The organism is Halioglobus japonicus, from assembly GCF_001983995.1.
Taxonomy (GTDB): Bacteria; Pseudomonadota; Gammaproteobacteria; order Pseudomonadales; family Halieaceae; genus Halioglobus; species Halioglobus japonicus.
Genome location: NZ_CP019450.1, coordinates 2,188,634 through 2,419,319, shown reverse-complemented (window position 1 = coordinate 2,419,319; position 230,686 = coordinate 2,188,634). Strand labels below are relative to the sequence as shown.

The 230,686-nt window shown below is 58.1% G+C and carries 216 protein-coding genes, 3 tRNA genes, 1 other RNA gene and 7 pseudogenes (2 of these 227 cut by a window edge); 94 read left to right on the top strand and 133 right to left on the bottom strand.

The window, feature by feature from the left end:
- The 12 genes from BST95_RS11425 to BST95_RS11380 form a co-directional block, all read right to left on the bottom strand.
- Window positions 1-254 carry the 5' end (the start) of an FtsX-like permease family protein gene (locus BST95_RS11425; protein WP_240500182.1) on the bottom strand. It extends 688 nt beyond the left edge of the window, so 254 of the gene's 942 nt are visible here — the first part of the coding sequence; it begins with the start codon at window positions 252-254; the stop codon falls past the left edge of the window.
- A complete protein-coding gene (locus tag BST95_RS20555) occupies window positions 251-571 on the bottom strand; it encodes a hypothetical protein (RefSeq protein WP_240500181.1) in 321 nt (106 codons plus the stop codon). Before BST95_RS20555 ends, BST95_RS11425 begins: the two co-directional genes overlap by 4 nt.
- Window positions 572-585: 14 nt before the next feature.
- The gene (nqrM, locus tag BST95_RS11420) at window positions 586-822 is read right to left on the bottom strand and encodes a (Na+)-NQR maturation NqrM (protein ID WP_066049696.1); all 237 of its coding nucleotides are present in this window, start codon (window positions 820-822) and stop codon (window positions 586-588) included.
- 19 nt (window positions 823-841) lie between these two features.
- The gene (locus BST95_RS19725; protein WP_157114482.1) at window positions 842-1,501 is read right to left on the bottom strand and encodes an FAD:protein FMN transferase; all 660 of its coding nucleotides are present in this window, start codon (window positions 1,499-1,501) and stop codon (window positions 842-844) included.
- Complete coding sequence (locus BST95_RS19720; RefSeq protein WP_169843923.1) at window positions 1,438-1,857, bottom strand: FAD:protein FMN transferase; 420 nt, start codon at window positions 1,855-1,857, stop codon at window positions 1,438-1,440. The genes BST95_RS19725 and BST95_RS19720 overlap by 64 nt, the downstream gene beginning before the upstream one ends.
- 34 nt (window positions 1,858-1,891) lie before the next feature.
- The gene (nqrF, locus tag BST95_RS11410) at window positions 1,892-3,112 is read right to left on the bottom strand and encodes an NADH:ubiquinone reductase (Na(+)-transporting) subunit F (protein WP_066049691.1); all 1,221 of its coding nucleotides are present in this window, start codon (window positions 3,110-3,112) and stop codon (window positions 1,892-1,894) included.
- A gap of 15 nt (window positions 3,113-3,127) precedes the next feature.
- Entirely contained in the window at window positions 3,128-3,736 is a 609-nt protein-coding gene (gene nqrE / locus BST95_RS11405) for an NADH:ubiquinone reductase (Na(+)-transporting) subunit E (protein WP_066049686.1), read from the bottom strand.
- Window positions 3,737-4,399 (bottom strand): NADH:ubiquinone reductase (Na(+)-transporting) subunit D, encoded by a 663-nt coding sequence (locus BST95_RS11400; RefSeq protein WP_066049682.1) that lies wholly within the window; start codon window positions 4,397-4,399, stop codon window positions 3,737-3,739.
- 2 nt (window positions 4,400-4,401) lie between these two features.
- Entirely contained in the window at window positions 4,402-5,172 is a 771-nt protein-coding gene (locus BST95_RS11395) for a Na(+)-translocating NADH-quinone reductase subunit C (RefSeq protein WP_066049679.1), read from the bottom strand.
- The gene (locus BST95_RS11390; protein WP_066049676.1) at window positions 5,165-6,358 is read right to left on the bottom strand and encodes an NADH:ubiquinone reductase (Na(+)-transporting) subunit B; all 1,194 of its coding nucleotides are present in this window, start codon (window positions 6,356-6,358) and stop codon (window positions 5,165-5,167) included. The genes BST95_RS11395 and BST95_RS11390 overlap by 8 nt, the downstream gene beginning before the upstream one ends.
- 3 nt (window positions 6,359-6,361) lie before the next feature.
- Window positions 6,362-7,705 carry a Na(+)-translocating NADH-quinone reductase subunit A gene (locus BST95_RS11385; RefSeq protein ID WP_066049674.1) on the bottom strand — a complete coding sequence of 448 codons (1,344 nt, stop codon included), beginning with the start codon at window positions 7,703-7,705 and terminating at the stop codon, window positions 6,362-6,364.
- A 962-nt stretch (window positions 7,706-8,667) separates the two neighbouring features.
- Window positions 8,668-10,137: a glyceraldehyde-3-phosphate dehydrogenase gene (locus BST95_RS11380; protein WP_084199562.1), complete on the bottom strand. Its 1,470-nt coding sequence runs from the start codon at window positions 10,135-10,137 to the stop codon at window positions 8,668-8,670.
- A 151-nt stretch (window positions 10,138-10,288) separates the two neighbouring features.
- Here BST95_RS11380 and mfd point away from each other — a divergent pair, with 151 nt between their 5' ends.
- Together mfd and BST95_RS11370 are read left to right on the top strand one after the other, a co-directional pair.
- Window positions 10,289-13,753 carry a transcription-repair coupling factor gene (gene mfd / locus BST95_RS11375; RefSeq protein ID WP_084199561.1) on the top strand — a complete coding sequence of 1,155 codons (3,465 nt, stop codon included), beginning with the start codon at window positions 10,289-10,291 and terminating at the stop codon, window positions 13,751-13,753.
- Window positions 13,753-14,787 (top strand): CsiV family protein, encoded by a 1,035-nt coding sequence (locus tag BST95_RS11370; RefSeq protein ID WP_084199560.1) that lies wholly within the window; start codon window positions 13,753-13,755, stop codon window positions 14,785-14,787. The genes mfd and BST95_RS11370 overlap by 1 nt, the downstream gene beginning before the upstream one ends.
- Before the next feature lie 25 nt (window positions 14,788-14,812).
- Here the strand turns inward: BST95_RS11370 and BST95_RS11365 are convergent, their stop codons facing one another.
- Both BST95_RS11365 and BST95_RS11360 read right to left on the bottom strand, forming a co-directional pair.
- Entirely contained in the window at window positions 14,813-15,565 is a 753-nt protein-coding gene (locus BST95_RS11365) for an S-methyl-5'-thioinosine phosphorylase (protein ID WP_084199559.1), read from the bottom strand.
- Complete coding sequence (locus BST95_RS11360; protein WP_084199558.1) at window positions 15,562-16,656, bottom strand: mechanosensitive ion channel family protein; 1,095 nt, start codon at window positions 16,654-16,656, stop codon at window positions 15,562-15,564. Before BST95_RS11360 ends, BST95_RS11365 begins: the two co-directional genes overlap by 4 nt.
- A gap of 273 nt (window positions 16,657-16,929) precedes the next feature.
- Between BST95_RS11360 and BST95_RS11355 the strand changes: the two genes are divergently transcribed.
- Window positions 16,930-17,247, top strand: coding sequence for a DUF6763 family protein (locus BST95_RS11355; protein WP_066049653.1), 318 nt, complete (start codon window positions 16,930-16,932; stop codon window positions 17,245-17,247).
- Between the two features lie 68 nt (window positions 17,248-17,315).
- On the top strand, window positions 17,316-17,918 hold the full coding sequence (gene lexA, locus BST95_RS11350; RefSeq protein WP_066049650.1) for a transcriptional repressor LexA: 603 nt from the start codon (window positions 17,316-17,318) through the stop codon (window positions 17,916-17,918).
- Window positions 17,919-18,020: 102 nt separating this feature from the next.
- On the opposite strand, the gene BST95_RS11345 is transcribed toward lexA, so the two are convergent.
- From BST95_RS11345 to BST95_RS11330, 4 genes are all read right to left on the bottom strand, one after another.
- The gene (locus BST95_RS11345) at window positions 18,021-18,281 is read right to left on the bottom strand and encodes a hypothetical protein (protein ID WP_066049648.1); all 261 of its coding nucleotides are present in this window, start codon (window positions 18,279-18,281) and stop codon (window positions 18,021-18,023) included.
- A 172-nt stretch (window positions 18,282-18,453) separates the two neighbouring features.
- A complete protein-coding gene (locus BST95_RS11340; RefSeq protein ID WP_084199557.1) occupies window positions 18,454-18,915 on the bottom strand; it encodes a DUF6586 family protein in 462 nt (153 codons plus the stop codon).
- Window positions 18,912-21,563 (bottom strand): type I DNA topoisomerase, encoded by a 2,652-nt coding sequence (topA, locus tag BST95_RS11335; protein WP_084201151.1) that lies wholly within the window; start codon window positions 21,561-21,563, stop codon window positions 18,912-18,914. Before topA ends, BST95_RS11340 begins: the two co-directional genes overlap by 4 nt.
- 105 nt (window positions 21,564-21,668) lie before the next feature.
- Window positions 21,669-22,124, bottom strand: a complete 456-nt coding sequence (locus tag BST95_RS11330) for a hypothetical protein (protein WP_084199556.1) — start codon at window positions 22,122-22,124, stop codon at window positions 21,669-21,671.
- Between the two features lie 116 nt (window positions 22,125-22,240).
- Here BST95_RS11330 and BST95_RS11325 point away from each other — a divergent pair, with 116 nt between their 5' ends.
- Entirely contained in the window at window positions 22,241-22,675 is a 435-nt protein-coding gene (locus BST95_RS11325) for a universal stress protein (RefSeq protein WP_066049642.1), read from the top strand.
- Between the two features lie 12 nt (window positions 22,676-22,687).
- Here BST95_RS11325 and BST95_RS11320 read toward each other — a convergent pair whose 3' ends face one another.
- The gene (locus BST95_RS11320; RefSeq protein ID WP_066049639.1) at window positions 22,688-22,906 is read right to left on the bottom strand and encodes a glutaredoxin family protein; all 219 of its coding nucleotides are present in this window, start codon (window positions 22,904-22,906) and stop codon (window positions 22,688-22,690) included.
- Between the two features lie 158 nt (window positions 22,907-23,064).
- Here BST95_RS11320 and BST95_RS11315 point away from each other — a divergent pair, with 158 nt between their 5' ends.
- From BST95_RS11315 to BST95_RS11305, 3 genes are read left to right on the top strand one after another with little or no spacing between them, the layout of a single operon-like run.
- A complete protein-coding gene (locus BST95_RS11315) occupies window positions 23,065-23,961 on the top strand; it encodes an IclR family transcriptional regulator (RefSeq protein ID WP_084199555.1) in 897 nt (298 codons plus the stop codon).
- Window positions 23,962-23,981: 20 nt separating this feature from the next.
- Window positions 23,982-25,034 (top strand): AraC family transcriptional regulator, encoded by a 1,053-nt coding sequence (locus BST95_RS11310; protein ID WP_084199554.1) that lies wholly within the window; start codon window positions 23,982-23,984, stop codon window positions 25,032-25,034.
- Window positions 25,031-25,801, top strand: coding sequence for a TrmH family RNA methyltransferase (locus BST95_RS11305; RefSeq protein WP_084199553.1), 771 nt, complete (start codon window positions 25,031-25,033; stop codon window positions 25,799-25,801). Before BST95_RS11310 ends, BST95_RS11305 begins: the two co-directional genes overlap by 4 nt.
- 7 nt (window positions 25,802-25,808) lie before the next feature.
- Here the strand turns inward: BST95_RS11305 and BST95_RS11300 are convergent, their stop codons facing one another.
- From BST95_RS11300 to ffs, 11 genes and pseudogenes are all read right to left on the bottom strand, one after another.
- Window positions 25,809-26,984 carry a vWA domain-containing protein gene (locus BST95_RS11300; protein ID WP_084199552.1) on the bottom strand — a complete coding sequence of 392 codons (1,176 nt, stop codon included), beginning with the start codon at window positions 26,982-26,984 and terminating at the stop codon, window positions 25,809-25,811.
- Between the two features lie 6 nt (window positions 26,985-26,990).
- Complete coding sequence (locus tag BST95_RS11295; protein ID WP_084201150.1) at window positions 26,991-27,836, bottom strand: AAA family ATPase; 846 nt, start codon at window positions 27,834-27,836, stop codon at window positions 26,991-26,993.
- A gap of 55 nt (window positions 27,837-27,891) precedes the next feature.
- Window positions 27,892-29,385 (bottom strand): vWA domain-containing protein, encoded by a 1,494-nt coding sequence (locus BST95_RS11290; RefSeq protein WP_169843921.1) that lies wholly within the window; start codon window positions 29,383-29,385, stop codon window positions 27,892-27,894.
- The gene (locus BST95_RS19945) at window positions 29,378-29,767 is read right to left on the bottom strand and encodes a hypothetical protein (protein ID WP_169843920.1); all 390 of its coding nucleotides are present in this window, start codon (window positions 29,765-29,767) and stop codon (window positions 29,378-29,380) included. Before BST95_RS19945 ends, BST95_RS11290 begins: the two co-directional genes overlap by 8 nt.
- An 8-nt stretch (window positions 29,768-29,775) precedes the next feature.
- Window positions 29,776-30,210, bottom strand: coding sequence for a YcgN family cysteine cluster protein (locus BST95_RS11285; protein WP_084199549.1), 435 nt, complete (start codon window positions 30,208-30,210; stop codon window positions 29,776-29,778).
- A complete protein-coding gene (locus BST95_RS11280) occupies window positions 30,203-30,475 on the bottom strand; it encodes a YcgL domain-containing protein (RefSeq protein WP_084199547.1) in 273 nt (90 codons plus the stop codon). The genes BST95_RS11285 and BST95_RS11280 overlap by 8 nt, the downstream gene beginning before the upstream one ends.
- A complete protein-coding gene (gene rnd, locus BST95_RS11275; RefSeq protein ID WP_084199545.1) occupies window positions 30,472-31,590 on the bottom strand; it encodes a ribonuclease D in 1,119 nt (372 codons plus the stop codon). The genes BST95_RS11280 and rnd overlap by 4 nt, the downstream gene beginning before the upstream one ends.
- Window positions 31,591-31,603: 13 nt before the next feature.
- Window positions 31,604-32,202 (bottom strand): annotated as a pseudogene (gene recR, locus BST95_RS11270) (recombination mediator RecR).
- Between the two features lie 14 nt (window positions 32,203-32,216).
- A complete protein-coding gene (locus tag BST95_RS11265) occupies window positions 32,217-32,540 on the bottom strand; it encodes a YbaB/EbfC family nucleoid-associated protein (RefSeq protein ID WP_066049608.1) in 324 nt (107 codons plus the stop codon).
- A 9-nt stretch (window positions 32,541-32,549) separates the two neighbouring features.
- A pseudogene (dnaX, locus tag BST95_RS11260) lies at window positions 32,550-34,330 on the bottom strand (DNA polymerase III subunit gamma/tau).
- A gap of 95 nt (window positions 34,331-34,425) precedes the next feature.
- Window positions 34,426-34,522: signal recognition particle sRNA small type (ffs, locus tag BST95_RS11255), an RNA gene on the bottom strand.
- Between the two features lie 153 nt (window positions 34,523-34,675).
- On the opposite strand from ffs, the gene BST95_RS11250 reads away from it, so the two are divergent.
- From BST95_RS11250 to BST95_RS11235, 5 genes are read left to right on the top strand one after another with little or no spacing between them, the layout of a single operon-like run.
- The gene (locus BST95_RS11250) at window positions 34,676-35,791 is read left to right on the top strand and encodes an efflux RND transporter periplasmic adaptor subunit (RefSeq protein WP_169843919.1); all 1,116 of its coding nucleotides are present in this window, start codon (window positions 34,676-34,678) and stop codon (window positions 35,789-35,791) included.
- A 1-nt stretch (window position 35,792) separates the two neighbouring features.
- Window positions 35,793-36,359, top strand: coding sequence for an efflux RND transporter permease subunit (locus BST95_RS20970; RefSeq protein ID WP_276205888.1), 567 nt, complete (start codon window positions 35,793-35,795; stop codon window positions 36,357-36,359).
- The gene (locus BST95_RS11245) at window positions 36,269-38,917 is read left to right on the top strand and encodes an efflux RND transporter permease subunit (RefSeq protein ID WP_338073422.1); all 2,649 of its coding nucleotides are present in this window, start codon (window positions 36,269-36,271) and stop codon (window positions 38,915-38,917) included. Before BST95_RS20970 ends, BST95_RS11245 begins: the two co-directional genes overlap by 91 nt.
- The gene (locus tag BST95_RS11240; RefSeq protein WP_084199543.1) at window positions 38,914-39,519 is read left to right on the top strand and encodes a TetR/AcrR family transcriptional regulator; all 606 of its coding nucleotides are present in this window, start codon (window positions 38,914-38,916) and stop codon (window positions 39,517-39,519) included. Before BST95_RS11245 ends, BST95_RS11240 begins: the two co-directional genes overlap by 4 nt.
- Window positions 39,520-39,565: 46 nt before the next feature.
- On the top strand, window positions 39,566-41,218 hold the full coding sequence (locus BST95_RS11235) for an amidohydrolase (RefSeq protein WP_084199541.1): 1,653 nt from the start codon (window positions 39,566-39,568) through the stop codon (window positions 41,216-41,218).
- A 471-nt stretch (window positions 41,219-41,689) separates the two neighbouring features.
- Here BST95_RS11235 and BST95_RS11230 read toward each other — a convergent pair whose 3' ends face one another.
- On the bottom strand, window positions 41,690-42,145 hold the full coding sequence (locus BST95_RS11230) for a cystatin domain-containing protein (protein ID WP_205737265.1): 456 nt from the start codon (window positions 42,143-42,145) through the stop codon (window positions 41,690-41,692).
- Window positions 42,146-42,167: 22 nt separating this feature from the next.
- Window positions 42,168-43,679: pseudogene (locus BST95_RS11225) on the bottom strand (amidohydrolase).
- Window positions 43,680-43,846: 167 nt separating this feature from the next.
- On the opposite strand from BST95_RS11225, the gene BST95_RS11215 reads away from it, so the two are divergent.
- The 3 genes from BST95_RS11215 to BST95_RS11205 are packed head-to-tail and all read left to right on the top strand — an operon-like array spanning window position 43,847 to window position 45,149.
- A complete protein-coding gene (locus BST95_RS11215) occupies window positions 43,847-44,476 on the top strand; it encodes a TetR/AcrR family transcriptional regulator (protein ID WP_084199535.1) in 630 nt (209 codons plus the stop codon).
- Window positions 44,477-44,535: 59 nt separating this feature from the next.
- Window positions 44,536-44,916, top strand: a complete 381-nt coding sequence (locus BST95_RS11210) for an MFS transporter (protein WP_084199533.1) — start codon at window positions 44,536-44,538, stop codon at window positions 44,914-44,916.
- Window positions 44,901-45,149, top strand: a complete 249-nt coding sequence (locus tag BST95_RS11205) for a hypothetical protein (protein WP_084199531.1) — start codon at window positions 44,901-44,903, stop codon at window positions 45,147-45,149. Before BST95_RS11210 ends, BST95_RS11205 begins: the two co-directional genes overlap by 16 nt.
- 59 nt (window positions 45,150-45,208) lie before the next feature.
- Here the strand turns inward: BST95_RS11205 and BST95_RS11200 are convergent, their stop codons facing one another.
- From BST95_RS11200 to BST95_RS11190, 3 genes are all read right to left on the bottom strand, one after another.
- Complete coding sequence (locus tag BST95_RS11200) at window positions 45,209-45,523, bottom strand: DUF1838 family protein (protein WP_084199529.1); 315 nt, start codon at window positions 45,521-45,523, stop codon at window positions 45,209-45,211.
- A 258-nt stretch (window positions 45,524-45,781) separates the two neighbouring features.
- Window positions 45,782-45,857 (bottom strand) — tRNA-His (locus tag BST95_RS11195).
- 54 nt (window positions 45,858-45,911) lie between these two features.
- Window positions 45,912-45,988: transfer RNA gene (locus tag BST95_RS11190), tRNA-Pro, on the bottom strand.
- A gap of 154 nt (window positions 45,989-46,142) precedes the next feature.
- On the opposite strand from BST95_RS11190, the gene folD reads away from it, so the two are divergent.
- Window positions 46,143-46,988 (top strand): bifunctional methylenetetrahydrofolate dehydrogenase/methenyltetrahydrofolate cyclohydrolase FolD, encoded by an 846-nt coding sequence (gene folD / locus BST95_RS11185; protein ID WP_066049573.1) that lies wholly within the window; start codon window positions 46,143-46,145, stop codon window positions 46,986-46,988.
- 61 nt (window positions 46,989-47,049) lie between these two features.
- Here folD and cysS read toward each other — a convergent pair whose 3' ends face one another.
- Together cysS and BST95_RS11175 are read right to left on the bottom strand one after the other, a co-directional pair.
- A complete protein-coding gene (gene cysS / locus BST95_RS11180) occupies window positions 47,050-48,426 on the bottom strand; it encodes a cysteine--tRNA ligase (protein WP_084199527.1) in 1,377 nt (458 codons plus the stop codon).
- A 5-nt stretch (window positions 48,427-48,431) separates the two neighbouring features.
- Window positions 48,432-50,090, bottom strand: a complete 1,659-nt coding sequence (locus BST95_RS11175) for a glutamine--tRNA ligase/YqeY domain fusion protein (protein WP_084199525.1) — start codon at window positions 50,088-50,090, stop codon at window positions 48,432-48,434.
- A 192-nt stretch (window positions 50,091-50,282) separates the two neighbouring features.
- Between BST95_RS11175 and BST95_RS11170 the strand changes: the two genes are divergently transcribed.
- Both BST95_RS11170 and BST95_RS11165 read left to right on the top strand, forming a co-directional pair.
- Window positions 50,283-50,780, top strand: a complete 498-nt coding sequence (locus BST95_RS11170; RefSeq protein WP_084199523.1) for a peptidylprolyl isomerase — start codon at window positions 50,283-50,285, stop codon at window positions 50,778-50,780.
- A complete protein-coding gene (locus tag BST95_RS11165; RefSeq protein WP_084199521.1) occupies window positions 50,781-51,497 on the top strand; it encodes a UDP-2,3-diacylglucosamine diphosphatase in 717 nt (238 codons plus the stop codon).
- Between the two features lie 30 nt (window positions 51,498-51,527).
- Here BST95_RS11165 and BST95_RS11160 read toward each other — a convergent pair whose 3' ends face one another.
- The gene (locus BST95_RS11160; protein ID WP_084199519.1) at window positions 51,528-52,142 is read right to left on the bottom strand and encodes a MiaE family protein; all 615 of its coding nucleotides are present in this window, start codon (window positions 52,140-52,142) and stop codon (window positions 51,528-51,530) included.
- A gap of 111 nt (window positions 52,143-52,253) precedes the next feature.
- On the bottom strand, window positions 52,254-52,724 hold the full coding sequence (locus BST95_RS11155; RefSeq protein WP_084199517.1) for a DUF1289 domain-containing protein: 471 nt from the start codon (window positions 52,722-52,724) through the stop codon (window positions 52,254-52,256).
- A 191-nt stretch (window positions 52,725-52,915) separates the two neighbouring features.
- Here BST95_RS11155 and BST95_RS11150 point away from each other — a divergent pair, with 191 nt between their 5' ends.
- A complete protein-coding gene (locus BST95_RS11150; RefSeq protein ID WP_084201148.1) occupies window positions 52,916-55,717 on the top strand; it encodes a bifunctional aconitate hydratase 2/2-methylisocitrate dehydratase in 2,802 nt (933 codons plus the stop codon).
- A 93-nt stretch (window positions 55,718-55,810) separates the two neighbouring features.
- Here BST95_RS11150 and BST95_RS11145 read toward each other — a convergent pair whose 3' ends face one another.
- The 4 genes from BST95_RS11145 to BST95_RS11130 form a co-directional block, all read right to left on the bottom strand.
- A complete protein-coding gene (locus tag BST95_RS11145) occupies window positions 55,811-56,890 on the bottom strand; it encodes a right-handed parallel beta-helix repeat-containing protein (RefSeq protein WP_084199515.1) in 1,080 nt (359 codons plus the stop codon).
- Complete coding sequence (locus tag BST95_RS11140; protein ID WP_146004207.1) at window positions 56,874-57,281, bottom strand: hypothetical protein; 408 nt, start codon at window positions 57,279-57,281, stop codon at window positions 56,874-56,876. The genes BST95_RS11145 and BST95_RS11140 overlap by 17 nt, the downstream gene beginning before the upstream one ends.
- An 86-nt stretch (window positions 57,282-57,367) precedes the next feature.
- The gene (locus tag BST95_RS11135) at window positions 57,368-58,309 is read right to left on the bottom strand and encodes a DUF1295 domain-containing protein (protein ID WP_084199511.1); all 942 of its coding nucleotides are present in this window, start codon (window positions 58,307-58,309) and stop codon (window positions 57,368-57,370) included.
- A 51-nt stretch (window positions 58,310-58,360) separates the two neighbouring features.
- On the bottom strand, window positions 58,361-59,089 hold the full coding sequence (locus BST95_RS11130) for a TetR/AcrR family transcriptional regulator (RefSeq protein ID WP_084199509.1): 729 nt from the start codon (window positions 59,087-59,089) through the stop codon (window positions 58,361-58,363).
- Between the two features lie 114 nt (window positions 59,090-59,203).
- Here BST95_RS11130 and BST95_RS11125 point away from each other — a divergent pair, with 114 nt between their 5' ends.
- The 3 genes from BST95_RS11125 to BST95_RS11115 are packed head-to-tail and all read left to right on the top strand — an operon-like array spanning window position 59,204 to window position 61,934.
- Window positions 59,204-59,638: an MAPEG family protein gene (locus tag BST95_RS11125; RefSeq protein ID WP_084199507.1), complete on the top strand. Its 435-nt coding sequence runs from the start codon at window positions 59,204-59,206 to the stop codon at window positions 59,636-59,638.
- Between the two features lie 5 nt (window positions 59,639-59,643).
- Window positions 59,644-60,822, top strand: a complete 1,179-nt coding sequence (locus BST95_RS11120) for a saccharopine dehydrogenase family protein (RefSeq protein WP_084199505.1) — start codon at window positions 59,644-59,646, stop codon at window positions 60,820-60,822.
- Between the two features lie 5 nt (window positions 60,823-60,827).
- Window positions 60,828-61,934, top strand: a complete 1,107-nt coding sequence (locus tag BST95_RS11115; protein ID WP_084199503.1) for a DUF2855 family protein — start codon at window positions 60,828-60,830, stop codon at window positions 61,932-61,934.
- Here BST95_RS11115 and BST95_RS11110 read toward each other — a convergent pair.
- The 19 genes from BST95_RS11110 to leuC form a co-directional block, all read right to left on the bottom strand.
- Complete coding sequence (locus BST95_RS11110; RefSeq protein WP_066049533.1) at window positions 61,904-62,398, bottom strand: GNAT family N-acetyltransferase; 495 nt, start codon at window positions 62,396-62,398, stop codon at window positions 61,904-61,906. The genes BST95_RS11115 and BST95_RS11110 overlap by 31 nt on opposite strands.
- Window positions 62,398-64,383 (bottom strand): transglutaminase TgpA family protein, encoded by a 1,986-nt coding sequence (locus BST95_RS11105; RefSeq protein ID WP_084199501.1) that lies wholly within the window; start codon window positions 64,381-64,383, stop codon window positions 62,398-62,400. The genes BST95_RS11110 and BST95_RS11105 overlap by 1 nt, the downstream gene beginning before the upstream one ends.
- A complete protein-coding gene (locus BST95_RS11100) occupies window positions 64,380-65,378 on the bottom strand; it encodes a DUF58 domain-containing protein (RefSeq protein ID WP_084199499.1) in 999 nt (332 codons plus the stop codon). Before BST95_RS11100 ends, BST95_RS11105 begins: the two co-directional genes overlap by 4 nt.
- A gap of 8 nt (window positions 65,379-65,386) precedes the next feature.
- On the bottom strand, window positions 65,387-66,307 hold the full coding sequence (locus BST95_RS11095; protein ID WP_084199497.1) for an AAA family ATPase: 921 nt from the start codon (window positions 66,305-66,307) through the stop codon (window positions 65,387-65,389).
- A gap of 21 nt (window positions 66,308-66,328) precedes the next feature.
- Window positions 66,329-67,531, bottom strand: a complete 1,203-nt coding sequence (locus BST95_RS11090; RefSeq protein ID WP_084199495.1) for an O-succinylhomoserine sulfhydrylase — start codon at window positions 67,529-67,531, stop codon at window positions 66,329-66,331.
- Window positions 67,532-67,541: 10 nt separating this feature from the next.
- A complete protein-coding gene (purF, locus tag BST95_RS11085) occupies window positions 67,542-69,065 on the bottom strand; it encodes an amidophosphoribosyltransferase (protein WP_066049519.1) in 1,524 nt (507 codons plus the stop codon).
- Between the two features lie 19 nt (window positions 69,066-69,084).
- Window positions 69,085-69,597 carry a CvpA family protein gene (locus BST95_RS11080; protein ID WP_066049516.1) on the bottom strand — a complete coding sequence of 171 codons (513 nt, stop codon included), beginning with the start codon at window positions 69,595-69,597 and terminating at the stop codon, window positions 69,085-69,087.
- A 64-nt stretch (window positions 69,598-69,661) separates the two neighbouring features.
- A complete protein-coding gene (locus tag BST95_RS11075; RefSeq protein ID WP_084199493.1) occupies window positions 69,662-70,342 on the bottom strand; it encodes an SPOR domain-containing protein in 681 nt (226 codons plus the stop codon).
- Window positions 70,343-70,344: 2 nt separating this feature from the next.
- Window positions 70,345-71,634: a bifunctional tetrahydrofolate synthase/dihydrofolate synthase gene (gene folC, locus BST95_RS11070; RefSeq protein WP_169843916.1), complete on the bottom strand. Its 1,290-nt coding sequence runs from the start codon at window positions 71,632-71,634 to the stop codon at window positions 70,345-70,347.
- Window positions 71,627-72,568: an acetyl-CoA carboxylase, carboxyltransferase subunit beta gene (gene accD, locus BST95_RS11065; protein WP_084199489.1), complete on the bottom strand. Its 942-nt coding sequence runs from the start codon at window positions 72,566-72,568 to the stop codon at window positions 71,627-71,629. Before accD ends, folC begins: the two co-directional genes overlap by 8 nt.
- A gap of 50 nt (window positions 72,569-72,618) precedes the next feature.
- A complete protein-coding gene (gene trpA, locus BST95_RS11060; protein WP_084199487.1) occupies window positions 72,619-73,440 on the bottom strand; it encodes a tryptophan synthase subunit alpha in 822 nt (273 codons plus the stop codon).
- A gap of 12 nt (window positions 73,441-73,452) precedes the next feature.
- Window positions 73,453-74,673, bottom strand: coding sequence for a tryptophan synthase subunit beta (trpB, locus tag BST95_RS11055; RefSeq protein ID WP_084199485.1), 1,221 nt, complete (start codon window positions 74,671-74,673; stop codon window positions 73,453-73,455).
- Window positions 74,674-75,312: a phosphoribosylanthranilate isomerase gene (locus tag BST95_RS11050; protein WP_084199483.1), complete on the bottom strand. Its 639-nt coding sequence runs from the start codon at window positions 75,310-75,312 to the stop codon at window positions 74,674-74,676.
- A gap of 79 nt (window positions 75,313-75,391) precedes the next feature.
- Window positions 75,392-76,231 carry a tRNA pseudouridine(38-40) synthase TruA gene (truA, locus tag BST95_RS11045; RefSeq protein ID WP_229801634.1) on the bottom strand — a complete coding sequence of 280 codons (840 nt, stop codon included), beginning with the start codon at window positions 76,229-76,231 and terminating at the stop codon, window positions 75,392-75,394.
- Window positions 76,224-78,503: a type IV pilus assembly protein FimV gene (locus tag BST95_RS11040; protein ID WP_169843915.1), complete on the bottom strand. Its 2,280-nt coding sequence runs from the start codon at window positions 78,501-78,503 to the stop codon at window positions 76,224-76,226. Before BST95_RS11040 ends, truA begins: the two co-directional genes overlap by 8 nt.
- Window positions 78,504-78,713: 210 nt before the next feature.
- Complete coding sequence (locus BST95_RS11035) at window positions 78,714-79,739, bottom strand: aspartate-semialdehyde dehydrogenase (protein ID WP_066049491.1); 1,026 nt, start codon at window positions 79,737-79,739, stop codon at window positions 78,714-78,716.
- Between the two features lie 15 nt (window positions 79,740-79,754).
- Window positions 79,755-80,837, bottom strand: a complete 1,083-nt coding sequence (gene leuB, locus BST95_RS11030) for a 3-isopropylmalate dehydrogenase (protein ID WP_084199479.1) — start codon at window positions 80,835-80,837, stop codon at window positions 79,755-79,757.
- 84 nt (window positions 80,838-80,921) lie between these two features.
- Window positions 80,922-81,569, bottom strand: a complete 648-nt coding sequence (gene leuD, locus BST95_RS11025) for a 3-isopropylmalate dehydratase small subunit (RefSeq protein WP_084199477.1) — start codon at window positions 81,567-81,569, stop codon at window positions 80,922-80,924.
- A 12-nt stretch (window positions 81,570-81,581) separates the two neighbouring features.
- The gene (gene leuC / locus BST95_RS11020; protein WP_084199475.1) at window positions 81,582-83,000 is read right to left on the bottom strand and encodes a 3-isopropylmalate dehydratase large subunit; all 1,419 of its coding nucleotides are present in this window, start codon (window positions 82,998-83,000) and stop codon (window positions 81,582-81,584) included.
- A 108-nt stretch (window positions 83,001-83,108) separates the two neighbouring features.
- On the opposite strand from leuC, the gene BST95_RS11015 reads away from it, so the two are divergent.
- Window positions 83,109-84,017, top strand: a complete 909-nt coding sequence (locus tag BST95_RS11015; protein WP_084199473.1) for a LysR family transcriptional regulator — start codon at window positions 83,109-83,111, stop codon at window positions 84,015-84,017.
- On the opposite strand, the gene BST95_RS11010 is transcribed toward BST95_RS11015, so the two are convergent.
- Together BST95_RS11010 and BST95_RS11005 are read right to left on the bottom strand one after the other, a co-directional pair.
- Window positions 83,992-84,474, bottom strand: a complete 483-nt coding sequence (locus tag BST95_RS11010; protein ID WP_084199471.1) for a PaaI family thioesterase — start codon at window positions 84,472-84,474, stop codon at window positions 83,992-83,994. The two genes, BST95_RS11015 and BST95_RS11010, sit on opposite strands and share 26 nt — an antisense overlap.
- A complete protein-coding gene (locus BST95_RS11005; protein ID WP_205737264.1) occupies window positions 84,475-84,930 on the bottom strand; it encodes a flavodoxin domain-containing protein in 456 nt (151 codons plus the stop codon).
- A 111-nt stretch (window positions 84,931-85,041) separates the two neighbouring features.
- On the opposite strand from BST95_RS11005, the gene BST95_RS11000 reads away from it, so the two are divergent.
- On the top strand, window positions 85,042-86,067 hold the full coding sequence (locus tag BST95_RS11000; RefSeq protein ID WP_084199469.1) for an NADP-dependent oxidoreductase: 1,026 nt from the start codon (window positions 85,042-85,044) through the stop codon (window positions 86,065-86,067).
- A 336-nt stretch (window positions 86,068-86,403) separates the two neighbouring features.
- Here BST95_RS11000 and rlmKL read toward each other — a convergent pair whose 3' ends face one another.
- From rlmKL to BST95_RS10980, 4 genes are read right to left on the bottom strand one after another with little or no spacing between them, the layout of a single operon-like run.
- Window positions 86,404-88,578 carry a bifunctional 23S rRNA (guanine(2069)-N(7))-methyltransferase RlmK/23S rRNA (guanine(2445)-N(2))-methyltransferase RlmL gene (gene rlmKL / locus BST95_RS10995; RefSeq protein WP_084199467.1) on the bottom strand — a complete coding sequence of 725 codons (2,175 nt, stop codon included), beginning with the start codon at window positions 88,576-88,578 and terminating at the stop codon, window positions 86,404-86,406.
- A gap of 2 nt (window positions 88,579-88,580) precedes the next feature.
- The gene (locus BST95_RS10990; protein WP_066049465.1) at window positions 88,581-89,324 is read right to left on the bottom strand and encodes a helix-turn-helix domain-containing protein; all 744 of its coding nucleotides are present in this window, start codon (window positions 89,322-89,324) and stop codon (window positions 88,581-88,583) included.
- Window positions 89,325-89,338: 14 nt separating this feature from the next.
- Window positions 89,339-90,472, bottom strand: a complete 1,134-nt coding sequence (locus BST95_RS10985; protein ID WP_084199465.1) for a hypothetical protein — start codon at window positions 90,470-90,472, stop codon at window positions 89,339-89,341.
- Window positions 90,469-91,176 carry a hypothetical protein gene (locus tag BST95_RS10980; RefSeq protein ID WP_084199463.1) on the bottom strand — a complete coding sequence of 236 codons (708 nt, stop codon included), beginning with the start codon at window positions 91,174-91,176 and terminating at the stop codon, window positions 90,469-90,471. Before BST95_RS10980 ends, BST95_RS10985 begins: the two co-directional genes overlap by 4 nt.
- 257 nt (window positions 91,177-91,433) lie before the next feature.
- Here BST95_RS10980 and BST95_RS10975 point away from each other — a divergent pair, with 257 nt between their 5' ends.
- Complete coding sequence (locus BST95_RS10975; RefSeq protein ID WP_229801635.1) at window positions 91,434-92,321, top strand: LLM class flavin-dependent oxidoreductase; 888 nt, start codon at window positions 91,434-91,436, stop codon at window positions 92,319-92,321.
- A gap of 93 nt (window positions 92,322-92,414) precedes the next feature.
- Window positions 92,415-95,018: a pyruvate, phosphate dikinase gene (ppdK, locus tag BST95_RS10970; RefSeq protein ID WP_084199461.1), complete on the top strand. Its 2,604-nt coding sequence runs from the start codon at window positions 92,415-92,417 to the stop codon at window positions 95,016-95,018.
- Window positions 95,019-95,031: 13 nt separating this feature from the next.
- Here the strand turns inward: ppdK and BST95_RS10965 are convergent, their stop codons facing one another.
- Complete coding sequence (locus BST95_RS10965; RefSeq protein WP_084199459.1) at window positions 95,032-96,567, bottom strand: acyl-CoA synthetase; 1,536 nt, start codon at window positions 96,565-96,567, stop codon at window positions 95,032-95,034.
- Between the two features lie 179 nt (window positions 96,568-96,746).
- Between BST95_RS10965 and BST95_RS10960 the strand changes: the two genes are divergently transcribed.
- Window positions 96,747-97,925 (top strand): pyridoxal-phosphate-dependent aminotransferase family protein, encoded by a 1,179-nt coding sequence (locus BST95_RS10960; RefSeq protein WP_084199457.1) that lies wholly within the window; start codon window positions 96,747-96,749, stop codon window positions 97,923-97,925.
- Here the strand turns inward: BST95_RS10960 and BST95_RS10955 are convergent.
- Window positions 97,915-98,916, bottom strand: a complete 1,002-nt coding sequence (locus tag BST95_RS10955; protein ID WP_084199455.1) for a metal-dependent hydrolase — start codon at window positions 98,914-98,916, stop codon at window positions 97,915-97,917. The two genes, BST95_RS10960 and BST95_RS10955, sit on opposite strands and share 11 nt — an antisense overlap.
- A 147-nt stretch (window positions 98,917-99,063) precedes the next feature.
- Here BST95_RS10955 and BST95_RS21145 point away from each other — a divergent pair, with 147 nt between their 5' ends.
- Window positions 99,064-99,708 (top strand): YiaD family glycine zipper/OmpA-like lipoprotein, encoded by a 645-nt coding sequence (locus BST95_RS21145; RefSeq protein WP_084199453.1) that lies wholly within the window; start codon window positions 99,064-99,066, stop codon window positions 99,706-99,708.
- Here BST95_RS21145 and BST95_RS10945 read toward each other — a convergent pair.
- The 5 genes from BST95_RS10945 to BST95_RS10925 are packed head-to-tail and all read right to left on the bottom strand — an operon-like array spanning window position 99,705 to window position 106,377.
- The gene (locus tag BST95_RS10945; RefSeq protein WP_157114479.1) at window positions 99,705-101,168 is read right to left on the bottom strand and encodes a translocation/assembly module TamB domain-containing protein; all 1,464 of its coding nucleotides are present in this window, start codon (window positions 101,166-101,168) and stop codon (window positions 99,705-99,707) included. The two genes, BST95_RS21145 and BST95_RS10945, sit on opposite strands and share 4 nt — an antisense overlap.
- On the bottom strand, window positions 101,153-103,246 hold the full coding sequence (locus tag BST95_RS10940; protein WP_084199449.1) for a translocation/assembly module TamB domain-containing protein: 2,094 nt from the start codon (window positions 103,244-103,246) through the stop codon (window positions 101,153-101,155). Before BST95_RS10940 ends, BST95_RS10945 begins: the two co-directional genes overlap by 16 nt.
- Entirely contained in the window at window positions 103,243-104,997 is a 1,755-nt protein-coding gene (locus tag BST95_RS10935; protein ID WP_084199447.1) for an autotransporter assembly complex protein TamA, read from the bottom strand. The genes BST95_RS10940 and BST95_RS10935 overlap by 4 nt, the downstream gene beginning before the upstream one ends.
- A complete protein-coding gene (locus BST95_RS10930) occupies window positions 104,909-105,613 on the bottom strand; it encodes a class I SAM-dependent methyltransferase (RefSeq protein WP_338073384.1) in 705 nt (234 codons plus the stop codon). The genes BST95_RS10935 and BST95_RS10930 overlap by 89 nt, the downstream gene beginning before the upstream one ends.
- 23 nt (window positions 105,614-105,636) lie before the next feature.
- Window positions 105,637-106,377, bottom strand: a complete 741-nt coding sequence (locus BST95_RS10925) for a lysophospholipid acyltransferase family protein (protein WP_084199445.1) — start codon at window positions 106,375-106,377, stop codon at window positions 105,637-105,639.
- A gap of 142 nt (window positions 106,378-106,519) precedes the next feature.
- Here BST95_RS10925 and BST95_RS10920 point away from each other — a divergent pair, with 142 nt between their 5' ends.
- Both BST95_RS10920 and BST95_RS10915 read left to right on the top strand, forming a co-directional pair.
- Window positions 106,520-107,479: an MBL fold metallo-hydrolase gene (locus BST95_RS10920; RefSeq protein ID WP_229801636.1), complete on the top strand. Its 960-nt coding sequence runs from the start codon at window positions 106,520-106,522 to the stop codon at window positions 107,477-107,479.
- Complete coding sequence (locus BST95_RS10915) at window positions 107,476-107,811, top strand: hypothetical protein (protein ID WP_084199441.1); 336 nt, start codon at window positions 107,476-107,478, stop codon at window positions 107,809-107,811. Before BST95_RS10920 ends, BST95_RS10915 begins: the two co-directional genes overlap by 4 nt.
- Before the next feature lie 82 nt (window positions 107,812-107,893).
- On the opposite strand, the gene BST95_RS10910 is transcribed toward BST95_RS10915, so the two are convergent.
- Together BST95_RS10910 and BST95_RS10905 are read right to left on the bottom strand one after the other, a co-directional pair.
- Window positions 107,894-108,454 carry a hypothetical protein gene (locus BST95_RS10910; protein WP_066049427.1) on the bottom strand — a complete coding sequence of 187 codons (561 nt, stop codon included), beginning with the start codon at window positions 108,452-108,454 and terminating at the stop codon, window positions 107,894-107,896.
- A 12-nt stretch (window positions 108,455-108,466) separates the two neighbouring features.
- Entirely contained in the window at window positions 108,467-109,168 is a 702-nt protein-coding gene (locus tag BST95_RS10905; RefSeq protein WP_066049424.1) for a class D sortase, read from the bottom strand.
- 237 nt (window positions 109,169-109,405) lie between these two features.
- On the opposite strand from BST95_RS10905, the gene BST95_RS10900 reads away from it, so the two are divergent.
- Window positions 109,406-110,551, top strand: a complete 1,146-nt coding sequence (locus tag BST95_RS10900) for an epoxide hydrolase family protein (RefSeq protein WP_229801637.1) — start codon at window positions 109,406-109,408, stop codon at window positions 110,549-110,551.
- Here the strand turns inward: BST95_RS10900 and BST95_RS10895 are convergent.
- The 4 genes from BST95_RS10895 to BST95_RS10880 form a co-directional block, all read right to left on the bottom strand.
- Entirely contained in the window at window positions 110,548-111,717 is a 1,170-nt protein-coding gene (locus BST95_RS10895) for a hypothetical protein (protein ID WP_146004206.1), read from the bottom strand. The two genes, BST95_RS10900 and BST95_RS10895, sit on opposite strands and share 4 nt — an antisense overlap.
- 77 nt (window positions 111,718-111,794) lie before the next feature.
- Window positions 111,795-112,913: an acyl-CoA dehydrogenase family protein gene (locus BST95_RS10890; protein ID WP_084199437.1), complete on the bottom strand. Its 1,119-nt coding sequence runs from the start codon at window positions 112,911-112,913 to the stop codon at window positions 111,795-111,797.
- A gap of 11 nt (window positions 112,914-112,924) precedes the next feature.
- Window positions 112,925-114,160, bottom strand: a complete 1,236-nt coding sequence (locus tag BST95_RS10885) for an acyl-CoA dehydrogenase family protein (protein WP_084199435.1) — start codon at window positions 114,158-114,160, stop codon at window positions 112,925-112,927.
- Between the two features lie 65 nt (window positions 114,161-114,225).
- Window positions 114,226-114,453: a SlyX family protein gene (locus BST95_RS10880; RefSeq protein WP_084199433.1), complete on the bottom strand. Its 228-nt coding sequence runs from the start codon at window positions 114,451-114,453 to the stop codon at window positions 114,226-114,228.
- A gap of 97 nt (window positions 114,454-114,550) precedes the next feature.
- Here BST95_RS10880 and BST95_RS10875 point away from each other — a divergent pair, with 97 nt between their 5' ends.
- Together BST95_RS10875 and BST95_RS10870 are read left to right on the top strand one after the other, a co-directional pair.
- Entirely contained in the window at window positions 114,551-114,910 is a 360-nt protein-coding gene (locus BST95_RS10875; RefSeq protein WP_084199431.1) for a translation initiation factor Sui1, read from the top strand.
- A 320-nt stretch (window positions 114,911-115,230) separates the two neighbouring features.
- Complete coding sequence (locus BST95_RS10870) at window positions 115,231-115,620, top strand: hypothetical protein (RefSeq protein WP_084199429.1); 390 nt, start codon at window positions 115,231-115,233, stop codon at window positions 115,618-115,620.
- 44 nt (window positions 115,621-115,664) lie between these two features.
- Here BST95_RS10870 and BST95_RS10865 read toward each other — a convergent pair whose 3' ends face one another.
- The 7 genes from BST95_RS10865 to BST95_RS10835 all read right to left on the bottom strand — a co-directional run bounded on the left by BST95_RS10865 (window position 115,665) and on the right by BST95_RS10835 (window position 121,887).
- Entirely contained in the window at window positions 115,665-116,279 is a 615-nt protein-coding gene (locus BST95_RS10865; protein ID WP_084199427.1) for a TIGR04282 family arsenosugar biosynthesis glycosyltransferase, read from the bottom strand.
- A 3-nt stretch (window positions 116,280-116,282) separates the two neighbouring features.
- Window positions 116,283-116,960 carry a TIGR04283 family arsenosugar biosynthesis glycosyltransferase gene (locus BST95_RS10860; protein WP_066049399.1) on the bottom strand — a complete coding sequence of 226 codons (678 nt, stop codon included), beginning with the start codon at window positions 116,958-116,960 and terminating at the stop codon, window positions 116,283-116,285.
- Entirely contained in the window at window positions 116,960-117,862 is a 903-nt protein-coding gene (gene arsS, locus BST95_RS10855) for an arsenosugar biosynthesis radical SAM (seleno)protein ArsS (protein ID WP_240500180.1), read from the bottom strand. Before arsS ends, BST95_RS10860 begins: the two co-directional genes overlap by 1 nt.
- An 85-nt stretch (window positions 117,863-117,947) precedes the next feature.
- Window positions 117,948-118,316: a lytic transglycosylase domain-containing protein gene (locus BST95_RS10850; protein WP_084199423.1), complete on the bottom strand. Its 369-nt coding sequence runs from the start codon at window positions 118,314-118,316 to the stop codon at window positions 117,948-117,950.
- On the bottom strand, window positions 118,316-119,878 hold the full coding sequence (locus BST95_RS10845) for a hypothetical protein (RefSeq protein ID WP_084199421.1): 1,563 nt from the start codon (window positions 119,876-119,878) through the stop codon (window positions 118,316-118,318). The genes BST95_RS10850 and BST95_RS10845 overlap by 1 nt, the downstream gene beginning before the upstream one ends.
- Window positions 119,879-120,041: 163 nt before the next feature.
- Window positions 120,042-120,602, bottom strand: coding sequence for an aromatic-ring-hydroxylating dioxygenase subunit beta (locus BST95_RS10840; RefSeq protein ID WP_066049388.1), 561 nt, complete (start codon window positions 120,600-120,602; stop codon window positions 120,042-120,044).
- A 79-nt stretch (window positions 120,603-120,681) separates the two neighbouring features.
- On the bottom strand, window positions 120,682-121,887 hold the full coding sequence (locus tag BST95_RS10835) for an aromatic ring-hydroxylating oxygenase subunit alpha (protein ID WP_205737263.1): 1,206 nt from the start codon (window positions 121,885-121,887) through the stop codon (window positions 120,682-120,684).
- 123 nt (window positions 121,888-122,010) lie between these two features.
- Between BST95_RS10835 and BST95_RS10830 the strand changes: the two genes are divergently transcribed.
- The 6 genes and pseudogenes from BST95_RS10830 to speB all read left to right on the top strand — a co-directional run bounded on the left by BST95_RS10830 (window position 122,011) and on the right by speB (window position 126,965).
- Window positions 122,011-122,634, top strand: a complete 624-nt coding sequence (locus BST95_RS10830) for a TetR/AcrR family transcriptional regulator (RefSeq protein WP_084199420.1) — start codon at window positions 122,011-122,013, stop codon at window positions 122,632-122,634.
- A gap of 54 nt (window positions 122,635-122,688) precedes the next feature.
- Window positions 122,689-122,765, top strand: a tRNA-Arg gene (locus BST95_RS10825).
- A gap of 399 nt (window positions 122,766-123,164) precedes the next feature.
- On the top strand, window positions 123,165-123,377 hold the full coding sequence (locus tag BST95_RS10820; protein ID WP_146004205.1) for a hypothetical protein: 213 nt from the start codon (window positions 123,165-123,167) through the stop codon (window positions 123,375-123,377).
- 111 nt (window positions 123,378-123,488) lie between these two features.
- Window positions 123,489-125,006: an alpha/beta hydrolase domain-containing protein gene (locus BST95_RS10815; RefSeq protein WP_084199416.1), complete on the top strand. Its 1,518-nt coding sequence runs from the start codon at window positions 123,489-123,491 to the stop codon at window positions 125,004-125,006.
- Window positions 125,007-125,117: 111 nt separating this feature from the next.
- Window positions 125,118-125,912, top strand: coding sequence for an SDR family oxidoreductase (locus tag BST95_RS10810; RefSeq protein WP_084199414.1), 795 nt, complete (start codon window positions 125,118-125,120; stop codon window positions 125,910-125,912).
- Between the two features lie 115 nt (window positions 125,913-126,027).
- Window positions 126,028-126,965 (top strand): annotated as a pseudogene (speB, locus tag BST95_RS21365) (agmatinase).
- Between the two features lie 7 nt (window positions 126,966-126,972).
- Here the strand turns inward: speB and BST95_RS10800 are convergent.
- On the bottom strand, window positions 126,973-128,148 hold the full coding sequence (locus tag BST95_RS10800; RefSeq protein WP_084199412.1) for an aromatic ring-hydroxylating oxygenase subunit alpha: 1,176 nt from the start codon (window positions 128,146-128,148) through the stop codon (window positions 126,973-126,975).
- Between the two features lie 200 nt (window positions 128,149-128,348).
- Here BST95_RS10800 and BST95_RS10795 point away from each other — a divergent pair, with 200 nt between their 5' ends.
- Window positions 128,349-128,936, top strand: coding sequence for an aspartyl/asparaginyl beta-hydroxylase domain-containing protein (locus BST95_RS10795; RefSeq protein WP_084199410.1), 588 nt, complete (start codon window positions 128,349-128,351; stop codon window positions 128,934-128,936).
- A 106-nt stretch (window positions 128,937-129,042) separates the two neighbouring features.
- Entirely contained in the window at window positions 129,043-129,846 is an 804-nt protein-coding gene (locus BST95_RS10790; RefSeq protein WP_240500177.1) for a hypothetical protein, read from the top strand.
- Between the two features lie 12 nt (window positions 129,847-129,858).
- Here BST95_RS10790 and BST95_RS10785 read toward each other — a convergent pair whose 3' ends face one another.
- From BST95_RS10785 to BST95_RS10770, 4 genes are all read right to left on the bottom strand, one after another.
- Window positions 129,859-131,853 (bottom strand): tetratricopeptide repeat-containing sulfotransferase family protein, encoded by a 1,995-nt coding sequence (locus tag BST95_RS10785; RefSeq protein ID WP_084199408.1) that lies wholly within the window; start codon window positions 131,851-131,853, stop codon window positions 129,859-129,861.
- An 18-nt stretch (window positions 131,854-131,871) separates the two neighbouring features.
- Window positions 131,872-134,343: a TonB-dependent receptor gene (locus BST95_RS10780; protein ID WP_084199406.1), complete on the bottom strand. Its 2,472-nt coding sequence runs from the start codon at window positions 134,341-134,343 to the stop codon at window positions 131,872-131,874.
- Window positions 134,344-134,407: 64 nt separating this feature from the next.
- Window positions 134,408-135,871, bottom strand: coding sequence for a sulfotransferase family protein (locus BST95_RS10775; protein ID WP_084199404.1), 1,464 nt, complete (start codon window positions 135,869-135,871; stop codon window positions 134,408-134,410).
- On the bottom strand, window positions 135,868-136,521 hold the full coding sequence (locus BST95_RS10770) for a TetR family transcriptional regulator C-terminal domain-containing protein (RefSeq protein ID WP_229801638.1): 654 nt from the start codon (window positions 136,519-136,521) through the stop codon (window positions 135,868-135,870). The genes BST95_RS10775 and BST95_RS10770 overlap by 4 nt, the downstream gene beginning before the upstream one ends.
- Window positions 136,522-136,708: 187 nt before the next feature.
- Here BST95_RS10770 and BST95_RS10765 point away from each other — a divergent pair, with 187 nt between their 5' ends.
- The 7 genes from BST95_RS10765 to BST95_RS10740 all read left to right on the top strand — a co-directional run bounded on the left by BST95_RS10765 (window position 136,709) and on the right by BST95_RS10740 (window position 145,131).
- On the top strand, window positions 136,709-138,325 hold the full coding sequence (locus BST95_RS10765; RefSeq protein WP_084199401.1) for a phytoene desaturase family protein: 1,617 nt from the start codon (window positions 136,709-136,711) through the stop codon (window positions 138,323-138,325).
- Complete coding sequence (locus BST95_RS10760; RefSeq protein ID WP_084199399.1) at window positions 138,318-139,874, top strand: phytoene desaturase family protein; 1,557 nt, start codon at window positions 138,318-138,320, stop codon at window positions 139,872-139,874. The genes BST95_RS10765 and BST95_RS10760 overlap by 8 nt, the downstream gene beginning before the upstream one ends.
- Complete coding sequence (locus BST95_RS10755) at window positions 139,874-141,052, top strand: aminomethyl transferase family protein (protein WP_229801639.1); 1,179 nt, start codon at window positions 139,874-139,876, stop codon at window positions 141,050-141,052. The genes BST95_RS10760 and BST95_RS10755 overlap by 1 nt, the downstream gene beginning before the upstream one ends.
- An 8-nt stretch (window positions 141,053-141,060) precedes the next feature.
- On the top strand, window positions 141,061-142,440 hold the full coding sequence (locus BST95_RS10750) for a glutamine synthetase family protein (protein ID WP_084199395.1): 1,380 nt from the start codon (window positions 141,061-141,063) through the stop codon (window positions 142,438-142,440).
- Between the two features lie 65 nt (window positions 142,441-142,505).
- On the top strand, window positions 142,506-142,778 hold the full coding sequence (locus tag BST95_RS20535) for a hypothetical protein (RefSeq protein WP_240500176.1): 273 nt from the start codon (window positions 142,506-142,508) through the stop codon (window positions 142,776-142,778).
- On the top strand, window positions 142,661-143,761 hold the full coding sequence (locus tag BST95_RS10745; protein WP_338073421.1) for an aromatic ring-hydroxylating oxygenase subunit alpha: 1,101 nt from the start codon (window positions 142,661-142,663) through the stop codon (window positions 143,759-143,761). Before BST95_RS20535 ends, BST95_RS10745 begins: the two co-directional genes overlap by 118 nt.
- Window positions 143,762-143,766: 5 nt before the next feature.
- Window positions 143,767-145,131: an aminotransferase gene (locus tag BST95_RS10740; protein ID WP_084199393.1), complete on the top strand. Its 1,365-nt coding sequence runs from the start codon at window positions 143,767-143,769 to the stop codon at window positions 145,129-145,131.
- A gap of 2 nt (window positions 145,132-145,133) precedes the next feature.
- Here BST95_RS10740 and BST95_RS10735 read toward each other — a convergent pair whose 3' ends face one another.
- Window positions 145,134-146,240, bottom strand: a complete 1,107-nt coding sequence (locus tag BST95_RS10735) for a GNAT family N-acetyltransferase (protein ID WP_084199391.1) — start codon at window positions 146,238-146,240, stop codon at window positions 145,134-145,136.
- 89 nt (window positions 146,241-146,329) lie between these two features.
- Between BST95_RS10735 and BST95_RS10730 the strand changes: the two genes are divergently transcribed.
- The 3 genes from BST95_RS10730 to BST95_RS10720 are packed head-to-tail and all read left to right on the top strand — an operon-like array spanning window position 146,330 to window position 149,905.
- Entirely contained in the window at window positions 146,330-147,610 is a 1,281-nt protein-coding gene (locus tag BST95_RS10730) for an NAD(P)/FAD-dependent oxidoreductase (RefSeq protein ID WP_084199389.1), read from the top strand.
- Window positions 147,611-147,635: 25 nt separating this feature from the next.
- Complete coding sequence (purU, locus tag BST95_RS10725; protein WP_066051980.1) at window positions 147,636-148,505, top strand: formyltetrahydrofolate deformylase; 870 nt, start codon at window positions 147,636-147,638, stop codon at window positions 148,503-148,505.
- A complete protein-coding gene (locus BST95_RS10720) occupies window positions 148,502-149,905 on the top strand; it encodes an aspartate aminotransferase family protein (protein ID WP_084199387.1) in 1,404 nt (467 codons plus the stop codon). The genes purU and BST95_RS10720 overlap by 4 nt, the downstream gene beginning before the upstream one ends.
- On the opposite strand, the gene BST95_RS10715 is transcribed toward BST95_RS10720, so the two are convergent.
- The 5 genes from BST95_RS10715 to BST95_RS10700 are packed head-to-tail and all read right to left on the bottom strand — an operon-like array spanning window position 149,902 to window position 155,187.
- On the bottom strand, window positions 149,902-150,777 hold the full coding sequence (locus tag BST95_RS10715) for a hypothetical protein (RefSeq protein WP_146004204.1): 876 nt from the start codon (window positions 150,775-150,777) through the stop codon (window positions 149,902-149,904). The genes BST95_RS10720 and BST95_RS10715 overlap by 4 nt on opposite strands.
- A gap of 44 nt (window positions 150,778-150,821) precedes the next feature.
- Window positions 150,822-152,042, bottom strand: coding sequence for an aminomethyl transferase family protein (locus tag BST95_RS10710; RefSeq protein WP_084199383.1), 1,221 nt, complete (start codon window positions 152,040-152,042; stop codon window positions 150,822-150,824).
- A 1-nt stretch (window position 152,043) separates the two neighbouring features.
- A complete protein-coding gene (locus BST95_RS20530) occupies window positions 152,044-152,625 on the bottom strand; it encodes a phytoene desaturase family protein (protein ID WP_240500175.1) in 582 nt (193 codons plus the stop codon).
- Window positions 152,559-153,575, bottom strand: coding sequence for a phytoene desaturase family protein (locus BST95_RS10705; RefSeq protein ID WP_240500174.1), 1,017 nt, complete (start codon window positions 153,573-153,575; stop codon window positions 152,559-152,561). The genes BST95_RS20530 and BST95_RS10705 overlap by 67 nt, the downstream gene beginning before the upstream one ends.
- Entirely contained in the window at window positions 153,568-155,187 is a 1,620-nt protein-coding gene (locus BST95_RS10700) for a phytoene desaturase family protein (RefSeq protein ID WP_084199381.1), read from the bottom strand. The genes BST95_RS10705 and BST95_RS10700 overlap by 8 nt, the downstream gene beginning before the upstream one ends.
- Before the next feature lie 119 nt (window positions 155,188-155,306).
- Between BST95_RS10700 and BST95_RS10695 the strand changes: the two genes are divergently transcribed.
- A complete protein-coding gene (locus BST95_RS10695; RefSeq protein WP_084199379.1) occupies window positions 155,307-156,353 on the top strand; it encodes an AraC family transcriptional regulator in 1,047 nt (348 codons plus the stop codon).
- Window positions 156,354-156,381: 28 nt separating this feature from the next.
- Here the strand turns inward: BST95_RS10695 and BST95_RS10690 are convergent, their stop codons facing one another.
- On the bottom strand, window positions 156,382-158,211 hold the full coding sequence (locus BST95_RS10690; protein ID WP_084201143.1) for an ABC transporter ATP-binding protein: 1,830 nt from the start codon (window positions 158,209-158,211) through the stop codon (window positions 156,382-156,384).
- Window positions 158,212-158,334: 123 nt separating this feature from the next.
- Between BST95_RS10690 and BST95_RS10685 the strand changes: the two genes are divergently transcribed.
- Entirely contained in the window at window positions 158,335-159,153 is an 819-nt protein-coding gene (locus tag BST95_RS10685) for a CmcJ/NvfI family oxidoreductase (protein WP_205737262.1), read from the top strand.
- Window positions 159,154-159,234: 81 nt separating this feature from the next.
- On the opposite strand, the gene BST95_RS10680 is transcribed toward BST95_RS10685, so the two are convergent.
- The 4 genes and pseudogenes from BST95_RS10680 to BST95_RS20965 form a co-directional block, all read right to left on the bottom strand.
- A complete protein-coding gene (locus tag BST95_RS10680) occupies window positions 159,235-160,287 on the bottom strand; it encodes a DUF481 domain-containing protein (protein WP_084199375.1) in 1,053 nt (350 codons plus the stop codon).
- Window positions 160,288-160,899: 612 nt separating this feature from the next.
- Window positions 160,900-161,745, bottom strand: coding sequence for a SphA family protein (locus BST95_RS10675; RefSeq protein ID WP_169843914.1), 846 nt, complete (start codon window positions 161,743-161,745; stop codon window positions 160,900-160,902).
- Window positions 161,746-161,860: 115 nt separating this feature from the next.
- Window positions 161,861-162,319, bottom strand: coding sequence for a sulfatase/phosphatase domain-containing protein (locus tag BST95_RS20140; protein WP_205737261.1), 459 nt, complete (start codon window positions 162,317-162,319; stop codon window positions 161,861-161,863).
- Window positions 162,202-163,295: pseudogene (locus tag BST95_RS20965) on the bottom strand (sulfatase-like hydrolase/transferase). Before BST95_RS20965 ends, BST95_RS20140 begins: the two are co-directional and overlap by 118 nt.
- A 752-nt stretch (window positions 163,296-164,047) precedes the next feature.
- On the opposite strand from BST95_RS20965, the pseudogene BST95_RS10665 reads away from it, so the two are divergent.
- The 4 genes and pseudogenes from BST95_RS10665 to BST95_RS20125 all read left to right on the top strand — a co-directional run bounded on the left by BST95_RS10665 (window position 164,048) and on the right by BST95_RS20125 (window position 168,104).
- Window positions 164,048-164,710: pseudogene (locus tag BST95_RS10665) on the top strand (DEAD/DEAH box helicase).
- 49 nt (window positions 164,711-164,759) lie between these two features.
- Window positions 164,760-165,590, top strand: coding sequence for an SDR family NAD(P)-dependent oxidoreductase (locus tag BST95_RS10660; protein WP_084199371.1), 831 nt, complete (start codon window positions 164,760-164,762; stop codon window positions 165,588-165,590).
- Window positions 165,591-166,301: 711 nt separating this feature from the next.
- Window positions 166,302-167,060 carry a TonB-dependent receptor gene (locus BST95_RS10655; protein ID WP_084199369.1) on the top strand — a complete coding sequence of 253 codons (759 nt, stop codon included), beginning with the start codon at window positions 166,302-166,304 and terminating at the stop codon, window positions 167,058-167,060.
- A 39-nt stretch (window positions 167,061-167,099) separates the two neighbouring features.
- On the top strand, window positions 167,100-168,104 hold the full coding sequence (locus tag BST95_RS20125) for an NAD-dependent epimerase/dehydratase family protein (protein ID WP_084199367.1): 1,005 nt from the start codon (window positions 167,100-167,102) through the stop codon (window positions 168,102-168,104).
- Window positions 168,105-168,223: 119 nt separating this feature from the next.
- Here the strand turns inward: BST95_RS20125 and BST95_RS20525 are convergent.
- The 4 genes and pseudogenes from BST95_RS20525 to BST95_RS10630 all read right to left on the bottom strand — a co-directional run.
- Window positions 168,224-168,514 (bottom strand): annotated as a pseudogene (locus BST95_RS20525) (thiamine pyrophosphate-dependent enzyme); the annotation flags it as partial.
- A 306-nt stretch (window positions 168,515-168,820) separates the two neighbouring features.
- On the bottom strand, window positions 168,821-169,363 hold the full coding sequence (locus BST95_RS10640; protein WP_084199365.1) for a glycine zipper 2TM domain-containing protein: 543 nt from the start codon (window positions 169,361-169,363) through the stop codon (window positions 168,821-168,823).
- A gap of 32 nt (window positions 169,364-169,395) precedes the next feature.
- On the bottom strand, window positions 169,396-170,604 hold the full coding sequence (locus BST95_RS10635) for an OmpP1/FadL family transporter (RefSeq protein WP_084199363.1): 1,209 nt from the start codon (window positions 170,602-170,604) through the stop codon (window positions 169,396-169,398).
- 83 nt (window positions 170,605-170,687) lie between these two features.
- On the bottom strand, window positions 170,688-171,290 hold the full coding sequence (locus BST95_RS10630) for a hypothetical protein (protein ID WP_146004202.1): 603 nt from the start codon (window positions 171,288-171,290) through the stop codon (window positions 170,688-170,690).
- Between the two features lie 398 nt (window positions 171,291-171,688).
- Between BST95_RS10630 and BST95_RS10625 the strand changes: the two genes are divergently transcribed.
- Complete coding sequence (locus tag BST95_RS10625; protein WP_084199359.1) at window positions 171,689-172,147, top strand: sulfatase-like hydrolase/transferase; 459 nt, start codon at window positions 171,689-171,691, stop codon at window positions 172,145-172,147.
- A 53-nt stretch (window positions 172,148-172,200) separates the two neighbouring features.
- Entirely contained in the window at window positions 172,201-172,395 is a 195-nt protein-coding gene (locus BST95_RS10620; protein WP_084199357.1) for a hypothetical protein, read from the top strand.
- Between the two features lie 49 nt (window positions 172,396-172,444).
- Here the strand turns inward: BST95_RS10620 and BST95_RS10615 are convergent, their stop codons facing one another.
- Together BST95_RS10615 and BST95_RS10610 are read right to left on the bottom strand one after the other, a co-directional pair.
- Window positions 172,445-173,071, bottom strand: a complete 627-nt coding sequence (locus BST95_RS10615; RefSeq protein ID WP_084199355.1) for a response regulator — start codon at window positions 173,069-173,071, stop codon at window positions 172,445-172,447.
- The gene (locus BST95_RS10610; protein WP_169843913.1) at window positions 173,068-174,159 is read right to left on the bottom strand and encodes a sensor histidine kinase; all 1,092 of its coding nucleotides are present in this window, start codon (window positions 174,157-174,159) and stop codon (window positions 173,068-173,070) included. Before BST95_RS10610 ends, BST95_RS10615 begins: the two co-directional genes overlap by 4 nt.
- A 163-nt stretch (window positions 174,160-174,322) precedes the next feature.
- Between BST95_RS10610 and BST95_RS10605 the strand changes: the two genes are divergently transcribed.
- Together BST95_RS10605 and BST95_RS10600 are read left to right on the top strand one after the other, a co-directional pair.
- A complete protein-coding gene (locus tag BST95_RS10605; RefSeq protein WP_066052047.1) occupies window positions 174,323-174,736 on the top strand; it encodes a DUF2141 domain-containing protein in 414 nt (137 codons plus the stop codon).
- 3 nt (window positions 174,737-174,739) lie between these two features.
- Complete coding sequence (locus BST95_RS10600) at window positions 174,740-176,179, top strand: carotenoid oxygenase family protein (protein WP_084199351.1); 1,440 nt, start codon at window positions 174,740-174,742, stop codon at window positions 176,177-176,179.
- Between the two features lie 38 nt (window positions 176,180-176,217).
- On the opposite strand, the gene BST95_RS10595 is transcribed toward BST95_RS10600, so the two are convergent.
- The gene (locus BST95_RS10595) at window positions 176,218-176,706 is read right to left on the bottom strand and encodes an Lrp/AsnC family transcriptional regulator (protein WP_066052053.1); all 489 of its coding nucleotides are present in this window, start codon (window positions 176,704-176,706) and stop codon (window positions 176,218-176,220) included.
- Between the two features lie 96 nt (window positions 176,707-176,802).
- On the opposite strand from BST95_RS10595, the gene BST95_RS10590 reads away from it, so the two are divergent.
- The 8 genes from BST95_RS10590 (at window position 176,803) to BST95_RS10555 (ending at window position 188,584) form a co-directional block, all read left to right on the top strand.
- Window positions 176,803-178,023: an aminotransferase class I/II-fold pyridoxal phosphate-dependent enzyme gene (locus tag BST95_RS10590; RefSeq protein WP_084199349.1), complete on the top strand. Its 1,221-nt coding sequence runs from the start codon at window positions 176,803-176,805 to the stop codon at window positions 178,021-178,023.
- Between the two features lie 83 nt (window positions 178,024-178,106).
- Window positions 178,107-179,117: an AraC family transcriptional regulator gene (locus tag BST95_RS10585; RefSeq protein WP_084199347.1), complete on the top strand. Its 1,011-nt coding sequence runs from the start codon at window positions 178,107-178,109 to the stop codon at window positions 179,115-179,117.
- A 102-nt stretch (window positions 179,118-179,219) separates the two neighbouring features.
- A complete protein-coding gene (locus BST95_RS10580) occupies window positions 179,220-180,719 on the top strand; it encodes an amidohydrolase (RefSeq protein ID WP_157114478.1) in 1,500 nt (499 codons plus the stop codon).
- Entirely contained in the window at window positions 180,653-180,979 is a 327-nt protein-coding gene (locus BST95_RS20960) for an amidohydrolase family protein (protein WP_169843912.1), read from the top strand. Before BST95_RS10580 ends, BST95_RS20960 begins: the two co-directional genes overlap by 67 nt.
- A gap of 220 nt (window positions 180,980-181,199) precedes the next feature.
- Window positions 181,200-181,355, top strand: coding sequence for a hypothetical protein (locus BST95_RS19710; RefSeq protein ID WP_157114477.1), 156 nt, complete (start codon window positions 181,200-181,202; stop codon window positions 181,353-181,355).
- Window positions 181,356-181,492: 137 nt separating this feature from the next.
- Window positions 181,493-182,704 carry an iron-containing alcohol dehydrogenase gene (locus tag BST95_RS10565; protein ID WP_084199339.1) on the top strand — a complete coding sequence of 404 codons (1,212 nt, stop codon included), beginning with the start codon at window positions 181,493-181,495 and terminating at the stop codon, window positions 182,702-182,704.
- Between the two features lie 12 nt (window positions 182,705-182,716).
- Window positions 182,717-188,128: an AMP-binding protein gene (locus BST95_RS10560; protein ID WP_084199337.1), complete on the top strand. Its 5,412-nt coding sequence runs from the start codon at window positions 182,717-182,719 to the stop codon at window positions 188,126-188,128.
- 87 nt (window positions 188,129-188,215) lie between these two features.
- A complete protein-coding gene (locus BST95_RS10555; RefSeq protein WP_084199335.1) occupies window positions 188,216-188,584 on the top strand; it encodes a cupin domain-containing protein in 369 nt (122 codons plus the stop codon).
- 36 nt (window positions 188,585-188,620) lie between these two features.
- Here BST95_RS10555 and BST95_RS10550 read toward each other — a convergent pair whose 3' ends face one another.
- Genes BST95_RS10550 through BST95_RS10540 form a run of 3 tightly spaced genes read right to left on the bottom strand, consistent with a single transcriptional unit; the run spans window position 188,621 to window position 192,140 of the window.
- Window positions 188,621-189,358, bottom strand: a complete 738-nt coding sequence (locus BST95_RS10550; RefSeq protein ID WP_084199333.1) for a 2-keto-4-pentenoate hydratase — start codon at window positions 189,356-189,358, stop codon at window positions 188,621-188,623.
- A gap of 14 nt (window positions 189,359-189,372) precedes the next feature.
- Window positions 189,373-190,938: an acetolactate synthase large subunit gene (locus BST95_RS10545; protein WP_084199331.1), complete on the bottom strand. Its 1,566-nt coding sequence runs from the start codon at window positions 190,936-190,938 to the stop codon at window positions 189,373-189,375.
- Window positions 190,939-190,967: 29 nt separating this feature from the next.
- Window positions 190,968-192,140: a phytanoyl-CoA dioxygenase family protein gene (locus tag BST95_RS10540; RefSeq protein WP_084199329.1), complete on the bottom strand. Its 1,173-nt coding sequence runs from the start codon at window positions 192,138-192,140 to the stop codon at window positions 190,968-190,970.
- Window positions 192,141-192,305: 165 nt separating this feature from the next.
- On the opposite strand from BST95_RS10540, the gene BST95_RS10535 reads away from it, so the two are divergent.
- Genes BST95_RS10535 through BST95_RS21360 form a run of 3 tightly spaced genes read left to right on the top strand, consistent with a single transcriptional unit; the run spans window position 192,306 to window position 193,800 of the window.
- Window positions 192,306-192,959, top strand: a complete 654-nt coding sequence (locus BST95_RS10535) for a DUF1826 domain-containing protein (RefSeq protein WP_084199327.1) — start codon at window positions 192,306-192,308, stop codon at window positions 192,957-192,959.
- Between the two features lie 2 nt (window positions 192,960-192,961).
- On the top strand, window positions 192,962-193,618 hold the full coding sequence (locus tag BST95_RS10530; protein ID WP_084199326.1) for a DUF1826 domain-containing protein: 657 nt from the start codon (window positions 192,962-192,964) through the stop codon (window positions 193,616-193,618).
- Window positions 193,615-193,800 carry an SEC-C metal-binding domain-containing protein gene (locus BST95_RS21360; RefSeq protein WP_084199325.1) on the top strand — a complete coding sequence of 62 codons (186 nt, stop codon included), beginning with the start codon at window positions 193,615-193,617 and terminating at the stop codon, window positions 193,798-193,800. Before BST95_RS10530 ends, BST95_RS21360 begins: the two co-directional genes overlap by 4 nt.
- A 29-nt stretch (window positions 193,801-193,829) precedes the next feature.
- Here BST95_RS21360 and BST95_RS10520 read toward each other — a convergent pair whose 3' ends face one another.
- Window positions 193,830-194,645, bottom strand: coding sequence for a hypothetical protein (locus BST95_RS10520; protein ID WP_084199324.1), 816 nt, complete (start codon window positions 194,643-194,645; stop codon window positions 193,830-193,832).
- 118 nt (window positions 194,646-194,763) lie between these two features.
- Between BST95_RS10520 and BST95_RS10515 the strand changes: the two genes are divergently transcribed.
- Complete coding sequence (locus BST95_RS10515; RefSeq protein ID WP_084199323.1) at window positions 194,764-195,465, top strand: TetR/AcrR family transcriptional regulator; 702 nt, start codon at window positions 194,764-194,766, stop codon at window positions 195,463-195,465.
- Between the two features lie 22 nt (window positions 195,466-195,487).
- Here the strand turns inward: BST95_RS10515 and BST95_RS10510 are convergent, their stop codons facing one another.
- Window positions 195,488-196,858 (bottom strand): DUF1254 domain-containing protein, encoded by a 1,371-nt coding sequence (locus tag BST95_RS10510; protein WP_084199322.1) that lies wholly within the window; start codon window positions 196,856-196,858, stop codon window positions 195,488-195,490.
- A gap of 267 nt (window positions 196,859-197,125) precedes the next feature.
- Here BST95_RS10510 and BST95_RS10505 point away from each other — a divergent pair, with 267 nt between their 5' ends.
- Window positions 197,126-197,491, top strand: a complete 366-nt coding sequence (locus BST95_RS10505; RefSeq protein ID WP_084199321.1) for an SgcJ/EcaC family oxidoreductase — start codon at window positions 197,126-197,128, stop codon at window positions 197,489-197,491.
- A gap of 273 nt (window positions 197,492-197,764) precedes the next feature.
- On the opposite strand, the gene BST95_RS20120 is transcribed toward BST95_RS10505, so the two are convergent.
- Entirely contained in the window at window positions 197,765-198,457 is a 693-nt protein-coding gene (locus BST95_RS20120; protein ID WP_180962022.1) for a hypothetical protein, read from the bottom strand.
- A 149-nt stretch (window positions 198,458-198,606) separates the two neighbouring features.
- Window positions 198,607-198,927 carry a hypothetical protein gene (locus BST95_RS10495; RefSeq protein WP_084199319.1) on the bottom strand — a complete coding sequence of 107 codons (321 nt, stop codon included), beginning with the start codon at window positions 198,925-198,927 and terminating at the stop codon, window positions 198,607-198,609.
- A gap of 235 nt (window positions 198,928-199,162) precedes the next feature.
- On the opposite strand from BST95_RS10495, the gene BST95_RS10490 reads away from it, so the two are divergent.
- The 5 genes from BST95_RS10490 to BST95_RS10470 all read left to right on the top strand — a co-directional run bounded on the left by BST95_RS10490 (window position 199,163) and on the right by BST95_RS10470 (window position 202,372).
- The gene (locus BST95_RS10490) at window positions 199,163-199,747 is read left to right on the top strand and encodes a hypothetical protein (protein WP_084199318.1); all 585 of its coding nucleotides are present in this window, start codon (window positions 199,163-199,165) and stop codon (window positions 199,745-199,747) included.
- 127 nt (window positions 199,748-199,874) lie between these two features.
- Window positions 199,875-200,501: a ZrgA family zinc uptake protein gene (locus BST95_RS10485; RefSeq protein WP_084199317.1), complete on the top strand. Its 627-nt coding sequence runs from the start codon at window positions 199,875-199,877 to the stop codon at window positions 200,499-200,501.
- Window positions 200,501-200,914 (top strand): MerC domain-containing protein, encoded by a 414-nt coding sequence (locus BST95_RS10480; protein WP_084199316.1) that lies wholly within the window; start codon window positions 200,501-200,503, stop codon window positions 200,912-200,914. The genes BST95_RS10485 and BST95_RS10480 overlap by 1 nt, the downstream gene beginning before the upstream one ends.
- Window positions 200,898-201,365, top strand: a complete 468-nt coding sequence (hisI, locus tag BST95_RS10475; RefSeq protein ID WP_084199315.1) for a phosphoribosyl-AMP cyclohydrolase — start codon at window positions 200,898-200,900, stop codon at window positions 201,363-201,365. The genes BST95_RS10480 and hisI overlap by 17 nt, the downstream gene beginning before the upstream one ends.
- Window positions 201,362-202,372 (top strand): CobW family GTP-binding protein, encoded by a 1,011-nt coding sequence (locus tag BST95_RS10470; protein WP_084199313.1) that lies wholly within the window; start codon window positions 201,362-201,364, stop codon window positions 202,370-202,372. Before hisI ends, BST95_RS10470 begins: the two co-directional genes overlap by 4 nt.
- Window positions 202,373-202,375: 3 nt before the next feature.
- Here BST95_RS10470 and BST95_RS10465 read toward each other — a convergent pair whose 3' ends face one another.
- On the bottom strand, window positions 202,376-202,948 hold the full coding sequence (locus tag BST95_RS10465; protein ID WP_084199311.1) for a DUF3299 domain-containing protein: 573 nt from the start codon (window positions 202,946-202,948) through the stop codon (window positions 202,376-202,378).
- Window positions 202,949-203,052: 104 nt separating this feature from the next.
- Between BST95_RS10465 and BST95_RS10460 the strand changes: the two genes are divergently transcribed.
- The 4 genes from BST95_RS10460 to BST95_RS10445 all read left to right on the top strand — a co-directional run bounded on the left by BST95_RS10460 (window position 203,053) and on the right by BST95_RS10445 (window position 206,010).
- Entirely contained in the window at window positions 203,053-203,718 is a 666-nt protein-coding gene (locus BST95_RS10460; protein WP_084199309.1) for an ATP-binding cassette domain-containing protein, read from the top strand.
- A 61-nt stretch (window positions 203,719-203,779) separates the two neighbouring features.
- Window positions 203,780-204,967 (top strand): ABC transporter permease, encoded by a 1,188-nt coding sequence (locus BST95_RS10455; protein ID WP_084201141.1) that lies wholly within the window; start codon window positions 203,780-203,782, stop codon window positions 204,965-204,967.
- A 48-nt stretch (window positions 204,968-205,015) separates the two neighbouring features.
- Window positions 205,016-205,510, top strand: a complete 495-nt coding sequence (locus BST95_RS10450) for a hypothetical protein (RefSeq protein ID WP_084199307.1) — start codon at window positions 205,016-205,018, stop codon at window positions 205,508-205,510.
- A complete protein-coding gene (locus tag BST95_RS10445) occupies window positions 205,510-206,010 on the top strand; it encodes a Fur family transcriptional regulator (protein ID WP_084199305.1) in 501 nt (166 codons plus the stop codon). Before BST95_RS10450 ends, BST95_RS10445 begins: the two co-directional genes overlap by 1 nt.
- Before the next feature lie 44 nt (window positions 206,011-206,054).
- Here BST95_RS10445 and BST95_RS10440 read toward each other — a convergent pair whose 3' ends face one another.
- The 4 genes from BST95_RS10440 to BST95_RS10425 form a co-directional block, all read right to left on the bottom strand.
- Entirely contained in the window at window positions 206,055-207,995 is a 1,941-nt protein-coding gene (locus BST95_RS10440; RefSeq protein WP_084199303.1) for a DUF3604 domain-containing protein, read from the bottom strand.
- A 138-nt stretch (window positions 207,996-208,133) separates the two neighbouring features.
- On the bottom strand, window positions 208,134-209,216 hold the full coding sequence (gene purK, locus BST95_RS10435) for a 5-(carboxyamino)imidazole ribonucleotide synthase (protein ID WP_084199301.1): 1,083 nt from the start codon (window positions 209,214-209,216) through the stop codon (window positions 208,134-208,136).
- A 15-nt stretch (window positions 209,217-209,231) separates the two neighbouring features.
- Window positions 209,232-209,735, bottom strand: coding sequence for a 5-(carboxyamino)imidazole ribonucleotide mutase (purE, locus tag BST95_RS10430; RefSeq protein WP_084199299.1), 504 nt, complete (start codon window positions 209,733-209,735; stop codon window positions 209,232-209,234).
- Window positions 209,736-209,822: 87 nt separating this feature from the next.
- Window positions 209,823-210,926, bottom strand: a complete 1,104-nt coding sequence (locus tag BST95_RS10425; protein WP_084199297.1) for a zinc-binding dehydrogenase — start codon at window positions 210,924-210,926, stop codon at window positions 209,823-209,825.
- Between the two features lie 82 nt (window positions 210,927-211,008).
- Between BST95_RS10425 and BST95_RS21510 the strand changes: the two genes are divergently transcribed.
- The 3 genes from BST95_RS21510 to BST95_RS10410 all read left to right on the top strand — a co-directional run bounded on the left by BST95_RS21510 (window position 211,009) and on the right by BST95_RS10410 (window position 213,719).
- The gene (locus tag BST95_RS21510) at window positions 211,009-212,238 is read left to right on the top strand and encodes a peptidylprolyl isomerase (protein WP_229801642.1); all 1,230 of its coding nucleotides are present in this window, start codon (window positions 211,009-211,011) and stop codon (window positions 212,236-212,238) included.
- A gap of 7 nt (window positions 212,239-212,245) precedes the next feature.
- Entirely contained in the window at window positions 212,246-213,094 is an 849-nt protein-coding gene (locus BST95_RS10415; protein ID WP_229801643.1) for a CvfB family protein, read from the top strand.
- Window positions 213,095-213,218: 124 nt separating this feature from the next.
- Complete coding sequence (locus tag BST95_RS10410) at window positions 213,219-213,719, top strand: GGDEF domain-containing protein (protein ID WP_084199293.1); 501 nt, start codon at window positions 213,219-213,221, stop codon at window positions 213,717-213,719.
- Window positions 213,720-213,735: 16 nt separating this feature from the next.
- On the opposite strand, the gene BST95_RS10405 is transcribed toward BST95_RS10410, so the two are convergent.
- Window positions 213,736-214,893, bottom strand: a complete 1,158-nt coding sequence (locus tag BST95_RS10405; protein WP_169843911.1) for a serine hydrolase domain-containing protein — start codon at window positions 214,891-214,893, stop codon at window positions 213,736-213,738.
- Between the two features lie 173 nt (window positions 214,894-215,066).
- Here BST95_RS10405 and BST95_RS10400 point away from each other — a divergent pair, with 173 nt between their 5' ends.
- Entirely contained in the window at window positions 215,067-215,948 is an 882-nt protein-coding gene (locus tag BST95_RS10400; protein ID WP_084199289.1) for an alpha/beta hydrolase, read from the top strand.
- Between the two features lie 16 nt (window positions 215,949-215,964).
- Here the strand turns inward: BST95_RS10400 and BST95_RS10395 are convergent, their stop codons facing one another.
- Window positions 215,965-217,821: a propionyl-CoA synthetase gene (locus BST95_RS10395; RefSeq protein ID WP_084199287.1), complete on the bottom strand. Its 1,857-nt coding sequence runs from the start codon at window positions 217,819-217,821 to the stop codon at window positions 215,965-215,967.
- 151 nt (window positions 217,822-217,972) lie between these two features.
- Here BST95_RS10395 and BST95_RS10390 point away from each other — a divergent pair, with 151 nt between their 5' ends.
- Window positions 217,973-218,737: a DUF2189 domain-containing protein gene (locus BST95_RS10390; RefSeq protein ID WP_084199285.1), complete on the top strand. Its 765-nt coding sequence runs from the start codon at window positions 217,973-217,975 to the stop codon at window positions 218,735-218,737.
- Between the two features lie 54 nt (window positions 218,738-218,791).
- Here the strand turns inward: BST95_RS10390 and BST95_RS10385 are convergent, their stop codons facing one another.
- Window positions 218,792-220,234, bottom strand: a complete 1,443-nt coding sequence (locus BST95_RS10385; RefSeq protein ID WP_084199283.1) for a coniferyl aldehyde dehydrogenase — start codon at window positions 220,232-220,234, stop codon at window positions 218,792-218,794.
- A 144-nt stretch (window positions 220,235-220,378) separates the two neighbouring features.
- On the opposite strand from BST95_RS10385, the gene BST95_RS10380 reads away from it, so the two are divergent.
- Both BST95_RS10380 and BST95_RS10375 read left to right on the top strand, forming a co-directional pair.
- Window positions 220,379-221,806, top strand: a complete 1,428-nt coding sequence (locus BST95_RS10380; RefSeq protein ID WP_084199281.1) for an SDR family NAD(P)-dependent oxidoreductase — start codon at window positions 220,379-220,381, stop codon at window positions 221,804-221,806.
- The gene (locus tag BST95_RS10375) at window positions 221,803-223,194 is read left to right on the top strand and encodes a cryptochrome/photolyase family protein (RefSeq protein WP_084199279.1); all 1,392 of its coding nucleotides are present in this window, start codon (window positions 221,803-221,805) and stop codon (window positions 223,192-223,194) included. Before BST95_RS10380 ends, BST95_RS10375 begins: the two co-directional genes overlap by 4 nt.
- Here BST95_RS10375 and BST95_RS10370 read toward each other — a convergent pair.
- From BST95_RS10370 to BST95_RS10350, 5 genes are read right to left on the bottom strand one after another with little or no spacing between them, the layout of a single operon-like run.
- Window positions 223,182-223,811, bottom strand: coding sequence for a hypothetical protein (locus BST95_RS10370; RefSeq protein WP_084199277.1), 630 nt, complete (start codon window positions 223,809-223,811; stop codon window positions 223,182-223,184). The genes BST95_RS10375 and BST95_RS10370 overlap by 13 nt on opposite strands.
- Window positions 223,792-224,316, bottom strand: coding sequence for a DUF2878 domain-containing protein (locus BST95_RS10365; RefSeq protein ID WP_180962021.1), 525 nt, complete (start codon window positions 224,314-224,316; stop codon window positions 223,792-223,794). Before BST95_RS10365 ends, BST95_RS10370 begins: the two co-directional genes overlap by 20 nt.
- Window positions 224,317-224,321: 5 nt before the next feature.
- Window positions 224,322-225,572 (bottom strand): SAM-dependent methyltransferase, encoded by a 1,251-nt coding sequence (locus tag BST95_RS10360; RefSeq protein WP_084199273.1) that lies wholly within the window; start codon window positions 225,570-225,572, stop codon window positions 224,322-224,324.
- Window positions 225,565-226,326 (bottom strand): DUF1365 domain-containing protein, encoded by a 762-nt coding sequence (locus tag BST95_RS10355; RefSeq protein ID WP_084199271.1) that lies wholly within the window; start codon window positions 226,324-226,326, stop codon window positions 225,565-225,567. The genes BST95_RS10360 and BST95_RS10355 overlap by 8 nt, the downstream gene beginning before the upstream one ends.
- Complete coding sequence (locus tag BST95_RS10350; RefSeq protein ID WP_084199269.1) at window positions 226,323-227,597, bottom strand: NAD(P)/FAD-dependent oxidoreductase; 1,275 nt, start codon at window positions 227,595-227,597, stop codon at window positions 226,323-226,325. Before BST95_RS10350 ends, BST95_RS10355 begins: the two co-directional genes overlap by 4 nt.
- Window positions 227,598-227,776: 179 nt before the next feature.
- Here BST95_RS10350 and BST95_RS10345 point away from each other — a divergent pair, with 179 nt between their 5' ends.
- From BST95_RS10345 to folE, 3 genes are all read left to right on the top strand, one after another.
- On the top strand, window positions 227,777-228,367 hold the full coding sequence (locus BST95_RS10345; RefSeq protein WP_084199267.1) for a sigma-70 family RNA polymerase sigma factor: 591 nt from the start codon (window positions 227,777-227,779) through the stop codon (window positions 228,365-228,367).
- A gap of 2 nt (window positions 228,368-228,369) precedes the next feature.
- Window positions 228,370-229,026, top strand: a complete 657-nt coding sequence (locus tag BST95_RS10340) for a ChrR family anti-sigma-E factor (protein WP_084199265.1) — start codon at window positions 228,370-228,372, stop codon at window positions 229,024-229,026.
- Between the two features lie 180 nt (window positions 229,027-229,206).
- The gene (gene folE / locus BST95_RS10335; protein WP_084199263.1) at window positions 229,207-229,884 is read left to right on the top strand and encodes a GTP cyclohydrolase I FolE; all 678 of its coding nucleotides are present in this window, start codon (window positions 229,207-229,209) and stop codon (window positions 229,882-229,884) included.
- Here folE and BST95_RS10330 read toward each other — a convergent pair.
- Together BST95_RS10330 and BST95_RS10325 are read right to left on the bottom strand one after the other, a co-directional pair.
- Complete coding sequence (locus BST95_RS10330) at window positions 229,876-230,304, bottom strand: nuclear transport factor 2 family protein (protein WP_084199261.1); 429 nt, start codon at window positions 230,302-230,304, stop codon at window positions 229,876-229,878. The two genes, folE and BST95_RS10330, sit on opposite strands and share 9 nt — an antisense overlap.
- A gap of 142 nt (window positions 230,305-230,446) precedes the next feature.
- Window positions 230,447-230,686, bottom strand: partial view of a PepSY domain-containing protein gene (locus BST95_RS10325; protein WP_084199259.1) — the 3' end only. The gene runs 363 nt beyond the window's last position; the window shows 240 of its 603 coding nt (coding positions 364-603); its start codon lies off the right edge, out of view; the stop codon is at window positions 230,447-230,449.

The window sequence follows — 230,686 nt, the reverse complement described above, 5'->3', positions numbered from 1 at the left end:
CGCTTGCTGCGGGGAAATACACCCAGGGGCGTCATGGTTAAGCGCGGCACGGTGACTTCCACACTGTCCCCAACTCTGACGCCGAGCATACGCGCCAGCGATCCGCCCAACACCACGCTGAAACTATCGTCTGCCAGCGCCGCAAGCTCGCCCTGCACCATCGCCTGTGAAGCCCGTGACACGCGCTGTTCATACGCGGGATCAATGGCGGTGAGCACAGCGCCACGCAGCGAGCGGCCGCTGGCGAGGATCACCTTTTCGGAAATATAGGGGGAATAGGCATCAATGCCCGGGCCTGCAGCAGTTGATCACCCAGGGCCTGCCAGTCGGAAACACCGTCCGGCGCAGACACATAACCGTGAGGCACCAGCGACAAGATACGCCCGCGCAGTTCGCCGGCAAACCCATTCATCACCGACAATACGGTGATCAGGCTGGCGACACCGAGCACCATACCGAGCATGGACACCAGAGAAATGACGGCTGTGAAACGGCTGCGTTTGCGGCTAAAGCTGTAGCGCAGGCCGATAAATGGGGCGTAGTTAGCGATCGAGCCGCCAGGCTTAGTCAAAGCGGCTTATTCCGTTACTCGCGGTCGGCAGGATAGTACAGGCCCGGGTTGGCCTTGCCGACTTCACCCTCACGGGTCTCTTCATCGCAGCGCCGTGGGTCGCCGCCACAAATATCACAGGAGGTATCGATACCCAGCGCACCCATGCCACCGCAGGAGCCTTTAATCGGCCCACGTCCAGCGATCACACCTACCGCCATCGCAGCAATCACGATACCTATAAACAGGGTTGTAATGATAAAAATTGCCATCTGTCTCTCCCGGCGCCAACTACTCGGTTGCGCCTATTGAGCCGAGGTAGGGAGCAAATGCCTCTGTATGGCTGTCTGCAAAACCCTCGCCCTCGCGCTGAATAAAATATACCGCCAAACCGGCCGCCTCCGCCACTGCCATCGCTTCTTCGGCACCCAGCACGGTGAGCGCGGTGGCCCAGGCATCCGCCATCATGCAACTGGGGTGAATCACAGTGACTGAGACCAGTTCATGGGCAACCGGCTGACCGGTGCGCGGATCAATGCTGTGCGAGTAACGCACGCCATCCGCCTCAAAGTAATTCCGGTAATCTCCGGACGTGGCAATCGCCACATCGCGCAATGCAATCGCCTGGGCAATCGACCTGGCGCCCACCTCCGGCTGCTCGATCGCAATGCGCCAGGCGTCTCCGCGAGGCGACAGACCGCCGACCCGCATCTCACCGCCAATTTCCACCAGATAGTCTTCGATGCCGGTCGCCTGCAGCAAGCGCGCGACCTCATCCACGGCAAATCCCTTGGCGATGGAGGAGAAATCCAGATAGACATCGGCCTGCTTGCGCACACTGCGCAGCTCACCATCGACGCGCAGTTTGTCCTGCCCTACCCGCGTCATCACCAAGTCGATGGCGGCAGCATCAGGCGCAGCATCGATACGTTCACCGGGCCAAACCCCCACAGGTTAACCAGCGGGCCGACGGTAACATCGTAAGCGCCATTACTCTGCCAGTGAATCGCCATAGCGGCCGACAGCACCAGGTAGAAATCTTCAGACACATCGAACCAGGCATCCACGGGCGCCTGATTGAAACGGCTGATTTCCGACTCTGCCCGATAGGTAGACATGCTGTCGTTAACCGACTCAAGCACCACTTCGATATCGCGCTGCAGTTGCGCCGTGTCGACGTTGGCGTCGTCGCCGGGGGTCGCTGTCACGTGCCAGGTAGTGCCCATCGTTGCGCCGGTCAGCTTAAACGACTGCGCCTGATCGGCGCAGCCCACCAGCAGCAGTGCGGCGAAAGCCGCACCCAACACAGCAAAAAGCCACTCCTTGGAGTGGCTTTTAGGATTATCCGCCGAAGTCATCAAGCAGGATATTCTCGGGCTCGACACCCAGATCCGTCAGCATCTGGATGACCGCCGCATTCATCATCGGCGGCCCGCACATATAGTACTCACAGTCTTCAGGTGCGGGGTGGTCCTTCAGGTATTCTTCATACAATACGTTGTGAATGAAGCCTGTCAGGCCGTCCCAGTTGTCCTCGGGCTGCGGATCAGAAAGCGCCACGTGCCAGTCGAAGTTCTCGTTCTCGGCAGCGAGGGTGTCGTAATCTTCCACGTAGAACATTTCACGCAGGGAGCGCGCACCGTACCAGAAGGAGATCTTACGCTTGCTGTTCAAACGCTTGAGTTGGTCGAAGATATGGGAGCGCATTGGCGCCATACCCGCTCCGCCACCAATGAAGACCATCTCGGCATCGGTATCCTTGGCGAAGAATTCACCGAAGGGACCGTATACGTTCACCTTGTCACCCGGCTTCAGGTTAAATACCCAGGATGACATCTGGCCGGGAGGAATGCCTTCGCTGCCGGGAGGCGGCGTGGCGATACGGATGTTGAATTTAACAACGCCCTTCTCTTCCGGATAGTTGGCCATGGAGTAGGCGCGGATCACGTCTTCCTTCACGATGGATTCGTGCTTGAAGAAGTTGAAGTGCTCCCAGTCACCACGGTATTCCTCTTCGATATCGAAATCGGAGTACTTCACGTGGTGCGCGGGACATTCCAGCTGCACGTAACCGCCGGCGCGGAAGTCCACGTTCTCGCCCTCGGGGAGCTTCAGGGTAAGCTCTTTAATGAAGGTCGCCACATTGGGGTTGGACTCAACGGTACATTCCCACTGCTTCACGCCGAAGACTTCTTCTTCGACTTCGATCTTCATGTCCTGCTTCACGGCCACCTGACAGCTCAGACGCCAGCCTTCCGCTTCATCGCGCTTGGTGAAGTGCGATTCTTCGGTGGGCAGCATAGAGCCGCCACCGTCGTTGATAATGCACTTACACTGGGCACAGGTACCGCCGCCGCCACAGGCAGAGGGCAGGAACAGGCCAGATTCAGACAAGGTCTGCAGCAGCTTGCCGCCGGCGGGAACCGTAATGGTCTTCTCGCCGTTAATCTCGATATTGACGTCGCCGGTGCTCACCAGCGAATTGCGCGCCACAAGAATGACGGCCACCAGGGCCAGCACGATGGCGGTGAACATAACTACGCCGAAAATAATTGTATCCATTGTCGCCGCTACTCCTTACAGATCGATGCCGCCGAAGGACATGAAGCCCAGGGACATCAGACCAACGATAATGAAAGTAATACCCAGGCCCTGCAGACCGTCGGGCACATCGGAGTACTTCAGTTTCTCGCGGATACCGGCCAGGGCAACAATGGCCAGGGCCCAGCCCACGCCGGCGCCTGCGCCGAATACCAGCGATTCGCTGAAGTTGTAGTCCCGCTCAACCATGAAGAGCGATGCACCGAGGATGGCACAGTTCACGGTAATCAGCGGCAGGAATACACCGAGCGCGTTGTACAGCGCAGGTACATACTTATCCAGGAACATCTCCAGGATCTGTACCATCGCCGCGATTACGCCAATGTAGCTGAGCAGGCCCAGGAAGCTCAGGTCGAGCTCGGGGTAACCGGCCCATGCCAGAGCGCCTTCCGCCAGCAGGGAGTTATAGATCAGGTTGTTCACCGGCACGGTAATGGTCAGTACAACCACCACCGCTACGCCCAGGCCAAAGGCCGCCTGGATCTTTTTGGATACCGCCAGGAAGGTACACATGCCCAGGAAGGATGCCAGGGCCATGTTCTCGATAAAGATCGAGCGGATAAACAGGCTCAGGTAATGTTCCATTTACACGCCCTCCCGCGCAACAGTGTGTTTCGCCATCTTGAAGTCGGGCTCCTCAACCTGGTCCTTCTGTGCAGAGCGCAGAATCCAGATGAACATGCCGATCAGGAAGAAGGCACTTGGAGGCAACAGCAGCAGGCCGTTGGGGTTGTACCAGCCACCCTCGGTGACCAGCGGCAGAATCTCGATGCCGAACAGTTTACCCGCACCGAACAGCTCACGTACCACCGCGACTGCGATCAGCACCACGGAGTAACCCAGACCATTGCCGATGCCGTCGATAAAGCTAGGCAGCGGCGGGTTCTTCATGGCGAAGGCCTCGGCGCGACCCATGACGATACAGTTGGTAATGATCAGGCCGACAAACACCGACAACTGCTTGCTGATGTCATAGGCGACGGCTTTCAGTGTCAGGTCTACCGAAATTACCAGCGAGGCAATAATGATCATCTGCACGATGATACGAATGCTGCCGGGAATGTGGTTGCGGATGAGAGAAACACCCAGGTTCGAGAACGCACACACCGAAGTCAGTGCGATACACATGACCAGGGTTACCTGCAGCGACGACGTTACCGCCAGGGCGCTACAAACACCCAGCACCTGCAGCGCGATGGGGTTGTTCTTGAAAATTGGGGTTGAGAGTGTGTCTTTAACAGAATCCACGATCAGGCCTCCCCGGATTTCAGGTTACTAAGAAAGGGCATAAAGCCTTCGGGGCCCAGCCAGTACTTGACCAGGTTGTCCAGGCCGCGGGTTGTCAGGGTGGCACCGGCCAGGCCGTCCACCATGAAATCGGCACCTTCCGCGCCGGGATCAACTGCGCCTTTGACGATCGTCAGGGCGACTTCGCCATCGGCAAACATCTGCTTGCCCGGCCACAGGCCTTTCCAGCGGGGATTGTCGACTTCACCGCCGAGTCCGGGTGTTTCCTTGTGCTCGTAAAAGCCAAGGCCTGCAACCGTATTCATGTCGCCCTCGAGCGCCACAAAACCGTACAGAGTGCCCCACAGGCCGTAACCGCGGATGGGCAGGATGATTTTGTCCAGACCGTTCTCGTCCTCGACCATGTAGACCAGCGCAAAGTGCTCACGGCGCAGGATCTTGGCGGGGTCGTCACTGCTGCTCAACTTGTCGGACAGCGCCGGGTCTTTAATCGACTTGCGCTGGTTGAAGCTGGCCGCATCCACCTCATCGGTGAACTGGCCGGTGCGCAGATCGACCGCACGAGTAGTGATGGATTCGAACTGCTCGTCAATGCTGCGACCCTCTTCGAGGATGCCCGCAGCGGCGAGAATATTCTTCTTCCTGTCGAGCTCGGCGTTTGCCACCTGCGCGGGCTTGAGCATTACCGCAGCTGTGGACACAACAACCGAACAGACGATACAGAGGGAGAACGCGACAATCAGCGTTTTCTTGATGCTGTCGTTACTAGACACGAGCAAGTCTCCTCTTGATATTGGCCTGGACCACGAAGTGATCCATCAGGGGCGCAAACAGGTTGGCGAACAGAATCGCCAGCATGATGCCCTCGGGGAAGGCCGGGTTTACAACGCGGATCAGTACGGTCATCGCACCGATCAGAATGCCGAAGGCCCACTTGCCAGTGTTGGTCATGGCCCCTGACACAGGGTCAGTGGCCATAAAAAACATACCGAAAGCAAAGCCACCAGTCACAAGGTGCCAGTACCAGGGCATGGCGAATGCGGGGTTGGAATCGGAACCGACAATGTTGAACAGGGTCGACAGTGCGACCATACCCACCATGACGCCAGCCACAATACGCCAGGAAGCGATGCGAGCAATCAGCAACGCGGCACCGCCAATCGCAATGGCCAGCGTTGATACTTCACCAATCGAGCCGGGAATGCGGCCGATAAAGGCATCCATCCAGGTGAACTGTGACTGCAGTACGGACATGCCGTCAGCAGCGACGATCGACAGCGGCGTCGCCGCAGTGTAACCATCCACAGCTACCCAGACCGCGTCGCCTGACATCTGAGCGGGGTACGCAAAATACAGGAACGCACGGCCGGTCAAAGCGGGGTTGAGGAAGTTCTTACCCGTACCGCCGAACACTTCCTTGCCGATAACGACACCGAAGCTAATGCCCAGGGCCACCTGCCACAGGGGCACATCGGGGGGACAGATCAAGGCGAACAGAACCGAGGTCACGAAGAAGCCTTCATTAACCTCATGGCCGCGCTTCATGGCAAACAGTACTTCCCAGAAGCCACCGACCACAAATGTGACGGCATATATTGGCAGGAAGAACACGGCGCCATACCAGAAGCAGTGCCACAGGCTGGTCGCGTCATAACCACCGAGCAGTTCGATGAGCCAGCCGCGCCAACCTTCTACTGCCATGCCGGCTTCCATAACACCCGTCGCCTGGAAACCCAGGTTGTACATGCCGTAGAACATGGCCGGGAATGTGGCGAACCAAACGGTAATCATTATGCGCTTGAGGTCAATGCCGTCGCGCACGTGGGCGGTGGACTTGGTCACACTGCCCGGGGAATAGAAAATAGTATCTACCGCTTCGTAGAGAGCATACCAGTTTTGGTACTTACCGCCCTCGGTGAAGTGATGTTCCATGTCGTCAAGAGTCTTGCGCAATCCCACGACTTAGCCCTCCTTCTCAATGCGGGTCAGGTTATCCCGCAGGATAGGACCGTACTCGTACTTGCCTGCGCAGACATAGGTGCACAGGGCCAGATCTTCCTCTTCCAGTTCCAGGCAACCGAGGGCCTGGGCTGTTTCGGTGTCGCCGACAATCAGCGAGCGCAGCAGCTGGGTGGGAAGAATATCCAGCGGCATGATGTTTTCGTACTGCCCCACCGGCACCATGGCACGCTCGGAGCCGTTGGTGTTAGTAGTCATGGGCAGTGGCTTCACACCAAAGAAGCTGGACAGGTAAATGCCCAGACTGGAGTGGCGGCTGGCACCGGGGCTCAGCCAACCCATGAAGTCGCGCTGGCGACCTTCGAGCAGCACGCTGACCTGGTTGTGGTAACGACCAAGGTAAGAAGTGCCGGTAGCAACACCGCGACCGCCGAGTACGGAGCCGGAGATGATGCGGTTCTCGCCCTCTTTCACTTCACCGGCACACAGCGCCTGCAGGTCTACACCCAGACGCGTCTTCACCAGACGGGGGTTCTCTACCTGGGGGCCGGCCAACGAAATCACGCGGTCGGTGTATAGCTTTCCGTCGAGGAACAGGCGGCCAATGGCGATCACGTCCTGGTAGCCAACCTGCCACACGGTTTTGCCGTTGCTGGCGCCTTCCAGGAAATGGATGTGGGTGCCTGCCAGGCCAGCCGGGTGCGGGCCGTCGAACTGGGCATACTGAACCTTGCCAGACTTGCCCAGCGGAATGGACACGTCAGCGGCAGCGCAGACGTATACCTTGCCGTTGGTCAGCTTGGCCAACAGATCCTGACCGAGCGTAAATGCTTCGACCTGGGTATCAATGATCACCGCGGGATCAGCAGCGAGTGGCTGGGTATCCATGGCTGTGACAAAAATGGCAGCGGCTTCGCTGTCTACTTCGGGAACCTTGCTGAACGGGCGAGTGCGCAGTGCTGTCCACTGGCCGCTCTCAATCAGCTTGGCGCGCACGGCGGCGGCGTCAAGGTTGGCGGCATCAGCCGCGCTGGAAGCACCGAAATCTTCTGCATCGTCACCGTCAACGTCAATCACTACCGACTGCAGTACGCGCTTGGCGCCGCGGTTGACAGCTGAGACGACACCGGAAGCCGGTGCGGTGTAGCGCACGCCTTCGGTCTTTTTGTCAGTGAACAGAACCTGGCCGAGTTTCACCCGGTCACCCTCTTTCACCTCCATGGTGGGCTTCATACCGACGTAGTCGAAGCCTACCAGCGCGACGGCGCGGGCTGCAGGTGCATCTTCAATAACTTGCTGGGGAGCTCCCTGGATAGGGATATCCATGCCCCGCTTGATCTTGATCATACGATCTGCCTACGAATCTAGTGTGTGGATAGGCTGAGACAGCATTTGAAAAACCTAGTAATAACAAGGGTTTGCAGCATCGCGATACTGCCAGAAAGCGCCATCTTGCATGAACGTTTTCCGCCACCTGTCTCTGAGCCGCGCGCATTATAGGGGAAGAGCCCTGAAAAGGCCACTCACTCTGAGCCAGTTCTTTGATTCTGCTGCGTTTTTTCTCTTGGTGTTCGACCAATGTCTAGTACGACTTTTGGGCGGTCATAAGTCGCCTTGTATCGGCTTGAGGCCCCCATACCAACCTTGGCATTTCTGGCTAGCCGCCGCCATGCTGGCCTATGCCCTTCTCGTCCCGGCGCATGGTTTGCTCCAGAGACTGCGGCCGTGGCGCAACTCGGGGTGGGATTGCTGCGCAATCCTCAAGCACCCCTCAAACACTCACCGCGGAAAGCCCTTCGCCTCTTCCGCAAACCATGAACGCGCCGGAATATGACGAGAAGGACATAGGCCTGCATGGCGGCTTGGAGTGGTTCTATGGATTTAAACGGCTATAGGGCTATGGCTTGCGGGCTGCGGGGCTGCGGGGCTGCGGGGCTGCAGGGCTGCAGGGCTGCAGGGCTGCAGGGCTGCGGGACGAAAGATAGCAAACGGGAATAGAACTCTAGGAGGTCTGAAAAGGCTGCATGCCCTTCTGAAATCGTCGGTAGGCATGTATGCCGGACGCCGAAGCGCGCCATGGATGGCCCTGAAGCGGTTTCAGAAGGGCATGCAGCCTTTTCAGGCCGGTTTCGCTATGACCCATCCAAACAAATGCCTGACCAGTAAACCAATAGGACGAAGAAAGCTTTCCTGGAGGTAATTGGAGTAACTTGCAAGAGTCTTCGGGCTCTCACAAACCGAACAGTCCGCCCAAAACCAAAAACGCCCGAGTGGAAAACCACCCGGGCGCTCGTTACGCGGCGAAGGAATCAGCCTTCTTTCGGATAAACCGCGTAGTCGATACCAGCCATCTGCTCGAGGATGCGGTGCACCTGGCAGGAATAGCCGAACTCGTTGTCGTACCAGAGGTACAGAACCGCCTGGTTGCCGTTCACGATGGTGGCCTTGGCATCGAAGATACAGGCATGACGTGAGCCGACAAAGTCGGTGGATACCACTTCCGGCGAGCTGGAGTAGTCGATCTGCTTGCGCAGCGGTGAGTGCAGGGCCATGTGGCGCATGTACTCGTTGACTTCCTCGGCGGTAGTTTCCGTGTTCAGGGTCAGATTGAGGATCGCCATGGATACGTTCGGGGTTGGAACGCGGATCGCGTTACCGGTGAGCATGCCGTTCAGCTTGGGCAGTACCTTGCCAACGGCTTTGGCAGCACCGGTCTCGGTCAGAACCATGTTCAGCGGGGCCGCGCGGCCGCGACGATCACCCTTGTGGTAGTTGTCGATCAGGTTCTGGTCGTTGGTAAACGCGTGTACGGTCTCGACGTGGCCGGCTTTGATGCCGTACTTGTCGTCCATGGCCTTCAGCGGGGGCGCAATGGCGTTAGTGGTACAGGAAGCAGCAGAGATGATCTGGTCGCTGTCGTCGATAATGTCGTGGTTAATGCCGTGCACGATGTTCTTCAGGTCGCCCTTACCGGGGGCCGTCAGAATCACCTTGCTCACCCCGTTGCTCTTAAGGTGCTGGCCCAGGCCGTCTTCGTCGCGCCATACACCGGTGTTGTCGACAACAATCGCATTGTTGATGCCATAGCCGGTGTAGTCGATCTCAGCGGGGTCATTGGCGTAAATCACCTTGACCTCGTTGCCATTGGCAACAAAGGACTGACGCTCCTCGTCCACGCGAATAGTGCCATTAAAGGCACCGTGGATGGAGTCGCGGCGCAGCAGGCTGGCGCGCTTGACCAGATCGTTGGGGGCTTTGCCCTTGCGCACGACGATGGCACGCAGGCGCAGGCCGGCGCCGCCGTCAGTTTTGTCGATAAGAATGCGGGCCATCAGACGACCGATGCGGCCAAAACCGTACAGGACAACGTCCTGGGGACCTTCGAGGGGCTTGTCATCGGAATCGATATCGTCGGCCACTTCCTGGCGTACGTACTCTTCAATGGACAGGCCTTCGCCCATACCCTTGTCGTAGTAGTTGACGGCGATACGGCCAACGTCAATGTGGGCCGGGCCCAGGTTGAGTTTGGACAACTCAGTGATCACAGGGAAAGTTTCGAACTCTGACAGTTCGTTCTCTTCCACCTGGCGCACATAGCGGTGGTCTTTCATCAACTGCAGCACGGAAGCGTTGACCATGGATTTACCATAGATGTAACACTTCACGTTCTTTTCACGGGAAAGGGTCCCCACCAGGGGGATCATGCCCTCGGCCAGGGCCTCGCGCTCCTTCCAATCAGAGAAGTAATCGTCCGGGCGCTCTCGTTTGCGGTCTGTCACGGTGTGTTGTCCTGCGGTGTTGTGTGTGTCGGGGGCGCGTATTATCCAGCCTAGCACGCCCTGATTCAACCGACCCGTCACGGACATATTCACGGACCGGGGTCTGGCACGATACAATGCGCGCCCGCAAGCACGAGCCAAGTCTGCACACATGTTTACATCCCTGGTCGCCAACACGCCCTGGCCAGAAAAGCCGGGCTCCCGCACCGCAATGGGCCCCTTCTACGGCGGCGCCGACGCCCGCTGTATTGCCGAACTCGCCAGCCCCGAGCGCCTGACTGTGGTGATCACGGCCGATACCAGCTCGGCCATCGCCCTGGAGCGGGAACTGCCCTTCTATCTGGATCGCGAGCTCGACATTCTGGCCTTCCCCGACTGGGAAACCCTGCCCTACGACAACTTCTCGCCCCACCAGGACATTATTTCCGAGCGTCTGCACACCCTGCATACCCTGCCACGCACCCGGTGCGGCATTCTGATTGTGCCAGTGCCAACCCTCATGCACCGACTGCCGCCGACTCACTATGTGGCGGGCTCAAGCCTGGTGCTGGAAGCCAATCAGCAGATCGATATCGATAGTTTCCGGCGCGATCTCGAGCGCAACGGTTATCGCAACGTCGACACCGTGTTCGAGCACGGTGAATTTGCCCTGCGCGGCTCGTTGTTCGACATATATCCGATGGGCAGCCCCCTGCCCTATCGCATCGATCTGCTTGATGACGAGGTCGATACGCTGCGCACCTTTGATCCTGAGACCCAGCGCACGGTGGAAAAGGTTGAGGCCATTAACCTGCTGCCGGCCCGGGAGTACCCGCTGGATACCCGCGGTATCGGCCGCTTCCAGATGAACTGGTATGACGCTTTCGATGTCGACCACGACGCCTGTCCAACCTATGTAGAGGTCAGCGCGGGTCGCAGCCCCGGCGGCTGTGAATACTATCTGCCGCTGTTCTTTGACGAGTGCGCCACCCTGTTCGACTACCTTCCGGAAGATGCCGCGCTGGTAACCATCGGCGACCACAATGGCGCCGCCAACCACTTCTGGCAGGAAGTGGGCACCCGATTTGAAGAGTACGGCATCGATCCACGGCGGCCACTGCTGCCGCCGGACCGGGGCTTTGTGCCAGTGGATGAATTCTACGGAGGCCTGAAGGGATTCCCTGTTCTCGAGCTGCGGCACAACCCTGACGCGCCGGTCCATGCTGACAGCGGCGTGCTCCCCCCGCCAGACCTATCCACCGATCAGACCGTTGTATCCGCGGCCCAGAACCTGGCCAAGTTCGTGGAGACCCACGCCGGGCCGGTGTTGCTCTGTGCAGAATCCGCCGGGCGCAGGGAGATCCTGCTGCAATCACTGAAGGAACTCGGTCTGAAGCCGCCGGAAGTGCTTAACTGGCATGACTTTGTCACTTCCGGCCATGCATTTGCGATTGCGACCGCGCCGCTGGATCGCGGCCTGTACCAGGGGCCGGACGAACCCACCCTGGTCAGCGAATCCCAGCTGTTTGGCAACCGGGTGGCCCAGCGCCGGCGTCGCAAGGCAACCTCAGACGCTGCAGCCGCCAATGCTTTCCGCGACATTAACGAGCTGCGCGAAGGCGTGCCGGTGGTGCACCTGGAGCACGGTGTGGGCCGCTATGTGGGCCTGCAAACCCTGGACGTGGATGGGCAACAGGCAGAATTCCTTACCCTGGAGTACAACAAGGGTTCCAAGCTCTATGTGCCCGTGGCATCGCTGCACCTGATAAGTCGCTATTCCGGGGCCGACCCGGATGCCGCGCCGCTGCACACCCTCGGCTCCGAGCAGTGGGACAAGGCCCGCCGCAAGGCCAGTGAAAAGGCCAACGACATCGCCGCGCAGCTGCTCGAGGTGTACGCCCGCCGCGAAGCGCGTAAGGGCTACGAGTTTGAATGCGATCCTATCGCCTACGATAAATTCGCCGCGGCGTTCCCCTTCGAGGAAACCCCCGACCAGGAACAGGCTATCAAGGCCGTGGTGGAAGACATGTGCAGTCCGCGGGTCATGGACCGGCTGGTGTGTGGCGACGTGGGCTTTGGCAAGACCGAAGTGGCCATGCGCGCTGCCTTTATCGCCACCCAGAGCAAAAAGCAGGTGGCCGTGCTGGTGCCGACCACTCTGCTCGCGCAACAGCACTACCAGTCATTCTGCGATCGTTTCGCCGACTGGCCGGTTAATATCGAGGTGGTTTCGCGCTTCAAGACGGCGGCGGATATCAAGGCCGTCAGCGAACGTATTGCCGCAGGCAACACGGATATTCTGGTGGGCACCCATAAGTTGCTTCAGTCAGATTTCAAATTCTCCGACCTGGGCCTGCTCATCATCGATGAAGAACATCGTTTCGGCGTGAAGCAAAAGGAAACGATCAAAGCGCTGCGCTCGGAAGTCGACATTCTCACGCTGACAGCGACCCCGATTCCGCGCACGCTGAATATGGCCCTGGGCGGCATGCGCGACCTGTCGATTATCGCCACCCCGCCCGCGCGGCGCCTGTCGATCAAAACCTTTATTCGCGAGCACAACATCGCCCTGATCAAAGAGGCCGTGTTGCGTGAAACCCTGCGCGGCGGGCAGGTGTACTACCTGCACAACGAGGTCAAATCGATCGAGGAAAGTGCCCGCAAACTGCGCGAGTTGCTGCCGGAGCTGAACATCGGTGTGGCCCACGGGCAAATGCGCGAGACTGAACTGGAACAAGTGATGTCCGCGTTCTACCACCAGCGCCACCACATTCTGCTGTGCACCACGATTATCGAAACCGGCATCGATATTCCCAACGCCAACACAATTATTATCGAGCGGGCGGACAAATTCGGGCTGGCGCAGTTACATCAGCTGCGCGGCCGCGTCGGCCGCTCCCACCACCAGGCGTACGCCTACCTGCTCACCCCGCCGCGCTCGGCGATTACCTCCGATGCCGGCAAGCGCCTGGAGGCGATTGAGGCTGCCGGCGATCTCGGCGCAGGCTACCTGCTGGCGACGCACGACCTGGAAATTCGCGGCGCCGGCGAACTGCTCGGCGATGAGCAAAGTGGCCAGATCCACAGCGTTGGCTTCGCCTTGTACATGGACATGTTGGAAAGGGCTGTGGCCGCACTTAAGCGGGGTGACATTCCCGATGTGGACGCGCCCCTCGACGCCGGCACCGAGGTCAATCTGCATATGCCGGCCCTGATTCCCGAGGACTACCTACCGGACATCAATACGCGTCTGGTACTGTACAAGCGCATTGCCGCCGCCGCAGACGAAGACCAGCTGCGCGAGCTGCAGGTAGAGATGATCGATCGCTTCGGTCTGTTGCCCGAGCAGGTCGGCAACCTTTTCCAGACCTCGCGACTGCGGCTCAAGGCACAGAAACTCGGCATTCGCGCCATTGAAGCGGGCCCCGGTGGTGGTAGTATCGACTTCAAGGAAAGCACCCGGGTTGATCCGCTGGCACTGGTTAAGCTAGTACAGTCGGACCCACGGGCTTACAAACTGGCCGGAGCCACACGATTGCGGTTTGATCGCGAGCTACCGGATAACCTGCAGCGCCAGGAGTTTATCGAGGGGCTGCTGCAGACATTTACCACCGACGCCAAGGACACTGCCGCTTGATGCCGCTTGCTCGCCACCTGCTCTACCCTACAGCCCTCTCCCTCTGCCTGCTCAGCGCTGCAGCGCAGGCTAACGAACGCTGGTATCAGGTAGAGCTCATGGTGTTTGCCAATGAGACGGGCAGCGCCAGCGAACAGTGGGAACCACTGCCCCAGTTGAACTACCCGAGCAGCAGTCGTTTCCTCGTTTATCCCGCCCAGGTCGAAGCGCGCCTTGCCGAGCACCCCGGCGCGAGCAACATCGACGCCTACGGCCGCCAGTTAATCGTCATGTCAGCCCTCGAAGAGAGCACCAACATCCCGCCACTGCCCGCTCCTGATACTGCGGCGCCGGAAACAGCGCTGGAACCTGCGGTAACTGAGCCTGACCAAGACCCGCTGGAACCGCAGCAACTGTACCCGACGCCGTTTATCGCCCTGCCCCACGCGCAGCGCGAGTTTCACGGCAAGTCGGCGTATATGCAGCGCACCGGCAAATATCGCACACTGTTTCACGAAACCTGGGTACAACCGGTACAGCCAGAGGCCACGGCTATTCCCCTGGTACTGGATAGTTCCGGTGACATCCAGGACTGGCCGCGCCTGCAGGGTACGGTCACGCTGCACATTGCGCGTTACCTGCACGTTGAAACCAACCTCTGGCTGAATACGCGCGGCGACTACCTGCCCGGGGAATGGCGCATGCCGGCGCCGCCGCTGGGGCCGCCCTCGCTTGTGGTGGAGCAACCAGAACCGAACATGGTCGAAGCACCTGAGCCCTACTACGTGAACCAGGTGCCGGCCGACCATAGCGTGTGGCCTGGAGACCCGAATGCCATACCGGACCTGGAGCAGGATATGGGCCCGGTATACCCATGGCGCCACGCGGTGGCCTTCAAACAAAAGCGCCGCATGCGCAGCAATGAAGTGCACTACCTCGATCATCCTCTGGTGGGGCTGGTGGTGAAGTTCACCCCACTGGATGAAGAGCAGTTACACGAGATGGGGCTGGCCGAGCAGCGCTCAGACGCCGATACGATAGCGGGATTGGACTAGGCGGTTAAGCCGCCCGACGATTCCTTCAGTCCGCCCAGCGAGAGCTGCGGCACAGACCTTCAACCAACGACGCAACTACGTCTGCTTCGCGCTCCAGCGTTGCTCGCATCATGTCCAGGGTGAGGGGTTTGTCATCGAGCCCGGCTGCGGCATTCACCACCATACAAATGCTCGCATAGGCCACACCCAGCTCCCGCGCCAGCGACGCCTCCGGCATACCCGTCATACCCACGACATCACAGCCGTCGCTGGCCATGCGCCGAATCTCCGCGGCGGTCTCCAGGCGCGGGCCCTGCGTTACGCCATGCACGCCTGCGCGGGCACAGGCAATGTCGCCACGGTCCGCTGCCTCGAGCACCGCATTGCGCAGCGCCGCATCATAGGGCTCGGTAAAGTCGATATGCATGAGCTCACCGCTCTCACCGGTGTCATAGGTGTGCTCACGCCCCCAGGTGTAATCGATAACCTGATCGGGAATAACCAGCCTGCCTGGCGGCATACTCGGGGCAATGCCACCGACGGCGTTAATGCCGATGATATGGGTGGCGCCCAACTGTTGCAGCGCCCAGAGATTGGCCCGATAGTTCACCCGGTGCGGGGGAATGGCCCGGGGGCTACCGTGCCGGTGTAGAAAGAATATCGTCGTGTCGCCAAGGCGCCCTTCCTGCACCACCTGTGACGGCTCGCCAAAGGGTGTGTCGACCGCGTGACGAGTGACAATGTCCAGCCCGCCGAGACGATCCACCCCGGTACCGCCGATCACCGCCAGTGCGCTCACGCTTCGCCCTCGGGGGCAATGTGCTCCAACTGCAATGTCTGGGTGGGAAACGCCACATCGCCGCCGTTGGCGTGGATAATGTCGAGAATCTTCAGCATGACGTCCTGTTTGATCTCGTGATACGTCACCCAGTCGGTGGTCTTGGTAAAGGTGTAGACAAAGAAATCCAGCGACGATGGCCCGAAGGACACAAAGTTAACTATCAGGGTGCGCGACTGGTCAATCTCAGGATGGTTGCGCAGCATCTCCTTGACCTGGGTAACCACCGGCGCCATGAGCGCGGCGTCCTGGTAACGCAGGCCGATGGTCTCGTAGATGCGCCGGTTAAGCATGCGCGAGGGGTTTTCCACGGAGATCTGCAAGAACGTCGAGTTGGGCACATACAGCGGCCGCTGATCAAAAGTGCGAATACGGGTCAGGCGCCAGCCTATGTCCTCTACCGTGCCTTCAATACTTTTATCGGGTGAGCGAATCCAATCCCCCGCCGTAAAGGGCCGGTCCAGGTACACACTCAGGCCGCCGAAGAAGTTGGCGAGCAAATCTTTCGCCGCGAAACCCACCGCAATACCACCAATGCCCCCAAAGGCAAGCAGCCCGGAGATCGATACGCCCAGGCTCTGCAGAATCATGAGCCCGGCAGTAATCCAGAGCACAAAGCGCACCAGCTTGGCCGCCGCGCGCACGGTGGCCTTGTCCGCCGACTGGCGGGTGCCGCGGGTCTCACACAGCAGCTCTTCCTCTACCCCGTGAATAAGTCGTTGCAGGAACCAGGCCAGCAATACCACCAGCGCAGTGTCGTAAGCCTGGGCGAGAAAGGCCTGCAGGGTTTCCGCCACCGGGTAAATTTCCAGGGCCAGATACAGCACCAGCACCCACAGCAGCACCCGCACCGGCACCGCCATCGCCGTGACGGCCACATCGTCCCAGTTGTAGTCTGTGGCGCTCGCGGCGCGGTGCAATTGTCGCACCAGCATTCCGAGGGCCAGGTGAGCCACCGCGCCCAGGGTCACCAGTAGGATCAGGGCCAAAAGCTGCCCCTCCAATCCCAGGCTGAGCGCGAGGCTGTCGAAAAGCGATCCAAGGCTCGTCACTGGCCACCTCTTCTAGCGCAAAAAGCACGATTTTTAGACAATTTTTTCATGTGGGAACCGCGTGTTTAGTCTCGAAAGATTATATAAATCAGCGGCACAGATTAAGTCATCTCTTGAAGTCCAGCGCAACTGCTTGATCTCTTTTGAAAAGAATTTCCGTCGCCGTAAAAGCTATTTCCATCCCTGTTTTTATAGCGTTATCACATAATGGACAGCCCACGCCAGCGTGATATGTTGGTCTGCCGCACACGAAAAAAGGGGAGGAAAATCTCCATGAAAATGCTAAGCCCCGTTGTCGGTGGCTGGTACAAGGATCTGCAAACCAATGCCTTATTCGAGGTGGTGGACTGGGATCCCAGTAACCTCACCATCGAAACCCAATACCTGGATGGCGAAGTGTCTGAATACGACCTCGATGCCTGGCGCGAAATGCTGCTGGAACGCGCGGAAGCCCCGGAAGACTGGCGCTCTGCCTTTGAGCTGGATGACGAAGACCTGCTGGACCCCGACCTGCCCATGCAACCGGAAGACTGGAATAGTCCACTGAACTCCATCGAGCCCGAAGCCATGTATGGCGTGGAGGATTTTTAGGCGTTGTTATCCGCTGCCCATGCTGTATATAATCACAGCACCTGTATAAATACACAGATGGGGCACACATGGACAAGCTTACCAAGCGGCAGCAACAGGTGCTGGATATTATCCGTGCACATATCGATGACACGGGCTTCCCGCCCACCCGGGCCGACATAGCCCGCGAACTGGGATTCAAATCAGCCAATGCCGCAGAGGAGCACCTCAAGGCACTGGCCCGCAAAGGCGCGATTGAAATTATCCCCGGCGCCTCACGGGGCATTAAATTGCCCGATACCCAAGGTATTCCCATCGTCGGTCGGGTGGCCGCCGGTAACCCGGTGCTCGCCGAGGAGAATATCGAGGAATACTGCGACCTCCCGCCCCAATTTTTCAAACCCGCAGCTGACTATTTCCTGCGCGTCACTGGCGACTCGATGATCGATATCGGTATCTTCGACGGCGACCTGCTGGCCGTTCACAGCACGCCCGTGGCCAATAATGGCGACATTATTGTGGCCCGCATCGAAGACGAGGTCACCGTTAAGCGACTGCAACAGGGGCGCGATAAGAACCTGCTGGAACTCCTGCCGGAGAACCCTGATTTCGAGCCCATCAAGGTCGATTTGCGCGAGCAATCGTTTGCGATTGAAGGCCTGAGTGTAGGTGTGCTGCGCCGCGGCAATTAGGCAGCGGACGTTTTTAAAAGCGGTAGGGGCTTTGACAGGCCCCTCAGGGGGCTGCAGATAGCCGGTGGCGCAACGCCCCGGCGGGATGTCGAATAACGCCTGTCAGTGCAGGACGCGCGGTGCCTCTGGCTCAGCGTAAGCTTCGGCATCCGCCTCAGCTTCATTCTGTTCCATGATATTGGCCGCGGCCTGAATTCCGGCCTGAATCATGGCCTTGGCCACTTCCAGTCCGTTTTCCATCAGGTACATGCGCGATTCGTCGGAGAACTGTATGGTCACCAGCGGCGCGGAATCATCGTCAGCACGTTGCAGAACGATTTCACCGTCGCCCAGGTCGACAATCTCCAGTAAGGATGCAGACACTCAATAAACCTCTGTTGTTGCGAACACTGCCACTTCATCATAACAGCAGCCATGGGTGCCCGATAGGGCTTATTCGGGAATAGTTGTGAACGGGTGCGCAGTTGCGGGCAGTGTGCGGCGACAGCAGCAAGAGCCGCAATAGACGCCTGAGCGCCCTGCTCCTGCCCCGGAACTAGTACTCGTCGAGGGAGTCGCCCATGCGGTCGAACAGCTGCTGTAGCAGGTTTGCCCAGGTCTCGGCCTGCTCCGGATCGGCACCGGCGGCTGCCACCGCCAGGTTCTGCATCGACGATGACTGCGGTGCATCACTCTCTGCCGATAACATGGCGCCAATCCAGCCCTCCCGCTCCAGGCGCTGGAACTCGCGAATCTCACCGGGCATGGCCTTGCCTGCGACAATCTCCGGTAATTCGGCAAGACATTGTGGCGGCGTCTCCGGCAATCCACCGGGCCGGGTGATTTCCAGAAGAAACCAGCCGTAGGCATTTGTCAGGTGATTGCGCACCCCGGGCCAATAGGCACTGGCCAGGATCTTGGCCGCCACGCTCTGGGTGTCGAGGTCACGGCGCCAGGCGCCAATCAGGATGCGGGCCAGGTACAACGCATGGTTGGCCTGGCCGCGAGCGGAACTCACTTTTTCTTCGCCCGACTCTTGCTCTGCTCAACGTCCCACTTACCGCCGCGGTAGTAGGCCTTCCAGCCGGTAGCCTTGCCGTCCTTCTCGGTCATGACATACTGCTCCTTGGTCTTACGGCTGTAACGCACCTGGGCACGGTTGCCGTCGTCATCCTCAGTCGGCGCAGAGAATATGAACGTGTACTTTGGATCGATGGCTTCCTTGTGCGGCAGCAGCTCATCCACAAACGGCGCACGGGTTTCCCGGTTGCGCGGGAACCCGCTGGCGGCGAGGAACATACCAGCGGCGCCATCGCGCAGCACGTAGTGATCGTCGACCTTCTCGCATGCCAGCTCCGGCATCGGCACCGGATCCATTTTGGGCGGTGCCGGCTCGCCGTTGCGGAGCAGCTTGCGGGTATTCTTGCACTCCTCATTGGTACAGCCGAAGTACTTGCCGAAACGGCCGTTCTTGAGCTGCATTTCACTACCGCACTTATCGCACTCGAGGGTCGGCCCCTCGTACCCCTTGATCTTGAACTTGCCGTGCTCGACCTCGAAGCCGTCGCAATCGGGGTTGTTGCCACAGACATGCAGCTTGCGATCTTCGTCGATCAGGTAGCTGTCCATGGCCGAGTTGCATTTGGTACAGCGATGGCGTTCCAACAGCTGGCGAGATTCGGCCTCGTCATCTGCATCCTCGCGGATGGCCTCATCCCCCGAGGTCAGATTTATGGTGTTCTTGCAGCGCTCTTTCGGCGGCAGCGCGTATCCGGAGCACCCCAGGAACACCCCCGTACTGGCAGTGCGAATTTGCATCGGACGCCCGCATTTATCGCAGGCGATATCGGTCATGGTGGGCTCATTGGGCTGCATGCCCACGGGCTCCGGTTCATTGGCCGTTTCGAGCAGGTCGCTGAACTCGGCATAGAAGGCGTCCAGCAGATCTCGCCAGTCGCGCTTGCCATCAGCCACGTCATCCAACCGCTCTTCCATATTGGCGGTAAAGCCGTAGTCGAGCAGGTCAGTAAAACTGCGCTGTAGTCGCTGGGTGACGATATCGCCCATCTTCTCAGCATAAAAGCGTTTGTTTTCCAGGCGCACATAGCCGCGATCCTGGATGGTGGAGATAATCGACGCGTAGGTTGATGGCCGGCCGATGCCGCGCTTTTCAAGCTCGCGCACCAGGCTGGCCTCACCATAGCGCGGGGTGGGCTTGGTAAAGTGCTGGGCAGGATCGAGTTTCTTGAGTGACAGCGCGTCACCCTCTTTCAGATCGGGCAGTACCGTATCGTCGCCTTTGCGCGCAGCAGGCGCCTGCACTCGGGTGTAGCCATCAAACCGGATTATGCGTCCCTTGGCGGTGAGCTCGTACTCGCCTGCAGCCGCGGTCACGGTGGTTGACGTGTATTCCGCTGCCGGCATCTGACAGGCCACAAACTGACGCCAGATCAGTTCATAGAGGCGCTCTGCGTCGCGCTCCATGCCCTTCAGCGAGGTTTGCGACACATTGACATCTGACGGACGAATGGCCTCGTGCGCTTCCTGTGCACCCTCTTTGGATGAGTACAGATTGGCGCTCTCCGGCAGGTAACGCGGCGGGAAGTTGTTGCCGATGTAATCGCGACAGGCGGCCACCGCCTCGGCACTCAGATTCGTGGAGTCGGTTCGCATATAGGTGATGTAACCGGCCTCGTAGAGGCGCTGAGCCATCATCATGGTCTTCTTCACGCTAAAGCCCAGCCGGGTGGAAGCGGCTTGCTGCAGCGTCGAGGTGATATAGGGCGCAGGCGGTTTGGAGCGCGTGGGTTTGTCCTCGCGCTTACTGACGGCGTAAGGCAGGGTTTCCAGCTCTGCGGTGGCTGTCAGTGTGGTCGCCTCATCGCCAGGGCGGAAATTCTCTCCCTTGTGACGCTTAACCTGAAAACGCACTTCCGAGGCATCCTTGGAGGCCAGGTCGGCGTGCACTTCCCAGTATTCCTCGGGAATAAAGGCGTGGATTTCGCGCTCGCGCTCGACGATCAGACGGACCGCGACCGATTGCACCCGACCGGCAGACAGGCCCCGCGCAACCTTCGCCCACAGCAATGGCGAGACCATGTAGCCCACCACGCGATCAAGGAAACGACGCGCCTGCTGGGCGTTCACCCGGTTCTGGTCGAGTACCGCCGGCTCTTCAAAGGCCTCGGTAATCGCCTTCTTGGTGATTTCGTTAAATACCACGCGCTGGTAGCGACTATCGTCACCGCCTATGGCCTCGCGCAGGTGCCAGGCAATGGCTTCTCCCTCGCGATCAAGGTCGGTCGCGAGATAGATAGCGTCGGAGTCTTCGGCGAGCTTTTTCAGCTCGTTGACCACCTTTTCTTTGCCGGGGAGGACCTGGTAGTTGGCGTCCCAACCATTTTCGGGGTCGATACCCATGCGGCGAATCAATTGCTCGCGCGCTTTCTTCTTCTTGTGGGCGGCCTTCTCTTCCGACCCCATCTTGCGGGTAATCGCCGCCTGGGCAGCCCGCTCCTTGGGATCTACCTTGGCGGTGGCACTGCCGGCGGTGGGCAGATCACGAATATGCCCCACGCTGGATTTAACCACATAGTCCTTGCCCAGGTACTTGTTGATTGTCTTCGCCTTGGCGGGCGACTCGACGATTACGAGTGATTTTCCCATCTCATCCTGCTGACATTGGGTGCCGGGTGCGGCAGCAAAAAGGGGCATATATAAGGCCACCGCCCGGACGGGTCAAGAAAAATCGTGTTTCGCCCCCGAGGCGGGTCACGCCGAGAGTGCCTCTGACCAGGCCTCCAGGGCCGTGACAATTTGCTCAACCTGACCCTGTTCTTCGGGCTCTGACCAGTAGATCCCACAACTGCCCTCTTCCTGGCTGAGGGCCAGTATTTCTGCGGGCAGCAGCGCAGTCTGTTCTGGCGGCGGCTGTCGGTGACCCACGCCCCGCCACTCACCTTCCTCAATTCGCCAGGCCAACCTCGAACGAGGCTCGCCACGCGATGCCGGAAGGCGCCTGCCGTAATAAATGATTTGCTCGGGGCGCCGGGCCTGCCCCGGTAACACGCGATCACTGCCAGGAAGGTCCCGGAACTCGACGAACAGGCCATGGACCGCGGCATACTCTCTCATTCCGGCCACCTGCCGCTGGCGCTTGCTGGGGATGAAATGGGTCAACGGTGCCAGCGCCACCGCGATCACGAAAATGATAAGAAAAATTTCCAAAGGTGGTTTCCTGACCCAGATCAAACTTACGCCGCAGAAGCAGCCGTGTCCCGTTGTTCGGCGACTATTCTATGCTATAAATAGAAGCGTGAAAAAAGCCTGCGGGGAGGCTATATATGTCGCAGTACTCGAAAGTGGTTGTTGCCATCGACCTCAGCGAAGAATCTGACCTGGTTGCGGCGCGAGCGCGCGCTATTGCCACGTCTGCTGGCAGCGAACTCCACCTTGTACATGTCATAGAACCCCTCAGCTTCGCCTATGGCGTCGACATCCCCATGGACTTCTCAGGCCTTCAGGACGAAATCCAGGAACAGGCCACCGGCCAGTTACAGCGTTTCGCTGAGAAAAACGGTATTGCCGCTGATCACCAACACATTCTGCTGGGGCGCCCCGAGGTGGAGATTCACGCCGTGGCGGAAAAGATCAGCGCCGACCTGATCGTGGTCGGCAGCCACGGCCGCTATGGTCTCGCCCTGCTCATGGGGTCTACCGCCAACGGCGTACTCCACGGCGCCAGCTGTGACGTGCTGGCGGTGCGCGTCGGCTCATAGCGAGAACAGCCGCTAGCCGGCAAGAAACTCAGCGAGCATTTGTGCGTCGAAGGGCCAGTTCAGCTCCCGGCCCTCTTCTGTGCGCACAACCGGGATCGTCGTCCCGTAACGCTCGAATAAATCGTCAGATTCACTGATATCTACATGCTCAAAGCCGGCACCCGCCTGCACCAGAAGTGCCTCGGCCAGCTCGCACAGGTGACAGGCTGATGTTCCGAACAGGGTTAACATTCCTTAATTCTCATTGTCTCTGCTGAATTCGGCCACTATTATGTCGCCCCACTCAAGGCTTGAAGTACCTCAAGCTGGAGCGGTACCATAACCGCAAGGTACAAGAATTCATACCATTTATTTTGCTCAGGTACACCAACTAAAAGGGAGCTGACGCTTTGGCCCTATTCTCACAACCTACCGCCCGTGCCCTGGCCATTCTCGATCTGTTAATGGCCAACCCTGATCAGGCGTTCGGCTTGACCGAGATGACCCGCCGCCTCAACCTCAACAAGGCGACCTGCCACGCCATTCTGACCACCATGGCCAACTACGGCTTCCTGGTCCAACATCCGAAAACCAAGGCTTACCGCCTCGGCCCTTCTATTATTGCCGCGGGTAACGCTGCCTTCGCCCAGTTCCCCGTGCTTGAGTACGCTCGCCCGGAGCTGGAAGCGCTGCAGGCGGATCTGGATATTGGTTTTGGTGTGACCGGTCGCTCCAAGCAACACATGGTGTTATTAGCGCTGTATGGCCAGGCATCCGAGCTGATTAATTCGTTCCAGCTGGGCCTGCGCCTGCCCAATGACGCCCCTGTAGCGAGCAGCTTTATCGCGTTCTCGCCGGCCAAGCACCTGGAGGCCTGGCTCACCCGCGCCCACGAATCACGCGGCGGCTACAACGAACGCCTGGACCAGAAACTGCGCGTTTCAGTGATCGGGATTCGCGCCCGCGGTTACGAAGTCACCCTGAAAACCAAGGCTGAGGCCGAACTCACTCGCGAACTGTCGCGCATCCACAATTCCTGGAGCCTGACCGAACTAGAAGATGCCGCGCGCAAATACCAGATCGACCTCTGCGACGAGCAATATCACCTGGACCGCATCGAACCTAAAACCAAGTACGACGTTTCGACCATTTCGGTCCCGGTGTTTGTGGAAAACAAACTGCCCGTGGTGTGCTTTGTTGCCGGATCCTTCAAAGAACCGATGACCGGCGCCAAGATCGAAGAAATCGCCGCTCGCATCAAGGAGTCTGCGGACCGGGTCACAACCCTCGCCGAAAGCTTTAGCTAAGGCAGCGAGCTTTGAACACCATGCCCCTTAAAACACTGACCACACTGCTGCGCGTGGTCAGTGAACAGGGCTATCCCGTGGACCGGGCCCTGACGCAGATCGGCCTGGACTTCAATCCACTGCAAGACGACCCCGCCACGCTCCCCAGCCAGATTCCCACCGACAGCTACAGCAAACTGTACGGGCTGGTGATGGAAATCCTCCAGGACGAGGCCTTTGGCCTGGGCCAGGAAAACCACGCGCCACCAGGCACTTTTCGCATGCTGTGCCTGTTTGTCATCCACTGCCCCAACCTTGGGCAGGCCTTGCGCCGGGCGCGGGAATTCTTCATCTACTGCGACCAGTTCCGCGCGATCCAGGGTGCTGCCAAGCCGCTGTTTATCGATCAGGGCGATGGCAAGATCTTATGTGTCCTGGAGCGCTCCGCGTCCCTGGAGCAGGACCGTATTCATATCGGTCACGCCAACGTGCTGCTAATGATGTACCGTTTCTACAGCTGGCTTATTGGTCGCGAGTTACCCCTGCAGGCGATCCACCTGCGTGCGAGCGAACCGGCAGACCCTCAGCCCTACGAAGCTATCTTTGGCTGTCCAGTGCGCTTCGGTACCGAACACTCCGGACTGGTGCTGCACGAGAATGTGCTGCAACTGCCCATCGTACAAACCGAAGACACGCTGCGCGATTTTCTCCGCCAGGCGCCCTACCAACTCGTTAAACGGGAAACGCCAGGCAACCTCAATCCACTGACGGAGAAAATCAAGCAACGACTGACTGAGCACAACAGCCAGCGACTACCCAATGCCAGTGACATCGCCGCGGAGCTGAATATGTCGCCGCGCACCCTGCACCGCAAACTTACTCAGGAAGGCACCAGCTTCCAGCAGCTCAAGGACGACTTCCGTCGCGAGCTGGCCGTGCACTACATGAACAGACCCGAGCTCTCGCTGGACGCGATTGCTGCGATTATGGGTTTTCCCGACAACTCGGCTTTCTACCGCTCGTTCAAGAAGTGGACCGGCACCTCACCGGGGCGCTACCGCGCACAGCTACAGGCAGGAAACCAGCCCTCATGAGCGACACCAGCTATACCGAGAAGCGCAGCTATTTCGACCGCATGCTGACCTTGTACGGACGTAAACCAGCGCTGGAAGCCCTGCGGGATCGCGACCTGGATTGCCAGACCCTGCATCTGGCTCACAGCAATCGCGAAGGCGGCATCGTCGGTGAGTTACTGGCAGCCGCAGAGCAACGCGGCGTAACGATCAAGCGCCACTCCCGGGAGGAACTGGCGCGTATATCCCGCAATGGCAAACAGGATCAGGGCGTCGCCCTGGATGTCTTGTGCCCGGCGTTTCAGTCTGTGGAGAGTTATCTGAATAACCTGGAGGGCAAACCCCGACAGCGGCTGCTCGCCCTGGACGGTATTACCAATCCGCAAAACATTGGCATGATCGTCCGCTCGGCGGCGGCCGGCAACATCGACGGCCTGCTGTGGTCGCGCAAAGGCAATGCGGCACCGGGGCCACTGGTCGTCAAAGCCAGCGCCGGCACCTTATACCGGGCGCCGGTGCTCACCTGCCAGGCATTGCCCGAAGCCCTGCAGCAGTGCCAGCATAACGGCTTTGAGGTGTGCACCCTGGAGGCGGACGCGCGGATAGATCTGTTTGCCTATCGCCCCGCAGGACACTGCATCTACGTGCTCGGCAATGAGACCGACGGCGTCTCCGTCGCCGTCAGTAAACTCGCCCAGCAAGGCTTGTCGATACCCATGAACAATGGGGTTGAATCACTCAATGTCGCTGTCACCGCAAGCCTGATCGCCTACGCTGACAGGATGTAGGACGGCGCTACTTGGAGAGGAACGACATCCCCTCTTCCAGGCCCTTGAGGGTCAAAGGATACATTTGTCCCTCCAGCAATTTGTGGGTAATGCTAACCGATTGGGTGTATTGCCAGTCTTCCTCGGGAACCGGGTTAATCCAGATCACCTTGTCGTAGACTTCCTGCAGACGCCGGAACCACACCTCGCCAGACTCCTCGTTCCAATGCTCGACACTGCCGCCGGGCTGGAGGATTTCATACGGTGACATGGAGGCGTCGCCGACAAAGATGACCTTATAGTCGTGGCTGTACTTGTGGAGAATATCCAGCAGCGGCGTGCGTTCATTGTGGCGACGGATATTGTTCTTCCACACGCTCTCATAGAGAAAGTTGTGGAAGTAAAAATACTCCATGTGCTTGAACTCGGTACGCGCCGCTGAAAACAGCTCCTCGCACACTTTTACATGAGGATCCATTGACCCACCAACGTCGAAGAACAGCAGCACCTTCACGGCATTGTGACGCTCTGGAACCATTTTAATATCGAGCAGCCCGGCATTGCGCGCAGTCGAGGTAATGGTGTCATCCAGATCGAGCTCATCGGCGGCGCCAGTGCGAGCGAACTTGCGCAGGCGTCGCATGGCGACCTTGATATTACGGGTACCGAGCTCAACGCTGTCGTCGAGGTTCTTGAAATCTCTCTTGTCCCAGACTTTAACGGCCTTTTTATTCTTGCCGTTGGGGCCAACGCGAATACCTTCAGGGTGATAGCCTTCCTGGCCAAAAGGCGAGGTACCACCGGTACCTATCCACTTGTTGCCCCCTTCGTGGCGTTTTTCCTGTTCTTCGAGGCGCTTCTTGAACTCCTCAATCAGTTTCTCGAGACCACCGAGGGATTCGATCTTGGCCTTATCTTCCTCGCTCAGGTTCTTCAGGAACTCCGAGCGCAGCCAGTCATCGGGTATCATTGCCTCGATCACATCGTCGAGTGCTTCCAGGTCCTTGAAATGCAGACCGAAGGCTTTATCAAAGCGATCGAAGTACTTTTCATCCTTCACCATGCAGGTGCGGCTGAAATAGTAAAATTCGTCCATCGAACCGAACACCACACGCTGTTTCATGCCCTCGAGCAAATCGAGGAGTTCGCGTGTGGTCACCGGTACACCTGCGTCGCGCAGGCCGTGGAAGAAGTTGATCAGCATAGGGCTTTACCGTGATTCCCGGCGGTGCATAAAGGCCAGACGTTCGAGCAGGTGCACATCCTGTTCGTTTTTCATCAGCGCGCCATACAGGGGCGGAATGGCCTTGGTAGGATCGCGATCCTTGAGAATCTCGTCGGGAATGTCGTCGGCCATCAGCAGCTTCAGCCAATCGATGAGCTCCGACGTCGAGGGCTTCTTCTTGAGCCCGGGAATCGCACGCAGGTCAAAGAATACTTCCATCGCTTCCTGTACCAGTTCCTTGGAGATCTCCGGGTAGTGAACTGCCACGATCTCACGCATGGTGTCGCGATCGGGGAAGTTGATGAAGTGGAAGAAACAGCGGCGTAGGAATGCGTCCGGCAGTTCCTTCTCGTTGTTACTGGTGATGATAATAATCGGGCGCTGCTTGGCCTTAATGGTCTCGCCAGTCTCGTAGACGAAGAACTCCATACGATCGAGTTCTACCAGCAAGTCATTGGGGAATTCGATATCAGCCTTGTCGATTTCGTCGATGAGAAGCACAACCTGCTCTTCAGACTCAAAGGCCTCCCACAGCTTGCCCTTCTTGATGTAGTTGGCAATATCGTGGACTTTTTCGTCACCCAGCTGGGAATCGCGCAGGCGCGATACAGCGTCGTACTCGTACAGACCCTGCTGGGCCTTGGTGGTGGACTTGATGTGCCATTGGATTAGGCGCATGCCCAGGCCGCCGGCAACTTCTTCGGCGAGCATGGTTTTACCCGTGCCGGGTTCACCTTTAATCAGGAGGGGGCGTTGCAGTGCGACGGCGGCGTTTACCGCCATGCGCAGGTCATCGGTGGCGACGTAACGATCAGTGCCTTCAAATTTCATCTGGGGTAGTACCTGTATACGAGCAAGGCCGAACAGGGTACTCATAGGGAACGCGCTAATCAAGCGGCTCGTCGGGGGACTCCTTGGCCGCGCTCACACCGGACAATGCAAACTGGCCGGTAGCGCCATTTTCCGACTGCATTGCCCTGCGCTGCCAGACTTCAAGCTTGCGTTGTTTACGTCGACGCAGGATCAGCCAGATCAAAAGTGCAATGGTCAGCACCGCCACGCCAACCGCCGCCAGAGACGCAGTGTACTCGTCGTCGGGCAATTCATCGCCGCGGGTCACCAGCGTTGCCTGCTCCGGCAGCGGCATCACCTCGACATGCATGGGCAGCTCACGGCGCAGTGTCTGGGCTTCCAGGCGCACCATAAATTCATAGCGCCCCGCCTGCGCGAATGTAGGTGCCATGACCCGGTATTCGCCGTCGGCGGGCGCAGGATAGCGCTCGCTGACCGCAATCGTCTCGGTACTGCCGTCCGGTGCGCGCACGTCTACCGACAGACGAAAGGCCGCAAGCACGTCAGGATCGGTGATCGCCCTGCCCTGCTCGGTAATACGCAGACCCATCTCGGCCTGGCGACCAGCTTCAATACTGGCCGGCAGCGGGTCGACTTCCAACTGCAGGTCGGCGATGACGGTTACCCGCACCCGTTCGGCCCCAGGCGCTACCAGTTGCCAATCGCCGGGCTCCGGTGCAGAAATCGTCACCAGGGCAAACTGGTCGCTGACAAACCAGTCGGCGTCCTCTCTCTCAGGGGCGAATACCCGCCCGCTCGGGCTGCGCAGGGCTACCGAGTGATTCCCAGCACTGAAGAACACCAGAGCGGTCAGTTCCTCGACAGATGCGTCAATGGTGAATTGCTGCCCCGCCACGGGCACGCGAGCCACCGGTGCCACCAACTCCAGCGATTGCAGGAATATACCGCTAAGTGCATCGGCGGTGACGGCCTGCTCAGCGATACCGCTGGTGGACTGCGCCAGCGAGCGCAGGAACTTCCAATCGGCCTCGTCGGACAGGGCGATAGTGTGCACGGGAATGCCGGTGGCACCGAGCTCCGGGGCGCGCTCATTGAGAATGGCGCGGGCTGCACCGGCGTTGAGCATCGGAGATTCACCCACATCCACCTTGCCGTCGGTAAGCAGCACAATACTGGTGCGGTAACCGGGGTCCAGGCGATCATAGTCATACGTCGCCGCATCCAGCGCGGCGGGAATATTGGTCCGCTGGCCAGAATTATCGATCAGGTCCAATACGCTGTGGGCCGCTGCCCGCCACTGCGCATTCACAGTTCCATGGGGCACCAGCACTTTGACGTCTTCTCCGAACACCCAGACACCAGCGCGTGCCCCATCGGGAAGCAGCCGAATAAGCATCTCCATGGCAGGGCCACGCAGGTTGTCCGGGTCAGATGTCTTCATGCTGCCCGAAATGTCGATCAACAGACGCAGATCAGGCTTGAGGCCCGCGCCGGGGGTATCGGCGTGCGCCGGCGTTAACAGCACACACAGCGCCGCAAACAGTCCGAACAGTAACGACCTAGACAACGGGATCGGGCTCCTGATCTGTTGCGCCCTGCTCATCGGTATGCGCCGATCTACGCGGGCGGACCACCAGCAGGCGCAGCAGCACCGCCGCGCCCAGGGCAACCGCACAGGCAATCGATAAGGGCTTGATGGCATGCTGTGCTGCTTCAGGACCGTTCAGGAGCAACTCGAACCCGGCGACGATAAGCGCCGGCGCCATGGTCTCCACACCGGGCTGCGGGTAGGCAGGCGTTAACAGCAGGGCCGCGCTGAGCATGACGATCAGCAAGGTCCAGAAATTCGGCCAACGACGCAACAGCCACCAGGCAAGGATCAGCGCCACCATGGCCGCGGCACCTGTGTAGGCGTATATCGCCAGCATATAGGATTCTTCAGTCAGCATACTGTCTCCTACTCCACCCAGGTCACAATGTGCTCATCATAACCGTCAGGATGTACATATTCATCGGAAATGGCTCGCCCGCGGATAGACGCACCGGCGCTGTGCACCGTCTCGCGACTGCCGGATACCAGGTAGTGCCACTCCGGCAGCGGCTGATTGGCTGCTCGCAACCGGTAGGCACAGGTAGATGGCAGCCAGTCGAGGTCGCCCACGCTGCCCTGTTCCAGGTGAATACAGTTTGGCACCAGAATCGAACGCCGGCTGTAGTCGCCGCAGCGGCAGGTGGATTCGTCGAGATACTGACAGCGCACCTTGGTATAGAACACCTCACCGGTATCCTCGTCTTCCAGTTTGTGCAGGCAACACTTGGCGCAGCCGTCACAGAGCGCCTCCCACTGGTCGCGATCCAGTGCCTCGATGGGTTGCTCCCACCATTCAGTCACTGGCGCGATCTCGTTGCAGCAGTTGTTCCGGGGTGGGCGGCATTTGCAGGAAAAACCCGTCGCTATCGATCTTCTCCAGCACTTCAGCGACATCGACACGGGCCAGCTTGCGCTCCGGCGTGAGGATAATGGTCATCACGGACTGCGGCTCCCCGAACTGTTTCAGCAGCACCTCTGGCACATCTTCCAGGCCTTTGGCCTTATCGACATACAGATACATCTCTTCCTTGCGTGTACTCTTGAAGATCTCACACAGGCGTTTCACAGCTCACCTCTAAGTATTGCGTCGCGCAGTGGTTCCACCACCACAGACTTGCGCCAGCCCTGCCAGGAGACGGGCTCTGTCTCAGCTGGCCGCAGCAGTTGTTCGTAATCCTTGGCCGCCAGCAAAACCTGCTGAGGCATCTCCAGTTTGTCGGCGATCGCCGCTGCGCGTTTTTTCAGCGCCTTGAGCTGATCGCGCTGCCGCTGTTCCAGGGGCGGCGGCAACCGCTGGGGCAAGTCGCCCTCCTCGATCTCGCTGACACTCGCGACCAGTTCCACCAGCAGCTCACCGCGCTTGCGCATCACCGCCGGCGGCAGATCGACCTTGTTGCGCAGCTCCGAAACGTCCACAGGCATGTGCTGCGCAAGTTGCAGGCAGGCTTGGTCGTCAATAATCCACGACCGTGGTTTGTCCCAGTCTCGCGCAGCCTCCTCACGCCATTGACTCACAGCCACCAACACTGCCAACTGCCGCGGCTGCAGCTTCCAGGCACTCTTGATGCGTTTGTAGTAATTAGGCAAGGCTGTAGCGAGCGACGCGGCGGCATCTTCGCCATCGCTGAGCACCCAGTCGTAGCGACCCAGATTCTGACAGCGCTGGGCCAGCTGCGCATAGGCATCGAGCAAATACGTCACATCCTGCGCGGCGTAGTGGCACTGCGATTCGGTCAGTGGGCGCTTAAGCCAGTCGGAGCGGGTTTCCCCCTTGGGCAAGTCCTCGTCACACAGCTGCAGAATCAGCGCGCGATATCCCATGCCAAAATCCAGCCCGGCCATGGCTGCCGCTTTCTGGGTATCGAACAGCGGCGCAGGCACACAGCCCAGCCAGCGCTGGAACACCTCCAGATCTTCACTGGCGGAGTGCAGCACCTTGACCACGCCAGGGTCCTGCAGCAACTGCGCCAGGGGTGCAGGATCGCTGATCTCCAAAGGGTCGATCAGCCAGGCAGTACCGGCGGCGGCGCTGCCGTCAAAACATAACTGCACCAGCGCCACCTGCGGGTAGAAGGTGTTGCGGCGCATAAACTCGGTATCGACCATAACAGCCTGGCAGCCCTCGCTCGCAGCCATCAACTCCTGTAGCGCCTGGTCAGATTCAATCAGTTTCCATTCCATAGTCACAGTGTAGTTACTCCACTACGCGGCGGCCGGAAAAAGCGTGCGCCAGGGTGCTGCCATCCACATATTCCAACTCGCCTCCCAGAGGCACACCGTGGGCAATCCGGGACACCTTGATGCCGCGGGGTTGTAGCATGTCCGTCAGGTAGTAGGCCGTCGCCTCGCCTTCCACGGTTGGATTCGTGGCCAGGATGACTTCGGCAATCCCCTCCTCCACGACCCGGCGCTGGAACTTGTCGAGGCCTATTTCCTCAGGCCCTATGCCATCTATCGGCGAAAGATGGCCCATCAATACAAAATAAATGCCGCGATAGCTGCCGCTCTGCTCAACGGCAAGCACATCGCCGGGCGTCTCCACTACACAAATGGTCGACGCATCGCGCCGCGGATCTGCGCAGATTTCACACACATCCAGTTCGGTAAAGTTGCGACAGCGACTGCAGTGATCGACGCGATCTACTGCATTGCGCAACGCCTCGGCAAGCGCAGCCGCCCCTCGCGATCACGCTCCAGCAGGTGCAGCGTCATGCGTTGAGCAGATTTGGGGCCGACACCGGGCAGGCAGCGCAAGGCTTCTATCAGGTCCTGCAGAGCGGGGCTGAATTTCATGGGGTAATTGCGCCCTAGAACGGCATCTTGAAGCCGCCCGGGATATTCAATCCCGAGGCAACGCCGGCCATGGCCTGTTGGTTATGTGCCTCGACCTTGCGAACAGCGTCGTTAACGGCCGCTGCCAGCAGGTCTTCCAGCACTTCTTTGTCCTCTGACAACACCGCGGGGTCGATGCTCACGCGTTTAACGTCGTGGCGCCCGGTCATTACCACGCTGACCAGACCGGCACCGGCCTCGCCCAGGATTTCTGCGTTCGCCAGATCGTCCTGGACTTTCTGCATATCGGCCTGCATTTGCTGGGCCTGTTTCATCAGGTCGGAAAGACTGCCTTTCATGTTACTACCTCAAGAATCTGTAGGGGCGATGGACGCGCGGTCCAGTTCACCATCGAATCGTGTGAGCAGCGCCTGCAGACGCTCGTCACTGTCTATCTCTGCCACTGCCAGCGCCTGACGCTCGCGAGCTGCTCGGGCTGCCACCATGGCCGGCGTCTCGCCGGGAGGTTTGCCGATATCTATAGAAACGGACAATTCCCGGCCAAAGTAGTTCTGCAAAGCCAAGGCGATCTTTTTACTGTGGCCATCGTTGAACAGGCTGGCATTGGCCTCGTCCAGCACAAACTTGAGTGCAGGCCCATCAACCGAGATCAGCTCACAGTTACTGGCAATGCTGTACACCATGCCCAGCAGACCGAGCTGCTCCAGCGTTTGCGGCCAGGCCGCCGGCACAAGTTGGCTGAGATCCGCCGGCGCCACGGCTGGGGTTGCCGATTCGGCCGGGCGCGACTCAACGGGCGTTGTTTCGACGACCTCCGGTTGCGACGGTGTGGCAAGCGCTGCCATGAGGCTTGCCGGTGCCGGTTCTGCCGGCACAGGCGGCTCTGGTCGCGCCTCAGGGGTGACCGCTACAGGCGCTGTCTCTACCGCAGGCATCACCGGCGGCGCCACCTGCTCAATCGGCTTTTTTACAGGCTCGCCGCCCTCCACGGCGGCTGCAGGGGCGGCCTGCAATTGCTCCGGTGACAGCGATGTATCAATCACTGCCGCCGGGCGGAAGGCGAGCATCCGCAGTAGCAACATCTCAAAGCCACCGCGCGGATCAGGCGTATACGCCATGTCGCGCTTACCATTGACCGCCATCTGGTAGTAAAGCTGGGCATCCTCGGCCGTCATGGCGGCCGCCAAAGCTGCCACCCGTTCGGCATCGCCCCAGCTGTTATCAATCGCGTCGGGGACAACCTGAGCTACCGCGACGCGGTGCACCAGAGAGATCAGCTCGTCGATACTGCCTTCAAAATCCGGGGCGTGCTCAGACATGCGCTCGACAATGGCCAGCACCTCATTGGCACTTCCCGCCACTACCGCTTCCAGCATTTGGTAGACGAAGGTGAGATCCACCGTACCCAGCATGGCGCGAACATCGCTCTCCACCAGCTTGCCCGAACCAAAAGCGATTGCCTGATCCGTCAAACTCAGGGCATCGCGCATACTGCCCGAGGCCGCGCGACCGAGCAGGTACAGGGCCGGGTCCTCAAAGCTGACCATCTCCTGCTCGAGCACATTGCGCAAGTGGCCGACAATCTGCTCGGGGGCATGTTCTTCAAATTGAACTGCAGGCACCGGGACAACACCGTGGGCAGCAACTTCTGCGGATCGGTGGTAGCGAGCAGGAACTTTACATGGGGCGGTGGCTCTTCCAGCGTTTTCAACAGCGCGTTGAAACTGCTGTTGGAGAGCATGTGCACCTCATCGATGAGATAGATTTTGTAGCGCGAACGCGTGGGGGCATATTGCACGTTCTCGAGCAGCTCGCGCGTATCTTCGACCTTGGTGCGCGAAGCGGCGTCAACCTCTAACAGATCGACACTGCGACCCTCGGCGATTTCCAGGCAGGAGCCGCACTCGCCGCAGGGCTCAGAGCTCACGCCCTGCTCACAGTTGAGGCACTTGGCCAGAATACGGGCGATGGTGGTTTTACCCACACCCCGTGTACCGGTGAAGAGATAGGCGTGATGCAGCCTGTCGTGGTCCAGCGCGTTAATCAGCGCCTGTAGCACGTGCTCCTGGCCAACCATTTCCCTGAAACTTTTTGGCCGCCACTTGCGCGCGAGTACCTGGTAGGACATGCCCCGTTATGCCTTCTATTGTAAAGCGTTATCCGCGAGAGAGAGGAAGGATACACCAGAGGCTTAATCACCGGAACCGGTGAAATTGGAGATGACCCAGACAGCCACACCCCGGCACACGAGTCGACAGCTACGGTTGCTCCCTTCCGGGCCTGGCCGGGTTCACTATCTATCGTTGCGAGGGGACCGCCTGGGCCACCACAGCGTCTGCAAGCAGTTGCAGAGGGCGCGTATTGTGCTGCAAAGCACACCTCGCTGCAAGCGATTCGGCGCAATGAGATTGACTTTGATGTTAAAGCGACTAACATTGATGTTAATTCCATTAACATGTGTGGGTTTGTAGGGATGGATAAGCAAAAATTGGGTAGCCTGGCCGGCGTTGGGGCTGCGATCTTTATTACCGTGGGCCTGACCAGTGCGCTCCACGTACGCTTTGCCCTGGGCGACAAGACCGTGGCGAGGGTCCCGCTGACGGTGGAACCTGTGCAGTACATCGAGCAGGCGTACTACCAGCGCGATGTTTCCTACCTCGGCCTGATTTCGGCCGGCCGCAAGGCCAACCTGGGGTTTGAAGTCGCTGGCACCGTGGCGCAACTGCCGTGGCGTGAAGGCAGCCCGGTGAGCAAGGGCGAGATCATTGCCCAGCTGGACGACTCCGCCCTGCAGACTCACTACCGTGCGACCGAGGCAGACCTGGACGCCGCTCGCGCAGAACTGGAACTGGCGCGACTCAAAGCCAAACGGCAGGAGGAGCTGCGCGCGACCGGCGCGGTTTCCCGTGAGGCTTTTGACGAAACCCGGCTGCGCGCCGAAGCACTGGAATCACGCGTTGCGGCCACGCAGGCGCGCCTGGAAAGCATCCAGATCCAGATCGACAAGGCGAGTCTGCGCGCGCCCTATGACGGTGTGATTGGTGATCGCTTTATTCATGAGGGCGCAGTGGTCAACCCTGGCACGCCAGTGGTTCACTTTATCGAAAATGCAGGACGGGAAGCGAATATTGGCGTCGCCGTCAGCCGCGCTGATGCCCTGCTGCCAGGCAACGAGTACCTGCTGACCCTGCGCGGACAGGAATTCAGCAGCCCGTTACTCACAGTACGTCCCGACGTAGACCCGATCACCCGAGTGACGACGGCCGTCTTCTCCCTGCCAGCAGACATTCCCGCCGTAGACGGAGAACCGGTCACCCTGCGCCTGACCGAAGAGGTGCCCGCCATCGGCGGATGGCTGCCCATCGCTTCGCTGCTGGAAGGTAATCGCGGGCTGTGGACAGTACTGCGCCTGGACCGCGACGGCGATATGGCCATTACCGTCAGGGAGGCGGTTGAGGTGATCGAGATCCGCGGCGACCAGGCCTTCGTGCACGGTACCCTCGCCGACAGAACCGAGGTGGTGGCCAGTGGTGTCCACCGAATCACCCCGGGGACGGTGGTGTCGGTTAGCGACGACGGAGTGGAATAAGGTGTTTGCCCAGTACATTTTCAAACACCCCCGCTATTTTGCGCTGCTCATCATCAGCGTATTTGCGGTGGGCATTAACAGCTTCAGCAATATTCCCCGCCAAGAAGAACCTACCCTGACCAACTTTGGCGGCACGGTACTCACCTTTTATCCGGGCGCCACCCCCGACCGGGTCGAAGCACTCGTTACCAAACCGCTTGAAGATGAGCTGCGCAAAATATCTGAATTAGACAAACTGATGACCACCTCTAGCTCCGGTGTCTCATCCATGCAGGTCAGGCTCGATGACACGCTGCCTGATCACGAGCTAGAGCGAGTCTGGTCGGAAGTCAGGGATGCCTTATCAGACGCGTACGCTTTGTTCCCCCCGGTGTTGGCATCCCATCCCTGGACACGGATCGCTTCCAGTCCTTCAACGCCATTGTGGCTATGTCCGGCCGCGATGATGCAGACATCCCCCTGTCTCTGCTGGGGCGTATGGCACAGGACCTCGCTGATCGCGCCCGCAATATGGACGGCACCAAGCTGGCCGTACTGTTCGGTGAACCCGCTGAAGAAATTCGGGTAGAGATCAACGAGGATGCCCTTGTCGCACGCGGCCTCAGTCTCGCTGAGGTGTCGGCCGCATTACGAGCGGCAGATGCCAAAGTGTCCTCGGGACGCGCCACCGGTGAAGGCACCGACATGCTGATCGAGATCGCCGGCGATTTCGATTCCCTGACCCGGATTCGTGAAGTCATCATCAACACCTCGGCCAATGGCAGCGCGACGCGTATTGCCGATCTGGGCAGAGTCTACAAGGCGGCCATTACCCCACCCTCCTCGCTGGTACTGGTCCAGGGCAAGCCCGGCATCATGGTGGGTGTGGCCATGGAAGACGGCCGGCAGGTGGATCGCTGGGCGCAGGAATTTTCCCTGCTGCTGCGGGATTACATCAACGACGCCCCTGCCAGTGTGCTGGTAGAACAAACCTTCGATCAGAGCACCTATGCCAAGAGTCGTCTTGCCGACGTTACCTCGAACCTCGCCATTGGTATCACTCTGGTGCTACTGGTATTGCTGTTCACCCTTGGCTGGCGCGCCGCTGTGGTGGTTGCCATCATCCTGCCGCTGTGCGGATTGATTTCCATGGTTGTCATGGAACGGACCGGAATGGCCCTGCACCAGATGACCATTTGCGGGCTCATCGTTGCCCTGGGCCTGCTGGTTGACGGCTCCATCGTCATGACCGATGAAATTCGCAAACGACTGCTTCAGGAACACACGCCCTATAACGCTATTGCCGGTGCCGTTGACCGGCTACGTGTCCCGCTGCTGTCTTCGGCATTGACCACTATTCTCGCGTTTATGCCCATGGCGATTATGCCGGGCCCCGGTGGTGATTTTCTGGGAGCCATTGCCCAGGCGGTGATCATCATGCTGGTCACGTCTACCACACTGGCGCTTGTCGTTACGCCCGTGCTGGCCTCCTGGCTGCTACCGCGGACCAAGGAGAGCAGCCGTCACTGGTATAACGGCGGCATGGACGGCGGCAAAATGGGTGAGGCCCTGTCCAACGCCATGGATTGGAGTCTGAAACATCCAGCCGCCGCTATCGCCCTCGCACTGGCACTGCCGCTGAGCGGCTTTCTCAGCTTCCCCACGTTGACCGCGCAGTTTTTTCCGGGCACGGACCGCGACCAGATGTATATTCAGGTCAAGCTCGCCGACGGCCGCTCCATTTACGACACCCTGCAAGTGGTCGAGCGTCTGGATGAGCGCCTCAGGTCCGACCCGATGATTCGACGCGTCGACTGGACACTTGGCGAGAGCACGCCGGCCTTCTACTACAACATGTACCGCAGCCGCGACGGCACACCCTCCTGGGCCGAAGCACTGGTGCTGACCCGGGATGAAAACCAGACAGATGACCTGATTCGCGCGCTGCAACTGGAGCTCGACCGGGATTTCCCGGAAGCCCGGATGATCGTCAATGGCATTTACCAGGGACCGCCGGTTACCGCGCCTATCGAGCTGGAGATTCACGGCCCCAACCTGGCCGTGCTGCAGGAACTGGGCGAAGAATTTCGGCTGCGCATGGATAATCTGCCACATATTATCCACACCGGCACCAATCTGATCGGCGGCGCGCCCAAAGTCGTTTTCCACCTCGACGAGGAGCGCCTGCGCCTGGCCAACCTGCAACTCACGGACGCAGCTACCGCACTCAATGACGCTCTGCTGGGACGGGTTGGTGGCGAAGTTCTCGAGGGCACGGAACGACTTCCGGTACGCGTCCGTCTCAGCGAAGCCGAATGGGGCACACCGGATCGTATCGTCAACATTCGGCTGCCCCGCCGCGGCGGTAGCGACACACTGGCAGGGGTGCCACTGAACGCCATTGGCTCGCCTGCGCTGGAGCCGGCACAAAGCCCCATCGCCAGACAGGACGGGGTTCGCATTAATACGGTGCAGGGTTACATCACCCGCGGAGTTCTCCCGGAAGAGGTGCTGAAGCTTCTGCAGCAGGACCTGATCGACAATCCGATTAATCTCCCGCCGGGCTATTCGATCGTATACGGTGGCGACACTGACGAGCGCGCCCGCGTGGTTGAGAAAATCATGGCCCCCATGGGACTGATTGTCTCGGTGCTGATCGCCACCATCGTCCTGACCTTTAACTCATGGCGCCTGACGGGCATCGCCCTGCTGGTCTGTGTATGTTCAATGGGCTTATCGCTATTGTCACTGGCCTTGTTCCAGTATCCCTTCGGGGTAATGTCACTGGTCGGCGTGATTGGGTCGATCGGCGTTTCAATCAACGCGGCCATTATTATTCTCACCGCGCTACAGGCCAACCCGGCCGCCGTCGCCGGTGGCAGATATGCCATTCGCACGGTCGTCATGGATTCCAGCCGTCATATTACCTCCACGACCGTCACCACCTTTGGCGGCTTTCTGCCGCTGATTCTGGAAGGCAGTGAATTCTGGCCGCCGTTTGCCATGGCCATCGCGGGCGGCGTACTGCTGTCTACAATCATTTCTTTCTTCCTGGTACCGCCGCTGTTCCTGCTGACCGTGCGCAAACAGCGCGGCATGGGTTTCGGCCCCCTGAAGCCTTCCTCTTCTGAGGGCAGTACTGCATGAGCCAGAGCAACTACCATCACGGCGATTTGCGCAACGCCCTTATTGTTGCTGCGGTCGAACTCATCCAGGAAAAAGGCTCGGCTGACGTTGCGATTTCCGAGGCCGCAAAGCGCGCGGGGGTCAGTGCCGCAGCGCCCTATCGACACTTCCGCGATAAAAGCGCGTTGCTCGAAGCCGTCGCAGAGCTCTGCTATTACGGCCTCAGCGTTGAGGCACTGGCTACCCGTGACCAATACGAAATGGGCACCCGCGAATGCGTTGTCGCGCTGGGTAAAACCTATGTCACCTACGTCACCCAGCGCCCCGAGTTCTACAACATGATGTGGGGCGACTTTGCGGCCATGGATCCCACGGTCACAGACCGGGATGGCCGGCGTGGCTTTTTTGTTTTTGTCGAAGCCGTCGACGCCTGGTGCCAGGCCCACAAACTGCGGCACACCGAGCCTCTGGATCTGGCCTTGAAACTGTGGGCCCTTGCTCACGGTCTGGCTGTACTGGAACTCAACGGCCAGTTTGAGTATTTCATGCCGGAAGCTGATCGTATCCAGATGCTGGCCAGCAGCACCAACGCATTTCTGGACGGGGTCGAAAAAGCCGGCTGAGCCGGAACTTGCTAACATGTAGCGTATCCAGAGAAAGGAACGCTATATGCCCCTCATAAAATTGCTCCTCGCCACGCTGCTCGCAGTGACCAGCACTACCGCAGCGGCCACCACCCTGATTCACAACATCGAAGGCTACTCGCTCGAAAACGGTGAGCTGATCAGATTCTCCGCGCTGGAATTTGACGGCAGCAAAATTACCGCGCGCTACCCGACAGATGAAGCAGCAGCACAAAGCAGCGCTACCACAAAATTAGATGGTAACGGGGCAACCATGTTACCGGGCCTTATCGATGCCCACGGGCATATCGCCGGCTACGGCCAGGCGCTGGCCAGTGTGAATTTGTTTGGCACCAGCAGTGAAGCTGAAGCAGCGCAACGTGTTGCCCGGTTTGCGGCACAGAGCAAGGAGCCCTGGATTCAGGGCGGCGGCTGGAACCAGGTGCTGTGGGACGTAAGGGAATTTCCAACCCGCGCCACGCTGGATGCCATTGATACGGATCGCCCCATCGCGCTGCGCCGCATTGACGGCCACGCGCTCTGGGTTAATTCTACGGCACTGGAAATGGCCGGGATTCACGCTGAAACCGTCGACCCGGATGGCGGACAAATCATCCGCGGCCCAGACGGCAAACCCACGGGTGTGCTCATCGATAACGCCATGGATGCCGTATATCGGGCCATACCATCGCAGACGCAAAACGACATCGCAGAGAGTCAACGCCAGGCGCTGCTCAGTGCCGCCAGCTTCGGTCTGACCAGTGTGCACGATGCAGGAGTGTCTGCCGCCGAAGTGAGCGCGCTCCAGCGGCTGCACAGCAACAACACATTACCGTTGCGCGTGTATGCGATGCTCGATGTGCTCGACCCCGGTAACGATGCCACTCTGGCCAGCGGACCGCAGATCGACCCGAACCATCGCCTGGATATTCGCAGTGTCAAAATATCCGCCGACGGTGCCCTGGGTTCGCGGGGCGCAGCGCTCGCCGAAGACTACTCGGACAAGCCCGGCCACAAGGGCCTGCTTCTGCTGTCTGACGAAGATCTGGTGCTACATATGAGCAGGGCAATGGCCGCCGGTTATCAGGTGAACACGCATGCCATCGGCGACCTGGCGAATACGCGCGTCCTGGACCTGTACGAAACCCTCATCGCGAAGGAGGACAGCGCGGGGCTGCGCCATCGCATCGAACACGCCCAGATCCTGCAGGTGGAGGATATCCCCCGCTTCGCCCAACTCGGTGTGATTGCCTCGATCCAGCCAACCCACGCCACCAGCGATATGAATATGGCCGGCGACCGCCTCGGCGAAGACCGCCTGGTGGGTGCCTATGCCTGGAAGAGCCTGCTCGACGACGGTGCACAGGTGGCAGGCGGCTCCGATTTCCCAGTGGAACACCCCAACCCGTTTTACGGGCTGTATTCTGCCATTACACGCCAGGATCAGGCCGGTGGCCCACCCGGGGGCTGGCTACCGGGCCAGAAGATATCCCGGGCAGAAGCCTTGTCACTGTTTACGGAAGGCGCAGCCTTCGCCGCTCACCAGGAGAGCGCGATTGGACGTCTCGCCCCGGGATACTTCGCCGATTTTATTCTGGTGAGGGAAAACTATTTCGAGATGCCGGAATCGGCCATCTGGAACAGCACGGTACTGGAGACCTGGGTGGCCGGAGAGCCCGTCTATGTCAGGCCCGAATAATGACCAATAGCCAGGCATAAAAAAAGGGGCCCAATGGGCCCCTTTTTCAACTCAGGGTCGCGTTTTAACGCTGCTCCTGAACCGCAGGTACGTCAGCGGGAACTTCAGCAGCAACGGCAACTTTGGCGCCGATCAGGCCAGCCATGATTGCGAAGAATACGAAAGGTACGAACTTGTGCATAACTAAACTCCTAAAAATTACCTCAAGGTGGGCAGCGGACTATGGATGCTGCCTATTGTCGGGCGTTTCCACCCTAATCCACATGGCCGTCCGCGACATCAGCATGGCGCGAGGCGACTTCCGTGGGCACATGTGCACGGTGCGGGCGCGATCATACGGAGTGTTACCTTTGGTAGCAATAACACCGGAGTGATAGTGGGTATTTTTGACGCTCTTAGGACTAACAACTTGATATAAAACAAGGACTTGAGGCGGGTTGCGGGCCCTTTGAGGGCCCGCGATGGTCAATATTAGCAATCTTCGGTCATACTTCCCTGCTGCGCGGGCTGGGTCATCTCGAAATTGCCCTGCAAATCGCGGTAGACGCGGGTGTTCCAGATTTCGCCATTATCGAGCTTGAAGTCGATGGCGTAGTTCAAGCCAGCCACGACCTGGGTTTTGACGGAGAGTATTTTCTCAAGCTGGGCAGCGCTATTCATACGCTGCAACACAAAATTCAGGGCCGCCTCGACGTCTTCCGTCACATCGGCATCCTGCCAACCGCCAGGCATACCCTCTTCCGCATGGCACAGTGGGTTCGTCACCCCTGCCTCTTCTTCAGTCTTATCTGCCACTTCAACCACCGCCGGCTGCTGAGCTTGCGCGGCACTGTTATCAGCAACTTCTACCGGGCCATCACTGTCGCTACAGGCGGCCAAAACCAGCGCCAGTGCCAGCGCCACTGGCATACTCGTCAATTTACTCACGTTCACTCCATATTATTATGTATTAGCGGTTCACCGGATGAATCTCTCCGGCAAATACGGTTCCCCGGATAGGAATATCCTTCAGCTTGCGGGGATCAACCCGGTACGGGTCCTGCTCCAGCACAGCGAAGTCTGCGCGTTTTCCGGGGCGAATGGAACCGATCTAGTCTTCCATGCGCATCAGCCAAGCGGCATCGATGGTTATTGCCCGCAATGCGTCATCAACACTCACCTTCTGCGCCTCGGCGTTCTTATTGCCGTTAATGGTGGTGCGGTTAACGGCAGCCCAGGCCAGCGTCAGCGGGATTAGCGGCGCCACCGGGCAGTCGGAATGCAGGCCAAAGCGCATACCTTCACGCTTGAGCGCTCCCAGTGGCACCATGTTGCGCGCTCGGCCTTCGCCGAGCCACTGGTCTGCGTACACATCCGCGAGAATATATTGGTAGTAGGGGTTCGCCGACCCCAGCATACCTAGCGCATGCATCTGATTGACCTGATCTTCTGTAGTGTAGGCAAAATGTTCGAGCGTGAACCGGTGATCTATGCGAGGATTTTGTGCCTGCACACGGCGGACAAAGTCGATCAAAACCTCGGCACTGGCAGCGCCATTGGTATGCGCGTGCAACTGGTAACCCGCATTCCAAAACGTTTCAGCATAGCTGTACGTCACTTCCACAGGCGCCATCCACTGGCCGGCATAGCCATCCTTGTACACGGGAAAACTGTAATGGGAGAGGCCTGAGAAGATCGCTCCATCCATCATTAACTTGAAGTGATTATCGAACATCACCCTGTCAGAGTGACTCGCATTACAGCTTTCAACCTGCTCCCACGCCTGCTCGGGCGACAACCCGCGGGAAAGAAAAACGGTAATAATGGGTGTGAGCATCAGGCGTGCGGGAGCCTCCTGGGTATCCATAATCGCGTGTATTAGTCTGGCTTCGCCAACGGGATCACCGACCCCCCACACACCCATGTCCATGGCGGCCGTGACACCGCCGCGATGGAGCATTTCTACAAAGCTCTGCATTCCCACTTTGTAACGATCTGGCTGCAACAGGAAAGGCATTCGCGGCACCAATGCAGCAAGACCATTTTCCCAGAAGTGACCGTTAGCCCAGTCTGCTTCGTGTGGCGTTTCAACATCTTTCTCGCTGACCCCCAGCAGCTCGAACGACGCGGTATTACCAATCATTTCGTGGAAAGATCGATGCCAGATCATTACCGGCTCATCGCCAAACCACTTGTCCAGTGTGCTGCGGGTGATGTCACCGTGCCACAACTGGTGATAACCCCAACTTATCAAGGGAACGGCCTGGTCTCGATCGGGATTATTAATGTGAGCCGCAACCTGCGCCTTTAGGGCCTTGGCACACCGTCCTGGCGTTTGGGCCCGGAAACTGGTCAGGCAGAGGATGGCCAACGCAGCAGTGGCTTGGCCCAGATCGGTGCTTGGCTTGCGAAGTGCAGTATCAGGGAAAAATGGCGGGGGTAGAAGGATTCGAACCCTCGACCGTGCGCTTAGAAGGCGCATGCTCTATCCAACTGAGCTATACCCCGGAGAGACATTCCCGGGGCGGACCCGAGAGCGGGCGCAATGATAGCCCAGTCGTCTCGTAAACTCCACCGGCGCGCCGTCGGCTTGCGCATGCTCCAAGCCGCGGCCATACTCCGTGGCCCAACAACTTGCCCAAGGACAGCATGAGCCAGGTCACGGAGAAAACCACGAGCCGCAGCCGCAATCGCGAGGCTACCGAGCAAAAACTCATTGATGCCTGTGGTGCCATTCTCCTCAGCAAGGGCCCGGAAGGCATCGGCGTAAACAACGTCGTCGAAGAAGCCGGAGTTGGCAAACAGCTCCTCTACCGTTACTTCGACGGGCTTCCGGGGCTGGTCAGTGCCTGGCTGGAGCAGCGGGCCAACTGGCCTACTGCGGCAGACCTGGTTGGCGACCGCGACAGCTTTGACGCGCTATCACTCAAAGACAAGATCAAGCGCATCCAGCGCAATTACCTGGCCGCCCTGCGCGAGCATCCGGAAATCACCCGACTGATGGCCAGCGAAATTCTCCACCCCACCGCCGTCACCCAGGTACTGGAATCCGCCAGCGACAAGATCGGCCGGGAACTCGCCTCGATTCTGCAGGACCTGGGCGAGGGCGATCAGCAGCGCATGGTTGATCTGAGCATGGTGTTTTACTGCATGTTCAGCTATCTCACCATGCGCGCCCAGACCAGCCCTCTGGTGTTCGGCATGGATCTCAACGACGACAATAGTTGGGCGCGCATCGATCGCCTGATCGATAATCTCGTCGACAGTTATCTGGATTGATCCCGGCGTTACTAAAGCCACATTTGTGACCATATAGTGACAATTGTGAGCAGATAAAAATGTCCAGCAGTAAGCTAGGCCCCTTCTACCTCGCCCCAGGTGTCATGCCCGTCCACGCGCTGACCTTTTTCTACGCCGCTTTTATCGGTATTACGCTCATTGTCTATATCAACTTTATCCAGCCCTATATTCTCACCGAGCACCTGCAAATACCCGAGGACCAACAAGGTGCCATTACCGGCAACCTGGTGTTCCTGAGCGAACTCATGCTGCTGTTTGCCTGCGGTGTTGCCGGGCTGCTGGTGGATACCGTTGGCAGACGAGCCGTGTTTGCGATTGGCTTCCTCATTCTCGGTGCGGGCTTTGCTATCCACGGTCACGTCGAGAGCGAATCACAACTGCTGTTGCTGCGCCCGGGCATGGCATGGCATGGGGCGTAGCCGCCATCAACGTCATGGTCACCACCTTGCAGGCCGATTATCCCGAAGAGAAATCACGGGGTAAGTTTGTCGGGGCGACCGGATTTGCGATCGGCGTGGGCGCCCTGTTCGTGGTGTTTGTGCTGGCGCGCCTGCCGGGGTGGTACTCATCAGGCAACCATGCCATTGCGGCGGGCCAGCAGCCACTGAACACAGTGGTCGCCATTGCCTTCGCCTCGTCCCTGCTCTGCTGATTCGGGCTGAAACGGACGGCGACCGTCACAGCCAGCGCCAGTCCGATGCAACCCTGGCATCAACGGCTGCGCTGCGCCCTGCAACTGGGCTGGCAGCAGCCGCGAATCCGATCGTTATAGAAATTGAACACCTCAACGGTCTCACCGGTGTAGGGGTTGTCCCAGGTCTCGAGGATATCGCCGCTGGCCAGGTCGGTGAAATAACCGATTTTCTTACCGCGCAGGCGCACGTGGCCGTTGTCGAGCAGTCGCGCCTGGAATCCACCGAAACCCGTGTAACCGAACAGCGGCTTGAGACGCTGGCTCCCAATCATGCCGAACATGGTGCCGTGCAATGCAGAGAAAACCGGCGCATCGGCATAGGTCGCCCACAACTTGCCAAGGGCATAGAGATTTTCTTACGAGTTTTCAAAATCGAGCGTGGCAGGCGGTGCGCCCCCCTCTACCTGACCTGCTGGTGCGCTTAGGCAGTTGCGCAGCAAGAGTGGTATGCGACTCATCGGAAATTCCCCTGAATGTTGTTTTCGCCAGCCTACTATTATGTGACCAATTGGTCACATAATGCTTATAAACCACGTCGCAAGCGTTAGATATAAACAAGGATCACAAGGAAAAAGAAGAGCGGGGATAAATGGGGTGGCCGAGGGGTCTCGAACCCCCCACCTCCGGAGCCACAATCCGGTGCTCTACCTGATGAGCTACGGCCACCACAGTGGGCCCTGATTGAATCGACCAACTTGCCCAAATTGCGGCTGGAAAAGTTGGTCGGGGTAGAGAGATTCGAACTCCCGACATCCTGCTCCCAAAGCAGGCGCGCTACCAGACTGCGCTATACCCCGACAATTCCACAGTGCGGATAATCCGCCCTGTTTCAGGAGGGCGCATCATACTCACCCGGTGGGTAAGCGTCAACGCCAACGGCGATGATTTTACTACAGTTTTTACATCGATCGTGGGACAATGCGCCGCTTTACGTTTTGAGGAATCTCACCCATGTCCGCACTTGTACTCGATGGTAAAACCCTGGCTGCCGAAACTGAGGCAGAACTGCTTGCCCGTGTGGAGCAGTTGAAGGAAAAGTCTGGCGGGCAGACACCGATTCTGGCAACTATTCTGGTGGGTGATGACCCCGCTTCGGCCACCTATGTGAAGATGAAAGGCAACGCCTGTCGCCGGGTAGGCATGGACTCCCTCGCGGTGGAAATGCCCTCCTCCACCACCACTGAGGAGCTGCTGGCCAAGATCGACGAGCTCAACAACAACCCGGATGTTCACGGCATTCTGCTGCAGCACCCGGTGCCTGCCCAGATCGACGAACGCGCCTGCTTTGATGCCATTTCCCTGGCCAAAGATGTCGACGGTGTAACATGCCTGGGTTTTGGTCGCATGGCCATGGGTGAAGAGGCCTACGGCTGCGCCACCCCTCAGGGCATTATGCGCATCCTCGAACACTACAACATAGATATTGAAGGCAAGCACGCTGTGGTCGTCGGCCGCTCTCCCATTCTGGGCAAGCCCATGGCCATGATGCTACTGCAGAAGAACGCCACCGTGACCATTTGCCACTCGCGTACCCAGGACCTGCCGTCGCTGGTCGCCCAGGCAGACATCCTTGTGGGCGCTGTGGGCAAGCCCGAGTTCATCAAAGCGGATTGGGTCAAAGAAGGTGCTGTGGTGGTCGACGCCGGCTACCACCCGGGCGGCCTGGGCGATATCGAACTGTCAGCGCTGACCGAGAAGGCCTCTGCCTACACCCCCGTGCCCGGCGGCGTTGGCCCGATGACCATTAATACGCTGATTTACCAGAGCGTGGAGTCTGGCGAGAAAAGCCTGGGCTAACTGATGGCAGGAGCGGTTGCGGCCGCTCCTGTTTTCAACCGGGGCCTAATTTGTCCGGGACTTAACCCCGCTTCCACTTGGTTCCCTCGCGGGAATCTTCCAGTACCACACCCTGCGCCAGCAGGGATTCACGAATCTCATCGGCACGTGCAAAATCGCGGTTCTTTTTCGCGGCAGCGCGCTCATCGATCAACACTTCAATATCTTCCGCTGAAATGTCGCCATCGGCGCCACCGGCCTGCAGCCACTCCTCCGGGTCCTGCCCCAGAATACCCAACAGGTTACCCGCGGCGATGATGCGTGCCTTGAGCGCCGGCTTGTCGGCGTCGGTGGCCTTGTTCAATGCCTTGGCCAGGGCGTGAATTTCGGCGATGGCCACGGGGGTATTCAGGTCGTCGTTGAGCGCAGCGTAGAAGGCTTCATCCGCCAGCGGCACATCCATTTCCAGTTCGATGTCGGCGACTTCACGCAGGGTGCTGTACAAGCTATCGAGTGTGGATTGGGCCTGGTCGAGCAATTCTGCAGAGAAGTTCAGCGGTGAGCGGTAATGCGCAGACAGCAGCGCAAACCGCAGCACCTCACCGCGATAGCTGTCCAGCAGATCGCGCACAGTGCGGAAATTGCCCAGCGACTTGGACATCTTCTCACCGTCGATATCCAGGTAGGCGTTGTGCATCCAGTAATTGACGTAGTCACCGCCATGGGCACAACGGCTCTGGGCGATCTCATTCTCGTGGTGCGGGAAGATCAGGTCGCGACCGCCTCCGTGGATGTCGATGGTTTCGCCCAGGTGCTCGCGAATCATTGCAGAGCACTCCAGGTGCCAGCCGGGTCTTCCTCGGCCCCAGGGGCTGTCCCAGCCCGGGTCGGCGTCATCGGCGGGCTTCCAAAGCACGAAATCGCCGGGATGGCGCTTGTAGTCCGCCACCTCAACCCGGGCACCGGCGAGCATGTCGTCCAGGGAACGGCCGGAGAGTTTGCCGTAATCTTCCATGGATTCCACGGCAAACAATACGTGCCCCTGTGACTCATAGGCATGGCCTTTTTCGATCAGCGTCTGGGTGAGACGGATCATGGGCTCGATATTGTGAGTGGCGTGGGGCTCCAGTGTGGGCGGCAAGGCATTCAGCTGGGCCATGTCTTCACGGTACTTGGCGGTGAACTCGTCGGTGACCTCATCAATACTGCGACTGCCCTCGTGGGCAGCGGTAATAATCTTGTCGTCGACGTCGGTGATATTGCGGGCGTAGGTCACCGTGCCGTAATGGGTTTGCAGCAGGCGGAACAAGGTGTCGAACACCACCACCGGGCGCGCGTTGCCGATATGCGCCAGGTTGTACACCGTGGGGCCACACACGTACATGGTAACCGTGTCAGGTACGAGTGGCTCAAAGACCTGCTTCTCGCCGGCCATGGTGTTGTAAATCTTCAGGCTCATAGGTGTTATCCGTTCCAGGTGTCGCGCAGGCCAATGGTTTTATTGAACACGGGCTTATCACTGCTGTGATCGAAACGATCAGCCACAAAGTATCCCTCGCGCTCAAACTGGAAGCCCTGCTCTGCTTCGGCCTTGGCCAGCGAGGGCTCCAGTACGGCATGGGTAATCACGCTCAGCGACTCCGGGTTGATGTGATCCATGTAGTTGCCGTCACCCTTGTCCGGGGCTTCGTGGTTAAACAGGCGGTCGTAGACGCGAACCTCCGCGGGCACACCGTGGGCGGCAGACACCCACTGGATCACGCCCTTGGGTTTTACGCCGTCTTCGGGGTTTTCACCAATCGTATTGGGAATAGTATGGGCATGCACTTCAACAATGTTGCCCGCATCGTCCTTCACCACCTCATCCGCTTCGATAACATAGGCGTTGCGCAGGCGCACGCGCTTGCCCAGCACCAGGCGCTTGTATTTCTTGTTGGCCTCTTCGCGGAAGTCATCTGCATCAATGTAGACCTCACGGGTAAACGGCACAACTCGCTCGCCCAGATCCTCACGTGACGGGTGATTGGGCGCAGTGAGTTCCTCGACCTTGTCCTCGGGGTAGTCGGTCAGCACCACTTTGAGCGGGTTGAGCACGGCCATAGCACGCGGGGCGTTCTCATTGAGATCTTCGCGCACAGCGAACTCGAGCATGGCGACATCAACAACACCGTCTTTACGGGTCGTGCCAATCATCTCGCAGAACTTGCGCAGGGCCTCAGGGGAATAGCCGCGACGGCGCATACCGGAAATGGTCGGCATCCGCGGATCGTCCCAGCCAGCGACAACGCCTTCGTCCACCAGCTGCTTGAGCTTGCGCTTGCTGGTCACGGTATAGCTGGGGTTGAGACGGCCGAATTCGAACTGGCGCGGGTGGCTTGCAACAGGCAGGTTGTCGATAAACCACTCGTACAGCGGGCGATGATCCTCAAACTCCAGGGTACATACTGAATGGGTAACACCCTCGATCGCGTCTTCCTGGCCATGGGCGAAATCATAGGTAGGGTAAATCACCCAGTCAGTGCCGGTCTGATGATGGGCCACCTTGCGAATGCGGTACATGATCGGGTCGCGCATGTTCATGTTCGGCGAGGCCATATCGATCTTGGCGCGCAGTACTTTAGCGCCTTCATCGAACTCACCCGCCTTCATGCGCGCCAGCAAGTCGAGGTTTTCTTCGACGGTACGATCGCGGTAGGGGCTGTTTTTGCCGGGCTCAGTCAAGGTGCCACGATATTCCCGGGCCTGTTCGGCGTTCAGGTCACACACATAGGCTTTGCCCTGCTCTACCAGATGTACAGCCCAGTCATACAGCTGCTGAAAGTAGGAGGACGCGAAGCGGACGTCGCCGTCCCAGCGATAGCCCAGCCACTCGACATCTGCCTGGATAGACTCGATGAACTCCTGGCTCTCTTTCTCCGGGTTGGTATCGTCAAAGCGCAGGTTGCAGCGGCCGCCATTGGCCTCGGCCAGGCCGAAGTTCACGCTAATCGACTTGGCATGCCCGATATGCAGGTAGCCGTTGGGCTCCGGCGGGAAGCGGGTGACCACCTCGGTCACTCGGCCAGCGTCGAAATCCTCGGCGATTATGTTCTGCAGAAAGTTGCTTGCAGGGGTATTGTCCATAAAGTCAGTCAGGTCTGGAAATTAAAAGGGCGCGTATTATAGCCATGAAAAGGCTGCGCTAATAGGCGCAGGCTGCGGCTTTGGGGTGCGCTTGGCAATTTCACCGAAGTTAGGCTGCGCCGCGGTTTCGCGGGCAACAAAAAGCCCGTATTATTGCCAGCCCGCAAGAACATACACCCACAGGGAAGAACTATGGTCATCATTCGCACCACTTTTGGCGAAATCAAACTCGAACTGGACGCAGAGAAGGCGCCCAAGACCGTCGAGAACTTCATCTCGTACGCCCGTGACGGCTTCTACGACGGCACCATCTTTCACCGTGTCATCGATAACTTCATGATCCAGGGTGGCGGCTTTGATGCCGACATGCAGCAAAAATCCACGGGCGAGCCCATCGAAAACGAAGCCAACAACGGCCTGAAGAACGACTTCGGCACCATTGCCATGGCCCGCACCATGGACCCTCACTCCGCCACAGCGCAGTTTTTCATCAATGTGAAAGACAACGACTTCCTCAACCACTCCGGCAAGAACATGCAGGGCTGGGGCTATGCCGTATTTGGCAAGATCACTGAAGGCTCCGAGGTGCTGGACAAGATCCGCGCCGTACCCACCGGTTCCGCCGGCGGCCACCAGGATGTGCCGGTTGATCCGGTCATCATTGAATCCGTGGAAGTTGTTGAAGGCTAAGTGCAGCGCACGCTCTTCATATCTGACTTACACCTGGACCCTGCCAGGCCCGATGTCATTCGGGCCCTGGCGGCGTTCCTCGACCACAACACCGACTGCGACGCGCTCTATATTCTCGGCGACTTGTTCGAAGTCTGGGTCGGTGACGACGATGACGCCCCCCTGGTCGCCGAGATGCGCGACCGCTTCCAGGCCTTTACCAAGGCCGGGCCCTCACTGTATTTCATACACGGCAATCGCGACTTCCTGCTCGGCGACGACTTCGCCAACGCCTGTGGCGGCCAGTTATTGCCCGACCCCACCCTGATTGAACTTTATGGCACCCCCACCCTGCTCATGCACGGCGACAGCCTGTGCACCCTGGATGAGGAATACATGCAGTTTCGCGCCATGGCACGCAGCCCGGCCTGGCGGGACGAAATCCTGTCCAAGCCCCTGGACGAGCGCCGCGCGATCGCCGCGCATATCCGCGCTGCCAGCAGCGAAGGCAATTCCAACAAGGCCGAGGACATTATGGATGTCACCCCGATCGAGGTGGACAAGATCATGGTTGAGGCCGGCGTCAGCCGACTGATACACGGCCATACACACCGCCCCGCACGCCATCAGGTGGCGAACGGCGAGCGTATTGTACTGGGGGACTGGGAAGCGTCGGGCTGGTACATAGACGCCAGATTAGACTCAATTGAACTTATTGATTTCGATATTAATCAATAATTTATAGCCACATATTAAAGCTATAAGTAGCTAAGCAGGCACCCCGCTGTGAAAGCGAAATTCCTCATCCACTGACTCGACCAACTCTCGCTCAGCAGCCAGCAACACGTCGAGGCGCTCAGCCACCTCTTCCGCAGAAGAGGCCTCCTCGGCCAGCTTTAGGTAGTCGGTAAAGTGGCGCGACTCCGACTTCAGCAGTGAGGTATAAAAACTCCCCAACTCCTCATCGAGCTCGGCCGCAATACAGGCAAAACGCTCGCAGGAGCGCGCCTCAATAATGGCTCCCACCAACAGGGTATCCACCAGCCGCCCTGGTTCATTACCGCGCACGTGCTTGCGCAGTGACCCGGCATAGCGAGCGGCAGATATCTGCGGATAGTCAACGCCCCGCTTCTTCATAATGGCAATCACCTGCTCAAAGTGGCGCAGCTCTTCCCGCGCCAGCCGCGACAGCTTGTTCAGCAACTTATGATTGTCCACATACCGATACATGAGGTTCAGCGCCGTACCCGCCGCCTTCTTCTCACAGTTGGCGTGGTCCACCAACATAATCTCAGGATTCTCCAGCGCCCACTCCACCCACGCCCGGGGCGTAGGACACGCCAGAAACTCGAGAATATGACTGATATCAACCGTTTTGCTCATCCAAACACCTTGGGGTCAGGTCTCATTTTTCTCAGACAACCCTGGGGTCAGGTCTCATTTTTCTAAGTTGTCTGAGAAAAATGAGACCTGACCCCAGGGTTTTCGGAGGCGTTAGCGGCCTGACCCTCCAAATAAGTCGGGGACCGCGATGTAGCGGTCGTAGTGGGCCTGGGAGAGTAGCAGGAATTCGGCGTCGATCTGGTCGCGCAGCACTGGCAGCGGGGTCTCGCGCCAGGGCAGGTTCACCTCGAAGCCGAAATCCTGCGGAGTCTCGATCTGCCCGGCGCCGGCTTTCAGCAGACTGAACAGCCAGCAGTATTCGTCATGGTGCTCAGTGAATCGCACATTCTGCACCTCGAGCTGCCATTTGAGCAGCGCCTTGTCAGTAACCTGTAACTTATTGCTGACACACTGGGACAGAAAGTCAGCAAGGCGCTCATCGACAATACGCTTCTGGTCCTGGGAGTAACTGTTCCAGTGAATCACTTCGTGGCTGAAGCGCTTGCAACCGCGGCACACACTGTCACCAATGCCGGTGGAACAGACTCCAATACAGGGGGTTTTAACGGGGGGCTGCAACATGGACGGAAACGACTACTCTACAGGGCGGCGAGTGTACGGTATCACCTTGGTGAATGCACGATATAGAACCTGATTCATTTAAATTATATGCCCTCTGTTATATACTTCGCGCCGATTTTTACTCCACAGTGGCCGTCTGCCCCTACCCCCAGGCACGCGGCTGTCACCACCCGATAGAGGAGCTCTACACCATGAGTTTGTATTCTGAATATCTGGCAGAAATCGAAACCCGGAAAAACGAACTGGGCCTGCACCCGAAACCGATCGACAGCACTGACCTGCTGTCTGAGATCATCGCCCAGATCAAGGACACTGGCAATGAACATCGCGAAGCGTCCCTGAACTTCTTTATCTACAACACCCTGCCCGGCACCACCAGCGCCGCTGGCGTAAAGGCCAAGTTCCTCAAGGAAATCATCCTGGGCGAAGCAGACGTTGCAGAAATCACTCCCGAGTTCGCCTTCGAACTGCTGTCACACATGAAGGGCGGTCCTTCTGTTGAAGTCCTGCTCGACCTGGCCCTGTCCGGCGACGACACCGTCAACAAGCCAGCAGCTGAAGTCCTGAAGACCCAGGTCTTCCTGTACGAAGCAGACACCGACCGTCTGGAAGCGGCCTACAAAGATGGTAACGCCATCGCCAAAGACATTCTCGAAAGCTACGCCGCGGCGGAGTTCTTCACCAAGCTGCCTGACATCGATGAGAAGATCGATGTGGTTACCTACATCGCTGCCGAAGGTGATATCTCCACCGACCTGCTCTCCCCCGGCAACCAGGCGCACTCGCGCTCTGACCGTGAACTGCACGGCCAGTGCATGATCACCCCCGAAGCGCAGGCAGAGATCAAGGACCTGCAGGCCAAGCACCCCTACGCCAAGGTAATGCTGATCGCCGAGAAAGGCACCATGGGCGTGGGTTCCTCGCGCATGTCCGGCGTGAACAACGTCGCCCTGTGGGCCGGCAAGCAGGCCAGCCCCTACGTACCCTTTGTGAACATTGCTCCAGTGGTTGCCGGTACCAATGGCATTTCACCCATCTTCCTGACGACCGTTGGCGTGACCGGGGGTATCGGTCTGGACCTCAAAAACTGGGTGAAGAAGACCGACGCCGACGGCAACACTGTGACCGACGAGAACGGCGACGCGGTACTCGAGCAGGCCTACTCCGTTGAAACCGGCACGGTGCTGACCATTAACACCAAAGAGAAAAAGCTCTACAACGGCGACCAGGAACTGGTCGACGTATCTGCCGCGTTCACGCCGCAGAAAGTCGAGTTCATGAAAGCCGGCGGTTCCTACGCCGTAGTTTTCGGCAAGAAGCTGCAGAACTTCGCCGCCGAGGCTCTGGGTGTTGAAGCTCCCGCAGTCTTCGCCCCCTCCAAGGAAATCTGCCACGAAGGCCAGGGCCTCACTGCCGTTGAGAAAATCTTCAACCGCAACGCTGTTGGCGTCACCGCTACTGACCCGCTGCACGCCGGCTCTGACGTGCGCGTCAAAGTGAACATCGTCGGTTCCCAGGACACCACCGGCCTGATGACTTCCCAGGAACTGGAAGCGATGGCGGCCACCGTGATCTCACCCAGCGTTGATGGCGCCTACCAGTCCGGCTGTCACACCGCCTCTGTATGGGACAAGAAAGCCCAGGCCAACATCCCCCGCCTGATGGCCTTTATGAACAAGTTCGGCCTGATCACTGCACGCGATCCCAAGGGCGTTTACCACGCCATGACCGACGTGATCCACAAGGTTCTGAACGACCTGACCATTGACGATCGCGCCATCATCATCGGCGGTGACTCGCACACCCGTATGTCCAAAGGCGTTGCCTTCGGCGCCGACTCCGGCACCGTGGCTCTGGCATTGGCGACAGGTGAAGCCACCATGCCGATCCCTGAGTCCGTCAAAGTGACCTTCAAAGGCCACATGAAGGAATACATGGACTTCCGTGACGTGGTACACGCCACCCAGGCGCAGATGCTGAAGCAGTTCGGCGAAAACGTCTTCCAGGGCCGTGTAATCGAAGTTCACATCGGTACCCTGTTGTCCGACCAGGCCTTTACCTTTACCGACTGGACCGCAGAGATGAAGGCCAAGGCCTCTATCTGTATTTCCAACGATGAGACCCTGGTTGAGTCCCTGGAGATCGCCAAGGGCCGTATCCAGATCATGATCGACAAGGGTATGGATAACGCTGCACAGACCCTCGCCGGCCTGGTCAAGCTCGCCGAAAAGCGCATTGCCGAAATCCAGAGTGGCGACGTACCGCCGCTGGCACCTGACAATAGCGCCGAATACTACGCCGAAGTCGTGGTCGACCTGGACGTCATCGACGAGCCCATGATTGCCGACCCGGACGTAAACAACGAAGACGTGTCCAAGCGCTACACGCACGACACCATTCGTCCGATCTCCTATTACGGCGGCAACACCAAGGTAGACCTCGGCTTTGTGGGTTCCTGCATGGTGCACAAAGGCGACATGCAGATCATCGCCCAGATGCTGCGCAACATCGAAGCCGCCAACGGCAGCGTCGAGTTCAAAGCACCGCTGGTAATCGCACCGCCGACCTACAACATTGTTGACGAGCTCAAGGCCGAAGGCGACTGGGACATTCTTTCTAAATACGCTGGCTTCCAGTTCGACGACGACAATCCCAAGCAGGACGCCCGCACCAAGTACGACAACGTCATGTACCTGGAACGCCCGGGATGCAACCTGTGCATGGGTAACCAGGAGAAGGCAGAGAAAGGTGACACCGTGATGGCCACCTCCACTCGCCTGTTCCAGGGTCGTGTGGTAGAAGACAGCGACGAGAAGAAAGGTGAGTCGCTGCTCTCCTCTACCCCGGTCGTCGTGCTCTCCACCGTGCTCGGCCGTACGCCAACCATCGAAGAGTACAAGGCAGCCGTTAATGGCATTAACCTGACCGACTTCGAGCCGCCCAAGGAAGAGCTCACAGTCGAGGCAGCGCCGATCAAGATCGTGAACGGCTAATCGCCCTCACGCTCTGTTGAGCAACAAAAAGGCCCGCTTCTTGCGAAGCGGGCCTTTTTTTGTGCTGTATAAAAGTGAGACGGAAAGCTAACGCTAGCGACGCAATCTCCGCGCGCCCACCCCGGCCAAGGCCAGAACACTCAGCCAAAGCAGACCAAGAGGCAGTGCTGGCACCGGCGTCGGCAAATCAGGTCGTACCGCACCCGCCAGGTTGCGAATCGGCGCACTGAGGGAGCCGGACAACAGAATATCGCCGGAGGAGCTATCGATCACATTGCTCGCATCGGCCGCGGCATCACCCGTACCATCAGGATTTTTGCTCGGGTGCGTCGGGCCGGAAGCATTGCCCCACCAGTTACCCTTGGCGTCGACAACCAGGCCGTCCTGCAGATCTTCGTCAAGCGCGTCTATTTGTATGCCCGCAGTGGTGTTACCGAAAATATTGGATGAGGACACAAACATTTCCGACACGGCATCACCCGAGTCAAAACGCATCCCCACGCCATTGCCACTCACCTCGACACCCCAGATCACCATGCGCGCGGCTTTCTCGGGCAGATCTCCGCCACCCCATCCATCCAGTTCGATACCGGGACCATCCGGATGACCGCTGAAGACCGAGTTATTACTCTCGACAACAAAACGACCATCAATCTCCAGGCCACTGTCATCAGAAGGAGACTGATCATTATCTTGGGCGCGAACACCAGTGACGTATGCCTCATTGGCGTCTTCAATATCAATACCATCACTGCCGTTGTCGGACGCAGTGACGTTAGATACCCGAGCGATGCCATTGGTCGCTCGCATCAGCAAGCCATCCCCCTCACTATTACTGACGGTGACATTATCAATAGTAATGTTGACGGTAACGTTCTCGCTTGTTTCCTGATCAAAGCCAAGGCGAATACCTGCACCGCTGTCGTTACCATCCGCGCTGGAATTTCGCAGGGTGATGTTGTGGGCTCTGCCGCCAACAATCTGCTCGGGGGACGCCTCGATATTGTTTTCACCATTGTTGTTGGCAGTCAGGCGTTCACCCATAAAATCGGAACCGTTGCCCAACAATTCCACCAGGATACCGTGACCATCCGTGTCATTTGCGATGATGTCCGTTAACGTAACATCGCCCTCGATGCTGATATCGATGCCCCCGTCACCCGGCGCCTGCACTATCAGGCCGGCCGCGGAGAAGTCGCCGGTAATAGGACTGCCCGCAATGGCTTGATCGGTCCCACCCTTTCGTCACGGTACCCACAGCAGGATTACCCGCACCGTCCAGCGCCTGGAAGCTAATTGCCCCCGGGGTGCCGCCATTCATTAAATCCAGGTCAATCAACTCATTATAGGTACCTGGATAAATGCGGATATCTGCAGGCAGCGAAACGGCGATCACCGCCGATTGAATGTCCACATGGCAGTTGGCATTGCCACCACAGGTATTTGCGGGGTCGACGAATTGAGTATCGGCCGAAGCCATTCCGGAGGCGGCGGCCAGGCATGGCAGCGAGCCTATGCCCACAAGACGGGAAAAATGACGCTTCAAAATGAACTCCAGTGTCAATCTTTGCCCTCGGAGCACAGTGGGTCACATGTTATTTTGACCCTATTCTAGCGCCATTTAACGAGTGTTGACTGTCCTCTGCGAGATCACGCGGGGCCCGCCTCAACGCCACCGCCGGCGCGACTTGGCCCGGGGAAGAACTGATTGGTCTGCAGCTGATAGGCGGCGTAACCTGGCCGCTTCTGCACCGAGTAATACTCAGCAGGCTTGGCACCGGTATAGTGCACGAGCGTGACGTACATACATCGGGAGGTGAACATCAGCCCCGATCCCAGCAATACCCAGATCACCATATCCAACTCACCATACAGCGCCCACCAGGACGACAGCGCCGCCAGCATCAGAGCATTCCACACCATCCATTCCGCAAAGTAGTTGGGGTGGCGGCTATAGCGCCAGAGGCCCACGTTACAGACAGCGAGGTTGTCCCCTGATGCCTGGGTGCGTTTGATGAAGGCCTTTTTCTGCATATCCGCCACGCTCTCCATGGCAAACGCAGCTATCCACAGCAGCAACGCAACCCACTCAAGTGGATGGATCGCCGGATCGGGATTCAGCCACATGACAAATGCAGGTAATGCCAGGAAGGAGGCATTCGCCAGCGCCTGCACCAGCACTTCCACCTGCCGGTTCAGTGGAATGTTAGTAATGCCAGCCTTCTCCCAGCGGCGTTGCTGGTATTTGTAGCGCGGCAATTCAACATCGATGTGGCCGTCGCGCCACATGCGCAATGCGGTAACACCCATACGCAAACCGATAAACAGATAGATCGCGCTGACAGCCAGAGTACGGATATTCAGGTGCTCACTCATCGCCAGCACGATCACGCCAATAACTACCAGCCCCCAGGGCCAGCCGATATCTACATAAGAGATTCGCCCCGTACGCCAGGCAGGTATGCACACCACGAGAATGAATAGTGCCAGCTGAGCCAATCCACTCACCCAGGCGATGGAAGATAACGGCGGAGTCATGAGGAGCAAAAGCCAGCCCAACAAAAACACCGATAGTGGTTTGATGTAGTTCACTCGTGGACCTCCAGGCCAATACACGGGAGTTGCGAGTTCAGTGGTATGCCTCTATCCCCTGTGTCCTATCAAGCGATTCAACGCATCTATGACATAATCTGCAAAGGCCGTCACATCCGTGCCGGCACTGCGGAAGTACCAGGGCTTCAGGTACCAGTCATCCACCACCGCCAGCACCATGGCCGCCACCAGTCGCGGCGATGCGCAATCGTAATCGCCCGCCTTCACACCCGCTTCAATCATGGAGGCCAGTGATTCCACCAACACCTGCTCTACTTCCTTGACCTGCCCTTTTTGCTCTACCGGCGCGTTCTTGGTCTCCATAAACACGAAGAAGTACCAGGGGCGGAACAATTCGGTCATGAAAATCTGTGCCCGGACATGGGCCTCCAGACGCGCGTGACGCGCCTCCTCTGGCGGCAGCAACGCGCGGTTAACCTCGGTAAAGGTCTGCCCCACAAACTCGATGAGCATGGAAGAGAACTGATCCTTACTGCCGATGTAGTTGTATATGCCGCCCATGCTAATCCCCGTGGCGTCGCACAGGTCGCGGGTGGACATGGCGTGAAAACCGCGGTTGGCCGACATCTCAAAGATCGCCTCCACGATGAGCTTCAGCTTGGGCAGCGCCTGGGTCTCACTGCGCACCTTGATCCGGTCACAATTCGCTTTAAAGAAATACTGGTAAACATTCTCTTCGTTCAGCGGCAGCGTGGCTCTGAACGCCTCGTAGCTTTGATGGTTAGGCCAGTCGCCGGCCTTTGAACGGTCTGCCTGCATCGGCGGATAGCTCCCTTCATCCTTGTAATACCGGGCGACTATACCGGAAAACCTGTTGACGAGCGAGCGCTCGCTCTTTTATTATCGCACCACATTCACCCAGAGTGCGCTCTCATGCCCATTGCCGAGACCTACCACCTGGCCCTGTTGGGCCTGCTTGTTGTCGTTGTCACCCTGGTCATCCAAATGATGGTGGCGGCTATCAGTAAAGCCAAACAATCCGGCGCTGTTCCCGGCAAAATGGATAGCGCCCTGAGCCACGCGTCATTTGTATTTCGCGCCAACCGCACCTTTGCCAACTCCGTCGATAATACGCCCGCCCTGCTCGGCGCTGCCTTACTGGCGATTGTCGCCGGCGCAGGCGCGAACTGGGTCGGCATCTGGGTCTGGGTGTACGCGCTTGCCCGTATCAGCCATATGGCGCTCTACTACGGGATCGCCACGGAGAAGAATCCAAGCCCGCGTACGCACTTCTTTTTTCTGGGGCTGATAGCCACTATCGCCCTGCTCATTCAGGCCGGCCTCGCGCTGGCATCAACAGGATCCTGATCTCCATGAAAGACAATCGAGAATTTGACGTCATCATCTATGGCGCCAGCGGTTTTACCGGCCAACTCATCGCTGAATACATGGCCACACGAGCGGCTGAGGAAACCGGTCTACGCTGGGCTCTAGCAGGACGGAGCGCCGACAAGATTGCCGCAGTCGTCGCTGAGTCTGGCCTGCCCACCGACGTACCCGTCATCGCCGCCGACTCCGCAGACCAGGACGCCATGAATGCCCTGGCGGCGCGCACCAAAGTCATTCTCACTTCCGTGGGCCCCTACCAGATGTACGGCTCACAGTTAGTGCAGGCCTGTGCAAGCAACGGCACAGACTACGTCGATCTCTGCGGCGAACCCAACTGGATGCGTGAGATGATCGATCAACACCAGGCAGCAGCCCAGGCCTCTGGAGCACGCATCGTATTCTCCTGCGGCTTTGACTCTATCCCCTCGGATCTCGGCGTACACTTCCTGCAACAGCAGGCCGCCGCGCAATTGGGCAAGCCCCTGCCCCACGTGCGCGGTCGTGTCCGCGCCATGAACGGCGGCGCTTCGGGCGGCACGGTAGCGAGCATGCAAGCCACCATGGGTGCAGCCATGAAAGATCCCGCCGTGGGTGCGTTGCTCAAAAACCCTTATGGCCTCGCGAATCCCGGATTTGATGGCCCCAAGCAGCCCTCCAGCCACAAGCCCAGCTACGACGAGGGCCTCGGTAGTTGGGCAGCGCCGTTCGTCATGGCGGTGATCAACATTCCCAACGTACACCGGTCGAACTTCGTGCAGGGCTACAGCTACGGCGAGGACTTCACCTATTCAGAAATGCTGTTGACCGGCCCGGGTGAGAAAGGCGAGAAGATCGCCAATGCCATGGCCGTTCCTTCCCTCACTGGCAAGGGAGATACACCCCAGCCCGGCGAGGGCCCCAGCCGCGAAGAACAGGTGGCGGGCAATTTCGATCTGTTGTTCGTCGGTGAAAATGACGCAGGCGACACAGTCAAGGTCTCGGTCACCGGTGATCGCGACCCCGGCTATGGCTCCACCTCGCGAATGATTTCCGAGGCAGCCCTGACCCTGGCGCTCGACAATGTCGAAACCGCTGGTGGCATGTGGACACCAGCCTCCGCCCTCGGTGATAAACTCATCACCCGCCTCGTCGCACACGCCGGCCTGACTTTTAACGTAGAGTAAACACCATGAATGAGCGCCAACGCTTGCTGATTAACCGCGACCAACTGGACGATGTGCAATGGCACAGCGAGGCGCTCCCCAGCCCTGCCGATGGCCAGGTACTGCTCGCCATCGACAACTTCGCCCTCACCGCGAATAACATTACTTATGCGGCGTTCGGCGACGCCCTGCAGTACTGGGAGTTTTTTCCTGCACCAGTCGGCAGCGGCATTGTGCCGGTATGGGGCTTCGCGGACGTGGTCGCCTCCAACTGCGACGGCATAGAGGTTGGGGAACGGTTCTACGGCTTCTACCCGCTGGCCTCGCACCTGCTGGTGGAGCCAGCCCAGGTGTCCGACACCAGTTTCACCGACAACGCAGAACATCGCCGCAGCCTGCCAGTGATTTATAACCAGTACCTGCGTACGTCCAGTGACGCGCTGTACGACGCAGACAGGGAAGCAGTGCAAATGCTCCTGCGCCCGCTGTTTACGACGTCCTTCCTGCTGGATGATTTCTTTGCCGACCAGGCCATGTTTGGCGCCCGCGAACTGCACCTGACCAGCGCGTCGAGCAAAACGGCGATCGGCATGGCCTTCTGTTTACAGCACAACCGCGCGAACCGCGATGCAGACTATGCCATTGTCGGGCTCACCTCAGCGCGTAATAAAGCGTTTGTGGAATCCCTTGACTGTTACGACCGGGTAGTTACCTACGACGAGGCGGCGACACTGGGCAACCAGACCCCCAGCGCCATTGTAGACTTTGCCGGCGACGGCACGCTGTTGCGTACTCTCCATGAACAACTGGGAGATTCGCTGCGCTACTCCTGCCTGGTGGGTGCGTCCCATTGGGACCAACGCGCTGGCGCAGGCCCGGATATGCCGGGCCCGGATCCGGTGATGTTTTTTGCGCCCCACCAGGCTGAGAAACGGATTAGCGAATGGGGTGGCGAGCGCTTTGCGCAACACCTGGCAGACCAATGGCAGGCCTTCTGTGAATTCGCCGGCGGCTGGATGGAGATTGATGCCAGCGAAGGTCGCGAGGCTATCGCCCAGACCTACCAGCAAGTCTTGGCCGGGAATTTTTCGCCCCGCAGCGGTTACGTACTCTCAAAGTTTAGCTGCCAGTAACCGACGTCCAGCCACTTCCCCTGCTTAAAGCCCACTTCCGGAAAGTGGGCTACCTGCTCCATGCCGAGCTTTTCATGCAAGGCCACGCTGGCAGGGTTTGGCAGGGTAATGCCACCGATAACCGCATGGATACCTAACGGCTGCAGGCGCGCAAAGAGCGCCTCATAGAGCGCCGTGCCTCGCCCGCCGCCTGTGACACCGGGTTTGAGATATACCGTGCTCTCCACTGAATACCGATAGGCAACACGCTCCTTGAAACGCGCCGCATAGGCGTAGCCAAGCAGCTCGCCGCCCTCCTCCAGCACCAACCAGGGAAACCCGGCGTCAAGCACAGCGTCAATACGCTGAACGAACGCCGCTTCCGTCAGGGCATCCTCTTCGAACGTCGCTACTGTGTTCTCAATATAGTGGTTGTAGATCGCGGCCAAAGCGGCTGCGTCGGCATGACTGACATCTCTAATCATCAATTCACTCGCTTAATGGCGCTCGCCAGTTGCTGCAGCCCGCGCGCCTCTTGTGCGGCCGGTGCATAGGCCAGCGCCTGATACACTCTGTTCACCTCGCCAATCTGCTCGGCCAACCGCGGCAACTGCGCCGATGCCCGTCGCGCATACTGATCCGGCCCTTCTCCGGCACCGCGCTCCACACCCATTCTGGCCAGGCGCTCACAGAACTTGAGGTATAGCCTGTCCATTTCGCGCTGTTGCACGGTTTTGCGTTGCAACATCAGGGTAATCACCACCGGCGCAAACACCAGCACACCGGCCCCGAGCAGCACCAGCGCGAACTTCTGTGCGCTGAATTCGCCAAACCAGTTGCTCAGTAACTGGTACTGCCGATCACTGTCGAAGCCGGTCACCCAGCTCTGCCAGCGGTAGGTAATCGCGTCGTAGCGCAGGCGCAACTGGTTTACCCAGTTCACCCCGCGAAACCGCAGCGGCGACAGCGGTGAATCAGCAAGAAAAGACCCCTCGCCCGACAGCGCCTCCTCGAGCCCAAGCTCGATACGCTCGGGGGATACAGCAGCTGTCGGATCCACCCGCACCCAGCCCTCGCCCTCATGCCAGACTTCCGCCCAGGCATGGGCGTCAAACTGGTGGACAATAACAGTGCCATTAACCGGATTGATCTCGCCGCCCTGATAGCCGGCCACGACCCGCGCCGGCACACCCGCCGCGCGCATCAGGTGCACAAAGGCAGAGGCATAGTGTTCACAAAAACCCGAGCGGGTACCGAACAAGAACGCGTCGATAGAATCCTGCTCAGGCAACAGCGGCGGGCTTAATGTGTACCCAAAGGGCTCATTGGCAAACAGCGCCAATGCCTGGTCGACAATTTCACGACTACCACCGGAAGCACTGGCCATCTCCCTGGCGAGTGCCCGCATGCGCGGATTGTTGTCGCCGGGCAGACGCAGTTCGACCTCTCTGCGCCACTCGGATAGAGTCGGCTCAAGCTGTGCATCGGGCCAGGTCTGCACTTCGTAGAAGTAGTCGTCCTCGATCTCTGTCATGCGGAACAATCGATAGTCCGCCGCGTTCACAATGCCACTGTCGTTCGAACGACCATAGCGCAGGCTGTACACCCAATGCTGCTGGGTGGGCTCCATGATAATCGAGTAACGCAGTGAGTCACCGACAAGTTCCGGCTCGACCGGTTTGCGCTCATCCGGCGGCGCCGCAAAGTGACTGAGACTGCTCCAGGCACCGCCGCGCAGCCGGCTCATGACAATACCGCGCCAGTACAATTGATCCTGTGCAGGCACGTCGCCCTCAAACTGCACCCGGAATGCCACGTCCCCGGAGCGGCTCAGGCGCGACACATCCCCCGGCTTCATAAAATCCGACATCCCCGTGCGCGCGGCCTGGCTCTTAATGGGTACGGTCCACAGAGGCCCTATGCGGGGAAAAAGGAAAAACAGCACCAGCATCAGCGGAATGGATTGCGCCAGCATCACCGTCGACAGCCGCAGGGGACGGAACGTAAAGCGATCTTCCCCCGGCCTGTGCAGTGCGACCAGCGCGGCGGTCACCACCACGGTGTTAGACAGGCAGAGCAGGACCACCAGGATGTCCTGGCTGAACAGGAACACCGTCAAAATCACAAAGTAGCCCAGGAACAAGAGCACATACGCATCTTTGCGCTCTGACAACTCCAGCAGCTTGAGCGCAAACGCAGTGAGCAACAGCGCCACCGTCGGTTCTAGGCCAACGATGGTGCGGAAACTGAATAAAATGCCCGCAAAAGCAGCCAGAATCAGCCCCAGCTTGACTGGCCAGCGAGGGAACGACCACACACCGCGATACACCATAATGCGCCAGCCGGCTGCCGCCACAAACACCAGCACCACCCAGATGGGAACACGCTGCACGTGGGGCGCTACCAGCAGAAACAGCGCCAGTACAATCCATACCAACGCATTGCGCGGAATCTGTTGCTCGAGCTTCACGAGGGGCCACCCTCGATACCATACAGCGCCAGCGCCTGCAGAATACGTTCGCGGTGACGTTCACCGACGTCCGGCGCAATGTTAAGGTCCGGGAGACGCAGGCCATACTCCTGCCCCTGCCGATCAAATTCCAGCGCCCAGTAGCACAGGTGGGACAAACGCTGCTCTGTGCCGAGGCCGGGGAACATCTCCCAGTCCAACCACACACTGCGATCGGCATAGGCCGTGTATTGCTTGGTCTGCACCTTGCCGCCGCGTGCCAGGCCTTTCCAGTGGATTTGCCGCAATGAATCGCCTTCCCGATAGTCGCGAAAACCGAAGAAGTCATCGGACCCTGCCACCGGCATAGCTGCACCGTCCGGCTGATCTTTGGCCAGGCCAGGCAGTTCGGCACTGGGCAGCGGCCGAGGGTAGACAAGCGCATGTAAATCGAGATCAATCCAGGTCCAACAACGCACCAGGCCTAGTGGATAGGTCGACTCGATACGCAATCTGCCAGGGTGATGCCATCCGCGTTTCTCCACCGGAGCCATCAGGTGGATGCTACCGCTGTCTTCGTCCACCAGATTCAGGCGCGCACTCGACCCCTGTTCAAAGCGGAAAAATACGCCGAAGTATTCGCGTTTCTTGGTGCGCGACACACGTAACTCGAATTCAGTTTGCTGCCCTGGGAAGGCGGGCCTGGCGCGTATTGCCTGTATCTCCAACCCGGACAGATTCGCAAACGTATGCAGGACAGCCAACACAAACAGGGTCGCGAGCAGAAAAGTCAGGCCATAGCTGAGGTTGTTCTGAAAGTTAATCGCCGCCAGCAGCATGACCAACAGGCAAAGACCAAAGAAGAACCCGACTCCGGACGGAAAAATAAACAGGCGCTTCTGGTCCAGGACCACAGATCTTGACGGCGGAATCCGCCGATTAATCCACTCCCGGAAACGCTGCCGCAGGCGGGCGCGAATATCTGGATTAGAGCCTGTTCCCGCTGCGCCGGCCATGGGCGGAATCAGTTGCGGATAACGTCGACGTTGCGCAGCATGAGATCCACCAGCGCCGCGCCGTCACCGGCGTAATCGCCACTGGGCACCAGCCGGTGACCGGCGACTGCGGGCAGCACCATTTGCAGATCTTCCGGCACCACATGGCCTCGATCGTGCATGACCGCCCAGGTGCGCGCACTGTCGAGCAATGCCAGGCCACCGCGAGGCGACAAGCCTACTTCGAACTCAGGGCTCTGACGGGTGTAGGCCAACAGGCGTTGCAGGTAGTCGAGCAGATTATCCGATGCGTGCACATTGGCCACAGCCTCACGAATCGCCGTGAGCTGCTCGGGGCTCACAACCTGGGTCAGCGACTGTACCTCGGCCGCATTGCGCTGAAACATCTCCCGCTCCGCTTGCGGATGGGGATAGCCCAACTCCAGACGCATAAGAAAGCGGTCGAGCTGGGATTCAGGCAGCGGATAGGTACCGGATTGATGAATGGGGTTCTGGGTGGCAATCACGAAAAACGGTTCGGGCAAGGGACGGGTTTCGCCCTCGACAGTCACCTGCCCCTCTGCCATCGCTTCGAGCAGTGCACTCTGGGTGCGCGGCGTGGTGCGGTTGATTTCGTCGGCCAGCAGTAACTGGGTAAAGACCGGCCCAGGATGGAAGCTGAACGACGCATCGTCGCGGTTATAAACCGACACACCGAGGATGTCCGCTGGCAGTAGGTCACTGGTGAACTGTACCCGCTTCCAGGACAGGCCCAACACATCCGCGAGGGCGTGCGACAGTGTGGTTTTACCCATGCCGGGAAGATCTTCGAGGAGCAAATGCCCTCGAGCAAACAGGCAACACAGGGCGAGACGTATCTGTGGTTCCTTACCCAGCAACACCTGCCCTACTTCGGCAACGGCCTTATCGATCACTCCCTGAATATGCATTATTGTTTTCCGCGTTGTGGGTTATGCGAGTATGGCGTCAAAACCCCGCCGCAAATCGGCCTGGATATCTGCCACGTCCTCCAGACCCACCGAGACCCGAATCAGGTTTTGGCCGATACCTGCCAACTCGCGCTGCTCGTCGGTAAGCCGCCCATGGGTAGTCGTTGCCGGATGCACTATGGTGGTTTTGGCGTCACCCAGGTTAGCCGTTAGCGACAGAATGCGGGTACCGTCGATACACTGCCAGGCCTGCTCGCGACCGCCCTTCACCTGGAATGACAGCACACCGCCAAAGGCTCGCTGCTGCTGTCGGGCCAGGGCGTGGCCCGGGTGATCTTCCAGTCCGGCGTAGTAAACGCGTTCCACTTCAGGTTGCTCGCGCAGCCAGCGGGCCAGGGTCAGGGCCGAATCGCAGTGTGCCTGCATACGCAGTCGCAGCGTTTCCAATCCTTTCAGGAATACCCAGGCGTTAAACGCACTCATGGTCGGGCCGCAGGTACGCAGAAATGTCTCTACCTCCGCCATATGCTCACTTCGTCCAACCACTGCGCCGCCAACACAACGCCCCTGGCCATCCAGGTACTTGGTGGCCGAGTGCATGACAATATCGGCACCCAGGGCAATAGGCTGCTGCAGTGCCGGAGTGCAGAAACAGTTATCTACGACCAACAGGCAATTATTCGCTTTCGCCAATTGCGAGAAGTAGTTCAGATCCGCCACTTCACACAGCGGATTGGAAGGCGTTTCCATGAACAGCATCGCAGTGTCGGGGCGGATTGCCGCCTCCCAGGCTGCGGTATCAAGCAAGGGCACGAAGCTGGTCTCAATGCCAAACTTCGCCAGATACTTGCCAAACAGATTGGTCGTGGTGCCGAAAACGTCGCGCGAACACACAACATGATCACCCGCCTTGAGAAGTGCCATCGCTGTCGACAGTATCGCCGCCATTCCCGAGGCGGTGCCTACCGCAGCTTCACCGCCTTCGAGAGCCGCTATGCGCTGTTCAAACGTGCGAACTGTGGGATTAGTATAGCGCGAGTAGACGTTACCCGCTTCCTCACCACCAAAACGAGCTGCGGCCTCGGCGGCGCTGTCGAAAACGTAGCTGGAGGTCAAAAAAATTGGCTCGGAGTGCTCGCCCTCGTGGGTGCGTGCAATACCCGCTCGCACGGCCAGCGTATCCAGCTCGGCGCCCGCCAGGGGGTCGTCAAAATTATCAGTCATTGTGGGTGCCTCACGCGTTGTTGTGGATGCCCACAACGGCACCTTCTTCGGTTGCTGCCGCCCGCTTCATGCTCTGGGCCTCATCGTTGCGCAGCGACTCGATGCGCTCGAGATAACCCTTGTCGACGTCACCGGTAACGTACTCACCGCTGAATACCGAACAATCGAAACCACTGATATCGGGATTGCCGTCGGCCGAACAGCGCACCAGGTCATCGAGATCCTGGTACACCAGCCAGTCAGCGCCGATCAACTCGCAGACCTCATCCACGGTGCGGTCGTGGGCAATCAGCTCGCTGGCGGAGGGCATATCGATGCCGTACACGTTGGGATAACGCACCGGTGGCGCGGCAGAGGCGAAAAACACATTCTTGGCCCCAGCGTCGCGCGCCATTTCAATGATCTGGCGACACGTGGTGCCACGCACAATCGAATCGTCCACCAGCATCACATTCTTTCCCTCAAACTCCAACGGTACCGGGTTGAGTTTCTGGCGCACGGACTTCTTGCGCTGACTCTGGCCGGGCATGATGAATGTGCGGCCGATATAGCGATTCTTCATGAACCCTTCACGGAATTTGATGCCCAGCTCATGGGCCATCGACTGCGCTGCAATTCGACTGGTATCGGGAATCGGGATAATGACATCGATTTCCAGATCGGGGCGTTCGCGTTTAATCTTCTCGGCCAGTGCAGCACCCTGACGCATCCGGGTTTTATACACCGAAATACCATCCATCAGCGAATCGGGGCGGGCGAAATACACATGCTCAAAAATACAGGGCTTGAGTTGCGGCGCTTGCGCGCACTGACGGCGATGCAGCTGACCGTCCATATCGATGAATACCGCTTCGCCGGGGGCAACGTCGCCGAGCAGGTTAAAGCCCAGCACGTCCAGGGCCACGCTCTCCGAGGCAATCATGTGCTCTTTGCGGCCATCGGGGCCCTCGCGCTCCCCCACCACCAGCGGGCGAATTCCCAGCGGGTCACGAAAACCGACGACACCGTAATTCACGATCAGGCTGACGACAGCATAGCCGCCGCGGCAGCGCTTGTGCAGCGACTCAACCGCACTGAAGATATCCGTGGCTTCCGGGCTCAACTTGCCCAGTGTCTGGAGTTCGTGGGCGAATACATTGAGAAGGACCTCGGAGTCCGAGTCGGTGTTCAAATGACGCAGGTCATCCTGAAACAGCTCGCGCGCCAACTGCTCGGTATTGGTCAGGTTACCGTTGTGAGCAAGGGCAATACCGTAAGGTGAATTCACATAGAAAGGCTGAGCCAGGGCCGGGCCGGAGCTGCCAGCGGTGGGATAGCGCACGTGGCCAATCCCGATCTGCCCTTCGAGGCGCTGCATGTGATGCTGGCGAAATACATCGCGCACCAGGCCCTCACTTTTGCGCAGACTGAAACGCCCGCCTTCGCAGGTCATGATACCGGCCGCATCCTGACCGCGGTGCTGTAGCACCGTCAGGGCATCGTAAATATCCGGGGCGACGTTGTGACTCGCTACGAGTCCTACCAGGCCACACATCCTGCGCTTACCTCACTTCTCAGGTTGTCATTTGCGGAACCGGGCCGACGTTAGCGAACACCGCCTGGACCCAATCCGCAAGCATATTCAAATGGGGCATCAGCACTGACTGCTGAACCCACTGCTGGTCCTCGGGCGGCAGCAATTGCTGCACCACATAGGCCAACACAAGGATGATGATCACACCCCGGGCAAATCCGAATACGGTACCCAAAACCCGGTCAAGAACCGACAGTCCCGCCACTGCCACCAGTTTGCTCGCCAGATAAATCACCAGATTGAACAACACCAGTGTAGCGACGAACAGGATGGCGTAGGCGACGATATAGCGCCCGGTATCATGGGCCACCAGGCCACTCATCTGTGCGGCGAGCTGGTCGACAAAACCGTGCGCGATGATAAAGGCGGCAACCCAGGCAAGTAACGACAAAGCCTCGCGCACAAAACCGCGCCACAAGCTCAGCAGCGTCGAAATGGTCAGCACCACGATAATCAGCCAGTCGACCTGATTAAATTGCGCCAGATCTATCATCAGCACCCTCTTACGCGGCGCATTCTAACAAAGCCACGCGGTGCTGAGGAGGCGTAAATTTGTCTCAAGGGTAGTACCGCGTAATCATGGTAGTCACCCCAAAGCGGGCGTTAATCTCGCTCTGGATACGCTCCAGGTTGACCTTTTCCACTTTCGGGCCGATGTAGACACGATAAAAAGTCTTGCCGTTGCTGGGCACTTTCTTCACGTAGGCCTTGTGCCCCATGCTCACCAGCTCTGCGCGCAACTCCTCGGCGCGGGTGGCATTACTCAGGCTGGCAACACGCAAAATCCAGGAAATAGGCAGGCCATCAGCGTCCAGCGCGGGCTTCACCGGGGGCTCAGAGCGCGTTTTCGGGGCTTCAGCGACGGGTTTGGCCACTGGTTCTGGATCGGGCTTCGGCTGAGGTTCGGGCTCAGGTGCAGGCTCAGGCGCCGATGCGGACTGATCGTCGGCGATAGGCTCTCCAGCATTGACACCGGGAGGCACTCCCGAAGGATCCAGCGTCAGCCACTCGGTATCAGGCTCGGGAGCAGCGGCGCGTTCAGTGGCCGGTGATGGGCGCAAGCCGGCCATATCAGGCGGCTCCAGCGGCGTGGTCTGAACCTGCGGGCGCGGTGGAATGCGCACATCCTCAGCGCGCTCGCGCTGTCCGGAATCCACAAAAATAATGGGCCAGAACACAATGCCCAGCGCCACCAGAATCAGGGCGCCGACCAGTCGTTGTTTGAGTACGTCATTCATTGTTATATGGCTTCGCGTTTAGCGCGATCCTTGTCCAGCAGTGGCACCACCGCAGTCACGGTAAAAAATGAGCCGAATACCACCAACAGGTCACCTTCGTCCATCAGCGTCTGCGCCCGGCGAAACGCCTGCCGGAGATTCTTGCTGACACTGATCATGCTCTGCCCCGCTTCGCGCAGAGCCGCGGCGATATCTTCGCCAGCCGCCGCGCGCGGATTATTGGGTTGGTCGGCGACAAACCAGGCGTCAAAGCGTTTGTCACAGAGCGCAACCATGTCCGCTACGGGCTTGTCTTTCATTGCCGAAAATAGAGCAATAACCTTTCCATTACAAGCACTTGCGTCAACTATTTCCAGCATCTTATGAATAGCTGCGGGATTGTGCGCCACATCCAGCAGATAATGACGCCCTGCCATCACAAGCTGCTGTCGCCGCCCGGTGACAACCACGTTCTCAAGAACTGTGGTGAGCTGATCGGGCGCCCAGGCAACCCCCAGGCATGTCGCTGCCTGTAAGGCGCCACAAATATTGGCGGCCAGCAACGGGCCGTCAGCGGCCGCGATGGCAACAGCTTCGCCATCCGCGCCAGTAATCGCCCCCGACCAGCGTCCGTCCTGCCGCTCCCAGCTGAAGTCGCGCCCTGCCTGCAATACGGGACCTGCACCGACCTCGGCTGCGCACTGCCGCAGCGAGCCGGGGGGATCAGGGTCAGCAATAACGACCGGCCTGCCGGCGCGCATGATACCCGCCTTCTCCCGCCCGATGTCTTCGCGGGTGTCCCCCAGCCATTCCTGATGATCCAGATCGATACTGGTAATCACGGCCACTGATGCATCGATGACATTACTGGAATCAAGCCGCCCTCCCAGCCCGACCTCCAGTACCACCACATCCACCTCCCGAGCGCGAAACACCCACAGGGCGGCCAGGGTAGCGAACTCAAAATAGGTCAGGGACGTTTCACCCCGAGCCTGCTCAATGGCTGAAAACGCAGCGACAATGTCAGCGTCGTCCACTTCCTCGCCCGCCACACGAATCCGCTCGTTGAAGCGCAGAAAGTGTGGCGAGGTAAAGCAGCCCGGCCGATGTCCGGTCACTGTGAGCAGCGATTCCAGCACCGCCACGGTAGAGCCCTTGCCATTGGTACCGGCGACCGTAATCACCCGGCAACCGGGCGCCAGCAACTCAAGGGTCTGGGCCACCGAGCGCACACGCTCCAGGCCCAGCTCCATTGCTGTAGGGTGAAGAGATTCCAGGTGCTGGAGCCAGTCCTCCAGCGCGGACTTATTCATCGGCCGGTTCGGCGACCTCTGTGGGGGGTTCCGGGGTTTCTGATTCGACAAACGCTTCAACGGGCTCCGGCTCATCGAGATCGACATTGCCCAGTTTGGCCAACAGCCGCGCCAGGGTGTTGCGCATGTCGGTGCGGTGCACAATCATGTCGATAGCGCCGTGCTCCAGCAGGAACTCGCTGCGCTGAAAACCCTTGGGCAGCTTCTGACGAATTGTCTGTTCGATAATGTTAGGGCCGGCAAAACCTGCACGGGCCTCCGGCTCAGCGACGTTAATGTCACCCAGCAGGGCTAGCGAGGCGGAGACTCCGCCGTAAATCGGGTCTGTCATCACGGAGATGTAGGGCACGCCGGCGAGCTTCATACGCTCGATGACAGCACTGGTTTTAGCCATTTGCATGAGCGAAATCAGCGCTTCCTGCATGCGGGCACCACCGGAGGCGGCGAAGCACACTAGCGGAATACCCTCGTCGAGCGCTACCTGGGCAGCGCGGGTAAATTTCTCACCCACCGCGTATCCCATGGAGCCGCCATGGAAGTTGAATTCAAAGGCAATCGCCACCACCGGCATGCCCCGCAGTGTGCCCTGCATGGCAATCAGGGCGTCCTTTTCACCAGTGCTCTTTTGCGCGGCGGACAGGCGGTCGCGGTAGCGTTTCTTGTCCTTGAATTTGAGGCGGTCAACCGGTTCGATATCGGTCAGAATCTCCTCGCTCCATTCCGGGTCGAGAAAGATATCCAGACGGCGGCGGGCGCCGATACGCATATGGTGGTCGCACTTGGGGCAGACGTCATTGTTGCGCTCAACGTCCGGGCGATACAACACCGCGTCACATTTGACGCATTTTTTCCAGAGGCCCTCGGGCACGCTGGAGCGTTTGCGCCCCTCGCCCTTGCTTACCCCTGAAGGCAGAATTTTGTCAATCCAGCTCATACGCCTCCCCAATACGGTTCAAGCCACATTATAACCGGCCACACAACTCTCTAGGAAGCGACGCTGTCCACTCCACGGCGAATTTCTGCCAGTAGTTCAGCTGCTCGCTTACCAGCTGCCGCATGATCGGCGCCGTCATCGATTGCCTGCGCCATGGCGCGGATCAAGGCACTGCCCACCACCACGCCGTCGGAGACGCTGGCAACGGCCGCTGCACTCTCTGCGTCCTTGATACCAAAGCCCACCGCGACAGGCAGTGAAGTCCGCGCCCGAATACGGCTGACATGATCAGCGACGTTATCGATATCGAGATGGCCGGCGCCAGTGACGCCTTTCAGGGAGACGTAATAAACGAAGCCGCTGGCCTGGTCGACGATACGTTGCAGGCGATCATCCGGGGTCGTCGGGGCAACCAGAAAGATATTGTTCATGCCCACACGCTGTAATTCAGCGTTAACCTGCTCGACCTCCTCCGGCGGGATATCAACCGTGAGCAGTGCATCCAGTCCCGCCGCCTGCGCGGCGTCGGCAAATTTCGCGTAACCCATGTGTTCCACCGGGTTGGCATAGCCCATGAGCAGCACCGGTGTGTGCTGATTGGTCTCGCGAAACGCGCGCACTGTATCCAGTGCATCGCGCAGGTTCGCGCCGTTTGCCAGCGCGCGCTCGTGAGCAAGCTGAATCACCGGGCCTTCAGACATGGGGTCAGAAAACGGCACCCCGAGTTCGATAATGTCTGCGCCGCTGTCAACGAGCTGGTGCATGACATCAACCGTGACCTCGAGACCAGGGTCGCCGACAACAATATAGGGAACAACGGCTTTGCGCCCCTGCTCGGCAAGTTGCGCAAAGCAACCGGCAATACGACTCACTACAACTTCTCCTTAAAATTCAATTCCGTCGATCTGGGCGACGGTATGAATATCCTTGTCACCACGACCGGACAGGTTAACCACAATATGTTTATCCGGCCCCAGCTCGCGAGCCAGCTTGGTGGCATAGGCAATGGCGTGACTGCTTTCCAGTGCCGGCATAATACCTTCCACACGCGTCAGCGCATGGAACGCCTCCAGCGCCTCGTCGTCATCGGCCACCACGTATTCAACCCGACCGACATCCTTTAGCCAGGAGTGCTCCGGGCCCACGCCGGGGTAATCCAGACCCGCTGATACCGAGTGCGTGTGCATGATTTGGCCGTCGGCATCCTGCATCAGGTAAGTGCGGTTGCCGTGCAGCACGCCAGGGGTGCCGGCGGTCAGGGGCGCGGCGTGTTGCTGGCTGGCCACACCGTGGCCACCGGCTTCCACACCGTATATTGCAACGTCTTTATCATCTAGGAACGGATGGAACAGGCCTATTGCATTCGAGCCACCACCCACACAGGCCACCAGCGCATCGGGCAAGCGGCCAATCTGTTCCAGCGACTGGGCGCGCGCCTCGCGGCCGATGACGCACTGGAAGTCACGCACCAGCATGGGATAAGGATGGGGACCGGCCACGGTGCCGATAATATAAAATGTTTCGTCAACATAGGTCACCCAGTCGCGCATGGCTTCGTTCATGGCGTCCTTGAGCGTGCGCGAGCCAGAGGTCACGGGAATCACTTCAGCACCCAATAGCTTCATGCGATAGACATTCAGGGCCTGGCGACGAACATCTTCCTCACCCATAAACACCTGGCATTCCAGCCCGAGGCGCGCTGCAATCGTAGCCGTCGCAACACCGTGCTGACCTGCACCGGTTTCTGCGATAACACGCTTTTTGCCCATGTGTTTGGCCAGCAGTGCCTGACCAACCGTATTGTTCACCTTGTGGGCGCCAGTATGGTTGAGATCTTCTCGCTTCAGCCAGATGCGCGCGCCGCCGACCTTGTCAGACAGCCGGCTGGCTTCGTAAAGCGGTGAGGGACGGCCCACGTAATGGGCGAGGTCCGCATCCAGCTCAGCGATAAACGCATCGTCGTCTTTCAGCTTTTCGTAAAGGGCTTCGAGCTCGTCCAGCGCCGACATCAGGGTTTCGGCAACGAACTTGCCGCCGTACACGCCGAAGCGGCCATCGCCGTCCGGTACTGAGGCAAAGTCATTCATAACAGCATCACTACTCATTCAGGTTTGCTCAATGTGATCGGCAGCCTGGGCCGCCGCAATAAATTCACGAATTTTGACCGGGTCTTTCTCGCCGGGCGCCGCTTCCACGCCACCACTGACATCGACCGCAAAAGGACGTACGGTGGTGATCGCCTGTCCCACATTGGCGGGCTTTAAACCGCCTGCCAATACCACCGGCAACGACAGGCCACTGCCTATCAGATCCCAGTCAAAACTCTCTCCGGTACCACCGGGCACGCCGTCTTTCCACGCGTCGAGTAATATCCCGAGCGCTCCGGCACAGGCATCGCAATAGGCTGCAATATCTGAGTCGGGGCGCACACGCAGAGCTTTTATCCACGGCCGCTCAAACTGGCGACAGAACGCCGGTGACTCGTCACCGTGGAACTGCAGCAAGCCCAGGGGCAACTCGGCAGCGCAGCGAGCGACAAATTCAGCGTCGTGGTTTACAAACAGGCCCACCAGGGTGACGAAAGGCGGAACCTCGCGCGCCACCGCTTGCGCCTGCTCAAGGGACACTCCCCTGGGGCTCTCAGCATAGAAAACCAGACCGAGGGCGTCGGCGCCGCTGGCAACAGCAACACGCGCATCCTCCGGCCGAGTGATACCGCAGATTTTGATACGCGTGCGAGACAAAACAGGACCTGAACACCGGCAAAAAAACAGACGGACATGATAGCAGATGCCCCACCCCCCTGTCTGTACGTGAAACCCGCTACGCGCCTAGGATTAACGGACCATAGGGCGTTTGAGGCAGACCGAAGTGTCCAGGATATGTCACATCTACCAGATACAGACCATCGGGCGGCGCAGTGTCAGCTGCCACGGTGCGATCCCGCCCCTCCATCAGCTCGGCGATCCAACCGGCTGACTGCCTCCCGCTGCCCACGGCCATCAGTGAACCGGCGATATTGCGCACCATGTGGTGGAGAAATGCATTCGCCTGGAGGTCGATGACCACCAGCTGCCCGCGGCGCGACACACTGATGTCCATCATATTCCGCATCGGCGTGGTGGACTGACACGCTGCGGCCCGAAATGTCGAGAAATCACGCTCGCCGAGCAATGCCTGGGCCTCGCTGTGCATAATGGCCTCATCCAACGGCCGACGCTGCCAGGTGACCTGCCCGCCGAGCATGGCGGGCCGGACCAGAGCATTGGCAATCACGTAGCGATAGCGTCGTGCCGTCGCCGAGAAACGCGCGTGAAACTCCTTCTCTACCGGCAACGCCCAGTGCACCCGGACATCCCGCGCCATCGAGGCATTGGCCCCCAACACCCAGGACTTGGGCGGGCGCGGTACAGGAGCATCAAAATGGACGATCTGACAATGCCCGTGCACGCCCGTATCCGTGCGGCCGGCACAGTGCACGCGCACGGGCTCGCCCGCAACACTGGTCAGGCCGCGTTCCAGCTCCTGCTGAACCGTGGTGACATCAAGATGGGGTTGTGTTTGCCAGCCGTTGTAGTTCGCGCCGTTATATTCGACCCGACAGGCTATACGAGTGCCTGCCGGCAGGGTCTCTGCCGACAGGCCGGGGAATGGATCAGCCAAGGCGCTCCAGCAGCCCGCTGGCTTCGGTCTTCTGTTCGTCGCTGCCTTCGGCAACCACCTCTTCGAGAATCTGGCGAGCGCCGTCCTCGTCGCCCATATCCATGTAGGCACGGGCGAGGTCGAGCTTGGTGGACATGGTATTTGCCTCAGCGGCGATTACCAGGTCTTCGTCGTCTTCGTCATCGCCGATCACGTCGTCGTCAAAGTCGGAGGTCAGATCGAGATCGTCGATATCCAGACTGTCTTCGATTTCGAGGCCTGCAAAGTCGTCTTCGCCCGACTCCACTTCTTCGGCGAGGCCAGCAGGCGGCTCAGACATGTCGTCACTGGTACCAGACAGCATGGCGCGCGCCTGCTCTGCACTGCCCGCATCACCCATGCTCTCCAGCTCCGCGATCTGGGCTTCGGCAGCGGGACGATCGCCGGTCTGCAGCAGAAGCTCGACCAGCTTCAGGCGGTAGGCCGCATTGGCAGGCTCACTGGTAATGGCGGTCTTGAGCAGATCAATGGCCTGGGGGTAGCGACCGTAAGCGATATAAATGTCAGCTTCGGCGAGGGCGTCACCTGCATCCACGTCGGAGGCGTAACCGTCGTGTTTACGTTCGCCATAGCCGCGAGTGCCGTCTTCCGCGGCGGCCTCGTCGGCGACCGGCGCCGGCTCAGCGACAGGCTCCTCGACAACGGGGGCTTCGACGGGCTGCTCCTTGAGCTCAACAGCCGCAAAAGCCTTGTCAGACTCTGCAGACACAGTAACCGTGGGCTCTTCATCCGCCTTGCGACGACGCACGAAGAAGAATGCCAGTCCGGCCAGAATCAGCGCGCCCAGACCATACAACAGGTAGCTCAGCAGGCCGCTCTCTTCTTTCTTGGGCTTGGGAGCAGGCTTGGATTTTGGAATAGTTTTTTCGGGCTTGGGTGCTGCAGCCACAGGCTCGGCCGCAACCGCGGGCTCTACCGCATCAGCTGCAGTGTCATCAACTGAAACCGCGTCATCGGCATCAGAGGCAGCATCAACCGCCGTGACATCGTCAGAGCCGGTATCATCAAACCCGGCATCGACAACGCCGCTGTCATCGGCGTCGGCCATGTCCATGCCGTCTTCCATAGCAAGGCCATCGTCTGACGCCAGGGCATCGACGCTATCCTCGGCATCAACGCCGGCCTCGGTCAGTGCCTGTTGCAAGGCAGCGATCTGGTCGTCTTTAAGGCTGACGATACGCTCCAGTGTATCGACCTGCTGTTCGAGGTCTTCAACTTCACCTTCGAGTTCAGCGCGATCCATATCGGCGGCCACTTGCGCATCAGTTGCCGCAGAAGAGGAAGGGGAATAGCTCTGGTCAGCCGTGGCCGACGACTCTTCTACAGGGTCAGCGGATATCCGCAGGCTGGGTCCGGAGCTGATCGGTGCGCTGGCGCGGCCAGCCTCCCAGTCCTCATTCTGCTGCTTGACCTCAGCCAGCGCCGTGGAGAGATCCTGCGAGCTGATATCGTCTTCGGTGGGCAGATAGATAATGTATCCGGCCTTGATGCGGTTGATATTACCGTCGATAAAGGCGTTGGGGTTCAGACGCTGAATGTCCAGCATAGTCTGATGGATGGTCGTACCGCTGGGCTTGGCTGCGGAGGCGATTTCCCAGAGCGTATCGTCCCTGGAAATCATGTAGCGCGAGCCACTCAGCGGCGAACCGGCGGCCTCGGCATTGAAATCGCGCTGGGGCATGTCACCCGGCGCGAGCTGGGACTTTTTCTTTACATCTACCCGGGTTCCGCTAGTGGCGGCCGGGTCTTGTGTTTTTTTTTCGGGCGAATCCGGGGCGGGGATGCCCTCTTCTTCCTCAACACGCGCAGAGGCAGATACCACTTGGCTGGAGGCGTCAAACAAGGGCGGATCAACCAGAACCGTGTATTCACGCAGCAAACGGCCAGTAGGCCAGCGCGCTTCTACAATGAAATCGAGATAGGGTTCGAGCACCGGGTCCTCGGAGCTGAGCAAAATGACAGCCTCGCCGCGCGCATTGAACCGCACGTCGAACTCGATACCGGTCAGGAAGTAGGCCCGCTCAACACCCATGCGATCAAAGTCTTCGCGCGTTGCGAGCCGGATGCGGATCTGGTCCTCATTGAGGCCGTCCGTGTTGAGAACTTCTACCTGGGCCTTGAGCGGCTCATTGAGAAATGACTCGAGCGTCAGGTCACCAAGACCCACCGCATACGAAAAGCTCGCATGCAGACACCCAAGAGAGAAAACGACAGCACCAATCCTACGAGCCATACTCCGACGCCTTATTATTTTTCCTGCACATAAACACCGACCTCCCCTGGCCGGACCCCTACGATGTAATACTAACGTATCGTGCTGGAAATCCCCCATCCTAAAAAGTATTTTCTCGACTTTTCTGAAGTACGCTGAGCGTCTGGGGGGACCGTGCCTCCATGCACCAAAAATACCGAATTATCCCTGAGTATCAGTGAATTACAGGCATTAATCAAGGTAGGTTGTAATCAGCGCCTCGGCAATTTGCACGCTATTGAGCGCTGCGCCTTTGCGCACATTATCAGCCACCACCCAGAGGTTCAGGCCGCGGGGATGGGAAATATCCTCCCGAATGCGCCCCACGAACACTGGATCGGTGCCGGCGCTGTCCCCCACCGCCGTGGGATAACCCCCGTCGGCACGCTCGTCCATCACCTGGACACCAGGCGCATTTTCGAGCAGCTCGCGCGCCTGTGCTGCGCTGATTTCATCGACCGTCTCAATATGAACGGCCTCTGAGTGACCAAAGAAGACCGGCACACGCACACAGGTGGGATTCACCTGAATGCTGTGGTCGCCGAAAATCTTCTGGGTTTCCCAGACCATTTTCATTTCTTCGCGGGTGTAGCCGTTGTCCTGGAAAGTATCGATATGAGGCAGCACATTGAAAGCGATCTGCTTGGGATAGACCTCACACTCAGCCTCTTGGCCATTGAGCAAGCGGGCTGTCTGTGACGCCAGTTCCTCAATCGCTTCCTTGCCAGTGCCCGACACCGCCTGGTAGGTGCATACGTTAATCCGCTCGATACCCACCGCATCGTAAATGGGCTTGAGGGCCACCAGCATCTGGATGGTCGAGCAATTGGGGTTGGCGATGATATTGCGGGTGGTGTAGCCCGCCAGCGCCTCAATATTCACCTCTGGAACAATCAGCGGAATATCGTCGTCGCGTCGAAAATGCGAGGTATTGTCGACGACCACACAGCCAGCGGCCGCCGCGATGGGCGCGTACTTCTCGGAAATACTGCCGCCGGCAGAGAACAGACCGATCTGGGCCTGGCTGAAATCGAACTCGGCCAGATCGGTAACGGTCACCGGGCTGCCCTTGAACATAATGGTCTTGCCGGCGGAACGGCTGCTCGCCAGCGGATAGAGATTGCGGACCGGAAAGTCGCGCTGCTCCAAAATTTCGATCATGGCCTCGCCCACCGCTCCGGTGGCGCCGACCACTGCTACATCATATTGATCTGCCATTGAATTACTCCAAATCTATTCGCTGGCGAGCGCTGTGACTACAGCCTCGCCCATTTCTACCGTTCCCACCAAATGCGTCCCCTCGGAATGAATATCCGGGGTGCGCAGGCCGGCGTCGAGGACCTTGCTGACCGCCGCTTCAATCGCATCAGCTGCCTCGGCACTACCAAGTGTGTAACGCAGCATCATGGCAGCGGAGAGAATCGTCGCCAGCGGGTTGGCCTTGCCCTCCCCTGCAATATCAGGCGCCGAGCCGTGACAGGGCTCGTACATGCCCCGCCCATCTTTATCGAGGGAGGCAGACGGCAACATACCAATCGAGCCGGTGAGCATGGCGGCGGTGTCAGACAGGATGTCGCCGAACATGTTGCCGGTAACCACCACGTCAAACTGCTTGGGTCGCATCACCAACTGCATCGCCGCATTGTCGACATACATATGGGAGAGTTCTACGTCGGGGTACTCCGGCGCCAGCTCGTCCATGATTTCACGCCACAGCACTGTCGCCTCGAGTACATTCGCCTTGTCGACGCTGCACAGCTTCTTACCGCGTTTGCGCGCCGCCTCGAAGGCCTGGCGGCCAATGCGACGAATCTCAGATTCGCTGTACTTGTAGGTGTTATAGCCCTCGCGCTCACCATTCTCGAGTTCGCGAATACCGCGGGGCTCACCGAAGTAGATGCCACCGGTGAGCTCGCGCACGATAAGAATGTCGAGACCAGACACAATCTCCGGTTTGAGACTGGAGGCATCCGCCAGCTGTGGATACAGGATGGCGGGACGCAGGTTGGCAAACAGGCCCAACTGCGAGCGAATTCCCAGCAGGCCGCGCTCGGGCCGCAGGTGGCGCTCTACATTGTCCCACTTGGGCCCGCCCACGGCGCCCAACAAAATAGCGTCGACTTCCCGGGCCCGCTCCAGCGTGGCATCGGGAAGCGGCACACCGGTTTCATCGATCGCAGCACCACCCAGCAAACCGTACTCAAGCTCCAGCCCCAGGCCGAAACGCGCGTCAACAGTATTCAGGACCTTCACGGCCTCAGCCATGATTTCCGGCCCAATATAGTCGCCAGGAAGTACCAGTACTTTTTTACTCATATTACTACCTTGAATCGTTCATCAGCGGCAGGCATTCACATTCGCACGCCGCCGCTGCAGATCGCGATCATCGATCGCGTTAAATTACTTGATAACGTCAAACAACCATGGAGAGGATTTGCGCGTGCGCTCTTCGTAGGCGCGAATCGCATCCGCACTCTCCAGCGTCAGACCAATATCGTCGAGCCCATTGAGCAGGCAGTGGCGGCGGAACTCATCCACCTCAAACCCAAAGCGCTCCCCACCGGGTGTCACCACCTGCTGCTGTTCGAGATCGATGGTGAGCTCATAGCCCTCCTGGGCATACATTTCATCAAACAGGCGCGCCACAATGTCTTCGTCAAGCCGCACAGGCAACACGCCGTTCTTGAAGCAGTTGTTGTAGAAAATGTCGGCAAAGCTCGGCGCAATAATGCAGCGGAAGCCATAATCTTCCAGCGCCCATGGGGCGTGCTCACGACTGGAGCCACAGCCGAAATTTTCCCGCGCCAGCAGCACTGAAGCGCCCTGATAGCGGGGCAAGTTCAGAGGGAACTCGGCGTTGACCGGCCGGTGCGAACAGTCCTCATCGGGCTTGCCTTCATCCAGATAGCGCAGCTCATCGAACAGATTCTTGCCAAACCCCGAGCGCTTGATCGACTTGAGAAACTGCTTGGGAATAATCAGGTCGGTATCGACATTGGCGCGATCCATCGGAGCCGCCAGGCCGGTTACCACAGTAAATGCTTTCATTGTGAATCCCTCTTACAGATCGCGCACGTCGATGAAATGGCCGGCAACCGCTGCAGCAGCAGCCATGGCCGGACTCACCAGGTGGGTGCGACCACCAAAGCCCTGGCGACCTTCAAAATTTCGATTGGACGTAGAAGCACAGTGCTCGCCCGCCCCCAACTTGTCGGCATTCATCGCCAGGCACATGGAGCAACCTGGCTCGCGCCACTCCATACCGGCCTCGAGGAAGATCTTGTCCAGGCCTTCAGCTTCAGCCTGCTTCTTCACTTCGCCCGAGCCAGGCACAATCAGCACCTGCTTGACGCTATCTGCTTTCTGGCGTCCCTTGACGACGTCAGCGGCAGCGCGCAGATCTTCAATCCGGGAATTGGTGCATGAACCAATAAATACACGGTCGGGCTTGATATCGGTGATGGCCTGGCCCGCTTCCAGCCCCATGTATTCCAGGGCGCGCTCAATGGCCGCACGCTGCGTCGCGTCATCCGCCTCGGCAGGATTGGGTACCACACCATCGACTGGCACTACCATTTCTGGCGAGTTGCCCCAGGTCACCTGCGGCTTGATATCTTCACCCCGCAGCTCAACAACAGCGTCAAAGACCGCGCCCTCGTCGCTGTGCAGGTCACCCCAGGCAGCTACGGCGAGGTCCCACATATCACCTTCGGGCGCGTAGGGGCGCCCTTTTACGTATTCCAGGGTAGTGTCGTCCACAGCCACCATGCCCATCCGGGCTCCGGCCTCAATCGACATATTGCACAGGGTCATGCGACCTTCCATGCTCATGTCACGCACTACCTGGCCACCAAACTCAATTGCATAACCAGTGCCGCCAGCGGTGCCGATTTTACCGATGATGGCCAGCGCAACATCTTTTGCGGACACACCCGGCTGTAATGTGCCGTCAACACTGACCAGCATGTTTTTCATTTTCACCTGCACCAGGGTCTGGGTTGCCAGCGCGTGCTCAACCTCGGAGGTGCCAATACCGTGGGCCAGTGCGCCCAGCGCACCGTGGGTGGAGGTGTGTGAGTCGCCGCAGACCACGGTCATACCTGGCAGCGTTGCCCCCTGCTCCGGCCCGACCACATGGACAATGCCCTGACGCACATCGTTAATGTCGATTTTGACAATATCGAAGTCGTCACAGTTGTCGTCCAGCGTGGCAACCTGCAACCGGGATACCGGATCTTCAATCGCCGCCACACCGCCGGCGCGCTCGCGCTGCTCGGTCGGTACGTTGTGATCGGGCACTGCGAGGTTGGCATCGCGGCGCCAGGGCTCACGGCCCGCCAGGCGCAGGCCTTCAAACGCCTGCGGCGATGTCACTTCGTGGATCAACTGGCGGTCGATATAAATCAGCGCGCTGCCGTCTTCGCGCTGCTCAACCAGGTGGTTCTGCCATAACTTGTCGTAGAGCGTCTTGCCTGCCATGGGAAGCCTCAAAATATGTGAGCGTGTGAAAGGCGGCAATTATGGGCTTGATTATTAAATTACTCAAATTTATTATTTTTATTCAATTGATTCCTGGCAGGAATACAAATGGACAATCAGAACCTACGCGCATTCCTGCTTGTGGCGGAGACCGGCTCGTTCTCCGTGGCAGCAGACCGGCTTCACCTCACCCAGCCCGCTGTGAGCAAACGCGTAGCCATCCTCGAGGACGAACTGGGCGCCGCCCTGTTCGATCGCATCGGCCGCAACGTCACCCTTACCGAAGCAGGGCTGGCGTTGCTGCCCCATGCCAAAGCCGTAGAACAGGAACTGGCAGCGGCCGTGCAATCCGTGCGCGATTTGTCGGGTGAAACGCGCGGGGAACTGAAGCTTGCCACCAGCCATCATATCGGCCTGCACCGACTACCGCCGGTGCTGTCGGCGTTCTCGACCGCGTTTTCGCAAGTCCACATCGATATCGACTTTATGGACTCGGAGCAGGCTTACGAACTTATCCATCAGGGCAAGGTGGAACTGGCCGTGGTCACGCTCGCGCCGCAGGGCCAGAGCAATGTCGTATCCATTCCCGTGTGGGAGGATCCGCTGGATTTCATGATCGCCAAAGACCACTCGCTGGTTGCCGGAAAGCAGGCGCCGACGCTGACCGAGATGAGCCAGTACCCCGCGATTCTTCCGGGGCTCAACACCTACACCGGACAAATCATTAAATCGCTATTTGATCGGCATCAGTTGGAATTGAAGGTGTCCATGGCTACCAATTATCTGGAGACGATTCGCATGCTGGCCTCGGTGGGGCTGGGCTGGACGATTCTGCCGCGCAGCATGGGTGACGCCTCCCTGACGCAACTGACGGTCAGGGAAGTCGAAATTCAGCGAACCCTGGGGTTGGTCTATCACCGGGGACGTAGCCTGTCGCGCGCGGCCCGGGCGTTTATCGAGGCCGTGCAGGCCCACGGCGATCCGGACCTGACTAGTCCGCGTCCAGCATCCCTTTGAGGGCGCCAATACCCGGCACGCCATCCTGAGTCAGCCCTTCGTGGTCGGGGAAGTAAAATGTTGCGTTGTAGCGCGCCACAATCCCGCGGCTGCTGAAGATGATACCGTGCGAGAACCCAAAGCGGCGCTTCAGCGTCACGCCCTCAGAGGTGGTTTGAATCCACTGGCCCTGCTTGGCGGCGCCAATAAAATCCATGGTCAGATTGACCGTGGGCGCACCGGCAATTTTGCCCCGCGCTAAATTGGCACTAGAAGCCGCAGCAATATCGGCCAGAGTCATTAACGCACCGCCGTGACAAATACCCAGCGAATTCGCATGCTGACTGGCAACAATCAGGCCGAACGCGAGATCATCGCCCCGCAAACGGCGGTAGCAGGGCTGCAGGTTATCTGTAAAGCCGAGCCCCTCTGGCAGCAGTTCAAAACCTTCGGGGACTTGTTCAACAGTATCGCTCATTCAAAAAATTCCCATTTCAAGACCGGCGGCAAAACCCGCTCCAAGTTCAGCAGCCTGGGCCTTGTGTTCATCTGTAAATTCACCCCGGGCAATCATCGGCTCACAGGCCGAGGTGAAGGGAATGCCCGAGAAAATTCGCTCGGCCTGGCGCACCGCGCCACGGCCATCGTTGCCCGCACTCATCATCAACGCATACGGTAGCACCAGTGCGCGATCGATGGCGGGGTAAAAGATCCGATCCAGAAACGCCTTTGCCTCGCCGCTGAGCGTGCCGCTATTTTCTGCAGCGACCAATAGCAGTCCAGCTGCATCGGCAACGGTCTCTGTGCTGGCATCACAGGCGCGACGCACCTCTACAACAACACCCTCGGTATCGGCAGCGCCCTGCGCAGCGGCGCGAGCCAGCCGGGCGCAGGTGCCGCTCTGGCTGTGGTAGACAACTAGCAGTTTTTTCACACCACTCTCCCGTTTCCAGCGCCGCATTGGAACACAGGCGGTACAGGGCTGTCATTTTATGCTCTAATACTTGCGCTTTTCGCTAATGCAAATAACAACAAGGAAAACTGAATGTCTGATATGAATCGCCAGTGGTTGTTGCGCTCTCGCCCCACTGGCATGGTGACAGAAGAAAACTTCGAACGCACTGAAACCCCCATCCCCACCCCCGATCTCTCCGCCGGTGAAGCATTGGTAAAAACACTGGTGTTGGGTTTTGATGCATCGCAACGGGTTTGGATGGAAGCTGAAGACAGCTATATGCCCGCCGTGGAACTCGGTGACGTCATGCGCGCTACCGGCGTCGGCCAGGTGGTGTCATCAGAGAATCCTGACCTTCCTGTGGGCACTCTGGTGCAAGGTCTGGTGGGCTGGCAGGAGTACTGCATCGCCTCGCCGACCTCCCCCTTTCCGTTTAATGTGCTGCCTCCCGGCACGCCGCCCAATCTCGCCCTCAGTGTGTTTGGCGTCACCAGTCTCACCGGTTACTTTGGCATGTTGAATGTCGGCGAGCTGAAAGAAGGTGACACCGTACTCGTGTCTGGCGCCGCGGGTGCAACCGGTTCAGTCGCCGCCCAGGTCGCCCGCATCAAGGGATGCAAAGTGGTTGGCATTGCTGGCGGGCGCGACAAGTGCCAGTGGCTGCTGGATGAATGCAAACTGGATGCCGCTATCGACTACAAGAGTGAGAACCTCGATGAGCGCCTGGCAGAATTGTTCCCGGAAGGTATTAACCTGTTCTTCGACAATGTCGGCGGCGACATGCTGGAAACGGCCATCGCCCACATGGCCATGCACGGCAGAATCGTGCTTTGTGGCGCCATTGCCAGTTACAACGACAGTGAAGCCCGGCCCGGGCCGCGCAATATCAATCGCCTGATCATGCAGCGCATCAAGATGCAGGGCTTTATCGTAATCGACTACCTGGAGCACGCCCCCACCGCGATGGCAGACCTCGCCGATTGGGTCATGAGTGGCCAGATGGCCTGGCAGGAAGACCTTCAGGCAGGCTTTGACGCCATCCCTGCCACCCTGCAACGCCTGTACGCGGGCCAGAATCAGGGCAAGCAACTCCTGCAACTGGCCGAACCTACCTAGTTACCCATCGGTCACCCTGTGGATAACTTTGGGGATAGTACGGTTTCCTGACGCCCGGTGACTCCGTCCAGCCTCGCTGGGCGGCGTCGGGATCAAAACGTCGAATTAGACAATATTTTCAAGAATCAATCACTTAGCGTTTTTTTATAGTGTTTTTTTCGCACTGTTGTCACGAAACGCTACAAATATAGACCCTACACGCGTTGTGTGGATATTGTTCAGCGCCAAGCGTAAGTAACCCCTTACATGAGAGGCCATATTTTCTCATTGGTTTCATAAAACGCGCTCGCCAACTCGGCGAGCAACGTTGTCTCTCGCGCGACGCTTTTACGCGCTTCAGGCGTGCTGAATCTGCCAGCAACGATGGATCTTGGGGTTGCGCTGAAAGTCAGGATCGAGCGTCTTGGCAGAGATATCCTCGCATTGATAGCTGGCCTCAAGGTCCGGGTCGAGCTTGAAACCGCGTCGGTTATTGGAAAAATACAGCGTGCCCCCCGGGGCCAGCACACGCATAGCCGCTTCCACCAACGCTACCTGATCGCGCTGCACGTCAAATGTACCTTCCATACGCTTGGAGTTCGAGAACGAAGGCGGGTCGAGCAGAATCAAGTCATATTGACGCTGGCACCGGGCAAGCCAGGCCTGGCAGTCGCCCTGCTCCACGCGATTAGTGGCGTCTCCGAGGCCGTTACTGGCGAGGTTGCGCTTAAGCCATCCAAGGTAGGTCTTTGACATGTCGACACTGGTCGTACTGTGCGCACCGCCAAGGGCAGCGTGAACCGACGCTGTGCCGGTATAGCAGAACAGGTTCAGGAAGTGCTTGCTGCGGGCTTCCCGGCCAATGCGCAATCGCAGTGGACGATGATCCAGAAACACCCCGGTGTCGAGGTAATCGCGCAGATTGACGAGGAGACGGGCCTGCCCCTCTGTGACCGTGAGGAACTCGCCTGCCGCATCCTGTTTTTCGTATTGGGACAAACCCCGTTGACGCTGGCGCTGCTTGAACACGATCCGCTCGGCGGGCAGGCCCAGCGCCTCTGGCAATGCAAGTTTCACTTCGTCCAGCCGCTGGCTCGCAGCCTGTGGGTCAATTCCTTTCGGGGCCTGATACTCGGCGACGTGGGCGTGGTCGCCGTAAATATCCACCGCTACCGCATACTCCGGCATGTCCGCGTCATAGAGGCGATAACACTGCACCTGCTCACGCTTGAGCCAGCTCTTTAAACGCCGCTGATTCTTGCGAATGCGGTTCGCAAACATGGTCGCACCCTCGGTGAGTTCCAGCGGTTGCGCCGATGTTTCCTGAGCAGCAGGCTCGCGCGCGGTAGCGGCCACTTCACGGTAGTGATTGTCGGTTAACTGAAACAGCAGCAAGTGCGCTTCGAGGGCACCGTTATAAAGTGCGTAGCGCTTGTGGGAGCGCAGCCCAATGGCTCGTCCGAGCTCGAGATCAGACGTGAACACCGCTGCATCCCAGCCCGCGAACTCACGGCTCATGAGTTGACCAAGCTGACTGTACAAGTGCACAAGACTGCGTTTTTCACCCAGCCGCTCACCGTAGGGCGGGTTGCAGACCAACAGCCCATAAGGCAGTGGCTTATGGGTGGGCTTCTTCTGCTCGGCCAGCGGTTTCACCGCAACCCGGACAACTTTCTCCATGCCTAACTGGGCAATATTTTCCTGGGCGCGACGAATGACCTTGGGGTCGGCATCGTAGCCGCGGATCTCGGGCAATTGCGCTGCCCTACCCCGCTCGGCCCTACCCCGCGCATCAGCGAGAATCGCGCGCCACTGCGTGTCATTGTGCTCCGGCAGTTTCTCAAAGCCAAAACGCTTGCGGCCCAGGCCGGGCGCTATATCCGCGGCCATCATCGCGCCTTCCAGCAACAGCGTGGCAGAGCCACACATGGGATCGATTAACGCTCCGCCGCGGGCGGCGGCACCGGGCCAGTCGGCTCGCAACAAGATCGCAGCTGCCAGGTTTTCCTTAAGCGGTGCTGCACCCTGCTGCTGCCGGTAGCCGCGTTGATGCAGGCTAGCTCCGGAGTAATCGATAGCCAGCGCCACTTTGCCGCGACCCAGCCGCACATTGAGGCGAACGTCAGGACTGCGGCGGTCAACCGCGGGGCGATGGCCACCGTTTTCCTTGAACCAGTCGACCACCGCATCCTTACAGCGCTGAGCGCCAAACTGGGTGTTGCGAATACTGCGATTGGTCCCCGAAAAATCGATGGCAATGCTATTGCGGGCACTGAGCACGCGCGACCAATCGAAACCCTTCAACTGCGTATAGAGTTGATCGCCGTCTTTGACCTCGAAACTGGCCAGCGGGCGCAACACCTTATTGGCCAGGCGCGACCAGAGGCAGGCCCGGTAACCCATTGCCTGCGGCCCTAAAAAATACACGCCGGCGACGGTCTCGCGGCTGCTCTCTGCTCCGAGGGTTTGTAATTCTGCAGCAAGCAAGCCCTCCAGCCCTTTGGGGCAGGTGGCAAACCATTCACTGGTCATGTTCAGTCCTTCTTGGGTTTTCGGGCGGCGCGCTTGCGCTTGGGTGCAGGCGATTTTGCGGTGTCCGACTTGGCGGCTTTCTTAGCAGGTGCCTTTTTGGTTGTCGATGCGCTGCTGCGGCGAGTCTTACGCCGGGGCGTATTTGCCGCTTTCTCACGGGTCATCACCTCGAGCACAAGATTGGACGAACTTTCCATGTACTCGATGTAGCGCTCAAACTCTTCGTCACTGAAACTGCGCAAATGATCGTGCTGGCGATACAGATTGGTAAAACGCCGTTCGCGCTCATAGTGCTTGGGAAGGGCCAACACACCCCACTGTTCCAGGGTTTTCTCCAGCGCCGGGTTGTAGGTGCGCATGAACTTGATAAGAAACGGAATCGGGTCGTGGCGGGCCAGCAGTGACGCGCTGCGCAACATCAGTTCCAGGGGCATAATGGCCTTGCCCTGCTCTACCTCCTCCAGCACCTTTTTGTCAGACACGCCCAGAGATTCGGCCAGTTCCTTGATTGAAAGGCCGGCTGTCTCGCGGGCGTCACGCAAAAATCGTCCCGCGTCAGCCATCGCTTCCAGGCGCTCGGGCTCAAACTGATTGAGCACGGTATTGCGCAGCCAGGTCTCGCCGAACATGGCGGTCATCGTCGCGGTGTTGCGCGCCAATTCAAAGGTGCCACCGGCCACCTGGCCAGTCAGGCGCCGCAGCGAGTCGATCAGACCGTCTGATTCATGGGTATCGTCTTTTGCCATGTTGCTAGGATAGCTTACTCAGCGGGAGAAGGCAGGCCTGTTTCAAGGGCAAATATCTGGCCGAGTATACGCCGCCAGTCGCTGTACTGCTGCTCCAGGGTGCCGGTCAGGCGATACACCTGACCGCTGGATTCGAGAACCGTGGGGGCGGTTTCGTTGTCGAATCCCCGCGCCAGCTGGCGAATATCCTGCTGCTGAATCTTCGACACCTTGTACTGGTTGTACACCTGCTGGAGCGCCGAAAAGCTACCGTAACGCCCCTGCTTGTCGCGCTCAGCAGCGCGCTGTTCATACTCAAGGCGATACAAGGCCTGTTCACGGTCGTACTGGCGCCAGAGATTGTAGGCAGGTGCCATCTCGCGCTGCAGATCGACATACTGCTCATCGACGTGATCGACAAACAAATACTCCTGGCTGCGGATGCGCTCTACCCGAGCCACCATGTCATCGCCTTCGGCGGGCAGGCGCTGAATCTTGTAGTGTCCTTCCTGCTCCGCGATGTAGTCGCCAAAGGCATCCGGTGCCAGCGCTGCCGCATAGCGCAGGAACGCCACTTGCTGAATCTGGCGCGGACCGCGCGCTCCCAGTGCCTGTCGCGCCGCCAGCATGTCATTGGCGATTGCCCCATAGATGTCGGCAAATGGATCACCGTCGAGGATTGGATCCACTTCCTCGGGGACGGGATAGTCCGCCTCCGCCGAGTAGTCCAGATAAGTGCGGTCCAGCCACACCCGCCCGGTGGCATCCGTGACGGTAACAGCCAGGCGTAATTCAAGGCCTGTGGCCTGCTCAATGCGCACCTTGACCTGCACGTGCGCGAGCAGGCTCTCCTCGGGCGTGACGCGAATCACACCCCAGGCGTCACTGGCTTGCAGGGCCTGGCGGAGGTTGACCGGTAAGAACGTGGATTCAACGGCGCGCACTTTGGGCAAAATGCCGCGGGCGTTTTGTTCAGCCACCGCCTCCGGCACGCCGTCATCGAACACAACGACCGCAATGTCCAGCCGATTCGCTTCGACCATGGCCTGATCACGTTGCAGGCTGACCTTTCCCACTGGCTCGGGCGCTTCCTGGGCATAGCCCTGGACAGCGAACAGCCCGCTGAAAATGCCGAGAAACAGCAGTGTCGTTAAAGCGCGCGCACTCACAATTGCGGTGCCTCCGTGGTGCACACCCTGCCCTTGGTCAAAGTCTGACGACAGCGGATCCCCGTGCGAGTGGGGTCGTAGCGCCGGTAAACCCGGTCGATCGTAAAGGGATAGGTTGAGCCCGGTGTGCGCACAGTGGTGGCGATATTGAGGCGCTCACCGTCCGGGGCGAGTGTCATACGATGAAAGATGGATAAATTGTCAGGCAGCGAAATGGCGAACACCAGCTGATGGCCACTCCATCCGCAGGACTCGCGACCAAATGCATTTTCATCGCGGTACACATTGCCTTCGTGGAATTCACAGTACAGCGCAAAACTGCCCTCGCGCTCGATATCGATGTGAAATTCATCCTGAGTAATTTCCAGTAGCTGCACATCGGTAATCAATTCCGCCATACGCGCCTGGGTATACAGTCCCTGACTACTCGCTGTGCCGACATTGCCGGTAGAGAGCGTACCAGGGCCCTGCTGCATATTGCGCTGACGGCGCTCAGCCTCACGTTTGAGTTCACGGATAGCCTGATCATATTGGTCGCGCACGGTTTCGCTCTTGCCGTAGTCGACCTCCCAGGCACCGCTGAAATCAACCGCAGCGGTGCTGGTAGGCGTGGCAGACGCTGCTGTTTTCTGCTCGGGCGTTGAGGCACAGGCCGCCAGCAGAAAGCATATCAGCAGGGTCGGGGAGCGATAACGAGCAGACATCAAGCTGGCGCACCCCTCCCGGATGAGGTTGTCAGCACGGCGATACCGGTTGGAATATCCATACCCCGAGCACGCTCTGAAGCAAATGCGAACCGCATGAAAGGATTACAGCTGCTTTCTAGCGTATACACTCTGTTGTGACCTATCGTTGCGAGCCGCTTTGTCTCGTCGGCGACCTGGGGTAACTGGGCGTAAAAAGATCCATCACTTTTCATCCGGCTACCATAACCTAATAACAATTCAGGAGTAATAGCGCTGTGAAAATCGGCATCTGTCTTCCCTACATGAAAGCGGGAATCAACCGTGATGATTTGCTGGCCTGGTTTCGCACGGTCGACTCAGGCCCCTTCCACAGCGTGTCCTGTGGCGAGCGGATCCACGGACCCACCTGCGACATGGGCGCACTGCTGGCCGCGGCCGCCGCCTGTACTGAAAACGTCGAGATTACCCCTACACTGTACGTCCTTCCCATGCACAGCGCGGTCGAAGTGGCCCGGGAAATTGCCACGCTGGATATGTTGTCCGGCGGCAGAATGAATCGCGTGGCACTGGGCTACGGAGGCCGCGAACAGGATTACCAGGCGCTAGGCGCCACTTTCAAAGGCCGGTATGGGCGCATGGACGGACAGGTGGCGACCATGCGCAACGTCTGGAGCGGGGCCGAGATCATTCCCGGCTGTGGACCCATCGGCCCCCAAGGTCAGCGCCCGGAAGGCCCGGCATTGCTCGCCGGCGCGATCGGCCCGAAGAGTATTGAACGCTGCGCACAATGGGCCGATGGCTTGTACGCCTGGTCAGGCAACGGAGAAACCGAAGAGTTGGCAAATGCTTTCGCCCTGGCAGACGCTGCCTGGGAACGGGCTGAACGCAACGAAAAACCCTACCGTATGGGTGGTTTCTGGTACACGCTCGCAGACAATGGCCAGCAAAAGCTTTACGACTATGTCTACGAATACCTGGATATCGCCGGCCCGGAAATCGCCGCCATGATGGCAGAATCAGTCTCGCGCTCTTCGGCCGACGGGGTGCGTGAGGCACTGGACAATGCCGAGGCAGCCGGCTGCGAGGAGGTCTTCCTGGTGCCCGCCACGGCAGAGCTTGTGGAAATCGAAGCCATGGCCGAGCTATTGCTGAAACGGGGGTAATTTGCCACCCGATCCGGACTTTCCACGGCACTGAAGTGACGTATACTGTGCGGCCACCGCAACCCCACAAATTGACACACCGCGAGACACTTCATGGCCAAACGAGTCTATCTTTTCAACGAAGGTAACAAGGACGATCGGGAACTCCTGGGCGGCAAGGGCGCCAACCTGTGTGAAATGACCTCCATGGGACTGCCCGTGCCCTTCGGGTTCATCATCACCACCGACACCTGCCGCGAGTATTTCCACGCCGGCAACAAATTGCCAGGCCTGCTCGAACAGGAATACCGGGTTGCCCTGGATATGGTCGAAAAGAAGATGGGCGCGCGTTTCGGCGACCCAAGTAATCCGTTGTTGTTCTCCGTGCGCTCCGGTGCCCCCGTGTCGATGCCGGGCATGATGAACACCATTCTCAATCTGGGCCTGAACGACGAGATTGCGGCTGGACTGGCCGAGAAAACCGGCAATGCTCGTTTTGCCTATGATTCTTATCGTCGCTTTATCTCCATGTTTGCCGATGTGGTGATGGGCGTACCCGGCGAAAAGTTTGAGCACGAGATCGAGCAGTACAAACAGGCCAACGGCAAGGAACTCGACGTCGACATGACTGCCGAGGACTGGCAGGCCATCATTGCCATCTACAAGACCATCGTCGACTTCCCCGAAGACCCATTCACGCAATTGAAAATGGCGGTCGAGGCCGTGTTCCAGTCCTGGCATACTCCCCGCGCGATTTTCTATCGGGAGATGAACAATATTGCCGACACACTGGGCACCGCAGTCAATGTACAGGCCATGGTGTTTGGCAACTTTGGCGAAGATTCAGGTTCCGGCGTTGCATTTACCCGCAACCCATCTACCGGCGAGCGACAGTTCTTCGGCGAGATTCTGTTTAACGCCGCCGGTGAAGACGTGGTCGCAGGTATTCGCACCCCCCTGCCCGTCGAGGCACTCAAAGAGCGCATGCCTGAAGTCTACGACGAACTGTATCGCACCCAGGAACTGCTCGAAAAGCACTATCGCGACATGCAGGACATGGAATTTACCATCCAGCAGGGTCGCTTCTACATGCTCCAGACCCGCAGCGGTAAACGCACAGGACGCGCTGCAGTGAAGATTGCCGTGGAGATGGTCGGCGAAAACCTGATCACCGAAGGCGAGGCGCTCATGCGTGTCTCGCCGGAACATGTGGAAGCCTTCCTCCATCCCACGGTGGATCCACGCGCCAAGAAAGACATTGTGGCCACGGGCCTGCCGGCGAGCCCTGGTGGCGCCACGGGTGAGATCGTGTTCTCCGCAGAGGAAGCTGAGGAGGTCGCCAAGGCGGGCCGTCCTGTCATTCTGGTGCGACGCGAAACCACCCCAGAGGATATTCACGGCATGAAAGTCGCTGCCGGCATTCTCACCGAATTGGGCGGCATGACATCGCACGCCGCGGTTGTGGCCCGGGGCATGGGCGTTTGCGCGATCACCGGTTGCGGCAGCCTGAGTATTAACTACGCCGATGGAATCGCCACTACCGAAGACGGCGTGGAAATGAAACGGGGCGACACCATTACCCTGGATGGCACCTCCGGTGAGGTGATGCTCGGTGACATTCCCAAGGCCGAGGCCTCTTCGTCAGATGACTTCCAGACACTGCTGTCCTGGGCGGACAAACACCGCCGCCTGAAGGTGCGCGCCAACGCGGAAACGCCCGAAGATGCTGCCAAGGCGATTGAACTCGGGGCCGAAGGCATTGGCCTGTGCCGCACCGAGCACATGTTCTTCGAGGCGGAGCGCATCGAGAAAATGCGCGCCATGATTCTGTCGGAGACCAAAAAAGAGCGTAAAAAATACCTCAAGGAACTGCGCAAGTTCCAACGCGACGACATGTTCGAACTTTTCAAGGTGATGGATGGCCTGCCGGTCACTATTCGTCTGCTCGATCCTCCACTGCACGAGTTCCTGCCCCACGGCGAAGACGACATGCAGGCCCTGGCCAAGGCTGTCGACAAGCCGGTGGAGAAGGTTCGCGAAATTACCGAGAGCCTGTCGGAAGTAAACCCCATGCTGGGCTTCCGCGGCTGCCGCCTCTCGATCATGTACCCGGAAATCACTGAAATGCAGGTGCAGGCCATCATGAGCGCGGCCGCCGACGCAGTCGAAGCGGGCTATAAGGCCATGCCCGAGATCATGATCCCACTGGTGGTGAATGTTCGTGAGATTCGCATGATTACCGAGATCATCGACAAAGGCGTTCAGAAAGTGCTGCGCGAGCGTCTGGTGTCTGTGCCCTACAAAGTCGGCACCATGATGGAAACGCCGCGCGCCACACTGGGTGCTGATCGCCTGGCGCCGGAAGTCGAATTCATGAGCTTCGGCACCAATGACCTGACCCAGATGACCTACGGTTTCTCCCGGGATGACGTGGGCAAGTTCATTCCCAGCTACATCGAGAAGAAACTGGTAGAAGACGATCCCTTCGTCACCCTAGACCAGCGAGCGGTGGGTCGCTTAATGGAAATGGCGGTGTCTGAAAGCCGCAAAGCCAAGAAAGGCATTAAGTACGGTATTTGCGGCGAGCATGGCGGTGACCCTCGCTCCATTCGCTTCTGCCACAACCTGGGCCTGGATTACGTCTCCTGCAGCCCCTTCCGGGTGCCTATCGCGCGTATTGCCGCGGCCCAGGCCCACGTGGAGCAGCAGGACGACTAAGCCCTCCTCAGTTTCACTCGCCGACAATCTGCTCTTTGAGGACGAACTTCAGCACTTTGCCCGCCGGGTTACGCGGCAGTGCTTCGACCACTTCCATACGCAGCGGCAACTTGTAACGCGCCAGGAACGGATCAGCGAATTCGCGCAGCCCTTCCAGCGTAAGGGACGCTCCCTCGTGCAGCGCAACCACCGCCGTCACCGCCTCGCCCCATTTTTCATCCGGGGTACCGATGACCGCAACCTCGGCAATGGCCTCGTGCTTGTACAGCACGCCTTCGACTTCTGCCGGGTACACATTCTCACCACCCGAGATCACCATATCCTTGAGTCGGTCGCAGATATACAGGAAGCCCTCATCATCGAGGTATCCGATATCACCTGAGTGGAACCAACCCTCGCTGTCGATGGCAGACGCTGTCGCCTCCGGGCGATTCCAATAGCCCTTCATAATATTCGGACCACGCAGACAGATCTCTCCTTTTTCACCCGCGGGCAGCGGCTGGTTATCGGCATCCACAATGCGGGTGCCGCTATACAAGGGCACCTGCCCCGCCGAACCAAGTTTGCTCACGGCGTGCTCGGGTGTCAGCAGCGCTGAGAAAGGCGCAGTCTCCGTCAAACCATACCCCTGACAGAAACTGACGCCGCGGGCGCCATAGGTTTCAATCAGCGATTCAGGCACCGGCGCAGCGCCACAAACCAGCACGTCCAGGGAGCTGAGGTCAGTGTCGGCAAACTGCGGCAACTGGGCCATAAACAGGTACATGGCCGGCGCACCGAACATATGGGTGACCTTGTAGCGCTCGAAATTTTCCAGCACTGCGGCCGGATCGAAGTTGCGCAGCAGGACCAGCTTGGAACCCAGGTGGAAGGAATGCAGCGTCATGACGTTCAGACCGCCAATGTGGAACAGCGGCGCCGCTGTGAGAATGATGTTGTCGCGACTCGCACCAAACGCCATCGAGGCATTGATGTTGTTCCACACGAAGTTGCCATGGGTGAGCATGGCGCCCTTGGGCAGGCCCGTGGTTCCGGAGGTATACATGATCAGGCCTGTTTCGTGCTGATCAACGGCCACTGTACTGGTGAGGGGTTCGCAGGCTGCCCGCTCGCTACTCAGGTGGCGCCAGCCATCCGCCTCGCTTTCGGAGCTGAAATAACGACGGCAGCACAGCTTGTCGAGCGCCGGCTCGACCACCGGACGCAGGGCGTCATCCACCACCAGGCTGTGCACGCCTGCGTCGTTGATAATGAACGTGAGTTCTTCCGCGGTCAGCCGGAAGTTCAGTGGCACGAATATCGCGCCCAGCGCCTGGGTCGCAAACAGGGTTTCCAGCAGGGCCGGATGATTGAAGCCAAGGTAGCCTACGCGGTCGCCCACACAGACACCCGCATCGCGCAGCAGTTGCGCCTGACGGCGTACCCGATCGGCAAATTCAGCGTAGGTAATCTCTTGCTCTTCAAAGACCACCGCAATCCGGTCGGGGTTCAGGTCCGCTCTACGCAGTGCAGCCGCGGCAAAGTTATAGTCGATTTCAGGGCGGTTCATTGCAGTACCTCTTGTTGGTGTTATTAAGCAAGGCCACTGATGCTACCAGAACCTGGGGGAGCTGTTCACGGCTTGTTCATTGCCGTGGCGAATGGACATAATTCATCCAGCTGGTATTAAGCTGAACGCTAAAACCTGATACGGTTGCGCTCCGTTGCAATACTGCAGAGACAGCCACCATGACCAGCAGCTTTTTCCCGCCCCAGCGCACTCTAATGGGCCCCGGCCCCTCGGACGTATCCCCACGTGTACTGGGCGCCCTCTCCCGCCCCACCATCGGCCACCTGGACCCGCTGTTCGTCCAGCTAATGGATGAAATCAAGGGCTTGCTGCAATATGTATTTCAGACCAGCAATGGACTCACCATTCCGGTCTCAGCACCGGGTTCAGCCGGTATGGAAGCCTGTTTCGTCAACCTGGTGTCTCCCGGCGATACCGTTATTGTCTGCCAGAACGGCGTGTTCGGCGGACGCATGAAGGAAAACGTGGAGCGCTGTGGCGCCACTGCCATCATGGTCGAAGATGACTGGGGCCAACCCGTGAGCGTAGCCAAGGTAGAGGCCGCCTTTGCCGCGCATCCCGAAGCCTCTACCCTGGCGTTTGTCCACGCAGAGACATCCACCGGTGCGCGCTCTGACGTCGCCGCGCTGTGCGCGCTGGCTAAAGCGAACAACGCGCTGAGTATTGTCGACACCGTTACCTCACTGGGCGGCATCGAACTCAAAGTGGATGAATGGGGTGCCGACGCGGTCTACTCGGGCACCCAGAAGTGCCTGAGCTGTATACCGGGTATTTCACCGGTCACCTTCAGCCCCGCTGCCGTCGAGCGCATCCAGAATCGCGAGCATAAAGTGCAGAGCTGGTTCCTGGATATGCAACTGGTTATGGGTTACTGGGGCCCCAATGCCAAACGCGCCTACCACCACACAGCCCCGGTGAACGATCTTTACGCGCTGCATGAGTCTCTGGTCATGTTGCAGGAGGAAGGTCTGGAAAACGCTCACGCCCGCCACCTGCGCAATCACAAGGCCCTGGTAGCCGGCCTGGAGGCAATGGGCCTGAGTATGGCTGTGGCAGAGGAACATCGCCTGCCCCAGCTCAATGCCGTCAACATTCCCGATGGCGTCGACGATGCGGAGGTGCGCTCCGCACTGCTGCAGGATTTCAATCTCGAGATCGGCGCCGGCCTCGGCGCTCTGGCAGGCAAGACCTGGCGCATTGGCCTGATGGGCCACGCCAGCAGCGAGCGCAATGTACTGGCGTGTCTGACAGCGCTAGAAGCGGTGCTCGGTCGCCAGGGTGCGGCGATTACCACCGGCGCCGCCCTGCCCGCCGCCAAGGCCCAGCTCAAGGGCTGACTAGCATCTCCCAGAAGATGGTGGCCCGATCAGGTCCACCGTCCCGGGACACCACATACTTCACGTGCTCCCAGCGGCCAGCCTGCTGATCGAGCTCAATACCCCACAGCGGGTCGATCTCATGGGGCAACATCGAATAGCGAATATCGATGACCCGATTCGGGTGTTGTGGATCCAGGGCAATGTAGCCATTACTGAACCAGCGGAAACGCTGGATATCCCGCCCCTGCTGTGAATCAAGGTCCAGCCAGGGCGCATCTCGCTGCGCATCAAATTTAAGCACCGAATTGCCCGCGAACACTTTCGGTCGCCAGGTGGCCCGCACCGCATCCACGTAATAGCGCCCATCGTGTGCATAAACGGTTTTCCACAGCAGAATATTGGCGAAACTCGGTTTCGCCTCCAGGCCCTCAGCAATATGACCGCGGCTACTGGCCAACTCTCGCCCCATCTCCACGGCCGCTTCGCGCTGATACAGGCCAAGGCCCAGGTAGCACAGCGCCCAGACCAGCCCGACTCGCGCTACGCTCGGCTTGCGCAACCACCAGGCCAGTAACACACACAGCAGTACTGGCAGCGTAAACAGCGGGTCGATAATTGATATGGTGTTCCACGCAAACCGCTCATCGCTGAACGGCCACAACAGCATCGTGCCGTACGTGGTACAGGCATCCAGCAAGGCGTGAGTGGCATAACCCAGCGTACAGAACAACCACGTCTGGTGGAACGCGAGCCCGCGTCGGCGCCCCAGCAAACCGTGTAAAACCAGCGCGCAGATTGCGCCGCCCAGCGGAATAAAGATCAGCGAGTGGGTGAACTGCCGGTGGTACTCTAGAAAGAGCAATGGGTCCTCAGATGAGCGGATAAGCACATCGAGATCCGGAGCCATGCCTGCAAGAAACCCAAGCAAGCCTGCGCCGGCGACGGTATGTGATTTACTCAGCGACTGGGGCAGTGCCGCCCCCAGTGTCCCCTGCGTGAGTGGATCCATAAAAAGTTCCCTGCGAAAAACCTCAATAAAGTTACAGAAAACCACTCCCTGCAACCACCGACCATCGGCTATTATTTTTAACAATTCTTAACGCAACACCGACACGACCACACGGTCAAAACGGTAGGTTCCTCGGAGATTCCAGTAATGAAAACCCTCAAACCTCTCGGCATTGTCACCTGCATGACGCTGGTATCTGCCTGCACCACCAATCCCTACACCGGTGAGCAGCAGGCCAGCAAAGCCGCTACCTACGGTGCTGCGGCGGCGCTGGGCTGCGGCCTGATCGGCGCCATTGATTCCGGCAAGCACGCTCGAAATGCTGCCCTTGGTTGCGGCGCTATTGGCGCCGGCGTCGGCGCTTATATGGACGTTCAGGAGTCGAGGTTACGGGCAGAACTTCAGGGCACAGGCGTTCAGGTGGCTCGCGAAGGCGACAATATCCGCCTGATCATGCCGGGTAACATCACCTTTGAAACTGATTCCTACAACCTGAAATCCAGCTTCTACCCGGTACTGAATTCCGTCGGTACGGTGTTGGCCAAATACCATGACACCACCATCCGCGTCTCCGGTCACACCGACAACACCGGCAGCCGCGCCTACAACCAGACCCTGTCTGAGCGCCGCGCTGCATCCGTGGCCGATTATCTGGCAACCACCCAGGTGGCGCGCGATCGCATGCTCGTCGAAGGCCGCGCATTTGATCAGCCCATCGCAGATAATTCTACCACCGCCGGCCGGGCCGCCAACCGGCGCGTTGAGCTCTACATCCTGCCCAAGACCAGCTAGCGGATATCGAAGGAGTAATACAGGTCTACAGAACTTTCCAGCCGGCTCACCACTTCCAGCCAGAGCCGGCTTTGCAGGTATAAGCGCGCCGTGAACACATTAATGGGCTCGTAAATACCCACCCCATAGGACACATAGATTCGATTGCCGATATAGCCGCTGACCGTAGCGGCTGTATCATCTTCCGAACCGCTGGTACCAAACGCCACATCGCTGATTAACGGCATGCGGTTAAGTTCGTTCACGATCCCGCTGCGATTCACGACATCGGCCCCTACCGCCAGGGCCAGCGCCGTGCCATCGGCGCCGGCACCCGCATCGAGGCCTCGACCACGCACCAGGTAGGACATGGCTTCGCTCTGGCTCATCACCGGATTGGAATACACCTCCAGTTCTGCGTCATCCAGCGTGCCGGTAAGGCGTGCGCCGACGGTGACATCATCGACACGGATCTCGCGCTCTGCTCCGATATCGAGTTCCGGATTTTCTGGCGGGCCGGAAAAAGCGATGGTGCCACGTTGAATACTCAGCCGCTGCTGGTAAGCGCGCAACTCACCTCCAAGCAGATTCAGGGTACCGAAAACCTGCAGGGGCGTAGTGGGTGTCTGCACAAGTTTCAAATCACCACCGAGCACGGCTTGTACTGCCTCGCCCTCAACCCGGAAGCGATCGCGGACCCGCACCCAGACATCGGCATCCACGGCAATCGGCGATTCGTTGAGCAACGCATTGCCCTGAGCGTCTACTATGACCACGTCATTTGAAATCGCCACACTGCCCGCGGGCAGCTGTTCGTGACGCAACACACCCTCGTGGACCATAACTTCACCGCTAATGCTCAGCTGTCGCTGCGCATAGCCAATCTCCAGCGTTTCCGATACCAGCAGCTCTGACGCCGGCGGCATCAGCACTTGGTGCCGCCCTCCCGTGACAGCAAGCTGTAAGGTCAGCTCGGGCTGCACCGTCAACGGCCCCTGAAATTCCACATCACCGCCGCCGAGAATAGCCTCACCACGGATATCCCCCTCACCCTCACGCAGCATCAACTGCAGTGCCAGGTCAGATAACTCCGTGGGATTGGTCACCATCAGCACTCTGCCATCCACCAGAGAGAGGTCGGCACTGACCAGCGGCGACGTGACTGGGCCCGCCAGTTCGGCAGTACCGGACAACCTGCCCTCCAGGCTGGACAACTGCGGGAACCAGGGTGAGAAGCTGGTCATATTTAGCGCATCCACTTTTACGCCCAGCTGCATGGCGTCAGCTTGATCGGAGGGCAGTGATCCTTCTAAGAGCACCACATCGCGGCCATCGCGTCTTACCAGGCCACTAAGCAACAGCTCGCCGCTGTCCTGACGCTTGGCATGTAAAGCGATTTTTTCGTAATGCGCCCGCACCTGCTCACCCATCCCATAGCGCCGCACCACCTGCAGGTTTTCGCCACTCAACAATCCTTCCACCTGCAGTGCCTGGCCCGGCTGCCACCTGGCCGTTGCCCTGCCCTGCACTTGCCCCGCAATCTCATACCCGGCGGCAGAGCCGCCTCCAGGGCGCGTATATTGCCCGCCATAGCCAGCGCTACATCGCCGCGCTCACCGACAATCAGCTGTTCTGCGCAGACTTCAAAGTGGCTGTGATACCAGCAGTTCGGGGATGCCGAGAACTCTTGCTCCGCCGCTGAGTAAGCCAGCGTCACAGGATCGCGCAATTGCCAAGGGCCTGCGGCGGTCTCCAGCTGAGCTGGCGCCAAAGTACCGCGCCACTGGCCCTCCACAAATGTCCCCTGTAATCGCAAATCTCCCGCCACGGCGCCATCGAGACGGACACGAGCCTGGTGGGCAGCGACACTACCGCCGGTCGTCAGGTGCGCGCCAAACCTGCGCTCGGCTGTGCCGATGTCGGCCGCCTTCAGGTCGACACGAAAGTGCGCGCCAGGCAGATCATATTCACCGCGTAAATCCGCTTGTCCGATCTTCAGGTCGTTATACGCAAGACCGGTGGCTTTACCGTTAATCTTTAAGGCTGTCAGCTTTGTGCCACCCTCCGCGCTGAGGGCGAGCTGGCCGCGCCCCTCGGGCAACCAGCGCGCCAGATCGTCGACGCTGACCTCGATGCGCACCTCGTCCTTGGTTATCTGCGCATCGAGGGCTGCACCATTGACAACGGCTGTCAGTGAGCCCGGCAACAGCGCTCCCTCGGAAGACACCCCGGCGGCCCCCTCCAGGTGGGCAGGTAGTGCAGCAACTTCTCCATCCAGCGCCATGTCGGCAACCTGCACTGACCACACCGTCTCATCACCAGCCGCAGTGAATTGCAGGCGCCCATTTAAACGGCCCGGTGCCAGGGATACCGGCAAAGCAAACCCTGCGCTGTGCAGCTCACCTTCGACCCGCCAGGGTATTTCAGCGTGCGCGACCCCTGACAGCAGCAGCTCACTGTCAGTACCGCTGTCACGAAAATACACATCCGATATCTGCAGCTCGGGCGCCAACCACTGCAATCGGCCACTGACCGCCAATCCACTGTAGCCCTCGCCTTGCAGCGTGGCGGAAAAGTCCGCGCGATGCTCTCCCAGGACGGCTCCCTGCACAGTGCCTGACACAGGCCCGGCCACGGCGAGATCGGTGGCAGCCAGCGCCGCAACCTGGTTACCCAGTGGCATGGGTTCTGCCCAGGTCAGCGTCCACTGGGCGGCGTAGGGTAACTGCGGCTGGGTGAGATCGATTTGCGCAGTGGCCTTGGCATCCGGCTCGCCAGGGCTGGACATTGCCAGGTGTAAGTCGTCGATCGGACCCACGGCATTGAAACTAATGTCTCGCTCCCCCGCGATCGGCTCCAGGGCGGCGCTATCTGAGACAATGTTTCCATCCAGGGACAGCGGCCAGCCATCTGCCAGCTGAGCGGTACCGCTTGCCCGGAGGCCGCCAAGCTCTGGCGAGGACACCGATAGCTGAACAAGAGACACATCAGCCCCCGACCAACGCCCGGCGAGAGACGCATCGGTCAGCGATATACGGGCCGCGTTAATATTGAGATCGATGCGCTGCGCCGACAGGCTGTCTATTTCCAGCGCCAGGGGCAATACCAGTTCCGGCGGCACAAAGGCCTCCTCTCCCGGCTCATCGGCGGTGTCCAGAGTCAGCTCGCCCTGTACCAGCTCCACCCTCGCAATCGATATAGCATCGCGCCGCGCTGTGCCTGACAGGCGCGCATCCTGATGCTGCCAGTCACCGCCTTGCCACGCGACCCTGCCGCGTTCCATTGCCAGGTCAAAACAAACCTCGCTCACCCACAAACAGCCCGGCTCTAGCGACAGCGTGACACCCGACAGCGATATGTCGACGGCTTCCAGTGACAATTCAGCGCGTGCCAGGCGCAACTGGCCGAACAGGCTTCCGCTGGTGTACTCAAACTGCACGGGGGCTATGCCCTCGGCCCAGGCAATCAACCGCCGGGTGCCAGCATCACTGAATAGCAACAGCCAGAGCACCAACAGCATCGCCGCCAGTAATGCCAGAGTGGCGTATACCGCTCTCAAAACTCGGCTCCGATACTGAAATGCACGCGCCAGGACGGGTCATCCTCTGTTACCGGATTCGCCAGATCCAGCCGCACGGCACCGACTGGCGTGATGTAGTGCACGCCAAAACCAACACCCACGTTGGCGTCAAATTCACCCTCATCGAAAGCATCGCCAGCGTCTACAAATAAAGCTGCCCGCCATTGCTCTCGCACCTGATACTGGTATTCCGCGCTAACGGTAAACAGCCGGTCGCCACCCACGATCAGGGTGACATCTTCTCCGAGTTCATCCTGCACCGTGATTTCATTGCCGATGGACTGATAGCTGTAGCCACGAATACTCTGAGAACCGCCGGCAAAGAAATTCAGCGAAGGCGCCAACTCAGGCCGGTCACCGTCGGACAAAAAGGCCATCCCAACTTCCGAACGCATGACCACACGATGGCGATCTGCGAGCGAGCCGACATAGCCGAAATTAGCCGCCAGGCGCACCAGATCAATATCGGAGCCGGCATCTTCTGCACCGCCCTCGATCCGATACCACTGACTGAAAGCACTTCTTGGATTGAGGGGATCACCCGCGCGTTTGCGTTGCGAGAGTGAAAATCCGGGCAACATATAGTCTCTCTCGCGATCAATACCCTCGGCTTCCCAGGACTCGGTCAAATGCCGCACGCCGTAGGCATACACCCAGTCATCGCTGTTAATTTCACGGCGCACATAAAACTCTTCCTGGTTGCTATCCAGGTCGCCGAATTCATTGTCCTCAAGACGGGCACCGAACTGCAGCACATCGTCGTTGGGATGAGAGAGCGGGATAAAGTAGGCAAATCGCCCGCTGGGATTCACCGGCGAATACATCAGGCGCGTCTCCTGGCTGTGACCCCGGCTATTCAACCGCGGCGTGCGCCAGGTGACGGACAGGCGCTCTTCGGTATCGGTGCTGAAACCAATACCAAGATCGACACTGTGGCGGCGAGCAGGATACAGGGCCAGGTCTAGCGGTATTTCCTCCTCAGTCATCGCATCGCGATCCGGCCGCAGGATTACCGTGGAGAAATAGCCGGTGCGCTGCAGATTCGCCTGGGTCCGCTGCAACAGGGCCTGGTCGTAGGGCGCGCCCTCCTCGGCTTCAATCAGCGCCAGAATCAGGCTGTCCCGCAACAAGTCCTGGTCATAGCGGGTGGCGCCAAAACGGTAGCGCGGCCCGCTCTCGTAGTGAAGATACACATCAGCGGTGTTGCCCAGCGGCTCCACCTGCACTTCGCTGCGGGCGAAGCGCGCATCGAAATAACCGCGCCGCAGACCGAGTGAACTCATGCGCGACTTGAATTGACCGTAAGTCTCATGGTTCAGCACATCGCCCGGCTGCAAGGTCTGCTCGGCGAGCAAGCCAACAAACGCTCCATCCTCGGCCGCCGCGCCATTGACCTTGACCTCGACGATGCGCAAACGCGCGGGTTCGCCCGGGTCAACCTCAATATGCAAGCGCCAGGGGTTGGCACTACGATCGAGGTCCAGGCTCACCGTGGCATTGTAATACCCCAGCGCCTGCAGGCTTTTAGTGACATTCTCCCGGGCGGAGAAAATGTAGTTGGTGCGACTCTGAGCCGAGTCCGGCAGATCGCCCAGCCAGGCCCGGGCGTTGTCCCGGAGCTCACCAGACAGGCCGGTTAGCTCAAGTTCCAGTGTTTGGGCCTGAGCGTTCCAGGCCGGGAGTACGAGGACCAGCAGTGCTAAAAGTGCCTGTGGAATTCTCGCCTTCAATGGGTGGTCGCAGTGCCCCAGTAGTTATAGCCGGCAATACGCGGCGTTCCGGGAATATAGCTGTTCTCCATGTTCTGAATGCTGAAACCGCCCTGCGCGACAATGGCGGGAATATCCCGATTGAGGTTGCAGCCCCGGCCATTGCACTCCACAGAGGATTGAGGCGCTCCTGCCAGCGCTGCACACCCGCATCCGGCGCTTTGCCGTGCTCGCAGAAAATAATACACCCTCCAGGGCGCAGCACCCGGGCCATGCCCTCCAGGGCCGCTACCGGATCGGGTATCGTGCACAACGAGTAGGTCACCAGAACCGAATCAACGGCGTTATCTTCAAGCGGAATCTGTTCGCCGGGAAGGCCTATAAACTCCACCTCAAAATCGAGGCCACGAGCGCGTTCGCCTGCCAGCTTCCAGGATTCCTCCGACGGGTCCAGGCCAATCACCTTGTCGACCTTGGCGGCATCGTAGTACGGCAGATTGAGTCCGGTGCCGATACCGATCTCCAGCACCACGCCCTCGGCCTTTGGCACCACTTTCTCCCGCTGCTTCATCATGGGCTTGGTGCTGCAGGCGCAATTGATAAAGCGAGGCAGAATATACTTGTCGTAAACACCCATGGCCTGGCTACCTCGCTGACAGGTTACTGGTAGGCTTCAGGATCGAGGCGACGCATCTCCGACTCAATCCACTCTTCTATCTCGACCATCATCTCGTCCTGGTCGCGCCCCTCAGATGGAATAGGCGCACCGATAGACACATCTATAGTACCCGGAATAAACCAGAATGTTCCCCTTGGCCAACACTTTGCCGAGGTCACAGCGATCGGGATGATCGACGCGCCTGTCAGTGTGGCCAGGCGAGTGGCGCCGGTTTTATATTTTCCTTGCGAACCGCGCTCTGAGCGGGTGCCCTCAGGAAACATGATAATCCACTTGCCCTGGTCCATAAGCACCTCGCCCTGCCTGGCCACCTTGGTCCAGGCCTCCGAACGCTTGCTGCGGTCAATATGAATCATGTTCAGGCGCCCCATGGCCCAGCCAAACACGGGAATGCGCAGCAATTCCTGCTTGAAAACATAGGCCAACATGCGCGGCATCCAGGCCGGAAAGAAAAACGTCTCCCAGGTGGACTGATGCTTGGGGCAAAGAATAATGCGCTGCATATCATCCGGTGTAGGCAGGTTCTCCTGCCCGTGCACCCGGTACTTGACTCCACCGACAATGCGGGCCGCGCCAATAACGCCACTCAGCCAGGGCACGCCGAACCAGCGCCACAGCAGCCGGTCACCGACGAAAATGGAACATATCAGCAACCCCAGGCCCATGGGGATGAGTGACACCACCAACCAGGTGAACACCAGCAGCGATCGAAATGCGTTCATGTAGTACCTCAGAAAACTCACGGGGTGCATTAAACCAGAGCAGGCCCACTGAGAAAACCTGTACGCAGCCTGATACTTGCTTCCCTAAGCCTTGATGGCCGCTGTAATATATGGGGTTTGCTGGACGTTCAGGAGCAATGGCGTGCACAGGAACCCCCAATCAGGATTAATCCCACTGGCCAAGGGCGCCTGGGCCTGGCTGGCTCCGGGCAACAGCTGGGGCTGGAGCAATGCCGGGCTGATCAGTGACGGCGAGGAAAGCCTGCTAGTAGATACGCTCTACGACCTGGAGCTGACCGACGAAATGCTCGCAAAAATGCGCGACGCCGAGCCCCTGGCGAACAACATCGACACTCTGGTCAACACCCATGCCAACGGCGACCACTGCCACGGCAATGAACTGGTATGCGGCGCAGAGATTATCGCCTCGTCCGCCTCAGCCGCAGAGATGGCCGAGCTACCGCCCGAAGCCATGGCTGCGATTGTCGCCATGGCTCCCGACATGGGCGAAATGGGTCGCTACTTTCTCGACTGCTTCGGACAGTTCAAGTTCGAGGGCATTACCTTTACCCCACCGACCAAGACCTTTGAAGGGGAATTACACCTGCAGGTGGGCGACAAACCCGTGGAGCTGATAGAGGTAGGCCCCGCCCATACCCGCGGCGACATTCTCGTCCACTCCCCCAAGGACCGGGTGGTGTACACCGGCGACATTCTGTTTATCGAGGGCACACCAATTATCTGGGAGGGTCCCGTGAGCAACTGGATCGAGGCCTGTCGCCGGATCGAGGCGATGGATGTCGATCACATTGTTCCCGGCCACGGCCCCATCACCGACAAGCACGGTGTTGCGGCAGTGCGCCAGTATCTCGAGTTTGTACACGAACAGGCACGCCAGCGCTATGACGCTGGCATGAGCGCCTTTGACGCTGCCAAAGATATCGAATTGGCCGAGTACTCGGCCTGGTCAGACCCGGAGCGCATCGCCGTCAATGTGGACTCACTGTACCGTGAGTTTCGCGGTGAACAGGCCGCATCAGATGTATTTGAACTGTTTGCCAGAATGGCTGCCCTTGCCGGCTACGACGTTGCCACGCCATGAAGAAGCCCGTCTCCAAGGCCGACATCCGCGCCCAGCTTGAGCAGGAAACGAAACGTTTCCTGACCGAGGGCGGCCAGGTGGAGAATGTGCCGCGAGGTACCAGCGGCAAAGACCCAGCAGACGCCCCCCTGTTTCTTAATCGACGCCTGTTTGTGGAGCCCAGTGCGCCGCGCACACTCGTACCCGAAGTGGTTGCAGCGATTGAGGCACGGCGCAAGGAACGACTGAAGCGCACTCCCGCACCGAAGCGCTCGCGTTTGCGCAAGCCGCGACGCAAGATTATCTACGACGATTTTGGTGAACCACTGAGAAAGGTATGGGTTGAGGATTAGCCCGGCATAGCAGTCTAAACGCCGGCGCTGCAGGCAAAAGAAAAGGGGCCACAGGGGCCCCTTAAATTTCAGGAGGTATTGCTCAGGAGCGGCGACGCAGACCTGTGAGTGCACCACCGAGGGCCAGCAAGGCACCACCGGCTGCACCGATCAGGAAAAGCGGAGAGGCAGTAGTGGGCATTTCGACCACTTCTTCCTCAATAACAACCATATCAGCCGCATCGGGACCGTCCTCGTCATGAACCGCCAGTGCAAAGCGATCCTCAGGCAGGTAAACGTTCAGCTGCTGGCCGCGCATCAGGTCAGATGCACGATAGCTGCGACCGCCGATATCGGCACGCCAGCTGCTATCCAGCTGTACTGAGCGGCTGTCACCCATAGTACCGTCGGTGTGAACGGTGCGGAAAGTCATGCGATTACCACGCACGCGAACCACTTCGATCACAGCCTTGGCATACAGCTCGCCGTCTTTCTCGTACACAGACTGACAGGTCTGGGCGATGTCAGGATTGACTGCCAGAACTTCAGCAGACCAGTTCAGATCAGCACAGGTAACGCTGCTCTCCGTACGGTCTTGTGCCATTGTGGAGCCCGCGGACAGAGCCAGGGCCATACCTACTGCAACTACCATCTTCTTCTGCATGTCAATTCCTCCTTAGTTTTGATTGACATAGGGTTCGTCGAGTGTCGCCGTCACGATAAATCGCTGCGGCGCATGCCCGACAAAGTAAAACGGGTAACAGGTGACCAGAGTGACTGTCTGATCACGGGTCTCTTTCAACAGGCGGGTGTCGTCGATTTCGACGATGTGTGTTTCGTCGATGACAAAGCGCTTCTCCCCTTCTAGGGTTTGCAACACGATCGCATCGCCGACCTTGATATCCTTGAGTGCGCGAAAGTAGCCATCGCGGTGACCGGAAATACCGATATTGCCACCTTCGTGCGGGTAGGCCATGCCGTCGATTACACCTGCAGCGCGGTCCATCACCAACTCGGTATTGGTCTGGTAAACAGGGACTTTGAGGTTCACGCTAGGCACTTCGAGTACACCGAGTACCGGCGGCAGATCTTCAAGCAGGCTGGCCTGGTAATCGGCCACCCGGCCAGGGGCCCAGAGGGTGGTGTCGGGGGCGCCAACGTTTTTGAAATCGGCAGGATTCTCAGGCACAGCAGGGACGGGAGGCGCGACCTCGCTGGCAGCCTGGGCAACCGCAAGTTGTTCCTGGAACGCATCGATAGCACCGCGGCGCTCTACTTCCCCCTGGGCCAACTGGACCAGAAAAAAACCGAGCAACAATACCCCTGCCACATAACTGGCAGCTTCACCGACGCGGATGAACGCTGGACGAACACTCATATTATGTGTCGCTATCCCCTGATAGATCTCTTGTTTATTCTAGTAGGTTCTAGAGATGTTGCTAGTTTATTCAAATATTGTGACAAATCCACGAATCCTTATCGCCCCTAGATCATGGCTCCCTGTTCAGCATGATCTTGTTTTCCAATAATGTAGACCATTCTCGCCATTACACCATGCGCTAAATCACAAAATACTTTTAAAACTACAGAAAACAACAATACGGAGATCAGCAGCTTGGATATTCAACCGTTCAGTATCGCTATCGATCAGCAGGAACTCGATGATTTAAGCGCCCGCCTGCGCAATACGCGTTGGCCCGAGGCAGAGACCTGCGAGGGCTGGGATCAGGGCATTCCCCTGTCCTACACCCGTGAGCTGGCCCGCTACTGGCTAGAAGACTATGACTGGCGTCGCTGCGAGCACATGCTCAACCGCTGGGATCACTTCACCACGGAGATCGACGACCTCAACATTCATTTTATTCACCAGCGCAGCCAGGAACCCGATGCGCGCCCGCTGATTATCTCGCATGGCTGGCCCGGCTCCATTATTGAGTTCCACAAAATTATCGACGCTCTCACCGACCCCGTCGCTCACGGTGGCGACGCTGCCGATGCCTTTCATGTGGTAGCCCCTTCCCTGCCTGGCTATGGTTTTTCCGGCAAACCCACTCGCACCGGCATGAGCGCGGATGCCATTGGTCGCCTGTGGGGCAAGCTAATGGACCGCCTGGGCTACGACCAGTATTTCGCACAGGGCGGCGACTGGGGCAGCATCGTCACCCAGGCCATGGGGCAGTCAGAGACCGAACACTGTGCTGGCATTCATGTAAACATGCCCATTGCAGCCCCTGACCCTGAGACCATGGATGATCTCACCGAGGCCGAGCGACAAGCGTTGACGGACCTGGCTTTCTACAATGACTGGGACTCGGGTTATTCCAAACAGCAATCGACCCGCCCGCAATCGCTGGGCTACGGCCTGGCAGATTCACCCGTCGGACAAATGGCCTGGATTATGGAGAAGTTTTACGCCTGGACCGACAACGAGGAAAATGGCGTAAAGCACCCGGAGAACGTGCTCACCCGCGATGAGTTGCTGGACAACGTCATGCTGTATTGGCTGAACAATTGCGCCGCCAGCTCTGCACGACTCTACTGGGAGAGTTTTAAGAACCCCAACCTGGGGCCTATCGATATGCCGGTGGGTTGCTCAATTTTTCCCCGCGAAATCATGCGCACCAGTAAGCGCTGGGCCGAGAAACGCTTCAGCAATTTGTTTTACTGGAATGAGCTCGAACGCGGCGGCCACTTCGCCGCAATGGAGCAACCGGAAGTCTTTGTGAACGAGGTGCGCGCCTGCTTTCGCAAACTGCGCTAGCGATCGAAGTCGTCGCCGGTGTTAAGGCTATTGCTAAATGGCCGAGGCACCGGCTTAACTGCCACCTCTGAATCGGGCAACGCATAGTCCGAATCATCTATGCAATCGACGTCGAACCCGGCGTCCATATCCTCCAGCATCGACGATGGCTCCCGGCCGATAAACGACAGGTTGTCCAGCTCCGGATCAGCGGCCTCAGCAGATGCTTGCGGCTCACTAGTCTCGACATCCGGCACCACCTGCACCTGTAATGCCCGCGCCTGGTCAGCCAACGTGCCGCTCACTTTCAACCCGCGCCCTGTCGCCAGCCGCGCCTGGATGGGGTTCTGCAACTGCACCTGCAGGGTTTCTTCGCCGGCCTCTGGCTGCAATGGTTCATTATCCGCCACTGCCTCGCTCTCGGACTTCAAAGGTGAATTTTCTATTTCATCCCGCTCAGCACGCTGGCGCATAACCTCGTTAGCGCAATCGGCCCAGCGTCCAAAGTGCGACGATTCCGCCGGATCAGGCATACGATGCTTGCGAAAGTCACGCATCGCATTCATGAAACGCTGTTTTACTGCGCGGTAGTGATAAATGTGATCGTCGGTGGTCAGCGGCAGTAAATCGCCGCCGCGAATCACCAGCATTTTTGGCGGCAGCTGCCCTTGCAGCCCGTGAAGCAAATCGGCCAGAAAGCACAGCCGGAATGCAGAGTGAATCGTCGTCTTACCCTGGGTGTCGCAGGGTATATAAAGGAAGTTGCCCAGTTCGGAAAAGCCACTGGTACGCATCAGTAAATTAGCCGAACCCGACAAGGGGCCGAGTGCTAGTTGACCGTTGACAATGAAATCGACCCCGTCGCGCATGGCCTGCAGTGTCTGGCTGCGGCGCTGGGGTTCGCGGATATCCCAATTGATGAGCGTGACCTGTTTTCCCTCGGCGAGCAGAGACTCGGCGACGTCATCTTGACGGGTCATTGTGTCGCCAGGTTCGGTAGTACCAGCGTCGGGGGGAATACCGTGATCGGGGTTTTCGAGATGGAGGCGTTCCATCCAGCAGGCGAAGGGAGACTCGCGAAACAGAACGAGGTCTTCTGATGTATAGGTTACGGCGTTGTCAACACTGTAGCGGTACATGGCCTGCTTGTTACGTCCCCTTGGTCGCAAACCGCCCGGAGCATCCATTGCGTCCGTGCCGTTTGGTTATTTATATCGGAATGCCCGGCCAGTGTAAACGACCGCCGGGCATTCAGGGTACGCGGCTAGCCCATGACAATGCTGGCGAGCCGTGCCCGGTGCCAGGGGCCATCACCCCACAACATCTGGCTGTGCTTCTGGCGCTTAAAAAACAGGTGCACAAAACACTCCCAGGTAAAGCCGATGCCACCGTGGCATTGGACAGAGCGACTGCTGGCAGAGGCCGCCATATCACTGGCAGCGGACTGCGCCATGTGGGCGTAGCGCGCCGCTTCCTCCGGCTCCGTATCCCAGGCACAGGCTGCGCTGTACACCAGCGACTTGGCCCGATCGATATCGACCATGACATCCACCAGCTGGTGCTTGACGGCCTGGAAGAATCCCAGAGGTCGATCGAACTGCTGACGCTGGTTGGCGTAATCCACGGTGGTTTGCAGCTGCCATTCTCCCGCGCCCACCATATCTGCCGCGTACAGCGTCCAGATCGCTGGCATCGCGCGCGCAAATGCCGCGCTGGCATCGGCGCAGACCTGCATCGCCTCGACACCGGCAAAAACCACCCTGCCCTGATCGCGACTGAGGTCGACAATCGCATCCGCCTGCACGTCAACACCCGGCGCGTCCACCGCCAACCAGTAGAGCCCGGTGGTATCGCCATTGCGGGCACATACCAGTAAATGACTTACCTTGCCGATATCCTGGACAAAGCAGGCGGTCCCATTCAGTTTGCCGTCGATACATTCCACCGGCGTCTGGGCCAAATCCCAGGAGCCATTGGCATCACTCACAGCCAGGCTGGCAGTCGCCCCTTCCGCAATCGCCTCGAGCGGTGCCTCGCCACCGGCGCCAGCGGCGCCCAGCAGATAGCTCGCTGAGAGTGTTGGTAACAGCGGGCAGGGAAACGCCGCGCGCCCCAGCTCTTCACAGAGGCCGGCAACCGCCACCAGCGGCATACCCACGCCGCCTTGTGCCTCGGGCACTGCCAGCAGCCCCCAGCCCAGCTCCTGCATCTGCGCCCACAGCGCTTCATCCCAATGCAGTGCGGGGCCGCGCTCAGGGGTAGGATCGCCGGCAACCATGCCGTGGAGTACGTCTGCGGTAAATTTCTCTGCCAGCAGCTTGCGCGCAGAATCTTTCAGTAATGCGGCTTCTTCAGTGAAACCAAAATTATCAGGTTGTGTCATTGTCGTTATCCTTATTTTGATTTCGCCATGCCGAGTACGCGCTCGCCGAGAATATTGCGCTGCACCTCGCTGGTGCCTGCCGCAATAGTGAAGCCGAAGGAATTCATGTAGGCCATAGGCCATTGGCCGCCATCGGGCGCGCTGCCATCGCCGAGGTAAAGCGACGCGGCTGCGCCCTCGATGTCCATGGCGATGCCAGCAGAATCCTGCATGATTTCACTCATCAGCAGCTTGTTTTGCAGCGCCAGGCGCATGGGATGATCCAGCAATTCAGTGACCCGTCCACGCCGGTTATTTTCCGCCAGCCCCTGCTCGCGAATCAGCTGCTGCATGATCTGGTCACGCACCAGGGGATCTTCTGCCGCGGTGGCGCCATTGCGGGCCGTACGTCGCGCCAGATCGATCAGCGCCATCGCGCTGGTGTTGTGGGTGGACTCGCTCTTCATGCCACCAGAGCTCGGGGTGACCAGCTCGCCCGCGCCGCGTTCGTGCGCCAGTGTGGTCATGGCGACCTGCCAGCCCTTGCCCAGCTCGTCGAGCCGGTAACTGTCGTCCACCTCCAAATCCTCGAAGATCACCTCGTTAAAACCGGTCTCGCCGGTAATTTTGATCAGCGGGCGAACGGTTACGCCCTTGCCCAGTGCAGATTTGATCGGCACCACAAAATACGAGAGCCCGTCGTGCTTGACCGACTTGTCAGTCCGCAGCAACAAAATCATCCACTCCGCAAAATGCGCCAGCGACGTCCAGACTTTGTGCCCGTTGATCACCCACTTGTCGCCCTTGCGCTCGGCGAACGTTTGGACGCTGGCGAGATCGGAACCCGCGCCCGGCTCAGAGAAGCCCTGGCACCAGATATCCTCACCGGAAAACAACTTCGGCAGCAGGCGCTGCTTGAGCTCCTCCTGAGCGTGATAAAACACCGTGGGTGCTGCCATACCCAGCCCGATCACATTGGGCATAAAGGGCGTGCGCGCACGGCGCATTTCCTCGTTGGCGATGCGCTGACAGTTCTGTCGACCGCCGCCGCCCACTTCCACGGGGTAATCGCAGCCCACCAGACCCGCATCGTAGGCAGATTTCTGCCAGGCCTGCAGATAGCTCAGCTGATCGGTGGTCATGATCTCCAGGGGTGACTGCGGCAACCTGACGGTGGGTGGCTCAGGGGTATTTTCTGCCAACCAGGCCTGCGCGTGGGCCCTGAATTCTGCCTGTTCAGGCGTGTCCTTCTGCTGATCAGCTGACATGGCTTCTCCTTCCTATTTATAGAGTTATGGTGAATACGGATGTGGGTTAAAAGAGGATGTACTGACTAGTAGTGCGGCGGTTTCTCCTGCACGGTAGCGCCGCTGCCCGCCTCGATTGAGGCCGCCTGCTCGTCCTGGCGCTGCTTGAGCAGGGTCATCTGCCGCCGCAACACCAGGATCTCCTGCTGCTGTTCGGTCAGGGCCTCATTCAGAGAGGCAATAGTATCTTCCTGGAAGGCGAGTTGGCTCTGCAGGTCGATAACCTGCTGCCGCAATTGCTCCAGCTCGGACATGAAACTCCCTATCGGCCACTTCCGGCGGCCACTTGCGTTACCAAAGCCAACTAATATACTGCCCCGCTTTCAGAAATGACACGGGCAATCACCCCTCATGAGCAAGAAAAAAGGACAGCGGCTGGTCTACTCCACCGACGGCGGACGGCTGTGCCCTCAGTGCCACCGGCCGGTAGGGGACTGCGTCTGTGGCAAGGACAAACCCGCCTACACCGGTGATGGCATTGTCAGGCTGCACCGCGAGACCAAGGGCCGCGGGGGCAAAGCCGTGACCCTGGTGAAAGGCGTGCCCCTGGCAGGTGTCGAACTCAAGGCCCTGGCCAAGGCCCTCAAGCAGAAATGCGGCGTGGGTGGTGCACTTAAAGACGATGTGATTGAAATCCAGGGCGACCAAAGGGATACGCTTAAGGCTGAGTTAGAAAAACGCGGCTACACGGTAAAAATTGCGGGCGGATAGGCTCAAAAATCTACTTTTCACGAACATGGCGACTTTTGTCGCCTTTTTTGCGCTTTTTATATGCAGAATTACGTAGATGGAACGCTCTCTAATTCACTTTCTCGTCCCAGTTACACCCTCTTCCCGAAAATTTTATTAAATTAACCCCGCAAACCGTTATTTTTATTGGATTTTATTTTTTCCTGTGCTAAAAAGTAACCTGTGAGCACGGAACTGCGGGGAAATGGGATAGTTCTCGCACCATAAAAATCCGGCCACATAAAACCATAACGTGAAACAGCAGTATCTGACGGAATTAGCATCCTGCGAGGGAGTGGGCCATGTATATAACCGCAGACCACCTGAGAGATCAGGTTATCCGACCTACCCTGAAATACCTGGGTAAATGGACGCCGTCGAGTGAGACGTTTCTCCTTGACGCCGCGATTGACGCCCCCGACCTGGGGCTATTCTCAGCACGCAATGACGGCCTGGGACTGTTCCACATTACCGCGGCACAACACCGCGACCTGTGGGACCGCTATCTGGCCTTCAACCCTGACATGGCGAGCCGCGTACGCGGACTAGCCAGTCAGCGCGCGTTCCTGAGCGATCCGGACAGCGAGCTGCAAACCAATTTGAGCTATTGCACGGCCATTGCCTGGCTGCTCTACCAGCGGGCGGGGCTCGCCGTGGAAGACACCGCCAGCGAAGAAGCCGTCACCGCCTGATTGAACAGGGGCACCAAAGTGCCCCTGCTGTCGCTCGGCCTCGCCTACAGGGCACCCGCGATGCGTCTCCAAAGATGCAGGTCTTCAGGGCGATCAATATCCTGCAACACGTGAAGCGCAGCCCAGCGCGCACCATCCGCCTCCAATCTCGCCACCGTTTGCCGATAAACGCTATCGGTTCCCCAGTGCACGCCATCAAACCACGACCAGGCTACGGCCTTAACGCCAATCAGGACATATCCGCCATCTTCGGCCGGACCCAGCACAACATCGCTGTCTGCCAGTGCGGCCAGCGCCTGACGCAGATAAGCTGAGTCAATCTGCGGGCAGTCACTTCCCACCAGCAACACATACCTGTAACGCGACAGACCGTCCTTGAGTGCGTGGAACATACGCTGGCCCAGCCCAACACCCTGCTGGGGGCGAATCTCGTGAACTCCCAGCTTGCGGCACTGTTCAAACAATGGCGATTCAACGGCGCCGGCGACGGCCAATTCCACATCACCGACCGCGGCAGAGGTCAGGGTTTGCACTGTCCAGAAGACCAGATCGCAGTGAAGTTTTGCCGCCTGCTCGAGATCGAGCGCGGGCAGCATGCGGGTTTTCACCTGGCCGGGCACCGGCTCCTTGGCGAATTGAATAATGAGTGCTTCCTGCACGTATTACCCTCCATAGTAATGATGATGCAGTCGCTGCGGCGACACGCCCAGTGCGTAGGCCAATCGCAGACACCACATTTGCACCACGGTGCGTAGAACTCCCTGTTCCCGCCAACGACGACTGGACGTCGTGACCGGCTCGTGAATCACACAGGGGGCGGCGAGCCGGCGTAGACGCTTGCTGTACGCTACATCCTCCATCAAAGGAATCGAGTCAAAGCCGCCCGTTTCGTGAAACAGTTCTCGCTTTAGGAACAACATCTGGTCGCCTGTGGCGACCCGGGTAACGCGAGAACGAGTATTCATAAACCGGCTGATCACGCGCGCCCACCACTCTTCACCACTGAGGCGCACCCGGCAAAAGCCCCAACCGGGGCGCTGCACCAGGTAATGCTGGAGAGATTGTGCATCCACACCAGGGCGGGTATCGGCGTGCAGGAATAGCAGATATTCCCCATGGGCAGCCGCGGCCCCAGCATTCATCTGTAAGGCGCGGCCTCGCGCTGACTGCACCAGTTGATCGCAGAGCGGGCTCGCAAGCGCCGCCGTATCGTCGTCGCTGCCGCCGTCGACGACGATCAATTCATCGCTGGGAAACCGTTCTCTCAAATCGGCAAGCCGAGCGGCGATTGCCGCTGACTCATTCAGCACCGGCAGCACAAAACTGACGGATGCCATCATCAGGCGCCTAGCGCGCCGCCGCAGCTACTGCCCTGCCCCGCCGTACAGCCGTAACAGTGCTGAGCGGTGGCAATCGCCCAACCGGCCAGGGATTCTTCATCGAGCAAATCCGCAACATGGCGGCGCTGGTCACTGGCGAGAATAGGCAGGTCCAGCATCTGGTTGAAATCGCAATCGTAAATGAAGCCCTGCCAGTCGACGCTAATCAGCGAGCGACACATCAAGCCCGGCAAGTTGGCCTCGGTGAAGTTGGCCCGCAGTAAATCCATGTACTCTTCAAACTGCCCTTGCGATAACAACACCGCGCCAAAGCGGCTGATGGGCATATTGGTAATGGTATACAGGTGGTTAAAGCGAATCCCGAAGCGCTCACCCAATTCACGCTGGTAGTCATCCTGCAACGGCCCCTGGGGTGGAGGCAGTACCGGGCCCACGGGGTTGTAGACCAGGCTGAGTGGCAACTGTGGATCAATACCATAGCCCAGGGCATTCAGCGCCTGCAGCGCGCGAATACTGTCGCTGTACACACCCTTACCGCGCTGCTGTTCGACATTCTGCTCGAGGTAGCACGGCAGTGAGGCGACTACCTCCACACCTTCGGCCGCCAGGAACTCGGCGAGATCTTCCTGCCCCGGCTCAAACAAAATGGTGAGGTTACAGCGGTCCATAACGCGTATGCCAAGCGCCCGCGCACGGCGCACGAGTTCGCGAAAGCGGGGATGTAATTCCGGTGCGCCACCGGTTAAATCAAGCACCGACACCGCGCCCTGCTCTAGCAATCCAATGACGCTGTCCAGGGTGGCATCAGACATCATCTCGGTGCGAGTGGGACCTGCATTCACGTGGCAGTGCACACAGCTCAAGTTGCACTTGTAGCCGAGATTAACCTGCAGTGTTTCCAATTCACCGCGGGCCAGTGGGGGAAATCCGTCTGTATTAAGAGCGGGCGTGTGTCCTGCATAGTTGTCCTGTACCGATGACTTTGGGTCAATAGACCGCAGACTTTTCAGCCTCGGTCAGCAGCGCATGAGTATCGCCCAGCAAATACTGGAATACCACGTTATAGGACAATACATTTTTCACGTAGTTGCGGGTTTCTTTGAAGGGAATTGTTTCTATCCAGGCATCCACCGGCAGCGTCTCGCCGCTGGTCCGGCGCCAACGATCCACCCGATGCGGGCCAGCATTGTAGGCCGCCAGCGCAAAAATGCGATTGCCGTCGAAGCGATCCAGCAATTGGCGGTAATAGGCGCTCCCCAACAGCACATTGTGTTCCACCTCATATAAATCGGCCCGGGTATGAGGCCGCCCCAGGCTCGCAGCCACCTGTTTGCCGGTGGCGGGCATGACCTGCATCAGCCCCGAGCTCCCACCGGCGACCGGGCTTCAGGGAAGAACGCACTTTCGCGACGGGCAATGGCCATTAGCTCCGTGGGAGACACTCGCTGTACGGTGGCGTGATGGCTGAAGACTTCCTGGTGCGGTGTGGGGAAACGCCAGTCGAGGGCGTCCCAGGCCTTGGCTTTGGCTGCGGCGTTAATCGCCAGGCTGTGCCAGCCCTGCTCCGCGGCCAGTTGCGCCAGAGCCTGTTTGGCTTCGGCATCCTCCGCATCGCTGAGCATCTTGTACCACTCCGAATGCGCATTGCGCTGTTCCTCGTGATGGTAAAACTCACCCACCCGCTGCACCCCAGGCAGGGTTTGCAGGGGCTTTGTGCGGGCGCTCTCCAGCACCAGGGACTCATGGTTAAAGGCGTAGGGTTTACTCAGGGCATCGGCCGCCATGAAGCCGTAGAAATCGCGCTCGCCAGCCAGGACCGTAAGAATGGCCTCGGCTTCTTCCTTCTTACCCTCTTCCTGCAGAACCCGTGCCTGCCAGTATCGCCAACCCTCCTGTTCCCTGCCCTCAGCGCTCAGCAGTGGCAGGTGGCTGGCCACGGCGGTCCAGTCGGATTCGCGCAGGGCCAGGCGCAGGCGAATTTCCACCAGCTTGTCTTCTTTGAGGCGAGCGAGTGCACCGGGCAGCCAGGCCATATTGGATTCGGTTTCGGCAAACAGCGTGCGCAGGGCAATTTCATACTCAACCTGATGTGACTGCTCGTCGCTGAACGTCAACTCATCCTGGTAGCTGTACCAGTAGTCCAGCGCCATGCCCGGGTTATAGCGCGCCAGGTAGACCAGACCGTGTGCAGCAATTTCGGCGGAGCACGGATCGCCGGCGGGCAGCGTGACGCTGCGCATTTTAGAAGGTGATCCGTACACCGCCAGGGCCCGCTCACTCCAGGGAGCAAGTTCCGTCGTACCCTTACGCGCCACGTATTTCATGAGTGAGCCCTGGCGCGCCTCAAAGGCTTTCATCAACCGCGCCCACACCACTTCATCGCTCAGCTGCCCGGCCTTGAGCCAGGCGTCAAATAGCGGATCACATTCCTTGGGGCGGGACTTGCCGTGAACCCAGAGCCGCTCGGCACCTTCCCAGGCGGCCAGGGGGTCACCAGTGCCGAGCTTGGCACGGAAGTAATAGCACTTGAGCTCAACACTATTGGGCTCGTCGGGCTTCACTGTCAGGAAATCATCCCAGCGACGCTCGCGACCAGCGCGGGTCAGGTAATTGGACAGGAAACGGTTTGGCAAAGGCGTATCGGCACTCAAGTCGACAAACCGGCGCGCCTCGCTGGCGCGCACCGGCTTCGGTTGCCGCGTCAGTTGGTAGTAGTCGAGATAAATGGCCAGCGGGTAGTTGTCGAGGCCGGGGCGCAGTTGTCGATATTCCGTCCATCGCCCCTTGTCGATGGCCTCTACCGCTTCGCTATAGGCCTGGCGATCAGCCGCAAGCCCTTCCGTTGACGGCAACGACGCCTGCGCAGTGCCCAGCGTGGCAGCGCAACAAAACAGGATAAAACTCACGAGGAAGCGCATGAACCAGCACCCTCTCAATCACAGCGGGATGGAGCTCTAGATTGATACTGCAGGCGCACCATTGCAATAGCCGCCGGGAAAAATAATCGCCGCCACGCATGGTACGGCGACAATCTATCACCAGCCCCACCGCGGATGTTGATCCGGGGCCGGCGGCTGCGCGTCAGAACAACAGGCCCAGCGTCGGATACTCGATGTCGCTGTAGTCCAGAATCACTTCCCGTCGACGCAGCCGCAAACCTTCCTCGGTCTGCTGCAGGGTATCGCGGCGCTGACCGCAATACAGGAAATCCACACCCCCGGGGCGCGCGTAATGCAGATGGAAATTACTGAGCACCTGACGGGTATCGCCCTCACTGGCCATGAGCTCCACATTACCGACAATACGCCTGGTGCGCGGCGGCGGGTTTTCCGACCAGGAATTGATCTTGAACGCCCGCTCCACTCGCAGCATCAGGTGGATATAGCCCTCTTCGCGGATTGGACTGCCCTGCTCTCCCAGCCCCTCCAGTTCGCGCTCCACACTGAGCATGGCTTCGCTACCGCGATCGCGGTTATTCACCTGCGTATTCACCCGGGCCGGCATGAGATATTCCACCTCGGGCGTAACCAGCGCCAGCCACTGCTGAAACTGGCGACTATCGAGCAGGCGCGCCTCGTGAAAGTAAAAGCGCTCGAGCTCGCGCTGCTCTTCAGGTGTCGTCACTATCGAAACATCGCTCATGCCCGCACCTCCGCCGCTTCCAGATCCGCGCGCCAGCGTTTAAAAAATTCTCGCGCATAAAATTCGTTGGCAGTGACGCTCACCTGTCCTGGGAGATCGGGGTGCGGCCCCTCTTCACCCATGCCCAGGCCGTAAAAGAAAGGTCGGTCATCGGCGAAATCGATATTGGCGCCACGGAACTGCTGCACCCACACTTCCGCATCTTCCTGCTCCACCATGCCGCCGGGCCAAAGAACGAATTGTAGTTATGCCGCAGCTTGGTCTTGATGTGCTCCGGCGCCGATGCCGGCACCACCGGCCAGGACCAATACTCCACTTTGCCGGGGCCGCGCGGGTGGGACACCTTGAACGACGAGTTCGACCAGAGGAACGAGAGGTTTGGGTATACGCCGTAGGTCAGGCCTTTCATGCGAGCGCGGATTGGGCCAACCCGCTCATTGGCGTGGGCTTGAATCTCGCGCAGGTATTCCTGCACCTCGTCACCACCCAATGCGCCGGCCATCCCTTCAAACCCCCAAGCCACCTCTTCCACCGGACAGTCCTCAGGCATTAATCGGAAGGTCGCGCCATGCCCGGGTGTGGTCACCACGCTGTGGCCGAGTTCGGCGATGGTGTCCTGTATTTCCCGGGGAATGAGCGCACTGTGTAGAAACGAGCCGTGGTTGACATCACCCAGCTGGTTCTCCACCGGCAACTTCCAGTTGGCATCCAGCACCCAGCGATGGGGGCTGCCCGCAAATTCTACCTCGCCGCCGGGGAAACGCTCAAAGAAAGCATCAAGGTAAAAGCGCATATCGCCGAGGTAGGCTTCCAGCGGCTCTATGTCTTCGTTGAAGCTACCAAACACCATGCCGCGCCAGGTTTCGACCCGGGGCACCTTCTTCAGCCCCAGCTGGCTCTTGTCCGGCGCGCACTGCACTTCACGCTCCTGGGGGATGGCGACAAGATCGCCCTCTACGGAGAACGACCAGTTGTGATAGGGACAGACGAAGCGCTTGGTATTACCGTGGTCAGCACGACACACCGGCACGCCGCGATGAGTACAGCTATTAATGTTCGCATGCAGGTGACCATCCTGCCCGCGCGCCAGAATCACCGGCGTTTCACACATATACGCCTGCACGAAGTCGCCGGGATTCGGTATCTGGCTATCGTGGCCAAGAAACAACCACGCCTTGCCAAAAATGGCCTGTTTTTCCACTTCGTAGACCGCCTGATCGGACCAACAGCGACGACTGATGAGGGAAGCATCGTCGTTGACGAGTGCCGCGAAATTAATAGCCATAGCTAATCCAAAAATTATCAATTCCTAATTTATCAGCTAGTATAGGTCAGATCTGGTGGCTTTCTAGGCCGAATTTCCGGGAGAGCTGGCTGTTTTTTAGCGATCGTATGATAATTTATTCTAATGACTGAACCGACTGACCAAAACCTGACCAAGGGTGCGCGCACCGCGGCAAGGATTATGGACGTGGCCGAGAGCCTGTTTGCCGAGCAAGGCTATGAGGGCACCAGCCTGCGCCAGATCGCCGCAGGTGCGGGTATTCAGGAGCCTGGGCTATATAACCACTTTGGCAGCAAGCAGGGTTTGTATGAAGCCGTATTGTTCCGGGGCCTGAATCCCATGGCCGAGGCCATGACCGACCAACTCGGCGCCGCAGTTGGTCTGCGCGACTACACCGACCTGCCGGCAAAGATGACCGATCTGTTACTGGAGCACCCGCAGATGGCCGCCCTGTTCCACCAGGCCCTGCAGGGCAATGCCGACTCAGTCGGCAACCGACTGGTACAGGGCTGGCTCGACAACCTCTTTATCCAGGGCATGGCCAGCATTGAACACATGGGCGGTGCCGAATCCGACAAGGAAACCCTGGCACTGAACGTCATCGCCATGTTCAACCTGGTCACCGGTTATTTCCTCTCTACCAAAGTCTTCGAAAGCCTCGTCAACGGCAACATCACCTCACAGGAAAATGTGCGCCGCCAGAAGATACTACTGCGCAAAGTCGTCCGCGCGATGCTGATTAACTAACTGCCTCTTGCGAACAGCAGCCCCAGCGGGTTTAATGCCTCCCCTCCCCACTACCCGCCTGTAGCTCAGCTGGATAGAGCAGCCGCCTCCTAAGCGGCAGGTCGGCCGTTCGAATCGGCCCAGGCGGGCCACAAAAATCTATATATAAAGCAATTTTTATCGCGGTTCTTCACCAAGACCACAATGCAGTACCGATTTTTGGCGTCTAACCAGCGTCTAGCCAGAAATTGGCTATCTAGCCACGATCTAGCCGGAAACCCTATATTTCAAGCACTTGTGAGTCCTTACATTTCACTGCGTTGATCTAAGTTAGCGTTTCAGCCGCCTCCTAAGCGGCAGGTCGTGCGTTCGCATCGCGTCCGGGGGCCAGCTACAAAAGCCTCACCCAACGAGTGAGGCTTGTGTAACTCTGCCGGGGCATATAAGAGCCTACCGGGCCGCACTGTGGAGCCTACTGACAACGGCACACACTTCACAGGTGGCGACCCTCGCCATTACAGCCCAGGTTAATTAGTCGCTTCGCGCATAGCGTGCCGCAGTTTACCCTCCTTGTGGCGCTGCTCCTTGTCGGCCCTCTGCTGCTCCTGACGCAGCGCATGCTCTTCTATTTGGCGCCGCTGCTGTTGAGCTTTACGCTATTCTCGCTCCTGTCGCTGGCGAGCCACCTGCTGAGGATCGGCGCCATTGTGCAACTGTTGCTGCTCTTGCTCTTCGGCACGACTGTACTGCTCCTGTACGACTAAGTTTCGACTAAGTTTCAACTACCGTTTGACTATCAACGAACAACTGATGTTTGCTAGTCAGTGCTACTCATAATAAATCAAGACCAATGAGGTCAGACTAGAGGCTCCTCCATGTTCGTAAACACACTGCGCCTTTCCACACTGCTATGCTCAGCTGCTCTCGCCATCACTCTGGCCGCCTGCTCAGACAACAGTAGAGACCGCGATGCTGGCGGCGACACCCTGCTACCGGTTTCCAACCCGGTAGTGTCGCTGCCTCCGGATGTCGGCAACATCAACCTGCTGGCACTCAATATCGATCTGAATGAGGTAGGTTACCAGCAATCTGAGTTTTTCCTGGAAGGCTCCGCGAGCGCCTTCAGGAACACCAGTGAGTTAGGTGAGGACGGCTTCTGGTCAGCGGAGCCCGCCGAGACGGCGGAGTACCGCGTGCGCATTGTCGTTTATCGACCGATTGACCCCGCCAACTTTGACGGCAACGTGTTAATCGAATGGCTTAACGTAACAGCCGGATTCGAAACCCCTCCCAGCTGGGGCACGGGGCACCTGGAAATGCGCCGCGGCGGTTCCGTCTGGGTCGGCGTTTCTGCTCAATTCATCGGCATTGAAGGCAGTGAGAGCTCGCTACTGCCACTGCACCTGAAGGCGGCCAATCCAGAGCGCTATGGGTCGCTATTGCATCCGGGTGATAGTTTTTCGTTCGATATCTATCAGCAGGTAGCCCAGGCGATCCGCTCCCCTCAGGGCATCGACCCATTAGAAGGCCTGGTGGCAGAGAACCTCATCGCATACGGCGAGTCGCAATCGGCGGGCAGACTGACCACCTATATCAATGCGATACATCCTCTGTATCAGATTTTCGATGGGTTCATGGTGCACTCGCGGGGCGACAGTGGCGCTCCACTGGCGCAGGAGCCGCTCACCTCCATACCAACACCAGACGTGGCCTTGATTCGAACTGACGTCAACGTACCCGTGCTGCAGTTCAAAACCGAGACCGATGTACTACTCCTCGGCCACGCACGCGCACGCCAACCCGATACAGACCTCATCAGAACCTGGGAAGTCACCGGCACCGCGCACGGCGACCTGTATACTTTTGTCACCGGCCGCAACGACGATATCGGGGCACCGGAGTTTGCCTCAGTCCGCGAAGAAAACACTGTACTCGGATTCATTACTTGTGAGCTGCCGATCAACAACGGCCCCCATCACTACGTTTTCAACACGGCGGTGCACGCTCTGAACGAGTGGATATCGGATAGCATACTACCGCCGACATCGCCACGGCTTACGTTGAACGACGATGAATCTGACTATCGCTACGATGCGCTGGGTAATGTGCTCGGCGGGATTCGCACGCCTTACGTTGATGCCCCCTCCGCAATTCTCTTGGGCAACGAGAACCCCGGTGACAGATTCTGCTTCCTGTTTGGCACAACATCCCTGTTTGACGCCGCCCAGATGGCAAGCCTGTACATCGACGAGGCAGGCTATGTCGCTGCTGTTACTGAGGCTACCAATGCGGCGGTTGCGTCCGGCTTCTTACTCCAGGCAGACGCTGATGCCATCATTGCCTGGGCGCCTGAGCAATGGCGAGAGCAGGTTAACTCTGACCCTGGCATCTAAAAAAGAGCAGTCTACGGTATTTAGGGAGCGCTAAGGGGGCTTCCCATCACCGTGCGCTACCATGCGAACACGGACATGGGAAATAACAAGGACTAACGGAGGAGACGACGCATGGATTTACTCATCAAGGGCAAAAAAGCCATAATGGCCGGCGGCAGTGCGGGTATGGGCCGCGCCACCGCAGAGCGCCTTGCTGAAGCCGGCGCTGAGCTTGTGATCACTGCCCGCCGTGAAGAACGCCTGCGCAAAGCAGCCGAAGAGATTGCAGAGAAGTACGGCACCAAGGTCACTCCCATTGTCGCCGATTCCTCTAAGGAAGAAGGCAGGCAAGCCCTGCTTGAGGCCTGTCCTGATCCGGATATTCTCGCGATCACCATCAAACCGCCCGCGCCCAATGGCGACTTCCTCAAGGTCACGCCGGAGATGTGGCGCGAGTCGGTGGAAACAGCGCTGATCGGCCCGATTGAAATCATGCGCAACTACATCCCGGGGATGAAGGATCGCGGCTTTGGCCGCATTGTGAATATCGCCACCTTCTCCGCCAAGAATCCTATGATCTGGCGCTTGATGTCGGGCCCGGCACGCTCTGCGCTGATCAACTATACCGCCAGCGTATCGAGAGAGATCGCGCAGTACGGTGTGAACATCAACAACATACTGCCCGGCATGTTCGCCACGGAAGGTGCGAACGAGCTCATGCCCATTTATGCCGATGCCTTTGGCCTGGAGCATAACGATGAAGTCATCATGAATCACTTTATCGAGAACAATAAAATTCCCGCAGGCTTCATGGCCGACGCGGATGACATGGCACCGATGGCTGCCCTGCTGTGCAGCCCACTATCGCGTTTTATCGTGGGGCAGAATATCGTCATCGACGGTGGGCAGCACCACTCATTGTTCTGACGTTGCCATCAACGCAGCCCTCCCAGCAATACACACAACAGGCTTTGCTTTAAGGAAGTAACTGTGTGAAGCTCCCTAGCCTAAACGCTCTATCAAGCAGAGCAAGGGAGCTGCAATGAACGACCAGGCCATTACCCGAGATTCCCATTACGGCGCGGGAGACGAAGCGACCTACGCAGGCATTACCAGCTTTATGCGACGGCGCTACACCCGCGACCTTGCGGGTGTCGATGTGGCGGTACTGGGTGTACCCTATGATCTGGCCACCTCAAACCGATCAGGGGCACGCCTGGGCCCTCGTGCCGTGCGCGCTATTTCCGCGAACCTGGCGTGGGAGGAGTCGGTGGTCGGCTGGGATTTCAACCCCTTTGACGAGCTGGCTGTCGTTGACTACGGCGACTGCCCCTTCGACCCGGGCGAGCCACACAAAGTGCCGGAAGAAATCTATCAATATGCGGCAGGCATTCTCGAGCAGGACGTTGCCCTGCTCACCCTCGGCGGCGACCACTTCATTAGCTACCCCCTGCTCAAGGCGCACTACGACAAGCACGGCCCTTGGCATTGATTCACTTCGATGCCCACTCAGACACCTGGGAAGAAACAGAAGAGCGAATTGATCACGGCAGCATGTTCTACCACGCGGCAAGAGAAGGCTTGATCATTCCGGAAAAGTCAGCGCAAATTGGTATTCGCACCCACAACGCCAGCACCCATGGCTTTAACATCTTCGGCGCGGCCGCGGTACATGAGCAGGGCTGCAAGTCCATCGCAAACCAGGTACGGGAAATTGTCGGCAACCAACCCTGTTACCTGACCTTTGACATCGATTGTCTGGACCCCAGCTTCGCTCCCGGCACCGGAACACCCGTGGTCGGCGGTCTCTCCTCTCACCAGGCACTGCAAATACTGCGCGGTCTGGAGGGCATTAACCTCGTGGGCATGGATATGGTGGAGGTTGCCCCGGCTTACGATGTCAGTGAGATCACTGCCCTGGCTGGCGCGACGATTGCAGTGCAGCAGCTCTGCCTGCTGGCCCGCCGACCAGGCCGCTAGCAATCCGCTATAGCGACTCTTCAGCTTGCGCCAATTGCGCGCGCACCCATTCCTGGAAGGCGTGTACCTCGTATTCCTCGGCCATTAACCGGCCCGTCTGGTGCGCGATAGAACTAAGTCCGCGCTGATTCATCTCCGCCGCGCGGGCGTCCTGACCCAGTACCATTTCTGCATAATGCGCGAATTCAGCGGGATTGAATTGTGCATTGTCGAGGGTCTCTGGCCGGAACAGCCACTGGGCACACAGCTCGGTTTTGACAGGCGACAGCGGCCTTAGCCAGACGATACGCACGTAATCTACATGCCCCACCATAAAAGCGGTCGGCCATGATACCTCGTAAGTGTGGCCGCGCGCCAAATCTTCCGGAGAAAGGCCAGTAAACGGGGTATCGCAGGGTTGTCCGTCCGCGGACCATGTGGCGCTGCCCTCTCGAAGCCCGGGGCGAAACCTGGGATTCTCTTCCGCCTGGTGTTGCTGCCAGAGCGGATCGTCATGTACCTCCATCATCCGCCGCTTGTACAACGGTACCAAATCACTCAGCTCGGGATGAATGCCAGGGCAATGCAGACACTCGCTGAAGTTTTCCCAGAACAACTTCCAGTTACAGGCGATCTCTTCGCGGTATTCGTGGCCCACCGACAGGCCCTCCAGGGGCCAATTGGCCAGCGCCTGGCCGCCACAATCCATACCCTCTGTCAGCGGCTGGGCGTCGGGACGCAGATTGATAAAAAGAAAACCACGCAACACCTCAATCGCAACCGGATATAGGCCGAGCGCCTTTTCCTCAAAATCAGTTTGACGGAAATTACTCGGCGCCCGCAGCAGGTCGCCGCAGTGATCATAGCTCCAGCCGTGGTACGGGCAGGCTATATTGCCGGCCAGATTGCCACGTGGCTCAGATAGCAACTCAGCGCCGCGGTGCCGGCAGGTGTTATGGAAAGCGCGGAACACCCTGTCGTTACCCCGGAGCACAATAATGCTCTGGTCACCGATCTGGACAATGCGATAATCGCCAGGATCGGGCAGGCTGTCGACACGATCGACATACATCCACTGCCGATACCATATAGCGCGCAATTCGCGCTGGTAGTGATCTGCATCCCGGTACCAGCTAGAGGGCAGCGATTCCCGCCCCTCGGTCAGCCCTGAATAGCCCTCTTGAAACGTGCTCATATTCGACATGCGGGAAACTCCGGTCCTACTTCAACGACTTGACCCTAACGTTCACTCTTGAGTGAATATATAGCCAATTCCAACGCGAAAATAAAGGAGAATCGGGATTAGCGACTGAATGATCATTCATTTAGCAGAGACACTGGGAAGTTTCGCAAAAATTACGCGACTGTGCGAATATACAAACATATAAAAACGCAGTAGCAACTATGGATATAGAAGTCCCATTGAAGGAGCTTGGCGAGTACGATATTGCGCCACTCAGAGAGGCCATTCTGGGCCTGGATGAGCCCGTCTGGAAAGACAATACCTATCGACAGCAGGAGTACGATGTGCATCGGCAGACGGAATCAGTGGTAATGATTTTCACCGATGGGGCTGGCTGGCCGGAAATTGAGGTCACCCGGGAACGCGGCTGGGAGCTGCTGGCCGATACGGCATTGCCGCTCATGCAAAAGCTGATTGAAGACCACTACCCTCCAGGTGGCACCATCATCCGCGCCATGGCTGCCCGGCTGGCGCCCGGGGGCATTATCAAACCACATCGCGACAAGCACCCTTCTTTCCACTATGGGCACCGGATACACATTCCCATCGTTAGCAACCCCCGCGTGAGGTTCACTATTGATGGCCGTCCCTACCGCATGGAAATCGGCAAGGTCTACGAGATCAATAACCAGATGCAACACAGCGTGATGAACAAGGGCCAGGAAGGCCGGATTAATTTCATCTTTGACTACGTGCCTCCCCAACACATCGGCGCAAGCGGCCTCGCCAACGAGGCCGCCAGTAGGTGACGACTCTCATTGCAACCTCCGTTGTTCGGGGAAGCCACCAGGGGGAGAGCCACGGTGGCGTCTATCTTGTCGATTTCGAACAACAGTCGGTGAATATGGTTATCGATTGGAATGCACCGGACATCGACTGGCAGGGGCGCGGCTGGGACCGGGGCTTCGCGGCATCGCCTTCGACGGTGAGCGAGTATTCATTGCGGCGAGCAATGAGTTGTTTGTCTACAGCCCCGACTTCCAGTTGCTGGCCTCTTATCGCAATCCCTACTTGATGCACTGCCATGAAATTGCCGTGTATCAACGGCGCCTGTACCTCACGTCCACGGGCCACGACTCCATTCTCGGCTTTGACCTGGATGAAAACCGCTTTTGCTTTGGACTACACCTGGTTCGAGTGGGTAGCAGCTTCCAGGGCGCGCCGTTTGATCCAGAGGGGGACAATGGGCCAGGTAAAAGTAATCAGCTGCATATTAACAACGTCCACTGCAATGCGCAGGGAATGCACATTTCCGGGCTAAAAACCGCCGGGGTTATTCGCTTTAACGGTCGCACCGTGACTCGCAGTGTTCGCCTGCCCCAGGGGGTGCATAACGCCCAACCCTACGGCGACGGTGTGCTCTTCAACGATACCGCATCAGACAAGGTACGGTTGGTGTACCCGGATCGCGAACTTTCCTTCGACGTACCGGCTATTGACCCTGCGCGACTAACCCACACGACGCTGGATGATTCCCGTATTGCCCGCGCAGGTTTTGGTCGCGGCCTCTGTGATCTGGGTGAAGGGTTGATAGCCGCTGGATGTTCACCGTCGACGATTGCCATCCATGACCTCGAAACGGTCAAAACTCGCAGCCTGGTCACCCTGAGTTACGATATCCGCAATGCGATTCACGGGCTGGAAGTCTGGCCCTATTGATCGACGGCCATGTCAGCCGATCTGGTATTGATCCAGGATCGGCTCAAGCACATCCTTCAACTCATCCAGGTGCCCTTCATAGCGGCGCCAATAGCCTATACCGGAACTGTAAATCGGCTGGCGTACCTGTTCTGAACTGGCGGTGCGCACTGCGCGATCGGTCTGGTGGAAATCGACACAGCCCTGCTCAAAGGGCAGCTCGAGGAAGTCCAGAATCCGTCTGACCTGGGTATCGAGGTCGGCCACGGTATCCTCGTACTGCACATGCAATACCTTGCCCGGTAGCACCTCATCCCAATGATCCATCATACGCTGGTACTGCAGGTAGTATTCGCCAATATCCGACTGGTCGTAACTGAAGGTCTGGCCCCTGGCGTAGAGCTGTCGCAGGTTGCCAACACAGGCATCCAATGGATTGCGCCGGGCATCGATGATGCGCGCATTTGGCAGGATCGCTTGAATAAAGCCGACACAGGGAAAGTTGTTGGGCATCTTATCGATAAAGTGAGGCGTCCCCTCGGTGCGATGCATTTGCGCCATGTGCAGGTAATCGCGACCCAGACGCTGAAAATGACGTGGTTCCAGCTCCGCCAGCAGCCCTGGGTAGCGCATACCGTCTGCGCGGTTGCGATTAAGGGATTTGGTCATCCTGCCGATGTAGGGCAGCTCGCTGGTGCCCTCTACGGCACTGTGACTCGCAATAATCTGCTCAACCAGGGTAGAGCCGGAGCGCGGCATCCCCAAAACAAAAATCGGCGCGGGGTCCTGCTCACCCACCTCACCCAACTGCTGAAAGAAGTCTGCATTGAAAAATGCCACCAACTCGTCGTTAATCGACTCTGTGTGCACCGGGTCGTAACTGACCAGCATACGCTGTGTCTGATTGCCGCCCTCATAGTAATGCCAAGCCTTGTCGTAATCTTCCCGATCCTCAAACGCCTTGCCCAGCGCAAACATAAAGTTTACCCGGGAACTGTCGCGCAGCTCATCGCCGGCGACGCGTTGCTCCATGTCGTCAACCTGGGCATCGCTGAAACGATAGGTCTTGAGGTTGGCCAGGCTGTAATAAGCCTCGCCAAAATCTGGCTCTAGTTCCAGGCAACGCTGGTAGGCTCGCACGCCATCTTCTTGATGCCCCAGAGTCTTGAGCATATGCCCCAGCCCCAGCCATGCGCCGGTATGATTGCTGGACAGGTCGAGGCAACGACGGTATGCGGCAGCGGATTCCTGGGTCTGAGCGGCGGGGCCAAGCACGCCACCGAGACGGTAGTAACCTTTGGGATTATCGGGTTGCAGCCGGGTTATCTTGTGATATATCTCGATCGCGTCTTCATAGCGCTCCAACTCCTTGAGCACCCGCCCCAACTCGAATAACACCGGTACATGATCCGGCGCGCCTGCCATGGCTTGGCCAAGCAGATGTTCTGCCTCGTCGAAATCACCTGCTGCGGCGGCGATCAGGCCCAACATGCGCAACGCGTCTACATGCCGTGGCTGTTTTTGCAGTACCTGACGACAGAGTTGCTCAGCCTCACGAATACGGCCGGCCTTATGATGTTCCGCAGCGCGAGCCATCATGCCCCGTAGTGGTGACAACTCGAAGCTGCGTTCAAAGGCCGCGTCTGCTTGCTGCCCCTCCCCGACCGCTGCGAGCGCCTTACCCAGATTAAAGTGTGCGGCTTCCAGCTTCGGGTCGAGCCTGACGGCCTTCTTCAATAAGGGAACGGCCTCCTCGGCCCGTTGCTGTTTCAACAGGAGGGTACCCAGGTCCTCGTAGGGTTTGGCAAATCCCGGCGCGAGCTCCATGACATGCCGCAAAGTGTTCTCTGCCTTGTCGAACTGTCTCAGGTCACCCTGGGCCATGCCCAACAGGCCGAGTAAATTAATGTCTTCGGGATAGTCATCCAGCGCAGCCTCACAGAGGGCCAAACCTTGTTCGGTTCGGCCCTCCTTGATTTCGCTGAGAATGTTTTCGAATACGCTGCGCGGTACACGCCGTTGTTGCATAAATCAGTACTTCGGTGGTTAGAACTTCCAGCGCAGCGTCATGCCAATGGTGCGCGGCTTGCTAATAGAAACGCGCTGCTGACTGCCCCAGCGGTTGTTGTAGAACTGCTTGGCATTTTCGTCAGTCAGGTTGGTGACAAACACCGTGCCACTCCAGCGCTCGGCATCTATCCCTGCGCGCAGGTTGCCTATGTCATAGGAAGGCTGGGTGGTCGCACCCTGGGTAAATACGATGGACTCCGTTCCCGCCAATGAGTTAACCGACTCGCCCACATATATCCAGTCCAGGCGGATGTAGGGTTCGCCGCCCCACAACTCGTTATCAAAGGTGTACTGGACCGAAGCACTGCCCTGCTCCTCCGGGGTAATCGGCAATTGGGTGCCGTCGTCCACAGAGACAATCAGGGTGCCATCATCTGTGGTGATGTTGTTGTCCTCCGAGATCTCGGCGTTGATCAGACCGATATTCGCGGACAGTTCCAGGTTCTGGGTGGCCGCCCAGGTGACGTCTGCCTCGAAGCCATTCACCTCTGCTTCAGAGAAATTCACAATACCCAGGGAAAATACCGTTGGGTCGTTCACCTGGATCTGCATGTCTTCCCAGACCATATGATAAGCGACTGCATTAAAGCGCAGCGAACCGTCCAGAAGGGTGCTCTTAAAGCCTAATTCATGGTTTTTCAGCAGGTCCGGACCATAGCTCCTGGGCAGGATAGAACTGGCGCGAATAGCGTTACCACCACCGCGACGGAAACCTTCCGAGTAAGTACCGTAGGCCAGGATATCGTCAGTGAAGTTGTAAGTGACATTGAATTTGGGCACCCAGTCATCATCCTTGGTGGATGTGGACTCGGCGGTACTGAAGTAATCGCGCTCAAGATCAGGTTCGTCACCCTCCAGCAAAGCGCCCTGCAGCAGGGAGAAATCCTCGTCGTATTCAAACCAGCGGGCACCAGCGGTCAGACTGAGCTTGTCAGTTGCCTGCCAGGTCACTTCGCCGAATAGCGCCACCTGCTCCACTTCCAGATCGTAAGTACCGAAGAAGAAGTTATCGCTATCGGTATTGTGGAAGGTATCGTAGTTGGGATTGTAGTAAGGTGAATTCGCCAGGTAGCTCAGGTAAGTATAACCCTGGTTGGCATAGTAATCGGTGTCACTAAAGCCCTGAATGTCTGCGGTAAAGAGTTCCTCCCGCTCCGTCTTGCCGTAGAAAAAGCCAACCAGACCGCTCCAGCGACTGTCGGAATCTGCTGGGGTTGTCAGACGTCCCTCGACCGACCAACGCTCGTCTTCGAATTCTTCAAATGCATTGGCGCGCGGCGCACCGGTAAAGTCGTAAATCGTTGCAGGATAGTAACCCGGAGCCGCATAGGCAGGATCATATTTCTGGTCAAAATCGTGGAGGTAATCAGTAGCGTCCGCCTCATAGGTGAAATCGCGACTGAAATAACTGGTGGTCAACACGGTATCCGCCCAGCCCAGATTGCCCTCCAGCGTCAGGCTCACCTGATACCAATCGTCTGTCATCGATTCGTCTTCGAAACGGACCTGCTCGCGGTCTCCAACGGTCAGATTGGTGTCGCCAAAGCCATCCACATCGAGTTGCTGAACAATACCCGCCAAATCGACGGTCCAGTCCTCATTGACGAACCAGCGCAGGCCTACGCGTCCGCCGCTGATACTTGAGGAGTTGATGTCATCCTCTATCCTGTCGGCATTGTCAAAACGATCGCGCACCGGAAGACCCGCAGCAATACGGTTTTCTTCCCACTGGTCGGGCTGATTGTTGCCCAGCACGTTGTCGACATAGCCCGCTTCCTCGGCGGTAAAGCCCACCAGACGAATCGCCAGCTTGTCTTCAAGCAGCGGGATGTTAACCATCGCCGATAGGTCTGTGTCCAGATCATCGCTATCCTCGACCACTCCCAATGACCCTTCTATCCAGCCGTTGAATTCGGTAGGGTCTGGTTTGTTGGTGATGATCCGCAACGTGCCGGATTGAGAGGCATCACCAAACAGTGTGCCCTGGGGACCACTCAGCGCTTCAACACGTTCAATATCTACAAGGCGTGGATCCGGGTTCGTACCAGCGGCGGTGATCGGCTGCTCGTCAAGGTAGACACCTGAGGATGGCGTAGTTCCGAACTGGATACCCGAGGCAGCTACGCCACGAAACACCACGGTGGTTGCGCCAGGATCCCTAGTGGAGACTGACAGGCTGGGAATCTTGCCCGCGTAGTCGTCCATGCCGAGAAAGCCCTGACGCTGAATGTCATCCGTCGAGAAGGCTGAGATCGACTGGGGCAAGTCCTGAATGTTCGATTTTCGCTTGGTCGCGGTAACGATAATCTCTTCGAGCACCGCCTGCGCCTGCGCCTGGGAAGCGGCGGTCGTGCCCAGTGCCGCCGACACCAGCAACGCCATTGTTTTGCGCGGAGGCAGTGCCGCCGCAGATGTCTCGTCGAGGTAACCGTCTACTTTCTTAATCATATAACTTACCTGTTGTGGACCAAGCCATTTTAAATGTTGCAGCACTGCGAGCAGCGCATAGGGTTTATGTAGTTTTTGCTGCCCCGCCCATTACCGGCGCGAGAACTTCTGTCAACGCTATCAATCCTCTTCGGTAGCGGCGCCAGTTACCGACTCCCACCGCGCTACCGGTATCTGCCCCTTCATTCCGAGCCGCTCGCATTAGCAGGCTACTCTCATGAAAGTTCATACAACTGTCTTCCCAGGGCAAGTCTAGGTACGCCAGAATCCTGACAACCTCCGCCTCGAGATCCTGGGCCAGATTTTCGAAATCGACCCGTAGAACCTTACCGGGGAGCACCTCATTCCAATGATCCATAACTCGCGAATACTGCAGGTAGTACTCACCCATTTCGACCTGATCATAGCTGAAAGCCTGTCCCCGGGGGAATAGCTCAGTCAAGTTGCGCACGCAGGCATCCAATGGATGACGCCTGACATCAATAATTTTCGCGTTAGGAAGAATGCTGTGAATCAAACCGATCAGCTTAAAATTTCCAGGCGCTCGATCGATGAAATAGGGTGTTATCTCGCGGCGATAAGGCCTGGCCATCTGCACGTAGCGTTCACCCAGGTCGTAGCGCTGCCGAGCATCCAGGTCCGCTAGACCATGTGGAAAGGGTTTATTTGTGTCAGCGGCCTCAGCCAAACCCCCGGCAATCTCGGCAAGGTGGGGCAATTCCCCGGCACTCTCAAGATGACTGTGGGCGGCGATGATCTTTTCAACAAGCGAAGCACCAGAGCGGCGTATTCCCACCAAAAAAACAGGCGCCCGGTCCGGGCAAGCGCCTGTAGCGATTGAACTAAAGTAATCACCGCCGAAAAAATTCACCAATCTGTCCGCAACAGCTTCGGTTTTCACCGGATCGTAATTGACCCGCTTGCGCTGGGCGGCATTGCCCTGCCGGTAGAAGCGCCAGGCACGGCGGTAGCGTCCTCGAGCCTCAAATTCACGCCCAAGGGAAAAGAGTAGCTTCACACGGGAAGCTTCCGGCAGCTCATCGTCTTGCAACTGCCGACCCATCTCGTCAATCTCGCTGTCACTGAACCGGTATGAACCCAGCCGGGAAAGACTGTAATAGGCATCGCTATGCCCGGGATCGAGTTGAAGACAGCGGTGGTAGGCGGCAATGCTGTCCTGACGCTGCCGGAGAACATTGCAGGCATGCCCCAGGCCCAACCAGGCCGCGGCGTGCTCTGGCGCCACGTCAAGGCAGCGCCTATAGGCAAATACCGCGTCACTGTGCGCCCCCAGCGTGGTCAGAGCTCGTGCCGTGTGGTAGTGGGCGGCAGCAAGCCCGGGCTCCAGATCTGTCGCTTTCTCCAAGACTGATAATGCCTCTACCACCCTGCCCGACTGCAACAGTAACTCGCCCAGATCCGAGTAGGGTTTAGCGACACTCGGGTCGCGCTCGATCACCGCCAACAGCTGGCCGTGAACTGCCTTGAACTTGTCGGCGTTGTCGCTGGCAGCTAAAGCGGCATTCATGCTTTCTCCCCCGGGTTGACTTGGCCAGGAAGGGCATTGGCCAGGTACTGACGGGCGGCCGCCATGGCCTTTTTGCGACTGAGCCGGCGCGGCGCCAGCAGAACGTTCAGCCACAGTCCATCCACCAGGCTGATGTAACCTGCGGCGAGCAGATTCGGATCAACATTGCGATATGCGCCGTCGGCCAGAGCTTGTTCAAACAGACTCGTCAACAGACGCTCGGCCTTGACGTCCTGGCGCGAACAACTGGCCAAATAGGTAGGGCGCGACTTGGCCTCGCCGAGGAAGGCATACCAGACGGCCAGTTTGGATTTATCCGTAGTTTGGGTGCTGAAATCGAACGCCAATAAAGCGTCAATCCGATCGGGAATCGTGGCATAGCCGGGGTCAGTCAGAATCCCGCTCTGCCCCTCGTTGTATTCTCGGGTCACAGAGTCCAGCGTGGCGAGGAGCAATTTTTCCTTGCTCTTGAAATGTAGGTTGGCAATGCCAAGGCTGAGACCGGCGGTTTTTGTTACCTTTGCCATGGTGACACCGGACAGGCCGTTCTCGGCGATGCACTTCATGGTCGCCTTGATCAGCTGATCACGCCTGACTTCGCGTGGTTGGGCGCGCCGCCGCCCCGCTGTATTGTCCTCGCCACTGCCCAAGCCGCTCGCTCCGTAGTTGTCTAGGCTGGTTATTCTGTGCAGAACTACTACCGTCAACATTAGATGATAGCAGTGACAGGATCAACAAAAATCACAAATGAATGATCATTCATTCACACATGGACATGCCGCGGGCGTCATGGCATGCTCAGCTCCACCCTGATTACCGCAAAAGCTGGAGAGCGGTGTGAGTAAATTTGACGCTATTATCATCGGCGCAGGTCACAACGGCCTGGCCAATGCTGCCTACCTTGCCAAATCCGGTCTCAAGGTGGCTGTACTGGAACGCAATCCCTACATCGGCGGCGCTACGGTAAGCCGTGAACTGCACGAAGGCTGGAAGTACTCCAACTGTTCCTATGTCTGCAGCCTCCTGCGCCCCGAGTTGGTGCGCGACCTGGAGCTACCGCGCCACGGGCTGCAGGTTGTGCCCTACGGAGGAGGCATTACATTCATGCAGAATGGCGACCACTACGGTAACTACTATGACCGCAATCGTCGCTACCGAGAAATGTCGCGCCACTCGATACGCGATGCCAATGCCTACGAGCGTTATTCCGCCGACACCCAGAAGCAGACCCGTCTGATCCGGCCATTTCTGCTCAAACGGCCGCCCGATCCAACATCGCTCAAGCTGCGCGACCTGCGCGACCTGGCCGAGTTCGCCGGCGCATTTTTGGAAATGGGTGAAGAAGGCCTGGCCGACACTGTCAGCTTTTGGACCAAGAGTGTCGGAGACTACCTTAGCGAATACTTCGAATCTGACGTGATACGCGCGCATTACGCAGGATCCGGCGTCATCGGCACAGCGCTTGGCGTATTTTCGCCGGGCACCGCCTATGTCTTGCTGCACCATTATATGGGCGATGTGGATGGCAATGTGGGCTCCTGGGGCTTTGCCCGCGGCGGCATGGGCGCTGTATCCGATGCTCTGGCAAGCGCCTTCAAATCATTCGGCGGCGAGATCATTTGCGATGCAGATGTCGGTCACGTCAAAGTCCGCGGCGGCAAAGCAGTAGGCGTCGCCCTGCGCAATGGCGACGAATACGATGCAGATGTTATCGTGTCTTCCCTGGACCCCAAGCGCACCTACCTGGATATCATGCGTCCCGGCGACCTCCCGGTTGACGTCGTCAATAAGGCTGAGAACTTCAAGATTCGCGGCTCGTCGGGGAAACTGAATATCGCCCTCGATGGCCTTCCCACGTTCCACGGTATCGAAAAAGACAGCGTACTGATGCTTGGAGATATGCACTTCACAGACAATCTGCAGCGACTGGAGCGCGCCTACGACGACTGGAAGGATGGCACCTGGTCTCAAGATCCTTACCTGGACATGCTAATTCCAACCCAGACCGATCCGACCATGGCACCGCCAGGCAAGCACATGATGAGTGTGTTCGTGCAGTACGCCCCGCCGCTGATTAAAGGCAGGGAATGGACCGCGGAAGACAAGGCCGGCTTTGAAAAATCCGTCATTGACCAGATCGCACAGTACAGCCCCGACTTCAAGGACCTCATCCTACATTGCGAGACTCGCACCCCGAAAGAAATCGAGGCTGAGGTCGGCCTCACCGAAGGCAACATATTCCAGGGAGAACTGACCTTTGACCAGCTACTGTTCAATCGCCCCTTCCCCGGCTACGGACAATACCGAGGCCCGCTGGGCGGTCTTTACATGTGCGGCTCCGCCACGCACCCGGGCGGTGGCGTGATGGCAGCTCCAGGTGCCAACGCAGCGCGGGAAATCCTGCGCGACCTGCGACGACCCAACATTGTGCCAGCGGGGTATTCCGATGACTAATCACTATGACGCCATTGTTATTGGCGCAGGGCACAATGGCCTGGTGTGCGCGACCCACCTGGCGAAAGCAGGCCGCAAAGTACTGGTACTGGAGGCCTCCGATCAACCAGGAGGCTGCGCCTCTACCCGGGAGTTCGCACCTGGCTTTACCGTATCGGATTGTGCACAGTGGTTGTACCAACTGCATCCCACCGTAGCCAAAGAGATGGCCCTGGAGGCCCATGGCCTGAAATGGGCCGCTCGCGACCTGGCGAGCATCTCGCTTTCGGAGAGCGGTTCGCATCTGGTGCTGTCGGGGAACCAGGTCAGCGGCGCGAGCGCCGATGACCAGGCCGCACTCGAGGTGTTTAACACCCGCAACAAACGCTACCTACGCCTGCTTGCCAAGCTGTTTGCTGAACGCTCTCCCCGACTCTCTGAGGCCAACCTGATAGATCGCCTCTCGCTGCTCAAGCTGGGCCTTGGCCTCAAGCTACTCGGCAAAGAAGATATGAGCGAGTTCATGCGCATCGTGCTAATGAATATGTATGACCTGATGCAGGAAACTTTCTCCAGCGAAGCACTGCAAGCTCTTCTTAGCATGGATGCCGTTCTCGGTTCACGCAGCGGCCCGCGTACTCCTGGCAGTGTTTTCGCGTACCTATATCGTCAACTTTCAGCCGAGTTTGGTTTCACGGGTGTCACCCAGATTGAGGGCGGCATGGGGGAGCTGGGCGTGGCCATGGCCAACAGTGCCCGCGCCGCCGGCGTAGACATTCGCCTTGCCTCCCGGGTCGACTCCATCGACATGAAAGCCGACAAAGCGGTAGGTGTGCGCCTCGACTCCGGCGAGAGTATCCGCGCATCGACGGTCATATCCAATATCGACCCTGTTACCACCTTCCGCGACCTGGTGGGCTACCCGCGTATCGAGGCGGGCACCGCGAGACGTGTAACCCAGATTCGCCATGGCAGTGGCACCGCCAAGCTGCATCTTGCCCTGAGCGCTGAACCCCACTTCACTGGCCTCACTGGCGAGCAGCTGGGTCAACGACTGGTTATCGCCCCCAACCTCGATTATGTCGAGCGCGCCTTTAACGCTATCAAGTACGACGAATATTCCGCCGAACCCGTTATGGACATAAGCATTCCCACGCACAATGATCCCGGGCTGGCCCCAACTGGCCAGCATGTGCTCTCAGCGATCGTGCAATTCGCGCCATACTCGCCCGACGGCGGCTGGGACCAACATCGACAGCCCTTTATCGATCGCTTGCTGGCACTACTGGAACGTTATGCCCCCGGCATCCGCGATCTGGTCACCGCCACAGAACTGCTCACACCGCAGGATCTGGAACAGCGCTTCGGCATGGCTGGCGGTCACTGGCATCACGGCGAGATGAGCCTGGACCAAGTACTGATGAACAGACCCTTCCCCGGAGCAAGCCAGAATGCCACCCAGGTGGACGGCCTGTTCCTGTGTGGAGCGGGCACTCACCCCGGCGGCGGACTCATGGGCCTGGCCGGGCGCAACGCCGCGCGGCAGGTCCTCAGGCAGGGAGAGAAATGATGAGCAGCGACGACACCATGATGTTGCACACACCGTTCCACAGCCGGGTTGCTGCGGCTTGTGAAATCAACTGCTGGGGAGATTGGAAGGGATATACCACCCCTAACGCCTACAGCGACGTAGAGCTCGAGTACTTCGCGATTCGCAGCACGACCGGGGTGTTTGACCTGTCCCCCATGAACAAGTACCGGATTAGCGGCCCGGATGCTGAGGCATATCTCAATCGGCTGGTCACACGCGATGTGAGCAAGATCAAGGTGGGCCGTGTCGGCTACACAGTCTGGTGTGATGAACAGGGGCAGGTACTGGACGACGGCACGATATTTCGGCTGGACGAGAACGACTTCCGACTATGCGCATGGGCCCGTGGGCTGGACTGGCTGCTCTGCTCAGCACTGGGCTTTGACGTCAGCATTGAAGATGAGACCGCCCAGGTCGCAGCCCTCGCGGTTCAGGGCCCGACATCCTGCGCCAACCTGCTCAACATGGGTCTGACTGGGCTCGACCAGCTAAAACCGTTTGGCATGATGTCATTTGATTTTGCCGGACTGCCCCTAATGGTCAGTAGAACCGGCTTTACAGGTGACCTCGGCTATGAACTGTGGATTGAGCCCGCGGGCGCAGAGCCGCTATGGGACGCGCTGTTCAAATCGACCGACTACAACCTGATCAAGCCCATTGGTACCGACGCGCTGGACCTGGCGCGAATTGAAGCAGGATTTATTCAGGCGGGCGTGGACTTCGTGCCCGCCCTGAATGCGGTACGGGCAGGCCGCTCACGATCCCCCTTCGAACTCGGCCTGGGTTGGTTGGTGGATTTCAACAAACCCGTATTCAACGGCCGCAGAGCACTGCTAGAGGAACAACAAGCGGGTTCTCGCTATCGTTTCGCAGTACTCGATGTCGAGGGCAACAAACCTGCTCACAACTCATTTATTTTTCACGGCAAACGGGTGATCGGTACCGTAACCTCCGCTGCCTGGTGCCCCACCGCCAAGACCAACATCGCCTTCGCCCAACTGGAAGCCCCGTTTGGCCAGGTCGGTGAGCGCTATACTGCGGAGATCTATTTTCAGCGTGAACTGCATTGGACCCGTGAGCTGGCGCCTTGCCGGGTACTGGACAAAGTGCCCTTCAACCCAGAGCGCCGGCGCCTTACGCCTCCCGCACCCTTTTAGGACGAACCATGACACAGGCCACCCTTGTAGAATGGCAGGCATTTACTGCGGCAAACCCCGACCTGAAAATGTTTGAGGTCATGATGCCGGACCTGAACGGTATTCTCCGCTGCAAGCGGCTGCATCGCGATGAAATGGAAGGCCTGTTCAAGGGCAACCAGAAAAGTCCGATTACCCTACCCGTCATCACCCCTATGGGTGAGTACAGCGTGGATATCGACGCCGACGACATGGAAGGCGAACGCGACGTCCGCCTCAGCCCTATCGCCGGCTCGCTGGCGAGGATCAACTGGCTGGACTCACCCACGGGTCAGGTACTGACCTCACACGTCGAGCTCGATGGATCACCCTGCTGGGTAGAATCAAGGCAGGCACTGCAGCGTGTTGTCAACAAGTTCAGCGAGCATGGACTGTCGCCCGTTGTCGCCACCGAACTGGAGTTCTACCTGATAGCACCTGGCGATGACAACAGGCCACGCCCCCTGCTCGGCCGCATACCAGGCACTGGCCTCGAACAGCACGGCACACAATACGTAGAAGCCAATGACCTATGGCAATTGGATGGCTTTCTCGACGACCTGCGCACGGCCTGCGAGCTTCAGGGGATCGCCCTGACCACACTGCACTCTGAATTTTCACCGGGCCAGTGGGAGGTCAACACCCGTCACGGCTCAGATATTATGAAAGTCTGTGACGACACGCTGCTACTGCGTCGGCTGGTCAAAGGTGTCGCTCACCGCCACGGCCTGGCAGCTACGTTTATGGCCAAGCCCTTCGCCGAACACCCTGGCAGTGGCATGCACCTGCATGCCAGCCTGTACGACAAAGATGGCAACAATCTGTTCGCCGGTGCAGGCAGCACCGAACCCGGCATATCTGACAAGATGCGCCACGCAATGGGCGGCGTTCTAGCCACCATGGCAGAGAACACCCTGCTATTCGCCCCCAATGCGAACTCCTATCGGCGCTTTGTCGAAGGGGCTTATGTGCCACTGGAGCCACGCTGGGGCTACAATCACCGTGAAGTCGCTGTGCGCATCCCAGTGTCAGGACCGGAGAACCGGCGCTTCGAGCACCGGGTCGCCGGTGCGGATGCTAACCCCTACCTCGTCGTTGCTGCCGTACTGGCAGGCATGCTGCACGGTATGGAAACGCAGGCTGACCCAGGCCCCATGGTGGAACAACTCAGCGACTACTGCGCCAGGGAAGTACACATTCCTACCCGCTGGTTCGCCGCAATTGAAAAATTCAGCCAATCCTCAATCATGCCCGCCTACCTTGGGCAACAATTCTGCCGTGGCTACAGCAGTATGCGGCGCGCAGAGGAAGCGATGTATCACACGACAATCCCCACACAGGACTACGAGTGGTATCTGCGCGCGCTGTAGCAATGCTTTCAATTTAAATGACCATTTAGTATCCTGAACGGACATTTAATTCAGGGTAAGCCGCAATGAAATTCATCGCCACCGACGTCGATGACTCCGCCACCAAAATGGCGCAGAAGCTCGAGGAATCAATCGCCAACCACGGGCGGGCCATGGACCCCTACTTTTACCGCTCACACCTGGTGTACCAGCGCGAACTCGATCAACTGATCTTCCGCAGCTGGCTTTACGCGGGCACATTTCCGAGATCCCGGACTCCGGCGACTATCTGCTGTTCGAGATCGGCGAGGATTCACTCATTATCGTGCGCGACGACGATGGCCAGGTGCGCTGCCTGATGAACGTCTGCCGCCACCGCGGCGCTCGCGTCTGCGAGGAGGCCAGCGGCAAACGCAAGACGTTTGTCTGCCCATACCACGGCTGGGTTTACCGCACCGACGGCTCACTCAAAGCCGCCCGCGATATGGAAATGCTGGAGGGCTTCGACACCTCCAACCACGGACTGAAGCAGGCCCGGGTCCAGGTGCACATGGGCATGATCTTCATCAATTGCGACCCAGAGGCCGAAGACTTCCTGCCCGCATTAGAGCCACTTCAGGCGCCGCTGGGGGCCTATGATCTTGAGAACGCCAAGATCGCCCACAAACAGACCTACAAGGTTGACGCCAACTGGAAGTTTGTTCTGGAGAACTATCTGGAGTGCTACCACTGCGCCACATCGCATCGCGCCTACGCGCGCATGCACACTCTGAAAGATCTGTACTGCAAGGTCGAAGACGTTGTGCAGGCCATGCTTGACCGCACCGAAGAAGTCACCGGCATACCGGGCATGGGCAAAGAACACTATGCCATCTTTAATGACGCCAAAGGCTTCGGCTGCTGTGCTTACACATCCCGCTACGGCCTGTTCGACGGCTACTTGACGGGTAGCGAGGACGGCCAACCTGTAGCACCCCTGATGGGCAACATCCAGGGCTACGACGGCGGCGCAGGTGACTTCCAGCTGGGGCCCCTCACGTTCATGCTGAACTACCCGGATCACTGCGTCTTATACCGCTTCATTCCTCGCAGCCTGACCTCAACAGACATGGAAGTAGTCTGGTTCGTGCGCGGAGACGCAGTAGAAGGAACAGACTACGAGCGAGACAAAGTCACGTGGCTGTGGCATCACACCACAATGGAAGATGAATACATCATCAACCGCAACTCCGAAGGCGCCAATTCACGCTTTTTCGAGCCCGGCCCCTACCACCCGGAGTACGAAGAAACACTTCAGCACTTCGTCGAGTGGTATCTCAAAAACCTTTCCGAGGCGGCGTAAAAACCATGTCTGTACGCGATACATTTAACAAGCACTTGCTCCACCCGTGGTCGGACCTGCCCAATCTGGGCGAAGACGACAGCACCCCGGTGATCGTCCGCGGCGAAGGCGTCTATATTTATGACGACAATGGCCAGCGCATGATCGACGGCCCGGGCGGTATGTGGTGCATGCAGACTGGCTACGGCCGGCAAGAGATTGCCGACAGAGTAGCCACCCAGATTGTCGAACTCGGCTACAGCACTGCGTTTTCAACCATCAATCCCCTCGAGGCCGAACTCGCCCAACGCATCGCCGAGAAAACCCCCGGCGATCTCAATCGAGTGTTCTTTACCACCGGCGGCTCTACCGCCGTGGATTCCGCCCTGCGCCTCTGCCAACTGGCGCGAAACATTCGCGGCGAGCCGCAGCGCAAACACATCCTGTGTCGCGACAAGGGTTACCACGGCAGTACTTATCTATCCGCATCCGTCACCGGCAAAGAGCGTGACAAGACCGCCATGGACACTGCCGTCGACCTGGTGCACTTCCTCACCGCACCCTGCGCCTTTTATCAAGAACAGGAATTTGCCTCCGAGGAGGCGTTCTGTGATTTTCTGATCGCTGAACTGGAAGCCAAGATTGCCGAGCTGGGCCCTGAGAACATCATGTGCTTTATCGCCGAGCCGATACTGGGATCAGGGGGCGTACTGGTACCACCCAAAGGGTACAACCGGCGCTGCTGGGAAGTCGTGAAGCGCCACGGGATCACCTATATTGCCGATGAAGTAGTCACCGCGTTCGGCAGACTGGGGCACTGGTTTGCCTCCGAAACCCTATTCGACGTGGTGCCCGACATCATCACCTTTGCCAAGGGTGTCACCTCTGGCTACCTGCCACTCGGCGGCTATGCCGTATCCGACGCCTTCATGGCAGAAATCAGCGGCGACAACGCCGAGGGCAACTGCTATAGCAATGGCTTCACCTGGTCGGCCAACCCGGTATCCTGCGCCGCAGCACTCGAGAGCTGGGATATCATTGAACGGGAACAGCTGCTGGAACATGTTCGCGATGTGGGACCGTATTTCCAGGCCCAGCTCCGCACCCTGATGGACCTACCTCTGGTCGCCGACGTGCGGGGCATGGGCATGATGGCCGCAGTAGAAATGAGCCTGGGAAGCGACGCCGAGGGAGAAGCCCTTCTAGAGCAGGATTACCACCTGGGCGACCTGATCGACAGCCACTGTCGTGAGTTCGGATTACTGGTGCGCCCACTGATTAACGTCTGCATCATGTCGCCCCCGCTCATTCTGACCCGCGAGCAAGTGGACGACCTGGTGAGCGCGCTGCGCAAGGCTCTGCTAAAAGCACAGGAAGAACTACTGGGGTAAATCTAGAGCTCCAGCGAGTACTTGTAGAAGTGGGTCTCGCGCTCGTAGCCCAGGTCTTCGTATAGAGCCTGACCGATGATATTGTCACTGGCGGTTTCCAGATCGATACGACAGGCTTTCATTTTGCGGGCGTGAACCTCCGCTCGCTTCATCAAGGCACGCCCCACCCCTCCCTGACGGCCGCCAGAGGCGACATACAAATCATAGAGAATACAGACCGGAGCAGCAGCAACTGAGCACCAACTGGCGTAAAGCTGCACAAATCCCAGCATTTCGCCACTGTCATCGCGAGCCACATACACAGTGGAACGACCCTTTTCCAGGTTCTGGCGCATAAAGCGGCGCGCCAGTTTCTCATCGGCGGGCTCTTCATAGAACTGGCGGTATAGATCAAACAGACGCGCCAGCTCTTTTACATCAGCCAGCCCGGCCTCGAAAATCTTCACCGGCGTAGCCTGAGCCTTCTTGCCCGATCGACGCGGGTGCTGGTACGCCCATGGAAACACACTCGCCAGAAAGGACAAATACATGTGGCGCGCCTCGGCTCGATCATAGTCGTGGCCCTGATAGAGAATCTCTTCCCAAATAGCATCGATCAGGCCCTGCACCGCGTTAGCCATTGCCCGGGCGTCCATCTCGGCAGATTTATCACCTGCGCTAATCACATCTGCACACAGACGCTGGGTAAGCGCGAAAATATTCCGCTCCCGCTCACCACAAATACGCTGATAGTCATCACGGGAGCGCGCTTCTGAAGAGAACGCAAACCACACCGAGGTTTTGCGCGGCTCAGTAATCTCCGGATCAACCGAGGCATCTATCAACGCCAACAGTCGCGCAGCGGGGTCGTCACCCGATTCGTCCACTGCACCCTGTATGCGCTCCTCAAACTCTTCAGCAATCTGGGTCAGCGTGGCCAGCAGCAGGGCGTGCTTGCTGTCGAAATGAAAATTAATTGTGCCGGGACTAAGATCCGCTTTGCCGGCTATCTTGGCGACAGTGAGACTTCCCAGACCATGCTCATGGATCGCATCCATGGTCGCTTCTAGCAACAGGCGCCGTCGCTCCATCTGAAGCGCCTGATTTTTCCTGGGCTTGGGGTTGTTCATGACACTCTGTCCTTGGCTGAGGTACGGATAAGTGGCATTATATGTTCATTCAGATAATTAAACAGTCATTTAAGTTCCAGAGGTGAGCAATGAGTGCAGGCGAGCCGCACACGACCTCTTATTATGCAGCCACACGCAATGATGACACCCCGTACGCAGCTTTGCAGGGCGAAGTGGATACGGATGTGTGCGTCATCGGCGGCGGCTTTACCGGAGTGTCCACCGCGCTGACGCTGGCAGAAAGAGGTCACCGGGTAACACTACTGGAACAGAACCTGATCAGCTGGGGCGCCTCTGGCCGCAATGGCGGGCAGGTGATTGGCGGTATGAGTGGTGAAAAACGCCTGAGCAAGCAATGGCAAGGCAAGCGTGACAACTTCATGTTTGAGCTTGGCTATCGCGGCCACCAGTTAATCAAGGAACGTATCGAAAAGTACGATATTGCCTGTGATTTCAAGCACGGCTACATGGATGTCGCCCTGAAACCGCGGCAGGTTAGAGACCTCGAGGAGTGGCACCGTGAACTGTGCGAGCGCGGCATGGGCGAGGACGTTCGATTGCTCGACCGCGGGGAGGTGCGCGATGCGCTGGGTACAGATCGCTACCTGGGCGGCCTGGTCAATAACCGCAATGGCCATCTACACCCACTGAACCTTTGCCTGGGAGAGGCCCGCGCCGCGGCACAGCTGGGAGCCAGCATCCACGAGCACACTAAAGTACTGCATATTGAACACGGTCGGCGCCCAAGGGTCATATGTGAAAACGGCTCTGTTACCGCCGACTTTGTGATCATTGCTGGCAATGCCTACCATCGCCTTGAACGCAAAAAACTCGGCGGCCGCGTGTTTCCCGCTGGCAGCTATATTCTTGCGACCGAGCCACTGAGCGAAGCGGAGGCAGCCGAGGTTAATGCCCTTGATGTAGCCGTCTGCGACATGAACAATGTGCTCGACTATTTCCGACTCTCTGCAGATCGACGCATGCTGTTTGGCGGCCGCTGCGACTACTCCGGCAGAGAACCCGCCGATATCGCCGGCGCCATGTTGCCCCGGATGCACAGTATCTGGCCCCAGTTGCGCAACAAACGTATCGATTACGCCTGGGGCGGCATGATGGGCATTGTCGTCAATCGCGTGCCCTTGCTCGGCAGAGTTACAGACAATGTCTTTTACTCTGTCGGGTACAGCGGGCACGGTGTGAACATGACCCACGCCTGCGGCGAAGCAATGGCCGATGCCGTAGAGGGCTCATGCGACACCATGGAATTCTTTGCAAGCGTACCCCACTGGCCCATCCCCCTTGGCCAATGGCTGGGCGCACAATCCGTAGCAGCGGGCATGCTCTACTACCGCCTGCGCGATCTACTCTGACTACCCCTCTAGCGGAACTTTGACTATGACAACTGACAACAGACCCGACAGCTACACCCTGGTAATTTCATGCCCCGATCGGGTAGGCGTGGTTGCGGCTGTCTCCCAGTTTCTTGCCGAGCGCGGGGGTTCGCTGGTGGAATCCAACCACCACACCGACCTCGAGCAGAACTGGTTTTACATGCGCAACGTTATCAGCGCCGCCGGACTTTCGGTAAACGAGGAGGCATTTTCTGATGAGTTTGCACCACTGGCCACTGAGTTTGCCATGGAGTGGCAGTTGCGCCCCTCCAGTCGCCGCGAACGCGTGGTGATTATGGCGAGCCACGCTTCGCACTGCCTGTCAGATATTCTCCATCGCTGGCAAAGTGGCGATCTGGCCTGCGATATTCCCTGCGTGATCTCTAATCACGAAAACTTGCGCAGTATGGTGGAATGGCACGGCATTCCGTTTCATCATGTGCCAGTACCGAAGGAGGACAAGGCGGCGGCATTTGCCGAGGTCGAAAGAATTGTCGAGCGGCATCGGGGAGAGACCATCGTGCTGGCCCGCTATATGCAGATTATCCCGCCCGCCCTGTGCGAAGGGTATGTCGGGCGATTGATTAACATCCATCACAGTTTTCTGCCTTCGTTTATCGGCGCCAATCCTTACCAGAAGGCCTACGATCGCGGCGTTAAACTGATTGGCGCCACCTGTCACTATGTAACAGAGGACCTGGACGAAGGGCCGATCATTGAACAGGATGTCATCCGGGTGAATCACAGCTGCAGTAAAGACGATATGGTGCGCCTTGGCCGCGACGTCGAACAATCCGTACTTTCCCGCGGACTGCGCTACCATCTGGAAGACCGGGTGATTGTGCGTGGCAACAAGACTGTGGTGTTCTCATGAGTTACGATCTGCCGGGCGACGCATCGAGGGCCCTACTGCAACGCGGCCTGCCCCATCTGCGCAATGGAATTCACTACACCAGAGCGAGCCAGAAAAGCGCCAGCAAGGGTTATGTGCCACCGGCTCAGTTTATCGTCGGCCGCGCCGAGGGCGACTACGTGTGGGACCTGGACGGCAATCAATACATCGATTTTCAGAACGGCTGGGCCACCAACCCTCTGGGTAATTGTCACCCGGAGATACTGGAGGCCGTGCACGAGGCGCAGCGCCAGTATGGCTTCCAGTGGGAGCACCCCCTGCGGATTCCGCTGGCGGAGAGACTCGCCAGCATTATGCCCTCAGGCTCCCTTCCCCGCTTCAGCTTCGAGGTATCCGGCACAGAGGCGGCCGAGTCCGCCATCCACCTGGCACTGTGCCACACCCAGCGGCGCTACATTGTCAGCTTCACCTCCTGCTTCCACGGCGAGGGCCTGGGCACCAAGATGGTGAGCGCCTATAACAGTGACAACAATCTATACATGGAGGGTTGGGCCGGCGGTGTACTCAAGGCCCCCTTCCCCTACTCCGAGGAAATTCCCGCCGGCATGGACCAGGCCCAGTATACTGAGTACTGCCTGTGGTATATCGAAACCCATCTGACTGAGTACGTGGTACCCGCCGAAAATATCGCGGCCATACTCGTAGAACCCGGCCTCGCCGAAGGCGGCAACTGGATACCCAGTAAAGCCTTTATGCAGGGCCTGCGCCGCATCTGCGATAAGTTTGACTGGCTGCTAATTGCCGACGAGGTACTCACAGGATTGGGTCGCACCGGTACGATGTGGGCGGTAGAGCACTTCGACGTAGTCCCCGATATCCTGGTCGCCGGCAAGAACCTTTCGGGGGGCATCGAACCCTGCGCCGGGGTGGCCGCCCGAGATGAAATACTGGGGGACAATCCGCGCGCCACCGCTGGCAGCACGTTTGCCGGCACGCCCGGCGGCTGTGCCGCCGCACTGAAAACCCTCGAAATCTACGAGCGCGATGCCGTGCTCACCCACACCCAGCACCTGGCAGGCGTTGCCATGCAACGCATGTCCGACTGGGAGTCCCGCTACGAAATCGTCTCCCAGGTGCGCGGCCTGGGCCTGCTGCTGGGCGTATCATTTCGCGCGGGTCGCGAGGATATCGAAGATTTCCATATCGCCCGCTCGGTGCGCGACGAAATGCTTAAGCGGGGGCTGTGGGCGATCTGCGATAACGAACCACAGGTACGCATGTACCCCGCGCTGAATATGGCTGAGGACGTGCTATTGGAAGGCCTTTCGCGCATGGAGGAAGCTATAGAGGCAGTACAGCGCAGTGGCGGTGTCACCATCGGCGACTACCCCCCCATGCCCAGCGGTAATGTCGGCTTCTAGGGTTTCCCGGGGCAGGCTGAGGCCAACTCGGCCTCCTCTGCTCTGATTTCCTTGCGCCAGTCAGACATATTCATCTCGATTGCCACAAAACCGAAGATCCAGAGGGCCTCGTCCCAGGCATAGAGGTAGTGCCCGTGATACAGCCAGAATGCAGCAGCCCCCCATAGCATCGTGTAGAAAAAGAACTTGATTCCAAGCACCGTGCGCAACAGTGGGCCGCCGGCCACGCCCCGGTCCTGCAGGCGCACACCGAGTTCAATAAACAGCAGGATCAACAACCAGGTGCTGGCTTCCGCCAGGTCTATAAAAGTAAGTTGGCGCTCAAGCTCGAAGCCGCTGCCATCGGTGACCACCGTGCCTCTCTCGATCAGGTAAAACTCACTCTCTTGTGAGAGCGTTTGGCAGTTGTTCTGGTCCAACTCCTCGTAGTAGATGTTCTTGCCCCAGGACACATCGCTGTCAGCCCAGTGGCAAAGATTGTCTACCCCCGCTACCTGTTCGACATCGCGCAACTCGAGCACCGTATTGCCATAGGAGAAAATACCGTGGGCCAGGAACAAATAGCACACTAGGCGAACACCGTGGATCAACCGTGTGCGCGCCTTGGTGAAGGCCTCGTCGGACAACAAGTACGTCTCCAGTTCGAACAGAAACAACAGGACGAACCAGGCCACCAGGTCGATCGAGGTGGTAAAGGCGGCGGTCCATGCCAGGAACGTCGCTCCCTCCCCGACCGTATGCGATGCAATCATCATGTCTTCGGCAATGTAATTGCCAAAGTTCACCAATAGCAGCACGTAAACAATAAGCTTGATGTACTGACGCGGATCTCGTCGCATACTCTGAGGCGGAAGCGGACTGACTTGTTCCAATGTATCTCCTGCTTATTGTTCTATGAAACTGGCGTAGCGATGCGTCAACAGTCAGGCGGCGGTGTGGCCTTGGCCCGGTCCGGTGCCCAGAAGGGTCTGTTCACCACGGTACATCTTGCCACTTTGCGCACCCAGCGCAATTCCTTCTGGTGATAGATCTCTGCCCAGATCGGCCCTTTAACGTACTTTGCCTCCACCAGGCCGTAGGCGATGTTGGCCTTAACCACCGGCGACCACATGGCCGAGGTCACGTAACCAATTTCTTTTTCACAGTTCTCACCAGCATAAAGAATACTGTGCTCCGCGGGCTTGTTGCCCTCGATATCCAGACGCAGCAAATGACGATGCTCGCCAGACTCCTTCTGCTTGAGCAGTGCTTCGCGACCGGTGAAGTGGCCTTTCTTGAAATTCACGATCCAGGACAGGCCCAGCTCAAACGGACTGTGGTCATGATGGCGATTAACGGTGCCAAGTGCACCGTGGAATTCCACATCCGGGGCGATAAAACCGGCCTCCAGACGAGCCATATCCAGACTGTCCTCACCCATTGGTTGGATACCGTAAAGCTCCCCGGTGCTGAACAGGGCGTCCCAGAGCGCTACAGCGTCGGCAGGATCTACCCAGAGTTCGTAACCCAGGTCACCCGTATAGCCAGTGCGTGAAATCATCAACTCGCCACTGCCAAAGGGAAAACGAACAATTTGGAAGGGCTTGCAGTTGTCTATGCCATCGAACCCCAGTGCTTTGAGTAACGCACAGGAGGTTGGCCCCTGCAGGGCCAGGGATGCGATGTCATCGGAAATGTCGCTGATACTAACGTCATTAAAACCCACCGCCGCAAGCAGAAACCAGTCCAGGCATGGATCGGCGCAACACAACATGAAGTCGTCATCGGCCAGGCGGAACAATGTACCATCATCGATGACTCGCCCGGCATCAGTGCACCAGACGTTGTAGGCGACGGTGTCGACTTTCTGCTTACTGACATCGCGTGTGACCATCCGATTGAGCATGGCTTCTGCATCAGCACCGGTAAACCGGTACTTGCGCATCGGCGATACATCGAAGACCGCCGTCGTATTGCGGGTGGCGAAATACTCGATGTGCTCGTCGTGAAAACTCAGGGCGGAAGCATAGCCATTCCAGTTTGCCCATGCCTGATTAATATTCAGCGCACTGGTGCGACTGTGAAACGGCGTCTGCAATATGCCCGTGTGGACATGGTCAATAGCATTACTGGGTTGCAGTTCAGCTTTGAGTGGCATATCAGTTGTCCTCCATTACCGCACGGGCGGCATTCGCACCGGCCAGGCCCATGATGCCACCACCGGGATGGCTGCCCGCGCCGCACAGGTAGAAACCGGTCACGGGGCTCTGATACTGCGATGCGCCATACGTCGGGCGCTGCACCCACCAGTTGTCGATCGCGTATTCAGCGTGGTGCCAATGGCCTCCACGCGCATTGAACTGCTGCTCCAGATCAGCCGGAGTTAGCAATTCCACCGAACTGATACAGTCGCGGATATTTGGCGCATAGGCAGCGAGGCTATTGAGCGCCGCCTCCAGGAATTCGTCGCGCCTGGCATCCCAGCCACCTTTGAGGTCATAGGGCGCGTACTGTACCTGCGCCGAGAGCACATGCTTGCCAGCAGGCGCCAAACTATCGTCTGCTAGAGAAGGAATAATTACCTCCATAGGCAGTTCCGGCGCAAAGCTGCCATACTTGGCTGCATCGAATGCATTCTCAATCGCGTCCATGTCTCGGGTCAGTAACAGACGCCCTATGGGGTTAGCCAGGCCGGTAAATTCAGGCAGTGCGTCCAGTGCCAGATGTAACTTGGCGACCATACCCCCGTTCGCAGTCGATTGATGCGGTGGGTGAACTGCACATCCAGATGACGAGCGCCCAACAGATCGATAAAACTGGTTTTGGGGTCTGCATTGGAAACCACGACATCGGCCGCAATCAGCTCACCATCTGCCAGACGAACACCGGTTGCCCGCCCTTCCTCAATCAGTACCTGCTCGACACGAGCACTCGTGCGAAACTCGACTCCCATCGCCCGGGCGGCTGCAGCCAGCGCCTCGGTGAGTCCGCCAACACCACCGCGCGGCAGCGGCAGACCCACGCTGAGGTCACCACTCATGCGCAGCAACAAAGCAAGCATGGCGTTGTTGGGTGAGCGCGGCGCCAGACGACTGCCCACGTTGGCATCCCAGGACAACGCACCTTTGAGCAAGGGACTGGCAAAGAACTCGTCCACCAGATCACGTGCGGGCAGCGCAATCATCCGCATCATCTCGCGCATATCACTCTTCCCGAGAGTACGAAGATTCCAGCCGAACTGGCCAAGGGTCAGCAAATCTCCTTTACTGCCGCTCTCGATGCGCGGTGGACGCTTGCTGTTAAAGGGTTTAATAGCCCCAGCGAAACGCCGCAGCAAGCGCTGGTATTCCGGATAAGCGGCAGTGTCTTCATCACAGGCTCCCTGCAGCCCGGAGGCTGTAATGGTGATGTGCTCACCGTTCAGACCCAGTGCAATCGTGGGCAGATCGTCTACCGCCAGTGCGAAGCCGTGCTTTTCCAGGTCGAGGTCCGCTACCAGCTTGCGATCAAGCTGTGGCAGCGTATGTGCGACGGAGGCGCGAAAGCCGGGCGCAAACTCACGTGTCGCACCCAACCCGCCGAGATGTTCAGAGGCCTCGAGTACAGTGACCTTATGACCGCTCTTAGCCAGATAGGCGGCGCAAGCCAGGCCGTTGTGACCGCCACCAATAATGATTGCGTTTTTACTCATCGACATCGTCCTCCGGTACCACGTTGGGGCGTTTCAGGTCGCGCAGAATCTCGCGCGCAGAGTTGGCGCCACAGGCCGATGAGACACCGCCGCCCGGGTGAGTACCCGAGCCACACATATACATACCCGATACCGGCCCCCGATACTGTGAGTACCCAGGGAATGGGCGGTTAAACATGAGTTGGTCAATAGTCAGTTCACCCTGGAAGATATTACCCTCAGTCAGACCGACTTCGTTCTCGATCTCAAAAGGTGTGCGAACTTCCATGTGCGCGATCAGGTCGCGGAAATTAGGGGAATACTGAGATATCTGGTCAATCACGGTTTCGCCGAACGCATCGCGTTTTTCGGGCGTCCATCCCCCTTCGACTTCCGCCGGGCAGTACTGGATAAAGCAGGACACAAAATAGTGACCGGGTGCCGCGAGCGTCGGGTCCCAAACTGAAGACTGCGTCATTTCGATAAAGGGATCGTCGGACCAGCGACCGTGTTTCCAGTCGTCGTAGGCTCGCTCCATCCGTTCCAGTGAATCTAAAAACTGGAACGAACCGCGGCGCAATTGATGCCCCGCGGGTAGCGAGGGAAAGTCAGGCATGCCGGTGAGCGCAATATTGACCTTGCCCGAAGAGCCGCGAATCTTGAAATTCTCAGCCTTCTTGCGCAGGTCAGCGGGAATATCGCCGGCGTCCATAATCTTGGTGAACGTGCGCTTGGGGTCGAGGTTGGACACTACAATTTTTGCATTGATCTGTTCGCCGCTCTCCAGGGCGACGCCGACCACTTTCCCGTTCTTGACCACAATCTGCTCGACGGGTGCCTCGGTGCGAATTTCGCCACCGTGCTCCTGCAGCGCCCCCGCGATGGCATTGGATATCGCCCCCATACCACCGCGCGCAAGCCCCCAGGCACCGACTGCACCATCCACATCACCCATGACATGGTGCAGCAGCACGTAGGCCGTACCAGGCGAGTAAACCCCCAAGGCAGTGCCGATGATTGAGCTGGTCGCCAGCATGGTCTTGATCAGGTTGTTCTCGAAATACTCATCGAGGAAATCACCCGCACTCATGGTCAGAAAACGGATGAATTCGTAAACCTGCTCTTCGCCCATATCGGCGAACTTCTTCGCCATAAAGATCAGTTCGCCGATATCCCGAGGCTTGAACGATGTGGGGTCGGCGGGTGTACGTAACAGGAAGTGGCGAATGAGCTTGGCATAACGCATCAGATCCGCTTCGTAACGGTGCATGGCATCCGCGTCGCGCAGGGAGTGGCGCGCATACTCGCGGTACTGCATGTACGGGTCCGGATATTCCGCTACATAGTCGCCGTTGCGCGCAAAGTTGGTGGTGCCTGCATAGGGCACAATCATCAAACCGTGCTTGGTAAGATCCAGGTCGCGGTGAATAGACTGGCGCAGCAGGCTGCACACGTAGGAACAGTTGGAGTAAACCCAGCCCTCGTGCAGCTCGCGGCTGACGGCAGCGCCGCCGATATAGTCGTTTTTCTCGACCACCAGAGTTTTCAGACCGGACTTGGCCAAATAGGCCCCGGCCGTCAGACCGTTGTGTCCAGCACCGATCACAATGGCGTCGTATTGCTTGTTGTTCATTGCGTTCCAACATTCGCTATTGGTGTGACCAGCATAAAGAGGCAGGGCTGGTATAGGCAGGGCCGATAGGGGACAATATGGGGATATATTAGGACAGATACGAGGCCTTAACTAACCTCATGGAACCGCGCCTTAACCACGCCCGCGGGCTGTTGAACAACTTCGAAATTCGCCTGATGCTGCGTGATCTGGCGTCGAAGCAAGACGTATCATTGCACCAACTGTTGGATGGCTTTGACCTACCCGACGACCTGCTCCAGCAGCCGGGCCTACGCCTGACACTGGATCAGGAGATGCGGCTTTATACACGGGCTGCCACCCATAATCGGGACCCGATGCTAGGATTCAAAGTGGGCTCACAGTTATCGGCGGCCAATTACGGCATTCTCGGTTACGCAGTACTGGGCGCAGAAACCGTTGACGACGCGCTGACCCTGATGACTGAGTTCGCGCCACTGATTAGCTGGGCCTCACACAACCAGCTCACCACCGACACGTTTGCCGGCAAACGCTGCCGCTGTCTGACACTGCACCCTGCTGCGAATGACCCTCAAGCGGCCGTGCTCGAAATCGACAGCACCCTCGCCTCACTGCAACGCCTGTTTAACGACCTCGCGGGAGAGAGGCTGCCCTTTAGCGCTATCCAGCTAACGCACCCGGGTACTGGCGTCGACTGGGACTGGCTCAACGATTGGTTCGCCTGCCCGATCTACTTTGGCGCCAAGCGCAATGCACTGTTGATCTCGCTAGACACTGCGGCAACCCTGCTGCCTCATCCACAGCCTGAGTACTCCGCATTATTCCGTGAGCTGTGCCGCGAGAGCATGAACGAATTGGTGAAAGGCCAGGGCATGCTGGACAATCTGCGCAACATGATCCGAGAATCGGAGGGCAAGCCTCCCTCACTGGAGTGGGCAGCTGCCCAGTTCAACATCAGCGCCCGCAGTCTGCGCCGCAATTTAGTGGCCACCGGCTACACCTATCAGGCCTTGCTGGATGAGGAGCAGTTTGCGCTCGCCCAGCACTACCTGCTATCGACTCAGCTCACCGTGGAGGCCATTGCCGGCACGCTGGGTTACTCAAGCGCGCGTAGCTTTCGCACAGCATTTCAACGCTGGACAGGATGCACGCCCAGCGAATTCAGGTTAGCTGAACAATCCCGGTAGCAAGTGCTTCGATTGATTCCTGAGAACATTAGTCTGGCGCAAGAAAGCCCCCAGACTGATAGTCCCAAAGGCGCTTATAGATGCCGCCACTGGCCAGCAGCTCAGCGTGGCTACCCGATTCAACCACCTGCCCGCCATCGAGCACGATCAGGCGATCGAGTGCGGCGATCGTGGACAGTCGATGCGCAATCGCGATAACGGTCTTGCCTTCCATGAGTTCATACAGGCTATCCTGAATCGCGACTTCCACTTCCGAGTCCAGTGCCGAGGTGGCTTCGTCCAACACCAGAATAGGGGCGTCCTTGAGCATGACCCGGGCGATAGCAATACGCTGCCGCTGGCCGCCGCTCAACTTCACGCCCCGCTCACCCACGCGGGCGTCGAGGCCACGCTGGCCGTTCTGGTCTTCCAGAGCATAGATAAACTCCGCTGCCCTCGCCCGCTCCACGGCGGCCAGCAGCGCCGCTTCACTGGCATCTTCGCGTCCGTAGAGAATGTTCTCCCGCACCGTACGATGCAGTAGCGAAGTATCCTGGGTCACCATACCAATATTGGCGCGCAGGCTAGCCTGGGTAACCTCGCGAATATCAGCGTCATCGATCCGTATCACGCCACTATCCACGTCGTAGAAGCGCAGTAACAGATTGACCAGTGTGGATTTCCCGGCCCCCGAGCGGCCGATAATCCCTACCTTTTCACCTGGCGAAATCGTAAGCTCCAGGCCCTGAAACACCGGCACCGAACCGCCATAGGCAAAGTTCACCTTTTCGAAAGCAATTGCGCCGTGGCTAACGTTAAGCTCGGCGGCGTCAGGGGCATCTTCCACCTCGATGGGTCGAGACAGCGTTCGGGTGCCATCGCGCACAGTGCCGATGTTCTCGAACAGATCCGATACTTCCCACATAATCCATTCACTGATGCCAAACAGTCGCAGGCTCAGGGCGATGGCTGCTGCGATAACACCGGGTGTTATGGCATCACCCTGCCACAGGTAAATCGACACACTGCCGACGGCTAACAGCATGATGGTGTTGTTCACCGCGACGCAAGTTTCCATCCAGGTTACCAGGCGCATCTGCGGGTGCACGGTGCCCATAAACTCCTGCATGCCCTCGCGTGCGTAGGCAGCTTCGCGCCGGGCGTGGGAGAACAGTTTGACGGTGGTGATGTTGGTGTAGCTGTCTGCGATGCGCCCGGTCATCATTGAACGGGCGTCTGCCTGCGCTTCGGAAATGGCCTCCAGGCGGGGCAACAATATGTGAAGAATAAGCACATAGATGCCGAACCAGATCGCCAGCGGCAGCATCAGACGCCAGTCAATAGCAGCGAATAACGCGAGGACCGAGAGGAAATAGACGCCGACATACACCATAATGTCGAGCAGCTTGATGACCGTGGTACGCACCGCCAGCGCGGTCTGCATAACCCGGGTAGCGATACGCCCGGCGAATTCATCGTGGAAAAACGACAGACTCTGGCGCAACAGGTAGCGATGTGTCAGCCACCGCACAATCATCGGGAAATTGCCCATCAGCGTCTGGTGCAGCAACAGCGACTGCAAAGCTACCAGTAGAGGGAACGTCGCCAGCAACCCCAGTGCCCACCAGAGCATGTCTGCGTTATCGGCAGCCTGAAGCGTTTCCGGCGTCTGGGTGGCGAGTAGGTCAACCACCTGCCCCATCACATCAAACAGGGCAACCTCAACCATGGCAATGCCGGTGCTTAGTAGTGCCATCAGCGCCAGATAGGGTTCAAGACCACGCGCATAGTGCCTGCAGAACTTGAACACCGAGCGTGGCGAACGCCCTTCCACCCGCGGCGGAAAGGGATCAATCAGTTGTTCAAAGAAACGAAAGATCATTGAGATAAAGTCCAGCACTTTTGGAATATACACAGCATAGCAGGCCACCCTTACCATGGTGACTCATGAACAACGGTGCTGCTAGAATTTGGGCACATGCAGCAGAGGATTATCCAGACCATGACCCAACATCCGGACGTCACTGCCCCAGTGCGCTACCTTGCCCCGGGGCAGCACAGGCCGATTTACATCGCGTCACAGGGCGGCGCAGATGCGGCACTGAGCATCGGCGCTGACTTCGAGGAACATATGGTAACCATTCATAACGCCCGCAATCTGCAGCCCGCGGCGACACTGGATACCCAGGGCTTTTGCCTTATTGACCACCCAACATCCATCGCAGACTTCTATCAGCTCGATGACAACATAGTAGCTTACGAGGCAGAGATCATGTCGCTGGTGCTGAGCGCAACTGGCGCCGCTGATGCGCTGGTATTCGACCACACTTTGAGGTCCGACTCGCGCCAGGTGCGTAGTGAACATAGCACTCGCGAACCCGCGTCTGTGATCCACAATGACTACACCCCGGCCTCTGCGGTTAAGCGGGTTCGGGATCTACTACCGGAGCAGGAAGCAGAGCAACGGCTACAGCAGCGCTTCGCGATCATTAACGTCTGGCGCTCTATCCGGGGCAAGGTGCTAAACAGCCCGTTGGCACTGTGCAGCTACGCCTCGGCACAGCCAACTGACTTTGTAGCAAGCGAGCGACGCGCCAAAGACCGCATCGGTGAATTGCAGTTGGTGACTTTCAACCCGGCGCATCGCTGGTTTTATTTTCCTGAGCAAAAGCTCAACGAGTCGCTCTTGATAAAAACCTTCGATTCGGCCACCGACGGCCGCGCCCGCGGTGTTGCCCACACCGCCTTCGACAATCCGCTGGCACCCGCCGGCGCCCCACCCCGAGAGAGCATGGAGTCCAGGCTGCTGGTATTCTTCTAATTATCCGCCACGAACACACCTTGAAGCTGTGCAGCGGCCCAACCACTTTATGGTTACCAGACCTCTGTGCTTAAGGAGAAATTAGTACTCCCAACCAATTCCAGTGGTCAAGGAGTAGTCCCTGCTTTTTCCGGAATTTTCTGCCGCGTTATCAGTAGAAGACCACGCAGTGAAGTCCCAGTACAGGTCGTCGATCAGTTCCCAGCGAAGCCGCAAATTGGCATTGGATCTCACACGTCCGGAATCCGTCAGGCTTGGGTATAGAGTAAAACCGAGATCAAGATTTAACTCGGGCGTGCTGAACTGCCACACTGCATAATTTACATTGAGCAGTAGTTCGATATCCTGATTGGTGCTTGTGTCGGCGTTACTATCACTACTGTCCAGCGGCTTTTCGGTAATCACTTGCATACCTGCCACACCGTAGAGACGTCTTCGATGGTTATCGATAAAGTATCGCCCCAGACCAGCGCCCGCGCCTAGACGGTACGCCAATTCAAGTTCATCGTTGTCCTCATAGTTCGCAAAAATGGCCCTGAACGCATCTGCGCGATTTTCTCGCCAGACATCTCTGTAGACATCAACACGCGTTGCGGACGTGTCATCTTCTTTGGTTGTAGTGATTTCAGTCCGTGCTCTGAGAAGGTTTCTCGAGCTCTCGTCCTCATAACTCACCTCGGTATTGAAACTGAGCTGTCCGACGCTGCTAGCTTTGGTGTAGGAATACCCCGCTGCAAGATATACATCCAGGCGCTCAGCAAAGCTATCCTGGATGGGACGCAACTCAATTACCTGCAACCACTCCAATTCATGCCTTTCAAACGGATCTATTAGAACCGCCTGCCCCTCCCTCTCACCTTTATCTAGCGAGCCGTACAGACGTTCGCCGTCACTGAGTCTCACCTCATAGCGATACTCACTGCTGATACTGGCGATCTCAGGCCATTCGATTCTCACCGTACCCATGGCACTAGTGCTAAATTCGAGAATGCTACCGAAAAGAGACTTGATCTCTCCAGTCAACTGGTCTCCGTTGTATAGAGTAACGACGTCGGTTTTACGCGTAGCATGCGCCTCCAAGCTGACCAGGAATAACATAGTGGCCAGCCAAGCGCTGAAAAATTTCAAGGACACAGAGTGTTCCTCCAATGCCGCCCTGACGATTACATAATAGTAGCAAACGATCAGAGATATCGGAGCAATTCCCGTTGTCGCTCAAAGCTCTCTAAGGTAATTGTCATAGATCATCCAGAAGACCCTTCCGACGCATTCAAGAGGGCGTCCCTGTCGCTGCCCTGGCAAGGATCGATAGCGCGAAGTCAGCACCAGATACGAGCTGGCGGCACGATTCGTATGGAAGAACGTCGGACGGGAATCATCCAGATTAGTCCCAACATACTCAATAATCGAATCGCGCACTGAACCTGGGGGCCTGTTGTTTTATGAATAAGGTCTAGATGGTGTCATCGATGCTTTCGGAACCTGCCTTCCCATAACGTCCCCCACTGAATAGCCAATCCGACAGAGCTATTGCCTGATGCCTTGAAGAAGTATCGGTAGTCTAGCCCTCGAACGACCAAACTGTCGTTTCTCGCCCGCTGCGCTGAATCAGGACGTACATGCTGATATCAGGTGATGCGAGAACCACATTACGAAGTTCGAGTTCTTGTTGCGGTAATCTACCCGCGGCGCGCGCTTAGATGGTTAGCTCGTTGATCGCTGAAGTAACAACGTCTGCTTACCCATTTACTGCAAGGGCATACTCGGTATCGAGAATGTGAGCGTGAGCAGTAAGGTCTCTCCCTCAAGCGTGCTCCTTGCTCCAGACTCCCAAAAATAACGAAGGTTAGCGAATCCGTAGAGTTTGGACTTGCTGGCCAGCGGCAGCGAGACCTCGGGACCCATACCATACACCTCGTGCTTTCCGACAATCGGGCCCGATGGTGGTGTCGCACCGAAGTCGTCACGACTGACTTTCCATTGTGCAAAATAGGCAATGCCCGCGCTCGCGGCTCCTTCCATAAACGACTTCCCGAAGCCGCCCTCAATCGTCACGATGTCCCCCACCGTAACATCGGAGCCTTCTTTCTCACCGTGCGTTTCATAAAATGCGGTCGCAGCAAAATGCCAGCTGCGCGCCTCATCAAAATACACCGTAGTGCCCGCGAACGCCTCGTAGCTCCACATGCCGAGGCCTCGATTGTCATCGGCATCTGGATCGTACCTTCCGGTAGGGGCATAGAAGCCAAGTCCCGCGGTGAAATCGGCCCTGTCCCGGGTCCATCCCAGGATCAGTGGCTGAACATAGGTATCCGCCAGACCAGTACTGGTCTCAGTGTCACTCTGTAGTGCGGGGAGTTCGACTGCATTGTTAGTCAACGCCGGATACACGGCAAAGCCATAGTTAGCACCCAGCAGCTGTTTCTCGGTTGTCCACAGCAACCCCGCGACCACGGCGGAGATATCGACACTACCGCCTCCTGCCGTCGTCGGGAAAGAATTACCCCGCTTATCGCGCAGGGTACCGGCGGAGTAGTCGTAGACCATGCCGACGCCATACAAGCCCACAGGTGCCTGTGTACCGGACAGCATTCCCAGATCCCCACGAGTGTTATGGCCCGATAGTTGCGCAAGAGCAGCTGTGGAACAGAGTCCCACCATGCCGCAGATCATTATTCTGAAGAGAAGCATCACCATGATTGTGTCCCTAGCGCGGTGGCTTATACGGGTCAGCCGCTCCCGCCGGGATTGGTGGCTCATTTTTCAACGAGACTACATGCTCCTCTAGTTGCGGTAGCGCTGCCTTGGGTACCCAAGTGTGGGGGAAGAGAACATTGTCAAGTTCCTGTGGGTCGCTTATCAGGTTGTAGAGCCGCGGCATGGTGTACTCTCTTAGCACGCCGTTCCAGCCGGTCTGTTCCTTGAAATGCAGTTTCCAGTCTCGCCACTTCACACCGAAGATGTCGTTGCCCATGTATACGACGAAGCCGTCACGCCCGGACGCTTCTTTCTCGCCTACAAAGAACTCCGCCATATCGATACCGTCAATCATGCGATCATCAGGCACTTTTCCACCTGCGAACTTGGCCAGTGTTGGGAACAGGTCCATCGCATGGACAATCTCATCACTGACGCTGCCCGCAGCAATCTTGTCCGGCCAGCGCACAGCGAACGGGACGCGCAGAGCTCCCTCGTAACCAGTGAAAAGTGTCGAACGCCAGGGCCGGACGAGCCGTGCAGGCCCGTCTCCACAGTCATAGAGGTTTCCCCCGCGCTTAGCGCTTCGGGTCCATTGTCAGCAGTGAAAATGAAAATGGTAGTGTCGCGAATACCCAGTTCATCAACGGTATCAAGTAACTCTCCGAGGTAGCCATCTACCTGCATGAGCATATCACCCCAGACACCCTTGCCGGACTTGCCGGCGAAATCCGGGTGCGGCATCGCGGGAAAGTGGGTGGCCGTATACGGCAGGTAAACAAAGAACGGCTTCTCGGCTTTCGCCTGTCGTGACATGAAGCTGATCGCTTTGTCGGTCAAATCCCGGTCTATCTGAGGGCGATAGTCGAGACGGTAGGGCCTCACCTTTGTGGGCACCATCCCTCGGGTGCTCTCCATCACATAGGTTTCGGGTAAACCGCTCTCGGCGAAGCCATGCACCGAGGTATAGACCGATTCATCTGTGGAGTTAGGTACTCCATACCACTCGTCAAAGCCCTGGTCTGTCGGAAAGCGGCCCTCTGTGCGGCCAAGATGCCACTTGCCAAACATGCCCGTGGCATACCCGCATCAGAGAGCATCTCTGCCATGGTGACTTCCCACTGCACCAATCCGTAGACACCTTCCCCCAGCGGCACCGTGCCGTTACCGCTGCGAATCGCATAGCGCCCGGTCATGATTGCAGAGCGCGACGGCGTACACTGAACCTCCACATTGAAATTGGTCAGTCGCATACCCTCTGCGGCCAGCTGGTCCATCCGGGGTGTTTCAGCTCCCCTGATGATGCCGCCGCCATTGAAGCCGGGCTCTCCCCAACCGAAGTTATCGAGGAAAACCAGCACAATATTCGGCTTGTCGGAAGCGCTCGCAAAGGGACTGAACAGGCACAACACCAATGCGAGAAGAAAAGACTTATTCACTTTCATCAAAATGGTGACCCTCACTTTCGATACGGGGTTGAAGAACCATGTTCAACCAGAGTAACTTCAATGCCGCGTTCTGCACCTCAACGTGAGTCAGCTCTGACCGGCCGATTTTTTCGGCTTGGCTCTGGACTGATGAATAATGTCAATTTCGGAGCGACTCGTAACACAACGCTGACATCGTGTGACATGTGCTCGACATAGTGTCCAATGAATATAGATGCAAATTCAGTACCGCGCTAGCGATGGAATTGAGTAGAATCCAGCGCCGCTGCATTCGCGCCCTGCTGGTGGGTCTAATCCACTTCGAGCAACAGCCCGGAGGGATATCGGTGTCCAGATCGCTGTCTACAATTCCTTGTTAGATTCATTCCGCTACGGACAGGAGCCGCTTGCATATTCAGAACTCCGGACGTTCGCGCCCATCCTGCTTCGCAACACTAGCATTGAGGCAGGGCCAACGGCAGAAGCAAGAGGTCTGTCACCCTCAAAGGCGGACTTCGATGGAGTTGTTCGCTGGAAACTGCGAACATACAAACCAGCCCTATCAGACCATGTCGAAGCTAATTTGCCCGACATCGTACGCATGAAATGCTGACTGTGCTGGCGGAAGTGCACAAACGACACTGAGGCTCGCGAACAATGAACAGTTCCTCTTTTTAGAGCCTGAGCCTGTCCCAGAAGCAGTTGCGGAATCTATCCGATCTTGGCTAAAAAGTGATGACCGATATACAGGCGGCCGCGCTCCCCCCGCTATGGCCGGCATTGATCTGATCGCCCAGGCAAAAACAGGCAGCGGCAAAACAGCCGCCTTTTCAATTTCCTTGCTGAACAAACTGAACCCACGTAATTTCACTACGCAGGCGATAGTGCTTTGCCCAACACGCGAGCTGGCAACTCAGATAGGGGGAGAAATTCGGCGACTGGCGCGTTATTAGCAGAACGTCAAGATCATCGTATTATGTGGCGGCCAACCGATCGGACCGCAGATCGGATCGCTCGAACACGGCGCCCATATTGTCGTGGGTACGCCCGGCGGAATCATGGAGCATCTACGCAAGGAAACGCTCTCACTGGCGTGGGTTAACACTGTTGTGCTCGACGAGGCTGACCGCATGCTGGACATGGGCTTTGCTGATGACATAGCCAGCATTGTCGATATGACTCCGGCGAGCCGCCAAACTTTACTATTCTCAGCGATCTACCCGAATGGCATAGAGCGCTTAAGCCGAAAATGCCAGAAATTTTCACAGCAAATACGCGTCGCTAAAACGGTAGAAAGCGCCAAGATAGTACAGCGGTTCTTCATCACAGACAAACTATCGGAGGCTGCACTGCCGGAGCAATTAAATCACCTCGACAAAGTTGTATCGATATGGCGCACTACTCTCAAATACGGCGAAGTCAGGCTACACTAGCGTCTCATATCAGCGGGCTAGCCCGTCCGACTATTTGCGAGAGAATTTAATGAGTACATCGAGTTTCAAGGATAAGACTGTCATTATCACAGGCGCCTCGGCAGGCGTAGGTGCAGCCTGCGCGGAGCTATTTGCGGATCTGGGTGCCCGCCTAGTGCTGTCTGCACGCGGCGCGGAGGCGCTCAACACGTTCGCCGACACGCTGCGTGAAAAAACCAGCGTGCTCGCCATCCCCATGGACGTTGCCGACGAAGCGGCCTGCCAGGCTCTAGTCGATCAAACCGTCAACGAATATGGGGCGATTCATGTATTGGTGAACAACGCCGGTGCCCATCACAGGGGTGACGTTGAGAGGCAGACGGCCGCGCATCTGACCCAGATGGTAGACGTGAATTTGCGCGCACCGATCTACCTGACGTCGCTGGCATTGCCGCACATTCGCAAGGCTGGTAGTGGTGCAGTGGTGATGGTTGGTTCACTCGCAGGCCGCACACCCATGCAGGGTGCGGCCACTTATGCAGCCACCAAAGCAGGATTGAAGTCATTCACACATTCACTGGCGGAAGAATTGTTAGACAGCGATATCAACGTGGGCGTGGTCGCACCCGGGCCGATCGATACTGCATTTATCATGGAAGAAATCGACCGGGTGGAGGACATCGTGTACTCCCAACCCATGAGCACCGCTCAACAGGTGGCAGAGGCCGTCGTCGCAATCGCCAATGGCGAGAGCGTGGAGATTTGCCTGCCCTCTTTCAGTGGTCGGCTCACCACGCTGAGCTACCTGTTCCCATCGCTGCGCAGAAAAATGCGCCCGTCGCTGTACAAGAAAGGCGCAAAGAACAAAGAAAAGTATCGAGCTCGCGCGAACGGGCCCTGAACTCGCGTCAGCTAGCCAATACAGAGACTCAATGCACTGACGGTACAGCGGGGCCTCGCGCCAGAACAGGCATCCGCCGAGCAGCACCCCAGTTAGACCAATCGCCATGGCATAGCGCAATGAATGCCTCTCCAGGCATGGGGCCAATGCATCGTTTGCAATACGGATCGCACAGGCATACCGCAGATGCCTGTGCTCGCACGTACTCGGGCGCGAGGTTCTGGATGACGGCGTACCTGGAACCTATTCATAAAGCCGAAACAACGCCGCCAAACATCATGAATACCATAACCACCGGCACGGTGATGTCGCCGAGCCTCCACTTATGGGATTCCGCTCACAGCACAAAGGCAAACATAAAAGATGCCGATAAAAGTGCGCTGATCGCGGGAAACCAGAGCTGCCAGCGCGGGTCACGTTGGCTGAGTTGATCACAAAGCACACCGTCTATCAGTGCCCCAATGATGCCACTAATGGCACCGGTACTAACCAGTAGCAGACTGGCGTCGGCCTAAGGGGTCCGGGATTATTTCGGCACGGGCATGCATATGTAGCTTCGAAGACAGAGAAGACGCTTTACGCACCCCGAAACTGCGACCTGGAGAAGTCTGATTACGGCAACCGATTGGGCCAAAAATTGTTGTCTCGGCTGATCCACTTCAATTCCTCTGCGTACCTAAAATCAACTTATAGACGTTTTTTGGACAAGCAGTGATTTCAAATCTTTTCAAACGCCACATCTTCGCCACTTTCATGTGCTTGAACGCAGGCGTCGCCTCGGCCGCAGAACCGGGCTGGGACCTCCAGTTGGAGCTGGGCGCGACCTTCCAACAAAAAAACGATGTGCAAATCCCCAACGACAACGAGGGCACCAAGTTCGCGCTGGATGAGATCTCTGGCAGCGGCCCCTGGGCCACCGCCCGCGCAGACATCAACTGGAATATTGACGAGAAGCACGGCATGCGCTTCGTGTTGTCCCCGTTCTCCTACTCGGAGTCCGGTTCGCTGGATGAACCGGTGAGATTCGCCGGTGAGGAATACGCACCGGATGAACGCATTAAAGCCAGCTACCGCTTCAACTCCTGGCGCGTGGGTTACCGTTACAACTTTATGGACCGAGAAGACTGGCGCCTCTGGGTGGGTGGCACGCTCAAAATACGCGACGCGGAGATCAAACTGAGCCAGCAAGGCGTAAGCAGCAAAGACGACGATCTGGGTGTTGTCCCCCTGCTCTACTTCGCAGCTGAATACCAGATTAACCCAGAGTGGCTGGTGCAGGCCGACTTCGACGGACTGGCCGGCGGGCCTGGCCGCGCGTTCGATATCAGCGCAAGGATTGCCTATCGCCCGGACGATAAATGGACGGTCGGGTTAGGCTATCGCGGGCTGGAGGGCGGCGTCGACGGCGACGATGTATACAACTTTGCCTGGTTCAATACCGCCTTCACGTCGGTTGCGTATCGCTTTTAGTCAGCTCATCCCAATGCCTCGCTGAATTTCGGAGACCCCATGCCCAAACCAAAGCGCATCGTCACTGTCACGGGCGCCGCCGGCTTCGTCGGCCGCGCCCTGGTCACAAGATTACTGAAGGAGCCCTCACTGCAAGTGCGCTGTATGCTGCGCGCCGGCTCAGATCGGGAGCAACTCCAATCCATCTCAGACCGGCTCACTTTTTGCGAAGGGGATATCACCCAGCCGGATAGCCTGGTGCCAGCGATGAAAGACAGCTGGGGCGTGGTGAACCTGGCGGGCTATCGGGAGTTCTGGGCGCGCGACCGGGAGCAGTTCTATGCCATTAACCAACACGGTGCCGAAAACGTCTTCGAAGCATGCCTGGCTGTCGGCGCTGAAAAGGTGGTGCAAGTCAGTACGCCGCTCGCCTTTGGCGTACCTAAGAACCTGCCGTTTAACGAGGAGAGCGCCCCCGGGGCACATCCCAGCGATTATGCCCGTTCAAAGTATCTCGGCGATGCGGCGGGCTGGGCAATGCACCGCGAGCGTGATCTTCCCCTGACAGTAGTGCACCTCGCAGCCGTTATCGGCGCCGGCGACGACAAGTCCACCATGGAAGTACGCCGTGCGGTTGAGCAACAGCTACCGGCACTGGTGGGCGCGGACACCACCTACACTTACGTCTACCTGCAGGACGCCGCTGAAGCCATTGCCCGCGCACTGCTATCACCCGACACCGTTGGCCGTCGCTTTCTGATCGGTGACGAGCGCGCCACAACACGTGAATATTTTCAGCTAATCGGCGATATCGCAGGGGTTCGCACGCCCGACATCAATATCCCCGAGCGCTGGTTGATGCCGACAGCGCGTGTCATGGAGTGGGTTTCACGGCGCACCGGAAAACGGCCCGCAATTCCACTGGATGTCATCAAGACGACCGCCGCGGGATCGCTGCTGTTCTCTGCAGAGCTGAGTAAACAGTCGCTAGCCATGGAATACACGCCACTGCGAGAGGCTTTAACTGAAGCCGTTGCAGACATACGCGCAACCGGTACACGGTAGGCATCAATCAACTCGCCTATCGACCGCACCACCCAGGGCTCAACCCAGCAAGGATGGCACCTGTGCGGTCGAGCGCTAGTTCCAAGATGCTGTACTTCGCGATTCTTGAATATCACCACCGTGTCATCGAGCGCCTCTCGTGCCATCGGACATAGTGCCTGCATCGTATACATCGCACTGCCGTCACCTTCCAGGCAACCCACGTTGCGCTCCGGACAGGCGATAACTGTACCCGCAGCACCAGGGCCAGCTATCGAAAACTGACCTCGGCACCGCACAATGCCGTCACGCCACTCCACTGGGTGATGTAGATAGAGATCATTGGACCAGAAACAGCGGTCTGTCAGGCACGCTACAGACTTCCCGGGCTGTCGTAACCAATGTAAACGAAAACCCAATGTAAAGCCCATGAGTGTCCCTGTTACCAAACGCCTGATTAATCGGCTCGAGCAGAATGTTCATCAACTGCCGGTCGAGAAAATTTAGGGTATAGGTCAAAAACAGGTTGAATAACTATTAGTTGCGACAGTGTGAGCTGAACTGGTTATGGAGCATGGTAATTGCTCAGAGTCAGCACATTCGCGGCACGCTAGCGAAAGGAAATTAGGCACTCCAGCCAAAGAAAATCTATGTGCACCGGGCTTGGAAAATAAACTGTCATCGGGACTATTGAATGTACCAATCGCGATTGAATGTGACGCTTGAATTCCTGGTCACTAGGGCTGCTCGACACCCACGCTGTGTAATACCAACTGGCCATTGACGACCGGAATCGTGTCGCCCTTTGGCGGCTCATCCATCCGCACGCTGCCCGACTTACCATCGATCTCATATGAAACGTTGTAGCCGCGAATATTGACAGTCTCATCCATCACTGTGGTGCACTGCTGCTCGGTTCCCGTCTGAGTATTACCGGCCTGATAATTTTTCTGCGCCTTCTTGCCCACCGCGCCGCCAATGACCGCGCCCGCTGCTGTGGCGATCGCCCTGCCACTGCCCCCGCCGATCTGGTTGCCCATTGCACCGCCAATAACAGCACCGCTTGCCGTGCCGGCTATCTGCTGGTCATCCTTTACCTCGGCCTGGCGGGTCACAGTGACATTCTCACAGACCGTTCGGGGCGTCTGTACTTTTTCCTCAATCGCCTCAACGCTGATGATCCTGGCCAAGTTTGCATCGACCGCATTCTCGCTCTCAGCGCAGCCGAAAAGAACTAGAGCACTCAAGACGTGTAAATGGATAGGTGTGGATACTCTCATACGATATCGCCTCGCGTGACAGGGGTATCAGTTTATAACGCCCAACTTAAGGAAAATGAAAACTCGAGCACATGGTTGTCGGCGTATTTGCCGCCCCACCGCTCCGAACTTATGCGAGCGCTACCGAGATCAGTATAGTTCAAATATCCACCGATACTGATATTGTCGCGCAATTGGTAGCGCGCGCCGCCGGTGTATCGGACCTGCCTGTCTACGGGCAGGTCAGCCGTGCGGTCGTGTGCACTGACCGGGTTGGAGTCATAGGCGATACCGCCGGTGAGATCCCAGTGCCTGGATGCTGCGTACTCGAGGCCCAAGGCATAGTGATACGTGTCATCCCAGTTTTTTACCAGCGCAGCACCCTCCTCTGGCAACGAGACAAACACGTTATCCAGAGCACTCCAGTCATCCCAGCCGATGGTCACGCCCAGCCCCCATCGCTCGTTCAACTGGTGATAGAGACCCAGACGCAGAAGTGCCGCCATTGTCAGGTTAGTGTCAGAATCGATACTGCGATCGAGAATACTGCCCTGGACCTTTACGTTGCCATCAAAGTCCGCGTCGATCTCGCCCTGATAGCGAATACCCAGTCGGGTATTGTCACTAAATTCGTACATCGCTCCGAGCGCATACGAGAAACCGTTGTCCTTGCCATCCAGCGTGCCCTTACCGGCATCGCGCCCGGGTATGGTTGGCAGCGCTATCTCGAAATCCAGCGTCGTATAGTAGTACTGCAGTGCAAGACCCAGCGACAGCTTGTCGGTGACCTTGTATCCCACCGTCGGCGATATCGCCAGGACAAGCAGCTCTACATAAGTGTTCTGGAAGCGCCCCGCCCAGTTCTGATTATACTCCAGTCCTGCGCCCGCCAGCCCCGCACTGGAAATACCTACGCTCCATTTATCGGAACCAAGATCGTTAATATAGGCAAAGCTAGCTACCGGTGCATTCAAACCGGCCTGCCCGCCGTTGTCGTCGCCATTCACCGGCGACGTGTAATCAAGATCAAACTCAACTTCCGGAATAATCGCGCCGGCACTGCCGAACACGTGACTGCCCGCCAGACGCGTGCCTGCGGCCGGATTATGAATAATCGCAGCTGCATCGTCAGTGCCCGCTGCGGTGCCTGCACTGGAACGTCCAGAGGCGAAATCACCGTACTGGTTCAGCCACAGGCCACCGGCCTGCACAGACCCTGCTCCCAACATCATCAGGAGTAGAGCTATCGAAATATGCTTCATATTCAGTTCTCGCCGTAGGTCCTATCAGTCCGAAGTATAGTTCAGGCACACTGAGCTTGTTTCTGGGTGACGATGCACTGCCCCTAGCCTCCGACCAGCGACAATAGGGACTGAGTCACCATCGGCAGCAGAAACACTGTGAATCCGACCAGAACCGCATAGAGTCCAACCTGGGTCTTGCGCGAGACGTCGTAACCCTGGCGCCGACGCGTACGCACATACCAGACAATAAACCCTACACAGATTGCAATCTCTATCAGCAGCCCCACCGCCGGAGCAGAGTTATACAAACCCCAGCCGAATACCGGGAAATCCTTATTCTCGGGCGCACCAAACCAGTAGTGTTTAAAACTGACCAGCAAATCCATCAGCTCATGCGCGACGTTGAGCGCAGCGACAATCAACGCCAGTTGCAGGCTCTTAAAAATCAATCCCGCGGCCAGGGAAAACACCAGCGCCCAAACGATCACGGGGGCTATATCATGACTGTAGGTCATATCGACGGTCATATGCCTGAAAGACGCATCAAAGAACCCGCTAGGCTCAATCGTCTCCACCCCCACCAACGCGAAGCTCACCATAAGAAAAACAAGTGTCTGGGTCGCCATCAGGAAAAACCAGAATGGCGCGAGACTGCGATTGCTGTTGTACGCCCAGGGCACCAACGCCGTTGTATAGTGGCCCATTAGCATGACTAGTCCTCCTCCTGGGCGATGAGGCGCGTAATCAACCAGAAGGTACCTATATAAGCGAACGAAAAAGCAATAATCGTCGTGTGCATTACCAAATCCCGGTTCCCGTCAAGGCTAACGTACTGCACCGGCACTTGTTGCAAAACGCAAAAAACAGCACGTTCTTGCGCGCTTCTTCGCGGTAAGACTCAGCAAGAGGAGTGATACATATGGCATAAGTGGAGCACTCATCGGCTCTGGAGGCACTTTCACTGAAGAGGAAAACACGTCATGACGTGGTGGAACCCATCCAGATAGACAAGCAGATATTTCAGATTGTTATGACCGAACCCTGTAGATAGGCCCCGTCCGCAGTCAATATCCATTATGGCGTACTGAATCTTGTCATTGGCATGATCGCCGCGGCAAATGCGGAAGATCAGCGCCCCGACATTCTTATTGTGCTGGCAGACGACATGGGCTGGGCAGATTCAGGCGCCTTTGACAGTGAAATCAAGACGCCCAGTATCAACAGCATTGCCGCTGATGGTGTGCGCTTCACTAACTTCTACACCAATCCTATGTGCGCGCCTACGCAGGTCACTCTGATGAGTGGCGTAGATCATCATGTCTTAGGCGGTGGAGCATTTTACATCCTCACTGCGCCCAATCAACAGGGGCAACCCGGGTGCGTAGGCTATCTGCGCCCCGAGCTGAAAACCCTGGGCGACATGATGCGCGGCGCTGGCTACGGCCAGATGCTCAATTGGCGGCCAGATACACCTACAGCCAGATCGACAGCTACTCGGAATCCCGTGACCTGGCCTAGTTCAGTGAGGACACAGGCGTCATATCTCTCAAAGCAGACCTAGAACACCCATAGCATACCCATCTGGGGACACTGCCTCTCATTGGCACAGTCCACTTGGGTGCCAGCGGCTTCACGGGTCCCAACCGCAAGGTACTCGGTTTCAGTCACTTCTGTATGGCCGGCTACTCGGTCGGCGTCAATGTGACCGAGAGCAACCGCTATTTCGAATCGTTTAGCGTGGGTGCCCACGCCAATTTCGCCAGCGACGTTGATAGTTACTCGCTGCTACTCAGTTGGACCTTGAAGTAGAGGGACGCGCACTTGCGCCTCGTGGCTGCGCTACCTAAATCGCTTGCGATCAGATCAACTGCCAGTGAATGGCATACAAGACAGCCTGGGTGCGGTCACGGCAGTTGAGCTTGGTGAGAATATGGGAGACATGGTTCTTCACCGTACCTTCGGCGAGGTGGATGACGCTGGCGATCTCGCGATTTGACAATCCACCCGCCACTAGCCGTAACACTTCGCGCTCCTTGTCACTGAGCAGATCAGGATCTGCCGGTGGCGCATCTTTCACAGTGGTACTGGCCTGAGAGACAAGGCGCGGCTCGGCAATAAAGCCGCCGCCAGCCACAGTCTCGATCGCCTCGATCAGTTTATCTAGAGAGACATCTTTGAGTAGAAAGCCATTTGCGCCGGCAGCGAGTGCATCCAGAAACAGCTGGTGATCATCGAAGGTCGTCAGCATAAGTACCGGCTGACGTTCACCATTGGCGCGCAAGCGTTTAACCATGGTGATGCCATCCATGCCCGGCATGCGGATATCGCACACCATTACGTCGATAGGCTCCTTGCGCAACGTCGCCAGCGCTGCTTCGCCATTATCACATTGCCAGGCGGTAACAGCTTTACCAGACAGCGCTATCAACTGGGCAATGCCTTCTCGTATCAATGCCTGGTCGTCCACCAGTCCTACACGAATCACGCGGGCATCCTCTCTAGCTGGGGTAACGTCAAGGCGAGGACGCAACCGCCATCCGGACGCCGCGTCAGCGCCATTTCGCCACCAAATGGCGCCAGGCGGGTGCGAATATTCTCGAGACCAAACCCGGGTACAATCGTACCGCGCAGGCCTCTGCCGTTATCCGCAATACTGAGCACACCCTCGGCGTAATGGATATCGAGGTGATCTGCACCTCCGTGGCGAATCGCGTTGTGAATACCCTCTTGCAAGCAGAACACCAGTTGCTGAGTCAGCTCGGCGGGTAATGCGGGCAATTCGCGGTCAACCTCAATCGTCACCCCTGGCGTGACGCTGGCCAGTCTGCGAATCGCTGAGGCGAGATCATCGCGGCGTTCCTCGGTCATTTGTCTGACCGTACTCCGGATGCCCTCCAATAATTCTCGGGCCAGGGCCTGGCTGTCTTCAATGCGCGGGCGCAGTGCGTCCGGCGCCTGGTGTGCCAATGCCTCCAGCTGCAAACCGAGCGCTGTTAACTGGTGTCCCACGGTATCGTGCAAATGCCCGGCAATACGCAGGCGCTCTTCCGCCTGACTCTGCTGAGCCAATACGGCGCGTGCAGCGAGCAACTCGCTGTTCTGACGACTGAGCATTTCCTGGGCCGCCACCTCACGCTGTTTGGTCAGGCTTGAGGTAATAGCAAAAGCCTGCAATGCGATCATCGAGACAAATGAGATCTGGTAATTATTGGTCTCCCAGGTCAGCTCAAACACCAGAAAATAAGTAGCATTAGCCACCAAAAACAATAGCCAGCTCTGGCGCGCGCTCAAGTGATAAGGTGCGCTGGCCATGAGTACAGCGGCCAGCACAGGCGTCAGGGTGTTGGTATGCATAATGAGGGCGATCACGCTGAGCACAAACATCGCTACGGTACCGGATACGGTAACCCGGCGAGACAGCCCCAGTTCCTCGTCGTAGGCCTTTACAGCGAAAATCACGCCGAACAGCAGGTACACCAGGAAGTCAGGCCAGACCTGAAAATTCAAACAGTTCACGACCGCAACTAAACCGGTGGCCACAACGCCACTGGCGATGAGCAGATGATTTTCCAAGGATGGGGATGATTTAGCCATGTACTGCAGCATACCGGAATTGAGCCCTTGGCGTACCGTGCCAAAAGTCACGGTTTGAACTCGCAGTGCCAGTGACTTCCCGCACCTGCCATCAACCCGGGCTGCGCGAGACTGAACTCGTCACTTACACAAGGGAAGCAACATGAAGAAGTTCTGGAACGCAGCCATTATGGCACTCGAACTGGCACAACCGGTTCAAGCCGCCGATATCGACATTCTCGTAGAGGGTATTCGGGAGCACACCGGGCAACTGTACTGGACCGTTTTTGATACCGCGGCGGACTATCAGGCCGACAGCAACCCGGTGATCGCAGCCATCAGTCGTGTGTCCGGCGACACGGTTCAAGTCACTCTGCGGGGGGTTGATAGCGGCGAATATGTCGTCAAGCTGTACCACGATGAAAACAGTAACGGGAAGCTGGACACCAACCTGGTCGGCCTACCACGCGAAGGCTACGGCTTTAGCAATAATGCCGGCCAGTTTGGCCCGCCCAGCTTTGACGAGGCCAAAGTGACTGTCAATCAAGATACCCAGATTCAGATCAATTTGAGGTGACCCATGGAACGACGTGAATTTCTCAAGGGCCTGGCAGCTATGGCCAGCTTGCATGCCCTGCCCAGCCTGGCGCTTGGCGAATCAGCGCCGGCCTGGTCTGTCGGCTTCGATGGTCTGACTTCTGACCAGCCACGGCTACCTATGACCGTAGAGGGAACGATACCCCAGGCGTGCTTTGGCACCTTGTACCGAAACGGCCCCACACTTTACGAGCGTGCCGGGGAGCGATATCAACACTGGTTCGACCCGGACGGCATGATTCAGGCATTCAGGCTGGGCCCGGATGGCGCAAGCCATGAAGGCCGCTTCGTGCGCACCCGAAAATATGAGCGGGAACAGGCCGAAGGCCGCTTCCTGTTCAACGGCGCCGGCACCCAGGTGGCCAACCCGGCACCGCCGCGCAGTAACCAGGACTTCAATGTCGCCAATATCAACATACAGCCCCATAACGGTGAACTCCTGGCACTATGGGAAGCAGGCTCTGCCTACCGTATCGATCCGGAGACACTGGACACGCGAGGCATACAGGCGTGGCACGATGAGCTTGAGGGCGTGCCCTTCTCCGCACACCCGCGATTTGATGAGCGCGGGGATATGTGGAATATCGGCTCGGTACCGTTCGCAGGGACGCCGACACTAGTGCTGTACCACGTGAACGCCACCGGGAACATGGTCAAGTACCATGCCCACACCCTGGATTTCTCAGGATATACGCACGACTTCGTGTTAACCCCGCGCTATCTGATTGCCCTGAATAGCTCCGCGGTTCATGAAAAAGCACCCACATTTATCCAGGGCATCCAGTGGCGCCCGGACATCGCCAGCCAGTTGCTGGTGTTTGATCGAGAGGATTTCTCTCTGGTCAAGACAATCGAAGTGCCGGCCAGTTTTGTGTTCCACTTCGGCAACGCCTGGGAATCAGGCAACACCATTGAGTTCACCGCCGCTGCCTACGCCGATTCGCGTTTTATGCAACAGGGCATGCATCAGCTGGCGCAGCAGCAGGCCGGGCCTTATCACGACGACCCAACACTCGTACACTACAAGCTTGATCTCACTAGCGGCAAAGCGCATATCAGTTCGCTGGAGACTGACTTGGAGTTTCCGGTGTTTGACCGGCGCCAGCCCTTCTCGCCCCAGCGTCTATACGGTGTGAGCGGTGGCCAGGGCACACTAAGCGGCCTGCCCTCTTCGATCGTCAGCGTCGACCCGCGCTCAGGCTCGATGACACGTTATAACTATGGTGAGCATGTGATTGTCGAAGAGCCGCAGTACCTGCCATCGGGCTACCTGGTGCACAGCTTTCTGGATTTCAATAAGCGCCGCACCGGCGTGGCGGTGCTCAGGACCGCAGCAATCGAGGAAGGCCCAGTAGCCACTATGACCATGGACCGGGTACTGCCACTGGGCTTTCACGGATGCTTTGTATCCCAGAGCAGCTGATAGCAAGGCCAAAAAAGCCGCCCTTTGAGGGGCGGCGTTTAATCGGCGTCGACGTTTACATACAACGGCATCTCAGCGTTACGCGTATGTTCGAAAATCAGGTGGGTTTCCAACTGCGCCACCTCCGGTCGAGTGGTCAGTGAAACCATCGCCAGATCGCGGAGGTGTTGTGCGTCCCGTACCCAGACATGAATCAGAAAATCGCTGGCACCGGCAATATGGTAGATTTGCACCACTTCTTCCAGGCTCAGAACATGCTGGCGAAAGGCGCTTAAATCCTTGAGAGAGTGATGCTGAAGTTTCACGGCAATCATCGCCTGCAGGCTAACCCCTAATGCCTCCGGGGCAAACTCTGCAACGTAACCACGAATTGCCCCCTCCCGCTCCAGGCGCCGCACTCGCACCAGGGTTGTCGATGGGGCCAATCCAATCTGCTCGGCCAACTCACGGTTGCTCAGCCGTGCATTATTTCGCAGCAGCCGCAAAATCTCATAATCTGTTCGGTCTAACTGGTCAAAAGCACTCATAATCGAATTTTATTCGTCATTAATATCCTATTCAGAATTTTATGATAGAAATCACTCTGAATACAGCCTAACAAACATGCTATCAGGATATTTACTATGAGCCACCAACACCCGGTAGAAGCCCTCGCCAATCTCCGCCACGAATTTGGTGAACACGGTGGCGTCAACATGTCCATTGAAGCCAGTTCTACCTTTACCGTGATCGACCCCGGCACCATGCCAGAAATTTTCACTGGCCAGAAAGGGCCAGACAATGCCGGCTGTTACCTGTATGGGCGGCACTTCAATCCTACTGTTTACAACCTGAGTCGACAGCTGGCTGCTATGGAAGGCACCGAATCCGCCTACTGTGCAGCCAGCGGCATGGGTGCTATTTCCGCGGCCATACTCGCCCTGTGTGAGGCCGGCGATCACATTGTGTCGTCCAATACAATCTATGGTGGAACCTATGCACTCATGCATGACTTTTTGCCGCTGAAGTGCGGAATGACAACCAGCTTCGTCGACAGTTCTGACTTGGACGCGGTGCGCTCGGCCATTACAGACAAAACCCGCGTGCTCTATGTAGAGAGCGTTTCCAATCCTACCCTGCGAGTAGCCAACATCCCTGCTCTGGCTGACATTGCTCATAGCGCAGGCATCCCGCTGGTCGTCGACAACACTTTCAGTCCGCTGCTCATCAGTCCCGCTCACCTTGGCGCCGACATCGTGGTGCACAGCATGACCAAATTTATTGGCGGTGCCTCAGACCTGATCGCCGGTGCGGTATGTGCCAGCCAGGCGTTTATCGGGCAACTCATGGATCTGCATACAGGGCCGCTGATGATTCTTGGACCCACCATGGATCCCAACGTCGCTGCCAACATTGCCCTGCGCCTTCCCCACTTACCGCTGCGCATGAGCGCCCATGGTGCTCGTGCCCTGGCGCTGGCAGAACGTCTTCAACAGCGAGGCACGCAGGTGAGTTACCCGGGGCTTGCGACACATCCTGACAATGCGTTACTCGCAGAACTGGGCAATGCTGAGTTTGGCGCCGGCGGGGTGCTAACGATTGACGCGGGCAGCAAAGAGAAAGCGCTGGAACTCATGGGTGCCCTGCAAAATGAGCAGCAGTTTGGCTTTATGGCGGTAAGTCTTGGCTACTTCGATACGCTCATGTCCTGTTCAGCATCGAGCACATCCAGCGAAATGGAAGACGAGGACATTCAGGCGGCTGGCATCAGCCCCGGCCTTGTTCGCCTGGCTGTGGGATATACCGGCACCCTGGAGCAACGCTGGAGCCAACTGGAGGCTGCGCTTGATTCCGTCGGCATGTAAGTAAATCTGTCGGGCGCTGGGCGTGACGGTAGGTATTCCGATATCATCAGGACACCGACGACATCGCCATTTAACAGGAATTCATGCCCAGCGTTTCAACCCACCACTTCCTCGCCGCAATGCGCGGCGCTCAACTGAAAGGCTGGTCGCGCCAATCGCTGCTCGCAGAAGCGGGGATGAAGGATAACTTCGATTACGCCGGCGAACAGCGCTTCTCGATTGATCAAATGACCCGGCTCACCCGAACGATATGGCGGGTGCTCGACGATGAATTCATGGGGTTTACGCGCACACAGAGCAAACCGGGCACGTTCGCTTTTTGCGTCAAGGCAATGAGCAAAGAGCGAACATTGCGAGATGCGCTGATGACCGGATCTACTTTTTACAGCCTGGTCACTGACGATATCGAAACGGAGATCATCGAACACGGTGATCACGCAGTCATCGACATCCGTTTCCAGCATCCCGAGCTGGACCCTGACTACTACTTCGAAGATTTCTGGATGGTCATCTGGCATCGCCTCGCCAGCTGGCTCACCGGGCTGCGCATTCCGCTGCAGTATGTCAATTTTACCCAGGCCAAACCGCCACACAGCCGCGAGTTAAATTATATGTTTCCCGGCGTGCTGGATTTTGGCACAACATCCAGCCAATTAGCTTTCGATGCGCGACACCTGGAGCTACCGATCAGCCGTAGTTCCCGGGAGGTAGATCGCTTCCTGGCACGTTCGCCATTTTACCTGCTCTCCATTCCCGGCTCCGAGGGCATGCTCCACGGCACTATTGTCAGCATGCTGACACCCGAGGACAACGGGGTCATGACGTTTCCCAGTATTGAGGAGATTGCGGCGCAGTTGGGTTGCTCTGGTGGCACACTGCGACGTCGGCTGCGCGAGGAGTCCTCCAGTTACTCGAAGATCAAAGATGAGTTGCGCCGCAACGTGGCCTACAAGTTACTGGCCGACGAGAGCATACCCATCGAGGATGTGGCACTGGCCGCGGGTTACTCCACGGCCAGCCCCTTCATTCGCGCCTTCAACCAATGGAGCGGCACTTCGCCTCGGCAATACAGGAGAAAGCTGCGACCGCGCTAGCGCGTGGCCCGGATTTGACCGTTGCTGTTTGCCTGTGCCTATACTGCATATGACTGTAACCAGCATGCACACAACGTTCAGGAAACCCTTAAGGATCTAGCTATGCGATTCAGCCACACCCTGTACATCGCACTGCTAGCGCTCATCCTGTCTGCTTGTCACCGTGATTCTGAGCAATCACCACTGACCGCCAACACGCCCCCCGCTGACCTGACGATTATGGGTGCTACCATATACACAGTGGCCGAGTATCTCCCGCACGCAACGGCGCTTGTTGTGCGCGACGGTCGTTTTATTTATGTCGGCGACGACGACGGCGCCAAGAGATACCGCGCAGCAAATCTCCTCACACTCAATGGCGAGCTGATTATTCCCGGCCTGATCGACGGTCACGCTCACCCTGGCTACGTCAATGTAGAACGATTCGGTGAGGTTGAGGGAGAGACCCCAGAGGCTTTACTCGAATCCGTGCAAGCCTACGCTGCCGCTCATCCCGACCAGCAGTGGTTGCGCCTGTGCTGCTGGCCCACCAATATGTTTGTGCAAGGAAGCGACGGGCCCAGGAAGGAAGTTCTTGATGCCGTAGCTCCAGGCCGTCTGGTCTGGTTTGAAAGCGAAACTGCACATGATTTCTGGCTCAACTCCAACGCGCTACTCGCCTTGGGCGTAGACAAGAATACACCCGACCCAAAACCCGGACTGGCCATGTACGCCAGAGACGATCAAGGTGAGCCCACCGGCTGGGTGAAGGAAGGGGCCGGCGTACAGCATTTCGCCAAGCACTTTGCCGTGACCGACGCGGCGCACTTGGCACAGCACAAACAAACCGTGGCTGAGACTCTGCAGATTCTCTCAAGACATGGCGTCACAGCACTGTTCGACGCTGGAAACAAAGGCTATGGCGACCACGTGTATAACGTCATTTCTGAACTGGAGAAAGAAGGCAGACTACCGCTCCGCTACTACGGAACGTACCAGATATTTACCCCGGAGCGGGCAAAGACGGCTATTGCTGAGGTGCAACGATATCAACAGCAATACGGAGGCGAGCTTCTACAGTTCAACGCCGTAAAGGTCTTTATGGACGGCATCAGCGCCAACCAATCCGCTGCTTATAGCCAACCCTATCTGGGCAGCGGCACATCTACCGAGCCTCTGCTCTCCACGGCAGAACTGACGGAACTACTAATGCAGCTTCACGAAGCGCGGCTCGATCTGATGGTGCACAGCATTGGTGACCTCGCGACTCAGACAGTACTGGACGCGGTTGAACAGGCACAGGCCAACATCGGTCAGGATTTTTATCCTCGAGTCACGATTGCCCACCTGGCGTTGATAGATCCTGCAGATCTACCGCGCATCCACCGACTCGGCATCATTGCCAATTTCTCTCCCTGGTGGTTCGGTGTGGAAACGAACGATGTTGTTGAGAGCCTACTTGGCAAGGAGCGCTACTCCCTCATGTACCGCGCCAGATCCGTTGTGGAGTCAGGCGCCAGAGTGACGTACTCGAGCGACGAATGGTGGGGGGAGAAATGCTGGCCACATTCATCAGCCCCTATCTCGGCATGCAGACCGGGCACACCCGGCAGTATCCCGTAGAGTGGTGGCAGAGCCCTGACGACGGCGTTCGTTCGCCCGCTGACGAACGTCTCAGCCTCGAACAATTACTGCGCGGCTATACCCAAAACGGCGCATATCAGCTGCGACTGGAAGACGAGACAGGCTCTATCAGCGCAGGAAAATCTGCAGACTTCATAGTTCTCAACAAGAACCTGTTTAACGTAGACCCTCACGAAATCTGGCAGTTGCAACCCACTGCGGTTGTTATGCGAGGCCAGCTGATACAGGGTGAGTTTTAATATTGAATAGCGAGTATTACTCAAAGTTTTAGCAACCTATAGGCTACGGCGACAAAACCTGTTCACTCCACTAATGTGGCTAACCATGGGCAGGGAGTATTGCTAGCAAACCAAGTCAACTACCCGCCCAATAGACGCAGACTGCTGCGGAATATCTTCAGTCTGTTCACTGCATTTTAGTGCACTCAAGGGTGCAGACCAGAGATCCAGGGAGGCCATTATGAATTTATCGAATTCGATGAATTTCGGCATGCCAAGCTGTATCAAGCTAAGCGGGGCTTTTGCCGCTAACGCGCTCATTGCCATTCTCCGCCCACTGGGCGCCATCTCACTGTACATTGTTGATCGCATTTCCTTCTCTCCCCAGGGCAGTTAAGCCCTGTTCTTGCGAAACCACTTTCGCTCGCAACCAAAGCACTCAATAGCAGCACACCACACAAACCCGGGAATGATCCTGGGCGAGGTTCTGCATGCCAAACAAAGGTCGGTTCAACTGCTCCGGGAGGGACAGCTATGTGTACAACTATTCTTACACCACCAATTATGTGTATAGGTGGAGGGGCCAGCGGCAGGATTGCCGATGTGCTGATACAACTCAATCTGCGGCGGCCCCTGATTATCTGCGGCCCAGTGATCATTAAGTATGGTTATCTTGAGCGTATTACTCTGCCGCTTGATCATGCAGGATTGACATACGGCATTTTCAGCGATGTTCCCGCCGACCCAACTGATGCAACAGTCGCCGCCGCAAGCCAGGCCCTTCAACAACAGGACTACGATTGCATCATTGGACTCGGCGGCGGCAGCCCCATGGATACTGCAAAAATGGTCTCACTCATTGGGCCAGCCGGTGGTACCGTGCGCGACTTCGCTGTACCCCAGGACAATGCCAGCCCGGGTCTGCCTATTATTGCCATACCTACGACTGCCGGTACGGGTTCTGAGGCCACGCGAGTATCGATCATCACTGACGCGAGGAACGATGAGAAGCTACTGTGCCTGGGGCGCGCCTTCATGCCCTCCGCTGCTCTGATCGACTATGAGCTCACGTTAACCATGCCATTTCGCCTGACTGCAGACACAGGCATCGATAGCCTCACTCATGCCATAGAAGCCTACGTGAGCCGCAAGGCAAGCCAATACTCCGACGGGCTAGCGCTCGCGGCCATGAAATCACTGTTTGAAAATATTCGCACAGCCTGCTTTGAACCAGATAACGTCAGCGCGAGAGAGGCCATGATGCTCGGCTCTACTCAGGCAGGTATGGCATTTTCCAACGCGTCAGTAGCTTTGGTTCACGGTATGAGTCGCCCCCTGGGCGCCCATTTCCAAGTACCTCATGGCCTCAGTAACGCCATGCTGCTCCCGGCGGTCACTGCATTCTCGGTACCGTTTGCCATGCGCCGCTACGCCGATTGTGCACGCCAGATGGGTGTAGTACCCGCAGGCACTAATGACACAGTTGCCACGCGCATTTTGATAGAGGAACTGCGCCGACTTAACGAGGATCTCAAAGTACCGAGCCCGCAACAGTTTGGCATTCACGAAAGCGACTACACGACACTTCTGCCTACTATGGCAGAGCAGGCCCTGGCCTCGGGCTCTCCCGCTAACAACCCCGTCGTTCCGGATATTGACGAAATTATTGAGCTCTATGAGACCGTCTTTCACTCTTCGACGAACGTCACCGCACCGATTCGCAGCCGAGTCGCACAGGCGCTATAGGAGAAAGTTGTCATGCAAAATATCTATTCACCCGCCACCCCGGAAGATGTGCGCGAGAACCCCATTCAAAGCCTGGAAGACTGGCAGCGTATGCGCAAAGCCTGCGAAGAGGATCTGGGAGCATTCCACGCTGACATAGCCGCCCGGGAGATCCACTGGTTTAACCCCCAGACGAATAGCTGGCTCACCCGTGTTCAGCAGGACCACTGGCAGGGCTGGCACGCCCATACCGCCAAGCCGGCCGATGCCTTGGCATGGCAGCCCTGGCAACAGGCTCTGGACGAAAGCAGCGCGCCGTTTTATCGCTGGTTTAGTGGCGCAATGACTAACGCCGCATTCAATGAGCTGGACCGCCATGTATTGGCCGGACACGGTGATGAAATCGCATTCTACTATGAAGGCGATCGCTGGGATCCTGCGCTCAATGCAGGCAAAGGAGGGCCAGTACAGCACAACGCAATCAGCCGTCGGGAACTCCTCCTTCGATCGGTTATCGCCGCTCAAGCGCTGCTTGAGCTCGGCCTTGTCAAAGGCGATCGCATTGCCATCAACATGCCCAATATTCTCGAGCAGATTGTCTGGACGGAAGCGGCGAAACGTATTGGCGTTATCTATACGCCGGTATTCGGTGGATTCTCCGACAAAACCCTTGCCGATCGCATTGAGAACGCCGGTGCCAGTGTCGTTATAACTGCCGACGGTGCATCACGTAACGCGGAGCTGGTACCCTTTAAGGAGGCCTACTGCGACCCCGCACTGGATCTGTATATCAGCCTAAAGTCGGCGCTTGCCGCCATAGCGGATGCATCTGCGAACGCCGCCATAGGGCAACGTATCTGTCGTCGCGTCGCCGAGGGGCTCGCCGGTGAAATCTCGGTCACTCGCGCAGATGTCATGCGCGAAGCCGGGCAGGTTCTCGCAGAGCTTGATATCGAACCCGAGGCAGTTGCCAGTCTGCGAGGTGATCTGGCGGAAACACTATCCAGAACTCGCTCCGGCGTGCAAAAAGTGATTGTTGTCCGTCACGCCGACCTACCGGAAATATCCTGGCACGAAGGTCGCGACCTCTGGGCAGAAGACATTCTAATCCAGGCAGAGGCAACCATTCTCTCCAACGCTGGGCTGCAAAAGCGCTCGGAGCTTATGGCTCTCGGAGATACTGAACTCACGCAAGCATTGTGGCGTTCGGTAAAACCTGTCCCTGTGAGCGCCGATTTTCCACTGTTCATAATCTACACCTCTGGATCGACGGGAAAGCCGAAAGGCGTGGTCCATGTTCATGGCGGCTATACAGCCGGAGTCAGCTATAGCACCAAAATCAGTTTCGATGCTCGCGCTGGCGAGGACATCATCTGGGTCATTGCAGACCCAGGCTGGATTACCGGCCAGTCATACCTGATCAGTGCAGCACTCACTAACCGGCTCACTTCCGTCGTCACAGAGGGACCGCCGACATTTCCCAACGCTGGACGATTCGCATCCATTATCGAGCGCTACGGCGTCACCATCTTCAAGGCAGGAGTCACCTTCCTCAAAGGCATCATCAGCAATCCACAAAATCGGTTGGATGTAGAACGTTACAGTCGTTCATCAGTGAGAGTAGCAACGTTCTGTGCAGAGCCCACGAGCCCCAGCGTTCAACGGTTTGCCATGGATCTGGTCACACCGCAGTACATAAACTCCTATTGGGCAACGGAGCATGGGGGGATCGTCTGGACGCACCCCTATGGCAATGCAGAGATGCCTCTGCGCGCCGACGCTCAAACCTATCCCCTGCCCTGGATATTCGGTGACATATGGATAGGCAACAGCGAGCCCGATGAAACGGGTCGCGTTACCTACAGTCAGGCCCGACCAGACGAGAAAGGTGAAATCGTCATCACTCGGCCCTACCCCTATCTGGCGCGCACGATCTGGGGCGACCCCGATAATGTCAACAGTGACGAGTGGATGGGTGATATAGAGAGATTCAAAGCCACATACTTCGGGCGCTATCGCAGCGACTCAGGCGAACCTGAATACACATACGTGCAAGGTGACTTTGCCCGTAGGTACACCAATGGCAGCTATTCGCTGCACGGTCGTTCGGACGATGTCATCAACGTCTCGGGGCACCGTATGGGTACCGAAGAAATCGAGGGCGCCATACTTAAAGACCGCCAACTCAACCCCGAATCAAAGGTGGGCAACTGCATTGTCATTGGCGCACCCCATCAGGACAAGGGACTGACGCCACTCGCATTCATATTGCCCGTCGCCCGGCAGTCACTGTCCTCCGATGACGAGCGCCACCTGGCGGAACTGGTACAAACTGAGAAAGGCAGCCTGGCAGTACCCTCAGCCTTTCTCTGTGTCGATGCATTTCCCGAAACACGCAGCGGGAAATATTTACGCCGTTTTCTCAAAGCCATCGTGCTAGATCAGGAGCTGGGCGATACATCGACCCTGCGCAACCCAGAGTGCCTCCCGAAGATACGCCGTGTCGTCGAGCAGTGGCGCAGGCAGGAGGATCGCGCCAATCAACAGGCCATTATTGAATCCAGCCGCACCCTCAGGGTGGAGTATGTACCTGTAACCACTAGCGGTGAAAGAACGCAGTGCATCGCCACCATTACGCTGGATAATCCTCCGGTGAACGCTCTCTCGGAGCGCGTGCTGGATGAGTTGGAGACGATCCTGACGCATATCAGGCGACGCGATGACATTGGCGCAGCGGTCATCACAGGTCGCGGTGGGAAAACTTTTGTCGCGGGCGCGGATGTACGTCAACTACTGGATGAAGTACACGACAAGAGCACAGCCCTGTCGATGCCGTCCAAGGCACACAGTGTTACCTCGCTGATTGAGTCAATGGACAAGCCTGTTATTGCAGCCATAGACGGCGCCGCTCTGGGCGGTGGTTGTGAACTGGCAATGGCCTGTCACTGGCGCGTGGGCAATCAATATACCCAGCTTGGCCAGCCCGAGATTAATTTGTTCCTTCCCCCGGGCTACGGCGGCACACAGCGACTCACTCGGATCATGGCTGACGCCGCCGGCGCACAACAACAGAGCGAGGGGCTGACGAGAGCGCTGGCCATGATGTTGTCAGGCCGAGCAATCGACGGCATGACGGGAGAGCGATATGGCCTTATCGACCACCTTTGCCGGGGCAATGAATCCGTCCTCGCAGCAGCCCAGGCTGCAGCGCGTGAGGCCTGTCTGGATGGCAAAGGTGTTGCAGTGACGGCCATGAGGGCCCGTCACGAGGCAGTCAAACGCTGGCAAACACCCCAGGAGTTTCCAGTGGAATGCCTAAGGGATGACTACGTCCGAAAGTGCCTGGATGCCTCTGAATTGGCGGGGCGAGGACCCGTTGCAAAGGCTATTGTCCATCTTGTCCGCCACGGTTGGAAGGTCGGGTTCGAGGCAGGACTCGCTCAGGAAGCCGAAACGTTTTCCCGTTATGTGCTCGACGAACGACATGGCGGCAAGCGCGGTATCAAGCTATTCCTCGACAAGCACTCACCTGCCCTCCCCGCACGCCCACGCGTCTCAACCAAGCTAAAAGACACGTTGATTCGCCAAGGCGATATGCTACCTATGGGAGCCCCTTTCTTTGCAGGTATCACGCCCATTCCCAGCTACCAAATGGCACAGGCAGTACAGCGCGACCCGAAAACAGGGGTAGCCCTGCATGGTGATCCCGCCGACGCTGAACATGAAGTCATCAAGCCCGTTCCTTCACCGGGCCCCAATCAGGCTTTGCTGTATATGCTCACATCGGAAGTCAACTACAACGACATCTGGGCTGTTACCGGTATTCCGATTTCACTGTTCGACGAACACGACGAAGACTTGCATGTCACAGGGTCTGGCGGCGTAGGCATTGTTGCCTCGCTTGGTGAAGCCCTGCAACAGGAAGGTCGCATCACGCTGGGCCAACTTGTCACCGTATACTCCGGTGTCTCAGACCTGCTTGATCCAACGGCAGCGGACGACCCGATGTACACTGAGTTCCATATCCAAGGCTACCAGTCACCGGACGGATCCCACCAGCAATTCATGTTGGCAGATGGGCCTCAACTCATTGCACCTGCCTCCGGACTATCCATCGAGGCTATGGGTAGCTATCAACTACCGGCGGGCACTGCTTATCGATCGCTGTTTGGAGCTTTGGGCACACATCAGTGTGACCGATTGTTTGTGGAAGGTGCGGCCTCCGGCACCGGCGCCTGGACAGTCGAACTGGGGCGAGCCATAGGTGCAACTGTTACCGGGCTTGTATCTTCCGAGAACAGAGTCAGTTACCTGGAAGGACTGGGTGCCGCCGGTATCAATCGACGTGATGCAGATCTAATATCCTGTTTTACACGAATCCCCCGGGACGCCAGCCAGTGGCACGATTGGGAACGGCAAGGGACGCGCTTTCTCGAGCAGGTGCGCGAGGCAAATCAAGGGGACCTATGCACCCAGGCAGTCTCACATGCGGGCGAAACAGCTTTTCCCCGCTCGTTCCAGGCACTGGAAGCTGGCGGCGCCATCACATTTTTTGGTGCAAGTTCTGGCTACTATATGACGTTTATGGGTAAGCCAGGCAGCGAGCCTCCTGCCACGATGCTGCGTCGCGCGCAGGCCTTACCGGGCCAGGCTTGCGTAATTCTTTACGGAAAAAATAACAAGGTTCGCGATGAGCGCGCTATGGCAGCGCTGGAAGCAGCTCGTGCCTACTCACTCCGCATCGCGGTGCTAACCGACACGGACGCTCAGAGAGACTTCGTGCTTTCGCTGGGCTACGGTGACGCGGTTATGGGTGCCGTTAGTCTAGAAGAAATTCGTCGCCGCGAACCGTTGTTCGAATGGCCTGAAACCATGCCCGAGCTACCAGCGCCTGAAAGCAGTGAATTCAAAGAGGCAGTACGCCTGATGAATGAGCACACGCTAAAACCTGTCGGCAATGCACTGGGCAAGCTATTGCGTTCATCGGACAACCCCCGAGGGCAGCCGGACATCATTATGGAGCGCGCTCACAATGATTCACTATTTGCTTCGGTCATGCTGGTAAGGCCACATACAGGGAGAGTGGTTTATTGCGACGACATGGCGGCGCGCCGCTATAGCTTTTATGCGCCACAAGTATGGATGCGGCAACGATCAATTATCATGCCCACAGCCAAAATCATTGGCACACATCTGTGCAATGCCGCGGAGCTGATTCATTTGAATCGTATGATTAGTTCTGGCGCTGTTAGTGTTCCTGAGCCGTATCTCGCCCAATGGGGCGACACACCGATGATGCACCAGGCAATGTGGGAGAACAGACTTCCCGAGGTCACCGACGGCGCAGTCAAGGCCGTGGTGAATCACGCCCTGCCCTGTAAGAACCTAAAGACCTACGATGAACTTCTGGCTGCATGGAGCATGGCAGAGCAAATCGAATCGTGATCACGGCGCGAAGACAACCGCGAGCCCCTAGCGTGGTTGTCTCAAGCCTTGTCAAAATCTTCACCAAACCAACACCAAGGAATCCCTATGGCGATTACCCAACTAAAGCAGTGCAACAATATTCCGACCGCAGATCTCGATAACTGGGGCCCCGTCGAACTCCCTATTGGCGACCAGGTGTCCCAACTGGCTGGTCTGGTTATTTGCGAAAATGCTGACGGCTCCGAGGCTGGCATCTGGGAATGTACCCCCGGCACCTGGACCCGGCAGATTATGGATGCCGAGCTCAGCACCTTTCTAAGAGGTCGGGCGATTTTTCACCCCGAGTCGGGTGAACCTATTCATATCTCTGCTGGCGACACATTGTACTTTGACGCCAATAGTCGAGGCACCTGGGAGGTTATCGAAACTGTTCGTAAGGCCTACCTGACCTACAAAAACGCCGATACTGCTTAGCGCAGCATCGCAGGTTCTGCAGGAAACCGGCAGGCTCTAGCCCGCCGGCGTCTCAATCGTGAACCTCAGCGTGCCGAGCTCACCGAAGTCGGCCTTATAATTTCCAGGCAATCCGGGCAATGCATCGCCACAGGTGCCGGTGAGCAGCGTTGTGCCATCGGCGATCTCCAAAGAGCGCTTGCGTGCTTCATTGACGCACCAATCTACCGCGCGCTCTGGCCCATTGAGTGAGTCCCCGGCATTCGCCAATTGGAGCAGCTCGCCATCGCGCTCCAACCTGATCGCAGTGCTGCGTATTACGCTCTGGTCCAGTTCCCCCCAGGGTATAGGTGATCCGCAGATATAGCTGTCGGCCCCCAGACTGCTCATTACCAGATTGGCGGGAGTAAAATCTTCTGGCGCAGCGAAATTCAGGTGGACAATTTCTATCGCCGGAGCCAATGCCACGGGTGCGCCCTCAGCGGACAACACAACCGCGAGCTCGCATTCGATTCTCGCATGCTCGCGAAATGGCAATGCAACACCATTGGGACACTCTCCCCAGTCATAGAGCAATCCAATCAACGCTTCGTCCAGGCCGAATAGCGCCTGCAGTTCAGGATTAGTGAGCCCAGCCTTGAGGCCGCGTGTGCCACTGTCACATACCCGTGCCGCCGCTGCTGGCAACATCCGGTACGCCTCGTCCATGGTGACGCCGGCGGGAAACGGCGGTAGCGGTGCGCGTGCGCGAATCGCGTCTGCAAGCGCGACAATAAACTGCTGATGGTTCGTCATATCCACATCACCCTTCAACCTGACAGCGAAGGCACATGCGCGTCGATCAGCCGCGGCCCGCGGGATTGCATCGCCTCTTTAAACTGGGCTGCAAACTCCTCGGCGGTAGTTGCGCGCGTGGCGCTCACACCCATACCTTGCGCCATCGCGACGAAATCCATATCGGGTTTGCCTATGTCGAGCATGCTCGCCGCGTTCGGGCCGGGAATACCACCGCGCGCGCCGGTGCGGGCAAACTCCAGTTCGAGAATGCTGTACTTGCGGTTGTTGAAAATCACCACGGTGACATCCAACTCTTCACGCGCCATCGTCCACAATGACTGAATGGTATACATGGCGCTGCCATCACCCTCCAGGCAAATCACTTTGCGCTCGGGGCAGGCAATGGCTGCACCTACGCCTGCAGACAACCCCCAGCCGATGCTGCCACCGGTCTGGTTCAGCCAATCGTGGCGTCTTGCTGTGGCTGTCATCGGAGCTACTGCAATACCCGAGGTAATGGCTTCATCAACGATGACTGCATCGTCGGGCAAGTAATGCGCGATTGCCATGGCTGCCGTGTTCGCATCCAGACTGCCGGTCGGCACGTCACACACATTGAGCTTATGAACTTGTGGAGTGTTCACCCCCGCTCCAAGTGCCTCGATTAATGCGCCCAGCGCCTGATCGATATCCTCCTCATTCTGCGCGAGCACAAAGTGCTCACACCCTGCTGGGGAAATAGCGCTCATCACATTCGGGTAGGCAAAGAAAGAGACAGGGGCCTTCGCGCCAATCAGAATCATCTGTTCGACATCCTTGAGGCGATCTACCGCCATTTCGGCAAGATATGGCAACCGTTCGATCACCGCTGTTCCCGCCCCACGGGCAACCCGTGTGGGGAAGACATCCGTACACAGTTGAGCATCACATGCCTGGGCAATCTGACTCGCCTTGTGCCCACGCTCCAGCGAAACCTCGGTACCACCACCGATCATAATCATGCAATTACTACCCGAGCGCAGCCGCGCCACCGCCTCGGCCACGCGCTGCGCCGGCACTGACTGCGGTGCAGGGATGCGCACTACAGGTTCTGCACCGGCCGGATTCTCTCCCCAGGATACGTCCGCCGGCAGCATCAGGGTGGCAATACTGTGCGCTCCCGCTTGGCGGATAGCCTCAGCCGCGTCTCTGGCAATATGTTCAGGTGCGCTGGAGGTATGCACCCAGTGCGAAACCGGGCCGGCAATACCCTCGATGTCAGAGGTTAGCGGCGCGTCGTACTCCAAATGGTAAGTCGCATGGTCACCAACAATATTCACCATGGGCACACAGCCCTTCTTGGCGTTGTGTACATTCGCCAGTGCGTTACCGAGGCCCGGCCCCAGGTGCAGCAATGTAGATGCTGGCTTGCGTGCCATCCGCGCATAGCCATCGGCAGCGCCGCTGATTACGCCTTCGAACAGGCACAACACACAGCGCATCCCCTCGACTTCATCGAGGGCGGCCACAAAGTGCATCTCGGAGGTACCAGGATTAGTAAAACACACCTCGATACCACTGTTGGTCAGCGTGGTCAGCAGGCTTTCAGCTCCGTTCATTACGGGATCTCCCTAGGGGTTGTCTTCATTTATATGCTGAGGTCTTCAAGGTTGTAGTCCTTGAGGCCTGCTTTGGCTTCGGCGTTCCAGACATAGGTTTTACCCGCCTGGGCAAAGGGCTGGTACTGGTACGGGACTTCGTCGGGGTAGTGCTTGCCACGCGCATCGATGGCGTAACCAATGACGCGGGAGCGCCGCTCGATTAAATCGGCGTCGTAGCACATCACATCGTTGTGAATGCCGGCACCCATGATGTTGAGTACCGAGGAACGGCGGTGAAAACCGAAGTTCACGGTAAGGCGCGGCTCAAAACCTGAGTTGGGGAAAGAGCCGTGCACCAGCTGACGATTACACATCACCACATCGCCCGCCTCACAGACCAGCGGTACCGCACCCTTGAGGCGCTCACTACCCGCCTCGGCCACTAATGCCTTGATGTCGATCTTACCGAGCTTGTGACTACCAGGCAGTACCCAGACACCGTTTACCGGCGTGCTGCCATACACCTGCGCCATAAAGTTAAAGCCGTGAATGCCCTCATCAAAATCGGCACTTTCCCAGTGGGTATCACCATCCTGATGCCAGGACACCGCAGCACCAATGCCGGGATCCTTGATAAAGAGTGCCTCGTTAAAAGGCGCAAAGTCTGGCCCATTCACAGCTTCGGTCACGCGCAGCAATTGCGGGTGCCCGTAAACGCGCAGACAGGCTTCGGAAAACTGCAGCGAGCCGAGCAGAATAAATGGCGCCGCTGTGGGCGCATCTTCGGCCGCCTCGGGCTCGATCAGTTTGACCTGGTGGCGCCCCCGGGCGAGATCAGTCCCTCCCAGCGGATCACCCAAGGGCTTGGACCACAATAGACTCGGGGCCTGACAATCCGCCCCGAGTGCAGGCTGCCCATCAGCAGACAGTGCCGCCCCGGGTTCAACCGGGAAGGTAGCGCGCATGGCATCGAGGTCGGCAATGATTTCGCGAAGTTCGCCTTCATCGAGCACGTTCTCGAAGACATAGAAGCCATAGCGTGAGTATGCCTCCAGAATATCTGCCGCCAGTGCGCCGTTTTCATCAAAGCGTATCGGCCCACGGTTATCCATCGCCATTGCATTGCGCTCGCCTTCAATCAGGTATTCGCGCATCGCATCGGCCTGATCGCCATAGTGAGAAGCACAGGCTTCAATTGATTTTCGGGTATCTGCTCGCATAGTGACCTCCACACATTTAACTTATAGTTAAATTTTATGTATAATAAAATTTGAGTCAAGGTCTTTTTTTGGAAGCATAGACGCTCAGTCCGGCCTATATCGCGTTGAACCTCACTTTTTGATATGTTGTATCATCTCCCATATCGATTGCCGACGACCGCCAACATGCTTCAAACGACCTATTCACACAGCCATGAACTTCCCGCCGAAGTAGCCCATCAACAGGGTGAACAGATCCGCATCCTGGAGACCATTAGTAACCCCGAGGTGAACCTGAGCCTTTGGCAGCGGCCGGAGGAGCACCGGGTTGCTCTGGAAGCCGCCACTCTCGCAACGCATCCCTTACGAGATGCGCGTCGGCCGACATCACTGACGAGCTTTGATGAGGATGTGTGTGCGCTGCTACAACTACAGGGCGTCAATCCAGCAAACTACGAGGCCCTGCGAGCGGACATGTTCATGCTGACACAGCTTTTCGCGCCGCTTACGGAGGGCCGTCCTTTTCGCTTCAGGCTATTGACGACAGCGAAGGACGATTGCCGCCGATTTCACCTGGATCGCATCAACTTGCGCCTGCTCTGCACCTATCACGGGCCCGGTACCGAATGGTTGCGCAATGAGCAGGTAGATCGACTGGCCCAGGCCCGCGGCGCGCCCAACGAAGACATCATCCGTTTCGGCGAAGCATCGCGGTTTCAGCCGTTCTGGGTAGGCATTATGCGGGGTGATCCCGCTAATAACGGTGATGGCCTGGTCCACCGCTCACCCCCGATAGCAGGCACCGGCCAGGCACGCGTGCTGTTCTGTCTGGATTGCTAATCATGTCCAATGCCCTCGCCCCCACGCCATCACCGTCAAGTGTCGTAGCCTGCTCCCGGAACGACGCTGCGGTTCTGACCGAGATCTATCGCGACGACTGCAATATCGCCATCTGGGAACGACAACTCAGCGACGCCTTGCAACAGGAGGTCACTGCATTTCTTGCGGCTCACCCCCAATTCTCCGCCTCAACGTCCCTGGCCCCGGCCACCGCCGCCACAAGCGACAGCCTGGGCCGATTGCGCGCATTTCCTCGGCTGGCGGAAGACATCAGTGAGCTGGTGGACATGTTCTGCTGCTTGTTCGATGTTACTATCGCAGGCCTGCGTCTCACGGCCCTGGCCCAGCCAATGTGCCCGCGATTTCACGTCGACCATGTGCCCTGCCGACTGGTAACGACCTTCCAGGGGCCTGCTACCCAATGGCTCGCGCACGAGCACGTCAACCGCGATAAACTTGGCAGTGGCAGCAAGGGAAAAACAGACGAAACCTCGGGGCTCTACTCATGCCCCACGGACACCCAGCAGGCGTCACCGGGAGACATACTGTTACTCAAAGGCGAACGCTGGGCAGGCAATGAAGGGCGAGGCCTGGTGCACCGCTCACCGGCCGTTGCAGACAATGAACAGCGCCTTCTGCTTACACTGGACTTGATATGAACACCGACTCAACCGATTTTCCGACACCCAACTTTGCAAACACCGCGACCGGTGGCTGTAGCGACACTAGCTGCTGCCCTCCTCCGGAGCCAGTGACACGCCTAGCGCCCAAGGTGGGACGCAACTACCCCTGCCCGTGCGGCAGCGAGCGCAAGTTCAAAAAGTGCTGCGGCCGCGGCTAGCCCACCTCAACAAGCGAGCATACCCGGCGTTATGCGCCCGCTACTGCTTTTTTCGCAGAGACAGGCGCAGCACTGTGGCGCAGTTCATCCAGGAGTAACTTGGAAGCGACACCGCCCAATATCATTGGGAAAACAATGCACTGGTACTGCGTCCACACCAAGGTGTCCCATATATTGCCGGGCATGTTCACAAAATTATCGAACACCTCAGAGAAGCTGAAGATCACCGTAGCCGCAATGGGCTCACCACAACCAATCACCACCAGCAGGTAGCGATAAGGCGACCGCTTCTTGTTAAGGTTGAAAAAGTAGAACGTCATCGCCAGGTTAACGAACGAGAACAGTTCCAGCGCGTAAAACGTGCCGTTGTGATTCACCGTGCGTAAATCAAGCACACCAAACGTCCCCAGGATCCAGTAATAGGGGTGCCACGGGGTTTCACGCATATAGTCTGTCTGGGCCACCAGATCTTCGAGGGTGTGAATGTTTTCAAACACAACTGGCGAGAATAGCACCCAGGGAATTTCCCACTGGATATTGGTGATGGCGTAGCACAGCATCCACACTACCAATAGATCGTGCCAGAAGTCCGACAGATTGTGGCCAACGTAGCGGCACATAAACCACACCAGAATCCACACGTTCAGCCAGGTGCTTATGAAGTACATGGAGAGCCGGCTGGAGTTAATAAAGTCCAGCACGCCAACATAGAACAGCACCATGACGCTCACCGTGGCCGCCACCCAAATCGACGTGACAGTAACGAATATTCTCTTTGCCGGTTGCGAGAAACGGCGCTCGGGGGCGAGCTCCGTGAAATCTATCTGGGGAACAGAGGCGGTCATTATTATTTTCCAGCGGTCGGTTAGCCCACGCCGACAGCCTGCAGCAGAGGGAATGACCTCTCGCTGCTCGCCGACGCACCTTATCAGACAGAACTGTCTGATAAATTTAAGATGAGACATGCGTCAGATTAATATCAAGCTTGCGCCACACCTCACCTCGATGGGGCTAAAGCGCAATGAAAGGAACAATGTGAATTCATCCGCCAGCAAAACCAGGAAACGGCCGGGCATCGCCCATCAGCGCGAAGTAATTGCCGAGGCCGCTGTCGCGCTGATTGGCGCCCGGGGCAGTAGCGCGACCTCTGTCTCTGATATCTGTGCCGCAGCCGGCGTATCCCGGGACACCTACTACCGCTGCTTCACAGACAAAGACGCCCTGATCGCACACCTGTATGAAACCGCTGTCCATGAACATGTTCGCGCGGTGCTCAACCCGGACGTCATGGCCTATGAGGATGAAGACTGGGTCAGTCTTGTGTCGGAGCAAACCGTGGACGCGATTCTGGCGAGGTCGACCATCGCGCAATTTCTCTATGTGGAATCAGCGGATCCGGGATCTATTGCGCACCGGGCTATGCACGATGCCTATCTGGAGGCGGCCCAGCGGCTGCAGGCCTGGGCCAGGCAGCACTTTGGCCATGCACCTGCGGTCGAGTATTTTATGTCGCTGCTGTTTGCCTCACAGTGGCTGGTGCACAACGCCATTCTGTCTGGCCAAACGGACAAGCAGGTCAACATTGCCAAGCAGTCCATCAAGCAATTGTTCTACGGCGCATTTGCCAGCATCCAACGGGCCGAAACCACTGGCGCCACGCAATAACCGGCGGCGCCTGCTCTGACAACTACGAGCCCTCTGCCGGCCCGATTTTTTCAATGCCAGGCGGATTCCAGTTGCCATTGAGCGCCGCCTCACCGGGCAAATAAAGCCGTAAAGTTACTGCGAACTTTCCAGCGGGCGTTGGCAGCCAATTGGCGGCCGTTTCGCCGGGATTACGGTGCTGAAGATAAATATCCAGCGAGCCATCAGGGTTGTACACCATGTTGTCGCGATCACCCAGCAAGTAGCGATCAATGGGGTTGGCCACCAGAAAGCCCAGCTCGTCATACATGGTCAGCGACCAGAAGGCATCCGCCGGCGGAATCTGATCCGCTTCGAAGTGCAATCGATAGCGGTAGCTTCCCGCCAGCCCCTGCCCTTCACGGTCGACTTCAGCCAGCGGGTAGATCGCCTCTTCAGGCGTCAGCGCACCCAGACCGATGAGCGCAACAAAGGCCCGGGTCAAATAATCCGTGCCATAAACACCGATGGAATCTCTGGCAATGCTCCAGCCCGAGAGGCCCGCGCGATCTTCGCTCATAGCGGCACGCAGCTTGTTGCGCACGATGGTGAGCGCCTCATTCATGGCGAATTCGGTAAGCACCCCCGGATCGAACATCAGTCCGGGGCCGATATCGAGCCGAGCAATTTCACCAAGCAGAGGCTCGTCGACGGCGGCAGGCGCCTGGTCACGCATCAGGTGATTCAGCGCGGTAAAGAAGGTCCGCGCATCCATGGCATCGACAATTTCCAGCACCGATAACCGCTCCTCGTCGGATGCGTCTTCGCGATCAACTGTACCTGATGCAGCGCGCTCACCCTGCAGCCAGCGAGGCAACGGTGTAATAATGAAACCTTGCTGCAGCGCCGCGATGCTGGGGATGTCGCTTGTGCCATTTATCTGAATACGACCAATGATCCAGACCATATTGGTCGGCGCCTTGATAACCGGAAGCCCTTCGGGTTCATCGCCCTGCCAATTGGGCCCCACCAATGCATAGTCTCCCGCATCGTTGCCGGTGGTTCGGGTACCCACCGACGCAAAGACGTTGGTCCAGGCGTCGTAAAATGGAATGACATAGTAGCGATCCTCCATAGCAGGGACCGTGACTACCTGAGGCGTTTCACTGAGATCCAGCCACGCCAGTGAATACAAAGTGTCGTTGTTGGGCCTGACCACCTTGCGATCCTCTGGCCCGGGCAAACTCAACGAATGACTGAAACTGTTGGTGCCCAAACCCATTTCACGCACCATCTCCTGGTGAGTCTGATCCATAATCACCAGAGGGTAACCATAGAGATACGCGTCTGCGGTGGTGGCAACAATGCCAACAACCCGCACGACAGCCACCCCAACCAGCAACAAGGCGACGACAGCAAAAACCAGTTTCTTCATTCACATTACCCCGGGATCCATATCGGCTTTCAGCCCCCGGGCTCGAGCCCGGAACCGGGCCACATTATGCAGATCAGCCGCGCTGCGTCCAATCGGTATACCTACAGCCCAATAACGGACAAGTCCGGGACAAATGTACGGCAGCGACCGGACTTTTCGACCCATGGGGACAATCGTATCGGGAACGGCTGCACAGCAGCCAAAAGTGCTAGCGCACCAATGCACTGCCTGATAGTCTCCGCTGCGCAACTGACAAGGAGACCCTGTATGAACGCTACTGCTATCCCCGCGCTGTTTGAAGCCTGGAACAATGCCCTCCAGACCCGTGACCCCAAACAGGTCACCGCCCTGTACGCCGAGGACGCTATTTTGCTCCCCACTGTATCCAACCAAGTCCGCCACAATCACGCGGAGATCGAGGACTACTTTGTACTGTTCTGCGCCAAGGGTCCGCAGGGCAAAATTGACGAATCCAATGTCCGTGTTTTCGGTGAAGTGGCTATTAATTCGGGGGTTTACACCTTCTCCTTCGACGATGGCGCCGTCGTGCAGGCGCGCTACACATTCGCCTATCGCCAGATTGATGGTGAGTGGAAAATTATCGAACACCACTCCTCGATGATGCCGGAGTAATTCACCGCGTCAGCGTGTCTCGGAAAAGCGACTATACTGAGAGTCCCTGTCTAATTTCAGGAACTTGATGGAGGTCCCAACATGTCTGACTGTCACATCCACAAGCATCACGATCACGAACACGGCCCGGGCTGCGGCCACACTGCCATTATGCACGGCGATCATATCGATTACCTGCACGATGGCCACCTGCACCACCCTCACCTAGATCATGTCGATGAGCACGTGATTGAAATCAGCGAACGCAACCCCGACCAGTGCACTGCCGGCAGTTCACCCGCCGGGCACGAGGATGGCCACGTGCATGGCCCGAGCTGCGGGCACGAAGCGGTACCCCACGGCGATCACATTGACTACCTGGTCGACGGCCGCCTGCATCATCCGCACGGTGACCACTGCGACGACCACGGCCCCCTTGAGATTGTCGAGCACTAAAGAGGCCTGCCACCCCTTCGGGGCGAGCGCACCGGCGTCCGCCCCGGAAACCGCACCGCCGGCCTGCCGGGCCTGGCATTGCTCGTAGTCGGCCTCCAGCCAATCACCCACGGGCTCTCCCTCAACCCCGAGTATCGCCACCAGTGCCAGCACCACAACGACAGCAATCGCTGCCTCAACAGCGAGGCTTACCCGGTCATGCTGCCAGCGCCATCGATAGAGATCCGCGCCCTGTAACACACCCGCCTGCTTCAATCTCGGCGCCAACAAGCGCTCCATCGCAGCCTTATCATAGAATCGCTGATTGGGCGGCCCCAGGTTCAACTTGTAGCCATCGACATACACCAGGGTGTCGCGCACGGTCAGGCAGTCACGCCCCCGACTCTTGAACACCCGCCCATCGGGCAATACCACCAGCACCCACTCGTGCATCACCCCCAGACGGGTTTTGCTGATTTTCCTGAGTACGTACACCAGCGGCAAAACTGTCACGACAAACAGGGCTAATGTTGCATACGCAAGCTGGGCCATCTCGCGACCGGCAAAGCATTAGCGCGGGAAACCCTGCCACCGCGGACGGCGGTGAATGCCATGTGGGCACAGCAGGCGCAGGCACGAGCGATGGCACTACCCCCGCCTGTGCCAGCACCGCCACCGCAGGCGAGTTTGGTGGGCCCGGGTCAAACGGATGCTACTGGAAAGACGGCCTCATGGGCGCTTGCGATCGTATCGATCCTTTTGGCAGGCACCTCTACGAAACTCTCGCGGCAGACGTAGCCCACGATAAACCGGATGACTGGATCGCCTACATGACCTTTGCCACTGGCGCGGCAGGTTGTAATCATGCCTGCAGCCTGGCCGAGGTGCGCTGTGTACGCAGCGACGAGCCGGCCGCTCCATGCACCGTCAATGGACGCCCCTGTCATGAGTACTACCGCAGTCAGGCGCATTGCGATCAGGACCATACCAGCGAAGCAGACCTGCTGCGCGTTACCGTGCATTTGCCTGGGCCACTGCCCGTGGAGCGCCCCTTCCAGCTGCTTGGCTTCCTCTATGAATCCGTGCCTGGATGGTATCCGCCCATCGGGCCACCCGCCGGGGCACCGACTACAACCAGATATTTTTCGCCGATGAGGGCGCGCCACTGTTCGACGAAACCACGCCGCTGGTCATGGAAATTCGCGCGACGACCTATTATCGCGAGGCACTATTATCCAGCAGTTACCAGCTGTTTTTATGCTCCAGAGCGTCGGCGTATTTCCGCCCATTCCGGTTGACGGCGATTTTGTATACGGCGAAGGACAGGCGGCAATCACTCTGCCGCTAGCAGGCGACACTCACACGGGCCAGGTGCTCGAGCTTGATGTCGAACTCGAACGGGTGGGTTGCCCGGCCGAGTTTCCGGCCTCCTGCCGCGATAGGAGCTGCGCCGTGGACGAAGCCGCCTGCGCACTGACGAGCCCCTGCCCCGAGGCCAGCAACTGCTTCCCGAACTGCCCCCAGGATGACGACATTCTGAGTTGTGTATACGAGAACAGTTTCGATGCGGGCGCTATCACCGTCATCGACTACCCTCAGAGCGAGGGCTGGACGGAAGCTGACGCCCTCGCCAACTGCAGCGCCATCGCCGGGGTCAGCAATCCGCGCATTGTCCGCGGCGGCGGCCAGAGCAGCCTGGTTCAGCAGGGCGGAAGCGCCTTCGGTCGTTGCACCGTATCCGACAATGACAGACGCTTTTACCTTATGGATGCGGGCGAAACTGTGTGTAATTTCATCAGCGGGAGCTGGGAGGCCACAGGCCCCTATTGTGAAGGATACTGACCCGTCTCCAGGCGAGATCAACGGGTATACTTCATCTCACGATACGTTGTATCATTGGCGGTTTATTCGCAGCGGTGATACAGGTAAAGTAATTTCCCGCATTTCACAGGTCTGACTGGTTAGCAACATGACTGGCACTCTCGACAACGCAAAACGGCCCTCGCAACTTGGCGTCCTCGCCCTTGCCACGCTACTGGCGCCCCTGGCAACCGCACAATCTGCGCATGTACACGGCGCAGCTGAGTTGACCATCGCCATGGAAGGGAGCCAACTGGAACTGGAACTTAATTCGCCGGCAGCAAGTATCGTGGGCTTCGAGCACAGCGCCCGTTCCCCGGAGCAACATCAGGCCGTTAGCGAAGCACGTAAAACACTGGAGCAGGCCGACCAGCTGTTTGAGCTCAGTGGCGGCAACTGTGAACTGGCAAAGGCTGACGCAGATCTGGCCGCAGTTATGGCTGAAAAAAACCATGACAGTGATGATCACGACGACGCACATCACGATGAAGATCACCACGCCGAGGGACACCATCACGACGGCGATGACAAACATGCAGGACACGACGATGTGCACTCCAACATCCGTGCCCACTACAGCTACACCTGTGCGGATACAACCGCCCTGAAAAGCATCACATTTGGCTCAGCCGGCCTGCCCTTTGGCCTGGAGAGTGTCGATGTGATGTGGCTCTCTGAGCGTGGTCAGGGCGCCCAAAAACTGGACCAGGACAAACGAGTAATCAACTTCAACTAATGCGTATTTCTGTATTCAATCTGCAACCTGTTGCCGACAAGGCCGCCATCGGACTGTCACTATTGTGCGCTGTTCACTGCCTGGCATTACCCCTGCTGGTCGTGCTCGTGCCCTCCCTCGCCACAATCGGCCTGGCCGACGAGTCATTTCATACCTGGATGATTCTGGCGGTGATTCCGACCAGCGCCATTGCGCTAACCCTGGGTTGTCGCAAACATCGACAGCTCGGCGTTGCCTACACCGGCATCGCCGGCCTGGTTTTGCTGTGCCTGACACCGATACTGGGTCACGACACACTGGGTGAGCTTGGCGAGAAAGCCCTGACCCTGGCAGGAGCGACACTTATCGCCCTCAGCCATATCAAGAATTTCCAGCTGTGCCAGAAGGGAGACGCCTGTGGTTGCCCCGACTGATTCCGACAAACGGGCTTACTTTCTGTCCCTGGAAGGAAGCCGTGATGGCCACAGCATTCCACTCGCCGAATTGCTTGAGCGCCTGCGCTTTAACGAAAGGGGTCTGGCACCGGTTATCACCCAGGACGCCATGAATGGCGAAGTGCTCATGCTGGCCTGGGTCAACGAAGAGGCACTGACCCAAACCCTGCGCAGCGGCCAGATGACGTATTTTTCTCGCAGCCGCAACAAGCTCTGGGTAAAAGGTGAAACCAGTGGACACACCCAGAAAGTCGTGGATGTTCGCATCGACTGCGACGGTGACGCCCTGCTGTGCAGAGTGATACAGGAAGGCGCTGCCTGCCACACTGAGCGCAGAAGCTGTTTTTACGTTCAGACCCAGCCGGAGGCCGATTCGGCCCAGATTAACAGCTCCCTGAGCCTGGACGCACTTGCATCGAAAGAACCATGAGTTCAGCCTTAAGTAAGATCACCGGTGTCCCAACCAATATCATCACCGGTTTCCTGGGTGCAGGAAAAACCACCGCCATACTGAATCTACTGGCCCACAAGCCGGAGGATGAGCGCTGGGCGGTCCTGGTTAATGAGTTCGGTGAAATCGGCGTAGATGGCTCACTCGTAGAGGGCCAGTCCGGGGAAGCCACCGGTGTTTTTATTCGCGAAGTGCCTGGTGGCTGCATGTGCTGCACCGCGGGATTACCTATGCAGATTGCCCTCGCCCAGCTGCTGCGCCGCGCCAAGCCCCAGCGGTTACTGATCGAACCCACGGGGCTCGGCCACCCTCTGGAAGTGCTACAAACGCTTTCTGCCGAGCACAACCGTGAAGTGCTCACTATTCAAAAGACCCTGACGGTAGTAGACGCCCGCAATATTGCCGATGAGCGCTACAGCACTCACGCAACCTTCGAACAGCAATTGGCCATCGCCGATCTGGTCATCGCCAACAAGCAGGATCTCTATTCCGACAGCGACAAGGCCAATCTGCAAGCCTATGTCGAAGAGCGCTGCCGCCCCGGTGTTGATATTGTGTATACCGAGTACGGGCAAGTACCTCTCACAGCACTGGACGGACCAACCGCCATCACAGCGAATGAGCCAGCCCACCAGCACGCACGTAAAGAGGCGCCGCTACTCGCCGAAGACCTGCCCTTCCCGGAATGTGGCTATGTGACCGCAATGAACCAGGGCGAGGGGTTTGAAAGTATCGGCTGGCGTTTCAACCCAGAGATTGTGTTCGATCGTCAGCGCCTGTTTGCCTTCTTGAGCGGCCTGCAGGTCGAGCGCCTGAAGGCAGTGTTTATCACCGCCGACGGTATCTTTGGCTATAACATGACCCGCGACGCGCTGACAGAATCCGTGCTGGGCGAGTGTGCGGAAAGCCGGATTGAAATCATCACCGATGCAATTCAACCACAGTGGATCGATAAGCTCACCGACTGCTTAGATCAGGCCGCCTGAGCTTTACTCTGTGTAAAGCTCGTAGTCATGCAGGGCCAGGGCGTAGGCGGAGGTGGCGATCTCGTTATCTGAGATAGTGGTACTCAGTTTGCCACGCACCCAGTAAGGCGCTCCCAGTCCTTCAATCTCAACACCCTGAGGTGAATTCACCAGAATAATCTGATTGGGCGGCGGTGGCGGCATATGCAGGCAGGCACCAAAGTAAGGCACCAGGAAGAACTGCGTCACAACCTGCTGCTCATTGAACTCCAGCGGCACAATAAACCCGGGCACGCGTACCATGGCACCATCCATTTCGGCGTTTACCTGGGTCGATACGAGGGCCTGCTGATAGCGGTCGTTATCGGCAGCAGCCAGCGTGTTCTGGATCTGGCTACTGATCTGGTCTTCCATCGAACCGTCTTCAACATTGGTGATGTACTCCGGCGGATTCATCAAAACCTCCAGATCCTCAGCGGGAATCAACTCCACCCACTCGATGGTTTTGAAAGCATCTTCCTCTGCCATGACCGGCGCTGTCAGCACCGCCAACACCGCCACCAGGCAGTACTTTTTAAACCCACGAAGAGCCTTCATACATCGACCTCAAACACGATTGAACCATCAAAACGCTATGATATATTGCATCTCGTTGCGCGTGCAACGCGGTACCCGTTTCTCACCTGTTACAGGCTTCTTGCATGACCATTCATTTGTCAGGCGTTCAGTTCGCCCACCCCGAGGCACCGGAAAAACCGGTGCTGGACATTGCCAACTGGTCGGTGGCTGCGGGCGAACAGGTGTTCGTACACGGCCCCTCCGGCTCTGGCAAATCCACCCTGCTCAATCTCCTCAGCGGCCTGCTTGAATGCCGCCAGGGTGAAGTCTCGGTGCTGGGAGAACGCCTGGACAGCATGAGTAGTCGGCAGCGCGACCGCTTTCGAGCCAATCACATTGGTTATGTGTTTCAGCGCTTTAACCTGATCCCCTATCTGAGCCCGCTGGAGAACATCGACCTGGCCCGGAGCTTCTCTGCCTCAAAAACCACGGCCACTGCCACAGCGGGTGACCTGTTGGCGGCGCTGAATGTGGCTCGCGCTGAATGGGATCGCCCCACATCACTGCTGAGCATGGGCCAACAGCAACGGGTGGCCATCGCCCGGGCGCTGGTCAATCATCCCGAGTTCCTGATCGCCGACGAGCCTACCTCGTCGCTGGACGCGGACAATCGCGACAACTTTATGGAAATACTCATGCCGCTGGCAGCTGAGCAAAATATGACGCTGCTATTCGTCAGCCACGACATGGGACTGGCAAAGCACTTTGCGAGGGTCGAAGCCCTCACCGAAATCAGCCAGGCGGGATAACCAGACAGTGTTTTTCAAGCTTGCATTAAAAAGTCTGCTGAACCGCAAAGGCTCAGTTATCATGACGTTAATGGCCATCGGCGTCGCCATTTTTGTTCTGCTAGGCATTGAACACATCCGCCATCAGGCCAGGGACAGTTTCGCCAGCACGGTGTCTGGGGTGGACTTGATCGTGGGCGCCAAGACCGGCAGCCTGAACCTGCTGCTCTATTCTGTCTTTCGCATGGGCGCCCCCACAGACAACATCAGCTGGGATGCCTACCAGGATATTGCCAATGACAAAAACGTGGCCTGGGCCATCCCCCTGTCTCTGGGGGACTCACACAAGGGCTACCGGGTCATGGGCACCACCGAGGCCTACTTTGATCACTTCAGTTACGGCAATAAGCGCGCGCTGGAATTTGCCGAGGGCGACGCCTTTTCGGGCACCTTTGACGTAGTGCTAGGCGCAGAAGTTGCCAGAACCCTGAGCTACGATCTCGGCCGGGAGATCATTCTGGCCCATGGTGTGGCCAGTACCAGCTTTACCATGCACGACAATACGCCCTTTACCATTGTCGGCATACTCGCCCCCACTGGCACCCCGGTCGACCAGACCATCCACGTACGCCTGGCCGGCATTGAAGCCATGCACGCCGGCTTTCAGTCGGGCCCACGGAGCCCCACAGCACCCCGCAATCGCGATCCAGCTGCTGAACTGGAACCGGAGAGCATTACCGCCTTTATGCTGAGCCTCAATTCGCGCATACTCACCTTCAAGGTTCAGCGCGAAATCAATGGTTACAAAGGCGAACCACTCCTGGCCATTCTGCCGGGCGTCGCGCTGGCAGAGCTGTGGCAAATGGTCGGCATGTTCGAGAACGTCCTGCGCCTGATTTCCATGCTGGTGCTGGTGGCCGCAGTACTCGGCCTCGGCGCGGTACTACTGGCGTCTATACGAGAGCGCAATCACGAGATACACCTGCTGCGCGTATTGGGCGCCCCACCCTATTACCTGTTCCTGTTGATGGAATTTGAAGCACTGCTGATCTGTCTGTCGGGAATGATTCTCGGCACGCTGGGGCTGTACCTGTGCCTGATTCTGGTCAATGACGCACTGTTCGCCAATTTTGGACTGCATCTGGACCCCAGCGTATTCACCGCAGAGGGGCTGATCATTATGGCGGTGGTATTGGCTGCTGCACTGCTGGCTGCCGCCATACCCTCCATGCGGGTATATTCCCAGGCAAAAGGGTATAATGACCACTGATATGACTTGTTGCGCCCATCTCCTGAGGGGCCATTTTCTGGAGCAACCATGACCAGAGCCATTCTGCTATCACTGACACTGCTGTGTATCGTCACCGCCCCCGGCCGGGCAATTGCCTGCGGTGCGCACGGCTTTTACCTGAACCCCGACGACATGGGCTTTGTCGGCGGCGCCGTGGTACGTATGGCCGGCCTCGCCCCGCCCGAGCCGGTGTTCAAACTCGAGCACCCGGCCATGGCCAGAGGTGTACTGAACCAGGAGAGCGAGATTGAGGTTGAGTATTCCCGCCCCTTCTTTTCCAGCCACGTGCGCATGGAGATTACCGGCACCAGCAACGTGTCGCTTCCCACGCCCACCATTGACCTCGACGACCGCTCCGGCACTCTAAGCATTCCGTTTACGCTCACGGGCAACGGTTTCGACCAGATCACTCTGAAGGTCACAGGCTCGCACAAAGGCAAAATGGTGACCGAATCACGCCGTATCTATCTCCGTGCCAGCGCTCCCGCTCCGGCCGAGGAACAGCAGCTCAGCCAGCGCTAATGCCCACAACCGCTAAGACCAGCGCACCTGCCGAGATCGATATCGCATCGGTGCTCACTGAAGCGGAGACACGCTGCAAGGCGCGCGGCGCGCGGTTGACCGAAAAGCGCAAGCAGGTGCTGTCCGGCCTACTCCACTCATCCACCGCACTCTCAGCCTACGAACTGGTCGACTACTGCCGGGACACTTACGACTACTCGATACCCCCCATGTCGGTGTATCGCATCCTCGACTTTCTCGCCGAGCAGCATCTGGTGCACCGCCTCAACCTGGCCAACAAGTACATTGCCTGCGCCCACATCAGCTGTGATCACGATCACGGCGTGCCGCAGTTTCTGATCTGTGGACAATGCCAGCGCGTTGAAGAAGTCAGCATCGACACATCGACCATGACAGCGCTGCAAACCAGCGTTGAGAACTCGGGGTTTCAGCTGGCGAGCCCACAATTGGAAATGGACTGCCTGTGCAATGACTGCGCCAACGTAAAGGGCCGCGATTAACGCGGCCCTTTACTTCAGCTGCTCAAGAAAGCAGTGATACCCGCCTAGGGGTCGTACCAGATCGGCGAGGTGTAAGCACGCTCCTGATGGATCTTCTTGGCGTTATCAGGGATTTGTGTGCCGTAGCGCACGTTGTCGTAGACAATCCAGCGCGGGGTGGGAATTTCAATCACGCGAGCGTAGTAGAAAGCCTTGTCCGCCGCGTTAAAGTCGGGATCCACCCAAACCGTCGCCAGCTCCGACGCGCCAATCGTATTGGTCCAGTTCGCCGCCTCCAGATCTACCGTGTTACCCACGGCGGGCAGTTTGCCGTCCGCATCCGCTTTGCGGCCATCAGACCAGGCGACATCGTAGACCTGCTCATGGGTTTTGCCCTTCGCGTCCATCCAACCTTTGACGATCTGGATACGATCGAGGTTGGCGCCGATGGGATCACGCAACGCATACACCATAAAGGTGGGCGCTTTTGAAGCAGCGGCAGGCAAGTCCGACCCCATGGGCACGCCCTTTTCGTAACCTCGGAACGCCGGAGCACGGCTGCGCAAATCCTGCTCGTTAAAGTTCCAGCCACCGAAGAACCGGACCGCTATTCGGGGGCCGGTGGTCGCATAGGTCTCCTTGCGCTCCATGGCGTCAAAGATGGCCTCACGAGTGTTCTCTGACGCCCATACAGCCTGGTAACCGGACGCTGCCAACTCATAGCCTTCAATCGCACCCAACTGGGATTTGACAAACGGATGAGAGATGCGAGTTGGCGTCGGCTCGGCACTGGTCGATTTGCCGAAGAAGTTTTCCTCCTCCGCGGTGCTAAGCCCTGTATGGCTATCGGTCGCACCGACCATGCCGAACTTGTAGGGGTTAGTGCCCAGTTGCGCTTCCAGCATCAGACCATTCCTCAGCGCTTCGCGCGCATACTCGCGCTGCAGCATCTCGTTTTGCTTGAGCTCGGTCAGGTCCAGGTTGCCCTTATCCAGCGTCTCGTAGTCGGCAAACTCGTCGTTAGGCGACAGGAACGGGTGGGTCTCGCCATCGCCCTTGATCTGGGTGACCTCGTAGAGCGGCTCCCATTTAGCGCGCAACTCGACATAGTTCTGGTCCACTTTGCCACCGGCATAGGTGTCCGTAAGCGGAAACAGCCAGCCATTGGACAGGTTGCCGTTGTGGGAGATAGCCAGTGCCTGGCCGCCCGTCTTGTCTTCGTAATCCTGCAACCAGGCATATAGGTCCAGCGGATCAGTCGTCCCTGTGGGAGGTTGCGTGGTTAGTGGAATGACCTGTCTGGCACGCTCACCACTGTCGCGCAGTATGACGTTGCGATGCAGATTGAATCCCTTGGGTACCGACGTCCACTCATAACCGATCAGGGTCGTGAAGCGGCCCGGTTCGTAGTAGCTGTCCGCCGTTTCGGTAATCTGGTACCAGAGGTTGTTATACACCTCCGAGCCTGGCGAATATTGCTCGACCAGTTCCTCGGGTACCTTCATCTGGGCAAAGTGAGTAATCAGATCGAAGGCGGCCTTACCGGCGGCAGCACCGCCCTCCTTGAACCCTGCCGCCCATTCGGCGCCTTTCTCATTGGCCAGAATATTGGGTGCCCCGCGCTGAATATCGGTGGCAATGCCCATCATATCGGAGTGATCGGTAATCGCCAGCCAATCCAGCGGGCGACCCAGCTTTACCTGCAGTCCACCAGAGGACTTAATTTGCTCCCCGCGGGCGAAGCGATAAGCATCGTCGTGCCCTAGAATATTGCCGAACAATCCAGCGTCCAGCGACAAGCCGGTATGCAAGTGAGTTTCGCCCCAGAACACCTGGTTGGGAAAGTCGCGCTCAGCGTAGGGAGAATAAGCCTTGCCCGGGTAAATGCGGGTCAGCAGGTCGGGGTCCGCGGTTCCCGCGTCCTGGGCGTGCAGCGGTGGCGACAGCATCGTCGCCACGGCTGTCACAATGGCGACCGGGAGTGTGTTGAGCTTACGAGGTATCATCCTTAACTCCTGCAAAAATCTATCACTCACTATTAATAGCAGGTGACGCAGGACTACGCCCTGCTTTTCTGCAGGGCAATTTGGACAATGCTCAGAAAATTAAGATGCACTGCACTGACGCGGCGCATCCAGACAAGGCTAGCGCAGTGAGCGCAGCTCTTCGCAAACCCAGTCGAGTACTTCGCCATAGTTGTCGGCCAGGTGCCCCCGGAGGTTTTCCAGCGAGGCCAGCAGGCTATCGACACTGGCATCATTGATATTGATGTGGCCGACCTTGCGCCCGGGCCGCACTTCCTTATTGTACCAATGCAATTGCGTGTCGGCGTAAGCCAGCCAGGCTTCGTCGTACGCCACACCGATCAGGTTGATCATCACCGAGTGATTGCGCACAATAGGACTTGGCAATGGCAATTCGGTAATGGCGCGCAAATGCATCTCGAATTGGCTGATGCTCGCACCCGCCTGGGTCCAGTGGCCACTGTTGTGAACGCGCGGTGCAAGCTCGTTCACGATGAGCTTGTCTCCAATGCGGAAACACTCCATGGCCATCACGCCCACGTATTCAAGCTCGTTGAGAATGGCCCCCAACATGTCCTCAGCCTGGGACTGCAAGTGCACCAGTCGCTGCAGGGGCGAGATCGATGCCATCAATATGCCATTCACGTGCAGATTACGGGTCAAGGGATAAAACACCAGCTCACCCTGCGCGGTGCGCGCACCGACCAGTGAGACTTCCTCGTCGAAGGGACACTTTTCTTCAGCGATCGACGTTTGCTGCCATTCTGACGGCAGGCTGTCGCCATCGGCCTGTTTCAACCACAGCTGGCCGCGGCCATCGTAGCCGCCGGAGCGACGCTTGAGGAGAACAGTATCACCGAGCTGTTCATAGCACTGCGCTGCCGTGGTATCCGCCTCAACGTTCAGCCACTTGGCCGTGGCAACGCCGAGGGCATCGATGAGTTCTTTCTGGGTTTTGCGATCGGCCGTGCGGCCAAAGACCGTATTATTGCGGAAGTTGGGGTGCGCCTGCAGAGCTTTGCCAGAAGGAGTTTCAGGCCATAATTCACGCTCGGCAGTAATAACCCCTGTCGCGCTTAACTCAGGCGCAGCCAATGCCGGGTCATCGACGTTGACCGGGTGTACGTTGATGCCAAGTGGCGTACCCGCGTACTGCATCATGCGTCCCAATTGACCAGAGCCAATCACCCATACATCTTTCATCGTGACGCCGCCTTCTTACTGCTCGCGAGGGTCTGGATTGTCGAGCACCACCTGGGTTTGCTCGGCGCGGAAGCTGTTGAGACGCTCAGCAATGGCGCTGTCGTGCAAAGCTAGCATCTGGCTGGCGAGAAGCCCCGCATTGAACGCACCGGCGCCGCCGATGGCCAGGGTGCCCACGGCCACGCCGCGCGGCATCTGTACAATCGATAACAGGCTGTCATTGCCCGACAATGCCTTACTCTGCACAGGCACGCCCAGTACAGGCAGGGGCGTCATGGCAGCGATCATGCCGGGCAGATGCGCGGCGCCACCGGCGCCGGCGATGATGACATCAAAGCCCTCGTCCTGGGCGCTCTTGGCAAACGACATCAGCTTGTCCGGCGTACGGTGCGCCGAAACCACCTCGACGTGGTAGGCCACGCCGAGTTTGTCCATGATTTCCGCGGCTTCGGCCATGGTCGGCCAATCGCTCTTGGAACCCATTACCACAGCCACCTTGGGTTGGCTTATCGCTGTCATTTTCCGTCCTTGCTCACGCGCAGATTATGCGAAAAAGCGGGCGATTATAAACCCACAGGCCGAGGAAACAAAGCGCCTGAGCCGGCCTCAGGGGGTCACCAGATACTTCTCACCCGTCTTCATCTGGCTGTATTCCAACACCGCTTCCCGGGTCAGCATCTCTTCCAGGTTCACCTTGCGCTTATAGCTGCTGGCAAAGGTGGTAGTCAGGCCCTCAAGCACGCGCTGGCGCATGCGCAGCACCGTTTCCATACCCGCCTGCTGGAGGAACGGCGTGAGCAGCCAACCGGATAGCGTCCAGCCGAATCCATAGGCAGGCGTCAAAATGGTGGGCCCCAGATCGAGGCGACCATAGATAAACATCTTCTTGGCCTGATCGGAGCCGTAGCGCGAATACTCGCTCATGTTACGAGCCGCAACCTGCTCCATGGCCCGGAAACAGGTATCTGTCATCTGACCGCCACCAATTGGATCGAAACCAAAATAGGCATCGGTTTCTTCAATGGCAGCACACAGCTGGCTGAAGAAATCCTCATCGGCAGAATTAACCACGTGGGTAGCGCCCATGTCACGCAGCATGTCGGCCTGCTCGGACTTGCGCACGATGTTGACCAGGGCAATATCGTCTTCCTGGCAGATCTTCAGCAACATCTGGCCGAGATTGGAAGCCGCCGCCGTGTGAATAATCGCGTTCTGGCCCGCCGCGCGGGCGGTTTCTACAAAACCCAGGGCCGTCATGGGGTTTACAAACGCCGAAGCGCCCTGCTCTGAGCTGAGCTCACCCAGGGGCAGGCTTAGCATCGCATCGGCAATACAGTACTCTGAATAGGCCGTACCGGGCACACAGGCGACTCGCTGGCCAATGAGCGATTGGGCGTATTCGTCATCGCCCGCGGCAACGACTTCACCGGCCCCCTCATTACCCACTGGCAGACGCATACCGTGGCGCGCCTTCTGACCGCTGTAAAAAGGTTCTGGCATATCGGCCACGAACCTGCCGGGCGAGTACTCGGCACCGGCGAGATCGGCGGGGCCGGTAAGGACGGCCAGATCAGAGGGGTTAATCGGAGCCGCCTCCATCTTCACCAGAATCTGGCTTCCCTTGGGTTCAGGCAGCTCCGTCTGAGCGACCTCGACAGTAAGCTTGCCCTCTGCGAGGGTACTGATAATTTGCGCGGTGGTAGTTGTCATTGTGTTCTCCAAAGCTCTGGTTGCCGGGGGACGTTAACACGCTCACAATACGCGTTCTATCCCAAAACGGAATTCGTTGCCTGTGTCTCTTCGCCATACCCTCCTGGCCGCCCTCGTCTGTCTGTGCCTCAGCGGCTGTTTTCAGACTCAACTCAACGGCGGCGTCGGCAATGCCGAGCTGAGCATTGCCCCCCTGCGCTTCCCTGGTAACGTGCAGGCTACAGCCACCTCCTGGAACGCGGCGACCCTGCGCGAGCAATGGGGCGAGGAAACCTGGGCGAACGTCAGCGATTTTGCCAAGCTGCTGTCTGTTGGCGTCGCTCAGCCCGCGCTGGAAAACATCGACCCCGACACGCTCTACCTCGTCACGGCGGCCGGCGGGGTCGACTACGACCCACAGCTGCAACAGCAAGGGTTGAGCGAAAGCCCGGAGGCCGTACAGGGCAGCTGGCACGCGATTGTCTCCGGCGAGCGTATTCTGGAAGGCAACCTCAAGGTTTCCGCCCTCACCCACGCCCTGTACCTGCAAGTACGCAATGCCGGATTTGATGCGCTGCAATCCGAAGAAATTCTCACCCAACTGGATGCAGCGGCGACGCTGGTCGTGGGTGATGTCGACCAGAATGGCACGATCGACTACAGCGACGTACTGCGTTTTCACCGCAACCTGGACACCGATAAATTTCACGGCGACCTGGCTGGCCTGGACGCGCTGGCCAACGGTATTCGTGCCGGTCAGCCGGAAGACACCCTGGCAACACATGCCGCGGCGCTGTTTGATCGCACCCAGGTGTCGCTGGTCTTCGATACCGGAACGGTGGCATTGGAAACATTGAACTGGGAAGCCCCCATCACCGCGGCAAATTTCCTGCACTACGTGAACACCGGCTTTTACGACCAGACCCTGGTCCACCGGGCCATTAACAATTTCATGATCCAGATGGGCTGGATCGCCTATCTGGGCCTGGACGTATTAGACCGTGTGCAATGGGAAGCCAAGGAACCGGGCCCTGCCATTCTCAACGAAGCGAGCAACGGGCTCTCCAACACACGCGGCACCCTGGCCATGGCGCGCACCAGCGACCCGAACAGCGCCACCAGCCAGTTTTTCATTAATCAGGTGGACAATACCTTCCTCGACTATGGATCTGCCAATAATCCGGATGGCTATGCGGTGTTCGCCCGGGTGATCAGCGGCATGGCAGTAGTGGACGGCATTGCCGGCGAGCGCACAACCTCGGTGAATGGCATCGGCCGTGACGTGCCTGCGCGTGGGGTCATTCTTGAATCAGCCACCGTCACCGCCCCGTGAGGTTACTGTGAACAACAAGACACTGAATATCGGTCGTTACAATGTGCTCGAGGTCCTGGAGACCGGCGAGCATGGCGTGATTCTAGACGGTCTGGACGCGGACCGCCTGTTGCTGTCACGTCGCCAGAGTCCCGCTGGCCTGGCGCCGGGCGACTCGCTTGAAGTGTTTGTGTTTCTCGATTCATTGGGCGACCCGGTCCCCACCACCCGCAAGCCCGCTGCCCAGGTGGGAGAAATTGCCTGGCTGGAAATCGTCGAGGCCAATCATCTCGGGGCATTCGCTGATTGGGGCATGAGTAAGGACCTGTTTATCCCCTTTGCGGAACAACCCAGCAAACTGTCTAAGGGGCGCCACGCACTCGTTTATCTCTATTTGGACAACGAGGGCCGTCTGGCAGGCTCCAACCGCATTGATCACTGGGTTGAGGATGAAGCCCGTGAATTCAAGACTGGCCAGGCGGTCAGCATCATGATCGCCGACAAGACCGAAATGGGTTTCAAAGCCATTATTGAGCACCAGTTCTGGGGTTTGCTCTACGCCAACGAACTTTATCAACGGGTGCGCAAGGGGCAGGTTTTAAACGCGTATATCAAGCGGGTGCGCCCTGACGGCCGGATCGATCTCACCTTGAGCCAGCCCGGTTTCAGCCAGGGCAAAATGGCCGGCGTCGGCGAACAGATCATGGCCGCGCTGCAGGCGAATGATGGCTTTCTCGCGCTGAGCGACAAGAGCCCGCCACAGGACATTTACGCGACGTTTAAAGTCAGTAAGAAAGTATTCAAACAGGCGCTGGGCGGTCTCTACAAACAGCGCAAGATCGTATTTGAGGACGGCGGCACCCGCCTGGTTGAATAACGACGCTGCTGCAGTTACCAGGCAACAGCCGAGTAGAATTCTGGGGGCGAAGCGTCTACTTTAAGGAGTGATGACAGGACCCGTTCAGACATTCCAGAAACCATAGGCCGCGAATCGCAACCCCATGTCTCGTTCACACTTCAGACTTCACCCGTTTCTGCTGACGGGTCACTGCCTCGAGCACAGAGTCAATGCTGAAATAAGCCGTGCGCTGCGCTGTGATACCACACTCTGTATCTCACTGTTTGCCGTAGATGAGTGGGCACAACTCGATAACACCTATGGCCAGGGCTGTGCTAACAGCGTGGTCGCCGACATAGCCGCGCTACTCGCCGAGGATTTGCGCACGGAGGATGTTGCCAGCTATCGCGGAGATGGCACCTTTCTGGCCGTCCTGCCGGATTCGGATGAGGAAAGCGGTGAGATTCAGGCAGAGCGGTTTCGCGAAGTTGTCGAAGCGACACGCTTCAGTTATGACGACGCCACCTTACGCATTACGATCTCCGCCGGGGTTGCCCAGTGGGTGAGCGAAGAAGCGATCGAGGAAGATATAGAGCGCGCCCAGAGCGCGCTCAGCAGTGCCTCAGAGAAAGGCAATAACCAGGTGTCGCTCGCTGGCGACTAACCCTGGTTGGGGTCAATTATTGCTCGGCTCGAGCGCGGTCAACCTCTGCCGCGATCATCTCTATGATCTCACCGTCCACCAGTTCCCTGACCGGGCCAGAGGTACCCAGCGCATAGGTATCGACCGCCACAAAGCCACCAATACCGCGCTCAATGTCGACCCAGGCGGTGTGGCCAAACAGGCCGGGATCTGTGAACAGTGTGGGTTCCGAACCATCTTCGGGCACTGAGATAAACCAGCCCATGCCATAGGGCGTGCCGAATTCGCCGCCACGATCTTCACGCATAAAAGCGGTAGCGCCGGGTGCCAGCACCTGGTTGCCGCCACACATGCCGTCATTGAGATGCAGCATCAGCATTTTCGCGTAATCGTCGAGGTCACTGATCGCCCCGCCTTCAATATTGGGATTGTCCTTGCCCTGCAGGCTGTCGGGGTTGCCGTCGAAGCTTTCAAAGTTACTCCACGGATTGCCGAACTGCATAACCTCCAACTCACAGGGCTGGGCAATATAGGCATCGAAGGCCTGCGACCAACTGGAGTTGGTCGCAATCTCTGCCACAGCGCCTGCCAGTTGCCACTGGCTGCCACCATAATTGTATTCCGTGCCGGCAGGTACGATACCCGGGACATCGGTTACATAGAGTGTCTCGGCACAGGCCTGCAGTGTTCCTTCAGGGAAGAACTGGCAGGCAAGCGGCCAGTAAGTCACGGTGTCTGCCAGAATATCCGTAAGGCCCACCATGCCCGAGGTGTTACTGAGCAGCTGCTCCGTCGTACGATCGGCGAACAGGCCATCCCAGGGCAGATATTGACCAATGGGATCCGACACAGAGAAGTTCAGGCTTTCATCGCCATCGATGGCCATGAGCAGCGTTACGGCGGGCACTTTACTACCGGAAGCCAGCTGGGTGACGAGGTCCTCAGTGTGATCACCGAAAGCCTGTTTGTGGATAACGCCCCACTGGGCGTCTACCAGAATGTAGGAAACGCCATCAAAATCTGCAGCCTCATCCACGAACTGCTGCATACGTTCATCCACTGCGGCAAAGTCAAACGCCGGCTGCACTGGTTCAGGCGGCGGTACTGGCGGTCTGTCACTGGAATCTGAATCGGAACAGGCAGCCGTTACCAGCGCCAGCAGGCTGAGCAAAAAAAGACGATTGAGGCGTAGCACCCTGGATCTCCTTATTATAATTGTTGTCGCGCTTTGCATTTGAGCAGAACGAGTTTTCCTACGCAAGACATTGTGCCACGGATCAGCGCTCGCGCGCGCGATATGAACAATAAACCAGTAGACAGAACCAGACAGCGCTCCCAGAATAACCTCGCCACCCACAGGAGATAACAATGAAAGCAATGCCCTGGCTTATCAGTTCATTGGCATATCTGGTCGCACTGTCAGTGACGGCTGCAGACGACCCCACCCCCAATCCCGAGTTCCCGCCCGCCATCGTCGAGCTGGCCATTGAAAGCGACGGCAACCGCCTGCCAGGCCATATTTATCTGGCCAACGGCCCCGGACCGCACCCCACGGTGCTGATGCTGCATGGCTTCCCAGGCAACGAAAAAAATCTCGATATCGCCCAGGAGCTTCGCCGGCAGGGCTTTAACACCCTGTTCTTTCACTATCGCGGTGCCTGGGGTGCTGAGGGCGACTACTCCATTCTGACCCTCGATGACGACACCGCTGCCGTTGTCGACTATTTGCGGCAACCGCAACAGGCCAGCGCGTTGCGGGTAGATCCGGGCAAGATCTCGCTATTAGGCCACTCCCTTGGCGGCTACACCGCGCTTGCCGCGGGCAGTCAGATCGAAGACTTGCGCTGTGTAGGGGCCATGGCACCGGCAAACCCCGGGCTCTGGCAACTCGGCATGGCCGTAGAAGACGATAACGCCCTGCGCCTGACCGCCTACGCTGACAGCCTGTTCATGCTCAATAACTTTGGCGGAGCACAGTTGCTCGAGCAACTGCGTGGAGCGCCCCTGCAGGCGCTGGATACCCGTGCCTTTGGCCCAGGCCTGAAAAACAAATCAGTGTTATTCGTCGTGGGAGAGCAAGATGATGTCACACCGGCGCAAAGCATGACACTGCCGGTGATTGAGGCCTACCAGAAACTGCCTGGTTTCAAAGTAGAGTCGCACCTGATTCCCGGTGACCACTCTTTCTCAGAGAACCGCCTGCAGCTCACCGGTCTGCTTCTCAAGTGGCTGCAGCGGGATTGTCGCTAGACGCTTTCGCCACGAGTCAGGCTGCATAGCCCAGTGTCCGCAGTGCCTCGGTGATCTCGTCGAGAATGACGGGATCATCGATGGTAGCGGGCATTTTCCAGGGCTCGCCATCGGCGATGCTGCGCATGGTACCGCGCAGGATTTTACCCGAGCGGGTCTTGGGCAGGCGCTCGACGACCGTACACAATTTGAAAGCGGCCACGGGGCCAATTTTATCGCGCACCAACTGCAGACTTTCCCTCACCACATCAGCGGTAGCGCGCTCTGCGCCTGCATTAAGCACCAGTAATCCCAGGGGTAACTGTCCCTTCATAGGGTCGGCAACCCCTACCACCGCGCACTCGGCCACATCCGGATGCTCCGCCAGCACCTCTTCCATCGCGCCTGTTGACAGCCGATGCCCGGCAACATTGATCACATCGTCGGTACGCGCCATAACAAACACATAGCCGTTGGCGTCGATATAGCCAGCATCACCGGTTTCATAATAGCCCGGATAGCGCGCGAAGTACGCACTTTGGTAACGCTCTTCAGCCTGCCAGAGTGTTGTGAACGTACCCGGAGGCAGCGGCGACTTGACGACCAGCGCGCCTATTTCGCCTGCGGAAACCTGCTCGCCATTGCCATCCAGTACCTGCACGTAATAGCCAGGCACTGGCCTTGCGGGCGATCCCGGCACTATGGGCAGCGCTTCAATGCCCAGGCAGTTGGCACAAATCGGCCAACCGGTTTCAGTCTGCCACCAATGGTCGATAACGGGCACCTTAAGTTGCTGCTGCGCCCAGGCCAGGGTGCTCGGATCACAGCGTTCGCCGGCCAGAAACAGCGAGCGCAGACTCGACACATTGTATTGCTGGAGATATTTGCCGGCCGGGTCCTCTTTCTTGATGGCGCGAAAGGCTGTAGGTGCCGTGAATAGCACCTTGACCTGATAGTCTTCGATGACGCGCCAGAAAGCTCCAGGATCCGGGGTACCTACCGGCTTACCTTCGTAGATCACCGTGGCGCAGCCGCTAAACAACGGCCCGTACACAATATAGGAATGGCCCACCACCCATCCCACATCCGAAGCAGCCCAGTACACGTCGCCGGGCTCGACGTCGTAAATGGCTTTCATGCTCCATTTCAGGGCGACGATAGAGCCGCCCGTATCGCGCACAACCCCTTTGGGCTGCCCTGTCGTGCCTGACGTGTAAAGAACGTACAAGGGATCGTTCGCTGCCACCGGTGTGCAGGGTACGGCTCTCGCGTCTGCCATTGCCTGCGTCCAGTCCACATCACGGCCGGCGATCAACTCGGCCGGCTGCATCGGCCGCTGCAAAATAACGCAGTTATCTGGCTTGTGCTGGGCAAGCTCGATGGCAGCGTCGAGCAGCGGTTTGTAGGCCACGATGCGATTGGGTTCGACGCCACAGGAGGCGGACACAATCAGTTTTGGCGTAGCATCGTCAATGCGCACTGCCAGTTCATTGCTGGCGAAACCGCCAAAAACGACAGAGTGAACCGCCCCCAACCGGGCACAGGCCAGCATGGCAATCAGCGCCTCGGGCACCATAGGCATATACACGATAACCCTGTCACCACGGCCTACACCGTGGTCGGCCAGCACGCCGGCAAAGCGCGCCACTTGATCCAGTAACTGCGTGTAAGTGTAACGGCGGCAGGTATCGGTCACCGGGCTATCGTAGATCAGGGCCGTCTGCTCGCCCCTGCCCTCGGCCACATGCACATCCAGGGCGTTGTAACAGGCGTTGGTCTGACCATCGGGAAACCAGCGATAAAACGGCGGCTCGCTATCATCCAGCACCTGTTGCGGCGTCTTGAACCAATGGACCGCTTGTGCGGCCTCACGCCACCTGTCCAGATTATCCATGTTGTCACTCCCGGGGTTGATACGCGCAGACCGCCTATCTTCATCTGCTGGCTTATTACCATTCGACCATAGTGGAAGCAAGCGACAGGCGCTTTCGTTCTAGCGGAGTACGGGCCGACATCTATAATTCTCAGGAGAGGGAGGAACCGCCATGAGCCGCGTTCATGAATCTGCCGAGATGTTCCCTGTACATCACGTACCCGCTACTCGTCCCTTCGTGTGGCTGATGGAGGGCTGGGATTCTCTTATCCACAGCTGGCCCGCCAGCCTCGCCCACGGCGCTCTCGTTGCCATGCTGGGCAGCCTGATTCTCGCCTACGAACAACACCCTTTATACATCGCAGCGGCGATCTGCGCATTTCTCGTTATCGGCCCGGTGATTACCGCGGGCATTTGCGAGTTAAGCCGCTGCAGGGATCACGGCGAGCCCTGCGATTTCAGTGGCTCACTGGCGCCACTCTCACGCAATCGCGCCAGCCTGATGATGTTTGCCCAGGTGCTGGTATTTGTATCGCTGGGAGGCTTCGCACTTGCCGCGCTGTTTCTTTATAACGGCACGGGACAGATTGCGCCTGCCATCGAGACGACTGTCTGGGGCGACGTGGCACGCCATCTCACGCCGTTGCAAACAACCACCTATACCGCGACCTTTATAGTGCTTGCTACCGGCGTCTTTCTGCTTTCAGTGGTCAGCGTACCTATGATTATCGATCGCCATGTCGACGCCGGTACCGCTATGCGCATGAGCCTGAAAGTGGCACTGCGGGACTTCCCCGCCATGCTGGTCTGGGCAGGGCTAATCATTGCCCTGGTAGCCTTTGGCTTCGGCACTCGTCTGCTGGGTATGGTGTTCGTTGTGCCCCTGCTCGGGCACGCTACCTGGTTTGCCTACCGCGATATTGTCAGCGAGGCCTGAAACGAAAAAAGCCCGCTCATGGAGCGGGCTTTGCAAATCACTACATCGGTCTGGTCAGCCTTTGAATTTCATCAGGAAGTCGAACACCCGGGTGGCGAACTTGCCATAGGGTGGGCGCAGGTACTGCATCGCAGAGAAACCCGCCTGATAGAACACTGGGCGCATCTTGGAGAACGTCTCGAAGCCCTCGCGTCCGTGGTAGTGCCCCATACCACTGGGCCCGACTCCACCGAAGGGAATGTCATGCTGGGCAACATGGAACAGGGCATCGTTGACGGTCACACCGCCAGACATCACCCGTTCGATGTACATGTCCTGCAGTTTGCGATCGTTGGTAAAGGGATACAGGGCCAGCGGACGGTCGTGGCTGTTCACGTAGTCCACGACCTCCTGATGTTCCTTGTACGTCATCACCATCAACAGCGGTCCAAAGGTCTCCCGGTTGCGGATGGTCATGTCCGGCGTGGTATCCATGACGGCCGTCATCGGGAACTTGCGCGTGGCAGGGTTAGCCGGCTGGTCACCGCACAAATTGACGATGGTCGCGCCTTTTTCACGGGCGTCTTCCAGCGTATCCGTGATGCGCGCCATGGCGCGATCATCAATCAGTGAGGTGTAGTCGGTGTGTTCGATATCCGGGCAATGTTTGGCGGCATAAGCGCTGGCCAACTTCACGAATTCATCGCGCTGACTTTCGTGCACGAAAACGTAGTCTACGTTGGTGCAGATCTGGCCCGCATTGAACTGCTTCACGAACATGATCCGGCCGACCGCCTTTTCAAGGTCGTAATCACGGTCGATAACCGCAGGCGCCTTGCCGCCCAGTTCCAAGACCACCGGCGTCAGGTTTTGCGCCGCCGAAGCCATGACGGACTTACCTGTCTGCCCGGATCCGGTGAAGATAATCAGGTCGAAGGAAATCTTAGAGAACTCGATCCCCACGCCGCCGGTTTCCTCAAAAAAGCGCAGCTTTTCAAGGGGAAAGTACCTGGGCGAAATATCCATCAGCAGGCGCGTCAGGTGAATGCTGTTTTCGGACATTTTGACCATGGCGCGGTTGCCGGCAGCAAATGCCGCGGCCAGGGGCATAAAACTCAGGTTAATTGGAAAATTCCAGGGCACGATCATGCCAACCACGCCCAACGGCTGGGGAATCACGCGGTTTTTGCCACCGGGAAACATCTGCAGGTCCACGTGGCGTTTCTGGACCTTCATCCACTTTTTGAGGTGTTTGACGACATCCTGGATACCGTCGGTCACTGAAATGATCTCGGCAAACTGGGATTCATGGCGGGAGCGATTACCGTAGTCAGAGCTGATGGCGGCAATAATCGCCTCTGCGTTCTCGGAAATCATGCGCTTGAGGTTTTGCAGGTCTTGCTTGCGCTCGTCGTAACTGGGATTGGGGGCATCCAGGTAATGTTGGCGCTGGAGGTCAAAATGCTCGCGCAGCATCGCAGCGGTGGGGTTGTCGATATTCTCTTGTGCGGCAGTCATGATTACACCTTGTTGTTCTGCTCAATAATTGGCCAGTTTAGTCGATCTAGGACCAGAACGGCTACTGGAACACTTGCAGTAAGCCAAGCCGGGCCAGTGTGCGTATTAACCCTTAATCGGAGCTGAAACCATCGGGATACACCTATGACCACATTGCGCGAAATCATCCGCGTTAATCGCACCCCTGACGAGGCCTTTACCTACGTGGCCGATTTTACCACCACGGCTGAGTGGGACAGTACCGTGCGTACCGCCCGCAAACTGACCGATGGCCCAGTGGGGTTAGGCACCCGTTTTCTGGTGAACTGTAAGCTGCCTGTGGGCTCTGTCGACCTGTCCTATGAAATACTGGAGTTTCAACCTCCCGAGCGCCTGGTGCTGGTCGGCCATAGTCGCCTTTTCACGGTGGAAGACACGATCACTTTTGTGCCCAAGGGCGAGCAGACAGAAATCATCTATCAGGCCGCCTTCGAATTCTCGGCACTGCTGCGCTCAGGTGCAGCCATCGCCCAGCCCGGCCTGCAGCGTATGGGCAAGGCGTCGGTAGAAGGTCTGCGCGCGGCGCTAGAGGAGATACCTGAAGCACCCGACACTGCCCCTGAAAGCCTGTCGGGACTTGCTTCCATCGCCTCTGTTGCGCGGTTCTCCAAGCTCGGGTACCGGCGTGCCAAGGGGAATTTCGCGCCCATGTCTGCGGACATACGTGACCGCCACATCGTCCTGACAGGCGCGACCGCAGGGCTAGGCCTTGCCACAGCCAGAGATCTGGCCGCGCGCGGCGCGCACCTGACCCTGGTGATTCGCAATGCCGAGCGGGGTGAGGCGCTGCGCGAGACGCTCACTGCCGAGACAGATAATCAGAACATCCGCATTGAAGTGGCAGACCTGAGTTTGCTGGGTGACACCCAGGCGCTCGTTAACCGACTGCGCAAGCGCGGCGAACCCATCGACGTCTTGATCAACAACGCCGGCGCCCTGTTTCCGGAGCATGGCCTGACCGAGGAAGGGCATGAACGCAGTACCGCACTGCTACTGCTCTCACCGTGGATGCTCACCCTGGGACTACACTCATTGCTCGCAGGCAGGGAAGATTCCAGAGTCATCAATGTGGTCTCTGGTGGCATGTACACCCAGCGCCTGAGCACAGCGGCCCTGCAGGACACCAGCGGTACCGACTACTCCGGGCCTGTCGCCTACGCCCAGGCCAAGCGGGCGCTGATGATCGTGACCCAACACTGGGCAGAAGAATGGGCCGAGGACGGCATTACCGTTAACGCCATGCATCCGGGCTGGGCAGACACTCCCGGCGTCCGGGACTCCCTGCCCCGTTTTCACCGCCTGACCAGACATATTCTGCGCACCCCAGAAGAAGGCGCCGATACCATTATCTGGCAGGCCGTCGCCCCCGAAGCCGCCGAGCTCAGCGGCGAATTGCTGCTGGACCGACAGCCACAGCCACTCTATCTGAACACCAAAACCCGCGAGGACGAACTGGAGCGACAGCGCCTGATGCAGTACCTCGATGGGTTCAGGCCGCAAATCCGCGCCTCACGGCGCCGGGCAGCGCCGTGACTGCACCGGTCATTTACTGGTATCGACGTGATCTGCGCCTAGACGATCTACCCGGCCTGCAAGCCGCGGCCGCCCAGGGCAAGGTGATTCCGTGTTTTGTTCTCGATGACGATAGTCCGGGAGCCTGGGCACCGGGCACCGCCAGCCGCTGGTGGCTGCATCACAGCCTCGCGTCGCTTGAAGCGGCCTTTAGCGCATTGGGTAGCCAATTTGTCGTCCTCAGGGGCGATACGGCCGAGACGCTGGCCTCACTGGCCAGGACCACCGGGGCCAGCGCTGTGTTTTGCAGCGAACGCTACGAACCCTGGGGACGCCAGACAGATCAGCTCACCCGCGAACTGCTCCAGCAGCAGGGCGTTGAGATGCACACCTACCCCGGTGCGAGCCTTGTTCATCCCGAAGCACTGCGCCGCCCCGACGGTGGTATTTACAAGGTTTACACACCCTTCTGGCGACGTTTGCGCCAGTGCAAGATAGCCACCCCCTTACCTGCGCCAGCCGCATCGAGCTTCCACGACGGCGGATTACGATCACTTGCATCAAACAAATGGAACCTGATCTTAGGCGATCAAGACTACAACGCAGCCATGACCCAGCCCTGGGAGCCCGGTGAAGCGGGCGCCCAGCGCCGCCTGCAGATGTTTCTCGAACGTCACGTGCAGCACTACGATGCCCAACGCAACCTGCCTGCCGAAGACGCCTGCTCACGCCTTTCGCCCCATTTTCATTTCGGCGAGGTGTCGCCGCAGCAGGTCTGGCACGCCGCGGCGTGCCTGGGACCAGAAGCCGATGGGTTCCTGTCGGAAGTGGCGTGGCGGGAGTTCAACTACCATCAACTCTACGCGCACCCCACCATGCCAGAAGTGGCGCTGCGAGAGCCGTTCCGCGCGTTTCCCTGGTCGCCCCGGGAGGATTTGTTCGACGCGTGGCGGGCGGGCCAGACAGGATATCCACTGGTGGATGCCGGCATGCGCGAGCTTGCTGCCACCGGGTTTATGCACAATCGCGTGCGCATGGTGGCAGCGTCATTCTTGTGCAAGCACCTGCTCATTCCCTGGCAATGGGGCGCGCGCTGGTTTTGGGATCAGCTGGTAGACGCAGACCTCGCTAACAACAGCGGTGGCTGGCAATGGGTGGCAGGCTGCGGACTGGATGCCGCGCCCTACTTTCGGGTCTTCAACCCCATACTGCAGAGTGAGAAATTCGACGGCGCTGGGGCGTATCTACGGAAGTGGGTACCCGAACTGAGGGAGCTGGATAGCAAGCAGGTCCACAAGCCGTGGACCGCACCGCTACTCGCGCCCGATTATCCGCCACCGATTGTTGATCACAGTGACGCCAGGGCTGCAGCCCTCGCGGCCTGGGACACGATTCGTCAATCAGCGTAACGGTAGCGGATGACGACGTCCTGACCTTTTCCCCGTTCATCGGGAATATTACTGACGCCGGCAAACATGACCAGGCGCCGCTCACTGTCGTAAGCAAGCTCTATCGGCTTGACCAGCATCGACAGCCACCACGCGTCCAGTGTTACCGACAAGCAGGTCATGCCATCGTCACAGCTATTGGGGATATTCACCGCGCGCATCATCAAGGGCTTGTTGCGCCCCAGTACGAGGAACGGAAACGTCACCCCGTCACCGGTGCGCAAATCGTCCCAGCGCTCGCGGACATAATTGTCGAAACCCGCATCGACAACCACACCCGGCTCTATGATCTGCGGCGTAGTCATGGTTCGCCCGCGCCGGATATCGTGCATGCTCACCATAGGTGCGGGCAGCGCGAGGGTGTAATCCAGTGACTTTACGCCAATGGTCTCGCCGTCGGGATCGACATAGGTAATTTCACACAAACGGCCATCGGCGTTGCAGTGATGCAGTTCGCGGTAAAGCAACTCGTCGCCATCCGGAGAACGCGCCTCACCAACAATATCGGGGGTGATCGCGGTGGCCGAAGCGCCACCCACCCACGTTGCAACTATGAGACTAGCAAGTGCCGCGCGCATGATCACTCTCCCCTGCCAAACGTTGCACCAGGTACTGCGCCAACAGCAACAGCAATGGAAACAGTATCGCCCAGGCAGCAATCAGCACAGTGGCACTGAGCGCTGGTGCCGCCAACGACACATCGCTGAGGCTGGCGCCCAGACGATAGCTGCCATAGCCACCCACTCCACCTATAACTGCCGCCAGCCACAGGTGCTCACGCAGGCCCGCAAAGGCATGGCTCAGGGTACTGGCAAAGGCCGGCCACAGGGCCGAGAGCCAAAACGGCGGCGCACCGCTGGCCGTAAGCAGCACCCCGCTGGCAAACATGATCTGGTCAAGCAGGAAGCCGCCAACGGTCACCAGAGCAATCAGCTGTACCTCAGCTCGCGCGGGACGGAACACGGCCACATGCAAGACCAGGTAAGCGAATGTTGCCACCCACGACCAGAGGTCATGGTGCAGCATGACCGCGGCAAACCAGCACAGGTTGAACAGCGTGCCATTGACTACCTTGCGGGCCACGTCGCTCATTGCTGAAAACGATAGCCCGGCTTGGCCATGGTGATTTGCACGGTACTGATGATGCGCTCGCGGAAGCCACCCTCGCAATAGCACAGGTAGAACTCCCACATGCGCTCAAAGGTGCGGTCAAATCCCTGCGCTGTCACCTCCTCACGCGCGGCGAGAAAGCGCTCGCGCCAGTCGGCCAGCGTACGGGCATAGTCGAGAGTAATATCCCTGAGATTAACGATTTGTAAATCTGTGTCGCGGGCCAGATGTCCTGAAATGACTTCAATAGACGGCAGGCCACCACCGGGGAAGATATAGCGCTTGATGAAGTCGACACTGTCGCGGGCCTGACTATAGCGCTGGTCCTGTACCGTAATGGCCTGCATGGCAAACAAGCCACCGGGCTTGAGAAGATGACTGCAGCGGCTGAAATACTCACCGTAGTACTGGTGGCCGACTGCCTCGACCATTTCAATCGACACCAGCTTGTCGTACTGACCCTGCAATTCGCGGTAGTCCCGACACAGCACTTCGACCTGCTCCTGTAGGCCCGCCGCCGCAACCTTGTCACGCGCGTACTCGTACTGTTCTTGGGAGATCGTGGTGGTCGTTACTTTACAGCCGTAATGCGTGGCGGCGTGAATTGCCATGCCGCCCCATCCCGTACCGATCTCCAGCAGGTGATCCTCTGGCGTCAGTTCCAGCTGCTGACAGAGTAGATCCAGCTTGTGCACAGCAGCCTCTTCCAACTCTGCGTCAGCACGGGGGTACACCGCAGCGGAATACATCATGGTTGGATCGAGAAAGAGGCTGAAGAAATCATTGCCCAGATCATAGTGGGCCGAAATATTGCGCGCCGAACCTGTTTTGCTGTTGGCATTCCCAATATGCATCAGCTTGCGCACCAACTTCTTGGACCAGGAAGCATTGCTGTCAATGGTCTGCATGGCCTGCATATTGGCACTGAACAGGCGAATGACCGCCACCAGATCCGGCGAGCTCCACAGCCCCTGCATATACGCTTCCCCGGAACCAACAATACCCGAGCGCAACAGGCTGGCAAACACCTCTTCAGAGTGCACGTGAACCACCGCCTCGGGACCGTTGCCCGGGCCAAACACCCGGCGGCTGCCCTCTTCCACCACAGTAAGCGTTCCAGTGCTGATTCCCTCCAACATTCGCATGACGATACGGCGGGAAAAAGCTCCACCGCGCCAGTGCTCGCGTAGAGTCGGGAGGCGGACAAAGCGGACACTAGGATTACTCATACAATTTCTCGCTCTTGGAAACGTGGGGATGGGGAATAAAGGGCACACCCTTTAGCCAGAGGCGCAGGGCCTGCCAGTAAATGCCGAGGGCGACCTGAGCAGTCATAAAGGGATACAGCAGCAGGTGGCGGGCAAAATTCCAGGGCGTCGCAGGCTGACGCTCAAGGTGCAGCGTGGCGTCAAACTCTTTGCTGCCGCGACGCAGATTGGCCAGGTGCAGCACCAATTTCTCACCCGGGACATTGGCGCGCCACCGATAACGCATGTCCATCGGCATAAAGGGCGAGACGTGCATGGCTTTGTCAAATTCGGTTTCCTGCCAACCAGGCCGGCCACCCGCAGGTAGCACGTAGGCGTGGCTCTGATCCCAGGGGGTGCTTGTCACTTCAGCGACCGTGTAGCGGAGCACACCCTCTTCGTCGAAGCAGTAGTAGCAGCTGATAGGGTTGATCAGGTAACCGAAGTACCTGAGATTGGCCAGCATACACACCCGACCAGAAAAGGATTCACCGCTGAAGCGTTCGACTTCTGCGATGACCGCTTCTTTGAGCGGCACCCGGGGATCACCGAGAAAATCTTCGCGACGAAACCGTGCCAGCGCTGGCCGCTTGGCTGACCATCCTGGCGCGCGAGCCAGCAATTGCGGCAATTCGTCCAGATCCAGAAAAGGCATAAAAACCCGGTAGCGGAAGCTGTGCCCCTTGCCGGTCAGGCGCCGGTGCTGTACCCAGCCGCTATACAGCGCACTGTTCAAGCGGCGCTGCCCAGATTTGCGACCACATTCTCGCCGCCATCAAGGGCCTGGGCTACACGCATCGCCGAAACCACACCGTCTTCGTGGAAACCATTGCGCCAATACGCACCGCAGAACCAGGTTGTATCGCTATTAATTTCATCCCATCGTTGTTGGGCCGCCATGCCCTCAACGGTAAATACTGGGTGATCGTAACTAAACCTGCCCAAAATCTTATGCGGGTTGATGACTTCGCTGTCATTAAGCGTCACGCAAAACGTCTCCGGGGCATCAATTCCCTGCAACATATTCATATTGTACGTGAGCGTCGCCCGCTCGCAATCGGGTTTGCGCAGGTAATTCCAGCAGGACCAAGCCAGGGGGTTGGCAGGGAGGAGCGTGGTGTCAGTATGCAGCACCACGTCATTGCTCTGGTAGGGTATCGCGCTGAGTATCTCGACTTCGGTATCGCTGGGATCGAGCAGGAGCTTGAGCGCCTGGTCACTGTGGCAGGCAAATACCACCGCGTCGAATTGCTCTTTCCTGCCATTACTGAAGTAAACTTCAGCGCCGCCGACGGTACGCTTCACCCCATCGATCTCTACGCCCGTGCGAATCCTCGAACGGAATGAGTCTACCAAGGGCTTCAAATATTCCCTGGAGCCGCCCTCAACCACACGCCACTGCGGGCGGTTGCGGATATTGAGCAGGCCATGGTTGGCAAAGAAACGAACAAAGAACTCCAGCGGAAAATCCAGCATGACCTGCACGTCTGCCGACCAGATGGCAGAACCCATCGGCACCAGGTAGTAGTCGCGGAATGCGTCACTGTAGCGCTTCTGGGCGAGGTACTCCCCCAGAGTCATACCCGGCGAGAGTCCGCCGGCCTCCAGATCTGCCACAGATTCCTTATTAAAGCGAAGGATATCGCGGACCATGCGCAGAAACCTGGGCGACACCAGATTGCTCCGCTGGGCGAACAGGGTATTGAGACTGGAACCGGCGTACTCGAGCCCGCTGTCTCGATCACTGAGACTGAAACTCATGCGCGTTGCCTTATTACTGACGCCCAGTTCGTCCAACAGGGCAATAAAGTTTGGGTAGGTCCAATCGTTGTAAACGATGAAGCCGGTATCTACCGCATAGCGGCGTCCTCCGAGGGCAACGTCCACCGTCGCGGTGTGGCCACCGATGCGCTGCTCGCGCTCCAGCACATGAACTTGGTGGTTTCTATTGAGGTAATGGGCGCATGCCAGACCCGATATACCAGAACCAATCACCGCTACTTTCATAGGCTCCCTGCATTAACCCTGTGAAATTCAAGGATGTTTACGCGAATCAACGGCTTGCGGATCAATACTGGAAGAAAATTGGACAAGGGGTGATCCAGAATAAAAGATCGCGCGTACTTTGAGACATACGTGCTAGACTTGGATAAAAATCAGTGACTTACACGGGAGCTAAGGCACCTATGGCCAGCAGCATCGGGATAGATTCAACCGGTCGCAGAGATGATGAGTGGAGCCAGTGCCTGCAACTTGTTGCAGACAATCAGGATCGAGAAGCGTTTTCTCGGTTGTTTGGTCATTTCGCCCCGCTGATCAAGGCATTCGCAATTAATGGCTCTGCCCTCGCGGCGGCCCACGCGGAAGAACTGGTCCAGGAAGTGATGATCAAGGTTTGGCAGAAGGCGAGTGCATTCAACCCGCACAAGGCCGCAGCCAGCACCTGGATTTACACCATTGCACGTAACTGCCGCACCGACATGTACCGGCGCCTGCAGAAGTTTGACACGCCGCTCAGTGCCGACGACATCTGGCCGGACAGCGAGACCGACACTGAAGAGCTCTTTACCGCCGTGCAACAAAAGCGCGACGAAGCCAAAGTGAGAGATATGTTGCAGCAACTGCCTCATGAACAGTCGCTGATTCTCACCAAGGTATACATGGAGGGCAAATCGCACAGCGAAGTATCCGAGGAACTTGACCTCCCCCTCGGTACGGTTAAATCGCGCGTGCGGCTTGCAATGAAAAAACTACAACTGACAGCTGAAAGACATTGACCATGGCTATGCATCACCCAGACACACGACTGTTGAACGAATACGCCGCAGGCACGCTGCCGCTGGCGCAGTCCGTATGTATCTCACTTCACCTGAATTATTGCGACCAGTGCAAACGCACCGTGCACAAGCTTCAAAAAATGGCCGCCGCCATGTTTGAGGATCTTTCGCCAAAGCAGGTAGACGACTCGTTGCTCAGCACCGTGTTTGCCCGAATTGACGAAGAGCCGGAACCACTGCGTTACGCACCACCGGCGCAAACTGAGGACGGCTATCCTTCGCTGGTGCAGCGTCTCATGCACCGTGACTACCACGATTTGGAATGGCAGCGCATTAGCTCTAATCTGCGCATCAGCCGCCTGCGTACGGGCGATCAGGACAATGAGTTTGCGCTGTATCACATTAAGGCCGGCGGCACGATTCCTACCCACACGCACAAGGGTAATGAACTGACACTGGTACTGGAGGGCGGTTTCTCTGACGACGAGGGCCACTATACCCAGGGCGATTTCCTGTTCCGCGACGCGTCGCATCAGCACAACCCGACCGCTGACCAGGACGGCGACTGCATCTGTATCGGCGTACTGGATGCGCCGATCAAATTTACCGATTGGAAATACCGCGCCGTTAATCCGTTCCTCAAGCTACGCGCTGAATAACGGCTACAGATTTCACACGAGGCTTCCGGGTGGTCACTCCCCCGGGAGCTTTTTTTTTGGCCAATAAAATAGTGGCCAAGCAACGCAACCACAGGCAGAATCCGGGCTCTTCCCAGTTATCCAGCAATCTGATTACAGTGGAAGTGCGTATCTTCAAACAAACAAACTAAGGACCCGAGCATGAATGCGATTACCTCCCCGGCCCTGAACAGGGAAGCCGATTTCTCCCCTGAAGCACTCGCCGTACGCGAGGCGCTGATTGCTCACGGCCTGGAGACTCCGCTGGTAGCCAACGGGCTCAGCTCTGAAGAACAGTACAAACGCCTGCAGCAATCGTTCACCGACATCATGAACGTGCTCGGCCTGGACCTGCGCGATGACAGCCTGAGCGAAACACCCCACCGCATGGCCAGCATGTACCTCAATGATTTGTTTGCCGGGCTGGACTACGGCACATTTCCCAAGATTTCCTCCATCGAAAACAAGATGGGTGTGGATGAAATGGTGCTGATTGATGATATTGAACTCATCTCCACCTGCGAACACCACTTTGTGACCATCGATGGGTTTGCCCGCGTGGCCTATGTGCCCAACGAGCGCGTTATTGGCTTGTCCAAGATCAATCGCCTCGTGCGCTTCTTTGCCCGCCGCCCGCAGGTGCAGGAGCGACTGACCCGGCAGATTCAGGTCGCCCTGCAAACCCTACTGGAAACCGATGACGTAGCGGTGCTGGTGCAGGCCACCCATTACTGCGTGAAATCGCGGGGCGTTATGGACGCCAGCTCATCGACCCGCACTCAGGCACTGGGCGGCGTGTTCAGAACCAACGACAATGAGCGCCGCAGCTTCCTAGGCTGAGCGCTCTTCCATATCCAGCATCAGGCGGGTCAGGAGTATGCGGCTGATCCGCCACTGCCCGTCCTCAAGCCGATACTCCTCGTGATAATGACCGAATCCGGTCAGCGTCATTGCAGGCATTTTTACCATATCCTGCATTGCCCAGACACCGCGGGCAGCACTCGCATCCAACACCGTGATTTCAGGCATATGCCCGTAATGCACCGTCTCGGCATACTTGAGCGCCTTCTGAATCATGGCGAGATACTCAGCTCTGCTTGAGGTATGGGGCCCGGGAGCGGCGGTAAAATCTGCATCGAGATCATCGCAGAAGCACTCGCCAAGACCCTCCCAGTCCTTGGTGTCTAAACACCTGAAGTACTTCGCCTTCAGGGCCTTGATCTCTTCAATAGCGAGAAGCCGTGTGATGTGTTCACTCATGCTGTCAATCTATCATCGCCCGCCAACTCATCCACCTGGCACTCGTGCGAAACCGGCGGTTACCCTGATTCTGGGCAGGAAGTCAGACCACCGCCCATGCTTATTGAGTGACCACACGGGCTGGGCTTCGCTGAGTCATAGACTATGAAGGGCCCTTTCTTGCGTAGCTGTACAGCCCTAGTCCTATGAGTCCGAATAACAGCGTCAGTCCCAAAACGCCAAATACCTTGTTCGCCGTGGCATCTCCCAGCCACTGCAGATAGTGTATTTTATACAGCGTATTCAACCACCGTGAATCGTTCCCCTGCTGCCTCAGGCTTAATCGATCCCAGTCCAGGGTTATGACCACCCCTGTATCTGTTGTAACAACGCTATCTTCAAC

Excerpts from the sequence above, each read along its gene's own strand:
- cysS (WP_084199527.1), bottom strand. The coding sequence starts at position 48,426 with ATGAGCCTGAAGATTTACAACACCATGGCCGGCGAGAAGCAGGTCTTT.
- leuC (WP_084199475.1), bottom strand. The coding sequence starts at position 83,000 with ATGGCAGGCAAGACGCTCTACGACAAGTTATGGCAGAACCACCTGGTT.
- purU (WP_066051980.1), top strand. The coding sequence starts at position 147,636 with ATGACAACTGACAACAGACCCGACAGCTACACCCTGGTAATTTCATGC.
- BST95_RS10700 (WP_084199381.1), bottom strand. The coding sequence starts at position 155,187 with ATGAACAACAAGCAATACGACGCCATTGTGATCGGTGCTGGACACAAC.
- BST95_RS10370 (WP_084199277.1), bottom strand. The coding sequence starts at position 223,811 with ATGCGCGCGGCACTTGCTAGTCTCATAGTTGCAACGTGGGTGGGTGGC.
- BST95_RS10960 (WP_084199457.1), top strand. The coding sequence starts at position 96,747 with ATGACCAGCAGCTTTTTCCCGCCCCAGCGCACTCTAATGGGCCCCGGC.
- BST95_RS11155 (WP_084199517.1), bottom strand. The coding sequence starts at position 52,724 with ATGTTGCAGCCCCCCGTTAAAACCCCCTGTATTGGAGTCTGTTCCACC.
- BST95_RS10815 (WP_084199416.1), top strand. The coding sequence starts at position 123,489 with ATGTTCGTAAACACACTGCGCCTTTCCACACTGCTATGCTCAGCTGCT.
- BST95_RS10835 (WP_205737263.1), bottom strand. The coding sequence starts at position 121,887 with ATGGCTATTAATTTCGCGGCACTCGTCAACGACGATGCTTCCCTCATC.
- BST95_RS10915 (WP_084199441.1), top strand. The coding sequence starts at position 107,476 with ATGAAGAAGCCCGTCTCCAAGGCCGACATCCGCGCCCAGCTTGAGCAG.
- BST95_RS10760 (WP_084199399.1), top strand. The coding sequence starts at position 138,318 with ATGACTAATCACTATGACGCCATTGTTATTGGCGCAGGGCACAATGGC.
- BST95_RS11015 (WP_084199473.1), top strand. The coding sequence starts at position 83,109 with ATGGACAATCAGAACCTACGCGCATTCCTGCTTGTGGCGGAGACCGGC.
- rnd (WP_084199545.1), bottom strand. The coding sequence starts at position 31,590 with ATGGAATGGAAACTGATTGAATCTGACCAGGCGCTACAGGAGTTGATG.
- BST95_RS10535 (WP_084199327.1), top strand. The coding sequence starts at position 192,306 with ATGCTTCAAACGACCTATTCACACAGCCATGAACTTCCCGCCGAAGTA.
- BST95_RS10785 (WP_084199408.1), bottom strand. The coding sequence starts at position 131,853 with ATGCAACAACGGCGTGTACCGCGCAGCGTATTCGAAAACATTCTCAGC.
- mfd (WP_084199561.1), top strand. The coding sequence starts at position 10,289 with ATGTTTACATCCCTGGTCGCCAACACGCCCTGGCCAGAAAAGCCGGGC.
- BST95_RS11305 (WP_084199553.1), top strand. The coding sequence starts at position 25,031 with ATGAGCGACACCAGCTATACCGAGAAGCGCAGCTATTTCGACCGCATG.
- BST95_RS11205 (WP_084199531.1), top strand. The coding sequence starts at position 44,901 with ATGGCATGGGGCGTAGCCGCCATCAACGTCATGGTCACCACCTTGCAG.
- BST95_RS10545 (WP_084199331.1), bottom strand. The coding sequence starts at position 190,938 with ATGAACGGAGCTGAAAGCCTGCTGACCACGCTGACCAACAGTGGTATC.
- purE (WP_084199299.1), bottom strand. The coding sequence starts at position 209,735 with ATGACAGCGATAAGCCAACCCAAGGTGGCTGTGGTAATGGGTTCCAAG.
- BST95_RS20120 (WP_180962022.1), bottom strand. The coding sequence starts at position 198,457 with ATGGCCCAGCTTGCGTATGCAACATTAGCCCTGTTTGTCGTGACAGTT.
- BST95_RS10390 (WP_084199285.1), top strand. The coding sequence starts at position 217,973 with ATGAGCCGCGTTCATGAATCTGCCGAGATGTTCCCTGTACATCACGTA.
- BST95_RS10505 (WP_084199321.1), top strand. The coding sequence starts at position 197,126 with ATGAACGCTACTGCTATCCCCGCGCTGTTTGAAGCCTGGAACAATGCC.
- BST95_RS10350 (WP_084199269.1), bottom strand. The coding sequence starts at position 227,597 with ATGAAAGTAGCGGTGATTGGTTCTGGTATATCGGGTCTGGCATGCGCC.
- BST95_RS10490 (WP_084199318.1), top strand. The coding sequence starts at position 199,163 with ATGCTCCAGAGCGTCGGCGTATTTCCGCCCATTCCGGTTGACGGCGAT.
- BST95_RS10775 (WP_084199404.1), bottom strand. The coding sequence starts at position 135,871 with ATGAATGCCGCTTTAGCTGCCAGCGACAACGCCGACAAGTTCAAGGCA.
- BST95_RS10510 (WP_084199322.1), bottom strand. The coding sequence starts at position 196,858 with ATGAAGAAACTGGTTTTTGCTGTCGTCGCCTTGTTGCTGGTTGGGGTG.
- BST95_RS11210 (WP_084199533.1), top strand. The coding sequence starts at position 44,536 with ATGTCCAGCAGTAAGCTAGGCCCCTTCTACCTCGCCCCAGGTGTCATG.
- nqrE (WP_066049686.1), bottom strand. The coding sequence starts at position 3,736 with ATGGAACATTACCTGAGCCTGTTTATCCGCTCGATCTTTATCGAGAAC.
- BST95_RS11265 (WP_066049608.1), bottom strand. The coding sequence starts at position 32,540 with ATGAAAGGCAGTCTTTCCGACCTGATGAAACAGGCCCAGCAAATGCAG.
- BST95_RS11090 (WP_084199495.1), bottom strand. The coding sequence starts at position 67,531 with ATGACTGATAATTTTGACGACCCCCTGGCGGGCGCCGAGCTGGATACG.
- BST95_RS11080 (WP_066049516.1), bottom strand. The coding sequence starts at position 69,597 with ATGATAGATCTGGCGCAATTTAATCAGGTCGACTGGCTGATTATCGTG.
- BST95_RS10385 (WP_084199283.1), bottom strand. The coding sequence starts at position 220,234 with ATGACTGCCGCACAAGAGAATATCGACAACCCCACCGCTGCGATGCTG.
- purK (WP_084199301.1), bottom strand. The coding sequence starts at position 209,216 with ATGAAAGATGTATGGGTGATTGGCTCTGGTCAATTGGGACGCATGATG.
- BST95_RS10990 (WP_066049465.1), bottom strand. The coding sequence starts at position 89,324 with ATGGCAAAAGACGATACCCATGAATCAGACGGTCTGATCGACTCGCTG.
- BST95_RS10955 (WP_084199455.1), bottom strand. The coding sequence starts at position 98,916 with ATGGATCCACTCACGCAGGGGACACTGGGGGCGGCACTGCCCCAGTCG.
- BST95_RS11215 (WP_084199535.1), top strand. The coding sequence starts at position 43,847 with ATGAGCCAGGTCACGGAGAAAACCACGAGCCGCAGCCGCAATCGCGAG.
- BST95_RS10410 (WP_084199293.1), top strand. The coding sequence starts at position 213,219 with ATGTCTCGTTCACACTTCAGACTTCACCCGTTTCTGCTGACGGGTCAC.
- BST95_RS10730 (WP_084199389.1), top strand. The coding sequence starts at position 146,330 with ATGAGTGCAGGCGAGCCGCACACGACCTCTTATTATGCAGCCACACGC.
- BST95_RS11240 (WP_084199543.1), top strand. The coding sequence starts at position 38,914 with ATGAGCCAGAGCAACTACCATCACGGCGATTTGCGCAACGCCCTTATT.
- ppdK (WP_084199461.1), top strand. The coding sequence starts at position 92,415 with ATGGCCAAACGAGTCTATCTTTTCAACGAAGGTAACAAGGACGATCGG.
- BST95_RS11125 (WP_084199507.1), top strand. The coding sequence starts at position 59,204 with ATGCCCATTGCCGAGACCTACCACCTGGCCCTGTTGGGCCTGCTTGTT.
- trpB (WP_084199485.1), bottom strand. The coding sequence starts at position 74,673 with ATGAGTAGTGATGCTGTTATGAATGACTTTGCCTCAGTACCGGACGGC.
- BST95_RS11075 (WP_084199493.1), bottom strand. The coding sequence starts at position 70,342 with ATGAATGACGTACTCAAACAACGACTGGTCGGCGCCCTGATTCTGGTG.
- BST95_RS10445 (WP_084199305.1), top strand. The coding sequence starts at position 205,510 with ATGCCCACAACCGCTAAGACCAGCGCACCTGCCGAGATCGATATCGCA.
- BST95_RS10755 (WP_229801639.1), top strand. The coding sequence starts at position 139,874 with ATGAGCAGCGACGACACCATGATGTTGCACACACCGTTCCACAGCCGG.
- BST95_RS10530 (WP_084199326.1), top strand. The coding sequence starts at position 192,962 with ATGTCCAATGCCCTCGCCCCCACGCCATCACCGTCAAGTGTCGTAGCC.
- BST95_RS11295 (WP_084201150.1), bottom strand. The coding sequence starts at position 27,836 with ATGAAATTTGAAGGCACTGATCGTTACGTCGCCACCGATGACCTGCGC.
- BST95_RS10470 (WP_084199313.1), top strand. The coding sequence starts at position 201,362 with ATGAGTTCAGCCTTAAGTAAGATCACCGGTGTCCCAACCAATATCATC.
- BST95_RS10875 (WP_084199431.1), top strand. The coding sequence starts at position 114,551 with ATGAGCAAGAAAAAAGGACAGCGGCTGGTCTACTCCACCGACGGCGGA.
- BST95_RS11010 (WP_084199471.1), bottom strand. The coding sequence starts at position 84,474 with ATGAGCGATACTGTTGAACAAGTCCCCGAAGGTTTTGAACTGCTGCCA.
- BST95_RS10675 (WP_169843914.1), bottom strand. The coding sequence starts at position 161,745 with ATGCTGTCCGGTACACAGGCACCTGTGGGCTTGTATGGCGTCGGCATG.
- BST95_RS19710 (WP_157114477.1), top strand. The coding sequence starts at position 181,200 with ATGAATTTATCGAATTCGATGAATTTCGGCATGCCAAGCTGTATCAAG.
- BST95_RS11370 (WP_084199560.1), top strand. The coding sequence starts at position 13,753 with ATGCCGCTTGCTCGCCACCTGCTCTACCCTACAGCCCTCTCCCTCTGC.
- BST95_RS10965 (WP_084199459.1), bottom strand. The coding sequence starts at position 96,567 with ATGAACCGCCCTGAAATCGACTATAACTTTGCCGCGGCTGCACTGCGT.
- BST95_RS20535 (WP_240500176.1), top strand. The coding sequence starts at position 142,506 with ATGAAATTCATCGCCACCGACGTCGATGACTCCGCCACCAAAATGGCG.
- topA (WP_084201151.1), bottom strand. The coding sequence starts at position 21,563 with ATGGGAAAATCACTCGTAATCGTCGAGTCGCCCGCCAAGGCGAAGACA.
- BST95_RS11250 (WP_169843919.1), top strand. The coding sequence starts at position 34,676 with ATGGATAAGCAAAAATTGGGTAGCCTGGCCGGCGTTGGGGCTGCGATC.
- BST95_RS10705 (WP_240500174.1), bottom strand. The coding sequence starts at position 153,575 with ATGAGTAAAAACGCAATCATTATTGGTGGCGGTCACAACGGCCTGGCT.
- BST95_RS10890 (WP_084199437.1), bottom strand. The coding sequence starts at position 112,913 with ATGACACAACCTGATAATTTTGGTTTCACTGAAGAAGCCGCATTACTG.
- BST95_RS10925 (WP_084199445.1), bottom strand. The coding sequence starts at position 106,377 with ATGAACGCATTTCGATCGCTGCTGGTGTTCACCTGGTTGGTGGTGTCA.
- BST95_RS10345 (WP_084199267.1), top strand. The coding sequence starts at position 227,777 with ATGGCCAGCAGCATCGGGATAGATTCAACCGGTCGCAGAGATGATGAG.
- rlmKL (WP_084199467.1), bottom strand. The coding sequence starts at position 88,578 with ATGACCAGTGAATGGTTTGCCACCTGCCCCAAAGGGCTGGAGGGCTTG.
- BST95_RS11170 (WP_084199523.1), top strand. The coding sequence starts at position 50,283 with ATGGTCATCATTCGCACCACTTTTGGCGAAATCAAACTCGAACTGGAC.
- leuB (WP_084199479.1), bottom strand. The coding sequence starts at position 80,837 with ATGAGTAAAAAAGTACTGGTACTTCCTGGCGACTATATTGGGCCGGAA.
- BST95_RS11100 (WP_084199499.1), bottom strand. The coding sequence starts at position 65,378 with ATGGCCGGCGCAGCGGGAACAGGCTCTAATCCAGATATTCGCGCCCGC.
- BST95_RS10520 (WP_084199324.1), bottom strand. The coding sequence starts at position 194,645 with ATGACCGCCTCTGTTCCCCAGATAGATTTCACGGAGCTCGCCCCCGAG.
- BST95_RS10360 (WP_084199273.1), bottom strand. The coding sequence starts at position 225,572 with ATGAGTAATCCTAGTGTCCGCTTTGTCCGCCTCCCGACTCTACGCGAG.
- BST95_RS10860 (WP_066049399.1), bottom strand. The coding sequence starts at position 116,960 with ATGATGGCATCCGTCAGTTTTGTGCTGCCGGTGCTGAATGAGTCAGCG.
- BST95_RS10630 (WP_146004202.1), bottom strand. The coding sequence starts at position 171,290 with ATGGGCCACTATACAACGGCGTTGGTGCCCTGGGCGTACAACAGCAAT.
- BST95_RS11355 (WP_066049653.1), top strand. The coding sequence starts at position 16,930 with ATGAAAATGCTAAGCCCCGTTGTCGGTGGCTGGTACAAGGATCTGCAA.
- BST95_RS10395 (WP_084199287.1), bottom strand. The coding sequence starts at position 217,821 with ATGGATAATCTGGACAGGTGGCGTGAGGCCGCACAAGCGGTCCATTGG.
- BST95_RS10635 (WP_084199363.1), bottom strand. The coding sequence starts at position 170,604 with ATGAAGCATATTTCGATAGCTCTACTCCTGATGATGTTGGGAGCAGGG.
- BST95_RS10400 (WP_084199289.1), top strand. The coding sequence starts at position 215,067 with ATGAAAGCAATGCCCTGGCTTATCAGTTCATTGGCATATCTGGTCGCA.
- lexA (WP_066049650.1), top strand. The coding sequence starts at position 17,316 with ATGGACAAGCTTACCAAGCGGCAGCAACAGGTGCTGGATATTATCCGT.
- BST95_RS11120 (WP_084199505.1), top strand. The coding sequence starts at position 59,644 with ATGAAAGACAATCGAGAATTTGACGTCATCATCTATGGCGCCAGCGGT.
- BST95_RS20530 (WP_240500175.1), bottom strand. The coding sequence starts at position 152,625 with ATGGTCGCCAAGTTACATCTGGCACTGGACGCACTGCCTGAATTTACC.
- BST95_RS10465 (WP_084199311.1), bottom strand. The coding sequence starts at position 202,948 with ATGAAGGCTCTTCGTGGGTTTAAAAAGTACTGCCTGGTGGCGGTGTTG.
- leuD (WP_084199477.1), bottom strand. The coding sequence starts at position 81,569 with ATGAAAGCATTTACTGTGGTAACCGGCCTGGCGGCTCCGATGGATCGC.
- nqrF (WP_066049691.1), bottom strand. The coding sequence starts at position 3,112 with ATGGATACAATTATTTTCGGCGTAGTTATGTTCACCGCCATCGTGCTG.
- BST95_RS10585 (WP_084199347.1), top strand. The coding sequence starts at position 178,107 with ATGCCCAGCGTTTCAACCCACCACTTCCTCGCCGCAATGCGCGGCGCT.
- BST95_RS10685 (WP_205737262.1), top strand. The coding sequence starts at position 158,335 with ATGACCCAACATCCGGACGTCACTGCCCCAGTGCGCTACCTTGCCCCG.
- BST95_RS10455 (WP_084201141.1), top strand. The coding sequence starts at position 203,780 with ATGACGTTAATGGCCATCGGCGTCGCCATTTTTGTTCTGCTAGGCATT.
- BST95_RS11320 (WP_066049639.1), bottom strand. The coding sequence starts at position 22,906 with ATGTTAACCCTGTTCGGAACATCAGCCTGTCACCTGTGCGAGCTGGCC.
- folC (WP_169843916.1), bottom strand. The coding sequence starts at position 71,634 with ATGAATAAGTCCGCGCTGGAGGACTGGCTCCAGCACCTGGAATCTCTT.
- BST95_RS10870 (WP_084199429.1), top strand. The coding sequence starts at position 115,231 with ATGTATATAACCGCAGACCACCTGAGAGATCAGGTTATCCGACCTACC.
- BST95_RS10720 (WP_084199387.1), top strand. The coding sequence starts at position 148,502 with ATGAGTTACGATCTGCCGGGCGACGCATCGAGGGCCCTACTGCAACGC.
- BST95_RS10810 (WP_084199414.1), top strand. The coding sequence starts at position 125,118 with ATGGATTTACTCATCAAGGGCAAAAAAGCCATAATGGCCGGCGGCAGT.
- BST95_RS10695 (WP_084199379.1), top strand. The coding sequence starts at position 155,307 with ATGGAACCGCGCCTTAACCACGCCCGCGGGCTGTTGAACAACTTCGAA.
- BST95_RS10425 (WP_084199297.1), bottom strand. The coding sequence starts at position 210,926 with ATGACAACTACCACCGCGCAAATTATCAGTACCCTCGCAGAGGGCAAG.
- BST95_RS10780 (WP_084199406.1), bottom strand. The coding sequence starts at position 134,343 with ATGATTAAGAAAGTAGACGGTTACCTCGACGAGACATCTGCGGCGGCA.
- BST95_RS11300 (WP_084199552.1), bottom strand. The coding sequence starts at position 26,984 with ATGCTGATCAACTTCTTCCACGGCCTGCGCGACGCAGGTGTACCGGTG.
- BST95_RS10905 (WP_066049424.1), bottom strand. The coding sequence starts at position 109,168 with ATGAGTGTTCGTCCAGCGTTCATCCGCGTCGGTGAAGCTGCCAGTTAT.
- BST95_RS10565 (WP_084199339.1), top strand. The coding sequence starts at position 181,493 with ATGTGTACAACTATTCTTACACCACCAATTATGTGTATAGGTGGAGGG.
- BST95_RS11245 (WP_338073422.1), top strand. The coding sequence starts at position 36,269 with ATGGCACAGGACCTCGCTGATCGCGCCCGCAATATGGACGGCACCAAG.
- BST95_RS21145 (WP_084199453.1), top strand. The coding sequence starts at position 99,064 with ATGAAAACCCTCAAACCTCTCGGCATTGTCACCTGCATGACGCTGGTA.
- BST95_RS11150 (WP_084201148.1), top strand. The coding sequence starts at position 52,916 with ATGAGTTTGTATTCTGAATATCTGGCAGAAATCGAAACCCGGAAAAAC.
- BST95_RS10560 (WP_084199337.1), top strand. The coding sequence starts at position 182,717 with ATGCAAAATATCTATTCACCCGCCACCCCGGAAGATGTGCGCGAGAAC.
- BST95_RS10485 (WP_084199317.1), top strand. The coding sequence starts at position 199,875 with ATGACTGGCACTCTCGACAACGCAAAACGGCCCTCGCAACTTGGCGTC.
- BST95_RS10930 (WP_338073384.1), bottom strand. The coding sequence starts at position 105,613 with ATGGGTGTTTACGACAAGTATATTCTGCCTCGCTTTATCAATTGCGCC.
- BST95_RS11160 (WP_084199519.1), bottom strand. The coding sequence starts at position 52,142 with ATGAGCAAAACGGTTGATATCAGTCATATTCTCGAGTTTCTGGCGTGT.
- BST95_RS10580 (WP_157114478.1), top strand. The coding sequence starts at position 179,220 with ATGCGATTCAGCCACACCCTGTACATCGCACTGCTAGCGCTCATCCTG.
- BST95_RS10540 (WP_084199329.1), bottom strand. The coding sequence starts at position 192,140 with ATGCGAGCAGATACCCGAAAATCAATTGAAGCCTGTGCTTCTCACTAT.
- BST95_RS10795 (WP_084199410.1), top strand. The coding sequence starts at position 128,349 with ATGGATATAGAAGTCCCATTGAAGGAGCTTGGCGAGTACGATATTGCG.
- BST95_RS11040 (WP_169843915.1), bottom strand. The coding sequence starts at position 78,503 with ATGGCTCGTAGGATTGGTGCTGTCGTTTTCTCTCTTGGGTGTCTGCAT.
- BST95_RS10330 (WP_084199261.1), bottom strand. The coding sequence starts at position 230,304 with ATGAGTGAACACATCACACGGCTTCTCGCTATTGAAGAGATCAAGGCC.
- BST95_RS20125 (WP_084199367.1), top strand. The coding sequence starts at position 167,100 with ATGCCCAAACCAAAGCGCATCGTCACTGTCACGGGCGCCGCCGGCTTC.
- accD (WP_084199489.1), bottom strand. The coding sequence starts at position 72,568 with ATGAGCTGGATTGACAAAATTCTGCCTTCAGGGGTAAGCAAGGGCGAG.
- BST95_RS10380 (WP_084199281.1), top strand. The coding sequence starts at position 220,379 with ATGACCACATTGCGCGAAATCATCCGCGTTAATCGCACCCCTGACGAG.
- BST95_RS10480 (WP_084199316.1), top strand. The coding sequence starts at position 200,501 with ATGCGTATTTCTGTATTCAATCTGCAACCTGTTGCCGACAAGGCCGCC.
- BST95_RS11235 (WP_084199541.1), top strand. The coding sequence starts at position 39,566 with ATGCCCCTCATAAAATTGCTCCTCGCCACGCTGCTCGCAGTGACCAGC.
- BST95_RS10600 (WP_084199351.1), top strand. The coding sequence starts at position 174,740 with ATGGAACGACGTGAATTTCTCAAGGGCCTGGCAGCTATGGCCAGCTTG.
- BST95_RS10885 (WP_084199435.1), bottom strand. The coding sequence starts at position 114,160 with ATGTCAGCTGATCAGCAGAAGGACACGCCTGAACAGGCAGAATTCAGG.
- BST95_RS10740 (WP_084199393.1), top strand. The coding sequence starts at position 143,767 with ATGTCTGTACGCGATACATTTAACAAGCACTTGCTCCACCCGTGGTCG.
- BST95_RS10495 (WP_084199319.1), bottom strand. The coding sequence starts at position 198,927 with ATGCACGGTAACGCGCAGCAGGTCTGCTTCGCTGGTATGGTCCTGATC.
- BST95_RS11310 (WP_084199554.1), top strand. The coding sequence starts at position 23,982 with ATGCCCCTTAAAACACTGACCACACTGCTGCGCGTGGTCAGTGAACAG.
- BST95_RS11000 (WP_084199469.1), top strand. The coding sequence starts at position 85,042 with ATGTCTGATATGAATCGCCAGTGGTTGTTGCGCTCTCGCCCCACTGGC.
- BST95_RS11035 (WP_066049491.1), bottom strand. The coding sequence starts at position 79,739 with ATGGCAGATCAATATGATGTAGCAGTGGTCGGCGCCACCGGAGCGGTG.
- BST95_RS10595 (WP_066052053.1), bottom strand. The coding sequence starts at position 176,706 with ATGAGTGCTTTTGACCAGTTAGACCGAACAGATTATGAGATTTTGCGG.
- BST95_RS10830 (WP_084199420.1), top strand. The coding sequence starts at position 122,011 with ATGACTGAACCGACTGACCAAAACCTGACCAAGGGTGCGCGCACCGCG.
- purF (WP_066049519.1), bottom strand. The coding sequence starts at position 69,065 with ATGTGTGGCCTGGTAGGACTCGTAGCGAGTCACAACGTCGCCCCGGAT.
- BST95_RS10640 (WP_084199365.1), bottom strand. The coding sequence starts at position 169,363 with ATGAGAGTATCCACACCTATCCATTTACACGTCTTGAGTGCTCTAGTT.
- BST95_RS10840 (WP_066049388.1), bottom strand. The coding sequence starts at position 120,602 with ATGAGCGATGTTTCGATAGTGACGACACCTGAAGAGCAGCGCGAGCTC.
- nqrM (WP_066049696.1), bottom strand. The coding sequence starts at position 822 with ATGGCAATTTTTATCATTACAACCCTGTTTATAGGTATCGTGATTGCT.
- BST95_RS10735 (WP_084199391.1), bottom strand. The coding sequence starts at position 146,240 with ATGAACAACCCCAAGCCCAGGAAAAATCAGGCGCTTCAGATGGAGCGA.
- BST95_RS10850 (WP_084199423.1), bottom strand. The coding sequence starts at position 118,316 with ATGCAGGTCATGCCCGCCACCGGCAAACAGGTGGCTGCGAGCCTGGGG.
- BST95_RS10710 (WP_084199383.1), bottom strand. The coding sequence starts at position 152,042 with ATGCCACTCAAAGCTGAACTGCAACCCAGTAATGCTATTGACCATGTC.
- folD (WP_066049573.1), top strand. The coding sequence starts at position 46,143 with ATGTCCGCACTTGTACTCGATGGTAAAACCCTGGCTGCCGAAACTGAG.
- BST95_RS10625 (WP_084199359.1), top strand. The coding sequence starts at position 171,689 with ATGATCGCCGCGGCAAATGCGGAAGATCAGCGCCCCGACATTCTTATT.
- BST95_RS11115 (WP_084199503.1), top strand. The coding sequence starts at position 60,828 with ATGAATGAGCGCCAACGCTTGCTGATTAACCGCGACCAACTGGACGAT.
- BST95_RS10800 (WP_084199412.1), bottom strand. The coding sequence starts at position 128,148 with ATGTCGAATATGAGCACGTTTCAAGAGGGCTATTCAGGGCTGACCGAG.
- BST95_RS11095 (WP_084199497.1), bottom strand. The coding sequence starts at position 66,307 with ATGCATATTCAGGGAGTGATCGATAAGGCCGTTGCCGAAGTAGGGCAG.
- BST95_RS10845 (WP_084199421.1), bottom strand. The coding sequence starts at position 119,878 with ATGCGCTTCCTCGTGAGTTTTATCCTGTTTTGTTGCGCTGCCACGCTG.
- BST95_RS10910 (WP_066049427.1), bottom strand. The coding sequence starts at position 108,454 with ATGCAGAAGAAGATGGTAGTTGCAGTAGGTATGGCCCTGGCTCTGTCC.
- BST95_RS21360 (WP_084199325.1), top strand. The coding sequence starts at position 193,615 with ATGAACACCGACTCAACCGATTTTCCGACACCCAACTTTGCAAACACC.
- BST95_RS10515 (WP_084199323.1), top strand. The coding sequence starts at position 194,764 with ATGCGTCAGATTAATATCAAGCTTGCGCCACACCTCACCTCGATGGGG.
- BST95_RS10605 (WP_066052047.1), top strand. The coding sequence starts at position 174,323 with ATGAAGAAGTTCTGGAACGCAGCCATTATGGCACTCGAACTGGCACAA.
- BST95_RS10980 (WP_084199463.1), bottom strand. The coding sequence starts at position 91,176 with ATGTCTGCTCGTTATCGCTCCCCGACCCTGCTGATATGCTTTCTGCTG.
- BST95_RS11385 (WP_066049674.1), bottom strand. The coding sequence starts at position 7,705 with ATGATCAAGATCAAGCGGGGCATGGATATCCCTATCCAGGGAGCTCCC.
- BST95_RS11130 (WP_084199509.1), bottom strand. The coding sequence starts at position 59,089 with ATGCAGGCAGACCGTTCAAAGGCCGGCGACTGGCCTAACCATCAAAGC.
- BST95_RS11175 (WP_084199525.1), bottom strand. The coding sequence starts at position 50,090 with ATGGACAATACCCCTGCAAGCAACTTTCTGCAGAACATAATCGCCGAG.
- BST95_RS10895 (WP_146004206.1), bottom strand. The coding sequence starts at position 111,717 with ATGGATGCTCCGGGCGGTTTGCGACCAAGGGGACGTAACAAGCAGGCC.
- BST95_RS19945 (WP_169843920.1), bottom strand. The coding sequence starts at position 29,767 with ATGCTGACTGAAGAATCCTATATGCTGGCGATATACGCCTACACAGGT.
- BST95_RS10880 (WP_084199433.1), bottom strand. The coding sequence starts at position 114,453 with ATGTCCGAGCTGGAGCAATTGCGGCAGCAGGTTATCGACCTGCAGAGC.
- BST95_RS10440 (WP_084199303.1), bottom strand. The coding sequence starts at position 207,995 with ATGATACCTCGTAAGCTCAACACACTCCCGGTCGCCATTGTGACAGCC.
- BST95_RS11325 (WP_066049642.1), top strand. The coding sequence starts at position 22,241 with ATGTCGCAGTACTCGAAAGTGGTTGTTGCCATCGACCTCAGCGAAGAA.
- BST95_RS10555 (WP_084199335.1), top strand. The coding sequence starts at position 188,216 with ATGGCGATTACCCAACTAAAGCAGTGCAACAATATTCCGACCGCAGAT.
- BST95_RS10460 (WP_084199309.1), top strand. The coding sequence starts at position 203,053 with ATGACCATTCATTTGTCAGGCGTTCAGTTCGCCCACCCCGAGGCACCG.
- BST95_RS10550 (WP_084199333.1), bottom strand. The coding sequence starts at position 189,358 with ATGACGAACCATCAGCAGTTTATTGTCGCGCTTGCAGACGCGATTCGC.
- BST95_RS10340 (WP_084199265.1), top strand. The coding sequence starts at position 228,370 with ATGGCTATGCATCACCCAGACACACGACTGTTGAACGAATACGCCGCA.
- BST95_RS10590 (WP_084199349.1), top strand. The coding sequence starts at position 176,803 with ATGAGCCACCAACACCCGGTAGAAGCCCTCGCCAATCTCCGCCACGAA.
- BST95_RS10450 (WP_084199307.1), top strand. The coding sequence starts at position 205,016 with ATGACCAGAGCCATTCTGCTATCACTGACACTGCTGTGTATCGTCACC.
- BST95_RS20960 (WP_169843912.1), top strand. The coding sequence starts at position 180,653 with ATGCTGGCCACATTCATCAGCCCCTATCTCGGCATGCAGACCGGGCAC.
- folE (WP_084199263.1), top strand. The coding sequence starts at position 229,207 with ATGAATGCGATTACCTCCCCGGCCCTGAACAGGGAAGCCGATTTCTCC.
- BST95_RS10660 (WP_084199371.1), top strand. The coding sequence starts at position 164,760 with ATGAGTACATCGAGTTTCAAGGATAAGACTGTCATTATCACAGGCGCC.
- BST95_RS10750 (WP_084199395.1), top strand. The coding sequence starts at position 141,061 with ATGACACAGGCCACCCTTGTAGAATGGCAGGCATTTACTGCGGCAAAC.
- BST95_RS11110 (WP_066049533.1), bottom strand. The coding sequence starts at position 62,398 with ATGATTAGAGATGTCAGTCATGCCGACGCAGCCGCTTTGGCCGCGATC.